218 protein-coding genes, 1 tRNA gene, 1 other RNA gene and 1 riboswitch (2 of these 221 only partly in view) are annotated in these 226,978 nt (G+C 63.6%); of the genes, 91 read left to right on the forward strand and 129 right to left on the reverse strand.

The genetic code is table 11. The features are described from left to right. Both drt3b and IG122_RS07200 read left to right on the forward strand, forming a co-directional pair. On the forward strand, positions 1 to 1,850 hold the 3' portion of the coding sequence (gene drt3b / locus IG122_RS07195) for an antiviral reverse transcriptase Drt3b (RefSeq protein WP_193181938.1). Its footprint begins 154 nt before the window's first position; only the last 1,850 of its 2,004 coding nucleotides appear in the window; its start codon lies off the left edge, out of view; the stop codon is at positions 1,848 to 1,850. A 340-nt stretch (positions 1,851 to 2,190) separates the two neighbouring features. Continuing rightward, complete coding sequence (locus tag IG122_RS07200) at positions 2,191 to 3,414, forward strand: MFS transporter (protein ID WP_193181940.1); 1,224 nt, start codon at positions 2,191 to 2,193, stop codon at positions 3,412 to 3,414. A 10-nt stretch (positions 3,415 to 3,424) separates the two neighbouring features. Here IG122_RS07200 and IG122_RS07205 read toward each other — a convergent pair whose 3' ends face one another. The 3 genes from IG122_RS07205 to IG122_RS07215 form a co-directional block, all read right to left on the reverse strand. Continuing rightward, positions 3,425 to 4,069, reverse strand: coding sequence for a VOC family protein (locus IG122_RS07205; protein ID WP_193181942.1), 645 nt, complete (start codon positions 4,067 to 4,069; stop codon positions 3,425 to 3,427). Positions 4,070 to 4,151: 82 nt separating this feature from the next. Continuing rightward, entirely contained in the window at positions 4,152 to 5,123 is a 972-nt protein-coding gene (locus IG122_RS07210; protein ID WP_193181944.1) for an alpha/beta hydrolase fold domain-containing protein, read from the reverse strand. 83 nt (positions 5,124 to 5,206) lie between these two features. Next, entirely contained in the window at positions 5,207 to 6,745 is a 1,539-nt protein-coding gene (locus IG122_RS07215) for an alkaline phosphatase family protein (RefSeq protein ID WP_193181946.1), read from the reverse strand. A 167-nt stretch (positions 6,746 to 6,912) separates the two neighbouring features. On the opposite strand from IG122_RS07215, the gene IG122_RS07220 reads away from it, so the two are divergent. Then, positions 6,913 to 8,019 (forward strand): M14 family metallopeptidase, encoded by a 1,107-nt coding sequence (locus IG122_RS07220; RefSeq protein WP_193181948.1) that lies wholly within the window; start codon positions 6,913 to 6,915, stop codon positions 8,017 to 8,019. Further along, positions 8,016 to 8,516 carry a DinB family protein gene (locus tag IG122_RS07225; RefSeq protein WP_193181950.1) on the forward strand — a complete coding sequence of 167 codons (501 nt, stop codon included), beginning with the start codon at positions 8,016 to 8,018 and terminating at the stop codon, positions 8,514 to 8,516. Before IG122_RS07220 ends, IG122_RS07225 begins: the two co-directional genes overlap by 4 nt. A gap of 77 nt (positions 8,517 to 8,593) precedes the next feature. Here the strand turns inward: IG122_RS07225 and IG122_RS07230 are convergent, their stop codons facing one another. From IG122_RS07230 to IG122_RS07250, 5 genes are all read right to left on the reverse strand, one after another. After that, the gene (locus tag IG122_RS07230) at positions 8,594 to 9,487 is read right to left on the reverse strand and encodes an OmpA family protein (protein ID WP_193181952.1); all 894 of its coding nucleotides are present in this window, start codon (positions 9,485 to 9,487) and stop codon (positions 8,594 to 8,596) included. 155 nt (positions 9,488 to 9,642) lie between these two features. Further along, a complete protein-coding gene (locus IG122_RS07235; RefSeq protein ID WP_193181954.1) occupies positions 9,643 to 10,896 on the reverse strand; it encodes an NAD(P)/FAD-dependent oxidoreductase in 1,254 nt (417 codons plus the stop codon). Positions 10,897 to 10,904: 8 nt separating this feature from the next. Beyond that, complete coding sequence (locus IG122_RS07240) at positions 10,905 to 11,855, reverse strand: 3-hydroxyacyl-CoA dehydrogenase NAD-binding domain-containing protein (protein ID WP_193181956.1); 951 nt, start codon at positions 11,853 to 11,855, stop codon at positions 10,905 to 10,907. A 72-nt stretch (positions 11,856 to 11,927) separates the two neighbouring features. Beyond that, positions 11,928 to 13,154: an O-antigen ligase family protein gene (locus tag IG122_RS07245; RefSeq protein WP_193181958.1), complete on the reverse strand. Its 1,227-nt coding sequence runs from the start codon at positions 13,152 to 13,154 to the stop codon at positions 11,928 to 11,930. 7 nt (positions 13,155 to 13,161) lie between these two features. Beyond that, on the reverse strand, positions 13,162 to 13,578 hold the full coding sequence (locus IG122_RS07250; RefSeq protein ID WP_193181960.1) for a DUF6165 family protein: 417 nt from the start codon (positions 13,576 to 13,578) through the stop codon (positions 13,162 to 13,164). A 105-nt stretch (positions 13,579 to 13,683) separates the two neighbouring features. Between IG122_RS07250 and IG122_RS07255 the strand changes: the two genes are divergently transcribed. Beyond that, the gene (locus IG122_RS07255; RefSeq protein WP_193181962.1) at positions 13,684 to 14,688 is read left to right on the forward strand and encodes a glycosyltransferase family 9 protein; all 1,005 of its coding nucleotides are present in this window, start codon (positions 13,684 to 13,686) and stop codon (positions 14,686 to 14,688) included. A 309-nt stretch (positions 14,689 to 14,997) separates the two neighbouring features. Here IG122_RS07255 and IG122_RS07260 read toward each other — a convergent pair whose 3' ends face one another. Continuing rightward, the gene (locus tag IG122_RS07260; RefSeq protein ID WP_193181964.1) at positions 14,998 to 15,717 is read right to left on the reverse strand and encodes a methyltransferase family protein; all 720 of its coding nucleotides are present in this window, start codon (positions 15,715 to 15,717) and stop codon (positions 14,998 to 15,000) included. Positions 15,718 to 16,021: 304 nt separating this feature from the next. Between IG122_RS07260 and IG122_RS07265 the strand changes: the two genes are divergently transcribed. Continuing rightward, positions 16,022 to 16,399, forward strand: a complete 378-nt coding sequence (locus tag IG122_RS07265) for a hypothetical protein (RefSeq protein ID WP_193181966.1) — start codon at positions 16,022 to 16,024, stop codon at positions 16,397 to 16,399. Positions 16,400 to 16,433: 34 nt separating this feature from the next. On the opposite strand, the gene IG122_RS07270 is transcribed toward IG122_RS07265, so the two are convergent. Then, a complete protein-coding gene (locus IG122_RS07270) occupies positions 16,434 to 16,952 on the reverse strand; it encodes a PAS domain-containing protein (RefSeq protein WP_193181968.1) in 519 nt (172 codons plus the stop codon). A 178-nt stretch (positions 16,953 to 17,130) separates the two neighbouring features. Here IG122_RS07270 and IG122_RS07275 point away from each other — a divergent pair, with 178 nt between their 5' ends. Then, positions 17,131 to 17,595 carry a VOC family protein gene (locus tag IG122_RS07275; protein WP_193181970.1) on the forward strand — a complete coding sequence of 155 codons (465 nt, stop codon included), beginning with the start codon at positions 17,131 to 17,133 and terminating at the stop codon, positions 17,593 to 17,595. A gap of 142 nt (positions 17,596 to 17,737) precedes the next feature. On the opposite strand, the gene IG122_RS07280 is transcribed toward IG122_RS07275, so the two are convergent. Then, a complete protein-coding gene (locus IG122_RS07280) occupies positions 17,738 to 18,544 on the reverse strand; it encodes an enoyl-CoA hydratase/isomerase family protein (protein WP_193181972.1) in 807 nt (268 codons plus the stop codon). 236 nt (positions 18,545 to 18,780) lie between these two features. Next, a complete protein-coding gene (locus IG122_RS07285) occupies positions 18,781 to 19,473 on the reverse strand; it encodes a S1C family serine protease (RefSeq protein ID WP_193181974.1) in 693 nt (230 codons plus the stop codon). 59 nt (positions 19,474 to 19,532) lie between these two features. Between IG122_RS07285 and IG122_RS07290 the strand changes: the two genes are divergently transcribed. Then, positions 19,533 to 20,660, forward strand: coding sequence for a trypsin-like peptidase domain-containing protein (locus IG122_RS07290; protein WP_193181976.1), 1,128 nt, complete (start codon positions 19,533 to 19,535; stop codon positions 20,658 to 20,660). Positions 20,661 to 20,667: 7 nt separating this feature from the next. Here the strand turns inward: IG122_RS07290 and IG122_RS07295 are convergent, their stop codons facing one another. After that, a complete protein-coding gene (locus IG122_RS07295; RefSeq protein ID WP_193181978.1) occupies positions 20,668 to 21,957 on the reverse strand; it encodes a S8 family serine peptidase in 1,290 nt (429 codons plus the stop codon). Positions 21,958 to 22,022: 65 nt separating this feature from the next. Here IG122_RS07295 and IG122_RS07300 point away from each other — a divergent pair, with 65 nt between their 5' ends. The 3 genes from IG122_RS07300 (at position 22,023) to IG122_RS07310 (ending at position 24,331) form a co-directional block, all read left to right on the forward strand. Then, complete coding sequence (locus IG122_RS07300; protein ID WP_193181980.1) at positions 22,023 to 22,256, forward strand: hypothetical protein; 234 nt, start codon at positions 22,023 to 22,025, stop codon at positions 22,254 to 22,256. A gap of 184 nt (positions 22,257 to 22,440) precedes the next feature. Next, a complete protein-coding gene (locus tag IG122_RS07305) occupies positions 22,441 to 23,661 on the forward strand; it encodes a DUF3419 family protein (protein WP_193181983.1) in 1,221 nt (406 codons plus the stop codon). Between the two features lie 28 nt (positions 23,662 to 23,689). Beyond that, complete coding sequence (locus IG122_RS07310; protein ID WP_193181985.1) at positions 23,690 to 24,331, forward strand: class I SAM-dependent methyltransferase; 642 nt, start codon at positions 23,690 to 23,692, stop codon at positions 24,329 to 24,331. Positions 24,332 to 24,346: 15 nt separating this feature from the next. Here IG122_RS07310 and IG122_RS07315 read toward each other — a convergent pair whose 3' ends face one another. The 4 genes from IG122_RS07315 to IG122_RS07330 all read right to left on the reverse strand — a co-directional run bounded on the left by IG122_RS07315 (position 24,347) and on the right by IG122_RS07330 (position 27,036). Continuing rightward, complete coding sequence (locus tag IG122_RS07315) at positions 24,347 to 24,712, reverse strand: response regulator (RefSeq protein ID WP_193181987.1); 366 nt, start codon at positions 24,710 to 24,712, stop codon at positions 24,347 to 24,349. Positions 24,713 to 24,827: 115 nt separating this feature from the next. Then, entirely contained in the window at positions 24,828 to 25,481 is a 654-nt protein-coding gene (locus tag IG122_RS07320; protein WP_193181989.1) for a PAS domain-containing protein, read from the reverse strand. A gap of 111 nt (positions 25,482 to 25,592) precedes the next feature. Next, positions 25,593 to 26,477 (reverse strand): NAD(P)-dependent oxidoreductase, encoded by an 885-nt coding sequence (locus IG122_RS07325; protein WP_193181991.1) that lies wholly within the window; start codon positions 26,475 to 26,477, stop codon positions 25,593 to 25,595. 85 nt (positions 26,478 to 26,562) lie between these two features. Next, positions 26,563 to 27,036: a YHS domain-containing (seleno)protein gene (locus IG122_RS07330; RefSeq protein WP_193181993.1), complete on the reverse strand. Its 474-nt coding sequence runs from the start codon at positions 27,034 to 27,036 to the stop codon at positions 26,563 to 26,565. 270 nt (positions 27,037 to 27,306) lie between these two features. On the opposite strand from IG122_RS07330, the gene IG122_RS07335 reads away from it, so the two are divergent. Further along, positions 27,307 to 27,735 carry a PAS domain-containing protein gene (locus tag IG122_RS07335; protein WP_193181995.1) on the forward strand — a complete coding sequence of 143 codons (429 nt, stop codon included), beginning with the start codon at positions 27,307 to 27,309 and terminating at the stop codon, positions 27,733 to 27,735. Between the two features lie 89 nt (positions 27,736 to 27,824). Here the strand turns inward: IG122_RS07335 and IG122_RS07340 are convergent, their stop codons facing one another. Continuing rightward, entirely contained in the window at positions 27,825 to 28,796 is a 972-nt protein-coding gene (locus IG122_RS07340; RefSeq protein ID WP_193181997.1) for an MBL fold metallo-hydrolase, read from the reverse strand. A gap of 297 nt (positions 28,797 to 29,093) precedes the next feature. On the opposite strand from IG122_RS07340, the gene IG122_RS07345 reads away from it, so the two are divergent. After that, entirely contained in the window at positions 29,094 to 29,477 is a 384-nt protein-coding gene (locus IG122_RS07345; RefSeq protein ID WP_193181999.1) for a hypothetical protein, read from the forward strand. 27 nt (positions 29,478 to 29,504) lie between these two features. Here the strand turns inward: IG122_RS07345 and IG122_RS07350 are convergent, their stop codons facing one another. From IG122_RS07350 to IG122_RS07360, 3 genes are all read right to left on the reverse strand, one after another. Then, on the reverse strand, positions 29,505 to 30,731 hold the full coding sequence (locus IG122_RS07350) for an aminotransferase-like domain-containing protein (protein WP_193182001.1): 1,227 nt from the start codon (positions 30,729 to 30,731) through the stop codon (positions 29,505 to 29,507). A 94-nt stretch (positions 30,732 to 30,825) separates the two neighbouring features. Beyond that, positions 30,826 to 31,680 carry an FkbM family methyltransferase gene (locus IG122_RS07355; RefSeq protein ID WP_193182003.1) on the reverse strand — a complete coding sequence of 285 codons (855 nt, stop codon included), beginning with the start codon at positions 31,678 to 31,680 and terminating at the stop codon, positions 30,826 to 30,828. Between the two features lie 136 nt (positions 31,681 to 31,816). Then, entirely contained in the window at positions 31,817 to 32,992 is a 1,176-nt protein-coding gene (locus IG122_RS07360; protein ID WP_193182005.1) for a M20 aminoacylase family protein, read from the reverse strand. On the opposite strand from IG122_RS07360, the gene IG122_RS24425 reads away from it, so the two are divergent. Continuing rightward, positions 32,927 to 33,739: an Hsp20/alpha crystallin family protein gene (locus IG122_RS24425; protein ID WP_319024834.1), complete on the forward strand. Its 813-nt coding sequence runs from the start codon at positions 32,927 to 32,929 to the stop codon at positions 33,737 to 33,739. The two genes, IG122_RS07360 and IG122_RS24425, sit on opposite strands and share 66 nt — an antisense overlap. A 694-nt stretch (positions 33,740 to 34,433) precedes the next feature. Further along, on the forward strand, positions 34,434 to 36,485 hold the full coding sequence (locus IG122_RS07370; protein ID WP_193182007.1) for a methyl-accepting chemotaxis protein: 2,052 nt from the start codon (positions 34,434 to 34,436) through the stop codon (positions 36,483 to 36,485). 21 nt (positions 36,486 to 36,506) lie between these two features. Here IG122_RS07370 and IG122_RS07375 read toward each other — a convergent pair whose 3' ends face one another. Both IG122_RS07375 and IG122_RS07380 read right to left on the reverse strand, forming a co-directional pair. Beyond that, a complete protein-coding gene (locus IG122_RS07375) occupies positions 36,507 to 37,409 on the reverse strand; it encodes a cytochrome c (RefSeq protein ID WP_193182009.1) in 903 nt (300 codons plus the stop codon). A gap of 73 nt (positions 37,410 to 37,482) precedes the next feature. After that, positions 37,483 to 37,953 carry a c-type cytochrome gene (locus IG122_RS07380; RefSeq protein ID WP_193182011.1) on the reverse strand — a complete coding sequence of 157 codons (471 nt, stop codon included), beginning with the start codon at positions 37,951 to 37,953 and terminating at the stop codon, positions 37,483 to 37,485. Between the two features lie 100 nt (positions 37,954 to 38,053). On the opposite strand from IG122_RS07380, the gene IG122_RS07385 reads away from it, so the two are divergent. Next, positions 38,054 to 38,929 (forward strand): LysR family transcriptional regulator, encoded by an 876-nt coding sequence (locus IG122_RS07385; protein ID WP_193182013.1) that lies wholly within the window; start codon positions 38,054 to 38,056, stop codon positions 38,927 to 38,929. A gap of 4 nt (positions 38,930 to 38,933) precedes the next feature. On the opposite strand, the gene IG122_RS07390 is transcribed toward IG122_RS07385, so the two are convergent. From IG122_RS07390 to IG122_RS07405, 4 genes are all read right to left on the reverse strand, one after another. Beyond that, positions 38,934 to 39,689, reverse strand: coding sequence for an amino acid ABC transporter ATP-binding protein (locus tag IG122_RS07390; protein WP_319024835.1), 756 nt, complete (start codon positions 39,687 to 39,689; stop codon positions 38,934 to 38,936). A gap of 14 nt (positions 39,690 to 39,703) precedes the next feature. Continuing rightward, on the reverse strand, positions 39,704 to 40,594 hold the full coding sequence (locus tag IG122_RS07395) for an amino acid ABC transporter permease (protein ID WP_319024836.1): 891 nt from the start codon (positions 40,592 to 40,594) through the stop codon (positions 39,704 to 39,706). Further along, complete coding sequence (locus tag IG122_RS07400) at positions 40,591 to 41,346, reverse strand: amino acid ABC transporter permease (protein WP_193182017.1); 756 nt, start codon at positions 41,344 to 41,346, stop codon at positions 40,591 to 40,593. The genes IG122_RS07395 and IG122_RS07400 overlap by 4 nt, the downstream gene beginning before the upstream one ends. Positions 41,347 to 41,415: 69 nt before the next feature. Further along, positions 41,416 to 42,243, reverse strand: a complete 828-nt coding sequence (locus tag IG122_RS07405) for a transporter substrate-binding domain-containing protein (RefSeq protein WP_193182020.1) — start codon at positions 42,241 to 42,243, stop codon at positions 41,416 to 41,418. Positions 42,244 to 42,498: 255 nt separating this feature from the next. On the opposite strand from IG122_RS07405, the gene IG122_RS07410 reads away from it, so the two are divergent. From IG122_RS07410 to IG122_RS07420, 3 genes are all read left to right on the forward strand, one after another. Beyond that, positions 42,499 to 43,362 carry a MurR/RpiR family transcriptional regulator gene (locus tag IG122_RS07410; RefSeq protein ID WP_193182022.1) on the forward strand — a complete coding sequence of 288 codons (864 nt, stop codon included), beginning with the start codon at positions 42,499 to 42,501 and terminating at the stop codon, positions 43,360 to 43,362. Between the two features lie 42 nt (positions 43,363 to 43,404). Next, the gene (locus tag IG122_RS07415; protein ID WP_193182024.1) at positions 43,405 to 43,929 is read left to right on the forward strand and encodes a hypothetical protein; all 525 of its coding nucleotides are present in this window, start codon (positions 43,405 to 43,407) and stop codon (positions 43,927 to 43,929) included. A gap of 125 nt (positions 43,930 to 44,054) precedes the next feature. Next, positions 44,055 to 44,537 (forward strand): PAS domain-containing protein, encoded by a 483-nt coding sequence (locus IG122_RS07420; protein WP_193182027.1) that lies wholly within the window; start codon positions 44,055 to 44,057, stop codon positions 44,535 to 44,537. A 64-nt stretch (positions 44,538 to 44,601) separates the two neighbouring features. Here IG122_RS07420 and IG122_RS07425 read toward each other — a convergent pair whose 3' ends face one another. The 14 genes from IG122_RS07425 to miaA form a co-directional block, all read right to left on the reverse strand. Further along, positions 44,602 to 44,892, reverse strand: coding sequence for a hypothetical protein (locus IG122_RS07425; RefSeq protein WP_193182029.1), 291 nt, complete (start codon positions 44,890 to 44,892; stop codon positions 44,602 to 44,604). A gap of 184 nt (positions 44,893 to 45,076) precedes the next feature. Continuing rightward, positions 45,077 to 46,300 (reverse strand): LeuA family protein, encoded by a 1,224-nt coding sequence (locus IG122_RS07430; protein ID WP_193182031.1) that lies wholly within the window; start codon positions 46,298 to 46,300, stop codon positions 45,077 to 45,079. Positions 46,301 to 46,620: 320 nt separating this feature from the next. Beyond that, positions 46,621 to 46,696 (reverse strand) — tRNA-Lys (locus IG122_RS07435). A 107-nt stretch (positions 46,697 to 46,803) separates the two neighbouring features. Continuing rightward, positions 46,804 to 47,373 carry a hypothetical protein gene (locus tag IG122_RS07440; protein WP_193182042.1) on the reverse strand — a complete coding sequence of 190 codons (570 nt, stop codon included), beginning with the start codon at positions 47,371 to 47,373 and terminating at the stop codon, positions 46,804 to 46,806. Positions 47,374 to 47,461: 88 nt separating this feature from the next. After that, a complete protein-coding gene (locus IG122_RS07445; protein WP_193182044.1) occupies positions 47,462 to 48,007 on the reverse strand; it encodes a hypothetical protein in 546 nt (181 codons plus the stop codon). Positions 48,008 to 48,144: 137 nt separating this feature from the next. After that, entirely contained in the window at positions 48,145 to 49,308 is a 1,164-nt protein-coding gene (gene rodA / locus IG122_RS07450; protein ID WP_226893381.1) for a rod shape-determining protein RodA, read from the reverse strand. A 3-nt stretch (positions 49,309 to 49,311) separates the two neighbouring features. Further along, the gene (gene mrdA, locus IG122_RS07455; RefSeq protein WP_193182046.1) at positions 49,312 to 51,318 is read right to left on the reverse strand and encodes a penicillin-binding protein 2; all 2,007 of its coding nucleotides are present in this window, start codon (positions 51,316 to 51,318) and stop codon (positions 49,312 to 49,314) included. 7 nt (positions 51,319 to 51,325) lie between these two features. Beyond that, positions 51,326 to 51,835, reverse strand: coding sequence for a rod shape-determining protein MreD (gene mreD, locus IG122_RS07460; RefSeq protein WP_193182048.1), 510 nt, complete (start codon positions 51,833 to 51,835; stop codon positions 51,326 to 51,328). After that, positions 51,832 to 52,773 carry a rod shape-determining protein MreC gene (gene mreC, locus IG122_RS07465; RefSeq protein WP_193182050.1) on the reverse strand — a complete coding sequence of 314 codons (942 nt, stop codon included), beginning with the start codon at positions 52,771 to 52,773 and terminating at the stop codon, positions 51,832 to 51,834. Before mreC ends, mreD begins: the two co-directional genes overlap by 4 nt. Before the next feature lie 52 nt (positions 52,774 to 52,825). After that, positions 52,826 to 53,869, reverse strand: coding sequence for a rod shape-determining protein (locus IG122_RS07470; RefSeq protein WP_193171299.1), 1,044 nt, complete (start codon positions 53,867 to 53,869; stop codon positions 52,826 to 52,828). Positions 53,870 to 54,141: 272 nt separating this feature from the next. Further along, entirely contained in the window at positions 54,142 to 55,161 is a 1,020-nt protein-coding gene (gene ilvC / locus IG122_RS07475) for a ketol-acid reductoisomerase (RefSeq protein ID WP_193182052.1), read from the reverse strand. A 135-nt stretch (positions 55,162 to 55,296) separates the two neighbouring features. Next, the gene (gene ilvN / locus IG122_RS07480) at positions 55,297 to 55,890 is read right to left on the reverse strand and encodes an acetolactate synthase small subunit (protein WP_193182063.1); all 594 of its coding nucleotides are present in this window, start codon (positions 55,888 to 55,890) and stop codon (positions 55,297 to 55,299) included. A 114-nt stretch (positions 55,891 to 56,004) separates the two neighbouring features. Further along, positions 56,005 to 57,795 (reverse strand): acetolactate synthase 3 large subunit, encoded by a 1,791-nt coding sequence (locus tag IG122_RS07485; RefSeq protein WP_226893382.1) that lies wholly within the window; start codon positions 57,793 to 57,795, stop codon positions 56,005 to 56,007. Between the two features lie 162 nt (positions 57,796 to 57,957). Next, a complete protein-coding gene (gene miaA, locus IG122_RS07490) occupies positions 57,958 to 58,923 on the reverse strand; it encodes a tRNA (adenosine(37)-N6)-dimethylallyltransferase MiaA (protein WP_226893383.1) in 966 nt (321 codons plus the stop codon). A 31-nt stretch (positions 58,924 to 58,954) separates the two neighbouring features. On the opposite strand from miaA, the gene serB reads away from it, so the two are divergent. After that, entirely contained in the window at positions 58,955 to 59,851 is an 897-nt protein-coding gene (gene serB / locus IG122_RS07495) for a phosphoserine phosphatase SerB (RefSeq protein WP_193182067.1), read from the forward strand. An 85-nt stretch (positions 59,852 to 59,936) separates the two neighbouring features. Here the strand turns inward: serB and IG122_RS07500 are convergent, their stop codons facing one another. The 4 genes from IG122_RS07500 to hflK all read right to left on the reverse strand — a co-directional run bounded on the left by IG122_RS07500 (position 59,937) and on the right by hflK (position 63,986). After that, positions 59,937 to 61,436, reverse strand: coding sequence for a DegQ family serine endoprotease (locus IG122_RS07500; RefSeq protein ID WP_193182070.1), 1,500 nt, complete (start codon positions 61,434 to 61,436; stop codon positions 59,937 to 59,939). A 265-nt stretch (positions 61,437 to 61,701) separates the two neighbouring features. Further along, on the reverse strand, positions 61,702 to 61,890 hold the full coding sequence (locus IG122_RS07505) for a DUF2065 domain-containing protein (RefSeq protein ID WP_193182072.1): 189 nt from the start codon (positions 61,888 to 61,890) through the stop codon (positions 61,702 to 61,704). Positions 61,891 to 61,929: 39 nt separating this feature from the next. Then, positions 61,930 to 62,805 carry a protease modulator HflC gene (gene hflC, locus IG122_RS07510; protein WP_193182074.1) on the reverse strand — a complete coding sequence of 292 codons (876 nt, stop codon included), beginning with the start codon at positions 62,803 to 62,805 and terminating at the stop codon, positions 61,930 to 61,932. Beyond that, entirely contained in the window at positions 62,802 to 63,986 is a 1,185-nt protein-coding gene (gene hflK / locus IG122_RS07515) for an FtsH protease activity modulator HflK (protein WP_193182076.1), read from the reverse strand. Before hflK ends, hflC begins: the two co-directional genes overlap by 4 nt. Before the next feature lie 142 nt (positions 63,987 to 64,128). Between hflK and apbC the strand changes: the two genes are divergently transcribed. Then, the gene (apbC, locus tag IG122_RS07520; protein ID WP_193182078.1) at positions 64,129 to 65,283 is read left to right on the forward strand and encodes an iron-sulfur cluster carrier protein ApbC; all 1,155 of its coding nucleotides are present in this window, start codon (positions 64,129 to 64,131) and stop codon (positions 65,281 to 65,283) included. Here the strand turns inward: apbC and IG122_RS07525 are convergent. The 3 genes from IG122_RS07525 to IG122_RS07535 are packed head-to-tail and all read right to left on the reverse strand — an operon-like array spanning position 65,280 to position 67,130. Continuing rightward, a complete protein-coding gene (locus IG122_RS07525) occupies positions 65,280 to 65,798 on the reverse strand; it encodes a GNAT family N-acetyltransferase (protein WP_193182081.1) in 519 nt (172 codons plus the stop codon). The two genes, apbC and IG122_RS07525, sit on opposite strands and share 4 nt — an antisense overlap. Before the next feature lie 4 nt (positions 65,799 to 65,802). Further along, positions 65,803 to 66,327: a dihydrofolate reductase gene (locus IG122_RS07530; protein ID WP_193182083.1), complete on the reverse strand. Its 525-nt coding sequence runs from the start codon at positions 66,325 to 66,327 to the stop codon at positions 65,803 to 65,805. Between the two features lie 8 nt (positions 66,328 to 66,335). Further along, positions 66,336 to 67,130, reverse strand: coding sequence for a thymidylate synthase (locus tag IG122_RS07535; RefSeq protein WP_193182085.1), 795 nt, complete (start codon positions 67,128 to 67,130; stop codon positions 66,336 to 66,338). 171 nt (positions 67,131 to 67,301) lie between these two features. Between IG122_RS07535 and IG122_RS07540 the strand changes: the two genes are divergently transcribed. From IG122_RS07540 to IG122_RS07560, 5 genes are all read left to right on the forward strand, one after another. Then, positions 67,302 to 68,819, forward strand: coding sequence for a tetratricopeptide repeat protein (locus IG122_RS07540; protein WP_193182086.1), 1,518 nt, complete (start codon positions 67,302 to 67,304; stop codon positions 68,817 to 68,819). Between the two features lie 24 nt (positions 68,820 to 68,843). Then, positions 68,844 to 69,199, forward strand: a transfer-messenger RNA (tmRNA) gene (ssrA, locus tag IG122_RS07545). 65 nt (positions 69,200 to 69,264) lie between these two features. Then, on the forward strand, positions 69,265 to 69,729 hold the full coding sequence (locus tag IG122_RS07550; RefSeq protein ID WP_404924329.1) for an SspB family protein: 465 nt from the start codon (positions 69,265 to 69,267) through the stop codon (positions 69,727 to 69,729). A gap of 85 nt (positions 69,730 to 69,814) precedes the next feature. Further along, positions 69,815 to 71,425 (forward strand): fumarate hydratase, encoded by a 1,611-nt coding sequence (locus tag IG122_RS07555; RefSeq protein ID WP_193182088.1) that lies wholly within the window; start codon positions 69,815 to 69,817, stop codon positions 71,423 to 71,425. Positions 71,426 to 71,435: 10 nt separating this feature from the next. Beyond that, positions 71,436 to 72,077 carry an alpha/beta family hydrolase gene (locus IG122_RS07560; RefSeq protein ID WP_193182090.1) on the forward strand — a complete coding sequence of 214 codons (642 nt, stop codon included), beginning with the start codon at positions 71,436 to 71,438 and terminating at the stop codon, positions 72,075 to 72,077. Here IG122_RS07560 and IG122_RS07565 read toward each other — a convergent pair. After that, positions 72,074 to 72,325: a hypothetical protein gene (locus IG122_RS07565; protein ID WP_193182092.1), complete on the reverse strand. Its 252-nt coding sequence runs from the start codon at positions 72,323 to 72,325 to the stop codon at positions 72,074 to 72,076. The two genes, IG122_RS07560 and IG122_RS07565, sit on opposite strands and share 4 nt — an antisense overlap. A 645-nt stretch (positions 72,326 to 72,970) precedes the next feature. On the opposite strand from IG122_RS07565, the gene IG122_RS07570 reads away from it, so the two are divergent. Further along, the gene (locus tag IG122_RS07570; protein WP_193182094.1) at positions 72,971 to 73,792 is read left to right on the forward strand and encodes a flagellin; all 822 of its coding nucleotides are present in this window, start codon (positions 72,971 to 72,973) and stop codon (positions 73,790 to 73,792) included. Positions 73,793 to 73,844: 52 nt separating this feature from the next. Here the strand turns inward: IG122_RS07570 and IG122_RS07575 are convergent, their stop codons facing one another. The 6 genes from IG122_RS07575 to IG122_RS07600 form a co-directional block, all read right to left on the reverse strand. Further along, positions 73,845 to 74,969: a TAXI family TRAP transporter solute-binding subunit gene (locus IG122_RS07575; RefSeq protein WP_226893385.1), complete on the reverse strand. Its 1,125-nt coding sequence runs from the start codon at positions 74,967 to 74,969 to the stop codon at positions 73,845 to 73,847. Continuing rightward, positions 74,969 to 76,291 carry an aspartate aminotransferase family protein gene (locus IG122_RS07580; RefSeq protein WP_193182096.1) on the reverse strand — a complete coding sequence of 441 codons (1,323 nt, stop codon included), beginning with the start codon at positions 76,289 to 76,291 and terminating at the stop codon, positions 74,969 to 74,971. The genes IG122_RS07575 and IG122_RS07580 overlap by 1 nt, the downstream gene beginning before the upstream one ends. Positions 76,292 to 76,374: 83 nt before the next feature. Beyond that, positions 76,375 to 77,025, reverse strand: a complete 651-nt coding sequence (locus IG122_RS07585) for an ABC-type transport auxiliary lipoprotein family protein (protein ID WP_193182098.1) — start codon at positions 77,023 to 77,025, stop codon at positions 76,375 to 76,377. Further along, positions 77,022 to 78,011 carry an MlaD family protein gene (locus tag IG122_RS07590; RefSeq protein ID WP_193182100.1) on the reverse strand — a complete coding sequence of 330 codons (990 nt, stop codon included), beginning with the start codon at positions 78,009 to 78,011 and terminating at the stop codon, positions 77,022 to 77,024. Before IG122_RS07590 ends, IG122_RS07585 begins: the two co-directional genes overlap by 4 nt. Then, positions 78,012 to 78,851 carry an ABC transporter ATP-binding protein gene (locus tag IG122_RS07595; protein ID WP_449867095.1) on the reverse strand — a complete coding sequence of 280 codons (840 nt, stop codon included), beginning with the start codon at positions 78,849 to 78,851 and terminating at the stop codon, positions 78,012 to 78,014. Positions 78,852 to 78,854: 3 nt separating this feature from the next. Beyond that, complete coding sequence (locus IG122_RS07600) at positions 78,855 to 79,988, reverse strand: MlaE family lipid ABC transporter permease subunit (RefSeq protein ID WP_193182102.1); 1,134 nt, start codon at positions 79,986 to 79,988, stop codon at positions 78,855 to 78,857. A gap of 168 nt (positions 79,989 to 80,156) precedes the next feature. Between IG122_RS07600 and IG122_RS07605 the strand changes: the two genes are divergently transcribed. Next, positions 80,157 to 80,672, forward strand: coding sequence for an adenine phosphoribosyltransferase (locus IG122_RS07605; protein WP_193182104.1), 516 nt, complete (start codon positions 80,157 to 80,159; stop codon positions 80,670 to 80,672). Between the two features lie 40 nt (positions 80,673 to 80,712). On the opposite strand, the gene IG122_RS07610 is transcribed toward IG122_RS07605, so the two are convergent. Continuing rightward, entirely contained in the window at positions 80,713 to 81,564 is an 852-nt protein-coding gene (locus tag IG122_RS07610) for a hypothetical protein (protein WP_193182106.1), read from the reverse strand. 290 nt (positions 81,565 to 81,854) lie between these two features. Beyond that, the gene (locus IG122_RS07615) at positions 81,855 to 82,766 is read right to left on the reverse strand and encodes a transcriptional regulator GcvA (RefSeq protein ID WP_193182108.1); all 912 of its coding nucleotides are present in this window, start codon (positions 82,764 to 82,766) and stop codon (positions 81,855 to 81,857) included. A 191-nt stretch (positions 82,767 to 82,957) separates the two neighbouring features. Here IG122_RS07615 and IG122_RS07620 point away from each other — a divergent pair, with 191 nt between their 5' ends. Next, positions 82,958 to 83,212, forward strand: a complete 255-nt coding sequence (locus tag IG122_RS07620) for a DUF1127 domain-containing protein (protein ID WP_193182110.1) — start codon at positions 82,958 to 82,960, stop codon at positions 83,210 to 83,212. A 3-nt stretch (positions 83,213 to 83,215) separates the two neighbouring features. Here IG122_RS07620 and IG122_RS07625 read toward each other — a convergent pair whose 3' ends face one another. Continuing rightward, entirely contained in the window at positions 83,216 to 83,755 is a 540-nt protein-coding gene (locus IG122_RS07625; RefSeq protein ID WP_226893386.1) for a GNAT family N-acetyltransferase, read from the reverse strand. A gap of 94 nt (positions 83,756 to 83,849) precedes the next feature. On the opposite strand from IG122_RS07625, the gene gcvA reads away from it, so the two are divergent. Continuing rightward, positions 83,850 to 84,731 carry a transcriptional regulator GcvA gene (gene gcvA, locus IG122_RS07630; RefSeq protein ID WP_193182112.1) on the forward strand — a complete coding sequence of 294 codons (882 nt, stop codon included), beginning with the start codon at positions 83,850 to 83,852 and terminating at the stop codon, positions 84,729 to 84,731. A gap of 90 nt (positions 84,732 to 84,821) precedes the next feature. Here the strand turns inward: gcvA and IG122_RS07635 are convergent, their stop codons facing one another. The 4 genes from IG122_RS07635 to IG122_RS07650 all read right to left on the reverse strand — a co-directional run bounded on the left by IG122_RS07635 (position 84,822) and on the right by IG122_RS07650 (position 87,297). After that, the gene (locus tag IG122_RS07635) at positions 84,822 to 85,439 is read right to left on the reverse strand and encodes a DNA-3-methyladenine glycosylase I (protein ID WP_193182113.1); all 618 of its coding nucleotides are present in this window, start codon (positions 85,437 to 85,439) and stop codon (positions 84,822 to 84,824) included. A 3-nt stretch (positions 85,440 to 85,442) separates the two neighbouring features. Continuing rightward, entirely contained in the window at positions 85,443 to 85,730 is a 288-nt protein-coding gene (locus tag IG122_RS07640) for a YciI family protein (protein ID WP_193182115.1), read from the reverse strand. Positions 85,731 to 85,769: 39 nt separating this feature from the next. Beyond that, the gene (locus tag IG122_RS07645) at positions 85,770 to 86,348 is read right to left on the reverse strand and encodes a TetR/AcrR family transcriptional regulator (protein ID WP_193182117.1); all 579 of its coding nucleotides are present in this window, start codon (positions 86,346 to 86,348) and stop codon (positions 85,770 to 85,772) included. A gap of 76 nt (positions 86,349 to 86,424) precedes the next feature. Further along, positions 86,425 to 87,297 carry a DMT family transporter gene (locus tag IG122_RS07650; RefSeq protein WP_193182119.1) on the reverse strand — a complete coding sequence of 291 codons (873 nt, stop codon included), beginning with the start codon at positions 87,295 to 87,297 and terminating at the stop codon, positions 86,425 to 86,427. A 97-nt stretch (positions 87,298 to 87,394) separates the two neighbouring features. Between IG122_RS07650 and IG122_RS07655 the strand changes: the two genes are divergently transcribed. Further along, complete coding sequence (locus IG122_RS07655; RefSeq protein ID WP_193182121.1) at positions 87,395 to 87,646, forward strand: hypothetical protein; 252 nt, start codon at positions 87,395 to 87,397, stop codon at positions 87,644 to 87,646. Positions 87,647 to 87,976: 330 nt separating this feature from the next. Further along, on the forward strand, positions 87,977 to 88,573 hold the full coding sequence (locus IG122_RS07660) for a tail fiber domain-containing protein (protein WP_193182123.1): 597 nt from the start codon (positions 87,977 to 87,979) through the stop codon (positions 88,571 to 88,573). 206 nt (positions 88,574 to 88,779) lie between these two features. Here the strand turns inward: IG122_RS07660 and serA are convergent, their stop codons facing one another. Further along, positions 88,780 to 90,357 (reverse strand): phosphoglycerate dehydrogenase, encoded by a 1,578-nt coding sequence (gene serA / locus IG122_RS07665; protein WP_193182125.1) that lies wholly within the window; start codon positions 90,355 to 90,357, stop codon positions 88,780 to 88,782. 78 nt (positions 90,358 to 90,435) lie between these two features. Beyond that, positions 90,436 to 91,599, reverse strand: coding sequence for a phosphoserine transaminase (locus IG122_RS07670; RefSeq protein WP_193182127.1), 1,164 nt, complete (start codon positions 91,597 to 91,599; stop codon positions 90,436 to 90,438). Positions 91,600 to 92,200: 601 nt separating this feature from the next. On the opposite strand from IG122_RS07670, the gene IG122_RS07675 reads away from it, so the two are divergent. Then, entirely contained in the window at positions 92,201 to 92,710 is a 510-nt protein-coding gene (locus IG122_RS07675) for a hypothetical protein (RefSeq protein ID WP_193182129.1), read from the forward strand. An 86-nt stretch (positions 92,711 to 92,796) separates the two neighbouring features. On the opposite strand, the gene IG122_RS07680 is transcribed toward IG122_RS07675, so the two are convergent. The 4 genes from IG122_RS07680 to IG122_RS07695 form a co-directional block, all read right to left on the reverse strand. After that, a complete protein-coding gene (locus tag IG122_RS07680; protein WP_193182131.1) occupies positions 92,797 to 93,249 on the reverse strand; it encodes a hypothetical protein in 453 nt (150 codons plus the stop codon). Positions 93,250 to 93,330: 81 nt separating this feature from the next. Further along, the gene (locus tag IG122_RS07685; protein WP_193182133.1) at positions 93,331 to 93,711 is read right to left on the reverse strand and encodes a hypothetical protein; all 381 of its coding nucleotides are present in this window, start codon (positions 93,709 to 93,711) and stop codon (positions 93,331 to 93,333) included. A 125-nt stretch (positions 93,712 to 93,836) separates the two neighbouring features. Next, a complete protein-coding gene (locus IG122_RS07690) occupies positions 93,837 to 94,484 on the reverse strand; it encodes a hypothetical protein (protein WP_193182135.1) in 648 nt (215 codons plus the stop codon). An 80-nt stretch (positions 94,485 to 94,564) separates the two neighbouring features. Beyond that, positions 94,565 to 95,539, reverse strand: coding sequence for a glutathione S-transferase family protein (locus IG122_RS07695; protein ID WP_193182137.1), 975 nt, complete (start codon positions 95,537 to 95,539; stop codon positions 94,565 to 94,567). Between the two features lie 130 nt (positions 95,540 to 95,669). On the opposite strand from IG122_RS07695, the gene IG122_RS07700 reads away from it, so the two are divergent. Continuing rightward, positions 95,670 to 96,341 (forward strand): Fe2+-dependent dioxygenase, encoded by a 672-nt coding sequence (locus IG122_RS07700; protein ID WP_193182139.1) that lies wholly within the window; start codon positions 95,670 to 95,672, stop codon positions 96,339 to 96,341. Positions 96,342 to 96,350: 9 nt separating this feature from the next. Here the strand turns inward: IG122_RS07700 and IG122_RS07705 are convergent, their stop codons facing one another. Beyond that, a complete protein-coding gene (locus tag IG122_RS07705; RefSeq protein ID WP_193182141.1) occupies positions 96,351 to 96,938 on the reverse strand; it encodes an NUDIX domain-containing protein in 588 nt (195 codons plus the stop codon). Positions 96,939 to 97,014: 76 nt separating this feature from the next. Beyond that, positions 97,015 to 98,901: a glucans biosynthesis glucosyltransferase MdoH gene (mdoH, locus tag IG122_RS07710; RefSeq protein ID WP_193182144.1), complete on the reverse strand. Its 1,887-nt coding sequence runs from the start codon at positions 98,899 to 98,901 to the stop codon at positions 97,015 to 97,017. Between the two features lie 263 nt (positions 98,902 to 99,164). Between mdoH and IG122_RS07715 the strand changes: the two genes are divergently transcribed. Then, positions 99,165 to 100,385 carry an OpgC family protein gene (locus IG122_RS07715; protein ID WP_193182146.1) on the forward strand — a complete coding sequence of 407 codons (1,221 nt, stop codon included), beginning with the start codon at positions 99,165 to 99,167 and terminating at the stop codon, positions 100,383 to 100,385. Further along, entirely contained in the window at positions 100,382 to 101,242 is an 861-nt protein-coding gene (locus IG122_RS07720) for an alpha/beta hydrolase (protein ID WP_193182148.1), read from the forward strand. Before IG122_RS07715 ends, IG122_RS07720 begins: the two co-directional genes overlap by 4 nt. 7 nt (positions 101,243 to 101,249) lie before the next feature. Here IG122_RS07720 and IG122_RS07725 read toward each other — a convergent pair whose 3' ends face one another. After that, the gene (locus IG122_RS07725; protein ID WP_193182150.1) at positions 101,250 to 101,420 is read right to left on the reverse strand and encodes a hypothetical protein; all 171 of its coding nucleotides are present in this window, start codon (positions 101,418 to 101,420) and stop codon (positions 101,250 to 101,252) included. Positions 101,421 to 101,605: 185 nt separating this feature from the next. Between IG122_RS07725 and IG122_RS07730 the strand changes: the two genes are divergently transcribed. Then, entirely contained in the window at positions 101,606 to 103,144 is a 1,539-nt protein-coding gene (locus tag IG122_RS07730) for an acyl-CoA synthetase (RefSeq protein WP_193182152.1), read from the forward strand. Between the two features lie 41 nt (positions 103,145 to 103,185). After that, on the forward strand, positions 103,186 to 104,079 hold the full coding sequence (locus tag IG122_RS07735) for a dimethylarginine dimethylaminohydrolase family protein (protein ID WP_193182153.1): 894 nt from the start codon (positions 103,186 to 103,188) through the stop codon (positions 104,077 to 104,079). On the opposite strand, the gene IG122_RS07740 is transcribed toward IG122_RS07735, so the two are convergent. The 7 genes from IG122_RS07740 to IG122_RS07770 form a co-directional block, all read right to left on the reverse strand. Next, a complete protein-coding gene (locus IG122_RS07740; RefSeq protein ID WP_193182155.1) occupies positions 104,076 to 104,450 on the reverse strand; it encodes a VOC family protein in 375 nt (124 codons plus the stop codon). The two genes, IG122_RS07735 and IG122_RS07740, sit on opposite strands and share 4 nt — an antisense overlap. A 23-nt stretch (positions 104,451 to 104,473) precedes the next feature. Next, a complete protein-coding gene (locus IG122_RS07745; RefSeq protein ID WP_193182157.1) occupies positions 104,474 to 105,724 on the reverse strand; it encodes a TIGR04372 family glycosyltransferase in 1,251 nt (416 codons plus the stop codon). Between the two features lie 4 nt (positions 105,725 to 105,728). Then, positions 105,729 to 106,643, reverse strand: coding sequence for a heme-dependent oxidative N-demethylase family protein (locus tag IG122_RS07750; protein ID WP_319024837.1), 915 nt, complete (start codon positions 106,641 to 106,643; stop codon positions 105,729 to 105,731). 9 nt (positions 106,644 to 106,652) lie between these two features. Further along, the gene (locus tag IG122_RS07755; RefSeq protein ID WP_193182159.1) at positions 106,653 to 107,405 is read right to left on the reverse strand and encodes an FKBP-type peptidyl-prolyl cis-trans isomerase; all 753 of its coding nucleotides are present in this window, start codon (positions 107,403 to 107,405) and stop codon (positions 106,653 to 106,655) included. An 88-nt stretch (positions 107,406 to 107,493) separates the two neighbouring features. Next, positions 107,494 to 108,177, reverse strand: a complete 684-nt coding sequence (locus tag IG122_RS07760) for a tetratricopeptide repeat protein (protein ID WP_193182161.1) — start codon at positions 108,175 to 108,177, stop codon at positions 107,494 to 107,496. Positions 108,178 to 108,213: 36 nt separating this feature from the next. After that, a complete protein-coding gene (locus IG122_RS07765) occupies positions 108,214 to 108,462 on the reverse strand; it encodes a hypothetical protein (protein ID WP_193182163.1) in 249 nt (82 codons plus the stop codon). A gap of 132 nt (positions 108,463 to 108,594) precedes the next feature. After that, positions 108,595 to 109,476 (reverse strand): dienelactone hydrolase family protein, encoded by an 882-nt coding sequence (locus IG122_RS07770; protein ID WP_193182165.1) that lies wholly within the window; start codon positions 109,474 to 109,476, stop codon positions 108,595 to 108,597. A 205-nt stretch (positions 109,477 to 109,681) separates the two neighbouring features. Between IG122_RS07770 and IG122_RS07775 the strand changes: the two genes are divergently transcribed. The 3 genes from IG122_RS07775 to speB all read left to right on the forward strand — a co-directional run bounded on the left by IG122_RS07775 (position 109,682) and on the right by speB (position 113,727). After that, complete coding sequence (locus IG122_RS07775) at positions 109,682 to 110,710, forward strand: agmatine deiminase family protein (RefSeq protein ID WP_193182167.1); 1,029 nt, start codon at positions 109,682 to 109,684, stop codon at positions 110,708 to 110,710. Continuing rightward, positions 110,707 to 112,692, forward strand: a complete 1,986-nt coding sequence (locus IG122_RS07780; RefSeq protein ID WP_193182168.1) for an amidase — start codon at positions 110,707 to 110,709, stop codon at positions 112,690 to 112,692. Before IG122_RS07775 ends, IG122_RS07780 begins: the two co-directional genes overlap by 4 nt. A 78-nt stretch (positions 112,693 to 112,770) precedes the next feature. After that, complete coding sequence (speB, locus tag IG122_RS07785; RefSeq protein WP_193182169.1) at positions 112,771 to 113,727, forward strand: agmatinase; 957 nt, start codon at positions 112,771 to 112,773, stop codon at positions 113,725 to 113,727. Here speB and IG122_RS07790 read toward each other — a convergent pair. The 8 genes from IG122_RS07790 to IG122_RS07825 all read right to left on the reverse strand — a co-directional run bounded on the left by IG122_RS07790 (position 113,724) and on the right by IG122_RS07825 (position 122,638). Then, complete coding sequence (locus IG122_RS07790; RefSeq protein ID WP_193182170.1) at positions 113,724 to 114,335, reverse strand: DUF1062 domain-containing protein; 612 nt, start codon at positions 114,333 to 114,335, stop codon at positions 113,724 to 113,726. The genes speB and IG122_RS07790 overlap by 4 nt on opposite strands. A 378-nt stretch (positions 114,336 to 114,713) precedes the next feature. Then, positions 114,714 to 115,859 carry an iron-containing alcohol dehydrogenase gene (locus IG122_RS07795; RefSeq protein ID WP_193182171.1) on the reverse strand — a complete coding sequence of 382 codons (1,146 nt, stop codon included), beginning with the start codon at positions 115,857 to 115,859 and terminating at the stop codon, positions 114,714 to 114,716. 5 nt (positions 115,860 to 115,864) lie between these two features. Beyond that, on the reverse strand, positions 115,865 to 117,247 hold the full coding sequence (locus tag IG122_RS07800; RefSeq protein ID WP_193182172.1) for an aldehyde dehydrogenase family protein: 1,383 nt from the start codon (positions 117,245 to 117,247) through the stop codon (positions 115,865 to 115,867). Positions 117,248 to 117,254: 7 nt separating this feature from the next. After that, a complete protein-coding gene (locus tag IG122_RS07805; RefSeq protein WP_193182173.1) occupies positions 117,255 to 118,622 on the reverse strand; it encodes a glutamine synthetase family protein in 1,368 nt (455 codons plus the stop codon). A 160-nt stretch (positions 118,623 to 118,782) separates the two neighbouring features. Then, complete coding sequence (locus IG122_RS07810; protein ID WP_193182175.1) at positions 118,783 to 119,838, reverse strand: TRAP transporter substrate-binding protein; 1,056 nt, start codon at positions 119,836 to 119,838, stop codon at positions 118,783 to 118,785. A 145-nt stretch (positions 119,839 to 119,983) separates the two neighbouring features. Next, positions 119,984 to 121,309: a TRAP transporter large permease gene (locus tag IG122_RS07815; RefSeq protein WP_193182177.1), complete on the reverse strand. Its 1,326-nt coding sequence runs from the start codon at positions 121,307 to 121,309 to the stop codon at positions 119,984 to 119,986. Then, the gene (locus tag IG122_RS07820) at positions 121,309 to 121,815 is read right to left on the reverse strand and encodes a TRAP transporter small permease subunit (RefSeq protein WP_193182179.1); all 507 of its coding nucleotides are present in this window, start codon (positions 121,813 to 121,815) and stop codon (positions 121,309 to 121,311) included. Before IG122_RS07820 ends, IG122_RS07815 begins: the two co-directional genes overlap by 1 nt. Before the next feature lie 10 nt (positions 121,816 to 121,825). Further along, entirely contained in the window at positions 121,826 to 122,638 is an 813-nt protein-coding gene (locus tag IG122_RS07825) for an N-formylglutamate amidohydrolase (protein WP_319024838.1), read from the reverse strand. A 143-nt stretch (positions 122,639 to 122,781) separates the two neighbouring features. On the opposite strand from IG122_RS07825, the gene IG122_RS07830 reads away from it, so the two are divergent. After that, positions 122,782 to 123,657: a MurR/RpiR family transcriptional regulator gene (locus tag IG122_RS07830; RefSeq protein WP_193182182.1), complete on the forward strand. Its 876-nt coding sequence runs from the start codon at positions 122,782 to 122,784 to the stop codon at positions 123,655 to 123,657. Positions 123,658 to 123,680: 23 nt separating this feature from the next. On the opposite strand, the gene IG122_RS07835 is transcribed toward IG122_RS07830, so the two are convergent. Further along, positions 123,681 to 124,754: a glycosyltransferase gene (locus IG122_RS07835; protein WP_226893388.1), complete on the reverse strand. Its 1,074-nt coding sequence runs from the start codon at positions 124,752 to 124,754 to the stop codon at positions 123,681 to 123,683. 59 nt (positions 124,755 to 124,813) lie between these two features. Between IG122_RS07835 and IG122_RS07840 the strand changes: the two genes are divergently transcribed. Beyond that, positions 124,814 to 125,833, forward strand: coding sequence for a glycosyltransferase family 9 protein (locus IG122_RS07840; protein ID WP_193182183.1), 1,020 nt, complete (start codon positions 124,814 to 124,816; stop codon positions 125,831 to 125,833). Here the strand turns inward: IG122_RS07840 and IG122_RS07845 are convergent. Both IG122_RS07845 and IG122_RS07850 read right to left on the reverse strand, forming a co-directional pair. Then, a complete protein-coding gene (locus IG122_RS07845) occupies positions 125,813 to 126,766 on the reverse strand; it encodes a glycosyltransferase family 9 protein (RefSeq protein WP_193182185.1) in 954 nt (317 codons plus the stop codon). The genes IG122_RS07840 and IG122_RS07845 overlap by 21 nt on opposite strands. A 40-nt stretch (positions 126,767 to 126,806) precedes the next feature. Then, complete coding sequence (locus tag IG122_RS07850) at positions 126,807 to 127,163, reverse strand: PilZ domain-containing protein (RefSeq protein WP_193182187.1); 357 nt, start codon at positions 127,161 to 127,163, stop codon at positions 126,807 to 126,809. Between the two features lie 231 nt (positions 127,164 to 127,394). Here IG122_RS07850 and IG122_RS07855 point away from each other — a divergent pair, with 231 nt between their 5' ends. The 7 genes from IG122_RS07855 to IG122_RS07885 all read left to right on the forward strand — a co-directional run bounded on the left by IG122_RS07855 (position 127,395) and on the right by IG122_RS07885 (position 135,263). Continuing rightward, complete coding sequence (locus IG122_RS07855; protein WP_226893390.1) at positions 127,395 to 128,105, forward strand: ABC transporter ATP-binding protein; 711 nt, start codon at positions 127,395 to 127,397, stop codon at positions 128,103 to 128,105. Positions 128,106 to 128,275: 170 nt separating this feature from the next. Beyond that, a complete protein-coding gene (locus tag IG122_RS07860; RefSeq protein WP_193182189.1) occupies positions 128,276 to 129,196 on the forward strand; it encodes a sulfite exporter TauE/SafE family protein in 921 nt (306 codons plus the stop codon). Between the two features lie 4 nt (positions 129,197 to 129,200). Further along, positions 129,201 to 129,965: a TIGR02186 family protein gene (locus IG122_RS07865; RefSeq protein WP_193182190.1), complete on the forward strand. Its 765-nt coding sequence runs from the start codon at positions 129,201 to 129,203 to the stop codon at positions 129,963 to 129,965. A 31-nt stretch (positions 129,966 to 129,996) separates the two neighbouring features. Beyond that, positions 129,997 to 130,482, forward strand: coding sequence for a universal stress protein (locus IG122_RS07870; protein WP_193182191.1), 486 nt, complete (start codon positions 129,997 to 129,999; stop codon positions 130,480 to 130,482). Between the two features lie 149 nt (positions 130,483 to 130,631). Next, the gene (locus tag IG122_RS07875; RefSeq protein WP_193182192.1) at positions 130,632 to 133,511 is read left to right on the forward strand and encodes a molybdopterin oxidoreductase family protein; all 2,880 of its coding nucleotides are present in this window, start codon (positions 130,632 to 130,634) and stop codon (positions 133,509 to 133,511) included. Continuing rightward, positions 133,508 to 134,302 carry a 4Fe-4S dicluster domain-containing protein gene (locus IG122_RS07880; RefSeq protein ID WP_193182193.1) on the forward strand — a complete coding sequence of 265 codons (795 nt, stop codon included), beginning with the start codon at positions 133,508 to 133,510 and terminating at the stop codon, positions 134,300 to 134,302. The genes IG122_RS07875 and IG122_RS07880 overlap by 4 nt, the downstream gene beginning before the upstream one ends. Positions 134,303 to 134,312: 10 nt before the next feature. After that, the gene (locus IG122_RS07885) at positions 134,313 to 135,263 is read left to right on the forward strand and encodes a dimethyl sulfoxide reductase anchor subunit family protein (RefSeq protein ID WP_193182195.1); all 951 of its coding nucleotides are present in this window, start codon (positions 134,313 to 134,315) and stop codon (positions 135,261 to 135,263) included. Here IG122_RS07885 and IG122_RS07890 read toward each other — a convergent pair. Beyond that, complete coding sequence (locus tag IG122_RS07890) at positions 135,242 to 136,591, reverse strand: MFS transporter (RefSeq protein WP_193182197.1); 1,350 nt, start codon at positions 136,589 to 136,591, stop codon at positions 135,242 to 135,244. The two genes, IG122_RS07885 and IG122_RS07890, sit on opposite strands and share 22 nt — an antisense overlap. A 217-nt stretch (positions 136,592 to 136,808) precedes the next feature. On the opposite strand from IG122_RS07890, the gene IG122_RS07895 reads away from it, so the two are divergent. Next, complete coding sequence (locus tag IG122_RS07895) at positions 136,809 to 137,024, forward strand: DUF2842 domain-containing protein (RefSeq protein ID WP_193182198.1); 216 nt, start codon at positions 136,809 to 136,811, stop codon at positions 137,022 to 137,024. A gap of 275 nt (positions 137,025 to 137,299) precedes the next feature. Beyond that, positions 137,300 to 139,897, forward strand: a complete 2,598-nt coding sequence (locus tag IG122_RS07900; RefSeq protein ID WP_193182200.1) for a DUF4347 domain-containing protein — start codon at positions 137,300 to 137,302, stop codon at positions 139,895 to 139,897. Between the two features lie 72 nt (positions 139,898 to 139,969). On the opposite strand, the gene IG122_RS07905 is transcribed toward IG122_RS07900, so the two are convergent. Both IG122_RS07905 and IG122_RS07910 read right to left on the reverse strand, forming a co-directional pair. Then, complete coding sequence (locus IG122_RS07905; RefSeq protein WP_193182202.1) at positions 139,970 to 141,190, reverse strand: sigma-54-dependent transcriptional regulator; 1,221 nt, start codon at positions 141,188 to 141,190, stop codon at positions 139,970 to 139,972. Then, positions 141,187 to 142,890 carry a sensor histidine kinase gene (locus IG122_RS07910; RefSeq protein ID WP_193182203.1) on the reverse strand — a complete coding sequence of 568 codons (1,704 nt, stop codon included), beginning with the start codon at positions 142,888 to 142,890 and terminating at the stop codon, positions 141,187 to 141,189. Before IG122_RS07910 ends, IG122_RS07905 begins: the two co-directional genes overlap by 4 nt. Positions 142,891 to 143,122: 232 nt before the next feature. Between IG122_RS07910 and IG122_RS07915 the strand changes: the two genes are divergently transcribed. From IG122_RS07915 to IG122_RS07925, 3 genes are all read left to right on the forward strand, one after another. Beyond that, positions 143,123 to 144,127, forward strand: a complete 1,005-nt coding sequence (locus IG122_RS07915) for a DctP family TRAP transporter solute-binding subunit (RefSeq protein WP_193182205.1) — start codon at positions 143,123 to 143,125, stop codon at positions 144,125 to 144,127. Between the two features lie 84 nt (positions 144,128 to 144,211). Beyond that, on the forward strand, positions 144,212 to 144,886 hold the full coding sequence (locus IG122_RS07920) for a TRAP transporter small permease (RefSeq protein ID WP_193182207.1): 675 nt from the start codon (positions 144,212 to 144,214) through the stop codon (positions 144,884 to 144,886). Between the two features lie 3 nt (positions 144,887 to 144,889). Continuing rightward, positions 144,890 to 146,266, forward strand: a complete 1,377-nt coding sequence (locus tag IG122_RS07925; RefSeq protein ID WP_193182210.1) for a TRAP transporter large permease — start codon at positions 144,890 to 144,892, stop codon at positions 146,264 to 146,266. A gap of 24 nt (positions 146,267 to 146,290) precedes the next feature. Here IG122_RS07925 and pseB read toward each other — a convergent pair whose 3' ends face one another. The 5 genes from pseB to IG122_RS07950 all read right to left on the reverse strand — a co-directional run bounded on the left by pseB (position 146,291) and on the right by IG122_RS07950 (position 152,765). Beyond that, positions 146,291 to 147,319, reverse strand: a complete 1,029-nt coding sequence (gene pseB / locus IG122_RS07930; protein ID WP_193182212.1) for a UDP-N-acetylglucosamine 4,6-dehydratase (inverting) — start codon at positions 147,317 to 147,319, stop codon at positions 146,291 to 146,293. A gap of 74 nt (positions 147,320 to 147,393) precedes the next feature. Beyond that, the gene (gene pseC, locus IG122_RS07935; protein ID WP_193182214.1) at positions 147,394 to 148,605 is read right to left on the reverse strand and encodes a UDP-4-amino-4,6-dideoxy-N-acetyl-beta-L-altrosamine transaminase; all 1,212 of its coding nucleotides are present in this window, start codon (positions 148,603 to 148,605) and stop codon (positions 147,394 to 147,396) included. Positions 148,606 to 148,609: 4 nt separating this feature from the next. Then, positions 148,610 to 149,947: an HlyD family type I secretion periplasmic adaptor subunit gene (locus tag IG122_RS07940; protein ID WP_193182216.1), complete on the reverse strand. Its 1,338-nt coding sequence runs from the start codon at positions 149,945 to 149,947 to the stop codon at positions 148,610 to 148,612. 45 nt (positions 149,948 to 149,992) lie between these two features. Beyond that, positions 149,993 to 152,314, reverse strand: a complete 2,322-nt coding sequence (locus IG122_RS07945; protein ID WP_193182218.1) for a type I secretion system permease/ATPase — start codon at positions 152,312 to 152,314, stop codon at positions 149,993 to 149,995. Between the two features lie 160 nt (positions 152,315 to 152,474). Beyond that, entirely contained in the window at positions 152,475 to 152,765 is a 291-nt protein-coding gene (locus tag IG122_RS07950; protein ID WP_193182220.1) for a hypothetical protein, read from the reverse strand. Between the two features lie 161 nt (positions 152,766 to 152,926). Here IG122_RS07950 and IG122_RS07955 point away from each other — a divergent pair, with 161 nt between their 5' ends. Together IG122_RS07955 and IG122_RS23975 are read left to right on the forward strand one after the other, a co-directional pair. Further along, positions 152,927 to 153,745, forward strand: coding sequence for a sulfotransferase (locus IG122_RS07955; RefSeq protein ID WP_193182222.1), 819 nt, complete (start codon positions 152,927 to 152,929; stop codon positions 153,743 to 153,745). 115 nt (positions 153,746 to 153,860) lie between these two features. Then, complete coding sequence (locus IG122_RS23975) at positions 153,861 to 157,346, forward strand: glycosyltransferase (protein ID WP_226893391.1); 3,486 nt, start codon at positions 153,861 to 153,863, stop codon at positions 157,344 to 157,346. Positions 157,347 to 157,351: 5 nt separating this feature from the next. Here the strand turns inward: IG122_RS23975 and gmk are convergent, their stop codons facing one another. Together gmk and IG122_RS07970 are read right to left on the reverse strand one after the other, a co-directional pair. Further along, positions 157,352 to 158,011 (reverse strand): guanylate kinase, encoded by a 660-nt coding sequence (gmk, locus tag IG122_RS07965; protein ID WP_193182224.1) that lies wholly within the window; start codon positions 158,009 to 158,011, stop codon positions 157,352 to 157,354. Next, positions 158,008 to 158,922, reverse strand: a complete 915-nt coding sequence (locus tag IG122_RS07970; protein WP_319024839.1) for a YicC/YloC family endoribonuclease — start codon at positions 158,920 to 158,922, stop codon at positions 158,008 to 158,010. Before IG122_RS07970 ends, gmk begins: the two co-directional genes overlap by 4 nt. Positions 158,923 to 159,004: 82 nt before the next feature. On the opposite strand from IG122_RS07970, the gene IG122_RS07975 reads away from it, so the two are divergent. Beyond that, positions 159,005 to 159,781, forward strand: a complete 777-nt coding sequence (locus tag IG122_RS07975; RefSeq protein WP_193182226.1) for an SDR family NAD(P)-dependent oxidoreductase — start codon at positions 159,005 to 159,007, stop codon at positions 159,779 to 159,781. Positions 159,782 to 159,788: 7 nt separating this feature from the next. Here IG122_RS07975 and IG122_RS07980 read toward each other — a convergent pair whose 3' ends face one another. From IG122_RS07980 to fabD, 6 genes are all read right to left on the reverse strand, one after another. Continuing rightward, the gene (locus IG122_RS07980; protein ID WP_193182228.1) at positions 159,789 to 161,231 is read right to left on the reverse strand and encodes a TrkH family potassium uptake protein; all 1,443 of its coding nucleotides are present in this window, start codon (positions 161,229 to 161,231) and stop codon (positions 159,789 to 159,791) included. 73 nt (positions 161,232 to 161,304) lie between these two features. Then, entirely contained in the window at positions 161,305 to 162,273 is a 969-nt protein-coding gene (gene mltG / locus IG122_RS07985) for an endolytic transglycosylase MltG (protein ID WP_193182230.1), read from the reverse strand. Positions 162,274 to 162,279: 6 nt separating this feature from the next. Continuing rightward, positions 162,280 to 163,545 (reverse strand): beta-ketoacyl-ACP synthase II, encoded by a 1,266-nt coding sequence (gene fabF / locus IG122_RS07990; RefSeq protein ID WP_193182232.1) that lies wholly within the window; start codon positions 163,543 to 163,545, stop codon positions 162,280 to 162,282. A 71-nt stretch (positions 163,546 to 163,616) separates the two neighbouring features. Next, positions 163,617 to 163,853, reverse strand: a complete 237-nt coding sequence (locus tag IG122_RS07995; protein ID WP_193182234.1) for an acyl carrier protein — start codon at positions 163,851 to 163,853, stop codon at positions 163,617 to 163,619. A 243-nt stretch (positions 163,854 to 164,096) separates the two neighbouring features. After that, on the reverse strand, positions 164,097 to 164,837 hold the full coding sequence (gene fabG, locus IG122_RS08000) for a 3-oxoacyl-[acyl-carrier-protein] reductase (protein WP_193182236.1): 741 nt from the start codon (positions 164,835 to 164,837) through the stop codon (positions 164,097 to 164,099). A 38-nt stretch (positions 164,838 to 164,875) separates the two neighbouring features. Next, positions 164,876 to 165,826 (reverse strand): ACP S-malonyltransferase, encoded by a 951-nt coding sequence (fabD, locus tag IG122_RS08005; protein WP_193182238.1) that lies wholly within the window; start codon positions 165,824 to 165,826, stop codon positions 164,876 to 164,878. Positions 165,827 to 166,133: 307 nt separating this feature from the next. Between fabD and rpsF the strand changes: the two genes are divergently transcribed. The 19 genes from rpsF to IG122_RS08100 all read left to right on the forward strand — a co-directional run bounded on the left by rpsF (position 166,134) and on the right by IG122_RS08100 (position 186,961). Beyond that, positions 166,134 to 166,622 carry a 30S ribosomal protein S6 gene (gene rpsF, locus IG122_RS08010; protein ID WP_193182240.1) on the forward strand — a complete coding sequence of 163 codons (489 nt, stop codon included), beginning with the start codon at positions 166,134 to 166,136 and terminating at the stop codon, positions 166,620 to 166,622. Positions 166,623 to 166,625: 3 nt separating this feature from the next. Beyond that, positions 166,626 to 166,880, forward strand: coding sequence for a 30S ribosomal protein S18 (gene rpsR, locus IG122_RS08015; RefSeq protein ID WP_193182243.1), 255 nt, complete (start codon positions 166,626 to 166,628; stop codon positions 166,878 to 166,880). A gap of 42 nt (positions 166,881 to 166,922) precedes the next feature. Further along, the gene (locus IG122_RS08020) at positions 166,923 to 167,912 is read left to right on the forward strand and encodes a DUF2232 domain-containing protein (protein ID WP_193182245.1); all 990 of its coding nucleotides are present in this window, start codon (positions 166,923 to 166,925) and stop codon (positions 167,910 to 167,912) included. A 67-nt stretch (positions 167,913 to 167,979) separates the two neighbouring features. Further along, positions 167,980 to 168,594 (forward strand): 50S ribosomal protein L9, encoded by a 615-nt coding sequence (gene rplI / locus IG122_RS08025; RefSeq protein ID WP_193182247.1) that lies wholly within the window; start codon positions 167,980 to 167,982, stop codon positions 168,592 to 168,594. A gap of 213 nt (positions 168,595 to 168,807) precedes the next feature. Continuing rightward, entirely contained in the window at positions 168,808 to 170,319 is a 1,512-nt protein-coding gene (locus tag IG122_RS08030) for a replicative DNA helicase (RefSeq protein WP_193182249.1), read from the forward strand. Further along, positions 170,319 to 171,455: an alanine racemase gene (gene alr, locus IG122_RS08035; RefSeq protein ID WP_193182251.1), complete on the forward strand. Its 1,137-nt coding sequence runs from the start codon at positions 170,319 to 170,321 to the stop codon at positions 171,453 to 171,455. Before IG122_RS08030 ends, alr begins: the two co-directional genes overlap by 1 nt. Positions 171,456 to 171,501: 46 nt before the next feature. Beyond that, positions 171,502 to 172,275 carry an MlaE family ABC transporter permease gene (locus IG122_RS08040; RefSeq protein ID WP_193182253.1) on the forward strand — a complete coding sequence of 258 codons (774 nt, stop codon included), beginning with the start codon at positions 171,502 to 171,504 and terminating at the stop codon, positions 172,273 to 172,275. Between the two features lie 16 nt (positions 172,276 to 172,291). Beyond that, positions 172,292 to 173,080, forward strand: coding sequence for an ABC transporter ATP-binding protein (locus IG122_RS08045; protein ID WP_193182255.1), 789 nt, complete (start codon positions 172,292 to 172,294; stop codon positions 173,078 to 173,080). 14 nt (positions 173,081 to 173,094) lie between these two features. Next, the gene (radA, locus tag IG122_RS08050) at positions 173,095 to 174,498 is read left to right on the forward strand and encodes a DNA repair protein RadA (protein WP_193182257.1); all 1,404 of its coding nucleotides are present in this window, start codon (positions 173,095 to 173,097) and stop codon (positions 174,496 to 174,498) included. A 3-nt stretch (positions 174,499 to 174,501) separates the two neighbouring features. Next, complete coding sequence (locus tag IG122_RS08055) at positions 174,502 to 175,170, forward strand: CvpA family protein (RefSeq protein WP_193182259.1); 669 nt, start codon at positions 174,502 to 174,504, stop codon at positions 175,168 to 175,170. Between the two features lie 49 nt (positions 175,171 to 175,219). Continuing rightward, positions 175,220 to 176,701: an amidophosphoribosyltransferase gene (gene purF, locus IG122_RS08060; protein WP_404924271.1), complete on the forward strand. Its 1,482-nt coding sequence runs from the start codon at positions 175,220 to 175,222 to the stop codon at positions 176,699 to 176,701. Positions 176,702 to 176,726: 25 nt separating this feature from the next. Further along, entirely contained in the window at positions 176,727 to 177,431 is a 705-nt protein-coding gene (locus tag IG122_RS08065) for an SDR family NAD(P)-dependent oxidoreductase (RefSeq protein WP_193182261.1), read from the forward strand. Continuing rightward, on the forward strand, positions 177,409 to 178,368 hold the full coding sequence (locus IG122_RS08070; RefSeq protein ID WP_193182262.1) for a glycerophosphodiester phosphodiesterase: 960 nt from the start codon (positions 177,409 to 177,411) through the stop codon (positions 178,366 to 178,368). The genes IG122_RS08065 and IG122_RS08070 overlap by 23 nt, the downstream gene beginning before the upstream one ends. Before the next feature lie 78 nt (positions 178,369 to 178,446). Further along, entirely contained in the window at positions 178,447 to 179,436 is a 990-nt protein-coding gene (locus IG122_RS08075; RefSeq protein ID WP_193182263.1) for a zinc transporter ZntB, read from the forward strand. A 26-nt stretch (positions 179,437 to 179,462) separates the two neighbouring features. Beyond that, the gene (locus tag IG122_RS08080) at positions 179,463 to 181,958 is read left to right on the forward strand and encodes a mechanosensitive ion channel family protein (protein ID WP_193182264.1); all 2,496 of its coding nucleotides are present in this window, start codon (positions 179,463 to 179,465) and stop codon (positions 181,956 to 181,958) included. A gap of 18 nt (positions 181,959 to 181,976) precedes the next feature. Further along, the gene (locus IG122_RS08085) at positions 181,977 to 183,155 is read left to right on the forward strand and encodes a BaiN/RdsA family NAD(P)/FAD-dependent oxidoreductase (protein WP_193182265.1); all 1,179 of its coding nucleotides are present in this window, start codon (positions 181,977 to 181,979) and stop codon (positions 183,153 to 183,155) included. Between the two features lie 125 nt (positions 183,156 to 183,280). Then, the gene (locus tag IG122_RS08090; RefSeq protein WP_193182266.1) at positions 183,281 to 184,459 is read left to right on the forward strand and encodes a PspA/IM30 family protein; all 1,179 of its coding nucleotides are present in this window, start codon (positions 183,281 to 183,283) and stop codon (positions 184,457 to 184,459) included. Beyond that, positions 184,456 to 185,172 carry an OB-fold-containig protein gene (locus IG122_RS08095; RefSeq protein ID WP_193182267.1) on the forward strand — a complete coding sequence of 239 codons (717 nt, stop codon included), beginning with the start codon at positions 184,456 to 184,458 and terminating at the stop codon, positions 185,170 to 185,172. Before IG122_RS08090 ends, IG122_RS08095 begins: the two co-directional genes overlap by 4 nt. A gap of 52 nt (positions 185,173 to 185,224) precedes the next feature. Then, entirely contained in the window at positions 185,225 to 186,961 is a 1,737-nt protein-coding gene (locus tag IG122_RS08100) for a flotillin family protein (RefSeq protein ID WP_193182269.1), read from the forward strand. A gap of 32 nt (positions 186,962 to 186,993) precedes the next feature. On the opposite strand, the gene IG122_RS08105 is transcribed toward IG122_RS08100, so the two are convergent. The 3 genes from IG122_RS08105 to IG122_RS08115 all read right to left on the reverse strand — a co-directional run bounded on the left by IG122_RS08105 (position 186,994) and on the right by IG122_RS08115 (position 190,168). After that, complete coding sequence (locus tag IG122_RS08105; protein WP_319024840.1) at positions 186,994 to 188,241, reverse strand: MFS transporter; 1,248 nt, start codon at positions 188,239 to 188,241, stop codon at positions 186,994 to 186,996. Between the two features lie 81 nt (positions 188,242 to 188,322). Beyond that, the gene (locus IG122_RS08110) at positions 188,323 to 188,640 is read right to left on the reverse strand and encodes a hypothetical protein (RefSeq protein WP_193182271.1); all 318 of its coding nucleotides are present in this window, start codon (positions 188,638 to 188,640) and stop codon (positions 188,323 to 188,325) included. An 88-nt stretch (positions 188,641 to 188,728) separates the two neighbouring features. Next, the gene (locus IG122_RS08115; RefSeq protein WP_193182273.1) at positions 188,729 to 190,168 is read right to left on the reverse strand and encodes an amidase; all 1,440 of its coding nucleotides are present in this window, start codon (positions 190,166 to 190,168) and stop codon (positions 188,729 to 188,731) included. 145 nt (positions 190,169 to 190,313) lie between these two features. On the opposite strand from IG122_RS08115, the gene IG122_RS08120 reads away from it, so the two are divergent. Next, positions 190,314 to 191,354 (forward strand): zinc-dependent alcohol dehydrogenase family protein, encoded by a 1,041-nt coding sequence (locus tag IG122_RS08120; RefSeq protein ID WP_193182275.1) that lies wholly within the window; start codon positions 190,314 to 190,316, stop codon positions 191,352 to 191,354. Between the two features lie 13 nt (positions 191,355 to 191,367). Here the strand turns inward: IG122_RS08120 and der are convergent, their stop codons facing one another. From der to IG122_RS08135, 3 genes are all read right to left on the reverse strand, one after another. Then, positions 191,368 to 192,783 carry a ribosome biogenesis GTPase Der gene (gene der / locus IG122_RS08125; RefSeq protein ID WP_193182277.1) on the reverse strand — a complete coding sequence of 472 codons (1,416 nt, stop codon included), beginning with the start codon at positions 192,781 to 192,783 and terminating at the stop codon, positions 191,368 to 191,370. An 80-nt stretch (positions 192,784 to 192,863) separates the two neighbouring features. Beyond that, the gene (locus tag IG122_RS08130) at positions 192,864 to 194,207 is read right to left on the reverse strand and encodes an outer membrane protein assembly factor BamB family protein (protein ID WP_193182279.1); all 1,344 of its coding nucleotides are present in this window, start codon (positions 194,205 to 194,207) and stop codon (positions 192,864 to 192,866) included. Positions 194,208 to 194,220: 13 nt separating this feature from the next. After that, positions 194,221 to 194,865 (reverse strand): tetratricopeptide repeat protein, encoded by a 645-nt coding sequence (locus IG122_RS08135; protein WP_193182281.1) that lies wholly within the window; start codon positions 194,863 to 194,865, stop codon positions 194,221 to 194,223. Between the two features lie 212 nt (positions 194,866 to 195,077). Between IG122_RS08135 and IG122_RS08140 the strand changes: the two genes are divergently transcribed. The 10 genes from IG122_RS08140 (at position 195,078) to IG122_RS08185 (ending at position 206,577) form a co-directional block, all read left to right on the forward strand. After that, the gene (locus tag IG122_RS08140) at positions 195,078 to 195,416 is read left to right on the forward strand and encodes a DUF2794 domain-containing protein (RefSeq protein WP_193182282.1); all 339 of its coding nucleotides are present in this window, start codon (positions 195,078 to 195,080) and stop codon (positions 195,414 to 195,416) included. A 4-nt stretch (positions 195,417 to 195,420) separates the two neighbouring features. Next, positions 195,421 to 196,806, forward strand: a complete 1,386-nt coding sequence (locus IG122_RS08145) for a CoA transferase (RefSeq protein WP_193182283.1) — start codon at positions 195,421 to 195,423, stop codon at positions 196,804 to 196,806. A gap of 110 nt (positions 196,807 to 196,916) precedes the next feature. Beyond that, positions 196,917 to 197,198, forward strand: coding sequence for a hypothetical protein (locus IG122_RS08150; protein WP_193182284.1), 282 nt, complete (start codon positions 196,917 to 196,919; stop codon positions 197,196 to 197,198). A 256-nt stretch (positions 197,199 to 197,454) separates the two neighbouring features. Next, positions 197,455 to 197,823 carry a hypothetical protein gene (locus IG122_RS08155; protein ID WP_193182285.1) on the forward strand — a complete coding sequence of 123 codons (369 nt, stop codon included), beginning with the start codon at positions 197,455 to 197,457 and terminating at the stop codon, positions 197,821 to 197,823. A gap of 40 nt (positions 197,824 to 197,863) precedes the next feature. Continuing rightward, the gene (locus tag IG122_RS08160) at positions 197,864 to 198,451 is read left to right on the forward strand and encodes a hypothetical protein (RefSeq protein ID WP_193182286.1); all 588 of its coding nucleotides are present in this window, start codon (positions 197,864 to 197,866) and stop codon (positions 198,449 to 198,451) included. Positions 198,452 to 198,655: 204 nt separating this feature from the next. Next, on the forward strand, positions 198,656 to 200,539 hold the full coding sequence (locus IG122_RS08165; RefSeq protein ID WP_193182287.1) for a sensor histidine kinase: 1,884 nt from the start codon (positions 198,656 to 198,658) through the stop codon (positions 200,537 to 200,539). Next, entirely contained in the window at positions 200,536 to 201,255 is a 720-nt protein-coding gene (locus tag IG122_RS08170; protein WP_193182288.1) for a response regulator transcription factor, read from the forward strand. Before IG122_RS08165 ends, IG122_RS08170 begins: the two co-directional genes overlap by 4 nt. 237 nt (positions 201,256 to 201,492) lie before the next feature. Continuing rightward, the gene (locus IG122_RS08175) at positions 201,493 to 204,768 is read left to right on the forward strand and encodes a DUF4347 domain-containing protein (protein WP_193182289.1); all 3,276 of its coding nucleotides are present in this window, start codon (positions 201,493 to 201,495) and stop codon (positions 204,766 to 204,768) included. 123 nt (positions 204,769 to 204,891) lie between these two features. Beyond that, a complete protein-coding gene (locus IG122_RS08180) occupies positions 204,892 to 205,668 on the forward strand; it encodes an SDR family oxidoreductase (protein WP_193182291.1) in 777 nt (258 codons plus the stop codon). Continuing rightward, entirely contained in the window at positions 205,669 to 206,577 is a 909-nt protein-coding gene (locus IG122_RS08185; RefSeq protein WP_193182293.1) for a DMT family transporter, read from the forward strand. A 10-nt stretch (positions 206,578 to 206,587) separates the two neighbouring features. On the opposite strand, the gene IG122_RS08190 is transcribed toward IG122_RS08185, so the two are convergent. From IG122_RS08190 to IG122_RS08220, 7 genes are all read right to left on the reverse strand, one after another. Beyond that, on the reverse strand, positions 206,588 to 207,910 hold the full coding sequence (locus IG122_RS08190) for an amidase (protein ID WP_193182295.1): 1,323 nt from the start codon (positions 207,908 to 207,910) through the stop codon (positions 206,588 to 206,590). A 49-nt stretch (positions 207,911 to 207,959) separates the two neighbouring features. Continuing rightward, positions 207,960 to 209,267 carry a type III glutamate--ammonia ligase gene (gene glnT, locus IG122_RS08195; protein ID WP_193182297.1) on the reverse strand — a complete coding sequence of 436 codons (1,308 nt, stop codon included), beginning with the start codon at positions 209,265 to 209,267 and terminating at the stop codon, positions 207,960 to 207,962. 69 nt (positions 209,268 to 209,336) lie between these two features. Then, complete coding sequence (locus tag IG122_RS08200; protein WP_193182299.1) at positions 209,337 to 210,665, reverse strand: FMN-binding glutamate synthase family protein; 1,329 nt, start codon at positions 210,663 to 210,665, stop codon at positions 209,337 to 209,339. Positions 210,666 to 210,675: 10 nt separating this feature from the next. Continuing rightward, positions 210,676 to 211,362 carry a GltB/FmdC/FwdC-like GXGXG domain-containing protein gene (locus IG122_RS08205; protein WP_193182301.1) on the reverse strand — a complete coding sequence of 229 codons (687 nt, stop codon included), beginning with the start codon at positions 211,360 to 211,362 and terminating at the stop codon, positions 210,676 to 210,678. Between the two features lie 3 nt (positions 211,363 to 211,365). Beyond that, positions 211,366 to 212,262, reverse strand: coding sequence for a class II glutamine amidotransferase (locus IG122_RS08210; protein WP_193182302.1), 897 nt, complete (start codon positions 212,260 to 212,262; stop codon positions 211,366 to 211,368). 100 nt (positions 212,263 to 212,362) lie between these two features. Continuing rightward, positions 212,363 to 213,037, reverse strand: a complete 675-nt coding sequence (locus tag IG122_RS08215; RefSeq protein WP_193182304.1) for a helix-turn-helix domain-containing protein — start codon at positions 213,035 to 213,037, stop codon at positions 212,363 to 212,365. Positions 213,038 to 213,043: 6 nt separating this feature from the next. Then, positions 213,044 to 213,955, reverse strand: a complete 912-nt coding sequence (locus IG122_RS08220) for a nucleoside hydrolase (RefSeq protein ID WP_193182306.1) — start codon at positions 213,953 to 213,955, stop codon at positions 213,044 to 213,046. 114 nt (positions 213,956 to 214,069) lie between these two features. On the opposite strand from IG122_RS08220, the gene IG122_RS08225 reads away from it, so the two are divergent. Together IG122_RS08225 and IG122_RS08230 are read left to right on the forward strand one after the other, a co-directional pair. Then, positions 214,070 to 214,279, forward strand: a complete 210-nt coding sequence (locus IG122_RS08225) for a DUF3126 family protein (RefSeq protein WP_193182308.1) — start codon at positions 214,070 to 214,072, stop codon at positions 214,277 to 214,279. A gap of 89 nt (positions 214,280 to 214,368) precedes the next feature. Beyond that, on the forward strand, positions 214,369 to 214,560 hold the full coding sequence (locus IG122_RS08230) for a hypothetical protein (RefSeq protein WP_193182310.1): 192 nt from the start codon (positions 214,369 to 214,371) through the stop codon (positions 214,558 to 214,560). A 45-nt stretch (positions 214,561 to 214,605) separates the two neighbouring features. On the opposite strand, the gene IG122_RS08235 is transcribed toward IG122_RS08230, so the two are convergent. The 4 genes from IG122_RS08235 to IG122_RS08250 form a co-directional block, all read right to left on the reverse strand. After that, positions 214,606 to 216,786: a TonB-dependent receptor gene (locus IG122_RS08235; protein ID WP_193182312.1), complete on the reverse strand. Its 2,181-nt coding sequence runs from the start codon at positions 216,784 to 216,786 to the stop codon at positions 214,606 to 214,608. 119 nt (positions 216,787 to 216,905) lie between these two features. Continuing rightward, the gene (locus tag IG122_RS08240; protein ID WP_193182314.1) at positions 216,906 to 218,312 is read right to left on the reverse strand and encodes a glutamine synthetase family protein; all 1,407 of its coding nucleotides are present in this window, start codon (positions 218,310 to 218,312) and stop codon (positions 216,906 to 216,908) included. 2 nt (positions 218,313 to 218,314) lie between these two features. Continuing rightward, entirely contained in the window at positions 218,315 to 219,637 is a 1,323-nt protein-coding gene (locus IG122_RS08245) for a Rieske 2Fe-2S domain-containing protein (protein WP_193182316.1), read from the reverse strand. Positions 219,638 to 219,677: 40 nt separating this feature from the next. Then, entirely contained in the window at positions 219,678 to 220,010 is a 333-nt protein-coding gene (locus IG122_RS08250; protein WP_319024841.1) for a 2Fe-2S iron-sulfur cluster-binding protein, read from the reverse strand. Positions 220,011 to 220,149: 139 nt separating this feature from the next. Here IG122_RS08250 and IG122_RS08255 point away from each other — a divergent pair, with 139 nt between their 5' ends. Beyond that, the gene (locus IG122_RS08255; RefSeq protein WP_193182318.1) at positions 220,150 to 220,947 is read left to right on the forward strand and encodes an IclR family transcriptional regulator; all 798 of its coding nucleotides are present in this window, start codon (positions 220,150 to 220,152) and stop codon (positions 220,945 to 220,947) included. A 240-nt stretch (positions 220,948 to 221,187) separates the two neighbouring features. Here IG122_RS08255 and IG122_RS08260 read toward each other — a convergent pair whose 3' ends face one another. The 7 genes from IG122_RS08260 to IG122_RS08290 all read right to left on the reverse strand — a co-directional run. Next, positions 221,188 to 221,781 (reverse strand): dual specificity protein phosphatase family protein, encoded by a 594-nt coding sequence (locus tag IG122_RS08260; protein WP_226893392.1) that lies wholly within the window; start codon positions 221,779 to 221,781, stop codon positions 221,188 to 221,190. Between the two features lie 94 nt (positions 221,782 to 221,875). Next, the gene (locus IG122_RS08265) at positions 221,876 to 222,646 is read right to left on the reverse strand and encodes an SDR family NAD(P)-dependent oxidoreductase (RefSeq protein ID WP_193182320.1); all 771 of its coding nucleotides are present in this window, start codon (positions 222,644 to 222,646) and stop codon (positions 221,876 to 221,878) included. 7 nt (positions 222,647 to 222,653) lie between these two features. Continuing rightward, positions 222,654 to 223,595, reverse strand: a complete 942-nt coding sequence (locus tag IG122_RS08270) for a homoserine O-succinyltransferase (RefSeq protein WP_193182322.1) — start codon at positions 223,593 to 223,595, stop codon at positions 222,654 to 222,656. Between the two features lie 48 nt (positions 223,596 to 223,643). Then, a riboswitch (SAM-I-IV-variant riboswitch) is annotated at positions 223,644 to 223,749 on the reverse strand. Between the two features lie 63 nt (positions 223,750 to 223,812). Further along, positions 223,813 to 224,421: a PAS domain-containing protein gene (locus IG122_RS08275; RefSeq protein ID WP_193182324.1), complete on the reverse strand. Its 609-nt coding sequence runs from the start codon at positions 224,419 to 224,421 to the stop codon at positions 223,813 to 223,815. Between the two features lie 46 nt (positions 224,422 to 224,467). Further along, positions 224,468 to 225,328: an intradiol ring-cleavage dioxygenase gene (locus tag IG122_RS08280; RefSeq protein ID WP_193182326.1), complete on the reverse strand. Its 861-nt coding sequence runs from the start codon at positions 225,326 to 225,328 to the stop codon at positions 224,468 to 224,470. Between the two features lie 16 nt (positions 225,329 to 225,344). Continuing rightward, complete coding sequence (locus tag IG122_RS08285; RefSeq protein ID WP_193182328.1) at positions 225,345 to 226,553, reverse strand: flavin-dependent oxidoreductase; 1,209 nt, start codon at positions 226,551 to 226,553, stop codon at positions 225,345 to 225,347. Between the two features lie 120 nt (positions 226,554 to 226,673). Next, positions 226,674 to 226,978: the final stretch of a DMT family transporter gene (locus IG122_RS08290; RefSeq protein ID WP_193182331.1), read on the reverse strand. Its footprint extends 610 nt past the window's final position; 305 of the gene's 915 nt are visible here — the last part of the coding sequence; the start codon falls outside the window, past its right edge — the gene reads right to left on this strand; the stop codon is at positions 226,674 to 226,676.

Genomic DNA, 226,978 nt, shown 5'->3' on the forward strand with positions numbered 1-226,978 from the left:
TGCAAAACTTCATTTACGCGTTGGTGCTTTCTGACGACTTCCAGTACACAGTCCCGCACAAATACAGTATTGTTAAAGAAACTGACAGCTTACGGACGCTTAGCCTAGTTCATCCACAAGGACAATCTCAGATCGCTAAATTTTATCAAAAATACGATCAATTGATATGTGAGTACGGAAACCGTAGCCCTTTTTCAATCCGCAAACCGGCAAAAATAGGAACAACTTACTTTTACAAAACCAATATATCAGATCGAAACAAGTACAAAACAACTTCTGTCGACACAGAGGAAATAGATAAAATTGTTCGAAACCCAGCCAGTTACTTTAGTTATTCTGGATTTGATCGATTATACCGCTTCTTTTTGTCAGAGGATCACATCAGATTAGAGAAAAAATACAAATACCAATTTTCCCTCGACATCAGCAAGTGCTTTGACAGCATCTACACTCATTCTATTGCGTGGGCCGTTAAGTCCAAGGTGCTGGCGAAGGAAAACACACGCTCTATTTCTTTTGGAAATGAATTCGACCGTCTCATGCAGCGGCTCAATCACAATGAAACAAGCGGTATCTGCATCGGACCCGAGACAAGCCGTATCTTCGCAGAGATAATTCTTGCAGAGATCGATCAAAACGTCGCAAGCAAGCTTAGAAGCCGGTCCCTTTACGAACGCGAGCAGTATGAATGCCGTAGATATGTTGACAATTATTACGTATTTGCAAACTCAGAGAGCATATTAGACGCGGTGAAGCATGAGCTGTCGCTCGCTCTGCGCGAGTACAAACTTCACCTAAACGAGACAAAGAGCGAGACACTTAAGCGCCCCTTCTATACGAGCAAATCCCTTGTCATTGATCGCATCGACACAAGCATACTGAGTCTTTGGGAGCGGACGCTTGAAATTGAGTATGATGATTCCCGCAAACGCTACGAGATACCCCGCAGAATATTTCGCTATAGGGCTCTCTTTGGTCGATTCACCAGAGAGATCAAAGCTGCATGTTATGCGTCGAACATGGGGTACGACGCTGTTGCCAATTACATTATTGGCGCCATTCGACGGAAGGTAGTCGACCTTGCTGATAATTTTTCTGACGCATCCAAACTGACCAACAGTAATTTTAAATCGACCTATTATCGTAACTTGTTCATTTTACTTTTAGATATAGGATTTTATTTTTTTACCCTTCATCCGACGGTAGCTTCTTCGCTCCGATTATCTTTGGCAATTGTTCGGGTCGCACATCACATGTCTAAGTATGATGCTGAGGGGTTTGAGATCGCAAAAGAAGCAACACTTCGTTGGACGTCTCTATTGGCTAGATCGCCTTCTTTCTCAAGCCTTTACGAGAAAAGAGCAGTAAGCCCAATCGAGTTCTTGAACGTGCTCCTTAGCCTACAAGAATTCAGCGGAGATGGTTCTTTGGAGGCAGACCTGCTTGAGAAAGCCGGGTTGGAGGAGAGCGACAACAGCTACTTCCACCTTATCGTAAGGATCTTCATTTTTGGCAATAAGCCGGGCTTCAAACATCGAAGTGACACGGCCTTTGACGAGGCAAAGAAGAGAATTCTTTCCTCAAAGCAGTTCTATAAGGAATCCGAACTCGTGCATCTTCTGCTTGATATTCTTGCTTGTCCGCACATTGATCGCACGAAACGCGCTAGGCTGGTCAGAGATACGTGGCCGACGCTAAAGGTCCACCATTCAGCTGTCGGAAACATCTCCGTGTCCGAATCTCTTGATTTGGTGGATGAGATACAAACTCAGCACTGGTTTGTTCGCTGGGAGGATATCAATCTTCTCAACATGATTGAGAAGAAAGAGTTGAGCGCAGTCTACGCTTGAAGTACAAATTTAGCTGAGTTGCGGAAGCGCCTGATGCTTTTCTTTCAGGGGAGTATAGACTTCATCTTCACACTGGTAAGATCGATCAATCTTGCTAAGCGGAGTTGTTGAGCGAGCAATCGCACACACTTTTGGCGCATCCCCAACTCGCCGCGCATTTGCAACTTCCGGGCGGCGCATCACAACGCAAGCGCACACTATCGTACGGGTCACAATCGGCTTCTAGCAAACGTTCGATATCAGCCAGTTCTCCCCACCCGCATCAAATATTTCCTCCCCCGCTCCCCGGCTCCCACGATATCCTGCCCCCTCACTCGGCCCCTACACCTCAGGAACCCCCATGTCCCTTTCCGAGCGCCTGACCGGCGTCACCCTCAGGGAGAACATTCCGATCACGCTGGTCGGGCTCGGCCATGGCGCGATCCACTGGACGGCCGCGACCTTCTACCTGCTGCTGCCACCGCTCTCGATGGCGCTCGGGCTCAGCTACACGGAGACCGGCGCGCTGGTCAGCGTGTTCCATGTCAGCTCCTTCGCCGCCAATTTCTTCAGCGGGCCGCTGATCGACATTTCCGGGCGCAAGGTGTTGTTCCAGATCCTCTCCGTCGCAATCGGCGCGCTGGCGCTCGCCGGGATCGGCATGGCCGCGAGTTTCCTCGCCATCGCGGGGCTGGTCGCGGTGATCGGCGTCACCGCCAATCTCTGGCACCCGCCGGCGATCTCCTTCCTCTCCGGGCGCTATCCGAAGAACCGCGGCTACGCGCTCTCGATCCACGGGCTCGGCGCCAGCACGGGCGACACGATCGCCCCGCTCGCGGCGGGCGCGCTGATCGCGGCGCTCGGCTGGCAGCAGGCTGCGGAAGTGTCGGCGCTCCCGGTGCTCGCAGTCGCGGCGATCCTCGCGGTCGGGCTGCTGCGCTACGAGACCGTGCGGCCGAAGACCGGGGCGGCGCACGGGGTCGGGCTCGGCGAATATCTCTCCGGGCTGAAGCGCGTCGTCGCCGACCGCGCAATCCTCGGGCTCTGCCTGATGAGCGGCTTCCGCTCGATGACCCAGCAGGGCCTGCTCGCCTTCCTGCCGCTCTATCTCGCGCATGACATGGGATCGGGCCCGGTGATGATCGGCCTCGCCATGGCGGCGATGCAGGTCGGCGGGGTGATCGCGACGCCGGTCGCCGGGATCTGGTCGGACCGCGCGGGACGGCGCACCGTGGTGCTGGCCGGGCTCGGCGCCTCGACGCTGATCATCGCCAGCCTCACCTTCCTCGGCAGCGAGACCGCCTTCATCGCCGGCATCTCCATGCTCGGCTTCGTGCTCTTCGCGGTCCGGCCGGTCGTCCACAGCTGGATGATGGACCTGACCCCGCCCCATCTCGGCGGCTCGGCGACGAGCCTGATGTTCGGCACGCAGAGCGGCTTCGCGATGATCATGCCGCTCGCCGGCGGCATGCTCGCGGACGCCTACGGGCTGGTCTCGGTGTTCTACATGCTGGCGGGCTCGATCCTGATGACCAACCTGATCACGCTCCGCCTGCCGAAGGACCGGGCGTCGGCCGAGGCCTGAGGGCGGGCGGTCAGGTCAGTTCCTTCACCCCCGTCGGCGTCTCGATCTGCGCCCGATAGCGGATCTTCGGCCCGGGGACGACCGACGGCGGACGGTCGACGGCGAGTTCGCGATACAGCGTCTTTATGATCGAGGTATCCGGATGCTCCAGGGTGAACGACAGGAGCCGCGCGCCCAGATCCGGAATCTGCTTCATCGCTTCGGGCGCGCCCCTGCGGTCGATGATCGACGGCGCAGCGCCGTCGAGAGGGAGCGAGCCGTCCTCCGGGATGGAGAAGGCGAAGGACGGATTCCCGGGCGGAAGCGCAACCTCGTCGCCGAAGATCGCGCGACGGCTCGGGCTCGACACGACGGACCTAATATCCTCCGTGCTGGCGACCCAGCCGCGCAGGCGCCGCCCCTCGGTCCAGTCCTCCCTGATCTTTTCCGGATCGTCGAGACCGAACCAGCGCGGACGCTCCGGCTTGACCCCGCCCGGGTCGACCGCGACGATCTCGAGATAGACCCCGTCTCCGAGCTGGAGCCGGTGATTGTAGGTGCCCATATACTCGTGGCGGGCGCCGAACGGGACGTCGACATCGAGACAGTCGCGGACGTGCGAGACCCCTTCGACCAGGGTCGGCGCGATGACGGTGAGGTGGTCAAGCTTCAGCATTTGGGCAGGCCTCCAATGCGGCCCCTGATGGCAGGGACCGGCCAGAACCCGTCTTCCGGGTCATTTACTCAGTCTACGAGTCTTACCGCAGATCCAGATTGCGCCGGATCGCGCCGGTCGCGTCGTCGATCAGCTCGTGCGCCTGGTCGACCATGCGGGTCAGATTGATGAAGGCGTGGCAGACGCCGGGATAGAGCTTGTATTCGACCGGCACGCCGGCCGCCTCCATGCGCGCCTTCATGTGGACGGAGTCGTCTCTGAGCGGGTCGAGGCCTGCGGGATAGAGCTGGGTCGGCGGCAGGCCCGCAAGATCGGCTTTCAGAGGGCAGGCATAGGGGTTCGTCGCGTCCGCATCGTCCTTCAGGTAATGGTTCCAGTACCAGCGCATCGAGGCGGTGGAGAGGCCGAAAGAGCCGTCGCCGAAAAGCGTGTGGGACTCGTCCTCAAGGTCCCGGTCGAAGCAGCCATAGAACAGGGTGAGAGAGCGGATCGGGCTGTCGCCCCGGTCGCGTAGCGAGAGCGCCGCGCCGAGCGCGAGATTGGCCCCCGCGCTGTCGCCGCCGACCGCGAGCTTTTCCGGATCGAGGCCCCAGCCGGCACCGTGCGCGCGCACATGATCGATGGCGGCAACGCAATCCTCCAGCGGCACCGGGAACTTGTGCTCCGGCGCGAGGCGGTAATCGACCGCGGCGACGGCGCAGCCGCTCTTCAGCGCGAGATAGCGCATCGCCCGGTGATGGGTCTCGAGCGAGCCGACGACCCAGCCGCCGCCGTGAAAATAAACTAGAACCGGCGCCGGGCGCGGGACGTCGGGATAGAGCAGCCGTACCCGGATCGGCCCGTGCGGTCCCGCGATCGTCTCTTCGCGGACCTCGGCCATCTCGGGCAGTTCCTGGTTCCACCAGGCGCGTTCGGCCTCCATCCGGACGCGGGCTTCCCGCGGGGTCGGGTCGAGCGGGACGGGACCGAGATTTTCCTCGGCAGCGATTTCGACCATGCGCTCGATGGCCTTCGCCATCTGCGGGTCGATGGAATAATTGTCGGTCTCGCTCATGATTCCCCCGGAATGCCACGCTGTTTTTCGCGGCAGCTTATCAGCGCACCGGGAGCCCGGCCAAGATATCCCGCGGAACCGCTTCAGTAGCGATCCGCGAAGGATCGTTCGACCGGCCCGTTCGCCGTGATCTCGGTCCCGGTCAGCGTCCGCTCGCTATTGGCCTGGCGCCAGGAGAGCATCGCGCGCGCGGCGGCCAGTTCCTCCGCCGCGTAATCCGGGTTGCCGGAGAGATTGACCAGCTCCGCCGGATCCGCCTCGAGATCGAAGAAGAGCGGCGGCAGGGCGGCGAAATGGACGTATTTGAACCGTTCGCCGCGGTGCACCGCGAGTTGGCACTGGTCGAGCTTGAGGCCGAGCGCCGCCTCCGGTTTGCCGCTGACGACCTCGCGGAAATCGAACTCCCAGTGCGCCGCGTCTCGCCAGCCGGCAGGCTCCTCGCCCCGGAGAAACGGCAGCAGCGAGCGGCCGTCATATTGCAGCGGAATGTCGATGCCGCTCCATTCGGCGAGCGTCGGCGCGATGTCGATGGATTCCGTGAACTTCCGCACCCGGCTGCCGCGCGGCCCGCCCGGCGCCCGGACGATCAGCGGAATGTGGTAGCTGCCCTCGAAATAGCCGAGTTTCCCGAAGAGATGGTGCTCGCCCATCATCTCGCCATGGTCGCTGGTCAGCACGATCAGCGTGTTCTCATAGGCGCCCGCGGCCTTCAGCCCGGCGATCATCCTTCCGAGCTGGGCGTCGACCTCGGCGATCATGCCGTAATAGACCGCGCGCACCGCGCGGATCTCGTCGTCGCTCCAGTCCGTCACCGGCCGGTCGCCGCCGCCGGGCACGAAGGATTTGGATTTCACCTCGCCGAGGACGTAGCGCACGAAGGGATGCAGCGCGCCCTCCTCTTCCGGCGAGCCGGCACGGACCGGCAGCTCGACCGCCTCGTCCGGCACCATCGAATTGTAGGGCTCCGGCACCGAGAAGGGCGGATGCGGGCGGATGAAGGAGAGATGCGCGAACCAGGGCGCCCCGCTTTCCTGCCGGTCCACGAAATCGAGGAAGCGTTCGGTGATGTAGCCGGTTTCCGTATGCTCCGCCTGGAAGCGCGGGATCAGGTCCGATCGCTTGAAGGGGGTCGGGACCTTGCCGTAGACCCCGCCGAGCCCGTCCGAGACGTCCTCGCCCTTGCCTCCCAGCCATTGCAGCCAGTCCGCCGCCTGCTCGTCGAAGCGGGCGATCCGCTCGAAGCCCGGCAGGACCTCTTCGTAGGTCTTCAGGCGCGGATCGTCCGGCGCCAGGGCGCGCGGATCGAAACTCTGGTCTGTATAGCCGAACAGCGCCGGTCCGTAGCCGGCGCGCCGGCCCTCGAGCGCGATGTTGGTGAACCGCGCATCCAGCGGCGTGCCGTTGCGGCAGACCCGGTGGTTCATCTGGTAGAGCCCGGTATAGAGCGAGGCCCGTGCCGGCGAGCAGGGCGCGGCCTGGCAGTAATGCCGCTCGAAGAGCACGCCGTCGGCCGCGAGCGCGTCGATGTTCGGCGTTTTCACGGCGGGATGGCCGAGGGCGGAGAGACAGTCGGCGCGCCACTGGTCGGCGGTGATGACGAGGATATTTCCGGGAAGGGACATGACGGTCCGGGCTCCGCACGCAACAGGGAAGGAAAGGGCCGGCGAACGGTCCCACCTTGTTCCGATCCGCTCAACAGAAAATTCCGTTACGGAAGTGGTGGTTGCCTCCGATCTCCTGCTACTCTCCGCCGCGATTGAATCCCGCCCCGTTTCCCGGACCCGACCTGATGAGCATCCTCGAATTCCTCGATCACGCCTTTTCGAAGGACTATGCCGAAGCCCGCGCCCGTTTCCTCGCCGCCGCCGAGCGCGAGGGCGCCGACATCACCACCTATCTGAACCCGAACAAGGGCCCGAACGGCGAGGAACTCGCCTGCGACGCCGCCTGGGTCGGGCCGAAGGATGCGAAGAAGGTTCTGGTGACGATCTCGGCGACGCATGGGGTCGAGGGCTTCTGCGGCTCCGGCGCGCAGATCGACTGGTTCCTCTCCGGCGCCCGTCAGGGCCTCGGCCCGGACATGGCGGCGCTGCATATCCACGCGCTGAACCCGTACGGCTTCGCCTGGCTCCGCCGCGTCACCGAGGAAGGCTGCGACCTCAACCGCAACTATGTCGACTTCACGAAGCCGGTGCCAGAGAACCCCGGGCATGACGAACTGGTCGATGCCCTCGTCCCGGCCGCGCTCGACGAGGCCACGCTGAAGAAGGCGTCGGAAAAGATCGCCGCATTCCGCGCGGCGCATGGCGAACAGGCTTTCCAGACCGCGCGCAAGGCCGGTCAGTACCGCCACGCCCACAGCATGTTCTTCGGCGGTTTCGGTCCGACCTGGTCACGCCAGACGCTGGAAAAGATCATCGAGGATTTCAAGCTGGACGACCGCTCCCTCGTCGCGGTGATCGACTATCACACCGGCCTCGGCCCGTTCGGCTATGGCGAGCCGATCTGCGCCCACCTGCCGGGGAGCCAGGGCATGCAGCGGGTGGTGGAGATGTACGGCGATTCCGTCGGCGTGCCGGAACTCGGCACCTCCTCCTCCATCCCGCTGCACGGAACCTCGCGCGAGCTCTGGAACGCCAAGCTCGGCGATGACTACACCTATGTCGCGCTGGAATACGGTACCTATAGCGGCGACCGCGGCCTGATCGCGCTCCGCCAGGACCATTGGCTGCACAACAGGGGCGAGGTCGACTGGAGCGATCCGGAGACCCAGCGCATCAAGAACCAGATCCGCAACCACTACTCGCCGCAGATGGACGACTGGTACGAGATGGTTCTCTGGCGCTCCCGCCAGATCATCCGCCAGACCATGATGGGGCTGGAGAAATTCGGATGAGCGACCTTGCCGATCATTTCCGCACCATGGCGCGGTACAATCGGCGGGCCAACGAAGTGCTCTACGACGCCTGCGCCAGACTTTCCGAGACGGAGTTGAAGAAAATCCGTCCAGCCTTTTTCAACAGCATTCATGGCACGCTGAACCATGTGCTGCTCGGCGACCGGATCTGGATCACCCGGTTCGAGGGCAGGGTACATCCTTCGACCGACCTCGACACGATCCTGCACGAGGATTTCGCCGATTTGCGCATCGCGCGAACCGAAATGGACACGAGAATCGAGGCCTTCTTCGACGGCATAACGGAGAGCAATCTCGACGGCACCTATCGCTACATCAACAACCAGGGCCTCGATGTCACCGACCGCGCTCGCATCGCATTTCCCCACTTCTTCAACCACCAGACCCACCACCGCGGCCAGGTCCACGCCCTGCTCTCGCAGACCGATGTGCCGCCGCCGTCACTCGATCTGCACCGGCTGATCAATCCGGTTTGAGAGGCGCGGCGGCGCCTTGCCGGCAAAAGAAAAGGCCGCCCGAGGGCGGCCTTTCCGTTGGAAGTTGGGTCAACCGCTTAGCGGATGATCTCGATCTTCACGCGGCGGTTTTCGGCGTTCTTCACACCGTCCTCGGTCGGGACGAGGTTTTCCGTCTCGCCATAGACCTTGAACTCGGTGAGCCCCGTGATCTTCTTGGTCGAACGGATATCGAGAGCGCTCAGAACCGATTTGTTGCGCCGTTCGGCGAGCTTCAGGTTGTAGCTCACAGAACCGGCCCGGTCGGTGTAACCGGAGAGGATCACGGTGCGTGCCTTCATCTCGTCGATCGCCATGCCGGCTTCGGCAATGATCGCGCTCGCCGCGGCAGTGATGCCGTCGGAGTCGAAGTCGAAATTCACCGTGTAGGTCGCCGCCATACGCTCGGGCGCCTTCGGAGCCGGTGCCGGAGCCGGAGCCGCAGCGGCCGGAGCCGGTTTCATGGCGAGCCTGATCGCCTTCATCGCCGCATCATAGTCGGCGCGGCAGGCAGCGATGTCCTCGGGCTGGAAGTTTTCTTCCTGCTCCTGCATCCAGCAGTCGAACGCAGCCTGGGCCATGGCCGCAAAGACCGGAGCCTTCTGCGTCGCCGACGCATCCAGCGCCTCTACGAGTTCGCGGCGGGCCGTGGCGAGTTCACCCTTGTGCGCGGCCGGCAGGTTGCGTGCCGCAAGTTCTTCCGGGGCCGTCGGCTGGTTGTTGGCCGCGGCGATCGCGCGAAGCGCGAAAGCGTCGGAGTCCGCGTAGTCGGCCTCAAGGAATTCAAGTTCCGACAGACGCATGTATTCCTTGTAGAGCGCGTTGGTGAAGTCGGTTCCCTTTGGCTCAACCTCGCGTGCATTTTCGAGCTGCATTCCGGCACAACCGGACAGCAGGACCGCGCCGAACACAGCGGCGGCAATCTTAAGTTTCGGGTAATGAAGGCGTTTCATGCTTCTCCCCTCCTCGGTGGCATTTTGCATGGCTGTGAAGAGTCCCTATAGACTCATAGCGCAATGGCAGGCGCGGGCAATGTTTTTCCGCACATTGGAGTTTCAGCGAAATATTCGGCAGAAATCCGCAAAAAATAAGTCTGATTTGTGAGACCTCAGAATCTGTCGGCTTCGAAAGGAGCAAGGTCAATGTCACTGGGCCGTCCAGCGATACTGTCGGCCAGAAGGTCGGCTGTCCGGGCGGCAAGCGTCAGGCCGATATGGCCATGACCGAAGCCGAGAAAAACATTCTCCAATCCGGGTGCCGAACCAATCACCGGTTTACTATCCGGCGTTGAGGGACGATGCCCGAGCCATTCCCGAGTAACGTTTACAGAAAGTCCCGGAAGTGCCTTTTGGGCCAGTGGCAGCATTCTCTTTATGCGCGTAAAATCTTCCGGAGCATCCACTCCCGCGAACTCTACACCACTTGTGAGCCGAATACCATCCTGCATCGGTGCCAGCACGAAGCCGTGATCGCCGATCACCACCGGCCGGGTCAGTGTCGGCCCGTACTCCGGCTGCACGAGATTGAGGTGATAGCCGCGCTCGGTATCGAGCGGAATGCGGATGCCGAGCCGCTCGCAGACCCTCCCCGACCAGGCGCCGGCGCAGATCACCACATGCTCCGCTTCGTGAATGCCGAGATCGGTGACGACGCGGCTGACCCGGTTGCCGTCCCGCTCGAAACGCACCGCCTTCTCGGCGAGGATGCTGCCGCCCAGCCTCGTGAAGGCCTCCGCATAGGCCTCGGCAAGCTTCACCGGGCTGGTGACGAAGAGATTGTCCGGCTGGAACGCACCGTGGGTGAAACTCGGCGCGAGGCCCGGCTCGAGCTGTCGGAGCTCGTCCTGGTTCAGCAGCTGCAGATTGACGCCGAGCTTCTGCATCACCAGGCGTTCCTCCAGCGTGCTGCGGAAGGAGGCCTCGCCGGTATAGACCTTGAGCCAGCCAAGCGGCTTCACGATGCCCTCGATCCTGTGCGCCTTCATCAGCGCCTTGTGCGCCTCGCCAGCCGGCGCCACGAGGGCGCTCAGCTCCCGCGAGATCTGCTCAACCCTGGCGGGCGTGCTCGCGGCGAAGAAGCGCCAGAGCCAGGGCGCCAGCCACGGCAGGTAGGACCAGCGGATGGAGACCGGACCGCTGCGGTTGAAGAGCATTTTCGGCAGCTGCTTGAAATTGCCGGGCGAGCCCGTCGGATAGACTGCCCCGACGGCGATCGAGCCCGCATTGCCGAAGGAGGTCGCACGCCCCGGCGCTTTCGGATCAATCACGGTGACCTTGCGGCCGTCCATCTGCAGGCGCAGCGCCGTCGCGATGCCGACGATGCCGGCGCCGACAACGATGGTCGATTTCGAACCCTTGGACACGGGTGGCCCTATCCTTTCGCCTGCAGCATCTTCAGGAGCGCGATCAGCTTGCCGTCGCGCTCGGCTTCGAGATCGTCGATGGAACGGCCCGCCGCCTCTTCCTCAACCCCCGCAATCAGCGCTGCGCGGAGCGAGGCGTCGAGCTTCGGCGTCTCCTGCATGGTCTCCCACCAGGCCTCCATCGCCGGGCCGATATGGTCGTAGAAATGCGCCATGCCGCCCTTGCCGCCGGCGAGGTTGAAAATCATGTGCGGCCCCATCAGGGCGAGCCGGAGACCCGGCCCCTGCGACATCGCGGCGTCGATATCCTCGATCGAGGCGATATCCTCCTTCACAGCCAGCAGGGCCTCGCGCCAGAGCGCCGCCTGCAGGCGGTTCGCGAGATGGCCCTTCAGTTCCTTCTTCAGCCGGATCGGGTGCTTGCCGACATGGCGGTAGAACGCCATCGCCCAGTCGGCAGCAGCGGGATCTGTCTCCTTGCCGGCGACGACCTCGACCAGCGGGATCAGATGCGGCGGGTTGAAGGGATGGCCGATCACCATGCGCGGCGCGCTCTTCAACCCCTGCTGCATCTCGCTCATGACGAGACCGGAGGTGCTGGAGGCGAAAATCGCGCTCGGCCCGAGCGCTCCGTCGATCTTCTGGTAGAGCTCGCGCTTGACGTCGAGCCGCTCCGGCGCGCTTTCCTGGATGAAGTCGGCGCCCGCGACCGCCTCTTCCGGCGTCGCGACGAAGGAGAGCCGCTTGCGGTCGGCGCCGGCGCTGAGCCCGAGTTCGGTCAGTTGCGGCCAGGCATTGTCGACGAAGGCGCGGAGCTTGGCCTCGGCACCCGGTCCCGGATCCCAAGCGGTCACGTCGTAGCCGCGGGCCAGAAAATAGGCCGACCAGCTCGCGCCGATCGTGCCGCCCCCGAGAATGCCGATCCTGCCGACCCTGTCCACCGCCGTATAACCCGTCATGCCGTGCTTCCCCGCTTCGCTTCGTGTTTTCTTTCCGCCACTTAACACCAGCCTGCGCGCGCGGAAAAGCGATCAGTCGGAAGCGCTATCGTCGCGGCAGAGAACGCCGAAGCAAAGGATGGTGAAGCCGATGATGCCGAGCCAGGTTTCCTGCCAGATCCCGTAGGAGACCGAGGCGATCACGAGCCCTCCGGCAAGCGCGGAGAGTCCCGCGGCACGGGCCGGCTGCGGTTTCCCGCCGATCGCCAGGACCAGCCGCCAGAGGAGCGCCAGCGCGGCGACGATTCCGAACAGCCCGAACTCGAGCCAGATCTGCACCGCCGCATTATGCGGATGGGTGGTCGGCGTCTTGAAGAGCGCGTAGCTCTCCCGAAGCGCTTCGGGCACCTCGAGCACGCGCATCGCCCCCACCCCCTGCCCGAGCAACGGCTGCTCCAGCACCGCGCGCGAGGCCGCGTTCCAGATCTCCAGCCGCTCGGCGAAGGACGGCGGCAGCAGGGAGAGATAATCCGGCACGCGGGTCAGGATATCCGCGAAGATCCAGGGCGCCGCGAGCATCAGCAGAGTAGAGAGGGCAAGGATCGCTGCCCCGGCGAAGCGCGGCAGCAGCAGGGCCAGCGGCAGGACGAGCAGCGCGACGATGGCCGCGAGCGCCGCCGACGCGGACTCGCCCGAGAGCGCCGCCGCGAGGCCGATCAGCAGGATCACGACAGGAAAGATCCGCCGCCCGCCGAGCCAGAGCGCGGCGGCGGCCGGCCAGGTCAGCAGCACCAGCGCCGTGCTGCCCCGGTTGAAGCGCGACGGCGCGACTTCCACCGCGTCCCCCTTGCCGGAGAAGAAACGGTAGAGCGGCGCATCGAAATGGATCTCCACAGCGAGGATCAACGCGCCGAGGCAGAGCGAGAGCGCAAGCAGGTAAGCGAGCTTGCGGGTCGCCACCCCTGCGGCGATCTCAGGCGCAGCAGAGACGGTCACCAGCAGCAGGGCCAGCAGCCCGAGCTTCGGCATGGTCCGGACAAGATCGAGTGGAAAGCCGCCCGCAAGCGGTCCGACGAGGGACAGCAGCAGCACCACGCCGAAGGCGACCAGCACCGGCCGCCCGGGCAGCGGCAGGCGCCGTCGCTCCAGCCAGACCGCGCCGAGCAGCAGGATCGCGACGGCGATGAAGAGCGTCGCCATCGCCTGCTTGGCGAGAATACCGACCGGTACGAAAACCAGGAGCGAGAGCGCCAGGACCCAGAAGCGGACCCGCGCAAAGCGCCGGTCTCCGGCATGGCTCCGGATTGTGTCCGGGTTCATCGCGATCTCACGCGCCGGCCGTTCCGGGGGCGAGATAGTCCTTGTAGGACTTCTCCTCCACCAGAGCGGAACCGAGCAGGAGATTGATCTCCTTCTTGATCGCCGCGCGCCGGTCGTTGGTGCGGTAGACGGCGCGGGCGAGTTCGATGAATGTCGGCCCGAAATCGCCGCCGCGCTCGCAGTCGCGGATATCGTCCTCGATCACCCAGAGCTCCTCGTTGATCGCCTTGAGGCGCGCCGTCGCGTCGGTCAGTTCCGCGCTCGCAGGCAGCTTCTCCCGCCGCACGGCATCGAGCGCGTCGAACTCGATGCGGACATTGGCCAGTTTCGCCGCGTCCTCCATCCGTTCCAGCTTGATCTCGAGGATAGTGATCTTGTCCAGCAGCTCGCCCGGCGCGATGGGAACGAGGATGGTGTCGCTCATGGGGTCCGTCCAGCGAATGTCAGGTTGTGCGTTGGCTAGCACGTGTGGTTTCGGAAGCAAAGATCGGTCATAGTGCGCCCGCCTTCCAACCGCCGATTTGCCGCCATGACGCAACGCCCCGAAACGGTCCTGATCTATTCCTGCGGCGAGACCATCGGCGACGGCCTGTTCAAGCTGCCCTTCCTGGTCGATCTCCGGGCCCGCTTTCCGGAGGCGAAGATCACCTGGCTCGCCGGGCTCGGTCCGTCGATGTACGCGACGGTGCTGGCGCCGGTCGTGAAGGACCTGCTCGACGAGGTGATCGAACACGCCGGGATCGGCGACGATCTCGCCGCCCTCCTCCCCTGGGCCCCGCGCCCGCTGGAGGGCCGCCGCTTCGATCTCGTGATCGACACCCAGATGACGCTCCGCCGCTCCCTCAACGCCCGCCGCATCCGCCACGGCCGCTTCATCAGCCCGGCGGCGGGGTTCCTCCTCTCCGACGCCAAGCCGAAAGGCGGCGCCAAGCCGGACCGCCACTTGCTGAAGGCCCTCACCTTCCTGGCCGACCTCGCGGCGCCTCGGCCGGAGACCATGCCGGCATTCGATCCGGTAGCGCCTGAGTACAAGGTGCTCGCCACAGAGCTGCTGCCCGACGGCCCAACCTATATCGGCATCGCCCCCGGCGCCGGCGACACGGTCAAGGTCTGGCCGGAAGCGAACTTCCTCGCCGTCGCGAAGGAACAGGTGAAACAGGGCCGCATCCCGGTCTTCTTCGCGGGACCGGAAGAAGCGGCAAAGGTCCCCGCCTGGCGCGAAGCCGTGCCGGAAGCCCTCTTCCCCGAATGGGACCGCAAAGACAGCCGCCCGGACCTGAAGGGCCCGGTCCTCGTCATGGCCCTCGCCGGCCGGCTTTCGGCCGCGCTCGCCAACGACAGCGGCAGCGGCCACATGCTGGCCGCCGGCGGCGCGCCGCTGGTCTCGCTCTTCAGCAAGCACGACCCGGCGAAATACGCGCCGAGCGCCAGGCGGCTGACGATTGTGGATTCGAAAGATTACGGCGGGAAGGATCCGGAACTTATCCCGGTGGGGGATGTGATGGCTGCGGTTGAGGAATTAAATGTGGCCTAGAGCGCCTTAAGTTGCGCAGCATCAGACCGGCAACGGATTTAAAATCTTAGCCAAGAAGTCCATAAAACAGATCCCATAGAAAAGACTCTCGCGATTTCACTGACATCAAACACTCGGTCGATGGCAGGCTTGACGGCGTCTCAGGTGCACAAAGCCCGGTAATCATCGCGTAATTCTGCCGTTCTAGATCCGCGATCCTAACGCCCATCCAAACGACGATGGTTATCAGTATCAAAACCACCGCATTTTTCATGATTAAACCTCTAGCAATCAAGGGGACACAACACTGAGTCCAGCAGATACTCTCCCTCAATACACCCCCGGAACCAACCGGTACCGCACGCGGCGCGCATAGTCCCGATACCCCGGCAGTTCCTCCAGCAAGGTCCGGTCCTCGAGCGCCGTTCTGATCACCGAAACGACCAGCGCCACCGCCACGGGGATCAGTGTCCAGAGCGAGTCCAGGGCGAGAACGATCCCGAACAGGGCGTATATGTTTCCGGCATAGCCCGGATGCCGCACATACCGGTAGGGCCCGGTATCGCAGACGACGTGCCCGCGGTCCGTCCGGACGACGACCACGCTGAAGAAGAAGCGGTTCTCCGCTAGGGCCCAGACGGCGAAACCGTATCCGAAGGTAATCAGCAGGAAGCCGGCGGCGTTGAGCCAGAGCGGAAACTCCGGGGAGCCGTGAAAGCGGTGGTCCAGCCCCGCCGCGATCACCAGAGGATAGCCGATGCTCACCGCCATCAGCGGCGCCAGCACCTTGTCCCAGGATTTGGCCTTCCGGAAATTCCCGACATCCTGCCGTTCGGCCATCAGCCCCGGATGCCGCCATTCGGCCCAGATACGTCCGCCGAGACCGGCGACGATGACCAGACCGGAATAGAGCCACGCCTGCCACCAGCCTAGCTCCCCGCCGCACAGCAGCAGGATCGCCGGGATCAGGAGATAGACCGCGGCCAGTCTGATCCAGTGGAGGGGCGATGCGGGTCGTCCCGTCCCCTCGTCGTCCCTTATCTCTGACATGTCATTCCCCATCCGGCATATCGGCTGACGTCGCCTCGCGTAAGGCTACCTGCATGCGATAGCTGAACCGAAACAGTTTCTCCCACGCACTCGGCGCTCCCTGAAGCCGGGGCTCCGGTCCGCATACCCATCGAGATCCGTCACCCCTGGGGCCGAGAGATCGTGGGGCGCGTGCCGCGTTCCCCAGGGTTCCGGCCTTCGCCGGAATGACGAGCGGGATTGCGGGTACAATCGGATTTTCCAGACATCCCGCGCAGATTTTTGCGTAAGATTACTTTCCCTGCGAATAAGGGAATGGAGAGCAATGCCCATTCATATCCTGGTGGAAGAAGACGATCTGGTCGTGTTTCGGGTCGCCGGGATCATCAAGGCCGAGCAGGCTGTCGATGCGATCAGAAGCCATTACTCGCGGATCCCGTCTAAATTCTGCATCTGGGATCTGAGCGCGGCGAGCCTCTCCGAGATTGCCTATGACAGGTTCAAGATGATCATCGACGCTGTCGCCGAGTTCGCTCCGGCCCGCGGCCCGGGCGCACGGACGGCGCTGGTCGCGACGGGCGACCTGAACCCGATCCTCGCCAAGGCCCTGGCCGCGCAGGTTCAGGTCAGCAAGCTGAGCGTCGAGACGAGGGTGTTCGGAAACATAGGCGCCGCGAGAGGCTGGCTGCGGGACGGGAGCTGAGGGCCCGGAGACACCGGCCGGCGGGACAGCGCCGCTAGCGGTTCACCCACTCGCTGCAGCCGAGGAGATGCGTGACCATCGTCCCGTTCGCGTCGAACAGCGGCAGGATGACGCCGCAGCAGGCGCGCCGGCAGCCGCGGTCGTTCACATAATCGATCCGGTACCAGGTCGGTTCCCGCGTTTCCGTGGCGTGCCGGAAAATCAGCTCGACCTCTCCCGTCGCGGGATTGTGTTTCTTCAGCTCGTTCAGATGCATGCCGGTAAGGTTGATGCCGTATTCGTCGGTATGGGCGCCCCCGAAGAGCCGCCAGCGGAAGTCGTCTCCCTCTCCGATGACGTCCAGCAGAACGATATGCGGCAGCACCGGCGCACCGAGCGCGAGAGGGTCGATGGTCGTGCGCTGCGCACGATGCTGTGCACGGAGATTCGTCCAGAAATCCGCAAGGTAGAGCGATTTGCCGAACCCGTCGATCTTCTCGGCCGCGAGCCTGTCGCACAGGACATGGGGATGTCCGTCGATCAACGCCCGCAGCTGAGGGGACAAGGTTTCCAAGATTCTTTCCGAACGGGTTCGTTCATCACGCGAACTAACCCAGTCGATTACCAATATTTGCCTAATAAATCATTAGCGCTCGGCCGGCGCGCGCGAGGAGGTACCGGGCTGCAGGCCTTGCCATATCCCTTCGTCGATCATATTATTCAAGAAATCACTTGATAATAAGGAAACACCCATGATTGTCCCCATCAAGGGCCTTTACGAGGCTCACCTGACCGTCCGCGACCTCGACCGCTCGATCGCCTTTTACCGGGACGTGCTCGGCCTGCCGCTGGCCCACGTGGTGAAGGACCGCAACGTCGCCTTCTTCTGGGTGCCGGAGGCGGAGAAGGCGATGCTCGGGCTCTGGGGCGTCGGCTCGGCGCCGATGGGGATGAAGCTGCACATCGCCTTCCAGGTCGCGCTGGAGGATGTGGAGCGCTCGGTCGCGCGGCTGAAGGCGGCGGGGCTGACGCCGACGAAGAACGGCCAGGACCCGATAGACGAGCCGGTGGTGCTGAGCTGGATGCCGGCGGCGAGCGTCTATTTCGACGATCCGGACGGCCATTCTCTGGAGTTCATCTCGCTGCTCCCGGAAGCGCCGCGGAAGATCCCGAGCTTCCTGCCGCTCTCCGAATGGCGCGCGGGGGCTGGGTTATAGCTCGCTCACTTCCCTTCCAAAAAGTCGCCATTCCCGCGAACGCGGGGACCCAGGGATCATGGAGCTCAGACCGTCATCCCTGGGTCCCCACTTGCGTGGGGATGACGACCATGAATAGAGGGAAGAGAGGGTAAAGCCAAAACTACTTCCCCTTGAACTCCGCCTTGCGCTTCTCGTTGAAGGCCCGCACCCCTTCCAGCCTATCCTCGGTCGGGACCATGCGATTGTAGGCCTCGATCTCGAAGGCGTAGCCGTTATGGAGGTCGAGCTGGGTCGAGACGTCGATCGCCTTCTTCACCTGGCGGGTGGAGATCGGCGCGTTGGAGGCGATCTTCTCCGCCGTCGCGAGCGCATCCTCGACCACCTTGCCGGCCTCGCAGAGCTTGTTCGCGAGCCCCCATTCCATCGCCTGCTCGGCGTTGAACGGCGTGCCGGTCAGGATGATCTCCTTCGCCCGGCGGACGCCGACCGCGCGCGGCAAGTTCTGGGTGCCGCCCGCGCCCGGCATGATGCCGAGGGTGACCTCGGTCAGCGCGAAACGGGCGTTCGGGGCGATATAGATGAAGTCGCAGCAGAGCGCGATCTCGAGGCCGCCGGCGAAGGCCGCACCGTTGATCGCGCCGATCATCGGGATCGGGCAGTCGCGCATCGCGCGGACCGCCTGCTCGAAGAGCGCGTGCTGGGTCTGCCAGGTCTCGTCGCTCATGTTGTTGCGCTCCTTCAGATCCCCGCCGGCGCAGAAGATCTTCTCGCCGCGCCCGGTGACGACGATGCAGCGGATGCCGCGCTGGTCGCGGTAGAGCTCGGTGAAGAGATCGCGGAGGTCGAAGCCCATCTGGGTGTTCAGCGCGTTGCCGCGGTCGGGCCGGTCGAGGGTCAGCAGCAGGACATGCTCGGACGGCTGCTCCAGGGTCAGGGTTTCGAACGGGCCGGGCAGCGGGGCGGTCATCGGATTTCCTCCATCAACGACTTTGCGCGGCAGTCTCCCGGAGCCGGCGGCCGGGAGCAAGACCACAGCGTGAAACTCACTCTCTCCGGAGCGGAGCGAAACAGCTCAACGTCCCACTTCAAGGTCGTGATTCCCGCGAACGCGGGGCCCCAGGGATCTTAGAGCGCCGCCCGTCTTCCCTGGGTCCCCACTTGCGTGAGGATGACGAACTTAGGACTGGCTTTGAAAGAGAATGACTACCGCAATCCGTCCGGCACGCTCTTCAGCAGCAGCTCGGTCGAGACGGCGAAATTGACCCCGATATTCGCGTCCGAATCCTTCGTGAAGATAGCGGACAGCAATCCGACCAGCCGGCCCTCGAGATCGACCAGCGCGCCGCCGGAGGAACCCGGATTGAGCGCCGCGTCGGTCTGCAGGAAATCCTCGACCCGGTTGAAGCCGATGCCGGAGCGCCGGTTCGCCGAGACCACGCCGCATGTGATACCGATCCCGAGCCCGAAGGCGTTCGAGAGCGCGCAGACCGGCGCACCGGTGTCCGGGCGGATCTCGGACAGCGCGATCGGAGTTGTCGCGGCGTCGATCCCGAGGAAAGCAATATCGGTGCGCTGATCGAGGCCCAGGACCTTCGCCTCCAGCCGCGTGCCGTCGGGCGCGACGACATGCACCTCGGTCGCCTTCAGCACCACATGCGCGGCGGTCGCGATCAGACCGGAGCGCAGGATCGCGACACCGGTGCCTTCCGGAGCGGTCCCGGCAGGCGCCCCGAAGCCGGGGCGCTCGTAGCCGGGCCAGGTCGGCTCGACCTCGAAGACGGACGGCGCCGCCACCGCCCAGGCCTTGCGCGCGTCGGTCTGCGCATTCGCCATTGGAGCCACGGCGAAAAACAGGCAGAAAAGAAGCAACAGCGGCCCGGTCCGAGCTCGCGCCATCGATGTCTCCTCCCGGTCGCTCCGTCTCATGCGGATTGAGGATGATGCGGTTCGACAAGGTGACACAGCCCCTCCTCCGGCGCCATATCGCAGCGGCGCTGCTGCTCGCTTTCCTGTTCTCCGGTTCCGCGGAAGCCCAGGAGGAGTGCCGCCAGCCGGAGCCGGTCTGTGCCGCACGCGGATCGGTCTTCGCCATCTCGGGGCCAGGCGGCATCGGCAGCGCGACCCGACTCTCCGCCACCGAGCTGGTCACGACCCGTCACCTCATCGCCGACGTGACGGAGGTCGAGCTCTTCCTGGAGAGCGGCGAGCGCATCAAGGCAAGCGTGGTGGCTTCGGCTTATGAAGCCGACCTGATCCTGCTCTCCGCCCCCGGCCTGCCGGCGGGACCGGCGCTCGATCCGGCGGACGGTCCCGTCCGCGCTCCGCTCTTCACCGTCGGCGCCGACGTCTCCTTCGGGCGGATCCGCGCCTATGATCCGGGTGACATACTGCTGGCTCCTGCCGACGGTCATCCCTTCGCCCGCCTGCATCACACCGCCTACGGCCAGCCCGCCCATAGCGGCGGCGCCCTGGTCGGGGCGGACGGACGGTTGGCCGGGATCGTCGCGGCAGGTGGCGACGGACGTTTCGAGGCGATCCCGGCGGCGGCGATCGCCGAGCTGCGCCAGAAGAGCGGCGCGGACTTCTCGGCAGCCAGCGACGAGATCGGCGGCGCGATCCGGATCTGCATGCTCAATCTCGACCGGCACAGGGCCGACCAGACACCGCTGAGCGATCAGGAGGCAAGCGCGCTCGCCACCTCCTGCAGCCGCAGCCGCAACCGGCAGAACATGGATCTCGCGGCGCAGGTGCTCGGCATGAAGGGCCGGTTCGACGAGTCCATTGCGCTCTTCGAGGCGGCGCTGGAGGAAGACCCGAACGCGCTCAATGCGCGGATGGGCCTTGCCGTCAGCTATCACCTCGCGGCGCGCTACGAGGAGGAAATCCCGCATCTCGCCTTCCTGATGCAGCATCTGCCCGACGACCATCAGGTGCTCCGCCTGGCCCTGCAGGCCGGTATCTGGGGTGGCGACCGGGCGCTGGCCGAGCGGGCCTACGAGCGGATCGAGACGGTCAATCCGCAGATGCTGCCGGTGGCGAAACGCTTTCTGGAAAACCCGCCGCCGCGCCCGAAGCGGCGCTGATCCGGCCCTAGCGCCCATCGTCCGCCGGGTTCGGGATCCAGCCCCACGCAACGTCTGCGGGCGCACTCCTATACCCCCGCGCGGTGCGGATGCGGATCGCCTCTATCAGCTTTTCTGTGCTCCAGTCCGGGTTCCGCGCCAGCAGGCGCGCGGCGAGTGCGGCGACGCGCGGCACGGCGAAGCTGCTCCCCGAGGCGGGCGCGACGGCACCGCGATGATCGATGGTCTCGATCCCCTCGCCCGGCACCATCAGGTCGACCGAGTGCCGCCCCCAGTTCGAGCCCGGCGCAAGCCGCCCGAAGGCGTCGGCGGAGGTGACGGTGATCATGTTGGCGAGCGGGAAGGCTGCCGGATAGACCGGCGCCGTGTCGATGTTCCGTCCGTCGTTCCCGGCGGAGACGATGAACAGCATGTCGGAACGGGCCTCCGCCGCCTGCCGGAAAGCGTCCCACTCCCGCGCGTCGTTGCTGCCGAGCGGCATCAGGACGATGCGCGCGCCCGCTGCATCAGCCGCCGCGATCAGTTCCGCCATCCGCTCCATGTTGCCCCGGGGATAACGATAGGGCAGCAGCCGGACCTCCGGCGCCTCGGCGATCAGGATACTGGCGACGGCAGTGCCGTGCCTGAGCGGGAAATATGGCGAGCGGGAGGTGTCGAGATCGAACGGGCGCGGGTCCATGTCCCAGTAATCGTAGCCGAGCGACCGCCCGGAGGCGTCGCGCGCCAGCCGGGCGGCGAGATGCGGCAGCAGGTAATTCACCCCGCTGTCGATCTGCGCCACCGTCACCCCGCCGGGATCGGCACCCGGCGGCACCGGAGGGTCGAGCTCCTCGACAAATGATACCGTGGCAAGGTCGGGCTGCAGATGCTCAAGCCGGACCGGCACATCGCGCCGCTCGCCGTATACCAGCCGGCGGGCCAAGGCCGGCATGCAGTCCGGGCCGTACTGCACCATCGCCTCCGGGCGCAGTTCACCGGACGCCGGCGCGCTGAGCTCCATGCGCAGACGGCGCAGGGCGCCGCCCTGGAGGAGCATGTCGACGACCGCCTCGCCGCCCTCGCCCATGTCCAGCGTGAGCAACCGACGTCCGGAATTGTCCGCATTGAGGGCGCCGCTCCGACGGGCCAGCGAAATGTCGTCCGGCAGCAGCCCCTCAGGATTTGCGAGCGGCGCGGTACAGATCGCCCGCGTCGCCGCGTCCGCCCGCATCAGCCCTTCCGCGCCCCGCGCCGCCGCGTTCGGCACAGACCAGAGAAGCAAGGAGGCAATTGCGAGGCTCAGCAGGCGTTGCGGCATTGGATGCCTTGTCCCGGTTCATGCTATTCTGACGTTGTATCAGCTTTCGCAATCCGGAGAAGGCCATGGACGATACCCCGATGCCCCTCATTCTCGATCTCGTCGAATGGGTCGCCGAGAAACCCCGGCCCTATGGCGAGGTGATGGAGGCCTGGCGCACCTCCTGTCCGCGTCTCACCGTCTGGGAGGAAGCGGTCGACCGCGGTTTCGTCGTCCGCCGCCATGTCGACGGCACCGGCGCGATCGTGGAAGCGACGCATAGCGGACGCGAAACCCTCGCCGCACACGGCCGCGCCTGAGGAGCGATTCGGCGCTTGCCCGGCTTCCCCGGCGCGATGCCGCGCCGGCGATAATACTTCATGATTTCAGGCATATGACGCCCTGAAACAAAGCTGAAACACGAATCCCGTATGAGCTTCCCCAAGCATGGACCGGTCCGGCGGCATCCGCCCGGCACCGCGCCATCCGGGAGAGTTCGCACCCATGTCCGCCAACCCCCTGCTCCAGAACGCCGTCACCGCCGGCGGCGGCCACAAGCTGACCAAACGCGGCATTCTCGACCGCATGTTCACCATGGCCTTCAAGGGTTTCGTCTATCCGCAGATCTGGGAAGATCCCGAGGTCGACCTCGAGGCGCTGCAACTCACGCCGGAGAGCCGGGTCTTCACCATCGCGTCCGGCGGCTGCAATATCCTGAACTATCTGACCGAGCGTCCGGCCAGCATCCAGGCCGTCGATCTCAATCCGGCCCATGTCGCGCTCACCCGCTTGAAACTGACGGCGCTGAAGCAGCTGCCCGACCACGAGACCTTCTTCCGCTTCTTCGGCCACGCCGACGAACGCGAGAACAAGCGGGTCTATTTCCGTGACCTGGCGCCGCATCTCGATGCCGAGACCCGGGCCTACTGGAGCAAGCGCGGGCTGCGCGGCCGGCGCATCGACATGTTCACCCGCAATGTCTACGAGTTCGGTCTGCTCGGCCGCTTCATCGGCCTGCTGCACCTGATTGCCCGCCTCCACGGCAAGAACCCGCGCCACATCCTGGAAGCGGAAACCCTGCAGGAGCAGCGTGCCCTTTTCGACTCCATCATCGGCCCGATCTTCGACAGCCGGATGGTGCGCGCGCTCTGCCGTCTGCCGGTCTCGTTCTACGGTCTCGGCATCCCGCCGGCACAGTTCGAGGCGCTCTCCGCCTCGGCCGGCGGCGACATGGCCGGACTCATGCGCTCGCGTCTCGAGCGGCTCGCCTGCGACTTCTCGATCGACGACAACTACTTCGCGTGGCAGGCCTTCGGGCGCGGCTACGACCGGACGAAGCGCCAGGCCATTCCACGATACCTGCACGCCGGCAACTACGAGACGCTGCGAGAGACCGCACCGAAGGTCGATGTGGTGCAGGCGTCGATGACCGACTTCCTCGGTGCGCGCGAGGCCGCAAGCCTCGACCGATACATTCTGCTCGACGCGCAGGACTGGATGAACGCGGAGCAGCTCTCCGCGCTCTGGACAGAGATTCTGCGCACCTCGGCACCCGGCGCGCGGGTGATCTTCCGCACGGCCGGCGAGGAGAGCCCGCTACCGGGGCGCGTGCCGGACGAGATCCTCGATCGCTGGGAGTACCGGGCGGAGGAGTCGGAAGATCTCTGCCGGCGCGACCGCTCATCGATCTATGGAGGCTTCCATCTCTACATCCGCCGGGACTAACCCCATATCGGAGGATGCCGGGGAGAAGATGGACCGGATCTACCGGGTCCAGCGGCACTTCTACGACCTCACGCGGAAATATTACCTGCTGGGCCGCGACCGGCTGATCCGGGACCTGAACGCGGTGCCCGGAGAGTCGATCTGCGAGATCGGCTGCGGTACGGCGCGCAATCTCGCGAAGCTGGCGCGGCGCTATCCAGACTGCCGCTATTTCGGGATCGACGCTTCAGCCGAGATGCTGGAAACCGCGGAAGCCTCCTTGCGCCGGATGGAACTAGAGGACCGGATCCGGCTCGGCCTCGCCTATGCCGAGCGGTTCGACCCCGGGGAGACGTTCGATGAGCCGGAGGGTTTCGATCATATCGTCTTCTCCTATTCGCTCTCGATGATTCCGCCGTGGCGCGCCGCACTCGACCGCGCGGTAGCCCTGCTCCGTCCGGGCGGCACATTGCATATCGTCGATTTCGGGGATCAACGCGGCATGCCCGCCTGGTTCCGCCGCCTGCTCTTTACCTGGCTCGCCTGGTTCCATGTCGAGCATCGGCCCGGCATACGGATCTGGGTCGAAGAGAAGGACGCCGCGGGAGATATGGAGGTCTCGGTAAGCGCTCTCGCCGGTCATTATGCCGAACTGTTCAGACTGGCGCGCACCGACCGGCCGTCCCTCTGAAAGGGAAATGGGGCGTTACGGAAACATCCGCGCGATCATCTCAATTAGCGCGGGAAGTTCGACCGGCTTCCGGATCGCTTCGTGAGCGCCGATCATGCGGGCATATTCCAGGATCTGAGCGTTGCCAAGAGAACCCCCGGTTGACATGGCAATGACCCGAACGTCGGGGTGAAGCGACCGGATTTCCCGGATCGTCTCGATGCCCTCCTTGCCCGGCATGATGATGTCGGAAATCACCAGGTCGAACGTCGCCTCTTCCATCAAAGCGAGCGCGGAATTTCCTTCCTCGGCGGTCTGCACCTCGTGGCCCTGCTCGCGCAGAATTCCCGCCAGGAGATCGCGCAGAGACTTGTCATCGTCAACGACCAGAATTGAAGTCATTCAGAGAATGCTCCTGTCTTGAGATGCCCATCCCAGATCGCCCAGGATGCGGACCGCCAGACTACCAACGAGCGGGATGAAGGTTAACGTCAAAGAACCTCGAACGGGGCTCGATCTAGACGGGAAGAGTCTCTTCAATAACCGCTCCCGTCTCAAGCGTAATATAGGTATGCTTCTGATATTCCGGCAAAAATCGCTCCCCGCTCGGCTCCAGACGGGGGATTTCCGCAGTCGCGCCGATAACGCTCTGGACAGTTCGTCCATCATTGGAGAGCGGCAGCAGGAGCCGCTCCCCGTGAATCGGATTGGCGGTCTCGGCGTAGAGCCGACCGTAGATGTAAAGCACGGCCGGAAGATCGACGACATTTCGGTAATAGCGATGCACCCTCGGGTAATAGTCCGGGTCGGTATTGTCATCAAGATAATGCTTTGAAAGCTTGTGCCCGAACCTTTTGGCGACTTTCTCACCGGTCAACCGGTAGCGGAACCTGTTGCTCTCAGGTTCGTAGTCGCAAAGCCAGATCCGCGGCAGAATGGACCCGAATTCCACCGGATCGATCTGCCGGCGGCTTGGCATCAGAAGCGGGCCCTTGATCGTCCGCCAGTGATGTAGCAGGACTTGCAGGGTCTGCGTCCGCATACGTCCGGAGATCGCATCGAGTTCAGTTCCAACCTGCGAACCCGAGTCACCGTAAGTCATCGAACGGCAGCGCTCCTCTGGGACATAACCGTCGCCGACCGGCAATCGGCGAGACGGCAGTCCGGTCAAACCAACCGTTCTGGTCCTAACACGGACTGCGTCCTGCCACCAGAAGACGCTTCAGAAATAAACGCTGAATTTACCCGCGCCCAGGGAAACCGCGCCCTGAAACGTCATCGACTAGCGGTTGAAATGGATCGAACACCAATCTTCCCAGAGCTTCGCCAAGGCGGCGTAATCCTGGCTGCCCATCCCTTTCGCCTCCGCGATCTCGTAAGGCGTGTGAGACGCCAGTGTGGCGAACAGAGGCACACCGAGCTGCTGCGCCGTCTCGAGCGCGAGCACAGAATCCTTGCGTGCGTTGGTGACGGACATCCCGCTCTGATAGTTCCCGTCCCGCATCCGCTCGCCGACCCGATGGACAAGCGGGCGTAACAGTCCCTCTTCGCGATTGAGGATCTGGACAAGCGTTTCCGAGGGCACATCGAGCTTCCGCGCCATCGCGAAAGCCTCGATCAGAACCACCATGACGGCATGCATGACGCCATTATTGACCACCTTGGTTCCCATTCCCGCGCCAACCGGCCCGAGATCGAAGATTTGCGCCGCGATCGACTGCAGCAAAGGCCGCGCCGACGCCTTGCTCTCTTCGCTGCCACCGAGGAAGAACGTGATCTCACCTGCAGCCATGCTCGCGACACCACCGGCGATAGCCGCGTCCACAAAGGCGATCCCGGCATCTGCGCAAAGCGCGGCACACCGTTTCGCTGTATCGGGAGTGACGGTACTGGTCTCGACAATCAGCGACGGTTTGTCCGTCCAGCTGCAAATCGCCTCAACGACCTCCAGAGAGGCTTCGGGTTTCGGCAGCGACAGTACGATTTGCGAGGGCGTCGGAGTAGAGAGCCCGGAAAGCTGCTCCACGACCTCCACACCTTCCTTCGCCGCGAGTTGCCTGCGTTCGGGCGAGCGGTCGAAACCCGCAACCGGCCCGTGCCGCAACAATGCCGTCGCGACCGCGAGCCCGGCATTTCCAAGCCCCACCAGACCAATCTTCTCTGCCATCGTTTCCCCCTTCGTTCGATGTTTCGGGGAGGGTAGCGGAGCTATCGGTCTGAGGCGAGCCGCGGAGACTTGCCGATCCGGCACTTCACTCAAGCACGCGCGGCCAGTTCCGGTCTCCGGCCTGAATGTTTTCCGGGATGCTCTGCTCCCAGCGCTTCTGGATGTCGGAATTGTAGTTCAGGTAGAGCTTCCCCTTCACGATCCTCCAATTCTCGGGATCGCCTTTCGCCGTACTTCCCTGCGCCACGGCCCAGGCACAATAGCCGCCATATTGCGGGGCGTATCTTTCGGGATCCTGCCGGAACAGGTCCCGATTCCCGGCTGTGGCGAAGTGCCACTCCGCGCCTTTGTAGGAAAAGGTGTACTCGGCCGAGCCTTTTACCGGCCCCCCGGGGGAAAAATAGCTGACCGGGTCGTAACCATCCACTGCGACATTCGAAAGAAAGCCGGTATAGACCGGATCCTCCGCCGCGGCGGCGGGCACCGGCCCCAGTTGAAATCCACCGGCAAGCAGGCAGGCAGCAAGGAAAGCGTGACGCAATCCGGGAAGGCGCGACATGTCCGTCCTCCAATCTCGCAGTGATTGAACCCCGTTCGATAGGAGGGAATTTGCGTCAGGGGCCGCTCAACACCAAGTCACATTGCCGCGACAGCATTATTGGCACATTCCCACAACGTGAATACATCGCGGCGCGGATGGATCGAAATATCGCTCAGATTGAATCACAATAGTGTTCTGATGTTGTTTACGGCACAAACACACTGAAGCAGGACACGCCGAGGGGAAATGACGGGACAAGAACAAATCAATGATTTCTTCTCCGGAGATTTGAGCAGCGACGCTCAGAGGGCGATGTATGAGTACTGGCTGAAGGTGCGGGGGAAAGGCCAGGTCCCCCCCAAGACCGCACTCGATCCGGTTGAATTTCCACGCAAGGCGCTTCCCCTCCTGACCGTCGTCGAGCCCGCGGGAGAGGACGATTTCAAGATCCGGATCACGGGGACCGGAATACGCGCAGCCACGGGACGCGATCTCACCGGGCTGAAGATCAGCGAGATCGAGGGCGCCGGACCTATTCTCGACAGGTTGCTTCAATGCCGCAACAGCGCCGTGACCGATTACGCCGCAGGCTCGGCGGACTGGGCTAGGAAGCCAGGGAAATACTTTACCGCGCTGGTACTGCCGTTCGGGACACCGCAGAGCGTCGAGCGTGTCATGCTGGTGTTCAGCTTCACGAACCGCGCGCCGGAGGGGTAACGCCTACCCCCTCCCTGCGGTCCCGTCCGACCGAGAACCCACCGCCGGTCCCCCGACGGCGGGTTCTTTAGGTTGGCTCCGAGCCCCCTCTAACAGCCAGAGACGCACTTTCCGGCACCGTCAAACTCGAGGGTCTTTCCGCTCAACGGCAGATAGGACGGCGCTTTCAGAGCTTTCATGAAGGCGTCGGTCTTGCTTCCCGCAATGACCTTGCCGCCTTTGGTTCCGATCTCGTTCGCATGCGACGGGATCACTGAAGCCGGCTTGATAAGCTCGTTCACGACGAAAGCCGCCTCGGTAGGTCCGGTCGTGAAAGTGTCGCCGATATTCATCACCACCAGCTCGGCACCATATTGTTCGCCGACGACCGTGCGCTGTTCGGCGGTCACGCCGGTGTCACCGGAGAGATAGGCGACCAGACCGTTGCTGAACGTCAGCACATAGCCCGTCGGCGGTCCGGCATAGGCGGTCAGGCCGGCGGACGACAACAGCTTGCCGAGTTCGCCCTCGATAAAGGCGCCGTTGACACCGTTCGAATGCGCGGCGGGAACGGTCGTGACGGTCACGCCGCCGACCTTCCGCGACGCACCGAAACGGACCAGCGCCGACTTCTTCGGATCCCCGCCCAGCGCCTTCAGCTTGCTGGCGAAGAAGCTCGGCATCTCGCTCCCGGTGACGATGAGCGCCGATTTCTCAAGCGCGATATTCACGGTGTTGGTATTCGGCGCGGCGACCGTCCCCATCATCGGCGCGCCGCATTCGCCCGCATTGACCGCATCGATATGCCGGTCGCCGACATGGTCGCCGTGCATGTGGCTGACCAGCAGCGCATCGACCTTGCCGAGACGCGGATCGCCGGCCCCAGCCACGGTGCGGCCCGCATCATAGAGAATACGCGTGCCGTCGGGATCCTCGAACATCATAGCCCTGTCGAAGCGGCAGAATTCTCCGTCATGGCTGCCGAGCGGAGTCACTTTCACTTCCTGAGCAGCGGCCGAGCCCGCGGCCACACCCAGCAGGCCCAGTACAGCGCCCGCGAAACGCAGTGATTTGAGAACCATTGCTCCCTCCTCGAAACATGCATGGATAGACGTGAAGCCCCATCCGGACAGGTACGGATTTTCCTCACACTGCCACTGGAACAGCTCACGGCAGTGATGGATACGGCCCTTTCCACTGTCTGAAATTCAAAGGCGATTTTGGCCCGGGCCAATTCAGCCAGACATGGCAATGAGGTGATGCGGATAGGGGTGAGGTCTGAAATGCAGATGCACTGCCCCCAACTCGCTTGCCCGGGCACCGCCCGGACCTAATTGCTTTAGGCTGCAGGTCGAAAGGCAGCGCGCGGAGCGCATTGCATGGAAGCGATCGAGAACGCCGCCATTATTTCCGTCGGACGGGCGAGCGGGTTTGCCGCGCTCGCGATCGTCTGCATCGTCATGAGCCTAAGCTACGAGCCGGCGGTCGCAGCGCGAGCCGGATGTATCCTTTGCCTGCTCGTTGCAGCCGTCCTATTCCACTATGCCCGCAGGGCACCAACCCGGCCCTACCGCAAGACCGAGCTCTGGATCATTCTGGCGAAGGAAGACCGCCCACCGAAAAAGATCGCCCAGCGGATCATCGGCGCAGTCCTCTCGCAGACCTACCGAAGGTTTGCCGAGTATTCGATGATCTCCGCCCTGATCTTCCTCATCATGGCGATCATGTTCGGGTTCTTCCCGGACCTTCGCCTCGGGGGCTGAGCCCGAGGCGAGACCCGTTGCACCGACCTAGCGGTTCGCTACGGTCTTCGGCACACCGAATTCCTCACGGCAGACCTCGGCGAGCGCCGCCACGCCCTTGCGGATGGTCTCGATCGGCGGATTGGCATAGCAGATCCTGAGCGCGCGCTTCGCATCCGGTCCCTCAATGGACCATTCGGCGCCGGGATTGATCTCGATCCCGTGCTTCGCGGCTTCCTTGGCCAGCCTGGAGGTATCGACCTCCGCCGGAAGCTTCACCCAGAGGAAAATCCCGCCCGGCGGCCGCTCGAACTCGGCTGCCGTTCCGAAGCTGGCCTCGACCGTCTCGACCAGAGCATCGCATTTCGCTTTGAGGGTCTTGTTGAGGGCCGCCACGTGTTTTTCGAAATGCTCCTGACAATACTCGGCGAGCACCATCTGCTCAAGTGCACCCGAACCGGCATCGGTTTTCAGCGGCAGCATCCGCGCCATGAACGCCCAGGGTGCGACCACGAAACCGACCCGCAGGGCCGGCGCGATGGATTTCGAAAAGGAGCCGACGAAGATCACCCGACCGCTCTCGTCGAGCGCATGCATGGCGGGCGGGCGCTCGCCACTCCAGATCAGATCCGAGTAGCACTCGTCCTCGACCACCGGCACATCGTACTCGGTCGCGAGGCGCAGGAGTTCCTGCCGCCGCTCCAGCGGCATGATCGAGGCAGTCGGGTTCTGCACCGTCGGGATTGTGTAAATGAACTTCGGCTTCCGGCCCTCGGCGGTGAGCGTCTTCAACGCCGATGCCAGTTCGTCCATCCGCATGCCGTGCTCGTCGAGGCCGATGCCGACCGCCGTCACGCCGAGACGCTGGAACCGGGTCAGGGTCCCGCCATAGGTCGCGGCCTCGATCAGAACCGTGTCGCCCGGGGCGAGCAGCACTGCGTTGATCAGGTCGAGTCCCTGCAGTGATCCGGAGGTGATGAGAACGTCGTCCGCACTGCAGGTCATCCCGGCGTCGCGGGCGAGCTTTTCCGCAACGAACTCGCGAAGCGGCTTGTAACCCTGCGGGCCGCTTTCCAGATTGTAGGTCGCCAGCGTGCTGCCTTCGCGTTGCAGAACCCGCGTCACAGCCGCGATCAGATCCTCCGTCGGAATGTTTTCCGGCGCGTTGTGTCCGCCGACAAAATTGAACTTCGGAAAACCGTTCCACCGCCCGGCGGCCGGCGCAGGAAGATCCTGTCGCACCACTTTCCCGAAATCGAACTGAGGCGATGTCATCGCTCTCCCCCCCCCTTCCTTTGATTTGATTCGCAGGCAAGCGTGACCGCGATCCCGCGCCCTCACAAGCGCCCGTCCGGCACGGCAATGTTGATCAGGCGATCTGAAGTTTCTGCAGGTAGGTCTGTCCGAGCCGCTCGCCGACCATGGCGTCCCGCACCAGCAGCGCGCGCAGGGCGAGATCGAAAGAGCTGAAGACGTCGTGCAGGATCAGCGCGAGCTTCAGAAGCTTCCCGGGCGCGAGCTCTCCGAAACGGGTGAAATCGCGCACGAAGACTGCATCCGCCCACATCAGCTGGCTGAGCCCCGCATAAGGATCGTTGTTGACGATGAGCGGCTTGATGGTCCGGCTGGTCGGCTCCACGAACCGGTGCAGTACGAAGCCGCGCTCGCGCAGAAACAGATCCACGTCGGTGAAAAGCGGCTGGCCTTCATACATCTCGAGGAACTCGACCTCGGACTGGATCACGAGACAGTCGGCCAGTTTCCGCGTTCCGTTACGGAAGACCTCGAGCTCGCCGCCCTGGATGTCGATCTTCAGGAAATCGAGATCGGAGATTTCGGCGACGTCATCCAGCCGGACGGTCTCGATCTGTTCCCGGGCGATGACCTTGCCCCATTGATCGAACCCGTGAAAAGCCCCCAGGACCGCCATGTTGGGTTCCAGCAAGGAGGTCATGCCGGGTGCCTGGCACAGCCTCAGGGTCTGGACGCTGCCGTCATAGACGGCATGCGGAAGATAAGTCTCATTTGGCCCTTTCTGAGACTGCAGGACCGCAAGCGCCTCAGGGTTCGGCTCGAAGCCGACCAAGTGGACTTTGCCGCGCTTCAGCAGAGCGTCATAAGGAGGCAGCCCGCTGCCCGCATGGGGATTGGCGCCGACATCGACGATATTGATTGTCGTGTCGATGCCGAGCATCTCGGTCAGCGACATTCTTTCCTGGCTCATTCCCAACCTCATAGCGAACGCCCTGCACGCAGAGGAAGGAAGCTCGCATCTGAAGAGTGGTGGAGCAACAGGAAGCTGAACGGCCGGTACGCGCGATGCGATACCGGCCGCTTCAGTTCGGGTTGCGCGGGGGGACTTAGCCTGCGCGCGGCAGTTCCGCCTCGACCAGCGCCGCCCAGAGGCTGGCCCCGGTCGTCAGGGTCTCGTCGTTGAAGTCGTATTCCGGGTGGTGGACCGAGTGGGTATGGGTCTCGTCCCCGCCGCCGAGGAAGATGTAGGCACCGGGACGCTCTTCCAGCATGTAGGAGAAATCCTCGCTGCCCATCAGGGCATCCGTATCGGTATCGACGGCATCCGCGCCGACAACGCTCGCCGCCGCGGCGACGATCCGCTCGACCTCCGCGTCATGGTTCGAGGTCACCGGATAGCCCTCCCGGTAGACGCAATCGATCTCGATGCCATTGGCGAGTGCCAGTCCCTCGCAGAGCTTCTGGAACTTGTCCTTGATCAGCGCCTGCGTCGCCTTCGTCATGGTCCGCACGGACGCATTCAGGATCGCTTCGCCCGGAATGACGTTGTTCGCGGTACCGGCATGGAACTGGGTGATGGAAACCACAGCGTTCTCGAACGGATCGATGGCGCGCGACACAAAGGTCTGGGCCGCCTGGTAGATCTGCGTGCCGATGGCGATCGGATCGATGGCCATATGCGGCATCGCTGCGTGTCCGCCACGGCCCTTGATGGTGATGGTCACGCTATCGGCGCCGGCCATCAGCGGCCCCTTGCGGATCGCGAACCTGTTCTTCGGGATCTGCGGCATGTTGTGCAGACCGTAGACCGCATCGCAGGGAAAGCGCTCGAACAGGCCGTCCTCGATCATCGCCTTGGCGCCGGCGCCGCCTTCTTCGGCGGGCTGGAAGAACAGGTGCACCGTGCCGTCGAAATTCCTGGTCTCGGCGAGATACTTGGCCGCGCCGAGCAGGACCGAGGTATGTCCGTCATGGCCGCAGGCATGCATCTTGCCCGGCACCTTCGACTTGTATTCCGGGCTGGAAACCTCCTGCATCGGAAGCGCGTCCATATCGGCACGGATGCCGATGGCGCCTGAGCCCGACCCGTTTCCGCGGATCACACCGACGACGCCAGTCTTGCCGATTCCTTCATGGGTCTCGATGCCCCAGGAGCGCAGTTTCTCCGCGACGATCCCGGCGGTCCGGGTTTCCTCGTAACAGATCTCCGGATACATGTGGAAATCGTGCCGCCACTCGCGCATCTCGGCATCGAACTCGGCAATACGGTTCTTGATCGGCATTGTTTGCGGTTCCTTTTGATAGTCGGTCCTGCGAAATCCCGCGACCGGCGAAAGAAGATCGATCAGGCTCCCCGCCCCACCATGCCTTTAACCTGTTGTGCGGAAGCCGGACCTTTACGTCAGCGAAGGCCACTCAGTCTTAGCGCATTCGCGAGCCTGGCCGAAAGCGCGAACCCCTTTCCGGCACGGAAATGGATTGATGCACGACACCTCACCCGTTACGCCCCCGAAGATTTGACCGAGGTCAATGCCCGCACGCGCGATTGGTCGGATAGTGAGATGAAACCCAATCGTGACGCGTTCGACGGAGGAGCGAAAATGGTTGAAAAAGTCTCACAATCCAATGCGGCGCCAGACTGGTTGTCCCAGCTCTATGCGCCGGTCCGCCAGTTCGGCGAGCGTATCGCCGAGTTCCTGGCACCGGCATCCGAAGCCTCGGTCAAACCGGAGTATTACGAGATCGCGATCGAACTGCCCGGCGTAAAGGAAGACGACATTTCGGTCGAACTGCACGACAGCACCCTGACAGTGCTCGGCGAGAAACGATCGACGCGCGAGGAAAAGGATCGCAATTACTTCTTCTCGGAACGTCAGTATGGAAGTTACCGGCGCGTTTTCAGGCTCCCGCCTGATGCCGATGCGAACAAGGTCACCGCGCATCACGAAAACGGTGTGCTGACGGTCATGATCGCGAAATTGTCTCCCGAGACATCGAACCCGAAGCGCATCAAGGTTCAGCGTCGATAAATACGAACCATGAGGTTTGTTCGGCACCGGCACTTCGTCCGGGGCCGAACAAGCGCCTTTCTCCTGTGCGCTCCATCAAGCAATTCCGGGAAAGCCAATCTATTGGCGGCCGACTGCTTCGTGTCGATCGCCTCCGGCACCACCTCTCCTGAGGTCTCAAATTTCCCGCAATACAGGCATATGCATTCATCACGTCGCAGGCGCCTGATACAGGCGATTGTCACAGGTGGCGCTGTCTCTGCCGATTTATCCAAGGTCTCCGCACATGCCTCGAGCCTGAATAAGAGAACTCGTCGCATCACACGATCGGATAGAACCTCGCCCGCCCCGCCAAGGTGTTGCTGACGCGCCGGGGCACCGCATCGCCCCCGTCACCTCCCAATCCCCCAAACCTTGTACTTATATTATAATTTTCCATATTTTTCTTATATTTATAAATTAAATAAAAACTTTGCAATATAACGGGAAATAAATCAGCAACATTTTGATTCACATTTCGCCCGACAACATTCTCCTTATTTCAATTACTTGTTAATCATTTCGCTACACAATTTACTAGGAATTTTCATTTTTGCGGAAAATCAAGTTTTCAGCTTGAGAAGGCAGAAAACCCGTGCGATTTTGAATTAACCAAGAGTCACAAATAGTCCGAGATCACATCGCAATAATTGCGCATCCAGAAGGTAGATTGGTTATGTTCTCGTCCCTCCCGATCAAGACCAAGATCATCAGCGTCTGCCTGGTGACCCTGCCCCTTCCACTGATTGCACTGGCCTACGCGGTGCTCTCGATGAACTGGATCGGCATTGAATTGAAGGAGATCGCCGAGGAAGACATGCCGCTCACGCGTGAAGTCACCGAAGTGACCATCCTACAACTAGAACAGGCGATCCATTTCGAGAAAGCGATGCGATTTGCCGGCATTCGCGCACAGGAGGGAGACAATGACGCGGCCTATTCGGAAGAAGTCGGAAAGTTCGGAACGCAGAGCAAGAAAGCCGACGAGACATTCAACCTGATCACCGAGAAGCTCGCTCACGCGATCCAAAGCACGAAACAACTCGGCCACGCGGACGCCTCCAGCGAATTTCGTATGCTCTCCGAACAGGTGAACATCGCAAAGCAGCACCACCTGGAATACGAGAGGCTGGCAGAGCAGGTCTTCGCGGCACAGACTGCGGGCGATCTCGCCAAGGCGACGGAACTCGCCGGGCAAGCCGAAATCCTGGAAACCAAGCTCGATCAGGAGCTCGAGGCGATCCAGCTGGAGATCGGGAAATATACCGCACAGTCCCTGATCACCGCTGAGCAGCACGAACGCACCGCGTTTCAGGTCATCCTCGGACTCTCACTCCTCGGGCTTCTCGGTGGCCTGCTTGCCGGGATCGGAGTCGGTACCGTCATCGCAAGACCGATCATTCAGCTCACCTCGGCGATGGCGAAGCTGTCGACGGGAGATTACAGCGTCAATGTGCCTTCCCTCGGACGCCGGGACGAGATCGGCGGCATGGCAGAAGCTGTTTCCGTCTTCAAGGAAGCCAGCATCGAGCTGGAGCAGATGACCGAGTCCCGTCACAAGGAGCAGGAGGAACAGCAGCGCCGCCTGCAAGAGGCGATGCTGAGCCTCAGCGACCAGCTGGAGCAGGAACTGCAGACCGCGGTCGCCGCCATCACCAAGGAAATGGATCAGATGCGCGATCGCTCCGCCTCCATGACATCATCGGCGGAGAGCGTGAAAAACGAGAGCCTCGCCGTTTCGGCCGCCTCCGAGGAAGCGACCGTCAATGTGAACACCGTCGCCGCCGCCTCCGAAGAGATGGCCCAGTCGATCCAGGAAATCGGTCGGCAGATCGAGGAATCCACCCGCATTGCCCGTGAAGCGGCGGGCGAGATCGAGCGCACGAATGTCACGGTGGAAGGCCTCGCGAACGCGGCGGAAAAGATCGGCCAGGTGGTTGGCCTGATCACCGATATCGCGGAGCAGACCAATCTTCTCGCGCTGAACGCGACAATCGAGGCCGCGCGCGCCGGAGAGGCCGGCAAGGGTTTCGCCGTCGTCGCAAGCGAGGTCAAGTCGCTGGCCAACCAGACGGGCGGCGCCACCGAGGACATCTCCGAGCAGGTTCGCAGCATCCAGTCGATCGCCACCGAGGCCGTCTCGGCGATGCGCGGCATCGAAGAGACCGTGCAGAAGATCAACGATATCTCCGAGCAGATCACCGGTGCGATGGGCCAGCAAACCCAGGCCACGGACGAGATCGCCCGCAATATCCAGGAAGCCGCCGCGGGTACGAAAGAGGTATCGACGAAGATTTCTTTCGTTGCCGATGCCGCGGACGAGAATGGCGCGATGTCCCGTGAAGTCAGCACCTCGGCATCCGCCATCGCCGAGAAGATGCAGGAACTGCAGAACCGCCTCACCGTCATCGTGCGCGAGTCCGCGGCCGGGAACCGCCGGGAAGCGGAACGCAGAACCGTAATGGCAAGCTCGCGGATCCAGGTCGGCGGGACATGGCATATGTGCGAAATCAGCGATATTTCCGAGACCGGCGTCGAGATCGGGACCGATCACCAGCTGCCGGCAGGCACCGAAGTGAATATCGACCTGATGGGACTAGGGACCGTAAAGGCCAAGGTCATTCGCCAGCGCAAGAGAGTGAAGGGCTTCGGGGCCGAGTTCGTCGAACTTCCCGAAGATATCCGGCAAGCCATCCGGGGCTGGAACGCGACTGCGGAAGCTGCCTGACGAGCAGCGCCCGGCCGCGCTTTACTCGGCAGGACCGACCGGCGGCAAGGCCTTGATGTATCGGGCAATCGCCAGACGGTCGGCGTCGCTGAGCAGAGCGGTGTTGGTCACGACATCGGCCATGGAACCACCCGCCGTATCGAAGTCCGGCGTAAAACCGGACTTCAGATATTCGGCGATATCGGCTTCGGACCATGACGATATCGTCTTCCCTGCCGGGGTCAGGTTCGGGATTGTCCCCTCACCGTCCGGATTAGGACCGCCGCCGAGCCATCGCGCGAGGTCCGGGCCGCCGATCGCCGTGCGCGGCGTATGACATTCTCCGCAATGCCCCGGCCCCTCGACGAGATAGCGCCCACGCTCGAGCTCCGCATCGACCGGAATGACCGGACCGGAATCGAGATAGAGCAGTTTCCAGAAGCCGACAGCGCGGCGAACCGAGAACGGAAAACCGATCTCATGCGGTTCGTTCGCACGGCCGCTCGCCGGCAGAATCCTCAGATAGGCCCAGAGGTCGAGCAGATCCTCGTCCCTCATCCTCGCATAGGACGTATAGGGAAAGGCGGGATAGAAATGGCTTCCGTCCGGCGCCGTGCCGAATTTCATCGCATTGACGAAATCGACCGCCTCCCAGCGCCCGATACCGGCCTCCGGATCGGGCGAGATGTTCGGTGCACGGAAGGTTCCGAAATCGGTCCTGAAGGCCCGGCCGCCCGCAAGCACAAGCCGATCCGCACCCTTGGCACCTTCGAGCGCATGACACGAGACGCACCCGCCGACCGCAAACAAGGCCGCACCCCTCTCCGGATCTCCGGCCTGTGCCGGCAGGTCGTCCGCATCGATCCGAGCCGGCGCGGAGATAAACCAGGCCGCCGCAACTCCGAGTACACCAAGGGCGGCGGCTCCAAGCAGCGCTCCACGCATTCGACCGGCCAATAGACGAGCTCCTCAATTCCGGCGGAGCCGGATCTCCGGCTCCGGAGACATCCGGACGCGCTTACTTCGGCATACGGAACTGCTTGTGGCAATCGCCGCAGGCCTTGCCGACATCGCCGACACCGCCCTTGAGGGCGTCCAGTCCATTGCCGGCGACCTCTGCCAGTTTCGCGGCGGCGTCCTTGAGGGCCGCGCCCTTCTCGGAAATCGCCGGATAGGTCGTCCAGATCTCCGGCATCGCCCGGGTCTTGCCTTCCATCGCGAAACTGTCGGAACCTTCCGGCCACATGCCCTGCGAGCTCATCGCAGAGAGGGCCGCGAGATTCGACGCCGCGGCACTGGCCTTCGCCGCATCGTACTCGACCGTACCTTTGGCCATGCCGCCAAGCATGCCGAGGTTCCACGAATAGAGCTTCATCTGAGCATTGCGCGCCTCGATGGCCTTCTCGAGATGGCCGTCCGCGAAGGCCGACGTGCCGGCAAGCGTCGCGACGACGGCCGCTCCGGCCAACGCGATAGAGACTTTCCGCATGATCACTCTCCCGTTTCAGACATTTATGATTGATTGTTCTTATAGGCTATCGCCGCGCAAATTTCTGTACATTCCCTAAAACTTCACCGAAAAGTGTGCGATGATGCACAATATCCGTTGGGACGATCTTCAATTTGTTCTCGCGGTGGCGGAGCGCGGATCGCTCTCCGCCGCCGCCCGCGCGCTCGGCGTCAATCACGCGACCGTCCTGCGCCGCATCACCTCGTTCGAGAAGGATATCGGTCTCACCCTGTTCGAACGCCCGCCCGGCGGTTACCGGGTAAAAACAGAAATGCGGGAAATGCTCGCTGCCATCGAAAGCATGGGGCGTACGGCCCGGCGCATCGAACGGGTCATCCCGACTCTCGGCAAAGGGCTGGAAGGCACCGTCAGGCTAACCACGACCGACTCCGTCGCCGACCTGATCCTGCCTCGGATCCTCGGCGACCTCGCCCGGCTGCATCCGAAGCTCAGCGTCGATCTGGTGGTCTCGAACCGCCATGTCGACATGGCGCGTCCGGAGGCGGAAATCACCCTGCGCCCGACATCGGCCCAGCCGGAGGGGCTCACAGGACGGCGGATCTGCTCCATGGGGCTCGCCGTCTACGCGCATCCCGACTATCTCGCCAGCCACCCCAGCGCAGAGCCGCAGGATCACCGCTGGCTCGCCATCAGCTTACCGCGCACCGTCGTAAGGGACTGGCAGGACAGGCGCATCGGGGACGCCGTCCATCTGTCGGCGGACAGTTTCCTTACACTCGCCCGGCTGGCGGAGGCCGGCCTTGGTATCGCCATGCTGCCATCCTTCGTCGCCCGCAACAGCTCCAGCCTGGTTCCGGCGCCGCACTTCCCGGACCGGATCGAGTTCGATCTATGGGTCGCGACCCATCCCGACCTGATGAAGACCGAGCGCGTCGCCGCGATGATGAATTTCCTCGCCGACGCGATCGCAGCCGAGGCAGGGATGTTGGCCTGAGTCGCTAGAGAATCTGGCTCAGGAACTCTTTCGTGCGCGGGTCCTTCGCCTCGGAGAAGAATGTCGAGGGCGGGCCATGCTCGACTATGATCCCCCGGTCGGTGAAATAGATGTGGTTCGCCACCTCGCGGGCAAATCCCATCTCATGCGTGACGAGGATACAGGTCATGCCCTCCTCCGCCAGTTCGCGGATCGTAACCAGCACCTCTTTCACTGTCTCCGGGTCGAGCGCCGCGGTGACCTCGTCAAACAACATCACATCAGGATACATGGCAAGCGATCGGGCAATGGCGACACGCTGCTGCTGGCCGCCAGAAAGTTCTCCCGGATAGCTATTTTCCTTGCCTTCGAGCCGCACCTTTCGGATCAACTCCCGGGCCAGCGCTTCAACCTTGTCCTTGTCCTGTTTCAGAACCAGAACAGGCGCCATCATAATGTTTTCGAGGGCGGTCTTGTGCGGGAACAGGTTGTACTGCTGGAACACCATTCCGACCTTCTTGCGCAGCTCCAGCTTGTCCAGGTAGGGATCGTTGACCTCCTGCCCCTCGACCGTGATCGAACCTTTCTGGATATCGTTGAGTGCATTGATACATCGGATGAACGTCGATTTCCCGGAACCGGAGGGGCCGATGATGCAGACGCATTCGCCTTTCATGACGTCCATGGAGATGCCTTTCAGCACCTCAACGTCGCCGAAGGACTTGTACACATCCTTCGCGCTGACCATCGGCTGGTCGGGGGTCCACGTCGCCGTCGTCATGAGATCGGCCTCCTTCAAAGCTTGACCGCGAACCGCCGCTCGAGGCGGACCGTAAGACGGGCGATCGGATAGCAGTAGGCAAAGAAAATGAGCAGCGCGAAGCCATAGAACGGCACCAGAAGTTCCGGCTGGTTGCCGGCGGACTCCATGGCCTGCCGGCTCAGAGTGAGCAACTCCTCGACGCCAAGCAGAGAGCAGAGCGGGGTCGCCATAGTCAGGATTGCGTACCAGTTCATCCAGGGCGGGATCATCCGCTTGAAGCATTGCGGCAGGATGATGCGCCAGAGCGTCTGCGTGCGGGTGAAAGCAAGAGACTCTGAGGCCTCCCACTGCGCCGTCGGAACCGACTGCACGGCGCCCCGAACGATCTCGGAAATGTTCGCCATGACCGGCAGACTGAGGCCGATCACAGCCTTCATCCAGTCCGGCACCGGAATAATCATGTCGCCAATCACGATTTCAAACGGAAAGGCGAGCAGAACGATGTAGAGCAGGACGAGCCAAGGCGAATTGCGAAACGCCTGAGTGATGAACTTCGCCGCAATCCGAACCGCCGGATTGAGCGAGATCTGCGCCAACCCCAGCACCGCCCCGAGCGCTGTCCCGATCGCCATTGCGAAGAAGGAGATCAGCACGTTGAAAAGAAAACCCTTAGACGTCAGGAACCAGAGCCAGCGGAACAGGGTTTGAAACGCATCGGTGGTATTGAACGCGGCCTCTGCGGCAAGCGGCCAGAGGCCGCTCACGAATGCGAGCAGCACCGGGACCCATAGCGGAATACCGGCGAGCCACCGGGTCAGCAAATAGGGGTCCGGACCACGGGCTTTCGCCCGATCGAGCGGGAGAAGCACCGGCAGATCGGTCGTGGCCGGAGCGGCAACGCCTGGGATCCGGCGCGCGTTCACAGCCCGTACCCGGGAATGCGCATCGCCTTTTCCCAACGGTGCATGGAAAAGACCAGGATGCCGACGAGGCCGATATAAATCAGAAACACCATGGTCAGCGACGGATACATCGCCGAGGGATAATCGTTCCAGATCCCGACGAACTGGTAGAGCAGCTCCGGAACGGCAATCGCGAGAGCCTGCGTCGTGGTCTTCACCAAGTTGACCAGGTTGTTATTCAAGGCCGGCAGGCTGACCCGGAAAGCGAGCGGAAAAACGATGTATATGTAGGTTTGCAACCGATTGAAGCCGAGTGCTTCCGCCGCTTCCTTGGTCGAGTCCGGAACCGCCTCGATCCCTGAGCGGAAGATCTCCACGTTAAAGGCACCCGCAAAAAAGCTGAGAGAAATGATCGCCCAGCCGACATTGGTGATGACCGGAACCTCAAGCCAGCCATCCGGCGAATAGGTCGGCGTGAACTGCCCGAGCGCGAAATAGAAGAACAGCAACTGCACGAAAGGCGGGGTGTTCCGGAAAAACTGGATATAGCCTTGGACCACGGCGCGCAGGACTCGGTTTGGAGATCCCTGCGCCCAGGCTCCGACGATGCCTATCAGCACACTGAAAATGACGCAGGCGACCGAGAGCTCGAGCGTCACCCAAAATCCCTCCACGACCCGTTCCCATTGAACCGGATCGTGAAAGAAAATGAAGTTCCAGCGCGGCGCCACCTCGTAGAGATCGAGGAAAAACTGGCGAATGAAGTCGATCATCCGATCCGGTCCAATAGCTGACGGAGGCGCCAACGCGGTGACGCCTCCGAAAGGAAGATCAGAATCTTACTATTCGATCCAGTCCTTGAATCGCTCCTTCTTATCCGCGAGGAAGGAGGTCGGCTTGATGCCCCACTTCTTCTCCCACTCGATCAGCTGGCCATTCTGCAGCCAGTTGTAGCTGAGACCGGACATGAAGTTGCCAAAGATGCAATCCTTCTCGGCCAGCGGCACAGCGAGTCCCCATGGATTGTCGTCTTCGGAGCTCAACGGCATCTCGAAATCGTCCCAGTTGCCGGACGCCAGGTCGGAGCCGATGGAGGAATCGTCGTAGACCCAGGCGATGCATTTCTTGTCGCGCAGAGCCTGCTTGGCCTCGGCGTTGCCGGTGAAGGCAATGACCTTGGCACCGTACCGCTCCGTCACAATCTTGTTGTAGAAGGCACCCTGCTTCCCGCAGATCGGCTTGCCGCGCAGGTCTTCCCACTTGGTCAGACCGAGCGCCTTCGGCGCCATGATATTGGTGCCGGACGTATAATAGTTCGGCTGCACGATACCGACGATCTTACGCCGATCGGGCCGGTCGGACATGGTTGCGATCATCAGATCGATCTTGCCCTGCTCAAGGAACTGCATCCGGTTCGACGACTGCACCGGAACCAGCTCGACATCGACGCCCATCGCTTCCGCGGCGGCTTTCGCCATGTCGATTTCCATCCCGACGAGATTGCCTGACTCGTCCCTGAAGCCCCACGGCTTGTAGTCGGCCTTGACGCCCACCACCATCTTGCCGCGGCTCATGACCTTGTTCCAGGTGTCGTTCGTGCATTGCGCGGCAGTGGCAATGCCAGCGGATGCCATCAACACCGCAGCCGAAAGCATGAAAACTTTCTTCATCTGAGAATCTCCTGTTGTCGCTTAGCCTCACTGAACCGGACGCGATCCGGCCCCTGCCATTTGGCATGATGTTTTTCTTGTCGCCGCCAGCCCAGAACAGCCCACGCGGCGTTGCGAAAACGGTACGAAACAAATGTTTCGATTGTCAATCTTAACGGCTCCCCATCAAATGCCGGGTATAGGGCGATTTTCCTCTATACTTGTAACGGTGATCTCATATTTTGTTCCAAACGTTACACATCGCGAGGCCGCGGGATGGACGATCTGATCAATGAGATTGCAGAAGCCCTGGCGGGATTGAGTCCGACCCTCCAGCGGGCGGCGGCAGCCGTGATGGAAAATCCGGGCGCGGTCGCGGTCAGTTCAATGCGACGCTTCGCGGATCGGGCAAAGGTCTCGCCGCCAACCATGCTCCGTCTGGCACGCCGCATGGGATACGAAAGCTATGAAGACTTCCGCGATGTATTCCGGGAAACCCTGACGGGCGGCCGGTACAGGGATCGTGCGACCGACCTGCGGCAGCAGACACGAGAGGGCGGCATTGCCCGCCTGGTCGGGGCCACGGCCACGGCCGGTATCGCGGCACTCGAACAGTTCAGCGAGCCACGTTTCGTGCGCGGCGTTGAAAAAGTGGCAACCCTGATCGCCGCGGCACCGAAGACCTACATAATTGCCACCGGAGCCACTTTCGGTACCGCAGCGACCTTTCATTATGTCTGCCGAATGGCGCAGCCCGCGCTCGAACTCGTCAATATCGCCGGACAGACGGCAACCGACGGAATTGCGACTATCGCCCCCGGAGAGGCAGTTTTTGCAATCAGCTCGGCGCCCTACGCTGGCCCGACGATCGAGGCAGCGGATTATGCCAAGCGAAACGGTGCCAAGGTCGCGATCCTGACGGACCGCCCCTCGTCGCCTCTCACGCGAATCGCCGATGCCGCGATCTTCGTCGGCACGAGGAATCCGCATTACTTTCCCTCCAAGACCAGCCTCAACGCCGCCCTCGAAGCCGTCAGCGCGGCTGTCGCGGTAAAGCGCGGCGATGCGGCCATCGCGTCGATCGAACGTTTCGAGACGGCCCTCAAGAACACGAGCTTTTACTGGAGCGCAGCCGACTAGCGCGAATGTTGCGCCGGGCCGGAGCCGCTCTATATCGATTGCATGTTTCTTCGCGCGTTCTTCAAGGCAGTATTGCTACTGCCCCCGTCGACGGTGCTTGCCGATCTCGCGGTCAGCTTCACGGAATCCTCACCAGTGGACCTGATCGTCGTGGAGAACCGGAGCGACTGCGACCTTCACGATTTCGGCCTGCAGATCGATCTGCGAAGCTCCGCCGGCGGCCTTGTCTTCGACATCTCCGAGGGCGGCGCCGGCGCGAGTGTCTACCAGCCGTTCGAGATCCTCGAGGGTCGGGAGGCGGTGCGTGGTTTTTCACCCGTCCGAGACGGAGACCGGACCGCTTCGATCCAGTTCGGTACGCTGGAGGCGCGCCGCCGGGTAATCTTCATGGTCGATGTCGACGATACGCTGACGGACGGTGCCTGGAGCCAGACGGTGATTGACGGACTGGAGATCGCCGGCACGGGCCTGATCCTTACAATGGTCGGAGAAGCGCCCTCGACGGTCGTCTTCCTGCCGGACGGACAGGCGACGCTGCAAATCAGGGGATGCGGCCCGGTTTCATGAGTGCGGCCCGTGCGGGCCCGGCTCCCGCGGCCGGAAAAACCTCAAACCGAAACAGGAAATATTCGTCCGCTATCAATGTTAGATTGACGTATTCTGCGCAGTACAATCAGACATGGCGCCAACGCATGATCGCCTCTGAGAAGCGGCTGGAAGACGTAAGATCTCCCCTCGTGCGCGAGGCTTACAGGCTGTGGGAGGGCAAACGGGGCGACCGGCGCATGCCGGCCCGTGCGGATTTCGATCCGGTCGAGATGCCGAAACTGCTCTCCTCCATGATCCTTGTCGATGTCGAGCGACCGGAAATCCGGCTGAAAGTCCGGCTCGCAGGCACCAAGATCGTGGATATGTTCGGCAGCGACTATACCGGCATGTACATGGACGAGATCGATTTCGGCGACGTCAGAAGCAAGGTGCTCGGCGAGTACATGCTCTGCGCCACCGAGAAGCGTCCCCTCTTTTCCGATCATTCCTTCCGGAAGATAAACGACTACTACCACTCCATCGAGCGCGTGCTCCTGCCGCTGTCGAACGACGGCGATACCGTCAACATGCTGATGGCGGTACTCGATTTCGAGCGGACGCGCGAGCCCCCGCCGGAAGACGGGTAGCCCCAGGTGGCGTCGCGCGCCGGACCGGCTTTACCCGGTCCGGCGCACAAAGATACGAACCGGATTACTCCGACGCGACCATGCCGCGCGCGATCACCAGCAGATCGTCTGCATATTGAAACTCGCCGGACTGACAACGCTGGGCGGCCAGATCCATAATACCGTCAAAAGCCTTTGCCGCTTTCGGGCCGAGCACGGGATTTCCGGCCCGGGCCTCCTGCGTATCCTTGATCGCGGTTTCGCAGGCTTGCTGACTGGTGATTTTCGTCGGGTTCTTTCCGGCGGCGAATGCCGAACCGGCCTGGGCGAGGACGACGACCGCCGCGACGCCGGTCAGCCTCTTGAGTGCGAACATTTCAGGTCTCTCTCCGCGTCCGTGACATTTTCGGATGCACGTGACGTGGAAGAGAAATGGTCAACTCGAGACCGATTCAACAGGGGCAGCAAAAAAATTTTCGTCACGCGAATACGGACAAAGTGGCCCGTACCCTGACAGCTTCACAAACTATGACGGCCGGCGTCGACGGGCCTTAGACGCTTCAGTTTTCAGCGTCGGTGACGCCTTCCTGCTCCGCGATGATCAGGAACTCGCCATCCTCGAGCGGCCGGTGGCGCGCGGCACCGGCGCGCTGGCTCCGGGTCAGAATGCGGCCGACCTGCTCGGGCGTCGCCTTGAGCCCGTATTCCGCCAGCTTCTGGACGACGGCACCGGAATCGCTCCACTTGCCGATGACCAGCTCCGCGGTGCGGCCGACGACTTCCGGCTCGAACGGGAACGCGAAACGGCGTTCGTTTGCATTCGTGAATTCGGTGATGGCGCGCCATTGCTCGTAGCGGAACGCGCCTCGGCCGACGATCGGCTTGTAATAGTCGATCGGCAGGCCGCTGATGCTCTCGACGAGCTGGCAGACTTCCGGCAACCGGTCCAGCTGGAGCCCCGTCTCGGCGCCGTAGATCATCTTGAGTGCCGCCGCGACAGTCTCCATGGAGGCGTTGCCGGCGCGATAGCCGATCCCGTTGATCGAGACCTGGAGCACGTCGGCGCCGCCCTCATATCCGCCGAGCACATTGGCGACCGCGAGACCGAAATCGTTGTGGCAATGAACCTCGACCTTGAGGCCCGTCTGTTGCTTGAGATGGCTGACCAGAAAGCGGATCGCGGCGGGCCGGGCTATCCCCTGGCTGTCGACGACGGTGATATATTCGGCGCCTTCCGCCTCCGCCGCCTTGGCGGCCATCGTGATGTGCTCGAGATCGGCGCGGGTCGTTTCCGGCATGAAGAGGTTCACGATACAGCCCGCCGCACGCGCCGCGCGAACCTCCTGCACCATCTTTTCGAACTGCGCCTCGCGGCTGGTCTTGAAGACATGCCGCTGCATCTCGTCGCCGATATGGTACCAGACCATGACATGGCGCACGCCGAGCTCGAGCGCCTTCTCGACCCGTCCCGGCTGCCACGTGACCCAGAAATCCATGCCGAGATCCCGGCGCATGATCTCGCGGATGACCTCCTGCCAGCCTGGCACCGTCAGGAAGATCTCGGTGCGCCTGATCCCAAGGCGGGCCAGAGCCTCCGCGATCCTCACCTTGTCAGCCGTGGTGAACGCGAGATCTGCGGATTCCTCGCCGTCGCGCAGCGTCAGGTCGTGCAGCTCGACCGGGCGGGGCGGAACCGCGATGGCCGGATCGAAATTATGCCTGCTGGTGGCCCAGCGGGGGCCGTTCCAGGGTTGATTTTCCTGGGTTTCGCGCGTGTTCGACATGGAAGTCCCTCCTCTTCGCCCTCGGGTCTTGCTGGCCCGTTCCGGCAGCATTCAGGGCACGCACCCGATCGCGTTGGAATTCGAGGTACTTGGTTGCCCGGCGAGAAGGATAAGCTCCTAAGCACTTCTTCAACAACTTCAAGACGCTTGAGCGCTGTACCCGTCGCAGCCGACAGCCGACTAGGGATGCTGGCAATAAGCGTCGCGCGCTGAGAACAGACAGCGCACGTTTGTCGGAGTGAGATTGTGAAAGCTTGCCGGAGCGCCCTGTCGAGCTTACCGCGCGGAGCGGAAAAACGCTTCAATATCAAGGCGGAAAGTGGTGGGCGCACAAGGACTCGAACCTTGGACCCGCTGATTAAGAGTCAGCTGCTCTACCAACTGAGCTATGCGCCCGCCCGTCGAAGGAGCGGATTGATACCGGAGCCCGTTCCGGATTGCAAGCCTTCGGTGACTGTTTTTCGACAGGTTTCCGGAATGCGGCGAAACGGGTGCGTCGGCGCCTATTCTCCGTTGGTCACCTTGATGTGGAACACCGCCCAGACCAGACCCGCGTCATCCTCGACGGCCTTGCCGCCGTCGAGTGCGCCCGGCTCGAAGACGAGCCAGAGCGGGCCGCGGCCGCCGAGCGGGATCGGTTTGCCGTCCGCCTCCAGCGCGAGCACCATTCCGGCCTTTCGCACGGCGGCCCGCTCGAAGCCGGGGGCGTAGCCGTCGAGCGCCTGCACCAGCACGCTGCTTCCCCCCGCGCCGGCGCTCTCGAGCACGGCCTCCAGCGCCGGGCCGCGAAAGCGGACCGCGCGCGGCCAATTCGGATAGCGGAGTTCCAGCTCTACCTGTGGGAGGGCCTCCAGCTCGCCCCAGGTGAAGCTGCGCGCCTTTTCGAAACGCTCCTCGAGGGCGTTCAGGAAGGCATCGCCGAACGGTTCCGAGGGACCCCGGTTCGGCTTCGAGACCAGACCGCTCACGGTCAGGACCACCAGGTCGGTGGAGTCGGACCGCGCGTTTTGGGAGGCAAGGCTCAGTGAGAGGCAGAGTGCAAACGCCGTCAACAGGCGGATTGGGAAGATCATGGCCGTTCCCCTGCATGAGTTGCAGGACGACTCTATCGAACCCCCGGTGCGGGCCAAAGCGACAAATCGGTGAAGGCGGTTGTTTCGGCTATTCGCCGGACGGAAGCGAGCGGCGCCAAGTGTGGCCCTGATCGGGGCCGAGCATCTGCTCTCGCAGCTCCTGCAGCGGATCCTTCTTCTTCTTCGGCATCAGCGGATCGTCCGGCAAGGCCTGCCAGTTCCAGTTTCCGGACTCATCGTCCGGCAGCGGCGCCTGTTTGGTCGGCTCGGTTTTCTTTCGCTCGCGGTATTTCGCTTCGGTCTGCGGCAATTTCTTCGCCGGGGCCTCAGTCTTTCCCAGAAGCCAGTCCATGCTGACCTCTTGTGGCTCGTCGCGCTTCGGTGCTGCCTTGGTCGCGGCTTTCGCGCGCTTGAGTTCGATTTTCACCGTCTCGGCCTGCACGACGGCGCCGGCGCCGATCGTGCGCTTCTGTTCCGCCGGCAGGGCCTCGAAAGAGTCCTTAGCGCGATCGTAATGTTCGCGGTTGCCCGTCTCGGCGGCGGCCTCGAGATTGCGCGTCAGATCGCTCTCGCCATGGCTTTCCCGCGTCGAGTCGGCGAGGATCTTCAAACTCTTGCGTTCAATCTGGTCCACTTGCAGCACTCACCCGGTTTGCCGGACCGCGCGATTCGGCGGGAGAAAGCCGCGCGCAGAACTCGAACACGCGAAGTTTACTTCAAAAATCGTCTAAAAGTCTATCGGAACGACTTTCGAAAAGCCTCAGCCACGCTTCAGCGGTGGTGATCGTCCAGCCCCTGACGGCCGATTTCGACATCCTTGTGAACGTAGCAGTTGATAATCAGCCCGAAACCGATCATCGCCGTCAGCATCGCGGTGCCGCCGTAGGAGATCAGCGGCAGCGGAACGCCCACCACCGGGATCAGCCCCATGACCATCGCGATATTGATGAAGACGTAGAGGAACAGCGTCGTCGTGGTTCCGAGCGCCAGCAGGCGGCCGAACTGGCTCGAGCTGCGCAGCGCAATGGCAAAACCGTAGCCGAGCGCCAGCACATAGAGCAGCAGCAGGAACATCGCCCCCGCCAGTCCCATCTCCTCGGCCAGCATGGTGAAGATGAAGTCGGTCTGTTTCTCCGGCAGGAAGTTCAGATGGCTCTGCGAGCCCTGCAGAAAGCCCTTGCCGAACAGCCCGCCGGAACCGAGGGCGATCTTCGACTGCAGGATGTGATAGCCGGCGCCGAGCGGATCGTTCTCGGGGTTGATGAAGGTGAGGATCCGGTTCTTCTGGTAATTGTGCAGGAACTGCCAGCCGACCGGGATCGCGGAGAGCCCGAGCACCAGCACAGTGATGAATTTCCACATCCGCACGCCGGCCAGGAAGAAGATCGCGCCGCCGCCGAGGATGATCATGCCCGCGGTGCCGAGATCGGGCTGGCGCAGCACCAGGATGGCCGGCGCGAACACCAGGAAAAGCGGCGCGAACAGGCTGCGGATGCGCCCGACCTCCTCGAAGGTCAGGTGATGGAAGTAGCGCGCCAGGGCCAGCACCAGAGCCAGCTTCATCAGTTCCGAGGGCTGCAGGCGGAAGAACCCGACATCGATCCAGCGCTGCGCGCCCATGCCGATCTCGCCCGCGATCTCGACCACGCCGAGCAGGCCGAGAGTGATGAAGTAGAACAGGTAGGCCCAGCGCAGCAGAAAGCGGATGTCGATCAGCGCGATGCCGAGTGTGATGACCAGACCGATGCCGAAACGGATCGCCTGGCGCACGGCCCAGGGCGTCCAGCTGCCGTTGGCGGCGGAATAGAGCATCGCGAAGCCGACCGAAGAGATCAGGACCAGAAGCAGGATCAGCCCCCAGTTGATCTGCTGCAGCTTGGTACCGAGCGTAAGCTCGGGCGGATTGAGGGAACTCGACGGCATTCCGATCGACATGGCTTACCCCCGCTCCGTCTGTTCGCCATCCGGCAGAATGCTCACCGGATCGGCCTCGGAGGATTTCAGTCCGTCCCGCTCCATCGCCTTGGCGAGGATGTCGCGGGCGACCGGAACCGCATATTTGCTCCCCCCGCCATGTTCCAGCACGACGGCGACCGCGTAGCGCGGCGCCGCCACGGGCGCATAGCCGACGAAAAGACCGTGGTCGCGCCGGTGCCAGGGAAGATCCTCGTTGTCGATCACGCCTGCGGCGCGCTCCGCCTTGGTGATCCGGCGCACCTGGGACGTGCCGGTCTTGCCGCCAACCTCGAAATCCGCGCCCGGAACCTTTGCGGTCCGCGCCGTACCGCGCTGGCCGTTGACGACGCGACGCATGCCTTCGAGCACAAGAGACAGATGCGTGCGCGACACATTCACCTTCGGCGGTTCCTGGATCGCCCCGTCCGGCTTGCGCACCAGCGACGGCGTCACGGCATAGCCGCCATTGACCATGCGCGCCGTCATGACGGCGAGTTGCAGCGGTGTTGTCAGCACGAAGCCCTGGCCGATGCCGGTAACCAGGGTTTCACCTTTCTGCCAGCGCTCGCCCATCACCGCGAGCTTCCATTCGCGGGTCGGGATCAGACCGCCGCGCTCGCCCGGCAGCTCGATGGCGAGGCTTTCCCCGAGCCCGAACCGGCGTGCCATTTCCGCGATCCGGTCGATGCCGACGCGCTTCGCCACCTCGTAGAAATAGACGTCGCAGCTCTGCTCCAGAGCCGTGATGACGTCCATGTGGCCGTGTCCCCAGCGCTTCCAGCAATGGAAACGGGCATTGCCGAGATCCATATGACCGTTGCAGAAGACCCGGGTTTCCGGACCCGCGACCCCGGCCTCGAGCGCCGCCAGCGCCACGATCATCTTGAAGGTCGAGCCGGGCGGGTAGGTGCCTGCGATCGCCTTGTTGGTCAGCGGATGGCGCGGATTGGAGAGCAGGTCCTCCCAGTCGCGCGCGCTCAGCCCCTTGTTGAAATTGTTCGGATCGAAACCCGGCGTCGAAGCGAGCGCATGGATCTCGCCGGTATGGACGTCCATCACCACCGCACCGCCGCTCTCGCCCGGCACGATGTTGCCGTCCTTGTCGAGGAAGACCGTACCGTCCTCGTTCTCCAGATAACGTTTCGGCACGCCGGAGCGGGCAAGCGCTTCCTGCACCCTGATATCCGCGATCGGGACCCGCTCGGAGGTGCCGATCTCGAGCCTTCCATGCGCGTAGGTCTGCAGGTCCATGTCCAGGGTGAGCTGGATATTCTGTCCCGGCTGGCCATCGTCGCCCGGCAGCTTGCGGATGATCCGGCCAAGCGCGTTGACCTCGACCTGGCGGCGACCGGCCGCGCCGCGCATCCGCTCGTCGAAGAGTTTCTCGATCCCGCTCTTGCCGATCCGGAAATCCGGGAGCTCCAGCACCGGGTCCCCGGTAAGCTCGCTGTCGGAGACCGCGGCGACATAGCCGGTCACATTCACCGCCTTGGAGCCGAACGGGTAATGGCGCGAGCGCCCCTCCTCGATCCTCACGCCCGGAAGATAGGGCGCGTTGACCGCGACGCGGCTGATATCCTCGCGCGTCAGGTTTTCGACCACGGTCACGGGCACGAAGCTGCGCTTGCGCGAGACTTCTTTCAACACGCGCTTGATGTTCCATTCGTCGACATGAACGATCTGGCGCAGCGCCTCGATCGTGGCGCGGACGTCGTTGGTCTGCTCCGGGACAAGGTCGACGCGGAAATTATCCTCGTTGGAGGCGATTTCGATCCCGTTACGGTCCAGGATCAGCCCGCGGGTCGGAGGCAGCAGCTCGAGGTTGAACTGGTTCTCCTCCGACAGCGTCCGGTAGCGGTCCGCCTCGACGACCTGGAGATAATAGAGGCGCGCGCCGAGGGCCCCGACAAGGCCGAGTTGACCGGCCCCGAGGATCAGAGAGCGGCGCGTAAAGGCCCGCTTTGTATCCTGATCTTTGGGATTCTTCATCGGCTCATCATCGCACCAGATAGCGGTGAACGCGAACGAAGATCCAGGCCGCCGCCGGGAACAGCGCCGCGGTCAGGGCGAAACGGAACATCACCGTGTCCGGGAAGATCCAGGCGAGGGAGAAGACCGACATCAGGATCCAGCCGAGCGCGAACGCCCCGAAGGAGATCAGCACGAAACCGCCCCAGACGATGAAGAACGGCTTGCCGACGAAGGTTTGACGCTGGGTGCCGGTAACCCCGTAAACGGCGAGGAAGACGATGGCGGTGAGGCCGAGCGGATATCCGTTCACCAGATCCTCCGCGAGCCCGGTCACGAAGACCAGCGCCGCCGGCATCAGGTCCGGGCGATAGACGACCCAGTAGAAGACCGACATGAGCGTGAGAGAGGGTGCGACCTGCGCATAGCCAGGGATGCCCAAGGGAACAGCGCTCAGAAGCACCAGGAACAGCGTCAGCGCCGCCGGCATCAGGTGGCGCGCCCAAAGATCCATTCTTTGGACGAAGGCGGTCTTCATCGCTCGGTCTTTCCGCGCGTCACCCCGAGACGTTCGACAAGGCTCGGCTCCGGATCGGGCGCCAGAACCGTGAAGGGCGGCGGGTCCATCGGGCCTGGGATCACCCCCTGCATGCGATAATCGACGACCCGCACGAACTCGAGATGCGTCCAGTCCACCACCGGCTTGATCCGGATGCCTGACTCCGTGACAGCGGATACAGTTCCGACCGGAAGCCCGGCCGGCATCATGCCGCCATGTCCCGACGTGATCACCAGATCGCCGGGCGAAACCACACTGTTCTGCGGCAGGTACAGCACCCGCGCGAGATTCGTATTGTCGCCGACCATGATCCCCGGATCGCGCGCGGCGCCGAGCAGCACCGGGATCTGCGCGTTCAGATCGGTGACGAGCAGCATGCGGGCATGCAGTTCCCCAACCTCGACGATGGTGCCGGCCAGACCGTCCTCGGAAATTACCGCCTGTCCGCGCCGGACGCCGTTGCGCCGGCCGACATTGAGCAGGGCGCTGCGGACGAAGGCACCGCCGGCTTCGGCGATGACCCGCGCGGAGATGAAGCTCGCCGGTGGCGGGCCGACATGCTTCGTCAGACGCTTCAGCGCCTTGTTCTCGCTTTCCAGCAGATTGGCGACATGCTGCCACTGCTTCAGCCGCCCGTTCTCCTCGCGCAGCCGCTCGTTCTCGGCATGCAGGTCACGCAGCGAGACGACGGTGGAGACACCCTTGGAGATCGCGGCGGCCGGATGGGACAGAGCTTCGAGGATTGGCGCCATCGCATCGACGGCGGCCACCTGCAGGCGCTTCACCATGACGATATCGGCCTTGCCGAGCAGCATCAGGCCGAAGGCGGCGAGTACGAGCGCTGTGAAGGCGAAGCGCTGCCAGAGGGTCCGCACAGGCTGGGCGACGCGGGAGAAAGATGCCGGTCTGCGCCCCATTTTCCTGCCTGGCCTTTCCTAAGTGAATGCCCCTACCGCAACCCTCGCCGGCTCAGTAGGCGCCGATGAGAACGTTGCGGAGGACCTTCATTTCCTCAAGGCAGCGGCCGGTGCCGAGCGCGACACAGGACAGCGGATCGTCGGCGATCGAGACCGGCAGGCCGGTCGAGTGCCGGAGCACGTAGTCGAGGTTGCCGAGCAGCGCGCCGCCGCCGGTCAGCACGATGCCCTTGTCGACGATGTCGGCCGCGAGTTCCGGCGGGGTCTGCTCGAGCGCGACCTTGACCGCCTCGATGATCTGGCTGACCGGCTCGGCCAGGCTCTCGGCAACCTGGCTCTGGTCGATCACCAGTTCCTTCGGCACGCCGTTCATCAGGTCGCGACCCTTGATCTCCAACGTCTTGCCGACGCCGTCTTCCGGCGGAAAGGCGGAGCCGATTTCCTTCTTGATCCGCTCGGCACTGCCCTCACCCACCAGGAGGTTATGGTTGCGGCGGATATAGGCGATGATCGCCTCGTCCATCTTGTCACCGCCGACGCGCACGGAGCGGGAATAGACGATACCGCCGAGCGAGAGCACGGCGACCTCGGTGGTGCCGCCGCCGATATCGACGACCATGGAGCCGGTCGGCTCCGTCACCGGCAGGTTGGCGCCGATCGCAGCGGCCATCGGCTCCTCGATCAGGAACACCCGCCGGGCGCCGGCGCTTTCCGCGCTTTCCTGGATCGCGCGGCGCTCGACGGCGGTGGAGCCGGAGGGCACGCAGACGATAACCTGCGGACTGGCGAAGCTGCGCCGGTTATGCACCTTGCGGATGAAGTGCTTGATCATCTCCTCGGCGACTTCGAAGTCGGCGATGACACCGTCGCGCAAAGGCCGGATCGCCTGGATGTTTCCGGGCGTACGCCCGAGCATCTGCTTCGCCTCGTCGCCGACGGCGAGCACCTGCTTCTTTCCGCGAACCGTTGCGATGGCGACGACCGAGGGTTCGTTCAGGACGATACCGCGTCCCTTCACGTAGACCAGCGTGTTCGCGGTCCCGAGGTCGATCGCCATGTCGGCGGAGAGCATGCCAAGAAGATTTGCAAAAAACATCTGATGAGGCCCGGTCGCGCGCTTTCAAATCGGTTCAACTGCGGTGGCAGTCGCCGGAATAGACCAAAGTTCGGAACAGCCGCGCAACGGAAAAACATATCCCGCAGTGCAATCGGTCCGCCGTCCATCCGCGATTGCCGACGTCACAACCGAATCATATCAAAGAATCAGGAGATTATGAACTTTAATTGTCTCGGCGCTTTAGCTGTCGGCGCAGAGTACGGAATAAGCGGTGTGCGGCGGCGCGTTTCCGGCCGCCGCACACCCGATTCTTAGTTCTTCGCCTTGTCGACGAGGGCGTTCTGCGAGATCCACGGCATCATCGCGCGGAGCTTCTCGCCGACCACTTCGATCTCGTGCTCGGCGGCACGGCGGCGCATGGTCTTGAAGCTGGCCTGCTTGACCTGGTTCTCCAGCATCCAGCGGCGCGCGAAATCGCCGGACTGGATGTCGTTGAGCACCTTCTTCATCTCCGCCTTCACCGCATCGGTGATGATGCGCGGGCCGGTGACATATTCGCCGTACTCGGCCGTGTTGGAGATCGAGTAGTTCATGTTCGCGATGCCGCCTTCATAGATCAGGTCGACGATCAGCTTCACTTCGTGCAGGCATTCGAAATAGGCCATTTCCGGCGCGTAGCCGGCTTCGACCAGGGTCTCGTAGCCGGCCTTGATCATCTCGCAGAGACCGCCGCAGAGGACGGCCTGCTCGCCGAACAGGTCGGTTTCGCACTCTTCCTTGAAGGTGGTCTCGATGGTGCCGGCCCGGCCGCCGCCGACGGCGGAGGAGTAGGACAGCGCGATCTCGAGCGCGTTGCCGGAGGCGTCCTGGTGGACGGCCACGAGGCAGGGCACGCCGCCGCCGCGGACATATTCGGAACGCACGGTGTGGCCCGGGCCCTTCGGGGCGATCATGAAGACGTCGATGTCCGGACGCGGATCGATGAAGTTGAAGTGGACGTTGAAGCCGTGGGCGAAAGCGATCGCCGCGCCTTCACGCAGGTTGTCCTTCAGGTCGGCGTAATAGATGTCGGCCTGGCCCTCGTCCGGGGTCAGCATCATGACGACGTCGGCCCACTTTGCGGCTTCGGCGGCGGTCATGCATTTCAGACCGGCGGCTTCCGCCTTCTTGCGGGAGGAAGAATCCTCGCGCAGCGCGACGACGATTTCCTTCACGCCGCTGTCTTTCAGGTTGTTGGCGTGGGCATGGCCCTGGCTGCCGTAACCGACAATCGCAACCTTCTTGTTCTTGATCAGATTGACGTCGGCATCCCGATCGTAATAGACGCGCATTTCTAGGACCTCTCGTATCGTTTCCTGTCACTCGGACACTTGGGGCGGAGCCCCCGCATTCCCGCCCGGCAGGACCGGACAGAACAGTTCAGGCAGCGGGCCGGGGCTCCATCAAGTCCCGCCGCCTTCGGCCGCTCAGGCCTTTTTCGATGCCTTCTTCTTCTCGGGCGATTTCTTTTCCCGGTTCTTTTCCAGCGTGCTGAAGACCGGCATGTCGAGATTGCTGCCGCGCGCGATGGCGACGACGCCGGTGCGCGAAACCTCGATGGCTCCCAGCGCGCTCATCAGTTCGACGAAAGCGGTGATCTTGGACGGTCCGCCGGTAAGCTCGAAGACAAAGCTCTCAAGCGTGCTGTCGATGGCCCGGGCGCGGAACATGTCCGCGATGCGGAGCGCCTCGATACGGTGCTCGCCGACATTGCGGATCTTGATCAGCGCCAGTTCCCGCTCCAGGTGCGGGCCTTCGAGCGTCAGGTCATGCACCGCATGAACCGGAACCAGACGGCCGAGCTGGGCCTTGATCTGGGCGATGATCTGCGGCGTACCGGTGGTCACGATGGTGATGCGGGAGAGATGCTTGGCGGTGTCGACGGAGGACACGGTCAGGCTCTCGATATTGTAGCCGCGGCCGGAGAACAGGCCGATGACCCGCGCCAGCACGCCCGGCTCGTCATCCACCAGCACGGCGAGGGTATGGGTCGCTTCTGCGATCGGAGTGGCTGCGTTCACGAATGGGCTCCAGTAACTGGGCGGCCCGAAGGCCGCCGAAACCTTATAGGATGATGGGATGGACGGCGCCCGCACCAATTTCCGGGCGGGCGCCGAAAGCTCCTTCGGGTGTTTCTAGACCAGAACCATCCCGTCTTCCGACGTTTCCAGCTCCGCCTTGTCGTCCGGACCGAGCAGCATCTCGTAATGCGCAGCGCCCGACGGGATCATCGGGAAACAGTTCTCATCCTTCTTGACCAGGATGTCGGCGAGCACGAAGCGGTCGGTCTCCAGCATCTCCATGATGACGTCGTCGAGCTGGTCGACATTCTCCGCGCGCAGGCCGACACCGCCGAAAGCGTCCGCGACCTTGATGAAGTCGGGCAGGCTTTCCGAATAGCTCTCGGAATAGCGCCCGCCGTGATTCAGCTCCTGCCACTGGCGGACCATGCCCATCCACTGGTTGTTGACGATGAAGGACTTCACCGGCAGGCGGTACTGGGCCAGGGTCGAGAGCTCCTGGATGTTCATCAGGTAGGAGGCCTCGCCGGCGATATCGATCACGGTAGCGTCCGGATGCGCGATCTGCACGCCCATCGCCGCCGGCAGGCCGTAGCCCATGGTGCCGAGGCCGCCGGAGGTCATCCAGCGGTTCGGCTCCTCGAAACCGAAATACTGCGCCGCCCACATCTGGTGCTGGCCGACTTCGGTGGTGATGTAGATGTCACGGTCACGGGTCAGCTCGTAGAGCCGCTTGATGGCGTGCTGCGGCTTGATGATCTTCGGATCTTCCTCGAACTTCAGGCATTCGCGCTTGCGCCAGCCCTCGATCTGAGCCCACCACTTCTCCAGCGGCTTGGCATTGGCCTTGTAGTTCTTGGCCTTCCAGACCTTGATCATCTGTTCGAGCACTTCGGCGGCATCGCCGATGATCGGCAGGTCGACGACCACGTTCTTGTTGATCGAGCTCGGATCGATATCGACGTGGACCTTGGTCGAGTCCGGCGAGAAGTCGGAGATCCGTCCCGTCACCCGGTCATCGAAGCGGGCGCCGATATTCATCATCACGTCGCAATTATACATCGCGAGGTTGGCTTCGTAGGTGCCGTGCATGCCGAGCATGCCGAGGAACTGGCGATCCAGCGACGGATAGGCGCCGAGCCCCATCAGCGTCAGGGTCGCCGGCGCCTGGGTCAGGCGGACGAGCTCGGTGAACAGTTTCGAGGCCTTCGGGCCGGCATTGATCAGCCCGCCGCCGCCATAGAAGATCGGCCGTTTCGCCTTGGCGAGCAGATCGACGGCGCGCTCGATCGCATCGGGCTCGCCCTTCACCTGCGGCTTGTAGCTCGCATGCTCGTGGCCATTCGGCGCGTAATACGGCCCCTCGGCGAACAGCACGTCCTTCGGCAGATCGACCACCACCGGGCCCGGACGGCCGGTCTTGGCGACATAGACCGCCTCATGGATGATGTCGGCGAGCTTGGTGACGTCCTTCACCAGGTAATTGTGCTTGGTGCAGGGCCGGGTGATGCCGGTCGTGTCCGCTTCCTGGAAGGCGTCGTTGCCGATCAGATGCGTCGGCACCTGGCCGGTCAGGCAGACGATCGGAATGCTGTCCATCAGCGCGTCGGTCAGGCCGGTCACGGCATTGGTCGCGCCAGGGCCGGAGGTCACCAGCACGCAGCCCACCTTGCCGGTGGAGCGGGCATAACCCTCCGCCGCATGGACAGCGGCCTGTTCGTGGCGCACGAGAATGTGGCGGATCCGGTTGGACTTGAAGATCTCGTCATAGATCGGCAATACCGCCCCGCCGGGATAGCCGAATACGACCTCTACGCCCTGATCCTGCAACGCCTTGAGAATGATTGCCGCCCCGTTCATCTGGGCGTCGGGTTTTCGGGCATGCGGCGTGCGCGGGGTAGCCATTTTACCGTTCCTTTCTCAATTCACATTCGCAGTTGCGGCAAGAGCCGCGCCCGCACATTTGCGGGCAGGATCAGAAAAACCCAGTCAAATCAGTACGATTCAATGGATCAAAGACGAATATCGCGACACCGAAGGCGTCGCGACGGGGCGGAACCTAGACCGTCAGTTATGCCCGGTCAACAGAAACTGACGAATATTCTTAAAGATTTTTGCGTCCGATCTTTCCGAATATTGCTTTTCGACCATCAAATTTGCATGGACCTGATTGCGGAACCACGTCATCTGGCGCTTCGCATAGCGCCGCGTGTCCCGCTGCGCAAGCCGGACGCATTCCTCGCGCGAAATTTTTTCTTTAAGAAAATCAATAATTTGCGGAATACCCAGCGCCTTCATGGACGGAAGCGCCGGATCGAGATTGAGCGCCATCAGGGCGCGAACCTCGTCCAGCCCCCCCTCTTCCAGCATTCTTTCGAAGCGCAGATCGCATCTGCGATACAAGGCCGCACGCTCCGGCAGAACGGTCACGGTGAAGAACGCCATCCCCTCCGGCACCCGCGCGGGCTGCTCCTGCCACTCGGACAAGGGCCGGCCGGTTTCCTGAAGGACCTCCCAGGCGCGGATCAGGCGCTGGCTGTCGCCGTCATGCAGTCTGGCGGCGAGGATCGGGTCGCCCTCGGCGAGACGCCTGCGGAGCTCGGCACCGCCGATCCGTGTATGCAGCGCCCGCGCCTCTGCTCGCACTTCGGGCGGGACCTCCGGCATCTCGGAAAGCCCGTGCGTCAGCGCCCGGAGATAGAGACCAGTCCCGCCGCACAGGATCGGCACCCTGCCCTCCGCCGCCGCGGCATGAATCTCCGCCAGAGCGCGTTCGCGCCAGAGTGCGGCGGAACAGACCTCCGCCGCGCCGAGAAAGCCGTAGAGCCGGTGTGGAGCACGTGCGAGATCCTCCGCCCCCGGCCGTGCCGTGACGATCGCGAGCTCGCGATAGACCTGCATGGAATCCGCATTGATGACGGTGCCGCCCAGGTCTTCGGCGAGATCGACGGCAAGCGCGGATTTCCCGCTCGCGGTCGGGCCGCCAATGACGACAACGCGGATCGGCTCCGCTGAGGAAACTTCACTGGACATGAATATGGCGCTTACGCGATAAGCCGGGGCCATGCAACACGTGCTTACCCTCACATCGAACCCGGCAAGCCCAGCTCTTGACGCCTCCGTGGTCGAGCGTGCCGAGGATGTCCTCCGCACCGCCGGACTGACGGTCGGCGCCGCCGACTGGCTCGATCCGGATACCGCGCTCGACTTGCCATTCGACGGCACTGTTTCGGAGAGCCTGTCTGTGGCACTGCATGAGGCGCTCGCGGGCCTCGCTGTCGACATCAATATCCAGGCAGCCGAAGGGCGCCGGAAGCGGTTGCTGATCGCCGACATGGATTCCACCGTCATCACGTCGGAATCCCTCGACGATCTCGCGGCCTATGCCGGCATCGGCGACAAGATCGCGCCGATCACAGCCCGCGCCATGCGTGGCGAGATAGACTTCGAAGGCGCGCTGAAGGCACGCGTGGCGATGCTGGCCGGCCATCCGGCGAGCCTGCTCGACCGCCTGCTCAAGGAAGTCGAGATCACACCCGGCGCCCGAACCCTCGTCGCGACAATGAAACGCGACGGCGCATACACAGCTCTGGTTTCCGGCGGTTTCACCTCGCTGACCGGGCCTGTGCGCGAGCGCCTCGGTTTTCATACCGACCGTGCGAACACGCTGAACGTCACCGGCGGCGCGTTTACCGGGACTGTCGGAGAGCCGATCCTCGGACGTGACGCGAAGCTGGTGGCGCTGAACGAGTTTTGCGCCGAACTCGGGATCGGGCCGGGGGATGCCGTGACGGTCGGCGACGGGGCCAACGACCTTGCCATGCTGCAAGCCGCCGGAACCGGTGTCGCCTTCCGCGGCAAACCGGCGGTGCGCGAAGCCGCGCGGTTCCGTATCGATCACGGCGATCTGAGTGCCCTGCTTCATCTTCAGGGTTACAGGCGCGCCGATTTCGCTCCCTGAGTGAACGCATAAAACAACGGCGCCGGCCTTTCGACCGGCGCCGCGCGTCGCACCCGCTAGGGCTGCCTGGGGGGGCGGGGGGAGATTAGCCCTCAGTAATGCGGAGTGCGACAAACCTCATCTCGCCGCCGCGATTCACGGTGAGGAGCACCGATTTCTTGCCGGCGCTTCTGGCGTCCGAAATGCCCTTCTGCACGCCGTCCGGAGACGAAACCGCGTTCTGCTGAACCTCGACGATCACGTCGCCGGCCCGGAGATCACGAGCGGCCGGACCATCCGGATCGACTTCCGTCACGACGACCCCGGACGCGTCGCTATCGAGCGAATACTTGGACTTCATTTCGTCGCTGATCGCCGACAATTCAAGGCCAAGCGACTCGACCCTATCCGGCTCTGACGGAGCCGGCTGCGGGCCACCGCTGGTCAGCAGAGCCTGCTTCTCGGCTTCCTCGAGCTCTCCGATATTCGCCGTCACGCGAACCTTCTTGCCGCCGCGCCAGAGCTCGACCGGAACGTCCCTCCCGATCGGGGTCTGCGCGACGATCTTCGGCAGTTCCCGCATGGTATCCACGTCGCGGTTGTTGAATTTCAGGATCACGTCGCCTGCCCTGATTCCGGCCGTCTTCGCCGGGCCCTGGTCATTGACGTGAGCCACGAGCGCGCCGCGCGCACCGTCGAGAGACAGGCTTTCGGCGACCTCGGGGGTCACTTCCTGGATCCGCACACCGAGCCAGCCGCGGCGGGTGCGGCCGAATTCCTTGAGCTGCTTCACCACAGGATCGGCCAGTGCGGAGGAAACCGCGAAACCGATGCCGACCGAACCGCCGGACTGCGAGAAGATCACGGTGTTCACACCGATGACCTCGCCGTCGATATTGAACAGCGGGCCGCCGGAATTGCCCTTGTTGATCGCCGCGTCGGTCTGGATGAAATCGTCATACGGACCCTGCCCGATGTCGCGGCCGCGGGCCGAGACAATACCGGCCGTAACCGTTCCACCGAGGCCGAACGGATTGCCGATCGCGACAACCCAGTCGCCGACCCGCATCTTGTCGGAATCGCCAAACTTGACCGCCGGAAGGTCGACCCCTTTCGGATCGAACTTGAGTACGGCGATGTCAGTCTTCGGATCGGTGCCGACCAGCTCGGCAGCGAATTCCGTGTCGTCCTGCATGCGAATCAGGATCTCGTCGGCGTCCTTGATCACGTGGTTGTTGGTGACGACGTAGCCGGCCTTGTCGATGATGAAGCCTGACCCGAGCGACTGGGCGCGACGCGAGCGGCGCTCGTTATCGGGTCGCATCCGGTCTTCGAATTCCTTGAAGAACTCCTCGAAGGGAGTGCCCGGCGGCAAGGTGCGTCCATTGTCGGATGCGGTGATGGTTTGTGTCGTGGAAATGTTCACGACCGCGGGCAGCAGTTTCTCCGCCAGGTCGGCGAAGCTCTCCGGAGCGGCCCGGGCGAACGCCGGAGCGGCCGGCGTAAACGCCGGTACGGCCACGGCAACCGCCAGGAACCCGGCCATAAGACCGTTTCTGAGGCCTTTCAAGACCATGACAGAGACCTCTGTGGTGACGCCTTTCATGTTTCCATAGCTCCTTAGCCAAGCTTTTCTGTTCGTTCGGAACAGGGAACCCGCATCGCACCGGCGACCAGGCCGCGCACGGCAGTCCGAGTGCCATTCGTCCCTAAGAAACACGTCAACAAGGTGGGGACGATCAGGCGACTGTCAACGCCATCCCTTCCATAATGTCAGATATAGCCGCAGGGTGTGGCGGCATTATGGTGAGAATTGCACAACTATGTCCGAAAAGGGGCATGTCCCGGCAGGGCAGCACACGCGATTGTGCTTACGCGGCCCGGATCAGCCATGCCAGCCCGAAGCCGATCGCCATCGCGATCAGACCCGCGCGGCGCAGGCTCGCCGGATCCATTTCGAGGGCCAGCCGCATCATGTGCTGCATGCGCCCCGGCATCAGCGCATAGAGACAGCCCTCGATAAAAAAAACGAGGGCAAGCGCCGTCAGAAAATCTGTCACGGCCCCTGCCCCCGCCTGTTCCCGGGTTGCGCGGCGTCCCTACTTGGACGCCGGCGCTCCCTGGATGTCCTTGAAGTACTTGAAGAAGTCGCTATCCGGCGAAAGCACCATCGTGGTGTCCCCCGACTTCATCGCGTTCCGATAGGCCTGCATCGAACGGTAGAATGCGAAGAACTCCGGATCCTGGCCGAAAGCATCGGCGTAGATCTTGATCGCCTCCGCATCGCCCTGACCGCGCAGGATCTCGGACTGCTTCTTGGCTTCCGCCACGATGACCACGCGCTGTTTGTCGGCATCGGCGCGGATCTTCTGCGCCTCTTCCTGACCCTGCGCCCGGAATTCCTTGGCCTCGCGTTCACGCTCGGACTTCATCCGATTGTAAATATTGAGGCTGGTTTCTTCCGGATAATCCGCTCGGCGGATCCGCACCTCGACCAGTTCCATGCCAAGCGGGCGGGCGCCGTCATTGGCCTGGGCCCGGATGCTGGCCATGATCTGGATACGCTGATCCGACAGGATGCTCAGCAGCGTCTCGTTACCGAGAACGCGGCGCAGCGCCGAATTGATGATCGGGCTGAGACGCGAGCGCGCGCCGAGTTCGTCGCGAACCGTTTGATAGAACAGCAGCGGATCGACGATCTTGAAACGCGCGTAGCTGTCCACGTCGAGACGCTTCTGGTCGGAGAGGATGACCTGCTGTTTCGGCGGATCGAGATCGAGCACGCGCTTGTCGTAGTAGATCACGTTCTGCCAGGGCATCTTCACTTTGAGGCCCGGATCCTTGACGGCCGCCTTCGGTTCACCGAACTGGAGCACGATCGCCTGCTGAACCTGAGAGACGACGAAAAGGGAAGTGAAGGCGACGATCCCCGCGATCAGGACCAGTACGCCGATAATGGCGAGTCCGCGGTTCATTGCGTGCCTCCCGTCGAGGAGCGGTTCTGCTGGATCTGCTTCTGCACTTCGGGCAGAGGCAGATATGGAACCACTCCGCCTTCGCCGCTAGCGCCGTTGTCGATGATGACCTTGTTCACGTTGCCGAGAACCTCTTCCAGTGTCTCGAGATAGATCCGCTTCTGGGTCACGTCCTTGGCCGCCGAATAAGCCGTGTAGACGGACCGGAAGCGGTCGGCGTCACCGGTTGCGCGGTTGATGACTTCCTGACGGTAGGCGTCCGCCTCCTCGATGATCTGCGCCGCCTCGCCCCGGGCCCGCGGGACAACGTCGTTGCGGAACGTCTCGGCTTCGTTTTTCAGCCGGTCCTTGTCCTGACGGGCACGCTGGACCTCGTTGAAAGCGTCGATCACCTGCTTCGGCGGATCGACCGCGAGCAGCTGGACCTGACGCACATCGACGCCGGCCACGTATTCATTCATCAGATTCTGCAGATCTTCCTGCACCGTGCTTTCGATCAGCTGACGGCCTTCGGTCAGCGCGACCTGAATCGGCCGTTTGCCGATGGCGTCGCGCATCGCGGACTCTGCCGCCATTTTCACGGTCTCTTCCGGATCCTGGAGATTGAAGAGAAAGTGGCCGGCATCGGCGATACGCCAGAACACGACGAAATCGATATCGACGATATTCTCGTCGCCGGTGATCATCTGGCTTTCTTCGGGCACGTCACGCTGCACGGAGCTGCGGCTGGAGCCGTCGCCGGAGCTGCGGTAGCCCACCTCGATGCGGTTTTCGCGCGTCACGTCCGGCCGGATGACGGATCCGATCGGCGACGGAAAATTCCAGTGCAGGCCCGGGTCGGTCGGCACGCCGGTATAACGGCCGAAAACAAGCTCAATGCCCTGCTGGTTCGGCTGCACACGGTAGAGGCCGGAGAAAAGCCAGAGTGCGAGAAGACCGACGACGACAAGAGTGATCCCGGTCGGACCTCCGAGGCCCTTCGGCAACATGCCCCTCAACCGCGCCTGGCCCTGGCGGATCACCTCGTCGATGTCCGGCGGCTGCTGGCCGCCCCCACCACCGCCGAAACCTCCCGGTCCGCGGCCGCCCCAGGGAGACTTGCCGCCTCCACCGCCGCCTGACCCGTTACCACCGCCGCCGCCCCAAGGACCGCCGCCACCACCTTGATTACTCCAAGGCATATATGTTTCCCCTCATTTCCAAGCGCATCGTCGCTCTTAGCAGATGCCCCCCCGGTTGCAAAGAAATAGGGGAAGCGTATATCTGCTTGCGCACCACAGAGTGCTGCATCCGCATATTGGCCAAAAGCCGGAGAAATCAAGCATGGCACGGGTAACGGAAGAACAGGTCCTGGCGGCGCTGAAGGCCGTCGAAGACCCCGACAAGGGGCAGGACATCGTCAGCCTCGGCATGGTGAGCGGCCTTGTCGTCAAGGACGGCAATGTCGGTTTCGCGATCGAGGTCGACCCCCAGCGCGGCCCACAGCTCGAGCCGCTGCGCCAGGCAGCGGAGAAGGCCGTCGACGGCCTCGCCGGCGTGCTCTCCGTCACCGCCGTGCTGACGGCCCACCGCCCGTCCGGACAAGGTCAGCCGCCGCAGCAGGGCGCGCCGAGGCAGGCGCCGCAAGCCGGCCCCGGAACGCAGGCGCGCCCGGCGCAGAACACTCAGAAGACGCTGGTCCCTGGCATCAAGTCGATCATCGCCATCGCCTCGGGCAAGGGTGGTGTCGGCAAATCCACCACCGCGATCAACCTCGCGCTCGCGCTGAAGGCGTCCGGCCTCACCGTCGGCATCCTCGACGCCGATATCTACGGCCCCTCCCTGCCCCGCATGATGGGCATTTCCGGCCGCCCGACCACGGAGGACGGCAAGACCCTAAAGCCGCTGGAGCGGTTCGGGATCAAATGCATGTCCATCGGCTTCCTGGTGCCGGAGGACAGCCCGACGATCTGGCGCGGGCCTATGGTGATGAGCGCGCTGGAACAGATGCTGCGCGACGTGCTCTGGGGCGAGCTCGACGTGCTCGTGGTCGACATGCCGCCGGGCACCGGCGACGCCCAGCTCACCATGTCGCAGCGCGTGCCGCTCGCCGGCGCCGTGATCGTCTCGACGCCGCAGGACATCGCCCTGCTGGACGCCCGCAAGGGCCTCAACATGTTCCGCAAGGTCGATGTGCCGGTGCTCGGCATCATCGAGAACATGAGCTATTTCCTCTGCCCGAGCTGCGGCGAGCGCTCCGACATCTTCGGCCATGGCGGCGCCCGCGACGAGGCCGAGCGGATCGGCGTCGATTTCCTCGGCGAAGTTCCGCTGCATATGGACATCCGCGAGACGTCGGATGCCGGTAACCCGATCGTCGTTTCCGCTCCGGAGAGCGCGCATGCGGTTGCCTACAAGGGCATCGCGGAGAAGGTCTGGGCGAAGATCGGCAGCGGCGACAGCGGGCGCCGGGCGGCGCCCAAGATCGTCTTCAACTAGACGCCGACAGTGGCGCTCCGCCGTTCCATGATCACGGTGTCGCGCCACTGCCCTTCCATCGGGCCGTAGGTCATCTTGGCGATCCGCTCGCGGCGCCCGAGAACGCGGAAGCCGTAAGCCTCATGCAAACGGATGCTGGCCTCGTTCTCGGGGAAAATGCTGGTCTGCAAGGTCCAGAACCCGGCACGCTCGGAGGCCGACACCAGCGCTTCGAGCAGCTTCCGTCCGACACCCTGTCCGCGTGCGTTTGCCGAGATATAGATGCTGTGCTCGGCGACGCCGCGATAGACCGCGCGCTTGGAGACCGGCGTCAGGGCGACCCAGCCGACGACTTCGCGGCCGATCGCCGCCACGAGCCGGCATTCCGGCAGATATTTCTCGTCGAAGGCCGGCCAGTCGGGCGCAACGGACTCGAAGGTCGCGTGACCGGTCTCGATCCCGGCCTGATAGATCGCCAGCACCCGGCTCGCATCCTCCGGAACCATCGCCCGGATTTCGATCGCGCTTGCGGTCATGGCCTCAGCTCCGCTCCAGCGTGACGAAACTGTGCGCCGGGCTGCCGTCCTTCTCCGGATGGTCCGTCCGCTCCGTCTCTCTCCAGTCCGCGCGGTCGAAATCCGGGAAACGGGTCTTGCCCTCGACCTCGAGATGGATCTCGGTGACGTGCATGCGCTGCACCTTGTCCATCGCCTGACGGTAGATCTCCGCTCCTCCGAAGACAACGATCTCGTCGACACCGTCATTCAGCGCAATGCGGCGCGCCAGATCCAGCGCCTCGGTAACATCGTGAGCGACCTGCACGCCGTCCGCCTTGAAGCCGCGGTCGCGGGTGACGACGATGTTGGTGCGCCCCGGCAGCGGCCGTCCGATCGACTGGAAGGTCTTGCGCCCCATCACCAGGGGCTTGCCCATGGTGATCCGTTTCACCCGCCTCAGGTCGTCCGGAAGATGCCAGGGCATCTTCTCCCCGTCACCGATCACGCCATTGTCGGAGACGGCGACGACGATCGCCGGCACCGGAAACTTCACCACTTTGTCGCTCATGAAAGGTCCTAGACCGCGACCGGCGCGGCGATGTGCGGAGCGGCCTCGTAATCGAGCAGCTCGAAATCCTCGAAACGGAAGGCGAAGAGGTCGGTCACCTCCGGATTGATCCGCATGGTCGGCAAACGTCCCGGAATGCGCTGCAACTGCTCGCGGGCCTGATCGAAATGGTTCTTGTAGAGATGCGCATCGCCGAAGGAGTGAATGAACTCGCCCGGCTTCAGTCCTGTCACCTGGGCCACCATCATGGTGAGCAGCGCATAGGAGGCGATATTGAACGGGACGCCGAGGAAGATGTCCGCGCTGCGCTGGTAGAGCTGGCAGGAGAGCTCGCCGTCGGCGACATAGAACTGGAAGAGGCAATGGCACGGCGGCAGCGCCATCTTCGGCACGTCCGCCGGGTTCCAAGCAGTGACGATCAGCCGCCGGGAATCCGGCCGGTCGCGGATATCGTCGAGCAGGTTCCGGATCTGGTCGATCGTGCCGCCGTCGCGGTCCGGCCAGGAGCGCCACTGATGACCGTAGACCGGACCGAGATCGCCGTTCTCGTCCGCCCACTCGTTCCAGATCCGGACCCCGTTCTGCTGCAGATAGGCGATGTTCGTGTCGCCCGCCAGGAACCAGAGAAGTTCGTGGATGATGGATTTCAGATGCAGCTTCTTGGTCGTCAGAACCGGAAATCCCGCCGAAAGGTCGAACCGCATCTGGTGGCCGAAGATGGAGCGCGTGCCGGTCCCGGTTCGGTCCGTCTTGTCCGTTCCTTCCTCCAGGACCTTTGCCATGAGATCGAGATATTGCCGCATGCGGGAGTCGCCCAGTCGAGTTCCGAGTAATAGGATATATATTGTGAAGCCGTGCCCGGCCAACGCAAGCGATTGCGGTTCGCCAGCGATTGCAGATTGACACCCGTCTGAATCCGCTCGCACTTTTGCCCCGATCATTCCTGCCGACGGGACCGGACCGAAAGGGCCACGATGCCGGATAGCCGCGACTCATTGCTGGCCGACAGCCGCCGCCTGATGACCGAAGGCAGATGGAACGAGGCCTGCGCGCGCCTGGAACAAGGCCTCGCCGCGGCGCCCAGCGACATACTGATCGCCTTTACCCTCGCGACGGCCTACCGGCTCTCCGGTTCCACCGAGCGCGCCGCCGACCTGTTCGATCGCCTGCACAATGCGCTACCGGACATGGCCGAGGCCGCGGTCGGTCTGGCCCAGTGCCGGTCTGATCTCGGCGCACCGGACGAGGCAAGAACGGCACTGCGCCGCTTCGCCATCCGCAACCCGGAGGCGTCCCAGGTTTATTCGGCGCTCGGCGAGATCAGCTTGAAAACCGGGTGCAATGACGATGTCGTTGCGGCATTTTCCCGCTCGGTCGCGCTCGCCCCGACGGCGGCACATCACGGCAACCTCGCCGAGGCCCTCAGCCTGCGAAACATGTTCGAAAGCGCCGAGCGCCACTACAAGGCCGCCCTAAAACTCGCGCCGGACAGTCCGGCATCGCGACGGAATTACGCCATTCACCTTCTGGTCCAGGGCAAGGTCGAGGAAGGGTGGCGCGCCTTCGAAGCACGGCTCGATCCGCGTCTGCCCGACGCGCCCGCACGCACCCTGACACTGCCCCGCTGGGACGGAAGCGACATTCGTGAGCGGCACCTGCTTGTGGTCAGCGAACAGGGCCTCGGCGACGAGATTCGCCTCGCGGCTTTGCTGCCAGAACTTGCCGGGAAAGCTCGGCAATTGACGGTCGAATGCGACCCGCGCCTTGTTTCGCTGTTCGAACGGTCACTTCCCGGCATCCGGATCCATGCCTTCTCCCGCATCAAACGGGGCGGTCGCGGCCACTATTCCTATGGCTGGCTGCCGCCGGAAGATGGCCCGGACTGTTACATCGAACTTGGCAGCGTCGCTTTCAGGCTCGCCCGCCCGCTGACCTTGCCGAATAACGATCACGGTTTCCTCAAACCTGACCCGGACATTTCGGCGCCGCTTCGGGACCGGCTGCGCGATCAGCCGGGGCCCGCGCGCTGGGTCGGCCTTTCCTGGGCCAGCGGAGCGCAGCATTTCGGCCGCGCCACGAACTATCCGCCCCTCGAAGCCTGGCGCGATCTCCTGTCGCTGCCGGACGTTTCCTTCCTGTGCCTGCAATACGATCCGACGGCCGAGGATATCGAGCGGCTTTCGGAGTTCTCGGGACAGAATATCCTGCAGCTCGAAGGACTGGATCTGCGCAACGACATCGAAAGCCTCGCCGCCCTTTCCGGCTGCCTCGATCTCGTACTCTCCGTCGGTAACGCGACAGCCGCGCTCGCTGGTGCCGTCGGGACACCGACCATCGAATTGCTGTCAACGCCCGGCTGGGTCCCGCTGATCGAGGGACAGGACAGTTTTCTCGCCGCGAACCACCGCTGCACGCAATCCGTTCCCGGAGACTGGAGCGCGCCGATGAAACGTGCGAGAGAACTCGCACTCCTGCGTCTCGCGCAATCCTGAATCTCTCGATCTGCGGCCAACTCTCCTCTTTTTCCCGAGGGCACAAGCGCCTATATTCAGCCTGTCGGGCAACCGACTATGGCGATAAACGGCCTATGGAATAAGCATTGCGGACCCGGGGGCGGTACCCGGCGCCTCCACCAAAGATATCTGGCCTCACGGCTGGCTCCTTGGGGGCGAAATAGGATCGACGCGTGTGGTAAAGATAGTCTTTTCGCTCGGCATGGTTCCGCCGTTATCGGGCCATTATAGTAGTTGCAAACGACAACTATGCGGAAGCTCGCCTCGCTGCGTAAGCAGTCAGGTGCTTCAATTAAGTCCTAAGGGTTCGCACTTTTAGGCGGGGTTTGGGGCGCACCTGGCAACAGAAGCGTCCCGCTTAAATTTGAGAGTGCCGAACGACGCGTACCCGGGGGAAATTTTGGAAGAGCCTTTCCAATACGACATGATGGTGGACGAGGCGCTGCGCGGAGTTGTCCGGCGCGCGCTCCGACAGGTCGCGCAGCATGGCCTCCCCGGCAATCACCACTTCTATATCACCTTCAAGACCCGGGCCGATGGCGTCTCCATTCCGCCCTACCTGCTTGAGAAATATGCCGACGAGATGACCATCGTGCTCCAGTTCCAGTTCTGGGACCTGGAAATCGAGGAAGAGCTCTTCACCGTCTCGCTCAGCTTCAACGACGTGCGCGAGCGGCTCGTCATTCCGTTCGCGGCAATCACCGGGTTTGCGGATCCGTCCGTCAAGTTCGGGCTCCAGTTCCAGACCCTCGACGAGAGCGAGCTGGAAGACATGGACCTGCCCGAAATGTCCGACGACGAGGCCGCGGAAGAGCTGCCGGAAAACGACGGCAATACAGAGGCCATGGGCCAGGTCGTCTCGCTCGATAATTTCCGCAAGAAGAAGTAAGGTCCGGCGCGCCTGCGCCTCGGGCCGGCCATAACGGGACGCGACCAACGCGACCGAAGTGCTGAGCTATGCTGGAGAGAGACTGATGGAAGAGATGAACTTCACCGAGATGTTTCCGCTCGCGGAAGACAAGACCGAATACCGCAAGCTGAGCGGCGACCATGTCGGCGTCGAGAAATTCCGCGGTCAGGACATGCTCGTGATCGAGCCGGAAGCCTTCACGCTGCTGACCGAGCAGGCCTTCCGCGACATCTCCCACCTGCTGCGCCCGGCGCATCTGCAGCAACTGAAGAACATCCTCGAGGACAGCGAGGCGACGAACAACGACAAGTTCGTCGCCTACGAGCTTCTGAAGAACGCGGCCATTTCCGCCGGCGGCGTGCTGCCGATGTGCCAGGACACCGGCACCGCCATCGTGATGGGCAAGAAGGGCCAGAACGTCTTCACCGGCTTCAACGAGGAACGCGACATCGCGCGCGGCGTCTTCAACATCTACACCAAGCACAATCTGCGCTACAGCCAGATGGCGCCGCTCGACATGTTTACGGAGAAGAACACGGCCTCGAACCTGCCGGCGCAGATCGAGCTCTATGCGACCGAGGGCGACGCCTACAAGTTCATGTTCTGCCAGAAGGGCGGCGGCTCGGCGAACAAGTCGTTCCTATATCAGGAAACCAAGGCGATCCTGAACCCGTCCGCCCTGATGAAGTTCCTCGACACCAAGATCCGCACGCTCGGCACCGCGGCCTGCCCGCCCTATCACCTCGCGATCGTGATCGGCGGCACCTCGGCCGAATTCAACATGAAGACGGTGAAACTGGCCTCGACGAAGTATCTCGACGGCCTGCCGACCAAGGGCAGCGAGTCCGGCCACGCCTTCCGCGACGTGGAGATGGAGCAGCAGGTGCTGAAGATGACCCAGGAAATGGGCATCGGCGCGCAGTTCGGCGGCAAGTATTACTGCCACGACGTCCGCGTCATCCGCCTGCCGCGCCACGGCGCCTCCCTTCCGGTCGGCATCGGCGTTTCCTGCTCCGCCGACCGCCAGTGCTTTGCCAAGATCACGAAGGACGGGATCTTCGTCGAGAGGCTCGAGACCGATCCGGCGAAATACATGCCGGACATCGATCCGAGCGAGTTCGAGGGTGACGTGGTGAAGATCGATCTCAACAAGCCGATGGAAGAGATCCGCAAGACCCTCAGCCAGTATCCGATCAAGACCCCGGTCTCGCTGAGCGGCCCGATCATCGTCGCGCGCGACATCGCCCACGCGAAGCTGAAGGAGCGCCTCGACAGCGGCCAGGGACTGCCGGACTACATCAAGAACCACCCGGTCTATTATGCAGGCCCGGCCAAAACCCCGGAAGGCTACGCTTCCGGCTCGTTCGGTCCGACCACCGCCGGTCGCATGGACTCTTACGTCGATCCCTTCATGGAAGCGGGCGGCAGCTTCGTCATGCTGGCCAAGGGCAACCGCTCGCCGCAGGTTCGCGAAGCCTGCAAGAAGTACGGCGGCTTCTATCTCGGCTCCGTCGGCGGCGCGGCCGCGAAGCTGGCGCTGGACAGCATCAAGAAGGTCGAGGTGCAGGAATATCCGGAGCTCGGCATGGAAGCGGTCTGGCGTATCGAGGTCGAGGACTTCCCGGCCTTCATCGTCACCGACGACAAGGGCAACGACTTCTTCTCCAACATCTGATCCCTGCCCGGTGCCGGCATCAGACTTCCTCGAGAACGGCCCCGAGAATGCGCCTGCGACCCTGATCCTGGCGCACGGGGCCGGTGCGCCGATGGATACGCCCTTCATGAACCGGGTCGCGGAGGGCATCGCCGAAGCCGGGTACCGTGTCCTGCGGTTTGAATTCCCCTATATGGCAGCCCGCCGGACCGAAGGTGGCCGAAGACCGCCTGACCGGCAACCCGTGTTGCTCGAAACCTGGCGCGAGACAATTGCAGCGGCTTCGGGGACTGGGCCGCTCTTCATAGGCGGCAAGTCCATGGGCGGGCGCATGGCAACGCTTGTCGCGGAGGAATCCGGCGTCGCCGGCACGCTCTGTTTCGGCTACCCGTTCCACCCGCCCGGCAACCCCGAGAAACTCCGCACCGCGCATCTCGAGACCATGACCTGCCCAACTCTGATCCTGCAGGGCGAGCGCGATCCGTTCGGGGGCCGGGAAGAAGTTGAAGGCTACAAGCTGTCCGGCAATGTCGAACTTTATTGGGCGGCGGACGGAAATCACGATCTCGCCCCGCGCAAGGCGTCCGGTCATACGGTCAACGACAACCTCGCGGGCGCAATCGATGCCGCTCTGAAATTCATGAAGAAGGTGAGCCGGTCAGGACCGTCCTAGTGCTTCGCGGACCGCGTATTGGCCGAAGACTGGATCAGTTCGGTGGGCGACGGGATTTTCTTTTCAAGGGCCGGGAGCTGCAGTTCGTCTGAGTTCGTTCGGTAGACGATATAGGCGCTGGCCATCCATCCACCAGCGACCACCGGACCGACGACAAGGGTAACAAGGCAGACCATGCCAACGAAACGTGCGACGGAGCGAAGCAACGCTTCGGAAAAGCTTTCTTCGGCCTGTTCCCAAACAGCCACTATTCAACCCCACCAAGTCTTCGCGAGCCGACTTTCCGAACGCCCGACGCTCTGCTCACCCCAAAATACAGCGCAACAATAGCAGAAAGGATTCGGACTCTCAATGCTATGTCGCAACAAGATGCTACAAGTCTCACAAATTACTGGATTTTCTCTAGCCAGAGTTACCCGGAAGGTGGGCCGCTCCACGAAGCCAATCGCAGTCAAGACCTTCACAATTGAAACTTCTTGCAGAAAATTATTAAAAAAAGATAACTGAATATGCTCGTTCTCTATGCATATCTTAAGCGAGGCCACAGCCACCCAAACGACCAAAAGGGTGGCAATTTGTCACGTCAGAAGAACGCTGGGCCTACTCATATTCACGCCAAGTTATCTTCTTGACGCGAGCAGCTTCATCCCCGAGCCGAAAAAAAGTCCGCACCGGACTCGGGATCTTCAGGCGCCACGAGCAGATCCGGACCGGGTCGAACTCGACGAAGGTCGCAATCCCCTCGAAATCGCATTTAAATTACAGAAAATACAACGCGATAGATGAAGCCTGTAACTTACAAAACAGCCGTTTGATGCTATATTTAAAAATAAGAGCATATAATCGGCAGGTGCTCGATTGCTCTGCTGCATTGTCAAAATGGAACTGAGGCCATGGCCATCAACAACTCCATCAACACGAATGCCGGCGCGTTTACCGCGCTCCGGAATCTGAATTCCGCGCGCTCCTTTCAGGATCAGACACAGAACCGGATCTCGACCGGACAGCGTGTATCGGGCGCCCTCGATCAGGCCGCGATCTTCGCTATTGCACAGAGCATCCGCGGCGAGCTCAGCGCGAATGCCGCTGTCCAGCAGGGGCTCAATCAGACGGCGGGCGCCGTAAGCGTTGCGACCGCCGGCGCGACCGGAATTTCCAACCTGACCCAGGATATTCAGGGCAAGCTTGTCGAACTGTCGAACCCCGCGCTTACCGCCGAACAGCGCGGCATCGTCCAGAACGACGTGAACGCGCTTCTGGAACAGGCGCAGGGTTTCGTCGACAACGCCAGCTTCAACGGAACGAACCTGCTGCAATCCGGCGCAGGCGACCTGAACACGCTGCAGAACGAGAACGGCGACACCCTGACCGTTTCCGGTCAGGGCAGCGTGGGAGACAGTCTCACGGCGCTTGCCGCGGCGGATTTCAGCGATCCGGCTTCCGTCCTGTCGAACGAGTTTGCGGCCTTCCAGACCGCCCTCAACAATTCGCTCGGAGAGCTGGGGGCAAGTTCCCGGCGCATCGTCGCGCAGAACGACCAGCTCCAGGGTATCTCGGATGCAACGGAAGAAGGTCTCGGCAATCTCGTCGACGCCAATCTCGGACGCGAAGCCGCCCGGCTCGCAGCCGATCAGGCACGCGGCCAACTCAGCCAGCTCTCCCTTGGCATCGCCAACCGCAGCCCGGAAGTCGTGCTCGGTCTGTTCCGCTCCTGACCCTCGCCTGAACCAGCCAATCAGGCCGGTCTTTACGGCAGCAAGGACAGAGTCACATCCAGCCCCGCTCCCTGAAATAGCGCACCGCGCCGTTATGGACCGGCGCGGAACGGCCGCTGGTTATCATTTCGGATTCTTTGAGATGCGAAAAGGCCGGATGGAGGTTCTTGAAAACCTCCAAGTTTGCGAAGACCGCCTTCGTAATTTCGTAGATGACGTCATCGGATAACGCGGCGGAAGTGATCAGGGTCGCGGCGACACCGATGCTGTGTACGTCGTTCGAATTACCTGCATACATGCCCCCCGGAATCATGACCTTGCGGTAATAGGGATGCTCCTCGACCAGCTTGTCGATTTCCCGACCTGTGACATTGACCAGCACGGCATCGCAGGAAGCGACCGATTCCTTGGTCAGCGCCGACGGATGACCGACCAGCCAGAAATAGGCATCGATCTTGTTGTCACAAAGCGCCTGTCCGGTTTCAGCGGATGTGAGCTCAGCGGCGAATTTCAGGTCGCTACGCGTCCAGCCGAGGGCTTTCTCGACGATCTGATAGGTATCTCGGCTGCCGGAACCCGGATTTCCGATATTGACCCGGTGCCCCTTCAGATCGGTCACATTTTTGATGCCTGCGTCTGCGCGGGCAACGACCGTGATAGGTTCGGAATGCAATGAGAATACAGAGCGCAGATCGGCGAAGGCGCCGGCGTCCTCGAACGACCCCTCTCCCTTATAGGCACTGTAGAGGACGTCCGCCTGGGCAACGCCCATGTCCAGTTCGCCATCGCGGATCGTGTTGATGTTATAGATCGAGCCGCCGGTCGATTCGACGGAGCAACGGATGCCGTGCTTCTTGCGGTCTTTGTTCACAAGGCGGCAGATCGCGCCGCCGGTCGGGTAGTAAACGCCGGTCACTCCACCGGTGCCGATTGTGATGAGCCTTTGCTCGACGGCATTGGCATCCCGGGTTGAGCCCAAGAAAGCCGCGCCGGAAACCAGTGCCGTCGCGATGCCAAGTGCGAACGCCTTTTTCATGAAGCCTCCTCGAATGAACGTGTTGGCCTGAATTGCAGCAGGGTAAAAGCCGAGTTCCCGAAAATCGAGCGTCCGACCCGATATCCGCGTGTTCCGAAGCACACCGTAAATCCGGGTAATGGGCCGCGGAACGTCAGGCATCAGCCAACCGCGGCGTCGATCGCCTCGCCGAGCTTCGTGACGATTTCCTCGACATGGCTGTCGTCGATGATGAACGGCGGCGCCAGCAGCACATGATCGCCGACCCGGCCGTCGATCGTGCCGCCCATCGGATAGCACATCAGACCGAGTTCCATCGCCTTTGCCTTCACCTTCGCATTCACCTTGCGCGCGGGATCGAAGCACTTTTTCGTCGCCCGGTCCTCGACCAGTTCAAGACCGATGAACAGCCCGCGGCCGCGGATGTCTCCGACATGGTGATGATTCCCGAATCGCTCCTCGAGCGCGGTGCGCAGCTTCGCGCCCATGGTCCGGACATTCTCCAGCAGATTGTCCTCCTCGATCACCTTCTGTACCGCCAGAGCGCCGGCGCAGGCCGCCGGGTGCCCCATATAGGTATGGCCGTGCTGGAAGAAGCCGCTGCCGTCATGGATCGCCTTGAAGATCTTCGCGGAGACCAGCGTGGCACCGATAGGCTGGTACCCCGCACCGAGACCCTTGGCGATGGTCAGGAGATCCGGCGCGACACCGTCCTCCTCGCAGGCGAAGAGGTAGCCCGTGCGCCCCATGCCGCACATGACCTCGTCGAAAATCAGCAGCACGCCATGCTTGTCGCAGATCTCGCGGATCCGCTTCAGGTATCCGGGCACCGCCGGCACCGCGCCGAGTGTCGCTCCGACGACCGGCTCGCAGACGAAGGCCGCGACCGTCTCCGGGCCATGTTCCAGGATCGCCGTCTCAAGTTCGTTGGCGACGCGCTGGCCGTAGGCTTTCTCGCTCTCGTCGTCGCGCCGGTCGCGATAGGCGAAGCAGGGCGAGACGTGGGAGGTGTCGATCAGAAGCGGCTTGAACTGCTCGCGCCGCCACTCGTTGCCGCCGACGGCGAGCGCGCCCAGCGTGTTGCCGTGATAGCTCTGCCGGCGGGCGATGATCTTGTGCCGCTCCGGCTGGCCGGTCTCCATGAAATACTGCCGCGCCATCTTCAGCGCCGCCTCGATCGCCTCCGACCCACCGGAAACGAAATAGACCCGGTCGAGATCGCCCGGAGCCCGCGCGATCAGGTGATCCGCCAGTTGCTCCATCGGATCGTTCGAGAAGAATCCGGTATGGGCGAACGGGATCTTGTCGAGCTGCTGCTTGATCGCTTCGGTCACGCGGCGCTCGCTATGGCCGAGACAGGACACCGCCGCGCCGCCGCTGGCATCGAGATAACGCTTGCCCTCCGTGTCGACGATGTAGACGCCCTCGCCTCTCTCAGCGGTCGGATAGGCGGCTTTGGCATTGCGATGGAAGACGTGGTTCATGGCCGGGTCTCTCTTGGTGCTTGCAGGCGTCGCTGACGCGTCCGGAAACACTGCGCGTCCGGTCCCGGCGGGTCAACCCGGCGTCACCCGGCGGTCAGTTCAACCGCGCTCTTCAGCGTCCAGCCGACGATTTTCCTCATCACCTTGCCGAGCGCAAGATCGAAGCTCTTCACGATGCTCTCGATGCGGTTGTCCGGCGCTTCCACAAGGGCTTCGAAAGGCTGCGACGCAAGAATGATGCGCTGCGGTTTCTTGATGAGCTTGCAATTGATACGTACGCGAATGGTCGGCACGGACGCGCCCTCCACATATTCCGCCTGGAATTCGCGGAGTTCTGTCCTGAGCTCGAAATCGTTCCGGAGGCTGGCACCGCTCCGCCCGACGCCGACGATCTTCTTCGAGTTTTCGAACGACTCGATCAGCAGTCGGTAGACCATGGAGGGAGCGGTATCGATCCATTTGGCTCCCGAATAGTAATCCATGGTCAGCGCACCGCGGATGACCGCGATCCGTGCGGAATTCAGACCCGAGGGCGCGATCGGCGGCTCCAGCCCGAGTTGCCAGTCGACCGTCGGAATATCGGCGTCGAAGGTGCTTTTCGGCGAGAGTCGGTAGAGCTGCTCCGGCGGTTTCGGCGTCGGCAGGATGCTGCACCCCGCCAGCGCGACAGGCAGAAGGGTTCCGGTGCCGGCGAGAAGTCTGCGGCGGCTGATCTCCGAACGTTTCTGGCTCATCGGTCGGTCTCCACACCTTGCTGCCTGTTGCCGAAGAGTATGCGCGACGGATCCGACTCCACCTGTCGGACCAGGCGGCTCATGTCCGCCATGAGCGACCGGCCCTCGGCGAGGAACTCCGTCAGTTCGTAGAGGCCCGTCGTGGCGAAATCGTTCACCGCGTCGCGATTGTCTTTTATCAGAAGGGCGGCTCCGCCCGACGCGTCACTGACATTTTTCAGCGCGACCTGCAATTCGTCCGACACCGCCGCGATCTCGGCATCGAGGGCGGTGACGGTCCCGCGTGTCGTCGCCATGGTCAGCGCGATCTCCTCGCTCATCACCGCGACATCGCCCCGGATATCGCGCACGGTTTCGTCCATGGTCGCCATGGTGACTTGCAGATCGTCTATGATCGCCTCCATCGCGCCCGACCGGCTTGCGAGCACGCCTGAGAACCGCTCGAGATTTTCCAGGGTGCCCCGGAGTGCCGCCTGGTTTTCCGGGCTCAGGATCTGGTTCGCACGGTTCACCAGAACCACCAGCTGCGCGGCGATCTCGGGCGCCGCCGCCGCGACATCCTGCAGGACCGAGTTTCTCGACGGCAGCACCGGCACCTCGTCGCCGGGCCGCGCCGTCAGCGGCGGCGCGTCATTGGATCCGCCCGCAAGCTGGATATAACCGACACCGGTCAGGCCCTGGCTCTCGAGCACGGCGTAGACGTCGCTCTTGATCGGAACCTTGCTGTCGATCTCGATGCGCACGTCGATGATCTCGACATTGTCGGGGTTGATGCCGATGGTCAGCACCTGCCCGACCGGAATGCCCCGGTAACGCACCGGGCTGCCGACCGAAAGGCCGGTGACCTGCTGCTCGAAAGCGACGTCGTAGAGCGCGACCTCGCGGTCCAGTTCGACCTTGCCGAGCCAGATGACGAAGCCCATCGCGGAGGCGAACATCGCGAAGACGAACAGACCGACGATGACGTAACTCGCACGTGTTTCCATCTAGGGTGCGCCTCCTTCTGCGTGGCGGTCTCCAAGGCCCGGAGTGTCGAACGCGGCCCGCGCCCGCGGCCCGTGAAAATATTCCTGGATCCACGGATGCGGGTTGGCCACGAGCTCCGCCATGGTACCCACCGTGATCTTCTTGTCGATGAGGACGGCGATGCGGTCGCAGATCGCGACCAGGCTGTCGAGATCGTGCGTCACCATGACCACCGTGAGATTGAGGCTGCGCTGCAGGTCGCGGATCAGCAGGTCGAAATTCGAGGCGCCGATCGGATCGAGCCCCGCCGTCGGCTCGTCGAGGAAGACGACCTGCGGATCGAGCGCGAGCGCGCGGGCGAGGCTGGCGCGCTTGCGCATGCCGCCGGAAAGCTGCGAGGGAAACTTGTCCGCCGCGTTCGGCGGCAGGCCGACGAGATTGATCTTCAGCAGCGCCAGTTCATGCATCAGCGCTTTCGGAATGCCGCCCTTCTCGCGCATCGGCGCCATGATGTTCTGCGCCACGGTGAGCGAGCTGAACAGCGCGCCGTCCTGGAACATCATGCCAAAGCGGCCCTGCAGCTTGCGGGTCGCCATCTCCCCCCGCCCGGCCTCGATTTTCTCGCCGAGCAGCTCGATCTCGCCCGCCGCCGGGATCTGCAGACCGATGATCGTCCGCAGCAGAACCGACTTGCCGCTCCCCGAGCCGCCCACGACGCCCAGAACTTCGCCGCGCCGGACATCGAGATCCAACCCGTCATGCACGACCTGCGTGCCGAACTGGTTGCGCACCCCGCGCAGCCGGATCGCCATCTCCCCGCCCGGATCCGCGTCCATGCTTTCCTCGTTCATCGCCGCCATGGCTCAGATCCCCACTTCGGCGAAGAAGACGGCGAAGAGCGCATCGAGCACGATCACGATGAAGATCGACTCCACCACCGATTTTGTGGTCCGGAACCCGACGCTCTCGGCGCTCCCGGAGACCTGCAGGCCCTGGTGGCAGCCGACCACGGCGATGACATAGGCGAAGACCGGCGCCTTCATCATCCCGGTCCAGAAATCCCAGAGATCGACCGCGCTCTTCAGCTGCGTCAGGAACTGCTGGATCGTGAGGTCAAGCGTCAGGACAGCGATCATCGCGCCCCCCGCGAGCCCCGCGATATTACCGATGAAAACCAGCACCGGCAGGGCGATGAAAAGCGCGATCAGACGCGGGATCACCAGCACGTCGACCGGCGAGAGGCCGAGCGTCTCCAGCGCATCCACCTCCTGATTCACTTTCATGGTGCCGATCTGTGCGGTGAAGGCGCTCCCCGAACGGCCGGCGACGATGATCGCGGTCAGCAGAACGCCGATTTCGCGGAGGACCGAGACGCCGACGAGGTTGACCGTCAGGATCGCGGCGCCGAAGCGCTCGAGCTGCAGCGAGCCCATATAGGCGAGCACCACGCCGACGAGGAAACAGAGCAGCGAGACGATGCCCACCGCGTTCAGGCCGACATATTCGAGCTGGCTGACGAGAGCGACGAAACGCAGCCTGGTGCGCCCCGTGAAAAGCGACAGCAGCGAGACGATGGTAAGGCCGAAAAAGCCGAACAGATCGCGGCCGACGCGGGCCATTTCGAACATCGCCTCGCCGGCGCGCGCCGTCATCGCGATCAGAGGATTGGGGCCGTTCTCGCCGTCCGGCACCTCCGGTTCGGGCACGAAGGCCTTCTCGACCAGGGCCGCGTAACGCGCCTGTAGCCCATCCAGCCGAACATCGATCCCGCGGCCGCTGAACGCGTCCGAGGTCCGGCGCAGCACCCAGGCCCCGGCGCTGTCGAGCGCGGTGATGCCGGTGGCATCGATGACCACCTGGCGCGGGGTCGCGGAGAGCGCGTCGCGGAACTGCCGGTCGAGCCGCCCGACCGCTTCCACGGTCAAAGGCCCGGCGATCCCGACGCGCAATTCGCCTCCGGTCTCCGAGATGGATAGCGAGGTCTCCGCTCCAGCCACGTGATCGTCCCCCCGGACAACGGTACCGGCCAATCCCGGCACGCAAATGGACCGCCTTCAGGACTCCCCCACGGGCCTGAAAAGCTTTGCATTTCATAAGATACTGGAATTTATCGCAACTCTCACCTATCAAGGCCGCTGCTCAACCCGAGGCTCGAGGACATGTCGATGGACCTGAAACAGCACATCCGCGAAGTGCCGGATTTCCCGAAGCCGGGGATCCTGTTCTACGACATCTCGACGCTGCTCGCGCACCCCGAAGCCTGGAAGGCGACGGTCGATCGCCTGAAGGACGTGGTCTCGGCCTACAAGCCGGACGTGCTGGCCGGCATCGAATCGCGCGGCTTCCTCGTCGCCGCCCCGCTCGCGCTAGAGCTCGGCCTCGGCTTCCACATGGTGCGCAAGAAGGGCAAGCTGCCGGGCAAGACCATTCCCTATACCTACGACCTCGAATACGGCACAGACACCATCGAGGTGCAGGAGGGCGCGATTCTGCCGGGCCAGCGCGTGGTCATCCTCGACGACCTGCTCGCCACCGGCGGCACGCTCGCCGCGGCGGTCGAACTGGTGCGCAAGGTCGGCGGCGAGGTCACCGGTGCGGCCAGCATCATGGAACTGACCTTCCTCAAGGGCCGTGAACGGCTGGATATTCCCTTCAGCTCGCTGATCGCCTACGACGACTGACCTAAATGGAAACCAATATTATATGTCCCCATCAATCAGCCTAATCTGAATAAAAACCCACGACCCCTTCGATTGAGACTGATGCCGCGACAGATCTGTTTGCAGATGCGTAAAGAAAAACCTCTCTCGCAAAAGTAGTAAAGCAACTATCGACAGCAATGTCTGCCGGAAAGATCTCGCGATTAAGTCTGGTTGATACTCTAGTCGCCCTCATGAGCTTACCATCTACGATCGGCGAAATTAATACACCGTCAACATCTGTCAAACCGCGACAAACTCTCACCAATGTATTTTCTTCCAACCCCAAGACACCAGTAGATTGCGCTGATGACATCCCGGTTCGAAATATTGTTTTGATATTCCAACGCGAGAGTACTAGCTCGCCCGCATCTCCCGGATCAGATCCACCTAAATCTAACGGCTCAAAAGTTCCAAAAAACGTTTCGTTTCCCGATTGAAGATCCAGAATCATCGCAATTCTAGAACCAGTAACAACAACACAGCCACCTGCGCTTAAATGGCCATAAACTGGATCAATTTCTCGCTCCCCTGGATTATGAGTATTTTCAAGTGGATACCCCCAAACATCACCATCCACTTCAAGCCAAAGCGTACTTGCCAACTCAATACTATTTATGTCACGGCAAATCCTGTATTGCACAGGATAGGGCGTGTCAGAAATTACTGTAGATTTTGTTCGAGTGTCGAGATTCCAATGCCCACATTTCTTTGGGTCCCATATAATAGGAACGCCACTTGCATTCGCTTCACACTTCATGGAGCGATCTAAAGGGCTTTTTACATCCCCTTGCTCTTTTTCCGCAGAAACTGCAGCCCCAATCAGAACCAGAAAACAAAACAAAACAGAAAACGCTTTTAAAATTTTTTTCACGGCTCACCCCACAACATCATTCTTCTTGAAACCACCCATAAATTTCTCAACTCAGAGATGAAAATATATGTTAAAAATATAATTTATGTAATCATATAAAAATCAAAATTGATACTTCATAATTTTCTTTGGCCAATCGATCTAAGTCCACCGGCATTACGCGGCTAAGAATTCAGCCAGACCAAGACTCTCCGCTCGCCCCCCCCCCCTGACAAAAAAGAAAACCGAAGTGACACCGCACTTTACTCCACGCGCACCTATGCCTGTAACTTCCCGCCGGCCCCTATTTTTCAAGCAGACTGCAGATCCCGCGCCTCCTCCAGCAACCACTCCCGGAATGCCGCGATCTTCGGAACCTCCACGCGATCCTCCGCGCATAGCAAATAATAGGAAAACGCGAGCGGCGTGCTGAAGCTTGGATCGAACGGGCGCACGAGGCGTCCGGCGGCGAGATGGTCGGCGACCAGCACGTCCCCGACCAGCGCGACCCCGTAGCCGTCGAGGGCGGACTGTACCGCCATGCTCTCCATGCTGAACCAGGGGCCGCTCGCCGGATCGATGTCGTGTAGGCCGGCCGCCGTCAGCCACATGCGCCAGCTCGGTTCCGCCTCGGTCCAGTCGATATGCAGCAACGTGTGATGACGGAGATCCTCCGGTTTGCGCAAGGGATGCTCGCCCTCAAGCAGCGCCGGACTGCAGACCGGCGTGTTGATTTGGTGGAAGAGCCAGTCGATCCGCACCCCGTCATACACGCCGGGGCCATAGCGTATCGCAATGTCGGCTTCGCCGCGGGCGAAATCGGCCAGCCGGTCGGTGCCGTCGATGCGGATCTCGATCTCAGGATGCCGGCGGCGGAAGCGCTCCAGCCGGGGCACCAGCCACATGCCGCCGAAGGACGGACTGACGCTGATGGTCAGAACCCCGCTCTCGGAATGCGCGCGCATGGCCTCGACGCCCTGGGCCAGCCTGTCGAAGCCCTGTCCCAGCAGCGGCAGGGCCGCCTGGCCGGCATCCGTCAGCGTCAGCGCCCGGGTCAGACGGCGGAACAGGGGCACACCGAGCAGGTCTTCGAGTGCCTTCACCTGATGGCTGACGGCGGCCGGCGTGACGTTCAGTTCTGCCGCCGCCCTGGTGAAGCTGAGATGCCGGCCGGCGGCCTCGAAGGCGCGGAGGGCGTTCAGCGGGGGAAGCGGTCGAGCCATCGTCTATCTTCAAATTTTTCTAAGCTATAAAGCGAGATCTTCTCGTTTGTTCCTCCAACCACATAGCCTCATCTTCTCGGTAAATCAACGGACCTTGGACCCACCACTCCTCGCCCCGATCTCCCTCGATTCAAATAAAAATATTCTATTTGAACAGGAGCTCCGGAGCGATCAACCGACGGAGATCATCCATGTCGCTCTGCTGCGCCTCGCCGAAACCCGACATCATTCCTTCGCCGACCAATGCGGCGTCCCGGCTGCTCAAAGCCGTAAAGACGGCACTTCTTCACGGCATTGCCGAAATCCGCCGCGCACTACGGCGCAGAGCGAACATCCGGACTTTGGACGCAATGAGCGACCGCCAGTTGCTGGATATTGGCATCGACCGCTCCGAAATCCCGGGGGCGGTCGATCGCGCGCTCGATACGAGGAAACTGCCTATGTGACGGTCAGGAAGACGCGCCTGCGAGCGGCTTGCTCATGATCACACTGCGGTAGTTCGTGTGATCCCATTGCATGTATTCGACGAACCGGTATCCGATCCGGCCGTACCATTCGACGAGGTGGGCCGCCGGCTCGGCCGTGTCGAGCGCGATTTCCGCCGCCCCGGAGGCCGCCGCGCGCTTCTCCGCCTCGTCCATCAGACGCCGTCCGAGACCTTTCGCTTGCAGGTCCGGCTCGACCGCGAACTGTCCGATGGATGCGATCCCCGGCCGGTCGTACCAGGCGCAGCCTTTGGTCTGGGTTGCGTCCTTGACGATGATGGTTCCGACGATCTTGCCGTCCGAGAGGGCGACGAGGCACGTTCCCTCGGCCGCGCGCTGCCGGGTGACGTCTTCGCCCTGATGGGTGGCCATGTAGCGCAACCCCATGCGGGCGAGCTGGCCATAGGCCCGGTGCAGCAGGGATGTCAGGTCCGAAATGGAGTCCGTCTCCGCCAGCGGGCGGATGACGATGGCATCGGGTTTCATGGTGTCGGCAGTCGGCATGTCGGCTCTCGCGTGTTATTCGCTCATCATTTTCCAGACAGATGCGCAAGAGACAAACGAGATTGTTTCTCCATTCCGTGAGATAATCTCACACATGCACAGACGACTCCCGCCCCTCAATGCGGTGAAGGCCTTCGAGGCCGCCGCCCGGCTCGAGAGCTTTTCCGCCGCCGCCGACGAGCTCGGCGTGACCCACGGCGCCGTCAGCCGGCAGGTCCGTGCGCTCGAGGACTGGTTCGGCTTTCCGCTCTTCGCCCGCGCGAACCGCAAGGTCACGCTGACCCGGGAAGGACGGGAATACAGGGACCAGGCGAGTGCGGTCCTCGACCGGCTGTCTGTTGCGACCGAACGGCTGGCCGGCCCGCGGGGCATCCATGTGCTGCAGATCTGCGCGCCGGAGACATTTTCCGTGCGCTGGCTGATCCCCCGCCTCTCGGCCTTCGCACGAGCCTATCCGAACATCGAGGTCCGCATCCGCCCGATGATCTCGGTGGAGGACCACCTCAAGGACACATTCGATCTGGTCATCGCCCGGCGGCGGATGGACCGGCCCGGTTACACGAGCACGCCGTTCCTCGGCGAGACCTGTGTCCCGGTGATCAGTCCCCGCCTGCTTGAGCAGACACCGCTCGCCTCGCCCAGAGCGCTCCGGAACCATACCCTGCTCCATGCGGAATCGGTGGAGCATCTATGGCCTGACTGGCTGAATGCGGCCGGGATCGGGGATCTGCAGCCGGCGCGCCAGCTGCGTTTCCAGAGCCTCAATTACGTGCTTCAGGCCGCGGTGGAAGGAGTGGGCGTGGCGATGGGGCCGTCGGCCCTCGTCGCCGACGACCTGATATCTGGCCGGCTCGTCGCCCCGTTGCCGGAGCCCGTCCTCACACTCGGAGATTTTCACGTGATGGCGCCGGCGGACATCAGACCGCACGATCCCGCCGCGATCTTCCGCCGCTGGTTGATCGAGGAGCAGAAATAGCTCGTCATCCCGGCCGGAGAGCCGGGACCCAGATGATGGAAGGGACGGACCCTCCTTCCCCTGGGTCCCCGCTTTCGCGAGGATGACGACCTATGGGTTTGAAGCGGGGCTTTTGAACTCCGCCCGCGCCGCTGTCACCTCGTTCCGCACGACGCAGTCCTCCGTATGATCGTTGATCAGCCCCATCGCCTGCATGAAGGCAAAGACCGTGGTCGGGCCGACGAATTTCCAGCCGCGCTTCTTCAGCTCCTTCGAGATCGCCTTGGAGACCTCGGAGACCGACTGGCTCTGGGGCGTGCCGAGCGTCGCCGGATCGGGCTCGTAGGACCAGAAGAAGGCCGCGAGCGAACCCTCCCGCTCGACCATCTCCAGTGCTCTTGCCGCGTTGTTGATCACCGCCTCGATCTTGCCGCGGTGGCGGACGATGCCGGGATCCTGTAGCAGGCGCTCGATATCGGCGGCGCCGAAGCGCGCCACCCTAGAGAAGTCGAAATTCTCGAAGGCCGTGCGGAAATTCTCCCGTTTCACGAGGATGGTCCGCCAGCTGAGGCCGGACTGGAAACCCTCGAGACACAGCTTCTCGAACAGACGCCTGTCGTCCGAGACGGGGAAGCCCCATTCGCGGTCGTGATAGTCGAGGAATTCCGGCGCCGCGCCGCACCAGCGGCACCGCGGCTTCCCGTCCGGGGCAATGAAGGGTTCGCTCATGGCTCAGGCCGCGAGGAAGGAAAGCCGCGCGTCGCTCATGGACGGCGACCAGTCGAGGATCTCGGCACTCACGACCTTTTCGGCGACGAACGGGTCCTCGGCGACAACGGCTTCCACCGCCTGCCGGGAAGCACCGCCCGCAAGGATCGCCCCGCCCTGCCCCTCTCCGAGCGTCCCTGCAAGCAGGAAAGCGCCCTCGTCGAAGCCGCGCTTCAGCCACGCCTTGTGCCCCTCGACAAACGTCCCGGCATTGGCGCGGTTCTCGGCAAATCTGAGCAGGATGATGAACATTCTTGGTCTCCGGAGAAGGTTGGTCTCTGTTGTGATACGTCAGGCTGCGCAGTCGCGGACGCGCGCGCTCAGCCAGTCGGTGATTTCCTCGACCTCGCGCCGGACGAATTCCTCGTCACGGTAGGCATTCGCGAGGGTCGCGACGCCCTGGCTCCAGGCGAGCACGCGCATCGCGTTCCGGTCGGACTCCGGGCCGCAGCCGAGCCGCTCGAACTGCAGCCGGAGCCAGTCGCGGAACAGGGTGAAGATCCCGTTCGCGGCGCCCTGCGCCTGATGGTTCAGCTTGGCGAGCTCCGAGGTCAGCGTCCCGACCGGACAGCCATGCGCCATGATTTCGTTCCGGTGGTCGAGCAGGATGCGGATATAGCAGCGGATGCGGGTTTCAGGATCCTCCGTCTCCGCCTCCCAGGCCGCGATCATCGCGCGGGTGTCGGCGAGACGGGCCTCGATGACGGCGCCGAGGATCTCGTCCTTGCTCTTGAAATGATAATAGAAATTGCCGCGCGAGATACCGACCTCGGACGCGATGTCAGCGAAGGAGGTGTTCTCGAAACCCTGGCGGTAGAAGAGATCGTCCGCGGACGCGACGATCTGCTCGAAGGTCTTTCCGTCGCTCATTTCCGCCTCCTTGATTGGCCAATCGAATTAGGACGCTCGTCCTAATTCGATTGTTTAGGACAAGCGTCCTAGAGAGTCAAGCAGGCTGCGCGGCGGGTTTCGTCCGCCTTTCCCGGAACATCATGTAAAGCGAGGAGGTGAAGATGACGGCCGCGCCGGCAAGCGTGTAGACGCTCGGCAGTTCGGCGAAGAACAGGTAGCCAAAGCCGGCGGCATAGATCAGCTTGGTATATTCCACCGGCCCCACGACGCTGGCCTCGCCGAGGCGGAGCGCCTTGACCGCGATCCATTGTCCGGCGACGGCGAGCAGGCCGATGGCGGCGAGGATCGCCCCGTCGCCCGGATCCGGCGTCTTCCAGAGCCACAGCATCGGAAAACCGGACAGCAGACCGATAAAGATTGCCTGGTAGGCGAGGATCGTCCCGGTGCTCTCGGTCTGGGCGAGACGGCGTACCGAGACCTGGGCCACCGCCGCGCCGAGCGCTCCCGCCACCGGGATGAGGACATAGAGATCAAACAGCCCCTCGGCACCCGGCCGCATCACGACGAGCACACCGAAGAACCCCGCGACAACCGCGACAATCCGGTGCGGCCCGACCCGTTCTCTCAGAAAAAACGCCGCCAGCAGCGCGACGAAGAACACCTTCGCGAAGGCGAGTGTCACCGCCATGGTGAGCGGCAGCACGGCGATCGCCCAGATGGCCGTCGAGAGCGCCGTGAAGGCCCCGGTCAGCCGCAAGATGTGAAGACCGGGGCGCTCCGTCTTCAGGCTTCCCGGGAAACCACGGGCGAGCGCCGGCAGCACTGACAGAAGGACGCAAAGCTGGCGGACGAAAAGAATCTCCAGCACGTGATAGTCGGCAACGACACTCTTCATCAGGGCCGATTGCCCGGCGAACAGACCGGCGGCAAGCAGCGCCCAGAGGAGTCCCTGAAGGTTCCCCGGCATGGTATGACTTTCTTGTGAGAAATTTATTTTGGTACATTGGTACCAAATTATGGAGGAGTCAATCCGCGCCGCTCCGGCGCGGGGAAAGCGGCCGGTCATGGCAATGATAAAGCAGGTCGAGCGGGTGCAGACCGGGGTGCGGATCGAGAAACGGATCCTTAAGGTCCTGAAGGCGCTGGCGGCGCATCACGAGATCAGCCTCGGCGATCTGATCGAGGGGATGGTACTGCACAATTTCGAGGGTAAGGCGCCGTTCGGTCCGGAGACGCTGGCCTTCATCGAGACGATGCGATCCGCCTACAAGCTGGATCTGACGGCGGCAGATGCGCACAGGCTGTCGGAGGATTGAGGGGCACCCCCCATCATCCAAGTCGTCATCCTGGCCGGAGAACCGGGATGACGTTCCTTTAATTGCGAGGCTCAGAAAGTCAGGGCATCGCCACTGGCAACGTTCGACCCCATCCGCGTGAACGCTATGAAACGTGCCCTTTCCATTCACAGGAAACGCTTTTTTTGAAATCCAAAAACGTCACTCCCGCTCACCTGATCGGCCTGATTGATTACACGCATAAAGCGTATTAATAATTTATTGCTCGCCCGTTAAATAAAAGTCAGCAAATCGCAAAGCATCCAGCTTTTCGAGCGCACTGGATCTGGCGAACCTCAAGAGGAGCCTGGAATGACAAATATGACAATCGTTGCCGAAGCAACAGATGATCAAACAATTATTGACATGAAGCCCAATGGCTTAGGCGGAGCAGCTCTCCGGCTATTCCATGGCGGCGATACTCAACGCTGGGAATTCCGTAACATCAACAAGGTCTGGGATTTGCTTTACGTCGACGACACCGGCCAGCTTTTTCAGGTCCTGGTATCAAACGGAAACGGCAGCCTGATCTTTCCCGAGGCACCGCAAATTCCGAACGCGACCGACATGGTGATCGATGGGAACGGAAACATCGGCAAACAAAGCTCTTCGGCGCGCTACAAGGAGAACATCAAGCCCCTGAGCGAAGACTTCGCGAAAGTGATGGCGCTGAAGCCGGTCTCGTTTTCCTACAAGGGAACCTCAGCCGAACAGATCGGCTATCTCGCGGAAGACGTCGATGCGGCCGGGCTGTCGAACCTCGTGCAATGCGATAACGAGGGACAGCCCGATGCGGTCAATTACAAACATCTCGGCATCTACGCGATCGAACTGCTGAAACAACAGAGCCAGGTCATCGAACAGCTCCAGGAGAAACTCCAGGCGCTTGAGACCAAGCTGGTCAATTAGCCACCGCCTCTGTGGGCGTCGATGTGATACCCCCAGCCGCCTCGCCGGAACCCGGCGGTGACGACACGATCAATGTCGCTCGACCGGGTTCCGCCATCATTCCGGCCGGAGAGCCGGGACCCAGGCGATCGAAGGGCCGCGCCCTCCCTCCCCCGGGTCCCCGCGTTCGCGAGGATGACGACCTTTAGAGGTGTTACTGCCGAACCTCAGAACTTCAGCGCATCGACCCGGGCGACGTTCGGCAGGCTCTTCACCCTTGCCAGCAGATCGTCGCTCACCGCGCTGTCGACCTCGACCAGCGCGACGGCCTCGCCGCCCTCTTCCCGGCGGCCGAGATGGAAGGTCGCGATATTGACCCCCGCATCGCCGAGCGCGGAGCCGAGCGCGCCGATAAAGCCCGGCTTGTCGTAGTTGCGGACATAGAGCATGTGCGCGCCGAACTCGGCCTCGATGGCGATGCCCTGGACGTCGACCAGACGCGGCAGGGTGCCGGCGAAGAGCGTTCCGGCCATCGAGCGGGTGCGCTCGCCGGTCTCGACCGTGACCCGGAGCATGGTCTGGTAGTCGCAGGGCCGGTCATGCCTGACCGTGGTGACCGCGATGCCGCGGGCTTGTGCCTCGGCAGGCGCGCTGACCATGTTGACCGAGGCGAGCGCCGGCTTCAGCAGCCCCGCGAGCGCCGCCGCGACCACCGGCGCCGGATTGATCTCTGCCGCCTGCCCCTCGAACTCGATTGCCACCGACTTGATCGCGCTGCCGATCACCTGCCCGGTAAAAGCTCCGAGATTCTCGGCGAGCTTCATGTAGGGCTTCAGCAGCGGCGCCTCCTCGGCGGTCACCGAGGGCATGTTCACCGCGTTCGTGACGGCGCCGGTCAGCAGGTAGTCGGACATCTGCTCCGCCACCTGCAATGCCACTTTCTCCTGCGCTTCCGTGGTGGAGGCGCCGAGATGCGGCGTGGCGACGAAATTCGGCGCACCGAACAGCACGTTCTCCTTCGCCGGTTCCTCGACGAAAACGTCGAAGGCCGCGCCCGCTACGTGTCCGGTCTCGAGCGCACCCCGCAGCGCCACCTCGTCCACCAGACCGCCGCGGGCGCAGTTGATGATGCGCACGCCCGGCTTCATCTTCTGGATCGCCGCCGCATCGATGATATTGCGGGTCGCGTCGGTCAACGGCGTGTGCAGGCTGATGATGTCCGCCTCGGCGAAGAGCTCGTCCAGCTCCAGCTTGGTCACGCCGAGTTGCGCCGCGCGGTCGTCGCTGAGATAGGGATCGTAAGCGGCGACCTTCATCTTCAGGCCCCGCGCCCGTTCGGCGACGATGGCGCCGATATTGCCGCAGCCGATCAGGCCAAGACGCTTGCCGGTGAGCTCGACGCCCATGAACTTTGATTTCTCCCACTTGCCGTCCTGGGTGGAACGGTCCGCGGCGGGAATCTGGCGGGCGAGCGCGAACATCATGGCGATCGCGTGTTCCGCCGTGGTGATGGCGTTTCCGAAGGGCGTGTTCATGACGACCACGCCGGCAGAGGTCGCGGCGGCGGTGTCGACATTGTCCACGCCGATCCCTGCCCTCCCGACGACTTTCAGGTTTGTCGCCTTCGCCAGCACCTCCGCCGTCACCTTGGTGGCGGACCGGATGGCGAGACCGTCGTAATCGGCAATGATCGCGAGCAGTTCTTCGGCCGAAAGGCCGGGTTTGAAATCGGTTTCGAGGCCGCGGGCGCGGAAGATCTCCACGGCGGCAGGGCTCAGCTTGTCTGAGATAAGGACTTTGGGCACGGCTTGCTCCTCGTGCTCGGAATTCTGCATGTCTGGGAAAGACGCCCCCGGCGGCCTCGCCGGGAGCCATCCGTCAGGTCAGGCGGCCCGCGAGTTGGACTGCTTCACCTCGCCATAGGCCCAGTCGAGCCATGGCAGGAGCGCTTCCATGTCGGAGGCCTCGACCGTCGCCCCGCCCCAGAGCCTGAGCCCGGCCGGCGCGTCGCGGTAGCCGTTGATGTCAAAAGCGACACCTTCGGCCTCCAGCAGGCTGTCGATCTGCTTGGTCGCGGCCCGCTGGTCCACCTCTGAAAGCCCGTCGAACCAGGGATCGGAGATCGAGACGCAGATCGAGGTGCAGGAGCGCACTGCCGGATCCTTTGCAAGGAAGCCGGCCCAGTCGCTCGTCGCGACCCATTTCTCGACCGCGGCGAGATTGGCCTCGGAGCGGGCGATCAGGCCCTTCAGGCCGCCGACGCCTTCCGCCCATTTCAGCGCGTCGAGCACGTCCTCGACCGCCAGCATGGAGGGCGTGTTGATGGTCTCGCCCTTGAAGATGCCCTCGATGAGCTTGCCGCCCTTGGTCATGCGGAAGAGCTTTGGCAGCGGCCAGGCCGGGACATAGGTCTCCAGCCGTTCGACGGCGCGCGGGCTGAGGATCAGCATGCCGTGCGCCCCCTCGCCGCCCAGCACCTTCTGCCAGGAGAAGGTGGTGACGTCGAGCTTGTCCCAGGGCAGATCCATGGCGAAGACGGCCGAGGTCGCATCGCAGATCGTCAGCCCCTCGCGGTCATCGGCTATCCAGTCGCCGTTCGGGACGCGAACGCCTGAGGTGGTGCCGTTCCAGGTGAAGACCACGTCGCGCTTCGGATCCACTTTGGCCAGGTCGGCGATCTCGCCGTAGCCAGCCTCGATCACGCGGACATCCTTCAGCTTCAGCTGCTTGACCGCGTCGGTGACCCAGCCGGAGCCAAAGCTTTCCCAGGCCAGCAGGTCGACGCCGCGGGCACCGAGCATGGTCCACATGGCCATCTCGACGGCACCGGTGTCGGAGCCGGGCACGATGCCGATCCGGTAATCGTCCGGCACGCCGAGCACGGCGCGGGTGCGGTCGATCACTTCCTTGAGTTTTGATTTTCCGATTTTCGAGCGGTGAGACCGCCCGAGAGCGGCGTCAGAGAGTGCAGCGGGGCCCCATCCGGGTCGCTTAGCGCAAGGTCCGGATGAGAACTGGGGAGCGCGCGGGGTTGCCGTCGGCTTCATCGTATCATCCTTCAATGTGACCACTCGTTGGGGAGTGGCGGCCCGCCGCTGACGCTATGGATTTCCGCGGCGCTGTCAACCGGTGAATTCGGCCGAAAATGCTGCGGCGCACCAATTTCCGTGCGATCTCACCCTTATGTGGCGGCCCGTCAAACCGTTCGCCCCATTGTTGCAATGGGCTCAATTACATCGATAATTGGCTTAAATCTTTTGCAATAGTTGCAAATTCCACACATTCCCCGATGGAAAGCGGCTCGTGCGCATTCGAAATCAATTTGCTTGGAGGAATGGGTTGCACCGCGAAAAAATGCGACATATATTGTGCACTGCAATACGGACTGCCCAGCCGTATTGTTTACTTCTTGGGCGTTTCCTCCCTTAACTCGGGCCGCTGAAAAGCGGCCCTTTTTTCTTGCCTACCGGCCGGATCTGACCGGCAAGTTCCGCCCCCCCAAGGGCGGCAGAAATCTCCTGCCCGATCACGCAGGATGATATTTTATTATTTATTTTCAACATATTATCCATCTTCAACGCACTTGGCCCCGGAATTGCTCCGTTGCTTCCGACAACGAACACAGCATCCGAGACCTGGAGCAATTAAATGGCTGATATCGATTTCCGAACCTGGCCCGCACACTCTTCCGACAGCGCCCACGGGCGCCAGGAATGGATGGTTCCCGCGGGTCGCTTCAATCGCGGCCACGGTAGGGCAAGCCTCGGAAACAGCGTTTCCGATGCCGCGAACCAGAATTTCGGGGCACCCGAGTTTTCCCTGCTCGACCAGCTTCCGGAAGTCATCGTCGATGCCGTTGGAGAATGGGCTCTGCACCTTCAGGGACAGTCCTGGCGCCTGCGCCGACGCGCCCTGAACCGTTTCGCCGAAGCCTTCGCGGACCAGTTTCTCGCTCTCAACCCGTCCCTCACGGACGAGGAATACGAGAGCCTGACCGATATTGGATATACCTGCCTGCTTGAGCTTCTCGACGAAGGCCAGCCACTGTTCGACCTCGACCAGGCCCATTGCTTCAAGCGTAGCGTCCATGACGCCCATAGGGACGCAGCGGAACTCTATCTGGCATTGAACGGCCCGTCTCCCGCGACGGTTCACTGATTTTCCCCGCGCCGCCCGGCGCCCCCCCCCACTAGGGCCGCAGATGCGGCCCTATTTTTTGTCTGCCGGCGAAAAGCTGAGCCGGCTCAGTTACCCTGCTCGCAGCCGCGAAACTGCCGGGTCTCCGGGACGGCTTTTCCGCCGACCCATGCGGCAGCCGGATCGTAGCGCCGGAAGATGCGGCGATCATGGTCAGGAGATGTCGGCGAGATCTCGAGCATTTCCTTGTAGAGCTTCATGATCAACTCATCGGCTTCGCTTGCGACAAGGAAGACAACCCTCCGCGCCTCCGGGGCGAGGGATGCCGCATCCTGCTCCGACAGGCGCGAGGTTGATTCTTTCAGCGATTGCATGAAATTCAGATCGAGCGAAGAGAGCTCGGCCTGCCGCAAATCGAACAGAAGATGCATTCCCTGCTGGTAATGCTCATCCTCGATGAGGCGTCCGATACGGTCCTGGGAGCTCGCGATGCTGAGTGGCCCTGCGATCCGAATTTCGATAAACGGCCGCTCGAATCCGCGACGCACCTCAAAGTCCATGTCACCCAGCTCGAATAACGTTCAAGGCAGATATTCTAATGTCGCGGCTGCGGAAAGACCACCACGCGGTCGGAACCTGCGTTACCCCGGACCGCTCAGCCATCGGTGCGCGTCTTCGCGATCGGTGAAAAGCTTCGTCGTCTGGCCGTAACGCCGGTTCGAGACCACCTGCCATAACTTCAGGAGCAGGAGATCCGCCGCTCCCGCAACCAGAATGGCGATCTGTACATCCTTTCGCCGCGGCGTCTGTTCCATGTATGCGAGCACGGCCTTCATATCATCGGCCGCGAAACCGGAAAGATCAGCCTCCCGGAAATCCCAGAGAGCGTTCAGACCGTCGACATAACCTTCGACCCTGCGCAGGTCGGCGATCGCCTCCATCAGGCCCTTGCGATCGACAAAGCCCCTGCACACGGCTTCGACATATTTGTCGTCCGTGTGTTCCCTGATCTCCAGGCGCATGCGCCCCCCTTGCGCACAGATTATCCGCTGCGCCGGTTGCAAGTCTTCCGGTGGTCAGCAAATTGGCCTAATTAATTTAGGCAAATAATCCAGACTTGCCGAGATGATTCGGTTTTTTTCGAAACTTACCGCTTCTTCATACCGGTCACGCTGATGTCGCCGGCTTCAATGGCATCGCGCATCGCTTCGAAACCCTGGGTCATTTCCTCGTACATCTCGCGATAGAAGCGGAGCTCGGCGATCTCGGCCTCCTGCAGGAAACCGTGGCGCGGGGCACCGGCATCGAGCAGCCTGGCAAAATAGCGTCCCCGAGCCTTCGCGGCCATCTGGGCCACGCCTTCCAGCTCGCCAGCACCGACCTCCATAACCGTTTCCTGCGTCAGCTGGCGGTTCTGCTCGGTCATGTAGCGGTCGAGTTCGCGTGCATATTGCTGCGGATTGACCCGCAGCCCCGCCGCCTTGCCCTGAAGCCACGGGGCGCCGGACTCCCGACGCGCGCGCGGCGCTTTGGGTGCCGGAGCGGACGGCTCTTCGCTGTTCGCGTTGGCAGGGCGCGGCGTTTTCGCGACCGGCGCCATTGCGTTCTGGCGATCCGCCCGCAGCGGCTGGACCGCGCCGGTCTTCGCGGCAGCCTTGGACGGGACCTTGGCCTCGGCCTCAGCCTTGCCGCGCGCTTCCTCGGGGTAAGGATCCCAGTCCGCACCGGCACCGGTTCCGGAAAGATCCTTCAGGCGCGCGCCAAGACCTGCTTTCAATGCCGACGACAAGGACATGTTCTGCTCCTCCGAGATAAGCACCGGCCCTTCGCCGGCTTTGTCGGAGATATCAAAGCAAGGACCGTGCCGGTTTCCCGTCAGGCCGCCAGCAAAAGATGCCGGTCATGCGGCCTGTCGAAATCCAGCTCCGGCCCTTTCGGCACGATCCCCTTCGGATTCAGGCTCTCGTGGCTCCGGAAGTAATGCTCCTTGATATGCCGGACATTCACCGTATCAACCACACCGGGCACCTGATAGAGCTCACGCAAATAATTGGAAAGATTATGATAATCCTCGATCCGCTTCCGGTTGCACATGAAGTGGGTCAGATAGACGGCATCGAACCGGATCAGCGTGACGAAGAACCGCCAGTCCGCCTCGGTAATGCGGTCTCCGACCAGGTATCTGTTGCGGCCGAGCCGCTCTTCCATTTCGTCGAGACGGGAAAAAACTGCATCGAAGGCCTCCTCGTAGGCCTCCTGCGTGCCGGCAAATCCGGACCGGTAGACGCCGTTGTTGATGTCCCGGTAAATGCGCTCGTTCACCGCGTCGATCTCCTGACGGAGCGGTTCCGGATAAAGATCCAGAGAGGCATCGACGCCCTCGAGGCCGTTGAAGGCCGCGTTGAACATGCGGAGAATTTCCGACGACTCGTTGGAGACGATTGTGCCTTCGCGCTTGTCCCAGAGCACCGGCACCGTGACCTTGCCGGTGAACCGGGGGTCGGCAGCGGTATAGACCTCGCGCAGAAAGCGGGCGCCGTTGATCGGGTCATCCGTTGCGTCCGGATCGTCGCCAAACGCCCAGCCGTCATCCCCCATCAGCGGATCGACGACGGAGAAACCTATGTGCGGTTCAAGTCCCTTTAGTTTGCGCGCGATGAGCGTCCGGTGCGCCCACGGACAGGCATAGGAAACATAGAGGTGGTAGCGGCCGGACTCCGGCGCGAAGCGTGCGCCCGGACGGTCCTCGACAAAATCGCGGAAGGTGGAATCCTTACGCTCGAATTTCCCGTTACGGCCACTCGAGCCGACCTGTCCAATTTCCCATTTTCCGTCTACCAAGGCACCCATCTGCCGCTTTCCTCTCTTCTGTTTCGCTTGCCTGAAAGGTGGCGGCAAATCGCCCGACATCAAGGCTCGCAATCGGAAACGGTCCTGTTACCATGGCGGCCAATTTCGTGACTTTCCGGGGGACGGGACCATGGTGGCGGTTATCCGCGAGCTACTGAACAAGGATCAGGTCAAGGCGATTGCGGCGAAGCTGTTCTCGGCCCAGTTCGTGGACGGAAGCTCCAGCGGCGGTCCGCTCGGCAAGGACATCAAGAAGAACACGCAGGTTCCACCGAACAGCCCGCATTACCGCGAGATGTCTGAAATGGTGCTCGGCGCGATCCGGGCGAACGAAACGGTCGCCATCAAGGGCATGCCGCGCCGCATCCTCTCGCCGATCTTCGCCTCCTACATGACCGGCAACCAGTATGGCGAACATATCGACGCCGCCCTGATGGGCCCCTACCCCGGCATGCGCACCGACCTCTCGATGACGATCTTCCTGAACAAACCGGACGCCTACGAGGGCGGGGATCTCGTGCTCAGCACCGATTTCGGCGAGATGGTCTACAAGGAGAATCCGGGCGATGCGGTGCTCTATCCGACCCATTACCTGCACCGGGTAAACCCGGTTACCAAAGGGCGCCGCCTCGCCATCGTCACCTGGATGGAAAGCATGATCCCCGACCCGATGAAGCGCGAGATCATCGGCGACCTGGCGGAGACACAGGCCATCCTGACCAGCTCGAATGTGGACAAGAAGGCCGTCCTGATGCTGGAGAAGGGTCGCCTCAACCTGATGCGGATGTGGGCCCAGACCTGACGGGGACCTTCAGATAAAGTGCCGCGCGAGATCTGCCGGTAACGCCCCGCGCCGCGCCAGAAGATCCGCCTTCAGAAGCATGGTCTGCGAGAAGGCGTCGACGATCTCGCCGCTCATCGCCATCTCGACCGCCTCGCGTACCGGAACGCGCCTGACCTCAAGCCGCTCGCAGTCCTCCGGTGCGGCCGCGCCTTGCTCAAGATCCCAAGCAAGGAATCCTATGGCCTGCTCGTCGGTGATCGCGTTCGAAAGATCCATGCGCAACAGTTCCTGCCAGTTGCGCGCCTTGAGGCCGGTCTCCTCGATCAGCTCGCGCTCGGCGGAGCCCTCGGGATCGTCGAATGTCCCGCCGCCTTCCGGCAGCTCCCAGCTGTAATAGTCCCTCGGGAAACGCTGTTGCCCGACAAGCCAGGTCATGCCTTCGGCATCGACCGGCAGAATGCCGACCGCCAGACCGCGAACGCGGACAACGCCGTAGAGTCCTGGGTTGCCGTTCGGATCTAGAACGTCATGCTCGGTCACGCCGATCCACGGGTTCTCGTAAATCTCCCGGGTTTCCAGCACCTGCCAGACCGCCCGCTCCCGCTGCTCCGTCATCATCCGACCGCCATTGCCTCAGACCGGCAGCACCCTAGTCGAGTGCGAGCGAGGGGAAAAGACGGAGCCGCGTCTCTCAGGCGGTTTCCGGATCGGCCAGAGGACGGAGTTCGGTGACCGGCGGAATGACAGCCAGAGTCACCGTGTTCGCGAGATCCGTCGGCTCCGCGACGCGACGAAGCGTTTCGGGGACTTCGAGCTCCTCCGGAATGGCGCAAAGGCCGGTCCGGAGCATGATCCGTCCCAATCCCGGCAGCGCGCTGACGGTTGCGACCGGCACGGCGAGCAGCAGCCCGGCGATGACCGGCGTGGCCCATGGCAGAACCTGAGGCGCCACTGTCCAGAGCGTTGCGAGAAAGATCGCTCCGAGAAGGGTCTGCGGCCAGAGCCCGCTCATCGCCTCGACCAGAGTGACGCGTCGATCGTCACGTTCCTGTGCATCCCAGCGGATCCGCTTTCCGAAGAACAGCCCGCCGATGAAGATCGTCTGCGCGAGCGCGGCAACCGGTGAGACCAGCATCGAGAAAACGAGTTCGACCAGCGTGCCGGCGAGGATTTTCGCCATGCCGCCATAGCTCCGCCGTGCGCTCCGTCGCAGAGCGACGTCCAGCACGCCCAGAATCTTCGGCGCGAAGGTCATCACCATCACCGCGACGAAAAGCGCGAAACCAAAACCGGGAACACCCGGCGGGAAGTGGGCTTCCGGCACACTGATAGGAGCGAACGGTCCGAAAACGAGGTCGACGAGACCAAGCCCCATGAAGGCGTACCAGAGCGGCGCGCCGGTATACATCATGATCGCGAGCAGAAGCTGGATCCGTCCCATCGGCCGCACGCCGCGGATCAGCGACGGATGCAGGAAGAGCTTCACATACTGCATGTTACCCTGGCACCAGCGCAGGTCCCGTGTCAGGAAATCCGGCAGGTTGGTCGGATTCTCCTCGTAACTGCCGTCTTCCAGCGGCAGCACGCGGACCTCGTATCCGGCGCGGCGCATGAACACCGCCTCGACCTGGTCGTGGCTCAGGATCTCCCCGCCGAGCGGCCGTTCACCGGGCAGCGCCGGCAGGCGGCATTGGGTACGGAAGACCGGGAGGCGCAGGATCGCGTTATGGCCCCAGTAAGGTCCGTCCGGTCCCTGCCACCAGGCGCTGCCGGTGGTGTAGGAGCGCATGCCGTGCCGCATGCCGAACTGGAACATCCGGGCGAAGGCGCTGCTCGCAGGCATGCCGGTGACGAGCGTCTGCAGAATGCCGACATTCGGGTTCTGCTGCATCAGGCGAACCATACGGAGGATGGCCTCGCCGGACATCACGCTGTCCGCGTCGAGCACGATCATGTACTCGAAACCGTCGCCCCAGCGCTCACAGAAATCCTCGATATTGCCGACCTTCTGGCGCGTGTTTTCCTCGCGTCGCCGGTAGTGTAGCCGGTCCGGCCGCGCATTACCGTTGCGCCAGCTCTCGAACAGGGCCTGCTCTTCGGCTGCGATCTCGAGCTTGTTGGTGTCGCTCAGCAGGAACAGGTCGAAATTGTCTGCCTGTTTGGTCGCGTCCAGCCCGTCAGTCACCGCCCGCAGATTGCGGATGACCAGGGACGGGTCCTCGTTGAAGACCGGCATCACGATGGCGACGCGCGCCGTGATCGGCGACTGAACGTCCTCGAGACCAGCCAGCCCTGTGACCTTGCGGAGCCAGTCGCGGCGGAAATGCAGCAGGCCGAACCCGATGATCGCGTTCCAGAACCCGATCACCATCCACGGCGTATTGAGGGTGAAGACCGCAATCATCGCGATCTCTATCCAGGTGAGCCCATTGCGGGAGAAAATATAGGTAAGAGCCGCGACGAGGGCACAGATCGTACCGGTCACCAGACCGGCGAAAATCAGGCGCCGCGCGCGCAGGGGCGAGCCCCGGTGCGCCGTGTTGCGTTCGTCAGAAACCATCAGGTGAGCTGCGTCCATTGTCCCCAAGCCCCGAGTTCGACGGGCCGGGAATTTACTCTTCGGCCCGGGAATATCAATTGATATCGGCAGGGCGGGATTTCGATCCCTCCACCGTGCTCCTCGATAGAAAATTGAGCGCAGACCGGGCGCTGTCAGCAAAACAAGCTTCACAAAGGCGCGATAGCGAATTGACTGGATGCGGGCGCGCTTGCGGCGCTATCTCGCCCTATATATTACAGCGGCGAGTGTGAGGACGGTCCCCGGGACCGGATACGAAGACCATGGCAGAACAAGCAGCAAAGAAGCTGAAGCAGCGCGATCCGAGGCTGGATTTCTTCCGCGGGATCGCAATGCTGATCATCTTCATCGCCCATGTCCCAGGAAACCATTGGTCGAACTTTATTCCGGCCCGCTTCGGCTTCTCGGACGCCGCGGAAATGTTCGTCTTCTGCTCAGGTTTCGCCGCCGCTATCGCCTTCGGCGGCACCTTCATCCGCGCAGGTTTCTGGCACGGTACGGGGCGTGTGCTCTACCGGATCTGGCAACTCTACACGTCGCACATCCTGATCTTCTTCCTGATCGTCGGACTGATGCTTGCCGGCAATGCGCTGTTCGCCGAACCGGATTACATCAACCGCCTGAACCTCGAGTTCTTCTTCGAGGAAACGCCAAAGGCGCTGCTCGGCCTGCTGACCCTCACCTACGTGCCCAACTATTTCGACATCATGCCGATGTATATGGGCGCGCTGCTGATGATCCCGGTCTTCATGGCGCTGGCGCATATCCATCCCTGGCTTGCGATGGGTTTCTCGGTCACGGTCTATTGTGCGAACTGGATCTTCGACGGCGGACTCCCGGCGCATCCGAATTACGATCACATCGAGTGGTTCTTCAATCCGTTCGGCTGGCAGCTCGTCTTCTTCACCGGCTATTCGATCTCGCGCGGCTGGCTGAAAGTGCCCGGCTTCAACCGCTATCTGATGGCGGCCTGCGTCGTCTTCGTCGTGGCCGCCGCGCCGATCTCGCACTGGTGGTTCTTCGTCGGCTATCAGGACAGCCTGCCCTTCCTTGCCGAGTGGCGCGAGGCGACCCTGCCGTGGCAGGCAAAGACGGATTACGGGATTCTGCGCTTCATCCATTTCCTCGCGCTGGCCTATATCGTGGTCAACCTCGTGCGCGGCCGGGAAGAGTTGTTGCTGCACAAGGCCTGCAACCCGATCTTGACCGTCGGCCAGCAGGCCCTGCCCGTCTTCCTGCTCAATATGTGGCTGGCGCAGCTCGGCGGAATGGTGCTCGACCAACTCGGCCGCAGCCAGCTGACCTGGGCCCTGGTCAATATCGCCGGGCTCTCAATCGTCGTGCTGTTCGCCTATCTCGTGACAGCCATCAAGACCGAGTGGTGGCGCAAGGCGATCAACGAACGCTCGTGGGTCGCCGCGGCACCCGGCCGCACGGAGCACCCGCGCCCGGTGGCGACTTCGGCTCTTTCGCCGGCAGAATGACGCTCCGTACTCTCCTCGCGACCGGCGCCGTCTATCTGTCGCTCATGGCGGCCGCGGCAGCGGATCTGCAGGAAAGCCTTTCCCTGGAAAGCCCAGCGCTCGGCCGGGAGATGAAATATTCGCTCTATCTGCCGGAGCAGCGATCCGGAGTTCTGCCCGCGTTATACTTGCTGCACGGTCTCGGCGGGAACGAGCGGGACTGGCAGACCCTCGGCGAGATCCGGCAAACGGCGGACCGGCTCATCGCCGAAAAGGCCATCCCGCCTCTTGCCATCGTCATGCCCGATGCCGGGAATAGCTGGTATATCAATTCGCCGGCGCACGGTGCTTACGAGGATGCGATCCTCAAGGATCTGATCCCCCAGGTGGAAGTCCGGCATAGTATCGGTGGGACGGCCGCGGACCGGGCCATCGCCGGTCTTTCGATGGGCGGCTATGGCGCCTTGCGGCTGGCATTTCGCAATCCCGGAACGTTCGCCATGACCGGCGCGTTGAGCGCGGCGATCTTTCCAGATCTCGCGCGCCGGGAGGACGTCACCGAGCAGCAGATCGGTTTCTTCAAGGGAGCCTTCGGCACGCCGTTCGACATCGCCGCCTTCAACCGGGAAAACTTTTTCGCCGACATCCCGTCGCTCGCGGCAGCCAAAGCGCGGCCCGCGATCTTCGTCACGGTCGGCGACGATGACGGTTTCGGCCTCTACGAGGGCAATGTCGCGCTCTATCTGGCGCTGAAACGCGCCGGGGTGCCGGTCGAGTTCCGGATGACCGACGGAAACCACACATGGAAGCTCTGGCGCGAGGAGATCGAGGATGTCCTGCGCTATTACGGCGAGGTGCTGCGCGCCAGAGCCGGATAGGCCGGGTTCAATTGACCAGAACCATGTCCAGTTCGAGCACGTCGTCCTCTTCCAGCGACCAGTCGTCGCCGAGAAGCTCAAGCATTTCGCTGCTGTCATTGTACAGGAACGACGCGTCGAACGCCTCGTCCAGGCCGGTCACACCGTAATCGTCTGCATGTTTCGGAATGTAACGCATTATAGCCTCCTCAAAGAGCTGATCCGTTCAGCGTTTCACTCACTCCCGAACTCACATTTCAGTCACAGCAAATGCCGTGCCAATTCGCCGCTCCCGGCGCCTGCGCCGCCGGAGCTACTGGTCAGCACGACTTTCCTGCTGGTAGCATCCGGCAAAAGACTGCATTCGAGGGTAGGGGAACGCGGATGAACCAAGCCGCGATACTGGCGCAAGTCGCGCGCATTCACGGGGATCGGCCGGCCATCTCCGAGGGCAAGCAGGTGCGCCGGACCTATCGCGAGCTCGGCGAGCGGGTCGCCCGCCTCGCGGGCGCGCTCCGCAACGAGCTCGATCTGCTCCCCGGCGACCGCGTCGCGCTGGCGATGAAGAACCACCCGCTCTTTCTCGAGATCCTCTACGCGATCTGGCACGCCGGCCTCGCGGCGGTGCCGATCAACGCCAAGCTGCACCCGAAGGAATTCGCCTACATCCTCTACAACAGCGGCGCGCGCGCCTGTTTCGCGACGCCGGATCTTGCCGGCACGCTGGCGGACGCGAAACGCGAGGCGCCGGACCTCGAACATCTGATCGCCATCAGCGATCCGGATTTCGAAGCTCTCTTCCGCGCCGCACCGATCCCGGCGGCGAGCGTCGATCCGGAAGGACTTTGCTGGCTCTTCTACACTTCCGGCACCACCGGACGGCCGAAAGGCGCGATGATCACCCACCGCAGCCTGATGTTCGCCACCACGAACTATCTCGCCGACGTCGACGCCATCGCGCCGGCCGACTGCATGATCCACGCCGCCCCGCTGAGCCACGGTTCCGGCCTCTACGCGATGCCGCATGTCGCCAGGGGTGCCAACAACATCGTGCCGGAAAGCGGCGGCTACGATGTCGAGGAGACGCTGGAGCTGATCGCCCACTGGCCGGGCGCGAGCTTCTTCTTCGCCCCGACCATGGTCAGCCGCCTGATTAACCATCCGGGGCTCGAAGACGCGGACCTCTCGAACCTGAAGACCATCGTCTATGGCGGCGGACCGATGTATCTGGAGGACGTGGTGAAGGCGCTCGACCGGCTCGGTCCGAAGCTGACGCAGATCTACGGTCTCGGCGAGGCGCCCATGACCATCACCGGGTTGCCGAAATCCGCCTATCTCGACACGGAGCATCCGCGCTATCTCGCCCGCCTCGCCTCCGCCGGCTTTGCCCGCACAGGCGTGGAGGTCCGCATCGTCGATGCTGACGGAAAGGACGTACCGTTCGGCGAGACCGGGGAGATCATCTGCCGCGGCGACATCGTCATGGGCGGCTACTGGCTCAACCCGGACGCGACCGCCTCGGCGATCCGCAACGGCTGGCTCTGGACCGGCGATCTCGGCGCCATGGATGAAGACGGCTACGTCACCCTGAAGGACCGCTCGAAAGACATGATCATCTCCGGCGGCACAAACATCTATCCGCGCGAGATCGAGGAAGTGCTGCTGCGCCATCCCTATGTCTACGAGTGCGCCGTGGTCGGCCGCCCGCATGCCGACTGGGGCGAGGAAGTCGTCGCCTTCGTCGTTCCGCATCCGGAAAAGGAAATCGACACGGCGGAGCTCGACCGGCTCTGTCTCGACAACATCGCCCGCTTCAAGCGGCCGAAGGCCTACCGGGTGGTCACGGCGCTGACCAAGAACAATTACGGAAAGATCCTGAAGACGGAGCTGCGCGACTTGCTGGCGAAGGAGGCGGAAGGCTAAGCTGCCCGGCCTTACCTGACCACTCGCTCCGGATCGTCCTCATGTCTTCTGGCTCGAATGCCTTCGCCGTCGGCTCCGAATACGGCGTCTTGCGCGACGTCTATCTTTGCCGTCCCGACAATTTCCAGTGGTCCGACATCGCCAAGGAGGACACGACCGCGAATGCCGTGGTCCGCGCCACCCTGCGCGACGGAGTGCCGTTCGACCGAAAGACGGCGGAAACCGGCTACCGCGAGTTTATTGACGCCTACGAGGGCGCCGGCGTCACCTGCCATTTCGTCGAGACGGACCCGGCACTGAGCTACCAGATCTATACCCGCGATCCGTCGGTCATGACCCCCTGGGGCGTCTTCCTCTGCCAGATGTACCGCCAGCAGCGCCGCGGCGAGATCGCCCCGACCTACCGCTTCTACGAGAAGCTCGGCATTCCGGTCTGGAACTGGGCGACGGCGGGGCCGATCGAGGGCGGCGATATCCATCTGATCAAGCCGGGCGTCGCGGTCGTCGGCTATACCGGTCAGCGCACCACCGAGGTCGCGGCAAAGCAGCTCCAGTCCTGGCTCGAAGCCGAGGGCTGGGAATGCCGCCTGCAGCGCTTTGCCGAGCATTTCCTCCATCTCGACCTGCTCTACGCCACGGTGAACGAGCGCCTCGCCCTGATGTGCCTCGACGTGCTGCCGGATGATTTCGTCGCCTGGGTGAAGGGCCACGGCATCCAGCCCGTCGCGGTCACCTACAAGGAGGCGATGCAGCTGCAGTGCAACTGCATGTCGCTCGGGGACGACCGGGTGATTTCCTCGAAGGGCGCGAAGCGCGTGAACGAGGCGCTGCGGGCCGAGGGCATCACGGTGCTCGACCCGGACCTCTCCATGTTCACCCAGGCCGGCGGCGGCCCGCGCTGCCTCTCGATGGCGCTGAAACGGGAAACGGTCTAACGCGGGAAGGTCACCGCCTCGATCTTGTTGCCGTCCGGATCACGGATGAAGGCGCCGTAATAGACCGTGACCGTTGCCTGCCGATCGCCCGGCGCGCCATCACTGCGGCCGCCGCCCTCGAGCGCGGCAGCGTGGAACGCGTCGACAGCGTCTTTCGACGGCGCGCGGAGGCAGATATGGATGCCGGTCCCCTCCTCCACCGGTGCCATGCCCTCGCGCAGGTTCATCCAGAACTCCGGATATTTCTTGCCGAAGCCGATCGTCCGCTCCCTCTCGGTAAGCCGAACGAGGCCAAGCGGCGCCAGCACCCGGTCATAAAACGCAGCGCTGCGAGCGAGGCTGGAGACGGCGATGGAGACATGGTCGATCATCTCGCCAGTCTAGGCAGGTCCGGTCAGCCGAGGAACCACGGATTGTTCCCCGCCCAGGCGGCGGAAAGCGTTCCCATGCGGTGGGCGTAGGCATAGACGTCGTTGCCCTGGAAACGGGCGATCTCGTTGTCGGCGATCCGCTCCTGGTAGGTCCGGCTCATTTCGACGAAACGGTCGTTGGCCGCACTTTCCTCCGACGCACCCTCCGCGACGCGGGCATGCATTTCCTGAACCGCTGCAAGCAGATCCTCGGACGAACAGTCCTTCGCCCTCAACTGATGCGCTTGATACCAGTCGATATCCGGCAGCGGTCCGGAGATAAGCCTGTTCGGAAGCATGAACTCGAGCTGCTCGGCATAGGACAGCGGCTCCGTGCTGTCGCCGCGATAGAGCCGCTTGAAGAGGAAGATATCGCTGTCGAGATGGTGGCTCATCACAGTCGGCAACAGGTTGCTGTTGACGCTCGGCCGGCCGAATGCCCGCGCCAGCGCTTCCGGTCCGGACTGACAGTTCAGCGAGAAACTGCAGGTCGCCATCAGATAGATGTCGAGAAAGTCCTCCGCCCTCGGATCGTGCGCAAGATCGATCATGCGAGGCGACGGGTGATCGAAGGGAGGCGCGCCGGCGGCGCCAAGCCGGATGACCGCATAGCCGGCCTCCAGAAGCCAGTCGACCGCTGGACGGAACCCCGCGGGATCGACCGCCCTCAGCTTTCCATAAGGTGCGCTGCTGGAATCATGAGAATAGCCCTCGTCGCGCATATGGAGTGTCACGAACGGCGTTCCGGGCTCAATATCGACGTCCCGCAACCAGCGATCTCCTGCACTCCGCATCTCCTCGCTCAGTTCGAGGAACCGCATAGGCTTCCGGGCCGCGCGATGCAACGTGTAGGCACGGTAGAACTTGTGCGTGTGCACCAGGAACAGCTCGAACGGCCCCATCCGCACGATCCCGCGATCCAGATCGCGGAGCAGGAGGAGAGGCGCATGCTGGGTTTCCGCCATGCCGAAATCGCGCGCCAGAAGGTCGTAGAGCGGACGTTTCATCTTCGGCACGGCGCGCGGCGGCGTCAGAAGCACGATCCGGTCGTATTCGTCGCCATAAAGCGAGGCCAGGTAGTGCGGCTCCGGCGCCAGATGCCCGATCGCGTCGGCATAGGGCATCGAGTAAACCAGCGTCCGTCCGCCTTCGCGCAGATGCGGCTGCAGAGTCTGTCCGAGGATCTCCAGGGTCTCGGGCTTGCGCAGTTCTGCGACGAGCGACTCGATATCCATCGCGTTAAGCGGCCTTCGACGCGAGTCCGTCGAGATAACGCATGAGCGCATCTTGGAATGGCGGCAGGCTTTTGTAGCGCTGCATGCCTTCCGGCATCTCCGCCAGAGCGGATCGCAGAGCCGCAGCGAGGTCCGGGCGCGTCTCCAGGCAGGAAAGCGGATCGACGAAGGTGCGGATGGTGAAGAGAATATCGCCGGATTTCGGCAGACGCCTCAGGGTCTGGCGTTCGATCCGGATCCAGAGCCGGTCGCCCGCATTCTCCCGCGTAATCACGGCCTCCGCCTCCGTACGGAACTTGCCGCCGGTCTGGAACAGGGCAGGATCGTCCATGATCGACCAGTTGAGCCGCTGGACCGGCTTGTCGGACCTCAGATGCTCGAAGAACCGGTCGACCGGGCGTCCCAGCTTTTCGGCATAGCCCGAAACGCGTTCATGGATCCGCATCATCGGCTGGCCGAGCTTCTCGGCGAGCAGCCAGCGTGCCGGAAAACAGAGCGAGGCGGCGATAAGGACATAGCCTTCCTCGCCCGGCCGCATCAGGCAGAGATCCTCCTGTACCAGCCGGCCCGCAAGATCGAGCGCCTGGTCGGCGAAATCCGCCATCCGGTAACTCTTTCCGGTCTCGCGAACGGTGACGGTACCGTCTTCGAAGCCGATCAGCCCCGGATGGTATTTTTCCAGATGCTCCAGCAGGAGCACGAGCACCTCGCGCTGGGCCTCCTCGCAGCCCGGAAGGGCGTCGAACACCGCCTTGCGGTTCGCTGCGAGCAGGCGTTCCTTCTCCAGGAGTTCCGCCGCGCGATTGTCATCCGCGTCGATCCAGTCCTTGGGATCGAGCGCAACCAGCCCCATCGCCAATGCGAACTTGCCGTTGGCATAGGGTGCGTAGCGCGGGCCCGCAATTCCTGATGCTGTCACCGGAATATCCTACTTCTCGACCGGATTGCCGTCCTTGGTCCAGCCGACAATTCCGGTTTCGTGATTGTAAACCCGCGCGTAACCGGCCTGGTCGGCCATCGCTCGGGCGAGCGCGAGGGAGCGGTTGCCCGTGCGGCAGATCAGGACGACTTCCTGATCTCGGGCGACCAGCTTGTCGACCGCTTCCGGGAAACTCGGCACGAACTGGCCGCGCCCGTCGAAAGCGGTCAGCTTCTTCGCTCCCGGCACGGTTCCGGTCTCCGCCCACTCGTCCGGACGCCGGATGTCAATGACGGTGACCCCGCGATCGATCAACGCCTTCAGGTCCGCATTGCCGATCGTCTTGAATTTCGGCGCCGCGACGGAGATCAGCTCGACCTCGAACTTGAGCGTCGCATTCGGCGGAATGAGCCCCGCACCCGCGCCTTTCTCGCCATAGGCCATGTCGGCCGGAATGATCAGCTCGCGCTTGCCTCCGGCCTTCATACCTTCCACGCCTTCATCCCAGCCGGGGATCACCTGTCCGGCGCCGAGCGTGAAGGTGAAGGGCGTATTGCGATCGAGGCTGGAGTCGAACTTGGTCCCGTCCATCAGCCAGCCGGTATAATGGACCGTCACCGAAGCGTTCTCGGAGGCTACGGCACCGGAACCAACGGCCAGGTCCTTGACGGTCAGATGACCAGGCTCGTGATAGGCTTCGCCAGCGCCCGGGAAAAGGGCAAGAGTGAGCGCAGCCGCAGCGGCGCGCAGAATATTCGGCATTTCCCTGATCCTTGCGATGGGATGTCCCGCTCAGGGTAATGGGTGGCGCCGGGAAGTCCAATCAATCTGCGACACGTGACAATCCGCCCTACTCAGGAAGGGTCATACGCCAGGCATCCGCCCGCTTGGCTGCTTCCGCCTGGTCCTTGTCTTCCATTGCCGCGCGCACCGTGCTCATTGCCTGATGGACGCCGTCGGCGCCGGCCCTCTCCGCCAGAATCAGCCATTTCAGGGCTTCGATCAGGTCGCGGTCGACACCTTCGCCGCGGGCATAAAGAATACCGAGCGGTAGGAAAGCCTGCCGCACACCCTTTCCGGCCGAAATCTCGTAGAGACGGGCCGCTTCCTTCGGATCCCGCGATCCGCCGGTCCCGGTCTCGAGCATAATCGCGTAATTGAACTCCGCCTCGCGCAGACCGACATCCGAGGCGGCGCCAAACCACTTACGGGCTTCGGCGAGATCCTTCGGGACGCCTTGACCGATCTGGTAGAGCACCCCGAGCCTGTATTGGGCGAGCGCGTACCCGCCTTCTGCGGCCTTCTTGTAGAGCTCGACCGCCCGCGCCCTGTCTGCTTCGCCCTGGCTACCTTGCGCGCCGCGCTCCAGTGCCAGACCGTAATAGAACTGCGCCTTCGCATCGCCGGCTTCGGCCTGTGCACGGTACCAGTCCATGGCCTCTCCATAGGTCTGCCGCTGGCTATCCGCGGCGACGGCGGGACCGGAAAGCAGAAGGGCGAAGGCTGCGAAGAGTGGCGGGAGTACCCGTTTCAAGGAAAATTCCGTCAAATCAATGAACTGAAAGCCCCGTCAGGGCGAGAGAGGACCGGTGCCGGCGTTCGGTCTGGGGGATGGGCCCTCATAGCCGACAAGCCGGTTGGCTTCCTTGCCGTCGAGAGGCTGGGAGTAGCAATTGACCTTGCCGAGGGTCTTGTAGCAATAGCGCGGCTCGGGCGGCCGGGGCGGCTCTGCCTCGGCTTTCTGCCCGAACTGCAGGGGCAGCTCGGCACAAGCGGCTGTCAGAAGGCACACCAGCAGGATCAGGGTTCGGACCGCCAAGGATGGCTCCAGTTTTTGTCCAAGTCGTTCGGAATGTGACGTTATTACCCGTAATTGGCAATTGAAAAGCGGACCGTGAGAAGAACCGCCGCATCCTCTCCCGGGCGGAAGATCGGCTCGTCCAGCCCGCTCTCACTCAGCTTTCAGGTGGCGGTCGAAGAAGGCCGGAACCCGTCGGAAAGCGTCTTGCCGTGCCACGTGGTCGGTCCCCTGAAGCGGCGCCTCGCCCGCGGCGGTGAGCGGTCCCGGCCGCTTCCGCAGCTTCATGTTCGGGGCGTCGAAGGAATGCACGGCACCTTCGTAAATCACCATCTCGACCGGCTCACCCCGGCTCCGGGCGAGATCGATGAAGGTCTTGCAGGGCGCGGGCCGGGTCCAGTTGTCGGCGCCGCCATGCAGGACCAGAAGCGGCGCGACCGTCGACCAGCTTCCCGGTGCCACGTCGGTAAAGGGCTGCGATTGCTGCCGTTCGCTGCACGAGCCCGGATAGAGCGCGACCGCCGCCCTGAAATCGTGCGCGGGCGGTGGCACCGGACGTCCTATGCTCCTGCGCGACAGGGTCAGCAGCGCGATGCCCCCGCCCTGGGACCAGCCGATCAGGCCGATCCGGTCCGCCTTGATGTCGCTGCGCGCCTGCAGAAAACGCAGCCCCGCATAGGCGTCTCCCGGACGCGCCCGGAGCATGGTCCTGCGTTCCGACACGTTGCCGCAGGTCGCGCCCATGCCGCGCGAGCCCGCGCTGTCGATCATCAGCACGGCATAGCCCTGCGCGGTCATGTGGTTGGACCATGCGCGATAGGTCGAGGAGACGCCCCCATTCCTGCCAAGGCCGCTGCAACCATGGAGGAACACCAGAGCGGGCCAGGGCGCCGGGAAAAGGTAGGGACTGTCCGGAAGCTCGAGGCGGGCGTTCAAGGAAATCCCGCCCTCGGCGGGGACCTGCACCTGCTCGGCGCGCGGCCCGGAAACCGCCGCCAGAAGGATCAGTATCCCAATGCACAGGACTCTCGCCATGTCGCCGACTCTCCAAGCCAAGCACGCCGGACGATATCCGATCCTGTCACAACCGGCCACATCCCCCGCAGCGCCGCACTCGCATGGTCCGACATGCGCCGAATGCGATAGCCTTGCCCGGTTTTTCCCTTTCCTTTTTGCCCGCCCCTGAAAAAATGCATGCGGCGGAGGTACCCCGCCTTTCAGTTTACAGGGGATTTCGAGAATGACCTGGGTCATGCCGCCGGAAACAGCTCCCCAGGACCGGATCTGGATGGCGTTTCCGCGTGAAGGCGCAACGCTCGGCTCCAGCGCCTCCGAACAGGAAGCCGGTTATGCCGCCTGGGCCGAGGTTGCCAACACCATCGCGGCTTTCGAACCCGTGTCGATCCTCGTCGATCCGTCCGAGATGGCGCGGGCACGCCGCATGCTGTCGAGCGAGATCGAGATCATCGAGCGTGTCATCGACGATTTCTGGATGCGCGATCCGGGACCGACCTTCGTGCATGCCGAAGACGGATCGCTTGCCGCAATCGACTGGATTTTCAATGGCTGGGGCGGCGGCGACTGGACATCCGCCCGGAACGATCGCGGCATCGCCCGTTTCATCGCCGGACTTACCGGCGTGCCGGTTGTCTCCTCGCTGCTCGTCAACGAGGGCGGCGGCCTGCATGTGGACGGCGAAGGAACAATCCTCCTCACCGAGACGGTGCAGCTCGATCCCGACCGCAACCCGCATGCCGACAAGGAGCGCGTCGAGGCGGAAATGGCCCGCACCCTCGGCGCCACGAAAACGATCTGGCTGCCGCGCGGCCTGACGCGGGATTACGAGCGCTTCGGCACCCGCGGTCATGTCGATATCGTCGCGACCTTCCCCTCGCCCGGCACCGTGCTGCTGCACGACCAGTGTCATCCGGACCACCCCGACCATGCGGTGACGAAGGAGATCCGCGCGCTCCTGTCCGAAGCGACGGACGCGCGGGGTCGCCGTCTCGAGATCCTCGACCTGCCAGCGCCCGACACCCTGACCGACGCCCATGGGCCGGTCGACTGGAGCTACGTCAACCATCTCGTCGTCAATGATGGTGTGATCGCCTGCGGTTTCGGGGAAGCGGGGGCGGATGCACGGGCCCGGGATATCCTCGCCGCTGCCTATCCCGGCCGCCGCGTGGTGACGGTCGATGCCCGCGAGCTCTTCGCACGCGGCGGCGGCATTCATTGCATTACGCAGCAACAGCCGAAACCGAAGACATGAGGCTGGTCGATGCCTCCATCGCCGAGCTTCGCGCCGCGCTCGAAACCGGCCGCACCAGCTCGGTTGCCCTCGTCGCGGGCTACCTCAACCGCATCGCGTTCTATGACCGTCATGGAGCGCGACTGAATTCCGTAACCGCGCTGAACCCGGCCATGTTCGAGGAAGCGCTCGCCTCCGACCGGCGCCGCGCGCGCGGCGAAGTGCTCGGACCGCTGGACGGTATCCCCTATACGGCGAAGGACAGCTACATGGTGAAGGGGCTTCCGGTTTCCGCCGGTTCGCCCGCCTTTGCCGATCTCATCGCCGCCGACGACGCCTTCGCCATCGCCAGGTTGCGCGCCGCCGGCGCAATCTTCATCGGCCATACGAACATGCCACCGATGGCGAATGGCGGCATGCAGCGCGGCCTCCATGGCCGTGCGGAATCGCCTTACAATGCCGATTGGCTGACGGCCGCTTTCGCTTCCGGCTCCTCCAACGGGTCCGGCACCGCGACGGCGGCGAGCTTCGCCGCGTTCGGGCTCGGGGAGGAAACCTGGTCGTCCGGCCGCGCCCCCGCCTCCAACAATGCTCTTTGCGCCTATACGCCGAGCCGGGGCGTCATCTCGGTGCGCGGCAACTGGCCGCTGGTCCCGACCATGGACGTGGTGGTGCCGCATACGCGCACAATGGCCGACCTGCTGGAGCTGCTTGACGTGATCGTCGCCGACGATCCCGAGACACGCGGCGACTTCTGGCGCATGCAGCCCTGGGTCAAGATCCCGAAAGCCTCCGGCATCCGCCCCGCTTCCTATGCCGCTCTTGCCGAGGACGCATCGCTCAAGGGCAAGCGCATCGGCGTGCCGGCGATGTACATCAATGCCGACCCGAAGGCGGGCACGGCCGCGCATCCCGGCATCGGCGGGCCGACCGGGCAGCGCATCGACACACGGCCGTCGATCATCGCGCTCTGGGAGGCGGCACGGCAGGCGATGGAAGCCGCCGGCGCCGAAGTGGTCCTCGTCGATTTTCCGGCTGTCTCGAACTACGAGGGCGACCGTCCGGGCTGCCCCACGATCAAAAGCCGCGAGCTTGTCGGCGCCGAATATCTCCAGCGCGAGATCGTCGACCTCTCGGTCTGGTCCTGGGAGGAGTTCCTTTCGGCGAACGGTCGGCGGCTCGCCAATGTCGATGGCGGGAAAATCTTCCCCGTGCCGAAGGGCAGCCTGCCGGACCGCTATACCGGCTTCGACGACACGATCAGTCTCTATCCGGATTATGCGCGTAGCCTCGACCTCACCGATTTCAGGGCCATTCCGCATATTGCCGAGGGTGTGAAAAGGCTCGAGGAAACCCGCCGGATCGATCTCGAGGACTGGATGGACAATCTCGGTCTCGACGCGATTGTCTTTCCCGCCGTCGCCGATGTCGGCCCGGCCGACGCGGACACCGACCCGGCCTCCGCCGATGTGGCCTGGCGCAACGGCGTCTGGGTCGCCAACGGCAATCTCGCGATCCGTCATCTCGGCATCCCGACAGTCACCGTGCCCATGGGGACAATGGCCGATATCGGCATGCCGGCCGGCCTCACCTTTGCCGGGCGGGCCTATCAAGACACTTTTCTGCTGCAACTCGCAGCGGCTTTCGAGGCCACGGGCGCGAGGAGGGTTCCACCGCCGCGCACTCCGGAACTCGGCACTCCTTTCGAAGCTCAGGGAGCGGCATCGGAGGGCGTGGCCGCGCCGGATTTTTCGACCTCGGCAGAGTTGCTCGATACGCGCCGGGTGCGGATCACGGCAGAGTTCGGCGCCGACGCGATACCCGTCACCGTCACCGTCGACGGCGAACCCGTCCGCTGCACCAAGACGGCTGCCGGTTACCGCATCGAGCATATCGTTCCCCGCAACGACCATCGCCACAGCGAATGGTTGGAGCCCTGGGGGCATCTGCTCATTGTCCTCTTCGACAACGGCACAGCCGGTTTTCGCGAGCTGTCGCCCTAAACGATCCTGCTTGTGGGATCAGCCGGAATGGACTGCAATGCGCGCACGCATTCTCTTCCAGTCCGCCGGGATCAAATCATGTCAGCGCACGGTTACGAAACGGGCCGCCTCAACCTGCCCTTCGTCGGGATTTCGACCTTCGGCAAGTACCCCTATCAGCCGGACTGGGACGCCATCGAGGCGGATGTCGCGGTGCTCGGCGCGCCGTTCGATTTCGGCACCCAGTTCCGTGCGGGCGCCCGCTTCGGTCCGCGCGGGATCCGGGAGGCCTCCACCCTTTTCTCCTTCGGCCATGGCGGCGCCTACGACCACGAGGACGACATCACCTACCTGCCGGCGGAGACAACGCGGATCGTCGATCTCGGCGACGCGGACATCATTCATACCGACACCCAGCAGAGCCACGCCAATATCGAGTACGGGGTGCGCAAGATCCTGAAAGCCGGCGCCATCCCCGTCGTGCTCGGTGGCGACCACTCGGTGAACATTCCCTGCATCAACGCCTTCTCCGAGGAAGAACCGGTGCATCTGGTGCAGATCGACGCCCATCTCGATTTCGTCGACGAGCGCCACGGCGTCCGCGCCGGCCACGGCAACCCGATGCGCCGGGCGGCGGAAAAGGATTATGTCACCAGCCTGACGCAGATCGGCATCCGCAACGTCTCCTCCACTGCCCGCGAGGGCTACGAGGCGGCGCGTTCCATGGGCTCCGACATCCTTTCTGTCCGCCAGTTCCGCAAACTCGGCGTCGCGGCGGTGCTGGAGCGCATCCCGGCCGGCAAACGCTATTACGTCACCATCGATATCGACGGCTTCGACCCCTCCATCGCCCCCGGCACCGGCACCCCGAGCCATGGCGGCTTCACCTACTACGAAGGGCTGGAACTGCTCGACGGGCTGACGAAGCGGGGCAGCGTCGTTGGCGTCGATCTGGTCGAGGTCGCGCCGGACTACGACCATGCGGGCTGTACGACGACGCTCGCGGCGCAGCTGCTGCTGAACTTCATCGGGCGGATTCTGCATCACCGCACCTAGTCTGCAATGCAGGACCGGTCGATCCACACGCCCGAAATGACGACCCGCGTCCCGTCCCGCACTGGTTTCCGCATGGCGCGTACTCCCTCCGGCTCGACCCGCAGCGCCCCCTCTTTGAGAAGCGCCCGAATGCGTGAACGGGCGAACCCGGTTTCCTGCGCGAGCAGCCGATCAAGGCGCAAGCCGGGTGCAGCGGGAACCGAAAGCTCGATCACGATCGCCCCCGGGTTGGCCGGGAGCGGCGCCAGGGCCGTCTTGGTGACACGCACACCCCCAAATTCCTCGACGCGTTGCGCGCGGCGCCTCAGACCTGCGACATCGAAGGCAATACGATCCGCGAGATCTAGATCGTTTCTCTGCAAAGCATCGAGGAACGCCGGATCCAGAACGCCGACAGGGTGCCGCTCGAGCAGCGGACGGTTCCAGGTGTCGCTGCAGACGACGCATTTATAGATCAGCCAGGCATCGAGCTTCTTGCCGTTGCTGTTCAGCCTGAATTTGCCGCTGCTGGCAAAATTCCTGACCGTGCCGCAGTGCCTGCAATGAAGCTGCGGTTCAGGGGCGGCCGTCGGGACGATTGTCCATCTGGCCCAAAGGATATCGGACATGCCGGTTCGCACTTCCCACTGGGAAGTTCGCCGGATGACGGGATCCGATCAGGCGCGGATACGGAAGCAGAGCTTCAGGAAATTGCGTTTAAGCGGCCGGGTTATCCGGCGCGGTTCAGCCGTGCCAAACCGGTCTCGACCGCCACCACGCGAAACTTCCATAACAGAAGGAGCGGCGCCGTGATCACGGGCCGCGCTGAGATTCGTGGTTCTGGTGAGACCGGCATTTAACTAGGCAAACTGGCTCTACCCTGAGCGATTTCGAAGGCGTTCTACATATCCGTGCACAACTTGCCGGGCAATACCTGAAGAGAACGCCGCCGATAAAGAAAGGGGCGGGCCCGAAGGTCCGCCCCAGGCTCACACGGGAGGAAGCGGTCAGATCGACTGCTTGAACAGTTCGGTCAGGTTCTCGACCGTGAGCTCCACCGGGTTGCCGCCGCAGCTCGGATCCTCGATCGCCATGGCGGCGAGTTCGCCGATCCGGTCGGTGCCGACGCCGAGTTCGGACATCTTGTCCGGGATCGAGAGCTGCTCGCGCAGTTCCAGGACATAGTCGTAGAACCCGTCGAACCCGCCGGAGATGCCGAGATAGGCGCCCGCCTGGGCGAGTCTGTCCTCGATGGCCGGGCGGTTGAATTGCAGCACCGGCGGCATGACCACCGCGTTGGTGGTGCCGTGGTGGGTGTTGTAGACGGCACCGAGCGGGTGCGAGAGCGCATGGATCGCGCCGAGGCCCTTCTGGAAGGCAGTCGCGCCCATGGCCGCAGCGCTCATCATGTGGGCCCTGGCCTCGATGTCGCCACCGTCGGCATAGGCGCGCGGCAGGTACTCCTTGACCAGCCGCATGCCCTCGAGCGCGATGCCCTGGCTCATCGGGTGGTAATGCGGGCTGCAGAAGGCCTCAAGGCAGTGCGCGAAGGCGTCCATGCCGGTGCCGGCCGTGATCGGCTTCGGCATGCCGACGGTCAGTTCCGGGTCGCAGATCACCACGCTCGGCAGCACCTTCGGATGGAAGATGATCTTCTTCACGTGGGTCTCGGAATTGGTCAGCACGCTGGCGCGGCCGACCTCGGAACCGGTGCCGGCGGTGGTCGGCACGGCGACGCTCGGATGGATCTTGCTGGCATCGGCGCGGGTCCACCAGTCGCCGATATCCTCGTAATCCCAGACCGAGCCCTTCTGGTCCGCCATGAAGGCGACCATCTTGGCGAGGTCGAGGCCGGAGCCGCCACCGAAGGCGACGACGCCGTCATGATTGCCCGCCTTGAAGGCCTTGATGCCGGCCTCGAGGTTCTTCTCGTTCGGGTTCGGATCGACCTCCGAGAAGATCGCCCGGCCGAGGCCCGCGGCCTCCAGCAGGTCCAGCGTCTTCGCCGTGATCGGCAGGCTGGCAAGGCCCTTGTCGGTGACGAGCAGCGGGCGCTTGATGCCGGCGGCGGCGCAGGCCTCGCCGATCTCGGCAATGCGTCCGGCGCCGAAGCGGATCGCGGTCGGGTAGCTCCAGTTGGCTTTGATACTCATGGCCGTCAGGCTTTCTTCAGATGGTAGGATTTCGGGCGTGTCAGGTTCTGGAACCCGATCACGGAAAGGGCGCCGCCGCGGCCGGTATCCTTGCAGCCGGTCCAGCAGAGGCCCGGATCGAGATAGTCCGCGCGGTTCATGAAGACGGTTCCGGTCTCGATCCGCGCGCCGATGGCCGCGGCCCGTCCGGCGTCCTTGGTCCAGAGCGAGGCGGTGAGGCCGTAATTGCTGTCGTTCATCATGCGGATGGCCTCCTCGTCGCCGGAGACCTTCATGATGCCGACGACCGGGCCGAAGCTCTCTTCCCGCATCACCGTCATTTCATGGGTCACGTCGACAAGGATCTGCGGCATCAGATAGGCGCCGCCATCGTCTTGCGGAAAGAGCGCCGGATCGATCAGCGGTTTCGCGCCCTTGGCCACCGCGTCCGCGGTCTGCTCACGCACCACAGCGGCGAAGCGCTTGTGCGCCATCGGGCCGAGCGTCGTCGCTTCCTCCAGCGGATTGCCGAGCTTGTAGCCGGAGACGATCGCCACCGCCTTCTCGACGAAGGCGTCGTAGAGGCTCTCGTGCACATAGATCCGCTCGATACCGCAGCAGCACTGGCCGGAATTGAACATCGCACCGTCGATCAGCGTGTCCACCGCCGCGTCGAGGTCGGCGTCCTCCATCACATAGCCAGGATCCTTGCCGCCAAGCTCGAGGCCGAGCCCGGTGAAGGTACCCGCCGCCGCCCTCTCGATGGCACGGCCGCCGCCGACCGAGCCGGTGAAGTTGACGAAATCGAAGCTCTTCGAAGAGATCAGCGCCTCGGTCGTGCCGTGGTCGAGGAAGAGATTGACGAAGAGGCCTTTCGGCAGCCCCGCCTCCTCGAAGGCGCGGACCATGCGCTCGCCGACCAGCAGGGTCTGGGTCGCGTGCTTCAGCGCCACCGCGTTCCCGGCGATGAGCGCCGGCGCGACGGTGTTGATCGCCGTCATGTAGGGATAGTTCCAGGGCGCGATCACGAAGACGAGGCCGTGCGGCTCGCGCAGGATGCGGCGCTCGAACTTGTCCGAGTCCTCGATCACGATCGGCGCCAGCGCGCTCTCGGCGATTTCCGCCATGTAGGAGGCGCGCTCGTTCGTGCCGCCGAACTCGCCGCCGTAACGGACCGGCCGGCCCATCATATGCGCCAGTTCCGGCACCATTTCGGCCTGCATCTCGCCGAGCCGGGCAACGCCGGCGCGCACCAGGGCGACACGCTCGGAAAGCGGACGCGCCGCCCAGGCGCGCTGGGCCTCCCGCGCCGCGGCGATTATTTCCCGCGCCTGATCGAGACCTAGTACCGGCCGTTCGGCGAAGACCGAGCCGTCGATCGGCGAAATACATTGCAGCATCTTGCTCATTTGGGTGTCAGGCCCTTTCAAACCCGCGATTCACTTCCCAGTCGGTCACCCGACGGTCGTATTCGGCCTGCTCCCAGCGGGCCGCATGCACATAATGGTCGATCACGTCGTCGCCGAAGGCCGCCCGCAGCATCTTCGAGCCGTCGAGCTCGTCGGCCGCCTGGCGGAGCGTGGCGGGGATCTCCGGAACGCCGGTGCCGACATAGGCATCGCCCTTGAACTCGCCTTCGAGCTTCATCTTCTTCTCGATCCCGTCGAGCCCGGCGGCAATCAGCGCCGCCATGGCGAGATAGGGATTGAGGTCCGAGCCGCCGATCCGGCACTCGACACGCACCGCCTTGGTGCCGTCGCCGCAGACGCGGAAACCGGCCGTGCGGTTGTCCATCGACCAGACGATCTTGGTCGGCGCGAAGGTGCCGGCGACGAAGCGCTTGTAGGAATTGATGTAGGGCGCAAGGAAACAGGTGATCTCCTTGGCATGCGCCAGCAGTCCAGCGAGGTAGCTCTGCATCATCTCCGACATGCCGTATTTGGCGTCCGGATCGAAGAACAGCGGCTTACCGTCCAGCGTCCAGAGCGACTGGTGGATGTGCGAGGAGTTGCCCGCATAGTCGTAATTCCATTTTGCGAGGAAGCTGATCGCGCGGCCCTGCGCCCAGGCGATCTCCTTGCAGCCGTTCTTGATCAGCACATGCCGGTCGGCCATGGTCAGCGCCTCGGCATAGCGCACATTGATCTCTTCCTGGCCGGCGTCCGCTTCGCCCTTGGAGTTCTCCACCGGCACGTCGGCGCCGTGCAGGCCGTTGCGGATCGCCCGCATCAGGCCCTCTTCCTTGGTCGTCTGGAAGATGTGGTAGTCCTCGTTATAGGGACTGATCACGTCGAGATTGCGGTATCCCTGCGCGTGGGCTTCCTCGAAGCTCTGCTTGAAGACGAAGAATTCCAGCTCGGAGGCCATGAAGGCCTTCATGCCCAGCGCTTCCAGCCGCTTGACCTGCTTCTTCAGGATCGCGCGCGGCGAATGCGCGACCTCTTCGTGGGTGTGATGGTCGAGCAGGTCGCAGAACACCAGCGCCGTGCCTTCGAGCCACGGAATGCGGCGGATCGTCGAGAGATCCGGCTTCATCGTGTAATCGCCGTAGCCCTTTTCCCAGCTCGTCGCCTTGTAGCCCTCGACCGTGTACATCTCCATGTCGTTCGCCTGGAGATAGTTGCAGCTGTGGGTCTCCTCGTAGGCGCTCTCGCAGAAGAACTCGGCATGGAACCGTTTGCCCATCAGCCGTCCCTGCATGTCGATCTGGACCGCGAGAACGGTATCGATCTCGCCGCTTCCGACGGCCGCCTTCAATTCGTCGAAGCTGAGCTTGCCTGCCATGACGCTACCCCATCACTCCATTGATCCGGGCCCGGCCCGGAAGTTTCTGCCGGCGGCAGGACGCCGCGCGGCAACGAAGTAGTATCCGGGCGCCCGTACGCGCAAGGTCCGCGTATCGGGCGGCCGGAGAAATGCCGCTCCCGGAGGAGACGATCAGGTCTTAGCTATAGCGGTACGGCTTGCCCGCCTTTTTCATATCCGATGCATACTTCTTGAAGATATCGATGACCTTCTTAGTCCGCGGCGTCTGGGCGGCGATTTCGTCCCAGAACTTCTCGGCCTCGGCCTCGACCGTCGCCCACTCGTCGTCGGCGATGGTGGTCAGCTTCATCTTGGTGCCGTCGACGCGCAGCTTCGCCTCGCCGCCCCAGTACCAGTGCTGGCGGTAATAGTGCGAGCTGTCCATGCAGAGCCTGAAGAGTTCCTTCAGATGCTCCGGCAGCTCGTTCCAGCGTTCGGAGTTGGCGAAGTAGGAACCGCACCAGGCACCGGAAATGTTGTTGGTGAGGAAGTAGTTGGTCACGTCGGCCCAGCCCACCGTGTAATCCTCGGTGATGCCCGACCAGGCGATGCCGTCGAGCTCGCCGGTCTGCACCGCGACCTCGATGTCTTCCCACGGCAGGGTCACCGGAATGACGCCGAAGCGGGACAGGAACTTACCCGCGGTCGGGAAGGTGAAGACCCGCTTGCCCTTCAGGTCGTCGAGCTTGTTGATCGGATCGACGGTGGCGAAGTGGCACGGGTCCCAGGCGCCGGCGCTGAGCCAGGTCACGCCCTCGACTTCACCGTAAGCCTCTTCCCAGATCTCCTTCAGGCCGTACTGGTTGAACAGCACCGGTACGTCGAGGCTGTAGCGGGTCGCGAACGGGAAGTAGCCGCCGAAGACCGAGATATCGACCGGCGCAGCGATGGAATCGTCGTCGCTCTGCACCGCGTCGATGGTGCCGCGCTGCATGGCGCGGAAGAGCTCGCCCGTCGGAACCAGCTGGTCGGCGAAATAGAGCTCGATCTCCATCTCGCCGTTGGCGACCTTGTTGAAGGCGTCGATCGACGGCTTGATCACGTGCTCGGCGAGCGCCGGACCGGCATAGGTCTGCAGCCGCCACTTGATCTTGCTCTGGGCCTTCACGGCCGGCGCGGCGAGTGTCGCGGCTCCGGCAACGCCCGCCGTCGTCGCGGCGGCGGCCGTCTTCAGAAATTCACGTCTGTTCGTCATGTCACCTGTCTCCCTTAGGTGATGGGCCCTCGGGCCCGGTTAACCCTCAATGGAACGGTTCCCAGGCCGTTCCATCCGCACTGTCATGGCGCGATGCGCCTCCCCTTCCCCGTTTCTTCTTCAGTTCGGTCCCATCGCGGCCCGACTACCTTCCGTAGAATTGGTTGGGCAGCCACATCGCGATATCGGGGAAGATCATGACCAGAATGAGCGCCAATGTCATGACCAGCACGAAGGGGCCGATGGACCGGTAGATGTCCGACAGCGTGACCTCCGGCGGCGCCATGGCGCGCATCAGGAAGAGGTTGTAACCGAATGGCGGCGTCATATAGGCGATCTGGCAGGTGATCGTGTAGAGCACGCCGTACCAGACCAGATCGAAGCCCAGCATCTTCACCAGCGGCACATAGAGCGGCGCGACGATGACCAGCATCGCCGTGTCGTCGAGGAACATGCCCATCAGGATGAAGGAGAGCTGCATCAGGATCAGGATCTCCCAGGGCCCGAGACCGAGCCGGTCGACGAAGAAGCTCTCGATCGCCTTAACGGCGCCAAGACCGTCGAAGACGGCGCCGAAACAGAGCGCGGCGAGAATGATCCACATGAACATGCAGGAGATGCCCAGCGTCTTGCGCAGCACCTCTTCCATAACCTCCGCCGTCAGCCGGCGCTTGACGAGCGCGGCCAGGGTCGCCGCCGTGGCTCCGACAGCGGAGCTCTCGACCAGCGAGGTCACCCCCATCAGGAACAGCCCGGTCATCGAGAAGAAGATGAAGAGCGGCAGGATGCCGGCCTTGAGCAGGCTGATCTTCTCTTCCCAGGTGATTTCCGCCCGCTCCTCCTTGCTGAGCGACGGCCCGAGGGAGGGCTGCATCCAGCAGCGGATGACGATATAGGCGATGAACATGCCCGCCATCATCAGGCCGGGTATGGCGCCCGCGAGCCAGAGCTGGCTGACCGGCTGGCGCGCGATCATGCCGTAGAGCACGAGCACGACGCTCGGCGGCACCAGGATGCCGAGCGAACTGCCGGCCTGGATCACGCCGGTCACCATGATCTTGTCGTAGCCGCGGCGAAGCAGTTCCGGCAGCGCGATACTGGCGCCGATGGCCATGCCCGCAACCGAGAGCCCGTTCATCGCCGACACCGCGACCATCAGCAGGATCGTGCCGATCGCGAGACCGCCGTTCAGCGGCCCCATCCAGACATGGAACATGCGGTAGAGATCGTCGGCGATCTTCGACTCCGACAGCATGTAGCCCATGTAGACGAAGAGCGGCAGGGTCAGCAGCGGATACCATTTCATCAGCTTCATGGCCGCGCTGAAGGCCATTTCGGAGCCGCCGTCGCCCCCGAGCTGCAGCGCTGCCGCCCTGGCCGCGGAACCCATGGGCCCGAAGACCCGCTGCCCCGTGAGGAGCAGCAGCATCATCGAGGAGAACATGAGGAGGGCGATAAGCTCGTAACTCATCAGAGTTCCTCCCCGCGCAGTGCGGCAATATCCTTGAAGAGCGTCGCGACCGCCTGCAGCAGCATGAGCAGAACCCCGAAGGTCATGACGATCTTCACCGGCGCCATGTAGGGCGCCCAGGCGGAATAGCTCTGCTCGTTGTATTCGATGGCGTAGGCGGTCGAGGAATAGCCGCCATAGAGCAGCAGGCAGAGATAGAAGATCAGGAAGAGAACGGTGATCGAGTCGACCAGAGAGCGGGTCCGCGGTTTCCAGTTCGTGTAGAGCAGGTCCATGCGCACATGGTCGCCGAGCTGCATGGAATAGCCGCCGCCCAGCAGGTAATAGGCCACCATCAGAAACTGCGCGGTCTCGAGCGTCCAGAGCGACGGCAGGAATACCGCCTTGGAAAGCGACGAATAGAGCAGCACGCCCAGCATCGCGAAGATCAGATACATCGCGAACCGGCCGATGAAGCGGTTCATCTTCTCGACATAGGCAACGTAGAGCCGTATCGCTTTTGGCATCCTCCGCCCCTTATCTCTGCTGGTCGTTGCTGTTGCCGTCGCCGCCCGCGCAGAGCTCAAGAGCCCTCGCTACCGCGCCCGACAGCCGCTCCGCCATGGCGCGCTGCTGCGCCGTCTCGCGGATGATGTCGTTGCGGATTTCGATCATGACGTTGAGCAGGCCATGCGGCAGCGCGTGGACCTTCAACGTGTGCGTCACGCCATCGGCCGGGCCGTAGGGCTCGTTCCGGCGTACGTCCAGTCCGGCGAATATTTCCTGCTGATCCAGCATTGCGTCGGCGAGGCGGCTGTCCGCATCGTGAAGAATGCCGAGATCGAAATGTCTTTCGACCCCTTTGTAGACGGGCGTGAAGGAATGCACGGTCACGATCGCCGGACGCTGTCCCGCCGCCATGCGGCCTTCGATGACGTGCTCCAGCGTGTCGCGGAACGGAAAGTAGATCCGCTCTGCGCGTTCTGCGCGCTGCATCTTGGTCAGGCCGGCATTGCCCGGGATTTCGTAGATCTCGCTCACCGCCGGCATGGCGCTTTCGGCCTCGGGCGGGCGGTTGCAGTCATAGACCAGGCGGGAAGTCTTCGCCGCCACCAGGGGCGCATCAAGCGTGGCGGCCATGGTCGAAGCCACGGCAAGCGCTCCCGGGTCCCATGCCACATGGCTCTGTTGGACGGCTTCGTCAACGCCGAGCCCATGCAAATGGGCCGGAATATGGTTGGAGGCGTGTTCGCAAACGACGATCGCGGCACGCTTGCCGCCCTCGTTCGTCACGCTGACCGGATTGCCCCACGCGGACAGATCCGCGATCGGCTGCGCCGACAATGCCACTCGCCCTCTCCCCTGACGTTGCAGCCATCTTTTCAACTTTGATCAGGCAGTCAAGGATAATTCTGAAAATTCCTCTTCTATAAATCTGAGATTGTCGCATTATTTTCAAAACGACACGGCGCGGTCGCGCCCGGGAGGATGAATTGTCGGAACCCCTGACCGGAACGGTGGCGGAGCGCATCAGGCGCCGGTTCGAGTCGCTGACCCGAGCGGAGCGTCAGCTCACCAATGTCATTCTCGAGAACTATCCGGTGTCCGGCCTCGGCACGATAACGACACTGGCCGAGACAGCCGATGTCTCCACGCCGACGGCGGCGCGGATGGCCCGCAAGCTCGGCTTCGGCGGTTTTCCCGAGATGCAGGCCGCGCTCCGGTCGGAACTCGAGGCCACCCTCTCCAATCCGATCGCGAAGCACGACAGCTGGGCCGCGAACGCACCGGACACCCATATCCTCAACCGCTTCGCCGATGCGGTGACGGACAATCTCAGGCAAACCCTGCAGCAGCTCGACCTCTCGGACTTCAACGCGGTCGTCGACCTGCTGAGCGATCCTGCACGCAATATCTATCTCGTTGGCGGCCGCATCAGCCGGTCGATGGCGGATTACTTCTTCACCCACATGCAGGTGATCCGGGACGGTGTGACGCTGATCTCGCCGAATTCGAACACCTGGCCGCATTATGTGCTGAACATGAAGGAAGGCGACGTGCTCGTCGCCTTCGACATCCGGCGCTACGAGCATGACACGCAGCGCCTGGCGGAAATGGCGAAGGAGCGCGGGGCGCGCCTGGTGCTCTTCACCGACCAGTGGGGCTCGCCGGCCGCGAAACATGCGAGCCACAGCTTCCGCGCCCGCATCGAGGTGCCGTCGGCCTGGGACAGTTCCGCCGTGATCCTGTTCATCATCGAGGCGCTGATCGCCGCGGTGCAGACGGAACGCTGGGAAGAGACAAGGGACCGGATGAAAGTTCTGGAACAGCTCTTCGACCAGACGAAACTCTTCCGCAAGTTCACCTGAGGGAGACCGGTAGGACTCCGGTACTACTTGGCGAGAGACCCGAGCAAGTCGAGGTAGTGCCGGACCACCGTGCGCTCGCTGAAACGGGCTTCGAACTCGGCCCGCCCGGCATCGGTCAGCGACTTCGCGAGCGCGTTGTCGGAAATCACGCGGTTCAGCTGCGCAGCAAATCCGTCGGCGTCCTCGATCACGGCCAGCAGACCGGTTTCCCCCTCACGGATCAGATGCACCGGCCCTTCGCTCTTCGCCGCGACGACCGGCAGGCCGTGCGCCCAGCCCTCGATCACCACATTACCGAGCCCTTCGACACGGCTCGGGCAAACCAGAATGTCGGCGCTTGCAAGCAGATCCGCGGTGTCGTCGCGCCATCCAAGGAAGCGGACCCGCGCGGCGATCTCCAGCTCTTCCGCCAGCGCCTTGAGAGCCGCTTCCTCCGGCCCCGCGCCGGCGATCCAGAGATAGGCCGCTGGTGTCTTCGCAAGGGCGCGCAATAGCACGTCGTAGGCCTTGTTGCGATGCAGACGGCCGAGCGCAAGCAGCAGCGGGGCATCGTCTGGCGTGTCGAACGCGCTGCGGCTGAGCGGCGTTCCGGGCTCGGCATGGACGAAGTTCGGAACATAATGGGTCCGCTCCGCCGGCCAGCCCTGACCTGTCATATGATCGACGAGACCAGGTGCGTTGCAGATCAGGTGATCGAAGCCGCGATAATATTTCACGTCATAATAGCCGCCGATCCGGCCTACGCGGAGATAGTCGCCCGGCGGTGTCTTTGCGGCGGCTCGGTTCATCCAGGCCAGCACCACATCGGGCCGGAACGACCGGATATCCCGCCTGAGCTGCCAGGGCGTCAGGAAGTCAAGAGCTCCGCCGAAGCCGAATTCGGTGAAATCCACTCCGGCCGCGCGGAGAATCCCGGCCCGCCTGTCGTCGCGGCGGATCGCGACGCGCTGTGCGACAGCGCCACTCCATTCCGGCTTTGCCATCGCGGAGACCAGGCGTTCGAAAAATGCTTCGGCGCCGCCGTGGCGCGCCCCTGCCATGGTCTGGTAAAGACGGATCATCGAGGTTTCGGAAAAGCTTGTGACAACGCGGCGCATTGTGGTGTAGCCCGTGCCCGACCGCAAGCGCAGTGCGGACCGACGACGGGAGCCGAAGAGTGAAAGCAACGATTGCCGGAATCGACCCGCGCCCGATCGGCGGCACCCTCGTCATCCAGCCGCTGCCCGGCATCGGCGACGTGATCTGGCACCTGCCGCATCTGAAGAGCATCGCCGCCCAGACAAAGCAGAAAACCGTGACGCTCCTCACCAAGCAGCGTTCGCAGGCGGATGTCCTGCTCGAAGGATCGGACTTCGTGCGCGACGTGCTCTGGCTGGACGAGAAGCGCCACCGCGGCCCGCTCGGCGGTCTCGCGCTCGGCAATGCCCTGCGCCCATACGGCTTCGACACGGTCTGGATCCTGCACACCTCGGCGCGCTACGGGTTTGCCGCCTGGCGCGCCGGGATCGGCGAGCGGATCGGCTACGGTATCGGATGGCAGGACGCCTTCCTGACGACACAACACGCCTTGCCGCGCGATGCGAAGAAACTGAGCGCCATCGAAAAGGCGAACCGGCTGCTGCTCAATCACTCGGTCCCGAAAATCGAGGCGGCTCCAAACCTCGCCGTTGACGGTCGGCTGACAGACATCGCCCGCACGGAGCTAGATACCCTGCCCCGCCCATGGATCTCGCTGATCCTCGGCGCCAGCGAGGAGTTCAAACAATGGGGCGTGGATAATTTCGGCGCGCTGGCCGACCGGCTGCACAGGGAGACCGGCGGAACTTTGCTGCTCATCGGCGGGGAGGCCGAGGCGGACATGGCAGCGCGCATCGGCTCGCGGTTCTCCGATCCCGCCTGGATCCGTCCCGTCATCTCGCGCCCGCTTCTGCAGGCAGCCGCCTTCGCGGCAGTCTCGGACTTCGCCATCGGCAACGACACCGGAATGCTCAACGTCGCCGCCGCAGTGGGCACGCCGTCGGTCGGCCTGTTCGGTGGCTCGGTGCCGATCGCCGAGGATCCGCGCATCGACGTGGTGATGCCGCCGGGTGTCGTGCGCTACGGCAATAACCGCATGGCCGAGATCTCGATCGGCGCGGTCGCCGACGCGGTGCGCTCAGGACTTTCCGGCGAGTAGTCTTTCCGCCGCCTCGACCACACGATCGACCGGTAGGTCCCACATCAGGCTGTCCTCCGGGTCCTTGCAGAAGCCGGGGTCGCGGCGCAGCGTCTCGTAGTCCCGGTCGGTCCTGACGAAGGCTGTGCGTGCCCCCCAGGGCCGGTACTGCTCGTCGCGGCTCGGGCCGAAGAGCCCGAGGGTCGGCGCACCGGACGCAGCCGCGAGATGCATCAGTCCGCTGTCGTTGCCGATATAGAGCGCCGAACGCGCCAGCAGCGCCGCCAGCACTCCGAGCGGCTCGATGCCCGCGAGATCGATCCGGTCGGCTTCGGGGACGGCGGAAAGCAGAGGGAGCGCTTCTTCTCGCTCCGACGGCGCGGAAAGCACCGCGAGACGGCTCCCATCGAGGACGCCGCCGGATGCCGTGAGCCGGCGCACAGTCTCCTCGAAACGTTCGCGCGGCCAGGTTTTCGCCCGCCAGTTCGCGGTCGGACCGACGGTGAGGATCGGACGCGGATCGTCGCCGATCAGTTTCTCCGCCCTCGCCCGGTCCGCGTCGGAGCACCAGGCGCGCGGCGGCGGCGGCGGATCCAGATCCAGTAGGGCAGCCAGTTGTTCGACCCGGTGCCCATTGTTCGAGCCACCGGAGAAGATCCGGCGCCTGCGCGTTGGGAGAACCCACGCCGAGGCGGAGCCGCGCAAATCGACGATCAGGTCCCAGAAAGCGGGGAAACAGGCCCCGAGCAGGGTGCGCCAATGCGCCAGATAAGGCCCCTTGCGCATCACCACCAGACGTTCGAGCGCCGGGAACGCCTCGAACACAGGCGCCGCCACCGGACCGCAGGCGATCGTGAAGCGGGCCTCCGGATAGCGCTCGCGCAGCGCTTCGAGCAACCCGGTCGACAGCACCGCATCGCCGAGGCGGGTGTAGGAAATGAAAAGGATGCGCATGGCGCCGCTTATACCCCGCCGGGCCGGGATCGCAAGCCCGTCAGACGGTCTCGGCGCGCGCGCTTTCTTGTTCGTGCATCATGCGAACCCAAACGGAGACCACCGCGCCGGCTTCCGCCGAATTGAAACTGACCCGGGCACCATGTTCGTCGTTGGCGATCAGTTTTCCCTCAAGATGAAGGCCCGAGGCCGGGTGCAAGATCTTCAGGTCGCTGCCTGGCTCCGCCGCCACCGGCGGCTCAAGGCGCAAACCTCCTACGGAAACGTTTTCTACGATGCAGGTATGCGCGACACCACCCACAGTCACTTCGAGCGGAGTCGTGACAGGATAGCGTTCGAACTGCCGCCGCTCACCTTTCGGAGACAGGCCGATCGCACGAAGGATCGAGTTAAACATGGCTTTTTGCTCCTTCGGCGGGGAATGCCGAATGTTCAACCAATGATACGAATTACCGCACACATTTGAAATGCGGTCTGTGCGAATTCACGCATTTCGACGATGCATTCACCCATGAATTAGTTTCTTATTTTCGAAACGGATAGCCCCTGTCTCGCAGTTTCAGGACAACGGACCGACGCTTTGCAAAAACTCTTCCTTGAGAATGTGCGCCACAGTTTCTCAGGCAATATGCCCACGAAAACGGTACACGCCGTCGGCCCGATCGGCTTCGCCGCCGACGAAGGAGAGTTCGTCGCGATCGTCGGGCCTTCCGGTTGTGGAAAATCCACCTTGCTCCGCCTCACGGCCGGTTTGCTCGAAGCCGACGAAGGGACAATCCGGTTCGCGGGAGAACGAATCGACGGCCCCAGCCCGCGCCGCGGCATGGTGTTCCAGCAACCCGCGCTGTTCCCCTGGCTCGACGTGACCGGCAACGTCACCTTCGGCAGCAGGTTCCGCGCACTTGGCCGGACAGTAAGCCGGGATCTGACCGCCGAACTCATCGCCGCCGTCGGTCTCGAGGGGTTTGAGCAATTCTACCCGAACGCCCTGTCCGGCGGGATGCAGCAGCGCGCGGCGCTCGCACGCACGCTCGCCGGCGGCCCGGAGCTGCTGTTGCTGGACGAGCCGTTCGGCGCGCTCGATCAGCAAACCCGCGCGCAGATGCAGGTCTGGCTCGCCGGACTCCTCGCAGACCGCGGCATCACCGCGCTTCTGGTGACGCACGACATCGAGGAAGCGGTCTTTCTCGCCGACCGGGTCCTGGTGATGAGCGGACGGCCCGGGCAGTTGCGCGCGAGTTTCGAAATCCGGCTCCCGGCGGACCGGCGACAGAGGGTCAGAACCAGCCCGGAATTCGTCGCGCACAAAGCGGAAATCCTCGCCGCGCTTGAGAGCTAGACGGCAAGCAGACCGGATTGCCGGGTACGGCCCACCGATTTTTGGAACAAGTCCAAACAAGTCGTGGCACTGCCACATATTTTTCTGTTATCAAGGATGGAATCGTTCGGTCGGCCACGTCTGTGACGCGACCGGTTTCAGGTTCATCCCTTACCGTCCCCGCGGGCCCGATGTACATCTACCTGCCCATCGCAGAGATGTCGGTAAACGTCTTCCTCATTCTGGGGATGGGCGGGGCTGTCGGATTTCTCTCCGGCCTGTTCGGCGTCGGCGGCGGTTTCCTCATGACGCCGCTGCTGATCTTCCTCGGCGTCCCGGCGCCGGTCGCGGTCAGCACCGGCGCGAACCAGATCGTCGCCAGCTCGATCTCCGGCGTGATCGCACATTGGCGCCGCGGAAACCTCGATTTCACCATGGGATTGGTACTGCTCGCAGGCGGCATCGTCGGCTCCAGCCTGGGCGTGCTGATCTTCAAGCTGCTCGAAGCGCTCGGCCAGATCGACCTGGTGATCAAGCTCTGCTACGTGATCTTCCTCGGCATCATCGGCGGGTTGATGCTGCTGGAAAGCATCCGCACCATTCTGCAGGTCCGCAAGAGCGGGGCCCGGCGGCGCAAGCTGCACGAGCATAACTGGATGCATGGCCTGCCGCTGAAAATGCGGTTCCGCAAGTCCAAGCTCTATATCAGCGCCCTGCTGCCGCTCGGGATCGGGTGCCTGGTCGGCATCCTGTCCGCGATCATGGGGGTCGGCGGCGGTTTCATCATGGTTCCGGCGATGATCTACATGCTCGGCATGCGCACCTCGATGGTGGTCGGGACCTCGCTGCTGCAGATCATCTTCGTCACCGCGAACGTGACCTTCCTGCAGGCGATTTCGACCCAGACCGTCGACGTCGTTCTGGCCATCCTGCTGCTCATTGGCGCTGTCGTCGGCGCCCAGTTCGGCAGCCAGTTCGCAGTCAAGCTGAAGGGTGAGCAGCTGCGCGTTCTGCTGGCTCTGATGGTCGTTTCGGTTTGCCTGAAACTCGCCTTCGATCTGGTGGTGACACCGAGCGACGTCTACTCGATCGTCGTGGCGAGCGGAGGCTGAACGGATGCCCTGCAACGACCGTTCCCGCCTCGCGGGGCTCGCCATCATCGCCCTCGCATTGATCTGCTCGGGAAGCGCGCGGGCACAGGACCTGATCGCCGATCTCTCCAGTCACCGGGTGGACATCACCACCGGGTTCACCGGCGCCGACCTGCTGCTCTTCGGATCGGTGGACGATACAGGCGATATCGTCGTCACGGTCACCGGCCCCAAGGAAAACATCACGGTCCGCCGCAAGGATCGCGTCGCCGGTATCTGGATGAACACCAAGAGCATTCAATTCACCGGGGCGCCCAACTTCTACGCCGTTGCGTCAAGCCGGCCGCTTGAGGAAATCGCGCCGCCGGAAGTCCTGGCGCGCCAGGAGATCGGCGCGAACCATCTGCGTCTGAAGGTGGCCGACGGGCACGATAGCCGCGCCCGGGAGGAGGTGGCCGAGTTCCGCAAAGCGCTGATTCGGCGCAAGAAGGCACAGGGTCTCTATGCCCAGACCCCGGGCGATGTTACCGTGATCGCGTCCAAGCTGTTCCGCACCCAGGTGCATTTCCCGGCAACCCTCGCGACCGGCATCTATACCGCGGTCGTCTACCTGATCCGCGACGGACGTGTCGTTCACGCCCAGACAACGCCGCTCGTGGTGGAAAAAGTCGGCATCGGCGCCGAAGTCTACACCTTCGCGCATACGCGTTCGGCAATTTACGGCCTCGCGGCGATCATCATCGCCGTCGTCGCGGGCTGGCTTGCCGCAGCGGTTTTTCGTAAAGTTTGATCAAAGTCGTGGCAGATCGGACAGAACTCGCATGAGCCAGTTGACGGATGGATCGAAGCCCAGGGTCTTCCTCGTCGTTGTCGATGACAGCGACGAGATGATGATCGCGCTGCGCTTCGCCTGTCGCCGGGCCCGCCACAGCGGCGGCCACGTGGCTCTTTTCCGGTCCATCGAACCGCAGGAATTCCAGCACTGGATGGGCGTCGGCGAGATCATGCGCGAGGAGGCCCGCGAGGATGCGGAAGAGCTCCTCAGCGGCCTCTCCGAGAAGGTCGTCGAGATTTCAGGACAGATTCCGATCATCTATGTCCGCGAAGGATCCACCCGCGACGAACTGCTGAAACTGATCGACGAGGAACCGAGCATTTCGGTGCTCGTGCTCGGCGCCAACACCCAGGGCGAGAGCCCCGGGCCGCTGGTCTCCTACATGGCCGGCAAGGGCGCCGCGCGGATGCGAGTGCCGATCACGATCGTGCCCGGAAACCTCACAGACGAGCAGATCGACGCCGTCACCTGATGCGCCGCGACAGTCAAATCGTCCACGCTTTCCGGATCGAAGAAAAAAGCTTGTTTCGATCCTGACTTTCCCGGACCGGTCCTGCTAAAGTTCGGTGCAACGATAAGAATCCGAATGGCCGAAACGCGCCGTCCCGCCCCGGAGAGAGAATGAGCATCAACCCGTTCGAAACGGTTGTTGAGACTGTCGAGACATCGCCGCCGGTATCCGACGAGACCAAGTTCACGACCTGCTACATGTGCGCCTGCCGCTGCGGCATCAAGGTGCATCTGCGCGACGGCACCGTCCGCTATATCGAGGGCAACAGGAACCACCCGGTGAACAAGGGGGTGCTCTGCGCCAAGGGCTCCGCCGGGATCATGCAGCACTATTCGCCCGCCCGGCTGACCAAACCGCTGATGCGGGTCGGCGAACGCGGCAGCGGCGAGTTTCGCGAGGTCGAGTGGGAAGAGGCCCTTGCGACTGCCGCAGGCTGGCTCGGCGACATCCGCAAGAGCGATCCTCGCAAGCTCGCCTTCTTTACCGGCCGCGACCAGTCGCAGTCGCTGACCGGCTGGTGGGCAAGCCAGTTCGGCACCCCGAACCACGCCGCGCACGGTGGGTTCTGTTCGGTGAACATGGCGGCCGCCGGACTCTATTCCATCGGCGGCTCGTTCTGGGAATTCGGCGAGCCCGACTGGGAGCACACCAAATATTTCATGATGTTCGGCGTCGCCGAGGATCACGATTCGAACCCGATCAAGATCGGCCTTGGGAAGCTGAAGACGCGGGGCGCCAAGTTCGTCTCGGTCAATCCGGTGAAGACCGGCTATTCCGCCATCGCCGACGAATGGGTCGGCATCCGCCCCGGCACGGACGGGCTGCTGATCCTTTCGCTGGTCCACGAGTTGCTGCGCGCGGGCAAGGTCGACCTGCAGTACCTCGTCCGCTACACCAACGCGCCCTGGCTGGTGATCCAGGATCCGGGTGGCGGCGAGCACGGTCTTTTCGCGCGCGATTCCGAGGGTCGGCCGCTAGCGTTCGACAAGAAGAGCGGAACCATCGTCTCCGCGCTCGACACCGATATCACGCCGGACCTCTCCGGTGACCATGTGCTGCCGGACGGTCGTAAGGCCGTCCCGTCCTTCAAGCTGCTGGCCGAGCGCTATATCGACCCGGCCTACGCGCCAGATACGGTGGCGAAGGAATGCGGGCTGAAGGCGGAGACCATCAAGCGTCTCGCCGCCGAACTCGCGCATGCCGCCTTCGAGCAGGAAATCACCCTCGATGTGCCCTGGACCGACTGGGCCGGACGGCGGCATGAGAAGATGACCGGCCGCCCGGTCGCTATGCATGCGATGCGCGGCATCTCGGCCCATTCCAACGGCTTCCATACCTGCCGCGCGCTGCATGTGTTGCAGATGCTGCTCGGCAGCATCGATTGCCCGGGCGGCTTCCGTTACAAGCCGCCCTTCCCGCGCCCCTGCCCGCCGCCGCTGAAACCGGTCGGCCGTCCGGACCAGGTGAAACCGGAAACCCCTATGGCGGGCCCGCCGCTCGGCTTCCCGATGGGGCCGGAGGATCTTCTGGTTCACGAGGACGGCAGCCCCGCGCGGATCGACAAGGCCTTCTCCTGGGAAGCGCCGATGGCCGTGCACGGCATGATGCACATGGTCATCCACAATGCCTGGGCGCAGGATCCCTATCCGATCGACACGCTCTTCATGTACATGGCCAACATGTCCTGGAATTCGACGATGAATTCCAAGGGCACCATGGAAAAGCTGACCGACAAGGATCCCGCGACCGGCGAGTACAGGATCCCGCGGATCATCTATTCCGACGCCTATGCCTCCGAGATGGTGGCCTATGCCGATCTCGTCCTGCCCGACACGACCTATCTCGAGCGCTGGGACTGCATCTCGCTGCTCGACCGGCCGATCTGCGATGCGGACGGCGCCGCGGACTCGATCCGCCAGCCTGTCGTGCCTCTCGACCGCGACGTGCGGCCGTTCCAGGAGGTGCTGATCGAGCTCGGTGTCCGCCTCGGCCTGCCCGGCCTGACGAAGGAAGACGGCTCGGCGAGATATCCGGGCGGCTATCCGGACTATATCGCCAATCACGAGCGCGCGCCGGGCGTCGGCCCGCTCGCCGGCTGGCGGGGCGCGGACGGCACCGAAGGCGGCAAGGGTGCGCCGAACCCTAACCAGCTACAGCGCTATATCGAGAACGAGTGCTTCTGGCGCCACGAGTTCGCGCCGGAAGAGCGTTATTACAAGCATTCCAACAAGGCTTATCTGGAGACCGCGACGAAGCTCGGCTTCATCGGCGCGCCGAACCAGGTCATCCTTCAGCTCTATGTCGAGCCGCTGCAGCGCTTCCGCCTGGCCGCCGAGGGGCACGGGGACCTCCAGCCCCCCGAGAAAGACCGCGAGCGGCTGAAGCGCACTTTCGACCCGCTGCCGATCTGGTACCAGCCGTTCGAGGAGAGCGAGGTCGACACGGCCAGCTTCCCGATGCACGCGATCACCCAGCGCCCGGCGGCGATGTATCATTCCTGGGGCTCGCAGAATGCCTGGCTGCGTCAGCTGCACGGCAAGAACCCGCTCTTCATGAACCGGGAGCGCGCCGAGAGTCTCGGCGTCGCCGACGGCGACTGGGTCTATGTCACCTCCCATCACGGCCGCATCAAGGTACCGGTGAAGCTGATGGAAGGCGTCAATCCGGACACCGCCTGGACCTGGAACGCCATCGGCAAGCGTCGCGGGGCCTGGAACCTCGGCAAGGACGCGCCGGAGGCGACCAAGGGCTTCCTGCTGAACCACGTGATCTCCGAACTGCTGCCGGCGCGCGGCGACGGGTACCGCTACGCCAATGCCGATCCGGTGACCGGACAGGCGGCCTGGTACGACCTGCGCATCCGGATCGAGAAGGCGGAGCCGGACCGGCCCGGATCCGTTTCCGAGCCGCAGTTCCCCGAGCTCGGCAATCCCTCCAGCGTCGCGCGTCCGAAAGGGCCGCTGCAGTTCCGCGGGAGGCGCAGCCGATGACCTCGCTCCCGACCGAAACGACGGGCAAGAAGCTCGGCCTCGTCATCGATCTCGATATCTGCGTGGGCTGTCATGCCTGCGCGGTGAACTGCAAGGAATGGAACACCGGCGGCCATTCCGCGCCGCTGACCGACTGGAACGCCTATAGCGCGGACGAAGAGGAAGACGGCGACGAAGGCGCCTGGGGCGTCTGGTTCAACCGCATCCACACCTACGAGGCGGGTGAAGGCGAAGACGCGCGCACCGTTCATTTCCCGCGCTCCTGCCTGCATTGCGAGACGCCGGACTGCGTCACCGTCTGCCCGACCGGTGCCTCCTACAAGCGCGCGGAGGACGGTATCGTCCTGGTCAATGCCGACCTCTGCATCGGCTGTAAGCTCTGCTCCTGGGCCTGCCCCTACGGCGCGCGGGAGTACGACAAGACCGAGGGCGTGATGAAGAAATGCACGCTCTGCGTCGACAAGATCTACAACGAGAACCTTGAAGAACGGGACCGCGTCCCGGCCTGCGTCTCCACCTGCCCGGCCGGTGCGCGGCATTACGGCGATCTGGGAGATCCGACGTCCGACGTCTCGCGACTGGTCGAGGCCCGGGGCGGCTACGAGCTGATGCCGGAGATGGGCTACAAGCCGGTCAACCGCTACCTCCCGCCGCGCCCGCGCCGCACCGAGGCCGCCGATATCGGGGCGCCGGAGCGTCTTGCCGATCTGGCGGACAAAGTCCCTTCGACTGAATCGACCGCCGGCGCCACGGGTCTGCTCGGCTGGCTCGACCAGATGCTCTCCCGCTGAGGCCCGCGCCATGCATCCAGCACTTTCCGTCATTTTCTTCACCACGGCCTCGGGCGCCGGCTACGGCCTGCTCGTCTGGCTCGCGCTGCATGCCGCGCTCACCGGCAATGCCGATCCCGTCATCGGCTGGATCGGCCTGCCGCTTTCGCTCGGACTGGTCACGGCCGGCCTGCTCAGTTCGACCTTCCATCTCGGTCATCCGGAACGCGCCTGGCGCGCGCTCAGCCAATGGCGCAGCTCCTGGCTCTCGCGCGAAGGCGTGATGGCGATCCTGACCTACGTACCGGCACTGATATTCGCCGGCGGATGGCTTGTTTTCGGCCGGATCGACGGAGCGTGGGCCATCGCCGGACTCGCCGCAGCATCGCTGGCGCTGATCACCGTCTATTGCACGGCCATGATCTATCGCAGCCTCAAGACGATCCCCCGCTGGTATTCCGGATACACCGTGCCGGGCTATCTCGTCCTGGCCCTGGCCAGCGGCGGTCTCTGGATGCTTCCGCTGACAGCACTCGCCGGAGAGGATGTCCCGTCCGCTGCGCTTCCCGTCCTGACGGCTGTTCTGCTCTCCGCCGCGATCAAGTGGCGTTACTGGGCGTCGTCAGACCGCGCCGGCGCCACCGCGACATCCGGCAGTGCGACAGGGCTGGGCGCGCTCGGACATGTGCGCCTCCTCGAGGGTCCGACGACCTCCGAGACTTACGTCATGCGTGAGATGGGTTACCGGATCGGCCGCAAGCACGCCGCCCGGCTCCGGCAATTCACCGCCTTGTTCGGGTTTCTGATCCCGGTCGCGGTACTCGCTGTCCTGATGTCCGTTCCCGGCACCGGCACGATCGCAGGCGGCCTCGCCCTGATCGCCGCCATATCGGGGAGCATCGGGGTGGTGCTCGAGCGCTGGCTGTTCTTCGCCGAGGCGAAGCACGTGGCGACGCTCTATTACGGCGAAGACTTCGCCTGAACCAGCTCCTCGGCTTCGCCCTCGACGGCGGAGTCGATGATCTCCTCGTAGGAGAAATCCTTCGGCGGAGTCTCGTCCATGACGTTCGGCTCGACCTCCTCGATGACCTCGCCCCGCGGATCCAGCTCGGCGGCAAGCGCGGAGGTCCGGGCATAGGCGACGTAGGGGCCCTGCTCCTCCATCGTCGGCGCCGCACGGCGAAGCATCCGGTAGACGGCGAAAAGCCCGACCGCTCCACCGATGAGCGCGCTGAAATGAAACAGCCCGCCCGGTCCCACCTGGTCCATCAGGAACGCGCCGGCAACCGGGCCGATGGAGGATCCGAGGCTCGCCGCGATCAGGATGCCCGCGGAGGCCGGCACCAGATCGCTCGCCTCGACATGGTCGTTCACATGGCTGATCGCGAGCGGATAGAGCGCGAAATTCAGTCCGCCATAGACCACCATCAGGCCGAGGAACATCCACCATCCTCCATCGAAGGACACAGCTATGGCGAAGGACACGGCGGCGACGGCGAAAAGCGCCACGGTGATCACCGTACGACGGTCGAAATAGTCCGAGAGCTTGCCGATCGGATATTGCAGCAGCAATCCACCGAACATGGAGACCGACATCATCGTGGCGATGTCGGCAATCGACAGACCGATCTGGTTCCCGAAGATCGGGCCAAGCCCCATGATCGCCGCCCCGAGCGCACCGCTGGCGAAAGCGCAGATGAGCCCGAGCGGCGAGATCCGGAACAGTTCCCTGAGACTCAGCCGCGACGGCGTCAGCTCGCCGGCCGTTGCCCTGGACGCGAGCGACAGCGGCACCAGCGCGAGCGAAAACAGGATCGAGGCGACGCTGTAGAGAATGAAACTGGTCGGCGGCGAGACGTTCAGGATCTGCTGTCCGGCGGCCATGCCGAAATACATCACCACGATATAGATCGAGAGCATCTGTCCGCGGTTGGAATTCGTCACCGCGCCATTCAGCCAGCTTTCCGCGACCATCAGGGCGCCGGCGATGCAGATGCCGGTCGCGAAGCGCAACGCGCCCCAGAAGAACGGATCGACGAAGATCGCATGCGCGACCGCACAGGCCGAGATGACCGAGGCAAACGCGGCAAAGGAGCGGACATGACCGACGCTCTCAATGATGCGGCCGCAGATCGCTGCGCCAAGAAGCTGGCCGACGAAGTAGGACGACGCGACCATACCCGCGACGGTCGTGTCGAACCCCTCCTGGCTCATGCGCAGGCCGAGCAGGCTGTGGAACAGCCCGTTCGCGCTCCAGAGAAACGCGACGGAGATCATTAGGGCAACGATCGGGTGGCCGAGCACGGTCATGAAATAAAAGCTTTCTGCGGGTCGATGCGCATTCTTCCGGCACGCCTTAAGCCGCAGGCACAGTCCCGGTCTCGCTTCTGCGCGACACAGGCGCCGGTTTTAGGATGGTTGCATGTCGGGTTTCAGAGAATTCATCTCGTTTTAATCGATCGGCGACGGTTGACAGCCGCACCGGATGCCGCCTATCCGCAGCCATTACAGATTTTCGGAGGCGGCCATGCGTTGGCGTACTGCACTCGGCGGATTAACGATTATTTCGGGATTGATCGCGTATATCGCGGCCGCAGTCACTTTCGCCAACCACTATCTACCGGAGCATTGGCTGGCCGAACTGATCTTTTATCCACTGGCCGGCTTTCTCTGGGTTTTTCCGGCAATCTGGATCATCGGCTGGACCAAGAAGGACAAGGAGCCGCCCACGCCAGGTCGATAAATTTTTATTTTATTTTCCAACCGAATACCCTTCAATAAACCATAAGATGTTTTTTTCAATATATTAAAAAAATTAACCACATCCTATAAGTCAATGATTTTTCGGATAATAATTTTTTAACGATTACCCTATAGTTTACCCCCCAGAAGCTAGGCGACATAGTCGCCCACGGCACATCAAACCCAACAGACGAGTCAAACCGGTCCTGACCGGACGGAGCGATTCGGCCCGAATTCGCGCGGCACGCGCGATCGGAAAACACGAAGGAAGCAAAAATGGGCATGTTCGATACCCATCTCGCCCCGTCCCGCTCCTCCGCAGCGGATCTCGGCGCAACGGTCGCGCCGGCGCTGCTGGTCGTGGCATCTGACGTAGCAGACCGTGGGGTTCTGCTTCGTGAGCTGCCCGACAATGTGCGCCTCCTGCGCGACGGAAACGGCGCGACCCTCGAGCGCATCCGCTGCGCGCTGACCACGATCCGGCTCGAGACCGGGCGGCTGGCCGCTCTCCACCTGGTCGGCCATGGTGCGCCGGGCGAGATCTCCGTCGACGATTTGCATCTGGATGCCGAAAGCGTCGATCACATCGCCGCCACGCTGCGCACCGTACCGCTCTCCCTCATCGCCCTGCACGGCTGCCATACCGGCGCCGACGCAGCCGGCGAGAGCCTGACCGGGCGCCTGCAGGCTACTCTCGGCGTTCCCGTTCACGCCAGCCGCGATTTCGTCGGCCGCGCACCGGATGGGGAGAGCCGCTGGAAACTGGACGGCCTGACGACATCGATGCTGCCGTTCGCAGCGGCCGCGATCGCGGCCTATCCCCATCATCTCGCCGATATTACCGGGACGACGGGAAACGATCTGTTCCACGGTTCGACGACCCCGGCGACGACGACCGGCGATGACACGATCTCGGCTCTGGCCGGCAACGACACGATCAGTGCCCTCGACGGCAACGACCTTCTCTACGGCGACGACGGCAACGACACGCTCTATGCGGACGGTGGCGACGATACGGTCTATGGCGGCGCCGGCAACGATTTCGCCTATGGCGTCACCGGCAACGACCTGATTTTCGGCGACGCCGGTAACGACCAATTGTCCGGCGCCGACGGGATCGACACCCTCTACGGCGGTGACGGAAACGACACGGCGGCCGGCAGTTCCGGCAACGACCTTGTGTACGGCGATGCCGGTAACGATTGGTTGTGGGGCGGCAAAGGCAACGACATCGTTTACGGTGGCTCCGGAACGGACACGATTTCCGGCGGCGATGGTGAAGACACCCTCTATGGCGGCATCGGTAGCGACACCATTTCGGGCTTCAGCGGCACCGATCTGCTCTATGGCGAGGATGGCAACGATCTGCTGCGCGGCGGCGGTCAGGCCGACACGATGTTCGGCGGCGCCGGCAACGACACCTTCTCCGGCACCGCTTCCCACTTCAACGGTGACACGATCGGCGATATTGAAATCGGCGACATGATCCAGATCACCAGTACCGATCTGACCTCGCTGAACGGCACGACGCTCGGCAGTACGATCGATCTTGGCTCAGGGCAGACGCTCAATATCGGCGGCAGTCCCGGATCGTTGACGATCAACGCGGTGCTTAACGGCTCCACGACAGAACTGACCTTCAGCGCGGCAAGCAGCGGGTCCTCGGGAGGCTCCTCGGGCAGTTCGGGAAGCGCGCTGACGGTCACGGAGCAGACCACCGGCGACGTCGCCGGAACGACGACGGGCCGCACGCTGGTGAACAATACCGGCGGCAGCGCGACCGGTGCGTTGGTCGAGAATACCGGCAACGGCAATGTCGTGACCGTGACGCTACCGACAGGCATTTCCCTTACGAACTCCGGAACTGCCGCTGCGCAGAGCTCGGCCGTTGCCGGGACCACCCTGAGAGGTGAAATCCAGGCGACGGAGCCCGTGGCATCGTCGCAAAGTTTCCTCGATGGTCACGGACAGACCTTCCTCGCCAACTCGGCCGGCGCGACCCTCGATGTTCGGTCCATCACCTTCTCGAGTACCGGAGGATCAGCACAGACCGTCGAGCTGACGGGACAATCGTCAAGCGGCAGCGAGGCCTTCATCATCAACACGACCGGCCTTCCGACCGGATCGACCCTGAAGCTCGACAATATCGAGTTCGCGGCAATCGTCGGCAACGCAACCGTCACGGGCGGAGCCGGTCAGAACTACGTCGTCGGCGACAATTCCACGCAGTTCATCTCCTGCGGCGCCGAGGATGACACGCTAGCCGGAGGCGGTGGCAACGACACCGTCGGTTCGGGCTGGGGCGAGGACATCGTCTATGGCAACCAGGGTATCGACTCCGTCTTCGGCGGCGGGGGCATGGATACGCTCTACGGTGGCCAGGACAGCGATACCGTCAAGGGCGACAACGACAACGACGTCGTCTACGGCAACAAGGGCGACGATACCGTCTCCGGCGGCGAGAACGATGACCTGGTCTATGGCGGCCAGGACAACGACTTTGTCTACGGCAATTCCGGCAATGACAGTCTGTTTGGCAATCTCGGAAACGACACGCTTTATGGCGGTCAAGGCAATGACGTGCTCTCCGGCAATGCCGGGAACGATCTGCTGGCCGGCAACAAGGGCGACGATACCCTTGTCGGCGGCGAGGGCGCGGACGTCTTCGTCTTCGAGTTCGGCGGCGGGAACGATACCGTCAACGATTTCGCGGCCGGGACAGATACGCTGGCCCTCGAGGCCGGCCTCGGAGTCAGTTCCGCGACGGAGAGCGGCGGCAATACCACGGTCACCTTCTCCGACGGCGGCAGCGTGACGGTCATCGGCGTCACAAAGACCGCGCTTTCAGAAGCAACCGGCTGGGTCTTTATCTGATCTCGGCGCCACGGCGATTTATCGGAGCCATCCCCGTCATCCGGCGGGGATGGCTTTTTTTGTCCCGGCCCCTCAGGACCGGCGGAAATCCCTCGGCGAGAGTCCGAACCGGGCCAAGCGGTCGTAGAAGGTATTGCGGGGAAGACCAAGAAGCCTGGCTGCTTCCGCTGCCTTGCCGCCGACCTTTTTCAGGGTTTCGGACAGAACCATCTTCTCGAACGCGTCGATCTGCTCCGCAAGGGTCCGTTGACCGGCTCCGTCACTCTGCACGCGGGAACCGAGCGCGTAGGTCGTCGCGTGTTCCCTCAGTTCCGGAAGGTTGCCCGGCCATGTCCGCGTCAAGAGCTCCGTGAACACCGAGGCCGGAACCTCCGGCATATCGGTATCCAGGCCGCGAATTGCCAGACGCAGGAGATTCTCGAATATCTCCGGCAGGTCTTCCCGCCGCTCGTCCAATGTCGGGAAACGGATCTCGACCACCGTGCTTCCGTCTTCCCCGAGACCGAGCCCTTCGAGTTCGGACAGCGGCAACACCGAAGACGAGATCAGGCGCAACGCCGGATCCGAATTCAACAGAGACTGAAGATCCTCGATCTGTCGTGGCGTCGCGTGCTCCACATTCTTCAGCGACAGATCCCATCCCGCCCCCTCTGCTCCAGCGAGACGCCGCACGGCGTCTTCCGATGCCGTGATCAGATTGAGCGTCCGGAAAACGCGCGGTTCCGGTGAGAGCGCGTTGATGGCAAAGGCGGCCTCCTTGCGGCCCGTACCTTTCGGCCCGTAAAGATGCACGTGGGAGCTGGCTGCCGCGACGCGGCGCAGAGCTGTCCGGAGCGCACTGGAAACCGGCCCGGAGCCGGGAAAACTCCGGGCGGCCGCGTCGCTCTGTTCAAGCGCGCGCTCGATACGCCTGGACTTGAGAACAAGTTGGCGATGCGCGACCGCGCGGCTGACGACATCGACCAGGCGTTCCGTACCGACCGGTTTCTCGAGATACTCGTAGGCCCCTTCCTTCATCGCGCGCATCGCGGTGGGCACGTCGCTGTGGCCGGTCAGCAGAATGACCGGCAGATCCGGGTCGGCGCTCCTCGCGGCTGTCAGGACATCGAACCCATCCTGATGCGGCATCCGGATGTCGGAAAGAATCACGCCGGGAAAATTCGCCCGGATGCTGCGCTTGGCCTGAACATATCCGACCGTGGAAATGACGCTCATATCCGCCAGTTCCAGAGTCTGTGCCAGCGATGCGCGCAGCGCGTCGTCATCCTCGATCAGGAGCACCTGTCCGCTCATGGATTCGCCTCGTCCGCAAGAGGAAGACGGATGGTGAAGACCGCGCCGCCCTCCTCCCGGTTGGCGCAGGAAAGCTCACCGCCGAAACTGCCGACCAGCCCATAGGAAATAGAAAGACCCAAACCGAGCCCTTTGGAGGCACCGAGCTCCTTTGTCGTATAGAAAGGCTCGAACACCCGGGACGGATCCGGAATGCCGGGACCGGTATCGGAAATCCTGAGCACGGCATCCGCACCGTCAGTCTCGATCTCGACGGAAATGAGCTTTTCCTCCGCATCGACGAGGGCGTCCTGCGCGTTCGAGAGAATATTGACCACGACCTGCTGCAGGCGAACCTCTCCGCCGAGGACGCAAACCGGTTGCCATGGAGCGCGCCAGGAAACCTCGATCCCGGCTTTCTCGAGCGACGCGCGTGTCAGCGCAAGCGCGTGCTCGACGGCCGCCGCGAGGTCTACGGGTTCGACGATCTCGGCTTCGTTGCGCGCGAAGCTCCTGAGATTCCGGATGATCCGGTCCATCCGCTGCACTTGCCGTGCGATCTCGCCGAGATTGTCCGCTGCCTTATCCGGGCGGTCCCGATCGATAAGCTTCATGCCGTTCTCGGCAAAATTCATAATCGCGGCCAGCGGCTGATTGAGTTCGTGGCTGATGCCGGCGGACATTTCCCCGAGCGCGGAGAGTTTCGAGGCCTGCACCAGCTGATCCTGCGCCATCCGCAGTTCGGACGTACGCTGTTCCACCCGTTCCTCCAGCCGCGCATTGGCCGCTGTCTCGATCGCCAGGCGGTCTGCCATCCGCCGGCGCCAGAGTGCAAGGATGAGACCGGCAAGGCCGACGACGCCCAGAACAGAGGCCGTAAGCAGACCACGGAGCAAAGCCGTCATCCGGGCCGGAGCGGTATCCAGAAATCCGCGCGCCGTCATATCGAGTTGCGGAATGGCGCGCGAGACCACGAGCGCCTGCTCAGGCAACGCCTCGGCGCCAGCGAATTCCCAGATCTCGAAATCGCCGTCCCGGCGGAGCTCGTGTTCCGGAAACGGCCGGAGCCCGGGAGACGCGGCATGCGGGCCCATGTCCTGTCGCATCAGCAGGGACTGACGCGTCGAGGCGAACACGATCTGCGCGCGGTCGAAGAAGCAGACCGCCTCCGGGTCGACCTCCCACTCGAACTCAAGCGATGCCACGTCGATCGTCACGAAGATCGCTCCGATCGCCGGAGCCCTGCCGTCGATCACGCCGCGGCTCAGGCGGAACAGGCGTCGCTGTCCGTCGAGGACTGTCTCCAGACCGAGCCGTCCGTTGAGCGCCGCCCGCAACAACGGAAGACTGACCGGCAGCTGCTCCCGGTCCGGCGAGGAGGCCGCGACCACGCGTCCGCCGGCATCCGTGACCACGATGCCGTCCGCTCCGTATGTCAGCACCGATTGCTCGAGCAGATCGCCGGTCTCCGGCGGAATGCCGCCACCAAGAACGCCGCTGACGACCGCGGGATGATCGGCGAGCAGATTGATCAGGTAGGTATAGCTCGCAAGCTGCCCCATCAGGCGGACACTCGCCTGCTGAAGCCGGATCCGTCCGGTTTCCTCCAACTGTTCCAGATTTGCGAGATAGGAATAGCGATAGACCGACCACCCGGCAAAAAGAGCGGCAAGCGCATAGATCGCGAGAATGGTTGCGGCGATTGTCTTGTTTCGAGACATGCTGTCCGATCATCGGAATGACGTGCGCTTACCTACGAAGAAGCATGCAGGAACTACAAGATAATTTGTCCGAACTTTCGGACAAAAACACGATAGAGACATTCGCTCACAATTTAGTTTCATGATTTTAAACGGAAAAATTTTTTTCCGAGTTCGTGATTGCCGAGTTTTCATCGAAAAACTCTGCTAAGGCCATCGCGGATTCAACCGCATGTGTCTTTGGGAGGACATCATGAAGAAGTTCGTCGCCGCCGCCCTGGCGGCCGCCGCCCTTATTGCGCCCGGCGTTGCCTACGCCAACTGCGATGACGGCGAAGTGGTCATCAAGTTCAGCCACGTCACCAATACCGACAAGCACCCGAAAGGGATCGCCGCGTCCCTGCTCGCCGAGCGGGTCAACACGGAGATGAACGGCAAGGCCTGCATGGAGGTCTTCCCGAACTCGACGCTCTACAACGACAACAAGGTCCTCGAGGCCATGCTGCAGGGCGACGTTCAGCTCGCTGCCCCGTCGCTCTCCAAGTTCGAGAAGTTCACCAAGCAGTTCCGCATCTTCGACCTGCCGTTCATGTTCAAGAACGTCGCCGCCGTCGATGCCTACCAGAGCTCCGATGCCGGCCAGAAGATGCTCGACAGCATGCAGCGCCGCGGCCTGCAGGGCCTCGCCTACTGGCACAACGGCATGAAGCAGATGTCTGCCAACAAGCCGCTGCTGATGCCGGCCGACGCCAACGGCCTTAAGTTCCGCGTCCAGTCGTCCGACGTTCTCGTCGCGCAGATGGAAGCGATCGGCGGCACGCCGCAGAAAATGGCCTTCTCCGAGGTCTATGGCGCACTCCAGCAGGGCGTCGTCGACGGTCAGGAAAACACCTGGTCCAACATCTTCGGCAAGAAGTTCTTCGAAGTGCAGGACGGCATCACGGAAACCAACCACGGCATCATCGACTATCTGCTGGTCACTTCCGTCGACTGGCTCGACAGCCTGAAGCCGGACGTGCGCGAGCAGTTCCTGAAGATCGTCGCCGAGGTCACCGACGCGCGGAACAAGGAATCCACCGCGGTCAACGAAGCAGCCAAGCAGTCCGTGATCAAGGCCGGCGGCACCGTCCGCACCCTGACCGCCGACCAGCGCGCCGCCTGGGTCGAGGTGATGAAGCCGGTCTGGGCCAAATTCGAGAAAGATGTCGGCTCCGACAACATCGCCGCCGCGCAGGCCGCGAACAGCCTGACCAACTAAGGCACCGGTTCCCTAAACAAGGCCAGTTCGCCTTGTTGCGCGGTGCGGTCACCCCCGCACCGCGCGTTTTTTGGAGCTGTCCCGATGACCAACAAGATTCTCTCGGACCGTATCGAGGAGCTGACGACCGCAGCGATCCTCGGTGCGATGACCCTGATCACCTTCGCCAACGTGATTGCGCGCTACGTCTTCGACAGCGGCATCCTCTGGGCGCTCGAGGTCACGGTTTTCCTTTTCGGCTGGCTGGTCCTGCTCGGCGCCGCCTATGCCGTCAAGACCCGGTCCCATCTCGGCGTCGACGTGCTGACCAACGGCTTCGCCCCCGGCACGCGCCGGGTCGTCGCGCTGGTTGCCGCCGCGGTCTGCATCTTCTACGCGTTCCTGCTGTTCAAGGGCGCCTGGGACTACTGGGCCAATTTCGCGAATCTCCCCGCGACCGAGGGACGCTGGTTCCCGCTCGGCTTCGAAACGGATTTTCGGGAAAAGGGCTGGTATGAGACCGAGGATACGCCGATGCCGGAATTCTTCGGCATCCGTCCGCTCGACTGGCTGCAGGACGTCTTCAATGCGGGCGAGCGCTACGAGAAGATCCCGCGGCTCGTTCCCTATTTCATTCTCCCCCTCGCGACCGGACTTCTGCTGATCCGTTTCGTCATGGCCGGCATCGCCATCTGGCGCGGTCGGATGGACGGGTTGATTGCCAGTCACGAGGCCGAGGAAGCGGTCGAAGAAGCCGCTGAAAAACTGAAGGATTGCTGACCGATGGAAGTCGCCCTTCTCTTCCTTGCCATCGTCGCCCTGCTGCTGATCGGCGTGCCGATCGCAGTCGCGCTCGGCCTCTCGTCGATCCTCTTCCTGCTGGCCTTCTCGGACTCCTCGCTGGCGTCGATCGCGCAGACCCTGTTCAGCGCATTCGAAGGCCACTACACGCTGCTGGCGATCCCCTTCTTCATCCTCGCCTCCTCCTTCATGTCGACGGGCGGGGTGGCGCGACGGATCATCCGCTTCTCGATCGCCTGCGTCGGACACTTCCCGGGCGGCCTCGCCATCGCCGGCGTGTTCGCCTGCATGATGTTCGCGGCGCTCTCCGGCTCATCGCCCGCGACCGTGGTGGCCATCGGCACCATCGTGATCGCCGGCATGCGGCAGGTCGGCTACACCAAGGAATTCGCCGCAGGCGTGATCTGCAACGCCGGCACGCTCGGCATCCTGATCCCGCCCTCGATCGTCATGGTGGTCTATGCCGCCGCCGTCGAGGTTTCGGTCGGCCGCATGTTCCTTGCCGGAGTGCTGCCGGGTCTGCTCGCCGGTCTTTCGCTCATGGTCGCGATCTACTTCATGGCTCGGTGGAAGAACCTGCCGAAAGGGGAGTGGGCCGGATGGCGCGAAATCTACGAGAGCGCGAAGGACGCCTCCTGGGGCCTGCTGCTGATCGTGATCATCATGGGCGGCATCTACGGCGGTATCTTCACGCCAACGGAAGCCGCAGCGGTGGCGGCCGTCTATGCCTGGATCATCGCGACCTTCGTCTATCGTGACATGGGCCCGCTGGCGACAGAAGGCGATGCGGCGAACGTCCCGCTCTACCGTCGTCCAAGCGCGCTGCTAACCGCATTCTATCACCCGGACACGCGAAAGACCCTGTTCGAGGCGGGCAAACTCACGGTCACCCTGCTCTTCGTCATCGCAAACGCGCTGATCCTGAAGCACGTGCTGACCGACGAGCAGATCCCGCAGAAGATCACAGAGGCGATGCTCGCCTACGGCTTCGGCCCGGTCATGTTCCTCGTTGCGGTGAACGTGATCCTGCTGATCGGCGGCCAGTTCATGGAACCGTCGGGGCTGCTGGTCATCGTCGCCCCGCTGGTCTTCCCGATCGCCATGGAGCTCGGCATCGACCCGATCCATCTCGGCATCATCATGGTGGTCAACATGGAAATCGGCATGATCACGCCGCCGGTCGGTCTCAACCTGTTCGTGACCTCCGGGGTCGCCGGCATGCCGATGATGTCGGTGGTAAAGGCGGCCCTACCGTTCCTGGCAGTGCTGTTCGCCTTCCTGATCGTGATCACCTACGTACCGTGGATCTCAACGGTGCTGCCGAACGCGGTGATGGGGCCGGAGCTGGTGACGAAATAGCTCCGGCTACCGCGGACTGAGCGGTTAGAGGGTCTCCATCACCTTCGTGAGATCTTCACCGCTCAGCCAGGCGGTGTTGGTATCGCTCGCATAGCGGAAATCCGGAACGACCATCTTCGCACCGCCATCGATATACTCCTTCATGACCCGGTCGCTGTTCGCGGGCAGGATCACGTAGCGGTCTTCGAGCTCCACCGTGGTCCGGGAATCGTCTTCCGAGATCATCACTTCGTGCAGCTTCTCGCCCGGGCGGATACCGACATTCCGGAGCGGCAGATCCGGTGCCATCGTCTTGGCGACATCGACGATCTTCATGCTCGGGATCTTCGGCACGAAGATCTCCCTCCCCTTCATCATCTGCAAGCTGGAAAGAACGAAATTCACCCCCTGCTGCAGCGTGATCCAGAACCGGGTCATGCGCTCGTCGGTGATCGGCAGATCCGTCGCACCCTCGTTCATCAGCTTGCGGAAGAAGGGGATCACGCTCCCCCGCGAGCCGATCACATTGCCGTAGCGCACGACCGAGAAATGGCAGCCGTCATGGCCGGCGATGTTGTTCGCGGCGACGAAGATCTTGTCCGACGCGAGTTTGGTCGCCCCGTAGAGATTGATCGGATTGGCGGCCTTGTCGGTCGAAAGCGCGATGACCTTCTTCACGCCGCTCCGCAACGCCGCTTTCACGACATTCTCGGCGCCGTGGATGTTGGTCTGCACGCATTCGAAGGGATTGTATTCCGCCGCCGGCACATGCTTCATCGCCGCCGCGTGAACCACGTAATCGACCCCGCGCATCGCCAACTCGAGCCGGTCGACGTCGCGCACGTCGCCGATGAAATAGCGGATCGGCTTGCCCGGAAGCGGCGGAAACTCCTGCGCCATGTCATAGTGTTTCTGCTCATCCCGGGAAAAGACGATGCAGCGGCGCATCTCGTTGTTGGCCAGCGCGGTGCGGATGAACTCCTTGCCGAAGGACCCGGTCCCGCCGGTCACGAGGACCGTCTTGCCGTCGAGGTCGATCAGGTTCTTGTCGAAATTGAACGCCGTGTAGCTCATGCGATCCTGGGCCTCACCCTAAGATATTCGAATCACGCTATTTTGCCCCGCTTGTGGAAACTGGGAAACCGCCTTCACAGCTTGAGCACGGAAGCGAGTTCATCGACCACCCTGTCGACGTCGCTTTCCGCCATCGCCGGGAACAGTGGCAGACTGAGACAGCGGGCGTAATAGGCATCGGCCCCGGGCAGGTTCAATGGACCGTATCGCCGGGCGTAGTAAGGCTGACGATGTAGCGGAATGTAGTGTACCTGGGTACCGACGCCGCGTTCCCTGAGAGCATTCATCACTTCCGTGCGCGTTGTTCCGAGCGCGTCGAAATCGATCAGCGTCACGGCCAGATGCCAGGCCGGATTGCAGCCTCCGGCGACACGCTGCATCTTCACATGCGGCCCCAGTGCGGCGACGCGTTCCGCATAGCGCTCGCGCAGCGCACGCCGCTTGGCGACGAAAGCATCAAGCTTCTTCAGCTGGCTGAGGCCGAGTGCCGCGTTCACGTCCGACAGGCGGTAATTGTAGCCCGGCAGATGCATCTCGTAATACCAGGGTGCCGGGTTGCCGGCTTCGAAGCCCATGGCCTGATTCTGGAACCGCTCCGGCTCTCGCACCATACCGTGGTTCCGCGCCCAGCCGAGGCGGTTGGCGAGAACGTCGCTGTTCGTCGTCAGCACGCCGCCCTCGCCGGTCGCGATTGTCTTCACCGGATGGGTCGAGAACATGGTGATGCCGCCGAGCGGACAGGATCCGACCGGCACCATGCCCTGCCCGACATCGTACTCGCCCCCAAGGGCATGACAGGCATCCTCGACCATCGCGAGGTGCGGAAACACCTTGCGGAGCCCGGCGATGTCCACGGTGTGCCCCGTCAGGTGGACCGGGAATATCGCTTTCACCGTCCCTTCGCTCAGGCCCGCGATGGCGCGCGCCACATGTTCCGCACTCATCAGCCCGGTCTCCGGGTCGACATCCGCGAAGAGCACGTCGGCATTTACGTACCGGACCGCGTTGGCGGTCGCGAGGAAGGTGACGCTCGGCACAACGACGACATCGCCGAAATCGAGCCCGAGCGCGATGGCCGCCATGTGCAGTCCGGCGGTGCCGCTCGAGCAGGCGACCGCATGTTTCGCACCGACACGTTCGGCAAATGCCTTCTCATAGGTATCGACGGTCGGCCCGGTGGTCAGGAAGTCCCCACGCAGCACCTCGAGCACGGCCTGCTCGTCTTCGGCATCGATCTGCTGACGGCCATAGGGAAGAAAACTCTTGGGCGGGGCCGTGTCTTTCATGGCGTCAATTTTCCCTCAATCCGAGCTCGAAGCTGCGAACCAGCGGCGCGAGCAGATATTCGAGCAGGGTCTGATCCCCTGTCGAGATGATTACAGTCGCCGGCATGCCCTGCACAAGCTCAAGCTCCGGCTGCTTGGCGAGGCTATCCCGGTCAAGTTCCACTCGCGCCTCGTAATAGGGGGCGCCCCGCTCGGGTTGAACGATATCGGCCGAAACGGTAAGCAGCTTGCCGTCGATCGGCTGGGTGGTGCGCTGGCTGAACGACGTCAGACGCACACTGGCCAAGGCCCCCACCTCGACGACGTCAATATCCGCCGGATCGATGCGCGCCTTGACGACCAGAGTGTCGCCCTGCGGAACGATCCCCAAGATCGGCTCGCCCGGACCGATGACACCGCCCACCGTGAAGAACCGCAGACCGTAGACCCGTCCACTCTGCGGCGCCCGGATCCGGGTTCTGTCAAGCGCGTCACGCGCGCCCTTGAGGCGGTCCTTCAGATCGATCAGTTGATCCTGAACCTCGCGTAGGCTGGTCTCCACCTCGGTCTTGAACCGCTCCTGGGTGTTCAGAAGCTGGAACTCGGTCTCGGCGATGGTCTGCTCCGCCCGGGCGATCAGCGCCTTGCGGTTGCCGATGCTGCCTTCGAGCTGGACCGCGGTACGCTCCAGCGCAAGCAGGCGCGGCTTGCGCTCCAGCCCCTTCTCGTAAAGCACCCGGACATCCGAGATCTCTTCCTGGATCAGCTCGTACTGCCGCGCATCCGCGCGCTGCTGGGCCAGAAGCGCGGTGATCTCTTCGCGGGTTTTCTGGATGCGCCGTTTCAACAGGCTGAACTGGCTGTCCCGCGCGCTGATTCGGTTGGCGAAAAGCCGTTGCTGCCCGGCGATCACTTCCTGAACGTCAGGATCGGATGCCGCCGCGACCAGTTCCTGGGGAAAGTTGACCTCGGCCAAATCGTCCCGCTCCGCCTCGAGGCGCGCCTTGGTGCCGAGATGCGTCAGATACTGCTTGCGGAGCAGCTCGAACTCGACCGAGACACGGGTATCATCGAGCCGGATCAGGATGTCGCCTTCGCGGACAACGTCGCCATCCCTGACATTGATCGCCTCGATAATGCCACCCTCGAGGTGCTGCACGGTCTTTTGATTGCTCGAGACCTGCAGCTGTCCCTGGGCGATCGCGCCGCTGCCCAGCGGCGCCAGCGCCGCCCAAAGCCCGAATCCTCCGAAGAACAGCAACAGGACCATGAACCCGGCCCAGACGACCGGACGCCAGGCTTTCGGATTTTCAGCTTCCGAAAGCTCGAAGGCATCGTTCAGGTCGTTGGCCGCATTCGACATCTTTGGTTCCTATAACGGGTCGGCGTAACCGGGCCCGGACGAACGTTACTGCTTGGCGCGCGGGCGCCCGGAGATGGACTGAATATCCTCTATATTGAGCGCCGCGGCCGGACGGATATTGGGCGGCGGCGCAACGGATATCGGTCCCCGGGACGGCTTGACCGTCTCGGCCGGAGCCTGAGGCTCCGGCGTCGAATTGTTTGCGGGTTTCGGAGCCGGCCGGACCGGAATGGCGTGCGGCGGCGGATGCATGCGCACCGTCTCCACCAGTTTCGGCGGTCGCACCATCGGACCGGCGCCTTCATCTCCGTGCGCCGGAGCGGGCCCCTGGGCCGGGCCCCGGCGGGCGAGGATTTCCATCGCCTGGGCAGATCCCTGACCCAGCTTCGGACGTACGCCATGCCCGGTTCCGGGCTGCAGCGTCGGCGGCATACCTTCGTTCGACCGGGCCCGGCGCGCAGACGGCATGCCGGATGGCATGCTCGGCGGTGGGGGAAGATTTGCGGCCGGCACGCCCGGAATCCCCTTGCGGGAAGGGCTTGGCCCGACCCTTTGCTCGACGGGCTCAGCCCGTTCCGGTGGCGTCATGCGACGGCGGTCGGCCCCAGGCCGGCCGCCTTGCGGCTCGGCTTCGTCCGGTTTCCCGGACGGCCTGGCCTGCGGCGGCGGCATCGATGTCGGCCCCATCCCCGCACTGGCCAGCACCTCGTCGCGTGAACCGTATTTGTTGATCATGCCCTCCTGCAGCACGAGCAGCTTGTCCATGTTGGCAAGCGCCTGCACCCGGTGGGTGATCATGATGATGGTCGCCCCGCGTTCCTTGAGCTCGTTCAGCGCCTTCACCAGCGCTTCGTCGCCCTTGGAATCCAGGTTCGAGTTCGGCTCGTCCAGAACCACCAGCGACGGCTCGCCATAAAGCGCCCGTGCCAAGGCGACCCGTTGACGCTGACCGCCGGAGAGCAATGCTCCGGAATTGCCGATATCCGTATCGTAACCGTTCGGGAGCTGCAGGATCAGGTCGTGCAGGCCAGCCAGCTTGGCGGCCGCGATCACCTGCTCGGGATCCGGTTCGGCATCCAGCCGCGCGATATTCTCGGCAATGGTTCCGCTGAACAACTCGATGTCCTGCGGCATATATCCGATGTGCTTGCCGAGGCTCTCGGTGCTCCAGTTGTAGATATCGGCACCGTCGAGGCGTACATGCCCGACATGCGGTTTCTCGACCCCGACGATCAGACGCGCCAGGGTCGACTTTCCGGCCGCCGACGGTCCGACGACGCCAAGCGCTTCGCCCGGTTTCACCTCGAGACTGATGCGCTGAAGGATCGGTCGCGGTGCCCCGCGCGGCTGATATCCGACGCCCTCGAGCACCAGATGGCCCTTCGGCGCGGGCAGCTCCATCCGCCGCATGCCGGACTGGGCATTGACCAGCGCCGTTTCGATGGTGCGATAGGCAGAGAGCGCCTCGACCAGATGGCGCGCCTGCCCGATCGCCATTTCGACCGGCTGCAGCGCCCGGCCGAGGATCAGCGAACAGGCGATCATCATGCCCGGTGTCATGTCGACTTCCGGGTTGATGATCTGCAACACGGCCACCGTCATGATCACCATCTGCAGGAGCATGCGGGCGGATTTCGAGATGGCGGCAAGGATCGCGGCCCGGTCGCTCGCCCGCCCCTGCAGGCTGAGGACCTGCTCGTTCTCGCGGTGCCAGCGCCCCATGATGTTGCGCCGCATGCCCATGCTCTCGACGACAGCGGCATTGCGAACAGCGGATTCGGCGGCAGAGTAGGCCTTGGAGGAAAATTCCTGCGCCGCGTTCAGCGCCGGTCGCGTCATCCGGTCGTTGATAACCCCGAGCGTGAACATGACGATCGCACCGATCGCCGCGGCAAGTCCCATGGCCGGGTTGATCCAGAGAATCAGCGCGAGAAAGACCGGGACCCACGGCACGTCCAGCATGGTCAGCATGCCGGGCCCGGTAAGAAACATGCGCAAGGTACTCAGCGATCGAAGCGGATTGCTGTTCGGCTGGCTGCCGCGGTCAAGCGCGTCGGTTATGATGGAAGAAAGCAGGAGCGGACCAATGCGACGGTCGATCCAGCCGCTGATGCGAACGAAGGCATAGGCCCGGATGGTGTCGAGCGTGGCCTGGATCGCAAGCGCGAAACCGGCAATCCCGAGCAGCAGGAACAGCGTCGCTTCGCTGCGGCTTGCCAGCACCCGGTCGAAAACCTGGAACATGAAGACCGGCAAGGTCAGCATCAGCAGATTGACGGCAAAGCTGAACACGCCGGCGGAGAACAGCGCCGTGTAGCAGGCTCGCATCAACCGGTTGACGGTTACGGGCTGATCCGCCCCTGCCATGAAATCACCTCGGTACGACCATCCGGACACAACCGCGCGAATTTTCACGCGGCTTTTGGCTCAAAGACAATCAATACCATACATGATTCGCCGAAGCGAAACATGAAGTCTCTGGTCTTGGTTATTGATTTTTAGTCGAAAAGGCCGGGTGATCGGGCCTTCAATCCTCGGTGAATTTCGCCAAGTCGATATCGCCGTGACGGAACGGGACCCAGTACTTGGTCTCCGGATTGAACTGCAGCCCGTAGATGTTGGTGCAGAAAATCTTAGTCGGCGGAGTCTGGCCCTCGCCTTCGGTGCGGGCGACATCGACCAGATCGGCCGGCTTGAAATAGGTTTCCCATGCCGCCGAGACGTCGGAGCGCTCTTGCTCGGAGAGATCGTTCACCTGCATGGCGAGATCCCAAGTCTGCTCAAGATCATTCCAAAGGTCGTCGAGATACTTGCCCATCGATCCAAAATCCACAGTGTCATGTGCGGTTTGTCTTCATCGCCTTATATCGGATCGGTTTCGGCAGGTGAAGGTGTAAATTACAGCTTGGCGGAGCGCCGGACCTTGGAATATCAAAGCGCTTCATGTGATGTCGCACCTTTCAAGGTGCAGGAGTCGGTGTGCTTTTCAAGCTGTTCGAGAACCTGTTTTCCCACCCGGACACGACCAGTCCGCTGCTGATCGGAGCCACCGGCGGCTCCGGGACCCGGGCCCTGCACGGCGCCCTCAAAGAAGCAGGCTTCTTCGTCGGAGAGCGGCTGAACCATGCCGGCGACGCGATGGATTTCGAACCGTTCCTCGATGCCAACATCAATCCGGTCCTGCGCGAAACCCGGTCTCTCGACTACAGTCTCGATGACCTGAGCGACGGTGTGCGCTCAGCGGCGATCAGAGATTTTCGCGCCGCTCTCAAGCAGTACACGCGCGAACTGCCGCGGAATGCGTCGAACTGGGGTTGGAAGAATCCTCGCAGCATGTACGTTCTGCCGATCGTAGCAGACGCCTGCCCAGGCATGCGTTTCCTGCATCTTGTCCGGGACGGCCGCGACATGGCACTGAGCGACAATCAGAACCAGCCGAACAAGCATTACGACGCCCTCTTCGGTGAAACCTATAGCGGCGAGAGCCCCGAAAACGCGATCCGCCTCTGGGCGACCGCCAACATGCAGGTCGCGGACTGGGGCGAGCGCATTCTCGGGAAGCGCTACGCGCGAATTCGGTTCGAAGATCTCTGCGCGGCACCGCGCGCAACCCTGATGGAAGCTCTCATCGCCAGCGGTTTGGAGGGGGACCTTGCCGGCCAGGTCGGATCGGCCGCCGAAGCGGTGATCCGGATACCGGAGTCCGTCGGCCGCTGGAATCGGCTTCCCGATCGAGAGAAGGGCAGCCTCAGCGAAATCGGCTCCAAAGCGCTGACACGCTTCGGCTACGCGACGTGAAGGCGCCGGTTAGCTCACCCGTGCCGGCCAATATCGCGGAACCGCGAGCTTTATGATATCCAAGCGACCGATTACGCGAACAGGCGACACAGAACACGCAGCGAGTCCCCGATTCATGGCAGCGAAGTCCCCGTCCAAGAAAAAGAAGACCTCGACCGCGGTCGTCATCCTCGGCATGCACCGCAGCGGGACGTCAGCGCTGACCCGGGTCTGCAACATTCTCGGTGTCGAGCTGAGCGACAACCTGCTGCCGCCGGTCGAAGGCAATAACGAAACCGGCTTCTGGGAACATCTCGACACCGTCGTCACCGACGAGCAGCTGCTGACCGACTTTGAGATGTTCTGGGACGATCCGCGAGCGCTGCCAGCCGGCTGGACCGGAACGGAAGCGGCGGAGAAGGCCCGAAGGACGATCCTCGAATTCCTCGAGAAGGATTTTGCCGGCGCGAAGCTCTGGGGCATCAAGGACCCCCGGATGTGCCGCCTGATGCCGCTCTGGGAGCCCGTGCTGGAAGAGTTCGGCGCGGAGCCGGTTTATGTGATCATGCAGCGCAATCCGCTCGAGGTCGCGCGCTCCCTGCACCAGCGCGACGGACTCTCGACCGGCCGTGGCCTCGTGCTCTGGCTGCGCCACGTGATCGAATCAGAGCGCGCCACCCGAGGCAAACGCCGCACCTTCCTCAGCTACGACCGGCTGATGGCGGACTGGCAGGGCACGATCGAAGGCATGGCGAAAAGCCTCGACCTTCCGCTCGACAAAGTCACCGGCGAGTCGCGCGCCGAAATCGAAGGTTTCATCCGTCCCGGCCTCAGGCACTTCGCCCTGCACGACAGGGAGCTTTACGGCTCGGCCACACTCTCGCGCTGGGCGGGCCGTGTCTTCGCCGCCTGTCGCGCACTGGAGTGCGATCCGGACGATGCCGCCGCTCTCGCCGCCATCGATCTGGTCGCCGCGGAACTGGAGCTCGCCGGGGCCTATTTCGACGACATCGTCGGCGAGGCCGCCCCGCGCGAGAAGAAACAGCGCGAGGAGATCGTCGATCTGCACCGCAAGGTCGCGGAACGTCAGAACTGGGCGACGGAACAGATCAGCCGGGTGGCGGAACGGGATGCCCGGCTTCAGGAACGCGACCGGATGATCCACTCGCTGATGGTCCAGCGCGAGGACCTGCATGCGAACTACAAGCAGGCGCAGCACGATCTCAATATCGAGAATGCGCGCATCCACCGCGAATTGCGCTTCATCACCGGAACCTGGTCCTGGAAACTCACCCGGCCGCTCAGGGTGATGAACCGGCTCTTCCTGCGCACCCTCGGCGCCATGCGGGTACTCAAGCACGACATGCATGTCGCTTCGGCGATCCATGCCGAGGCCCTCGGCGGCGACGTCTTCCGTTCGACCGAGCCGAACCCGCAGCTGATTCTCGGCTCGCCCTGGCGCTTCCTGCCGGAAGGCTGGGTCGAGGTTTCCTACGAGATCGAGGCCAAGCGCGGGGCCTCGCCCTTCCTCTTCGCCGATGTCGGTTACGGGTTCGAGGAAGCTTACCGGTTCCGCCTGCCGCCGACCCGCGGCGGTACGGGCAAGGCCATCGTCCGGTTGCCGAAAGGGATCTTCCAGCTCCGTTTCGATCCGGTGCATTTCGTCGGCACCTTCGAGATCAAGCATATCCGGATTCGCGAGGTCAGCCGCATTCTGCTGACCCTGCGTACGCTCTGGAGCCGCATCCGCGAGGTGATCGAGCACAGGGACGCGCGCAAGCGGGTCGGCAAACGGATTTACGATCTGGTGGTGAAGCGGGACGTCAAAGGCTTCTTCGAGGGCGTCGCACGGCTCGGCCCGGACCCGGTCAGCAGCTATACCCGCTGGTTCGAGCTCTATGGCACGCTAACGGACGACGACCGGACCGCGATCCGGAAACATATCGAGACGATGAAGAAGAAGCCGCGCTTCTCGATCGTCATGCCGACCTACAACACGCCCGTGCAGTTCCTGCGCAAGGCCATCGAGTCGGTACAGAACCAGCTTTATCCCGAGTGGGAACTCTGCATCGCCGACGATGCATCCACCTCTCAGGAGACGAAGGATCTGCTTCGCCGCTACGCGAACGAGGACGACCGCATCAAGGTCACCTTCCGGGAGAAGAACGGCCACATCTCGGCGGCCTCGAACAGCGCGCTGGAACTCGCGACCGGCGACTATATCGCCCTGCTCGATCACGACGACGAGCTGACGCCGCACGCGCTCTACATGATGGCGGTCGAGGTCCGGGATCATCCGGATGCGGACATCATCTATTCGGACGAGGACAAAGTCGACGAGAACGGCGACCACTATGCGCCCTATTTCAAGCCGGACTGGGCGCCGGACATGTTCCTCGGCCAGAACCTGATCAATCATCTTGGAGTCTACCGCCGCAAGCTGGTCGAGAAGGTCGGAGGCTTCCGCCTCGGCTACGAGGGCAGCCAGGATTACGATCTCGCGCTCCGCGTGATCGAGCAAACCAGGCCGGAGAACATCCGGCACATTCCTCACATCCTCTATCACTGGCGCGCGGCCGAGGGCTCGACCGCGCTCGCCGAGGAGGAGAAGGACTATACCGGCAGCGCCGCGATCCGGGCGATCCAGGACCATCTCGACCGCTCGAAGATCAAGGCCAAGGTGGTGCAGGGCCGAGACATCTACAGCCAGCGGGTCATTTACGAGCTGCCGAAGAAACCGCCGCTGGTCAGCCTGATCATCCCGACCCGGAACCGGGCCGACATCCTGAAAGGCGCCGTCGACGGCATCCGCGAGAAGAACGACTACCCGAACTGGGAAATCATCGTCGTCGACAATGGGAGCGACGAGGAAGAGACCCTCGAATATCTCGCCGAGCTGGAAAAGGACGACCGGGTCCGGATCCATCGGGACGACGGGCCGTTCAACTATTCCCGTCTCAACAACGATGCCGCCCGCCTCGCCAAGGGCGAGATCATCGGTCTGATCAACAACGACGTCGCGCCGATCAATGAAGACTGGCTTTCCGAGATGGTCCGCCAGGTGACGCAGCCCGGTGTCGGCGCGGTCGGGGCGAAGCTCTATTACGAGAACGACACCCTGCAGCATGGCGGCGTGATCGTCGGGCTCGGCGGCGTGGCCGGTCATTTCGACAAGCGCCTGCCGCGCGACAGCCGCGGCTATTTCGGCCGCGCCATGCTGGTGCAGAACTTCTCCGCCGTCACCGCCGCCTGCCTTCTGGCGCCGAAGGAGGTGTTCGAGGAGGTCGGCGGGCTCGACGAGCAGAACCTCGCGGTCGCCTTCAACGATGTCGATTTCTGCCTGAAGATCCGCGAGGCCGGCTATCGCATCATCTGGACGCCCTATGCCGAACTCTATCACTACGAGTCGATCAGCCGGGGCGAGGATACCGATCCGGACAAGCGGGCCCGCTTCAACGCGGAATCCGAATATATGCAGAAACGCTGGGCCAAGGTCTGCGAGCACGACCCCTATTACAGCCCGAACCTGACGCTCGATTTCGAACAGCCCTCGCCCGCAGACCCGCCGCGCGCGCTCCGGCCGTGGAACGACTATTTCGAGCAGGAAGACGCGGCGGACTAGAGGTCCTAGCGGCCCTCGCGGAGCTGCTTGACGAAATCGGTGAGGCCGAGCTGGCGGTCGCGCTTCAGACGCTCGGCCGTCAGGATCGCACGCACCTTCTCCACGCTCTCGTCGAGATCGTGGTTCACGATGATGTAGTCGTATTCGCGGTAGTGGCTGATCTCTTCTGCCGCCTTGGACATGCGCTGGGCGACAACCTCGGCGGAATCCTGGTTCCGACCCAGCAGGCGGCGCTCCAGCTCGTGGATAGAGGGCGGAAGGATGAAGACACTGACCAGGTCGTCGCGCGCCGCGTCGGCAATCTGCTGCGTGCCCTGCCAGTCGATATCGAACAGCACGTCCCCACCGCCGCCGAGCACCTTCTCGACGCGGTCCCGCGGCGTGCCGTAATAGTAATTGTTGCCGAGGACCTTGGCATATTCGAGGAATTCGCCCCGGTTGATCCGGAGCTGGAATTCGGTCTGGTCGATGAAATAGTAGTCCGTGCCGTCCACTTCCCCCGGCCGGCGCGGACGGGTTGTCGCCGAGACGGAGATCGTCAAATCGTCCTCGAGTTTCAGCAGCTCCCGGCAGATCGAGGATTTGCCGGCGCCGGATGGAGAGGACAGCACCAGCATCAGACCGCGGCGGCGCAGCTCGGTATCGTTTTCGGTAGCGTAGCTCATTCGACGTTCTGAACCTGCTCGCGGAACTGCTCGACAGTGGATTTCAGTTCGAGCCCGATATTGGTCAGCGCCAGCGAGGCCGCCTTGGAGCAGATCGTGTTGCTCTCCCGGTTCAGCTCCTGGCAGATGAAGTCCAGTTTGCGGCCGATCACCCCGCCGGCCTTGATGAGGTCTCGGCAGGCATCGATATGGGCGTCCAGCCGGTCGACCTCCTCGCGGATATCGGCCTTGGTCGCGAGCAGGGCCAGTTCCTGACCGAGGCGTTCCTCGGAGACCGGCGGAGACTGTTCGAGCAGCTCGGCGATCTGCTGCTTCATCCGCTCGCGCTGCTGGCCGGGCTGGAGGTCGGCGGTCTCTTTGGCCGACGCGGAGAGCCCCGAGAGGGTCTTCAGATGGGCCGTGAGCATGTCGGCGAGCCGCCCGCCCTCTTCCGCGCGCATCGCCGTCAGGGCGGACAGAGTCTCCTCGAGCCCCTTCAGAAGAGCCGCGAGCAGGGCTTCCTTCTGCTCCGCATCCTGCGCCGGGTCTTCGTCCGTCTCCAGAATGCCGCGCACGGAGAGCAGGCTGTCGAGGCGCGGCGGAGACGGGTAGATCTTGCCTTCGGCTTCCAGCGCCGCCTGCAGTTCGAGGATCTGTTCGATCAGCTCACGGTTCACGTTGAGCGCCTTGACCGCGCTCCGGCGCGCGACCGACAGCGATACCGAGAGGGATCCGCGCCCGAGCTTCGCCCCGATCAGCTTTCGGGCCGGGATTTCGAGCGCATCGTAGCCGCCCGGCATGCGGAAGCGGATATCGAGGCTCTTGCCGTTGACCGACTTGACCTCCCAGCTCCACTGCCATTCTCCGGCGCCGTCGCCAGCGTCATGGGTTCCCTCGACACGGGCGTAACCCGTCATGCTGTTGATCGTCACCGATACCACCAGATCTTTGCTATAGAAGTCGCGGGCGCACTATATCCGTGCCCGGTTACGGCAACAAGACGCGGAGGCCGCGATGCAGGCGCCGAAATCGATCCTGATCACCGGCGCCTCCAGCGGGATCGGCGCCGCGCTCGCTGCCACCTATGCCGCGCCGGGCGTGACCCTCTTTCTCGGCGGCCGGGACGAAGCGCGCCTGGCGGAGGTCGCCGAAACCTGCGCGGCGAAGGGCGCCTCCGTTCATAGCTGCCGGATCGACGTCACCGACCGGGCCGGAATGGACCGCTGGATCGACGAAGCCGACACCCTGGCGCCTCTGGACCTCGTCATCGCCAATGCCGGGATATCCCTCGGCACCGGCGACGGCGGCCCGGAACCCGCCGAGCAGGTCCGGAGGCTCTACGCGGTCAATGTCGACGGGGTTATGAACACCGTGCTTCCGGCGCTGGACAGGATGCGCCCGCGCGGCTCCGGGCAGATCGCCATCATGAGTTCTCTCGCCGGCTTCCGGGGCTTTCCCGGCGCCCCGGCCTATTGCGGCTCCAAGGCCGCGGTCCGGGTGTTCGGCGAGGGCCTGAGGCCGATGGCGGCGCGCGAAGGGATCGGCGTCAGCGTGATCTGCCCCGGCTATGTCCGCTCCCCGATGACCGCGGTGAACGACTTCCCGATGCCGTTTCTGCAGGATGTCCACAAGGCGGCGGAGAAGATCCGACGCGGGCTCGCCCGCAACAAGCCGCGGATCGCCTTTCCCTGGCCGCTCTACGCCACCGTGCTGCTCCTGCAGACACTGCCGCCCGCCTGGATCGACGGTCTCATGGGACGCCTGCCGACCAAGGGGTCGTCCGGCCACTGATCCGCGTTCAGGTTTTCCAGAAGTCGCGGTCGAAAGCGACGAGGACCGTGAAGATTTCCAGACGCCCGAGAATCATGATGAAGGACAAAAGGATCTTCGCGCTGTCCGGCAGGCTCTCGAAGGTTCCCGACGGCCCGACGACCGAGCCCAGTCCCGGCCCGACATTGGTGATCGCCGTCACGCTCGCCGAATAGGACGTGTCGAGATCGAGCCCGAGAAAGGTCAGCGCGACCGTACTGATCGCGATGGTCGCGACGAACAGGGCGAGAAATGCGAGGACGCCGAACGCGGCCTCCTCCGGCAGCGGACGGCCGTTGAAGGAGGTCGGCACCACGCGGTGGGGGCTGGTCAGTCTCTTCACATGCGCCTTGATCACCTGGAGCAGCACCTGGAAGCGGTAGATCTTGATCCCGCCCGAGGTCGAGCCCGAACAGCCGCCGACGAAGGTCAGGACGAGGAACAGGCCGATCGCACCGGCCCCCCATGTCGTGTAGTCGTCGCTGGCGAAGCCCGTCGTGGTCACGATCGAGGTCACGTTGAAGAAGGTCAGTGTGATCGCCTCGAAGAGGCTGGCCTCGCTCCGCTGGTGTAGCCAGATCCCCGCCGCCAGGCTGACGATGCAGAGAAACCCGACAAGGGTCGTGACCTGGCTGTCCCGGAACATCGCCAGGCGATTGCCGCGCGCGACCTTGATGTAGAGGAAGAACGGCACCGCCCCGGACAGCATGAAGATCGTGCCGGCCCATTGCATCGCGGCGCCCTCGAAATAGCCGAAGGACGCGTCGTGGGTCGAGAAGCCGCCGGTCGAGATCGTCGCCATGGCATGGCAGACCGCATCGAACCCCGTCATCCCGAGGGCCCAGAAGGTCGCTGTGCAGAGCGCCGTCAGACAAAGATAGATCAACAGGATATCGACCATCATGACCGACCAGCGGGATTCGACCTTGTCGGATGTGTCGGAACTCTCGCTTCGGAACAGCTGCGCCCCGCCGATGCGCATGAACGGCAGCAACACCACGGCCATCACGAGAATCCCGATGCCGCCGATCCATTGCAGCAGGGAACGCCAGAGCAGGATGCCGGGCGGCAGCTCGTCGAGACCGGTGAAAACCGTCGAGCCCGTCGTCGTCAGCCCCGAGGTCGCCTCGAATACCGCATCGGCATAGCCATGCCCGAGACCGAGAAAGGGCAGCGCCGTGAAGAGCGGCAGGACAAGCCAGCACAGACCCGTCAGCAGGAAAGCGGTGCGCAGAGACATATCGGTCGAGCGCTCGCTCCAGGTCGCGAGGATGACGGAAACGCTGACGAAGCCCATGAACGCGGCCGAGCCGGCAAAGACCTTCCAGTCGGGGTTCCCCGCGAGCAGATCGACCAGCATCGGCAACAGGGCGCCGAGGGCCGAGCCAAAGACCACGATACCGACAATATGAAAGACAAACTTGATCTGCATTTCGGTCTCCTTGACCGTCCAGCAAAACGCCCCGCCCAGCCATTCCGGCAAGCGGGGCGAGGTCAGTGCACCGTCAGTTGGCGTCCCTGATCTTGCGCCATTTCCGGACGTTGCGGTTGTGTTCCTGCAAGGTCCGCGCAAAAGCATGCCCGCCGGTCCCGTCGGCGACGAAATAGAGGTAGTCCGTTTCCACCGGGTTCATCACTGCACGGATCGCGTCGATCCCGGGATTGGCGATCGGGGTCGGCGGCAAACCGTCGATAACATATGTGTTGTAAGGCGTTTCACCTTTCAGGTCGCCGCGGGTCAGGGGGCGGTCGAGGCCCTCGGGAGAAATCCCGTAGAGGACCGTCGGATCGGATTGCAAGCGCATGCCTTTCCGCAGCCGGTTGACAAAGACCCCGGCCACCAGCCCCCGCTCGCGCGCAATCCCCGTCTCCCGTTCGACGATCGAGGCAAGAATCAGCGCATCCTCAGGCGCGTCGAACGGAAGGTCCGGTGCCCGCATCTCCCAATTCCGGGAAAGAGCGCCGCGCATCGACTCCTGCATCCGTGCCAAGAGATCGGCGCGCTGGTCGCCATAGGAAAAGTGATAGGTTTCCGGAAGCAGCGTGCCTTCCTTTGGAACCGCGACATCGCCGAACAGACCTTCCGCGCGCTGCAGGCGATCCACCACCTCCGCCGAGGTCAGCCCTTCCGGAATGGTCAGCCGGCGCACGACGGTCTTGCCGGAAGCGAGGATATCCATCACCTCCCGCGGGCTGGCCTTCGCCGGAATATGATACTCACCGGCCCTGAGCGAACGGGCTTTCTCGAAGGCCCGCGCACCGATCGCGAAGATATAGTCGTGGCGGATAATTCCGGCGCCCCGCAAGACCGAGGCGATGCCGTCCAGCCCGGTTCCCGCGGGTATGATCACGTTCCGGGCCACCTGGAGCGGCCCGGGTCCGGTGAACTGGGCATAGCCCCAGGCGAGGACGACCGCCGCCGCGACCGCCAGAACGGTGCCCCCCGATATCAGCCGGAGCACTGCCCGACCCACGGGGCGTTACTCCGGTGCGGAGAAAATCAGGGACGCGTTGGTGCCACCGAAGCCAAAGGAGTTCGACAGGGCGTGCTTCACCTTGCGCTCCTTCGCTTTCAGCGGAACGAGATCGGCCGCGCCGACCTTCTCCGACGGATTGTTCAGGTTGAGCGTCGGCGGCAGGATGCCGCGCTGAATTGCCAGCACGGAATAAATCGCCTCGACCGCGCCCGCGGCCCCGAGCAGGTGACCGATGGCCGACTTTGTCGAGGACATGGACGCACCGCCAAGATCGTCACCCATCAGCCGCTTCACGGCGCCAAGCTCGATCATGTCACCGAGTGGCGTCGAGGTGCCGTGGGCATTGATGTAGCCGATCTGGTCCGGCGCGAGGCCCGCCCGCTTCAGCGCCGCCTTCATCGCGCGATAGCCGCCATTTCCGTCATCGGCCGGCGCGGTGATGTGATGCGCGTCGCCGGACATGCCGTAACCCGTCACCTCGGCGTAGATCTTCGCACCGCGCTTCTTGGCGTGTTCGTATTCTTCCAGGACGACGCAGCCGCCTCCCTCGCCCATGACGAAGCCGTCACGGCCCTCGTCCCACGGACGCGAGGCCTCTGCCGGCGTGTCGTTGAAGCCGGTGGAAAGTGCCCGGGCAGCGGCGAAACCGGCAATGCCGAGACGGCAGACCGCAGCTTCCGCGCCGCCGGCGACCATAACGTCGGCATCGTCCAGCATGATCAGCCGCGCCGCGTCGCCGATGGCGTGGGCGCCGGTCGCACAGGCCGTCACGACCGCGTGGTTCGGACCGCGAAACTTGTAGCGGATAGAGACATGGCCCGAGATCAGGTTGATCAGCGCGGCCGGAATAAAGAACGGGCTGATCCGGCGCGGACCGCGCTCGAGCAGCAATTGTTCGGTACTGGCGATGCTGGTGAGACCGCCGATACCGGAACCGATCAGCACGCCGGTGCGGTCCTGGTCTTCCTCACCTTCCGGCAACCAGCCGGAATCCTTCACGGCCTGATCGGCGGCGGCCATGCCGAGCATGATGAAACGGTCGACCTTGCGTTGTTCTTTCGGCTCGAGATAGGCGTCCGGATTGAACAATCCGTCCCCACCTTCGCCTTGCGGAATGACTCCCGCGATCTTGGCAGGCAGATCGGAGACATCGAATTCGTCGATGCTTCTGATTCCGGAGTCCCCGTTGATCAGCCGGGTCCAATTATGCTCGACCCCGTCCCCGAGGGGCGTGACCATACCAAGTCCGGTAACAACAACGCGTCTCATCACCAGGGCATTTCCAGAAATGTCATGGGACCCCGGGCGGCACCAACCGCCCGAGGGGAATCGATAGCCGGTTAGTTGGACGACTGCTCGATGAAGGTGATCGCGTCCTTGACGGTCAGGATCTTTTCGGCGGCATCGTCCGGAATTTCGACGCCAAACTCTTCTTCGAACGCCATGACAAGTTCAACCGTGTCGAGGCTGTCCGCCCCGAGGTCGTCGATGAAGCTCGCGGAATCAACCACCTTGGCCTCGTCAACGCCGAGATGCTCGACCACGATCTTCTTCACGCTAGCGGCGACGTCACTCATTTTTGTTTTCCTCGAATCTTAAGCTCTACGGTTTTACCGGCAGCACGTCTGCGTTTACCGGCCTCAATATACCCCAAGAAACGCGCATTCCGTCATGGAGTAAGAAACACTTTGGCAGTACGCCTATGCGGGGCGGCGGGATACCACACTTTTTTTTAATTGCCTAGCATCAGAAATCCCGGCGCCGCATCCCCGAAACAGCCGGAAGCGCGCGCGACTCGCCCGCTCTCCCGCTCCGCTCGGTCAGAGCATCGCCATCCCGCCATTCACGTGAATGGTTGCCCCGGTCACATAGGCCGCTTCCTCGGACGCAAGGTAGACCACAGACGCGGCGATGTCCTCGGGCGTACCGAGTCTGCCCGCGGGCACCCCGGCGAGCAGCTTCTCATGCTGTGCCTCGTCGAGCACATCGGTCATCGCCGTCTTGATGAAGCCCGGCGCGACGATGTTGGCCGTGATGCCACGATTGGCGACTTCCTGGGCGAGCGATTTGGTGAACCCGACCATGCCGGCCTTGGAGGCGGCGTAGTTCGCCTGCCCCGGATTGCCGGTCGCGCCGACGATGGAGGAAATCCCGACGATACGGCCCCAGCGGCGCTTCATCATGCCGCGCAGCAGGGCACGGGAGAGGCGGAAGCCCGAGGTTAGGTTCACGTTCAGCACGCTTTCCCAGTCCTCGTCCTTCATCCGCAGCATAAGCCCGTCTTTGGTGACGCCGGCATTGTTGATGAGGATGTCGATTCCATCGGACGCGACCTCTTCCGCCGTCTTGGCCAGAGCGGCGACCGATTCTGCATCGCCGAGATTGGCGGTCACGACATGGGCGCGGCTGCCGAGCTCGTCGGCCAGCGCCTGCAGCGCCGCCTCGCGCGTTCCCGACAGCACCACTTCGGCGCCCTGCGCATGCAGCGCCTTGGCGATCGCATTGCCGATACCGCCGCTCGCGCCTGTCACCAGGGCCGATTTTCCATCTAGACGAAACATATGTCTTCTCCCTCGCCCGTTCCCGGGTCGACCAGACCTTAAAGGGTTTCGAGAAACGCCGCGATCTCTTCCGGCGTGCCGACGGCCCGCCCGGCGAGCGAGCGGTCGATCCGCTTTGCAAGTCCGGTCAGAACCTTGCCGGAGCCGAGTTCGACGATCTCGGTGACGCCCTGCCCAGCAAGCCAGAGCACCGACTCGCGCCAGCGCACCATGCCCGTCACCTGTTCGACCAGTCGGGTGCGAATCTCGCGCGGATCGCTGATCTTGTCGGCCAGCACGTTCGCGACCAGCGGCACGACTGGCTGCCGCAGGTCGGTGGTCGCCAGCGCCTCGGCCATCGCGTCAGCCGCCGGGGCCATCAGGCCGCAATGGAAGGGGGCGCTGACCGGAAGCAGTACGCTCTTCCGCGCGCCCTTCTCCGCCGCCGCCGCGACCGCCTTCTCGACCGCCGCCTTGGAGCCGCTGATCACCACCTGGCCCTCGGCATTATCGTTCGCGATATCGCAGACCCCGCCATCGGCCGCACCGGCCGCCGCGACTTCCTGCGCGAGCTCAAGCGAAACGCCCAGCAGTGCAGCCATCGCGCCCTCGCCTACCGGAACCGCGGTCTGCATGGACTCGCCGCGCAGCCGCAGCAGCTTCGCCGCGTCGGCGACGTCCAGCGCGCCGGCCGCCGCGAGGGCGGAATACTCGCCGAGGGAATGCCCCGCGACGTAGCTCGCCATGTCCCCGATCGACTTGCCGCTCTCGGCCTCCAGGACCCGGACCACCGCAAGGCTTACCGCCATCAGCGCCGGCTGAGCGTTACGAGTCAGGACGAGCTCCTCTTCCGGCCCCTCGAACATCAGCCGGGACAGGGGCTCGCCCAACGCATCGTCAACCTGCTCGAAAACCTCGCGCGCGGCGCCGTAGGCCTCGGCGAGCGCTTTGCCCATTCCGACCGCCTGGGAACCCTGGCCGGGAAACGTGAATGCGCGAACCGTCGTCATGTTTGAAATCCTTGTATTTTAACCAAGGTATCGTTCTGTCCTTCCGCGCCGGGCCTCGCGCCCGCATGAAGGCGGCGTATGCTCCACGCCCTCTTTATCAGCGGCGCCAAAGAGAACGAGCCGGAAAAGCGCTGTCAAGCGGAACCGTCTCTCAGGTTGCACGCCTTGGGGTTTTGTGTATATTCCGCCGGTCCCGCGCTAAGGCACCCCGGTGCCGGGGCGGGATATTACATAACTCCTTGCCGGCAGAGCCGGCTTAGCAGCGTCCCTTTGAACGGGGCGTTCTGATTATCCGTAAGGAGATAAAATGCCTCTCTATGAGTGCGTGTTCATTGCACGCCAGGACATCTCGTCCGCCCAAGCCGAGCAGCTCACCAGCGATTTCTCCGAGATCATCACCAACATGGGTGGTGAGATCAAGAACACCGAATCCTGGGGCCTGCGCTCCCTCGCTTACAAGATCAAGAAGAACCGCAAGGGCCATTACGTGCTGATGCACGTCGATGCCCCGTCCGATGCCATCCTCGAGATGGAACGGCAGATGCGCATCAACGAAGACGTGCTGCGCTACATCAGCCTGCGCATCGAGGAAGTGCCGGAAGGCCAATCCGCGATTCTTCTCGCCAAGTCCGAACGCAGCGACCGCGGTGGCCGTGGCGGCCGTCCGGGTGGCGGCCGGTTCGACCGTGGCGACCGTCCGGAACGCGGTGACCGTCCGGAACGTGGTGACCGTCCGGATCGCGGCGACCGCTTCGACCGCGGCGACCGTGACAACAGCGAAGCCCAGGGAGACTGATCCATGAGCACTCTTACGATTTCCCGCGCCGCCGTTCGCAAGCCGTTCATGCGCCGCCGCAAGTCCTGCCCGTTCTCCGGCCCGAATGCGCCGCAGATCGACTACAAGGACATCAAGCTGCTGCAGCGCTTCCTGTCCGAACGCGGCAAGATCGTTCCGAGCCGCATCACGGCCGTTTCGGCCAAGAAGCAGCGTGAGCTGGCGAAAGCCATCAAGCGCGCCCGCTTCATGGCCCTGCTGCCGTACGTGCTCAGCTAAGGGATCAGCCGACACCTGCTTTCGCGGGTTCGACGAGGCAAGATGTGGTCAAAGTGGTTTCCCATAGGAGCGGCGGCACTCGCGAGCGCGCTCATGTATCTCTCCACGATCCTCGGATCGTTCGGAGCGATTCTGCTCGCCTTCCTGTCTCCGCTTCCGCTCTTCGCCCTCTCGCTTGCGCGGGGGTGGATTGCGGGACTGACCGCTACCCTGGTTGCGGGGGCGATCGTTCTGCTCGCCGCCAATTCCATGGCCGGCCTGTTCTTCGTGATCATTTCCGGTCTGCCGGCGGTGCTGCTGACACGCAAGGCGTTGTTGGCGAGACCGCTGAACGACGATCCGGAGAGCACGGAACTCGAATGGTATCCGGCCGGCATGCTGGTTATGTGGCTGACGGCGCTCCCCGCGGTGGGATTGCTGACGGCCGTTCTGGTCGCGGGCCTGCAGGGTCCGGGTCTGGAAGCCATGGTCCGGACCGAGGTCGAGGGGATGTTCAATGCGATGGGAACGGCGAGCGAAGGGATCTTCGCCCTGCCCCAGGAACAGGTGGACGCCCTTATAAACCTCACAGTTGCCGTTCTACCCGGCATTGCCGGACTGCAATGGTCCATGCTGACCCTCGTCAACGGCCTTCTGGCCCAGGGCGTGCTCGCACGCTTCGACGCCAATCTGAGGCCGTCGCCCCGAATGCGGGACATCCGATTGCCGGTCTGGGCGCCCTTCCCGCTCGCCATCGCTGCTCTGGCGGCGATGCTCGCGGATGGAGCCCTCGGCTATCTCGGCTGGAACGCGGTGCCGATCCTGTGTCTGCCCTTCTTGCTCTCCGGTCTCGGGCTCGTCCATGCCCTCGCCGGAGCGTCGAACGGCAAGCGTTGGCTTCTGCCTGCCACCTATACGCTGATGATTCTGTCCTTCGTTCCCTACCTGGCATCCTTCCTTCAGCTCGTTTGGATACTGCTTATCCTGGCGGGACTGGTGGATCACTGGGCGGATCTGAAAGGGCGGATCGCACGGAATTCGAATCAAACGTGATCCCGGTCGGAACCGGCCCGCGCCGCAGCTTCGCGGCAGAGGCCCCGGCCACAAAGGAGTAAGAGAAATGGAAGTCATTCTTCTGGAGCGTATCGAACGTCTCGGCCAGATGGGCGACGTCGTTAACGTGAAGCCGGGCTTCGCCCGCAACTTCCTGCTGCCCCAGGGCAAGGCCCTTCGTGCGAGCAAGAACAACCTGACCCACTTCGAAGGCCAGCGCGCCCAGCTCGAAGCGGAAAACCTCGAGCGCAAGGGTGAGGCCGAACAGGTCGCGACCAAGCTCGCGGGCATGGTGGTTCCGGTGATCCGGGCCGCCGGCGACAGCGGCCAGCTCTACGGCTCCGTCACCTCCCGCGACATCGCGGACGCGGTCACCGCCGGGGGCGTCACCGTCAGCAAGCGCCAGGTCGTGCTCGACCGCGCCCTGAAGATGCTCGGCCTCGAAGAGATCCGCGTCGTGCTGCATCCGGAAGTGTCGGTGAACATCACCGTCAACATCGCCCGCAGCGCCGACGAAGCCGAACAGCAGAAACTCCTTGGCCGTGCCGTCGGCACCGAAGAAGCCGAGGAAGCCGAGGAAGAGGAAGAAGCCCAGTTGACGGCCGAAGCCGCTTCCGAGCTGCTTGAGGAAGGCCTTGCCGAGGCGGCCGCCGACGAGGAAGAGAAGCCTGCGGAGGCCTGAGCCTTTTCGCGTCTCTCACCAACTGTTCCGGAAACGGCCGCCCGTCGGGGCGGCCGTTTTCTTTTTCACAGGGTCAAGCCCTTGGTTTTCGGGCCGCAAATCCGAGATATCCCCGCTATTCAGCTTTATACACAGCCGTAAGTCTTTGATAAATCACGGCTTGGGGATAAGATTGCTGAAGACGTCCACAGCCCTTCTTGGTATGTGTATCTGATGTCCAGTTCAGAGCCATTCTCGACCATCACATCTCTCACGCGCGCGGAACCGCAGACCAGCGAATACCGCGAGCCTCCCCACAACCTAGAGGCGGAACAAGGTCTGCTCGGCGCGATCCTGGTCAATAACCGTGCCTTCGAGAGGGTCAGCGAGTATCTGGCGCCTGAACATTTCGCCGACCCGGCTCATGGGCGCATCTTCGCCGCCTGCGGCCGGCTGATCGAGAAAGGCCAGATCGCCAACCCGGTGACCCTGAAACCGCTCTTCGATCAGGACGATTCCCTGCAGGAGGCCGGCGGCGCGCAGTATCTGGTCCGGCTCGCCGCCTCCGTCGTCACCGTGATCAATGCCGACGATTACGGCCAAGCGATCTATGACAGCTTCCTGCGCCGCGAACTGATCGATCTCGGCGGCGAGATCGTCAACGTGGCCTACAAGCACGATCTCGACCTGCCGGCGGCAGATCAGATCGAGGCCGCGGAATCGAAACTCTTCAGTCTCGCGGAACGCGGCTCCAGTCAGGGCGGCTTCCAGGATTTCGGCGAGGCCCTGACCACCGCCGTCCGGATGGCCGAGGAGGCTTTCAAGCGAGACGGCGGGCTTGCGGGTATTTCCACCGGTCTGACCGACCTCGACGCCAAGCTCGGCGGCCTGCACCCCTCGGATCTGCTGATCCTCGCCGGCCGGCCGGCCATGGGAAAGACCGCGCTGGCGACGAACATCGCCTTCCATGTCGCGACCGCCGCGCTCAAGGACCCGGAACTCGACCGCCAGGTCGTCGCCTTCTTCTCGCTCGAAATGTCGGCCGAACAGCTCGCCACGCGTATTCTGGCCGAGCAGACCGAGATCTCGTCGGAGCATATCCGGCGCGGCGAGCTGACGACCGAGGACTTCCAGAAGCTGGTCGCCTCCAGCCAGGACCTTGAGCGGGCGCCGCTCTATGTCGACGATACCCCCGCGATCACCATCGCCACCATGCGCGCCCGCGCGCGGCGCCTGAAGCGCCAGCAGGGACTTTCGCTCATTGTGGTCGACTACCTGCAGCTCATGCGCCCTTCCGCCGGTCAGCGGGCCGACAACCGGGTGCAGGAAATCTCCATGATCACCCAGGGCCTGAAGGCGATCGCCAAGGAACTGGACGTGCCGGTCATCGCCCTGTCCCAGCTTTCACGCGCCGTCGAACAGCGCGAGGACAAACGCCCCGTGCTGGCCGACCTTCGAGAATCCGGATCGATCGAGCAGGACGCGGACGTCGTCATGTTCGTGTTCCGCGAGCAGTACTATCTCGAGAAGGGCGAACCCGCGCAGCGCATCGATGAGTCCGACGAGAAGTTCCACGACCGGCACGACCAGTGGAAGGACCGCTGCGAGAAGTCCTACGGCAAGGCCGAGGTCATCATCGGCAAGCAGCGCCACGGCCCGACAGGCACCGTCACGCTGCACTTCGAAGGCTCGACGACCAAATTCTCCAATTTCGTCTCGGACGATCACATCCCGGACAGCTTCTGATGCTCGATACCTCTCCGGCAGCCGGCGGCTCCGATGCCGCGTCGGAACTCGTGGTCGATCTCCGCGCGGTCAAACAGAACTACCTGTCCCTGCAGCAGCGGCTCGGAAAGAGCGAATGCGCCGCGGCCGTGAAGGCCGACGCCTACGGAACGGGCGCGGACAAGGTGGCTCCGGCGCTCTTCGAGGCTGGCTGCCGGACCTTCTTCGTCGCAACCGTCGACGAAGCGATCGCCCTCCGAAAGATCCTTCCCAGCGCCCGAATCGCCGTGCTCAACGGTCTGCTTCCGGGGACCGAACAGGTCATTCCGGAGCACGATCTGATCCCGGTCATCAACGATCTGGAGCAGGTCTCACGCATTCGCGAAATGTGCGTCGCCGCCGGCCGGGCGCTGCCGGCCATGCTGCATATCGACACCGGGATGAACCGGCTTGGCCTGTCGCCGGACGAGATGGATCGTGTGGCCGAGGATCCCGATTTGCTGACCGGCCCGGACTGGCTCTACGCGATCTCGCATCTCGCCAGCGGCGACGATCCCGGCAACCCGGAGAACGCGGCGCAACTCGCGCGGTTCGCCGACCAGCGCCGCCGTCTAAAGCGGCCGCTGCGGGCAAGCCTGGCCAACTCGGCCGGGATCTTTCTCGGTCTGGATTATCATCTGGATCTCGCCCGCCCCGGCTTCGCGCTTTACGGCGGCCGGGTGGAAGACGGCAAACCGAGCCCGATGGAGCCGGTTGTCCGGCTGCGGGCGCGCATCCTGCAGGTCCGCACCGTCCTCGCAGGCGACAGCATCGGCTACGGCGGCACGTACAAGGTGACCAAGGATGCGCGTATCGCCACGGTAGCCGTCGGCTATGCGGACGGTTATCTGCGCTGCCTTTCGGGCAAGGGCGCGGCCTATATCGGCGACCAGCGCTTCCCCGTGGTCGGCCGGGTCTCGATGGACATGCTTGCCGTCGACGTCAGCCACGCGGATCCGACCGAAGTCTATCCGGGCGGCTATATCGAGCTGCTCGGAGCGCATTACACGGTGAACGACGCGGCCGATGACGCGGGAACCATCGGTTATGAAATATTGACAGCTCTCGGCCATCGCTATACCCGACGCTACATCGAAGCGGCGAGCGGAGAGTCCTGATCATGCGTATCCCGATGCCCGGATCCCACGGGGGAAACGCCAGCGCATGACCTTCCTCGCAGCCGTGGGACGGACCTTCCTTGGGTTCCTTGCCGCAACCGGGCGGCTCACGATCTTTACCGGGATAACGCTCGGTCATTGCGTCCGTCCTCCGCTTTACTGGCGCCTGCTCATGCGCCAGATCGTCGATATCGGCTATTACTCCCTGCCTGTGGTCGGACTGACCACGCTCTTCTCCGGCATGGTTCTGGCACTTCAGAGCTATACGGGCTTCGCGCGGTTCAACGCAGAGAGCGCCGTCTCCACCGTCGTCGTGCTCTCCATGACGAGAGAACTCGGCCCGGTACTGGCCGGCCTCATGGTCGCGGGCCGGATCGGCGCCTCGATGGCGGCCGAGATCGGCACGATGCGGGTGACCGAGCAGGTCGACGCGCTGACCACGCTTTCGACCAATCCGTTCAAGTATCTCGTCGTCCCCCGGGTCCTGGCCGGCATGATCAGCCTGCCCTTCCTGGTGCTGATCGGCGACATCATCGGGGTTTTCGGCGGCTATCTGGTCGGTGTGCACAAGCTTGGCTTCAATGCCGGGACTTACCTCAAGAGCACCTTCGAGTTCCTCGAGACACAGGACGTGGTCTCCGGCCTCGTGAAGGCGGCCGTCTTCGGTTTCCTGATCGCCGTCATGGGCTGCTATCATGGCTACCATTCGGGCCGCGGCGCCCAGGGGGTCGGCCGGGCGACGACCAACGCGGTGGTATCGGCCTCCATTCTGATCCTGATATCGAACTACCTGATCACCGAACTCTTCTTCGCCCGCTAGACGGCTGGAAAGCGCGATGGCCGAAACCACGGCGGCAAATCCCAAGATCCGGATCCGGGGCCTGCAAAAGTCCTTCGGCTCCAATCATGTGCTGCGCGGGCTCGACCTCGACATCGCGGCGGCGGAGTCCGTCGTCGTGATCGGCGGGTCCGGGACCGGCAAATCCGTTCTGATCAAAACCATCACCGGCCTGATGGAAGCTGACGGCGGCACGGTCGAGATCGACGGCGTCGACGTACTCAAGCTGACTCCCTCCGAGCAGCACGGCATGATGAACCGCTTCGGCCTGCTGTTTCAGGCCGGCGCCCTCTTCGACTCGCTGACCGTTCTGGAAAATGTCGCCTTCGGCCTGGTCGAGGCACAACGCATGCCCCGCGGAAAGGCGCACAAGCTGGCCCTCGACTTCATGGGCCAGGTCGGTCTGGAGCCAAGCGTCGGAGCGATGTATCCGGGAGAGATTTCCACCGGCATGCGGAAACGCGCCTCCCTCGCCCGCACCATTGCGACCCATCCCGACGTCGTGTTCTTCGACGAGCCGACCACGGGCCTCGACCCGATCATGGGCGACATCATCGACGAGTTGATCGTCAAATGCGTCAAGGACCTGAAGATCACCGCCCTCACCATCACCCATGACATGGACAGCGCGCGCCGGGTCGGCGACCGGATCGCGATGCTTTACGACGGCAAGATCATCTGGCAGGGCCCGACCACCGAGATCGACAATTCCGGAAATCCCTATGTGCACCAGTTCATCAACGGCCTCGAGGAAGGCCCGATCGAACTGGTGACGCGCCGGGCCTGACGGGGCACGCGGCGATGGCAAAATCCCAGTCCCGCTATGTCTGTCAGGAATGCGGCGGCGTGCAGCCCAAATGGGCCGGCAAATGCGATGCCTGCGGCGCCTGGAACACGCTGGTCGAGGAGGTGGTCGAGAAGAGCGCGCCGAAAGGCCTCAGCGGTGCCAAGGGCCGCCGGATCGAGTTCGTCGATCTCGCCGGCAGTTCCGAGAAACGCCCGCGCCGGGTGACGAAGATTGCCGAATTCGACCGGGTCGCCGGCGGCGGCCTCGTGCCCGGCTCGGTGATCCTGATCGGCGGCGATCCTGGTATCGGCAAATCCACGCTGCTGCTGCAGGTTACGGCCAAGCTTTCGGAACATTGCCTCTGCGCCTATGTCTCGGGCGAAGAAGCGCTCGATCAGGTCCGGATGCGGGCCCAGCGGCTCGGCGTCGCCAAGGCGCCTGTCCAGCTCGCCGCGGCGACCAGCGTGCGCGATATCGTTACCACGCTCGAAAGCGAGGACCCACCGGACGTGCTGGTGATCGACTCGATCCAGACCATGTATGTCGACGCCATCGACAGCGCGCCGGGCACCGTCTCCCAGGTCCGCGCCTCGGCCCAGGAGCTGATCCGTGTCGCCAAGCGCCGCGGCATCGTGCTGATGCTGGTCGGACACGTGACCAAGGAAGGCACCATCGCGGGCCCCCGCGTGCTGGAGCACATGGTCGACACGGTGCTCTATTTCGAGGGCGAGCGGGGGCACCAGTTCCGCATCCTGCGCGGCGTGAAGAACCGCTTCGGGCCGACCGACGAGATCGGCGTCTTCGAGATGACCGAGGGCGGTCTTGCGGAGGTCACCAATCCCTCCGCCCTCTTCCTCGGCGACCGGCAGGAAAGCGTCTCCGGCGCCTGCGTCTTCGCCGGCATGGAAGGCACCCGCCCGCTTCTGGTCGAGATCCAGGCGCTTGTCGCGCCCTCGCCCTACGGCACGCCCCGGCGGGCGGTGATCGGATGGGATTCGGGCCGCCTCGCCATGGTGACGGCGGTGCTGGAAGCACGCTGCGGCGTGGTTCTCGCGGGCAGCGACGTCTTCCTCAATGTCGCGGGCGGCCTGAAGGTCGGTGAACCGGCGGCGGACCTGGCCGTCGCGGCAGCCCTGCTCTCCTCGCTGACCGGCAAGCCGGTTCCGTCCGATGCCGTGGTCTTCGGCGAGATCGGCCTCTCGGCCGAGATCCGTGCCGTCGCCCATGCCGAGGCGCGGCTGAAGGAAGCGGCCAAGCTCGGCTTCGGCCGCGCGATCCTGCCGGAGCTGCGGCGCAAGAAGGGCGAGAAGGCGTCGCGCAATGACGGCCTCTCTCTCGCCACGATCCGGCAGTTACATGATCTGGTGGCCATGTTTCAGGACGAGACGTCGGTCGGACGCAAAGCGGGAGAGGCCTGAGCTTTGGAAAACCTGCCCGTCAACGTGACGGATCTCGCGATCATCGCCGCCGTGCTGATCTCCGGCATTCTCGCCTTCGCCCGCGGCTTCTTCCGCGAGGTGCTGTCGATCGGCTCATGGGTCGCTGCCTTCTTCGCCGCGCTCTATCTCTACCCCGTCGTAACCCCGTATATCCGCCAGTTGCTGGGCTGGGGCGACATGGCCGACCTTGCCGCCGGGGTCGCCGTTTTCGTCGTCTCCGTGATTGTAATGTCGCTGTTCACCCACTATGTTGCAGCCGCATTACAGGGCAGCAGCCTGAGTGCGATCGACCGTTCTCTCGGGTTCCTTTTCGGGATCGCCCGGGGCGCGGTTCTGGTCTGCCTGCTCTATCTCGGACTGAATTGGCTGATCGAGGATGATGGCTATCCGAAATGGGTAACCGAAGCCCGCACATTGCCCCTTGTTCAGCAGGGGGCGGAAACGCTTGTCAGTCTGGTCCCGCCGCATCTGCGCCCGCGGATTCGCGACGCCGCCGGATCGGCGGAAACGAAAGCCCGCGAAGAAACCCAGAAACTGCTCTACGAACGCCTGATGAGCCCTCCGGCAAAATCCGATGCGCCGCAAGGCGGCGACGGGTATACTGCCGAGCAACGTCGGGATCTGGAGCGGGTCATCGAGAACACGCAGTAGCGTGCTCATCCACATCGCCAAGATACGCCACTGACGGGAGGGTGTCATTGTGACGGAGAAGGACAAACCGTTGGACCATTCCCATCAGCACGACGACGACCATCTGCACGAGGAGTGCGGGGTCTTCGGCATCTTCGGCGCTCCCGAATCCGCCGCTCTCACAGCCCTTGGCCTGCATTCCCTGCAGCATCGCGGACAGGAATCCTGCGGCATCGTCTCCTGGGACGGCGAGCATTTCCACGCCCACCGCGCGCTCGGCCATGTCGGCGAGAATTTCGGCGATGAGTCCGCCAAGATCGTGTCCCAGCTCAAGGGGCATGCTGCGATCGGCCATAACCGTTATGCGACCACTGGTGCGACCAACCTGCGCAACGTGCAGCCGCTGTTCGCCGATTTCGAATTCGGCGGCATGGCGCTCTGCCACAACGGCAACCTGACCAACGCGATCGACCTGCGCGACTCTCTGGTCCGCCAGGGCTGCCTCTTCCAGTCCACCTCCGACACCGAGACCATCATCCATCTCGTCGCCCGCAGCCCGCAGCAGACCGTGCTCGACCGGGTGATCGACGCGATGCAGAAGATCGTCGGCGCCTATTCCCTCGTCTGCCTGACCCGTGACGCGCTGATCGGCATCCGCGACCCGCACGGCGTGCGCCCGCTGTGCCTCGGCAAGGTCGGCGACGCGCATATCCTGACCTCGGAAACCTGTGCTCTCGACATCATCGGCGCCGACTTCGTGCGCGATATCGAGCCGGGCGAGGTCGTCATGATCACGAGTGACGGCATCAAGTCGCTGAAGCCCTTCGCGGCGAAGCCGAGCCGCTTCTGCATCTTCGAATATATCTACTTCGCCCGCCCCGACAGCGTGATGGAAGGCAAGAGCGTCTATAACGCGCGCAAGGAAATCGGCGCCGTTCTGGCGAAGGAAAGCCACGTCGACGCCGATGTCGTCGTCCCGGTGCCGGACAGCGGCGTCCCGGCCGCGATCGGCTATGCCGCCGCGGCAGGCGTGCCTTTCGATCTCGGCATCATCCGCAATCACTATGTCGGCCGTACCTTCATCGAGCCGACGGATCATGTCCGCCATCTCGGTGTGAAGCTGAAACACAATGCGAACACCGCCCAGCTCAAGGGCAAGCGCGTGGTCCTGGTCGACGATTCCATCGTCCGCGGCACCACCTCGACCAAGATCGTCGAAATGGTCCGCCAGGCAGGCGCCAAGGAAGTCCACATGCGGATCGCCAGCCCGCCGACGACCCATTCCTGCTTCTACGGTGTCGACACGCCGCAGCGCGAGAAGCTGCTCGCGGCCCGCATGTCGGTCGAGGAGATGGCGGAACTGATCGGCGTCGACAGCCTCGCCTTCATCTCCCATGACGGGCTCTACAAAGCCGTCGGCGAAGCCGCCCGAAACAGTGAGCATCCGCAATATTGCGATGCCTGTTTCACTGGCGACTATCCGATCGCGCTGATCGACCAGAATGACGGCTCCAATGTCCGGCAGCTGTCGCTCCTGGCCGAGGCCTCCTGATCAGACCAATCTAGCTGAGAGTTTCATGACCGGAAAACTCGAGGGCCGCATCGCGGTCATTACCGGCGCCTCCCGGGGCATCGGCGCGGCCGTCGCGAAAGCCTTCGCGCGGGAAGGCGCGCATGTCGTGCTCGTGGCCCGCACCGTCGGCGCGTTGGAGGAGGTGGACGACGAGATCCGCGCCGCCGGCGGAAGCGCCAGCCTGGTGCCGATGGATCTGAAGGACTCCGCCGCCATCGACCGCTTGGGCGCCGCGCTCTACGAGCGCTACGGCAAGATCGACATCCTGGTCGCGAATGGCGGGATGCTCGGCACCCTGACGCCGATGCACCATTACGACCCTCAGCTCTGGGACGATGTCATCGCGGTCAACCTGACCGCCAACCAGCGGCTGGTGCGCAGCCTCGACCCGCTGCTCCGCCAGTCGGATGCCGGACGGGCGATCTTCGTCACCTGCGACGCCGCGCATGGCGAACGTCCTTTCTGGGGCGCCTATGCGGTCAGCAAGGCAGCACTGGAAGCGATGGTGCGCAGCTACGCGGCGGAGAACGCGCGCGGGACGATCCGGGCCAATCTGCTCAACCCAGGCGCCACCCGGACCAAGATCCGCGCCACCGCCTATCCTGGCGAGGATCAGGCGAGTGTGCAGGCGCCGGAGGAACTGGTGCCGCTCTTCCTCGAACTCGCCTCGCCGGACTGCCTGCGCAATGGCGATCTCGTCGATGCGTAAGGCCGGGCGCAGCGCGCTTCTCGCCGCAGTTATGGTCGCAAGCATATCCGCATCTTCCGACGCGGTCGAAATTCAGGGACATCGCGGCGCTCGCGGCCTGTTGCCCGAAAATTCCCTGCCGGCATTCGCCAGGGCGCTGGATCTCGGCGTCGACGTTCTCGAACTGGACACGGTGATTACCGCAGACGGAATCGCGGTTATCCATCACGACCGCGCACTGTCTCCGGAGCTCGCACGCAAGAACGGCTCCTGGATCGAGACCGAGGTGCCCCTGCGCGCGCTCACGTCGGAAGAACTCGCCGCATACGACATTGGCCGCATCCGGCCGGGCAGCCGCTACGAAAAGCGCTTTCCGGGCCAGCAGCCAGTCGACGGCACACGGGTCCCTCGACTCGCCGATCTGTTCCGCTTGATCAAGGACCGGGCCAACGTAAATGTCCGCTTCAATATCGAGACCAAGCGCTCGCCCCTGCATCCGTCCGACACACCGGATCCCGAGAGCTTCGCCCGCACCGTGATCGACACCGCGAGGGATGCCGGCATGGCGCACCGGGTCGCATTGCAGAGTTTCGACTGGTCGACGCTGATCGCGGCCAAGAGAATCGACCCGGCGATCCCGACCGTGTGCCTGACTGCCGAAGCCCGCTGGCTCGACAATCTGGAGATTGGCAAGGACGGCGCCTCGCCCTGGCTTGGCGGGCTGGATATCGACGATCACGGCGGCTCGGTGCAGAAAACGGCAAAAGCCGCCGGCTGCGCCGTCTGGTCGCCCTATTACCGCAATGTCACGAAAGAAGCTGTCGAAGCTGCTCATGCCGAAGGGTTGACGGTCGTGGTCTGGACGGTGAACGAGACCACCGACATGAAGCGGATGGTCGATCTGGGCGTCGATGGCATCATCACCGACTATCCGGACCGCGCAGCGGCCCTCAGGTAGGAACGCCCCGGGATTGCCCGATTAGACGGCGAACCTATACTGGACGCGGGATAATCCTGAACGGGTTGGGGACGAGAGATGAACACGGCTGATGGCGATGGCGGGCTGATTGCCGGTATCGGCCTGCCCCAGACCGGCTCCCACGTCGAACTCGACTGGAAAGACCTCGAAACCGGACGGCCGAAAGACCTTCGCCTCATCTGGCTCCATCTCGACCAGAAACAGGAAAGCGCACGGTCCTGGATCCGCGAGCGTTCGGGCATACCCGATGTCGCCGCCGAAGCCCTGATCGCGGAGGAGACACGGCCAAGGGTCCAGCGCTTCGATGATGGAACGCTGCTCGTGCTGCGCGGCGTCAACCTCAATCCCGGCGCCAACCCGGAAGACATGGTCAGTCTCAGGATCTGGATCGAGCCGGGCTTCATGATCACGGTGCGAATGCGCCGGCTGCTCGCGGTGCAGGACACCGTCGATTCGATACGCACCGGCTATACACCGCAATCAGCGGACGAACTCCTGAGCACGATTGCCGACCGCCTGTTCAAGCGCATGGGACCGGTGATCGACGATCTGGAGGAGCGGATCGATACGGTCGACGAGGAACAGACCGTTGGCGATCTTCGCCAGCCGACGCGGGAACTCCAGCTGCTTCGGCTCAGGACCATCATCCTCCGGCGCTATATCCTGCCGCAGCGGGACGCGCTCCGGCAACTGACCAACGACCCGCCCGCGTGGTTCAGCCGCCGAACCATCAGCGGCCTGACCGAGGCCGCGGATCGGGTGATCCGCTATGTCGAAAGTCTCGATGAAATCCGCGAGCGGGCGATGGTCATCCAGGACACGATCCAGAACCGGAACAGCGAGGAGCTGAACCGGCGCCTCTATCTGCTCTCGGTGATTTCCGCCATCTGTCTGCCGCTCGGACTGCTGACCGGCCTGCTTGGCATCAATGTCGCCGGCATGCCCGGCACGGAAACCGCGTGGGCCTTCTGGGCGGTCTCGCTTCTCATGATCGTCATCGTCGGTCTGGAACTCTGGGCACTGAAAACGCTCAAATGGTTCAGATGATGCGAAAGGCCCGGTACGGGGAAAACATGCTGAAACGTCTCACTCTCATCGTCGCGGCTCTGGCGCTGACCGTCCTCTTCACTTCCGGGTTTCCCAGCGGCTCCTCTGCGCAGACGTCTCCGTCCGAGACCGGCCAGAATACGCAGACCGATCCGCTTCGGAAGATCGCGCCGGAACAGATCAAGGACCTCGTCTCCACCCTGAAGGACGAGCAGGAGCGCAACGCGCTGATTTCCAAGCTCGAGGCCCTGATCGCGGTTTCGGAAGACAATTCGGTCGAACAGGAGGTCGACACCGGACTCGCGACGGCGATGTCGGATGTGGTCAAGGCAATCAGCGATTTCCTTCAGGAGGCGGTGACCCGGCTGTCGGTGGCCGCCCTCGCCCTGACGAACGTGAAGAGCCTGCTCCCCCTCATCAACGACCTGATGGCCGACCCCAAAGGGCTGCTTGCACTGGGCGAGTGGATCGGGATCATCGGCGGGATCGTCGCCATCGGACTGGTTGCCGTCCATATTCTTGGTCGCATCATTCGCCGCCCTCTCGACCGGATCGAAGCCTGGTCCGCAGAGGGGTCTCTGCTGCATAGCGCCGCCGCCGCGGTCCCGCTGTTGCTGCTTCGGGCTCTGAGGCCTTTGGTATTTTTCGCCGTCACCCAGCTGATTTTGACGACCGTCGATTCAAGCAACGTACAACTCGCCGGGCGCGCCTTCGTCTTTGCCGTAGCGTCTCACCTCGTTTGTCTCGCCGTCGTCCATACGCTTCTGAAACCGGCCGGACTGCTCAGCAGGGCGATGGAAATCTCGCCGGGAACCGGCGCCTATCTGGGCGTCTGGGTGAATCGCGTCCTGGCGACCGGCATCTACGGTATTCTCGGCCTTCAGAGCGGCTATATCCTCGGCTTACCCTATGCGACCTTCCTGTTCCTCGAGAAGGTGGTCTACGGCGTCCTCTGGATCCTCATGATCGCCTTCATCCTGCAGAACAGGGCCAGCGTCGCCCGGACGATCTCACACCGCTCCGACGGAACGACCCGCAATCCCTTCTGGTCTCTGCTCTCCGCGATCTGGCACCTGATCGCCATCGCCTACGTCACCGCCGGGCTGATCATGCTCATCTCGATGGGCGACAGCGGGTTCGTCAGGCTTGCCGAGATCGCTGCCTTCATGGTCGTCATCGTGGTCGTCTGGCGCGTCGCCTGGCTCGCCATCGATACGATCGGCCTCCGGCTGTTCTCGATCTCACGGGAGCTGACGGATCGTTTCCCGTCGCTCGAGCAACGCGCGAACCGCTACGTGCCGCATGTTCTCGGCGGGGCCCGCATCCTGATCTCGATCGCCGCGATCGGCGCGCTTCTGGAGATCTGGGGCCTTCAGCTCTCGGCCTTCCTTGCCTCGGACAACGGCAAGATCCTGATCCGTGCCTTGGCGACCGTCGTTCTTGTCGGCGGCGGCGCGCTCATCGTCTCCGAACTGGTCGGCCTCTTCGTCGAGCGCCGGCTCAAGGTTTCGGAGGAGAACGGAACCCTCAGCGGCCGCGAACGGACCCTTCTGCCGCTTCTGCGGCGCGCCGTCGCCATCATCCTCGGCGTGCTCGCGATATTCGTGATCCTGTCCGAGATCGGTGTCGATATCACCCCGCTCCTCGCCGGTGCCGGCGTCGTCGGCCTCGCTGTCGGTTTCGGCTCGCAATCTCTGGTGAAGGACGTGATCTCCGGCGTCTTCCTGCTGATCGAAGACACCCTCAATGTCGGCGACTATATCGATGTCGGCGGCAAGACCGGGACGGTCGAGGCACTCAGCATCCGCACACTCCGTTTGCGCGACGTCGCCGGCGATCTGCACACCATTCCCTTCGGCAGCGTCGACGTGATCACCAATATGACCAAGGATTTCGCCTTCGCCCTGGTCGATGTCGGGGTCGCCTACCGCGAAGATGCCGATCTGGTCATGAAGCTGCTGAACGAGATCGGCAACGAGTTGGTCGAGGACGAGAAGATCAAGGACTCGATCATCGGTCCGTTCGAGGTCGTCGGCGTTCAGGATCTCGCGGATTCCAGCGTCAATATCCGCACGCGCGTCAGGACGAAACCCGGATCGCAGTGGAATGTGCGGCGTGAGTTCCTGCGCCGCGTGAAGCGGCGCTTCGATGCCGAAGGCGTCGAGATTCCGTTCCCGCATCAGACGCTCTATTTCGGCGTCGACAAGGAGGGCGCCGCCCCGCCAGCCTTCGTCAAGGTTTCCCAGCAGACGCGCGAGCGTAAGACGGACACGGACGGCGCGGAAACCGGCAAGGGCGCCAACGGCTATTTCGAAACGGCCAATCCCGAAATGGCCGACGCGCAGGAAGCCCGCAACGCGGACAAGCAGAGCCAGGAGGCGGAACGCCGCAAACGCGAGGAGGAGCGCGCCAAGGCGGCCGAGGAGGTCAAGGAAGCACAGGAAGATCTCGCGCACGACGACCCGGCGAAAATGGACGAGGACGACAGCGCTCGCTCCTCCGACAGGAAAAAGCCCGAATAGGGCCCGGCCGGAATCGATATGCGCAAGTTCGATTGCCTGATCGTCGGCGCGGGCGCGGCCGGCATGATGTGCGCCGCCGAAGCGGGCCGGCGCGGCCGTTCGGTGCTGCTCGTCGACCACGCGAAGGCCCCGGGCGAAAAGATCCGGATTTCCGGCGGCGGGCGCTGCAATTTCACCAACCTGCGGACGGCGCCGGAAAACTTCCTTTCCGCCAATCCGCGCTTCTGCATCTCGGCGCTCCGCCGCTATACCCAGCGCGACTTCATCGCCCTCGTGGAGCGATACGGTATCGCCTATCACGAGAAGACCCTGGGGCAGCTCTTCTGCGATGAGTCCTCCAAACAGATCGTCGAGATGCTGACGACGGAACTGCGCCAGGCGGGCGCGCGGCTTGAGCTCTCGACGTCGGTCGCGAGCATCGCCCGTCTCGGCAGCGGGTTTCGCGTCGGGCTGTCCTCCGGCGAAGTGGAAGCGTCCTCGCTCGTCATTGCCACCGGCGGCAAATCGATCCCGAAGATGGGCGCGACGGGTTTCGCCTACGGCGTCGCGGAACAGTTCGGCATCAGGGTGGTGCCGACCCGCCCCGGCCTCGTCCCTCTCACCTTCGATCCGGATACGCTCGAGCACCTGAAAGCGCTCTCCGGCATCTCGGTCGAGGCCGAGGTCTCTTGCGGAAAGATCCGCTTCGCCGAAGGTCTACTCTTCACCCATCGCGGTCTCAGCGGCCCTTCGATCCTGCAGATCTCCTCCTACTGGCGCGAAGGCGAGGAAATCAGGATCGATCTCGCCCCGGGTTCCGAAGTCTCGGAGGTCCTGTTGAAGGCGAAGACAGACAATCCGAAGCAGGCGGTCCAGACCGCTCTCGCCGGCCTGCTGCCGAAACGCCTTGCTCTAGCGATCGCGGAAGAAGCCGGGACCCTCCGCCCGCTCGGCGATACCGGCGACAAGGCGCTCAGGGCACTGGGCGAGCGGGTCAACCGCTGGCGCGTGAAACCGGCCGGCTCCGAAGGCTACCGCACCGCCGAGGTCACTCTCGGCGGCATCGACACCGCCGCGCTCGACCAGAAGACGATGGAGGTGAAAGCTGTCCCAGGCCTCTTTTTCGTCGGCGAGGCGGTGGACGTCACCGGCTGGCTCGGCGGCTACAATTTTCAGTGGGCCTGGTCCAGCGGCTGGAGTGCTGGACAGGCGGTCTAGGCCTCCAACGGTCGATCCGATACCTACACGGAAAAAGTGACGGAAAACCGGAATACGTTTTGCGTATTCCGAATTACTTCTTATATTCATGGCAGGGAATATAAAGGGTCCGGAGAATTCGCCTGATGGTTCGGGACAACCAACAAGCGGTACTGGCAATACTGAGACTGACAGCAAGCGAAAGCGCTTCCAAGGCATTTCGCGAATTGCGCCGCCGCATCGCTACAGGCGTTGCACGGGTCATGAACGACCCGGTGATCGAACAGACACGCAGCCAGGTCCGCGTGCTTGGGGAAGTCTATCAAAGCCTGCGCGACTCCGGTGTCCCGTCCCAATATGCCGGCCCCTGCGTCGCCGTCGCCCTCAAGCGGCTGGCAAGTGGACTCGGCCCACCCGAGGAATCCGGTTTTTCCATTCCCCTCGATGCCAAGGGATTCGCGCTGAAGAGCGTCGACACGGTCTCCGTAGCGACCGTCGACGGGCGTGTCCTCTGCAGCTTTGTCCATGAGGGATACGAAAACAGTAATGCCGTGACGGTAGGGCGTGGAGAGCTCACCGAAATCGACGGCATCTGGTTCCTCAGACAGATCACCTCCATCGAAACAAAACATCTGCTTCAGCCAAGGAGTAACGACATGAGCGAGAACATGATGAGCCGGGTGAGCCGGCTGATTGCCGGCCTCGGATCCGCGGTCATCGACGCCGCGGAACAGAGCGCACCAATCGCAACCTTGCGCGAGAACGTTCGCCAGCTCGAGAAGGAACGGGAAAACGTTCGCAACGACGTCGGCCGCCTCGAAGCCGAGCGGGTCCGCATCCGTCGCAGGGTCGGACAGCTCGAAGCCGAGGATATGGCGCTGGACGAGAAGATCCGCGTCGCGATCGAGGAAGGGCGGGATGAGCTGGCGGCACGCGGCCTCGGACGTCAGGAAGATATCGTAGCCCAGCTCGATCCCTTGAAACTGCGTCAGGCCGAACTCGAAGCCGAGATTGAGGAAGGCAAGCGGGCCCTGAACGCCCTTGGTGCCACGATCCGCGATCTTGAGTCGGAAATCTCCGCTTTCGAGGCGAGCGAGCGCAGCGCCGGCGGTACAGACCAGGGAATGAGAACAAATCTCTCGCCGGCGCAGCGGGCCGAGCGGGCGGCCGACCGGGCGATGTCCGTGTCCGCACGCATCACGGGCGTACCCAAGGATAACGGGGCAAACGACACCGACCTCGCCGAACTTGACGACCTGGTTCGCAAGAAGCGCATTCAGGACAAGCTCGCTGCCCTCAAGAAAGACATCGCGGCGGGCTCATGAACTGGGAGCTGCTGCTCAGTCCCGAAGCGCGTCCCTTCGCCGTAACTCTTGGCATCGGATTGGGACTCTGCCTGATCGAGATCGTCACATTCTTCGTCGGCTTTTCGCTGTCGGAAATGGTGGAGGGCTTCTTCAGCGGCTCGCCGGATCTCGATATCGATGCGGATGTCGATGCAGATATCGACGCGGATGCGGACGGCACCGGGGGCGAGGGCATCATCTCCTCGGCCTTCGGCCTGCTCAATCCGAGCCGTGTGCCTTTCGGGATGTGGCTGATCCTGGCGTTGCTGTCGTATGGCACAGTCGGGTTCGTCGGGCAGTCCGTCTTCGCAGCCGTACTGGCCCCACTGCCTGCGCTCATCGCCGGTACGGCCGCGCTCTTCGCGGCGCTACCGGTGATCCGCATTCTTAGTCAGGGACTCGGAGCCATCCTGCCCGACGATCACTCCGAAGCGATCACGCCTGGAGAGCTTGTCGGCCATGTCGGAACTCTATCCGTCGGGCCCGCCGAAGCCGCAAGCCCTGGACGCGCTGTTGTTCGCGACAAGTACGGAAACCCTCACAACGTCCGTGTCGTTCCCGCCGAGGACGGAACGGTGCTCCAGATCGCCGAACAGGTTCTGCTCGTCGACCTGCGCAGCGATGGTGTGTTTCGCGCCAGTCCGGCACCCGAACACCTGATCGACCGCAAGGCGTCCGATGCCGATAGATAATTGGAATAACGCAGAAAATGACTTCAGTTGGGGACATTCAGAGGAACTCACAATGGGAAGCATGATCGACTCCCTCATCAGCACTGCAACGCCAATCTTGGCCGGCATCGTCGTCGTCCTCGCCTTTGGCATCATGTTCACGCAATTTTACCGGCGCGCTTCCCCGGAACGGGCGTTCGTCCGCACCGGACTGAAAGGCGCCAAGGCGTTCATTTCCGGCGGCGGCCTGGTCCTGCCGATCATTCATGAAATCCGTTACGTCAATCTCCGCACTCTGAAGCTGCTGGTCGACCGGCGCGGCGGCGATGCGATGATCACCAACGACAACCGGCGCGCCGACGTGCAGGCCGAGTTCTATGTCCGCGTCAGCCCGACCGACGATGCCGTGCGCACCGCCGCCCGGACGCTGGGCGAGCGCACGCTCGAGCCGGAACGGCTGAAGGAGCTGATCGAGGGCAAGTTCATCGACGGCCTCCGTTCCGTCGCCGCCACCATGTCCCTGCAGCAGCTGCACGAGAAGCGGACCGATTTCGTCAAGGAGGTGCAGAACACCGTCGCGGCCGACCTCGAGCAGAACGGCCTCGAGCTGGAGAGTGTGTCCCTCACCTATCTCGACCAGACCGACATCACCTTCCTTGATCCGAACAACACCTTCGACGCCAAGGGCCTGACGCTCCTGACAAAAGAAACCGAGGAGAAGAAGCGCGAACGCAACCAGATCGAGGAAATGACGCGCGTCGATATCGCCAGCCGCAAGGCCGATGCCGACAAGCAGGAATTCACCATCAACCAGGACAGGGCCGAGGCCGAGGCCGCGGCTAAGGCGCAGATCGCGCGCAAGCAGTCCGAGGCCGACGCGACCGAAGCCGAGGCCAAGGCCGAAGCCGAGCGCCGCTCCCAGGAAGCCTCGGTGATGGCGAACCGGAAGATCAAGGCGGCGGAGATCGCCAGCCAGCAGGAAATCGAGGCGGCGGAAATCGCCAAGAAGCGCGAGATCGATATCGCCGAGCAAGAGGCGCAGATCACGCTGGCGGAAAAATCCAAGGCCGTGAGCCAGGCGGAAGCCGAAGCACAGATCGCGCGCGCCGAACAGGTGAAGGCCGAGGAAGCGGTGATCACCGAGCGGCAACGCGCCGAAGCCACCCGCGTCAAGGAGATCGCGGTCATCAAAGCGACCGAGGAAGCCGAGGTCCAGGCCACCGGCGTTCGCGTCTCCGCTCAAGCGGAGAAAGACGCCTCCGTCGACCTCGCCGATGCGATCCGGATCGAGACCGATGCGAAGGCCGGGCAGATCGAGCGCCTCGGTCAGGCCGAGAAGAGCCGCCTCTTGTCGGAGGCGGAAGGCCGCGAAGCCCAGATCCGGGCGGAAAACCAGCTTTCCTCGCAGATCATCGAATACCGTCTGCGCGAGGAAACCATCCGTGTCCTACCGGTCATCATGGCGGAAGCGGTCAAGCCGGCGGAGAAGATCTCCAACATCTCGATCGTCGACATGAACGGTCTTGGTGTCGGCGGCTCGGGCGGCGAGGCCGTCGCGGCGGGCGGCGGACTGCCCGACCAAGTTCTCGGAGCCGTACTGCGGCATCGCGCCTTTGCCCCCTTCGTCGACCATATGCTGAAGGAATCCGGGCTCTCGGTCGTCGGACCGGACGGAAGCCCTCTCGGCCTGCAGGAATTCCTCGAGAAGTCGGCTACGGCCGTCGCAGAGAAACCCGGCGACGCTCCGGTTCCGGCGATGCAGCCTGCGGCTCTCGACACCTCCGGCACCGCCGAAGCCGCACCGGAGTAAGCGGTACCTTTACCCGACAGGAGCCGGCTGCCTCAGGCAGCCGGCTCTTCCCGCATCACGCGGCGGATCACAAGCAGGCCTCCCGGCAGCGCCAGACAGATCCCCCTCAGCACCCAGAGGCTGGCCGTAAAGCCGCCTGTCACGTCGTGGATCACCCCGATCGCGACCGGGCCCGAGACCCCGCCGATCTCCGCCGCTGAGAAGAACAGCCCGCCAGCCGATCCCGCATTCTTTGAACCAACGCCGCGCGCCTCGACGAGGAACAGAAGCGCGATGGTCATCATCGAACCGCGCGCGAGGCCCTGGCAGACCAGCGCGACGAAGAGCCCCGGCCCCTCGCCCAGCTGCAGCAGGAGGGTGCAGGCGCCCGCCAGCACGAAGAGGCCGCCGAGGATCGCAGCGCGCCGTTCCGGCGTCGCGAGGCGCGGGATGGTGAGCGAGCCGAAAACCCCGACCACCGTCGGCAAGGCTGCCCAGTAGCCGGCCTCGACCGCGCTCATGCCGCTCGATTTCAGAATTTCCGGCAGCCAGTTGTTGGTGCCGTGATTGAAGAAGAAGATACCGACGCTCATGGCAAGGATGATCCGCACCACCGGGTTCGCCATCAGGTCCTTGAAAACTTCGATCTGGGAGCGCCTCGGCGCCGCCTTTTCCGCCGCCTCGCGGGCGCGGGCCTCGGCATGCTGGGCGATCAGCAGCCAGATCAGGCCGGAAGCGGCGGTGATCAGGGCGTAGTCCGTCACCACCATGCGCCAGTCGCCACCGTGGAGCGGCAGCACCACGGCGTTGGTCAGGCTGAGCGAGAGGATGCCGCCCATCGCCGGCCCGGTGATGTAGATCCCCATGGCGAAGCCGCGTTCCTTGCCCTCGAACCATTCGGCGATGATCTTCGGCGCGCCGATGGAGATCAGCGGGCCACCAAAACCGAAGATGCCGACAGCGAGGAACAAGGTCAGGTGGTCGACGGCGGCCGCGCGCGCGAGGCCCGAGACCGCCATGATGACCGCCGCGAGCAGCAGCGCCTTCCGCGCGCCGATCCGGTCGAGCAGGATACCGCAGGGCACAGCGGCACCGATATAGACGAAGGGCCAGGCGCCCAGCACGGTTCCCATCGCGCCGTGGCTGAGGCCGAGATCGCTCGTGATCGGGCCGACCATCGGCGCCAACGCGCTGATCGTCAGGCCGAAGGCGAAATAGATCAGCCAGACGCCGAACAGCATGGCCCAGCGATAAGGATGCGGGGCCGGTGCCGCCTCGGCGGAGATATGGGGCTCTGACACGGGATCGGGCTCAAGCGGCTGTGACTGCGACCGGTGAAGAGTACGGCGCGCTGCGGAAAGCGCACAAGTGCCCGAAAGGCTTCAGGTCCTGTCGAGAATCTTCTTCATTCCCTGCGCCGCGAGGCGGAGATTGCGGGCCATCTGCTCCATCTCCTTGCGCTGGCGGTAGGTCAGGTCGTCGAAGCGGAGCGCGAACTCGATGCCGTCCGCACGGTCCTCGAGCCGCTTCAGGCGCACGTCGTCCTGCACCACCTCGCGCTTGCGCTTGGCATTCAGCACCGGCGTCTCGACCTTCCAGCGCCGGTAATAGCGCTGTTTCTGGCTTTCCGAGAGCGTCTCGTAGAGAGCGGAGATGTCGTCTATCGAGAGCTGGTGGCGGGTGATGCGGCGGCGACTCATGGACGTGATTATGAGGCGGACATCGGCGCCCTCACAAGCGCCGATCCGCCCGTTGACGAACTCGCGATCCGGCGTGAAGGGCGCCCCCTCAGCGCAGGCCCTTGCGGCGCCAGAGCTCGTGGATCTGGATCCCGTTCGCCCGTTCCAGGGCCTCGGCGGCATCCAGCGTCAGGTCCTCGCGGAAGCGGCGGCCGATGATCTGCACCGAGAGCGGCAGCCCCTCGTGATAGCCCGCCGGCGCGATGGAGGCAGGCAGGCCGAGGAAGTTGATCATCCAGCTGTAGACCGACGAGTCGAAGATATCGCGGGTTCCGGCGGAACTGTCCGCATCCTCGTTCCAGGTGAAGCCCGGCCGCATCATGAAGGGCGTCAGGACCAGCGGATATTCCTCCAGGAAGAGGTTCCAAGCCCGGAGATAGCGCGTCCGCCGGGACATCGCCTTCAGGAGGCCGACCGCATCGGTCGGCGGATAGTTCTCGAAATAATAGCCGAAGACCTTCTGGATATCGGCGCTGCCGTATTTCTTGATCGCCTCGCCGAGGAAGATCTCGCAATCTGCATAGAGTGCCGGCAGGGTCTCCGCCGCCGCCTCGCGGATCATCGGCGGTGCCGCCTCCTCGATGACGTACCCGGCCTTCTCCAGCTCCGCCGCGGCGCCTTCCAGAGCCGACACGATCGCCGGATGGATGTTGTACCCGTTGGTCTCGCGGCAGAAGGCGACCTTGATCGGCTGGTCGACCGGCGGGCCGTCGAACGGGACCGGCACCTGCAGCGGATCGCGCGGGTCCGGCTGCATCAGCACGCGGGTCGCGAGCCGGACATCCCGCACCTCGCGGGCGATGATGCCCTGCACGGACATGAGCTGCGCCAGCAGCGAGCGTTCCTCCTTGCCCGAGGGATTGTAGGCCGGCACCCGGCCCTGGCCCGGCTTCACCGTCACGGCGCCGGTCTGGTAGGCAGGGAAGCGGAGCGAGCCGCCGATGTCGTTGCCATGCGCGATCGGGCAGAAACCGGCCGCGACGGCGGCCGAGGCGCCGCCCGAGGAGCCGCCCGCCGAGTGATTGTCGTCCCACGGATTGTAGGTCCGGCCATGCAGCTCGTTCACGGTCGTGGCGCGGAAGGAGAATTCAGGCGTGTTGCTGCGGCCGACGATGATCGCGCCCGCTTTCTTAAGATTGCTGACGACCGGCGCGTCGCCCGGCGCGATCACATCCTTGAAGGCGGTCACGCCGTTGCTGTTCGCGGTACCTTCCTGGTCGACATTGATCTTGATTGCGACCGGAACCCCGTGCAGCGGACCGATCGGCCCGTCCTTTCGCAGAATCTCGTCATAGGCGGCGGCCTGTTCCAGCGCCGCCTCCGTCTGATCCACCACGATGGCGTTGATATGGCCGTTCTCCGCCTTGATTCGTCCGACGGCGGAGGCGACGGCGTCGGTGGCGCTGACCCGGCGGTCGCGGATGGCGCCGGATAGCTCGACGGCGCTCCATTGCCAAAGCGGAGCGGTGGTGCGTTTTTCGCTGGTCATTGCGGATCCTCAATTGGAAAGGCGGTCTCGGAAGGGAGGTTAATGATGTCCCGTCCGACGCCGCTTGCCAAGGGGACTGGTGAACTGGAGGGAACGCGGGCTATAGATGCCGCCCGACCGACCCACCCCGTTCCGGGAGCCACCGATGAAAGCCGTCCTCTACGAAGCCTTTTGCGAGCCGCCGAAACTGGTCACGGTTCCGGACCCAGAGCCGGAGCGCCACGGCGTCGTGCTCAAGGTCGAGGCGACCGGCGTCTGCCGCAGCGACTGGCACGGTTGGGTCGGACATGACGGCGATATCGAACTGCCGCATGTGCCAGGGCACGAACTCGCAGGCACGGTTGCCGAAATCGGCAGGGACGTCACCCGCTGGAAGATCGGCGACCGGGTGACGGTTCCCTTCGTCGGCGGCTGCGGAACCTGTCCCGAATGCCATGCCGGCCACCAGCAGGTCTGCGAGAACCAGTTCCAGCCCGGCTTCACCCATTGGGGTTCCTTCGCCGAACTGGTCTCGATCCACAAGGCGGACCTCAATCTCGTCGCCCTGCCGGAGCAGGTCAGTTTCGCGACCGCCGCCAGCTTCGGCTGTCGCTTCGCGACCTCTTTCCGCGCCGTGGTCGACCAAGGCAAGGTCTCGGCCGGTCAGTGGGTCTCGGTGCATGGCTGCGGCGGGGTCGGGCTTTCCGCCATCATGATCGCGGAGGCCATTGGGGCGAACGTCGTCGCCATCGACATTTCCGACGAGAAACTGGCGCTGGCGAGGAAGCTCGGCGCCGTGCACACGATCAATGCGGCGACGGTCGCGGACGTACCGGAAGCGGTGATCGAACTGACCAACGGCGGCGCGCATGTCTCGCTCGACGCCCTCGGCCATCCGACGACCTGCTTCAACTCGATCAAAAACCTGCGCAAGCGCGGCAAGCATGTGCAGGTCGGGCTGATGCTGGCGGAACATGCGACGCCGGCCGTGCCGATGGCGAAGGTGATCGCCGACGAACTCGAGATCCTCGGCAGCCACGGCATGCAGGCGCACCGCTACGACGCGATGCTCGCCATGGTGATCTCCGGCAAGCTCTCGCCGGATCTCCTGGTCGGCAAGGAGATCAGCCTTGAGGAGTCCATCGAGGCACTGATGCAGATGGACAGCTTCCAGGCGCTCGGCGCGACGGTCGTCACCCGGTTCTGAGACCGGGTGGGGCCTACTCGTCCTTCACGTAGGGGTTCTTGCTGCCGCGCAGGTAGAAGCGGATCGGCACCGCCGAGAGCTTGAACATCTCGCGCAGCCCGTTCACCAGGTAGCGGATATAGGCTTCCGGCAGTTCGGTCGGCTGGCTGACGAAAGCGGCGAAGGTCGGCGGCCGCGTCTTGATCTGCGTCATGTAGCGCAGCTTGATCCGACGGCCCTTGGCGAGCGGCGGCGGATGCATCTCCGTCATGTCCTGCAGCCAGCGGTTCAGGCGTGAAGTGGAGACCCGGCGGTTCCAGGTATCGTAGGTCTCGACCACCGCCTTCAGCAGCTTGTCGAGATTGCGCCCGCGCTCGGCCGAGATGGTGATGTAGGGAATGCCCTTCACCTGCGGCAGCGAAGTCTGCAAGCGGTCGCGCAGATGGCCGAGCGCCTTCTCCCGGTTCTCGACGATGTCCCACTTGTTGGCCGCGATGACGAGGGCACGACCCTCCTCGATCACCATACGGGCGATGGTGAGGTCCTGCTTCTCCAGCATCGTGCTCGCGTCCAGCATCAGCACCACGACATGGGCGAACTGGATGGCGCGTCTCGTGTCCTCGCCGGAGAGATATTCAAGCCGCTGGACCACCCTGGAGCGCCGGCGCAGGCCTGCCGTGTCGAACAGCTTGAAAGGCCGGCCCTCGAACTCCCAGTCACTCTCGATCGCATCCCGGGTGATACCAGCCTCGGGACCGGTCAGCATCCGGTCCTCGCCGAGCAACGCGTTCACGAAAGTAGACTTGCCGACATTCGGCCGACCGACGATGGCGAGCCGGATCGTGTCCGGAATCTTCGCGTCGATCCAGGTCTCCGCGCCGTCCGGGGACTCCTCGATGATGTCGTCCGGTTCCTCGGCGTCCGCAGCGAGGGCTTCGTAATCGTCATGCGCCTCTTCCGGCGCGAATGCGTCGAGCGCGTCGTAGAGCTCGCCCAGCCCTTCGCCATGCTCGGCCGAGAGCGGCACCGGATCGCCGAGGCCGAGCCCAAAGGCTTCGTAGAGGCCCGGCGCTCCGGCCCTGCCCTCGCATTTGTTGGCGACGAGGATCACCTTGTCCTTCACGCGCCTGAGCCAGCGGGCGAAATGATCGTCCAGCGGCGTCACGCCGGCGCGGGCATCGATCACGAAGAGCACGGCATCGGCCTCGGCGACGGCCGCCTCGGTCTGCAGGCGCATACGACCTTCGAGGCTCTCGTTCTCGGCATCCTCGAGACCGGCGGTATCGAACAGCCGGAAGGTCAGGTCGCCGACCCGGCCCTCGCCCTCGCGGCGGTCGCGCGTGACCCCGGGCTGGTCGTCGACGATGGCAATCCGCTTACCGACAAGCCGGTTGAACAGGGTCGATTTGCCGACATTGGGACGGCCGATGATGGCGACTGTAAAACTCATGGCTGTTCCGTAGTCCCGGCATGCCCTTCAGATCAAGCAATCTTGCGGCATGGCCGCCATGCAGCAGTGCAGCCCGAAGACTAGCGGAATGCTTCGAGATCGCCGTCGTCGGTCAGAAAATACACCGTTCCTCCGGCCACCACCGGCGGAACGAAGACAGCGGATCCTATGTCGATCTTGCCGAGGACCTTTCCGGTATAGGGCGAGATCGCATAGACCTCCCCGGTCGAGGATCCGACCAGCAGACGGTCGCTGACCAGCACCGGACCGGAATAGGTGATCAGGCCTTCCTTGTCGTCCGGGTTCTCGAAGACCGGAAGCTGCTGGATCCAGTGGATCCGCCCCCGCGACTTGGTCAGGGCCAGCACCTCGCCGAGATTGGAGACGACGAAGATATAGTCTCCGGCGACCCACGGCGTCTGATCCCCGCCGACGCGGGCTTCCCAGACCCGGCGGCCGGAATTCAGGTCGGTGGCGATGAGCCGTCCCGACTGGCTGATGGCGATGACGAGGTCGTCGTCGACCACCGGGTTGCCGCGAATGTCCGACAGCTTGGACACCGCATTGATGCCCCGTACCGAGCTCAGATTGTCGTTCCAGAGCAGCCGGCCGTTCTCGACCCGGAGCACGAACAGCTCGCCCGAGGTATAAGGAACGATCGCAGAGCCGCCGCTGACCGCAACGCTTGCGTTTCCAAGCAGTGCGGATTCCTCGGCGATCCCTGTATGGGACCAGATCCGCGTGCCGTCGTTCAGATCGAGCGCGAATGCCTGGTTCCCGAGAATGGTCACGAAGACCCTTCCGTCGGCGACGGTCGGCGCCCCCCGGGCGGGGCCGGGCAGCCGGCTGCGCCAGAGTTCCGCACCGCTCTTCAGATCGAAGGCGATGACTTCGCTGTAGCCGGTCGCCGCGACAAGCTTGCCGCCGCCGGCCGCAAGCGCGCCCGGATAGATCGTCTCGTCCTCGTCATCCGGCTGCGTCTCCGCCGACCAGACACGTTCGCCGTTAACGGTCTTGAGAGCGGAGACCTCCCCTTCGGCGTCCATCGCGTAGATCATGCCGTCCACGACGATCGGGCTCGCGATCAGCTGGGTTTCGTCATCCGAACCGCTGCCGATATCCGTCGTCCAGACGCGGCGCAGCACGTCGCCGGCGGCGAGATGATGCATCGCATGCACGGCGTTTCCGCCGGGTTGCGGCCAGTCGGCATTCTCCACAGGACGCGGCAGGATCACCCGTTGCTCGGCAAGATTCGGGTCCGGTACGAGGCTCTTCTCCAGCGCCAGGATCGGCAGCCGCTCGCCCGGAAGCGGCGGGCCTTCCTTCTCTTCACCAAAGAACAGTCCGTCGCTGCAGCCCTGGAGCACCAGGAATCCGGCGAGAAGTGCAAAATGCGGAAGCCGCCCCAAGTGCCGACCGGTCATGAAACGCTCCCGATCACTCGCTGCCGATGGCATTTAGCAGCTCGGTCGCCCGCGCGCGCAGCTGGCCGGGCGTCTCGGCGTCCGCAGTCAGTCCCTCGAGAATTTCCCGCGCCTTTGCCTTGTCGCCGGCTTTCAGCGCGATCAGCGCCTCGGCTTCGCGGGCGAGCGGGCGCCACGGTCCGGTCGTGTTCGCAAGCGCCGCGATCTCGCGGGAAAGCTCGGCAGGGTCGCCGCTGTCGATCCGGTGGGTCACCGAAAGCAGACGGGCGAGTTCCCGGAACAGGGTCGGAGTGCCCTGATCCTCGGCCAGTTTCTTGTAGGTGATGATTGCGGCTTCGAGGTCGCCGGCTTCCACCAGCGCCGCGGCCTGCCGGAGCGCGGCAAGCGCCGCGTATCCCTTGTTGCCGTCCCGGGCGAGCGCGCCGAAGGCTTCCGCCGCCCCTGCCGGGTCCTCCGCGAGGGCACTTGCCGCGGCCTCGTAGCGGGCCGACTCCGCCGCTTTCTGCTTCGCGTCATAGGAGAGCCAGAAGCGATAGCCACCGACTCCGAGGACGATCAGAACGGCGAGCGCGATGACATAGGGCCCGTACCGCTTCCAAAGCTTTGCGGCCTTCTCCTGCTGGAGTTCCTCGTCGATCTCGCGAAAAATATCTGCCACGCCTGTCTCCGTTGCGAAGCGCCGGCCCGGCAGTCCGGTCCGGCCACGTTTCACCCGCTTCAGCGGAAGAGCGCAACCTACATGGCGCGCCCCCCGAAATCAAACCGCTCTCGCAGCCCCGGGCGGTTTGATGAACGCGGACTTTACGCCGGTGGTTTTTTCAGGAAAACTGCATGTCATGAACTGGCAAGAAATCCGTAGGTGAGTGGCCCATGGCGGACCTGATTCGGCTCAAGAAAAGCCGGTCGCCGCAGCGCGGTCTCTTCTTCACAAAAAAGGAACTCGGCCAGCTCCTTTCCCTCTATTCCAGCCGGGTCATCTCCGGCGAATGGCGCGATTACGCGATCGACCATACCGACGACGGGGTCGCCTTCTCGATCTTCCGGCACAGCCACGAAATGCCGCTCTTCTCGGTCTCCAAGAAACAGCGCAAAGGGCAGCGCCAGCCGACCTTCGAGCTGACCTCCGGATACAAAAAGCTCGCTTCCTCCGCCTCCTTGGTGGACGTTATCTCCCGTTTCGAAAAGCTCCCCCGCCTCGTTACCGGCTAGAACCATGTCATCGCTTTCGTACTTCCTCTCCGAAATCCGGAAAGCCGCGCGGCTGCCCGAACGGCCAGCGCCCCTCTTCGCCGAGCCTGGCGCCCTGCCCTCGGTCTACGCCGTCTCCGATCTCGCGGCCGCATCCATCGCCGTCGCCGGAGAAGCGCTCGCGGACCTGATCGCGGCGCGACACGGCACGCCAGCCGAGGTCGCGGTCGACCGCAGGCTCGCATCCTTCTGGTTCAAGAGCTCGCTCCGCCCCGACGGCTGGGAGCTGCCGCCGGTCTGGGATCCCGTGGCTGGCGACTATCACACCGGCGACGGCTGGATCCGCCTCCACACCAATGCGCCGCACCACCGCAGGGCGGCGCTTTCCGTCCTCGGGATACGCGATGACGACACCGCCGACCGGACCAAGGTCGCCGCCGCGGTCGCCGAATGGGACGGCGCACCGCTCGAGGACGCCGTCGTGGCGGCCGGCGGCTGCGCCGGGGAAATGCGCTCCGCCGAAGCCTGGGCCGCCCATCCGCAAGGTCAGGCGGTGGCCGCCGAACCGCTGTTGCGGCACGAAAGCTTTGCCGGCCCCGACTCCGCCTCCTGGGACATCGTCCCCTCCCAGCCACTCGCCGGGATCAGGGTGCTTGACCTGACGCGTGTGCTCGCCGGACCGACCGCGACGCGATTCCTCGCCGGCTACGGCGCCGACGTGCTGCGGATCGATCCTCCATCGGACCTCTGGAGCGAGGCGCTGGAGGAGGAAATGCTGCTCGGCAAGCGTTCCGCCGTGCTCGACCTGCGCACCAACGACGGGATGGAGCGCCTGAAGGAGCTGATCGCGGGCGCCGACGTGATGGTGCATGGCTATCGCTCGGACGCGCTCGCCGGTTTCGGGCTCGATGCCGCCCGGCGCCGCGCGCTCAATCCGGGCCTGGTCGATGTCGCACTCTGTGCCTACGGCTGGAGCGGCCCCTGGGCGAAGCGGCGCGGCTTCGACAGCATCGTGCAGATGAGCAGCGGGATCGCCGAGACCGGGATGCGCCACTACAAGAAGGACAGGCCGACCCCCCTGCCCGTGCAGGCGCTGGACTACGCGACCGGCTTCATTCTCGCCGCCGCGGCCCTCAGCGGCCTCGCCGAACGCGTTCGCAGCGGTGCCGGCTCCAGTTTCCGCACCTCCCTCGCCCGCACCGCGGCACTCCTGGAAGGCCGTTTCGAGGATCCGGGCGCCCCCGCCTTCGCGCCCGAGACTGCGGCCGATCTCGCACCACAGGTTGAGAACACGCACTGGGGCCCGGCCCACCGCCTCGCCAGTCCGGTCGAACTCTCGACGACCCCGGTTTTCTGGGACTTTCCGGCCGGTCCGGTCGGCACCTTCGACCCCGTCTGGCGCTCCCGCTAGGTCCCGAGCCTCGCCCCGCAAATGACGTAATCCGTTATGGCGGGGATGCTTGTCCACCTTAAATGTTCTTGTTATGTTCTCATTCGATCGGTGGAATGGGAACAGGGTGGATGGGACGCTTCAAGGACAGGGCATTGCAGCGGGACGAACAGCGCAACCGTCCGGCCACCCTCGCGGACCTCGCCCGCGCCGGGATCGGCGTCTTCTGCTGGTGCAACCGCTGCGGACACAATGCCGAGGCGGCGACGGCAATGCTGATCTCGCAGCTCGGCCCGGACTTCCCGGTGCCGGAAGTCGGCACCCGGATGCGCTGCAGCTCCTGCGCCTCGAAGGACGTCGCGACCCGCCCGGCCTGGCCGACCCGCGACCAGGTCGTGGCCCGGCACAGCTAGAGATTAAGACCGGGGCCAGGACAGGCGGCAGAATGGGTCCGGCAGATCTTGCCGCGGCCCTTGGGCAAACCGGCGAAAACCGCCTCCCATGGGACTTTCGAGGGTTCGGAGCCCGTTCGTTAAGATCGGTAAAGAAAGGTTTTCGGGCACTTGCCGGAAGTGGCACGGGGGTTGCTTAAAGGAACGGCATCACCCGCGGAGTGCGCCAGAAAGGGCGCTGCCGCCAAGAAAACCCGAAGACAGAACGAGGCCGCCCATGCCGCAGTCCCCAGAACAGTCCCCCGCCTCTTCCGGGCAAAAAGGACACGAACGCCGCCGCGCGCCGCGCGCCACCGCGCCGATGACGGCGGTCGTCGGATCGACGCCCTACACGATCGACGACTGGAACACGCTCGGCATCAAGATCGTCGGGTACTACGGCAACCTGAAACCGAACGACCGTGCCGAGCTGCGCGTCCTGGTGCCGACCGCCGGCCCCGGCGCCCTCTTCGCTGCCAAGACCTCGGTCCGGCGCTACGACGAGGAGACAGCCGCCCTCACCCTGCTGTTCGATCCTGTCGAGCCTGTTGCAACCGTCACCCTGAACCGCTACTTGCATGAAATGGTGGCGCAGGGATGCGCCTGAGACCCGACGGATGAACAGTTTCACGGGAGCGCGACGCCTGATGGCCGATGACCGGACGCCGGCGGTGTTCGATCTGCGACGCGACGCTTCTGCCGACGAGAAGAACGAGCGCGCATCGGACTCGCCGTTCGCCAGCCTGAAACGCCGCCCCGCCGAGGAGCGGGCGAACGCGATCGTCGAGGACCTGAAAGAGGTGATCCTCAATCCGGGCCGCGGCGAGGGTAAGACCGGCATGTATGTCGGCGACTGGACCAAGCTCGCCCGCAAGGACATCACGCGCGCGATCCGCGACGCGGAGACCAGCGCCGCCTTCCGCGAGCTCATGTCTGCCAACCGTATCGGCGGACTCTGCCTGCGCATCGGCTTCCTTCTGCTCGCTTCCGTCGCCTCCTTCGCCGCGTTCTGGTGGGGGATCGTCGTCATCGGCCGGGAATACGGCCCACTCTGGGGCTTTGGCGCCACCATGTCCGCGCTCGGCCTTTCCCTCGCCTTCGTCATCGCCGGCCTCGTCTACGGCCACGAGGGGCACGAGAAGGCCCTCGACAAGGCGATGAAGAAGCACACCGAGGACGAAGACCGCGAGCTGGAAGCCCGCATAAAACGGGTGTTGGAAAAGAAACGACGCTAGGATTAACCAAGGCGCACTTGCTGCAGCTCGGGTTTCTGACGAAACTTCCCCACTGTCATTTTCGTGCTTCGCGGTACCCAGATGTATTTCAGCAAACACATTCCCATATTTTTTGTATCGTTAATTACCTTCTGCGCCTTCTCTGCGGGCGCGTCCGCCGAGCCGGTCACAGAGATCGGAAGCACAACCTCCGCGACAGCGCTCTTGCCGCGCACCATCCTGTTCGACACCGACGGCTCACTCACCCCCGCCCAGGCACTCGACCGCCTGACAACTCCCGGCGCCGCGGAAGAGACCCGGGTGTTCAGCCACGGCTATATCCCCGACACACTCTGGGCCCGGATCGTGCTGCAGGTCGCGCCGGACGCGGCCGGCCTCTGGTATCTCAGCCTCGAACTGCCGAACTTCGACCGGCTCCAGGTCTTCCGCGTGCCCGAGGACGGCGTGCCGGTTCCCTTCGTCGAGCTTGGTGACCATGCGACGCCGGTCACCGACATCCGCACCCGCTATCACATTGCCCCCATGGAAATCGCCGAGGGGAGGACGGTCCTGCTGGTCCGAGGCAGGACAAGCAGCACGGTGACCCTCGACCTGAAACTCCGCAGGCTCGACCAGCTTCTCGAGGCGGAGCAGGACTATTTCGCGGTACAGGCCTTCTACCTCGGCATTGCGGCCGTCTTTGCCCTTTCGGCGCTCGGACTCTTTGCCTATACCCGCCAGGCCATCTACCTGGTCTATCTCTTCAATCTGATCGCCCATTCGGGTGTCTGGCTGCTGATCAACGGAACCGGCCCCGGTCATCTCTGGCCGGAGTTCGCCAAGACATATTCGGTCGACCCGCATTTCTTCGTCGCGATGACCATCGTCGGGACCGCCGCTTTCGCGGCGATCTTCCTCTCGACGGCGCGGATCCCCCAGACCGTCCGACTGATGATCTGGGTCGTTGCCGCAACAGGCCTCGCCCTGATGGCGCTCTGCGCACTTGTCCCGGAGGACCAGCGCTACTGGGCAAACAGCCTGGTCAGCACGATTGTCCTGCCGGGCGCCGGCATCCTCTTCATGCTGACGGCGGTCGGCCTGTTCCGCGGCGAACCGGCCGCCCGCCCCCTGATGCTGACCTGGACGGGCCTCGGCGCCGCCGTCGCCCTCGCCACCATGCGTGACCTCGGCGTGATCCCGAGCAATGCCCTCACCCTGACCGGGGCACAATTGGGGTCGGTCTTCGAAATGATCGTCTTCGCCTACATGCTGCTGCAGCGCCTCGGCCGGGTGCAGAGCGAGAAGGAAGACATCCAGCGCGAGGCGCTGGCCGCGGCCCGGGAGCAAGAGAAGGTTCTCGAACGCAGGGTCACCGAACGGACATCGGAGCTCGATGCCGCGATCGAGCGTGAACGGGATGCGCGCCGGTTGCAGCAGCAGTTCGTCGCCATGGTCAGTCACGAGTTCCGCAATCCGCTCGCGATCATCGACTCAGCCGCGCAGAATCTGACGACGCGCGAGCCGGAGGATAGCGGGCGGCTGGACAAGATCCGCGCCTCGGTGCGGCGTCTCAGGCGGATGATCGACACCTGCCTGATCGACGAGAGGATCGAAGGCGGCGCGATGCTGCTGCAGGCAGAACGTCTCGAGATCTGCGAGCTGGTCGAGGATGCGGCCGAAATGCTGAAGACCGCGAACCAGGACCGTCCGTTCGACCTTGACCTTCCGGAGACGCCCGTCATCCTGACCGCCGACCCCCGCCTTCTGGAAGTAGCGATCTCGAACGTGCTCGACAATGCGGTCAAATACGCTCCGTCCGGGACACCGATCAACGTCTCGGTCACCTCAGACGAGAACTCTGCCGAGATCACAGTTACGGACCAGGGCCCCGGAATAGTCGCATCCGAAAGGGAGCGGATCTTCGAACGTTACTATCGCTCGGAGGAAAACGCCCGGGGCACGCGCGGCGCCGGTCTCGGTCTTCACCTTGTCCGCTCGATTGTGACCGCGCACGGCGGCACGGTTCGTTGCGATGGGGGTTCATCGGGTGGTACCCGCTTCCTCATCCGCCTGCCCCTCACCTCTTCAATGACGGACCTCTCCGCATGACGAGCAGCACCACCGGTTCCACAATCTCCGTCATCGTCGTGGAGGACGAACGGGAACTCCTCGAAGAGGTCGTCGCCTTCCTGACAGCGCGCGGCATGGATGTCCGCAGCGCTTCAGACGGTCGCACTTTCTGGCAACATTTCGAGGAGCGGGTGCCGGACGTGGTGGTGCTGGATCTCGGGCTGGCCGCAGAGAGCGGCGCGGAAATCGCCGCGGCGGCACGTGCACGCGAGCCGTCTCTCGGGATCGTCATGGCAACGGCACGCGGATCGGTGCAGGACCGGATTGACGGCTACGAAACCGGCGCGAACGTGTATCTGGTAAAGCCGGTCGACCTCGGCGAACTTGCGGCGGCCGTGCAATCGATCCAGCGACAGCGCGAACGCAACGTTCCAAGAGACCGCCAGGAGAGCTCGTCCTGGAACCTGAACCTGCTCTCATGGCAGCTGACCGCGCCGGACGGTCAGTCCATACAATTGACGCGGGCGGAATCCCAGCTCCTCGACTGTCTGACGGAGGCCCCCGGAAAACCGGTTTCCCGTTTCGAGATCGGCAGGCGCATGGGGAAGTCCGAGTATCTTGAGGACCATCGCTTCGTCGATCAGGTGATCCGGCGCTTGCGGCGCAAGATCGAGGCCCAGCTCGGGACGGACGCGCCGATCGGCTCGGCACACGGACAGGGTTACTACTTTATGCAATCGGTGATCCGCGGGTAGGGATCCGTCACCTCCACGCGAAGCAGTCGCCCGATTAACCGCAATGAGTTTACGTTCATAAATGAACCTTTGATAATTTCTTTCACATTCCCCGTTAACCTCAATAATCGCTTTAAAACAAATAGTTGTCACAAATCGTCACTTTTGCATCGTTGACGAAGATCAATCTTGTCTCAACCATAAATGCTCTGAGTTCAAACATCTTTTCGGCATCTTCCGGTGCCGGGGGTTCCAGATATGAGCAGAACAGTTGCGGCACCGTCCTGCGGATCCGCCGGCAAGCGATATGGTATTGCGACACCGTCGAGCGTTTCAGCCCGGCAGAGCGAAAACGGGCTGATTGCGACGGGACGAAGCGTCGCCATTGTCGACCCTCGGGCCGTGGCGGATCGGGGATCCCCAAGACAGCTGTTTCCCGCAGCCGATCTCAGGTTCATTGACCCTTCGCGCGACGGGTTGCGGCAGATCGCCGAAATCCTCGGCTCATTCGGTCCCCTCGACGCCCTCTACATCATGGCCCATGGCGCGCCGGGGCAAATCCAGCTGGGCGCTTTTCCGATCGACGCAGCTGCGCTCGCCTCGGCGGCCGACACGGTCGGCGCAATCCGTGCACGTCTCGCGGGCGCGGATGTCAGGCTCATCGCCTGCGAAAGCGGCAAGGGAAGAACCGGACGGGCCTTCCTCGAGGCTCTCGCCTGCAGCTTCGGAGCGCCGGTTTCCGCCTTTGAGGATCGCGTCGGCGCCGGCAATGACGGCGGCCGCCTATATGTCGCAGGCGGCCAGATGCGCCATATGCCGGGTGTAACCCGGGGCGCCCTCGCCAGCCATCCCGGCGCCTTGGGGACCAATTTCAATGCCCCCTCCTCCAGCGGGAGTTCAAGCACCCTCAACAGCTTCGGCCAAATCTGGGCTGACGAGAATCCCGGCGACGCAGACGCCATCCGGCTCGGTTCGAGCGTCACGTCGATCGACCTGACAACCGGGGTCACCATCACCAGTTCGGCCGCGAACTATTCCGCCTCGAGCAGCACGGTCACGATCTCGAGCAGCACGGCCCAGACGATTACAGTCTCCTCGGGCGCGAAATTCACCATCGGCAAGACCGGGGAGTCCGGTCAGACATTCGTCATCTCGGCCAAGATCACCGGCGCCGGCGGCGTCGCGTCCAACAATGCGACGCTGACCCTCTCCGGCTCGAACGATTTCTCAGGCGGCCTCACGATCACCGGCGGCGGTTCGGCAAGCGTGAGCACTGCCGGCGCGCTCGGCAGCGGAACGATCACCCTCGACAACGGCACGCTCGTCAAAACCGGCAACAACGTTACATCGGCAAACGCATTCACCGTCGGGTCTGGCGGCGGCACGATCAAGGTCGACGAGAATCTCTTCTTTCATAACGGCACCATATCGGACGGCAGCGCCGGCTATGCACTGACAAAATCCGGGGACGGCACCGCCCTGATCCAGGGTGTGAGCACCGACTTCACCGGCACGGTGAACATCACCGGGGGCACCCTTGTCCTGAACGCCTCGGATGCGGACAGCGCACTCGCCAAGGCAACGTTCAATCCGACCACCGGCACTCTGCAGACCAGCAGCGAAGAGACGATCGGCGGGCTGAAGGGTTCCGGGTCGGTTGCCCTGCCGGCCGGCAATCTGACGATCAACCAGAGCGCCGACACGACCTTCAGCGGGGTTATCAGCGGCTCGCGCGGCGTCATAAAGAGCGGTGACGGAACGCTGGTTCTGACCGGGAGCAACACCTATAGCGGGAGCGACGGCACAACCGTTTCCGGCGGCACACTCGTGGTCAATGGCTCGATCGGCAATACAAATGCGGTAAAGGTCGAGTCCGGAGGAAAGCTCGCCGGCAACGGGACCGTGACCGGCTCCCTCTCCCTGAAAGACGGGGCGCAGTTCGGACGGGCCGGCGAGGTCGACGGCGGGCTGACCGTCAACGGTAACAAGACAATCGGCGTCGCCGGGGGAAGTACCACGACCTTCCACGTCGACGTGAAGACCGACGGCAATGGCAGTTTCACCTACGACGTCCTGAAAGGCGGTGGCACCTATACGATCTCGGATGCCACCCTGACCGTCGCCTCCGACGGCAGCACGAAGCAGGGCGATGTCCTCACGGTTATCGACAATACCGGCACCGGCGCCATAACCGGTACTTTCACGGATCTCGCCGAAGGCGCCACCTTCAGCTCCGGCGGGCGAACCTACAAGATCAGCTATGTCGGCGGCACCGGCAACGACGTGACCCTGACGGATTTTGTCGCGCCGGCCACCGGCAGCGGCAGCTCATCCGGCGGGAGTTCCGGCAGCGGCCTTACCGTGACGAACCAGTCCACCGCCGACACCGCCGGCACAGCCACCAGCCGGACGCTGGTCAACAGTTCGGGTGGCAAGGCGACCGGCGCACTGGTCGAGAATACCGGCAACGGCAACCTCGTCACCGCGACCCTGCCGTCCGGCGTCTCGCTGACGAACAGGGGGACGTCCTCCGCCGAAGTCAGCAGTACCGCGAGCACCACGCTGACCGGCGAGATCCGGAGCACCGAACCCTCCTCGACGGACCAGAGTTTTCTCGACGGGCATGGTCAGACCTTTCTGGCCAAGAATTCCGGTATGTCGATGGATATCCGCTCGATCAGCTTCTCGAGCACGGGAACCGAGGCACAGACGGTACAGATCACCGGCGAATCCACGAACGGCGGCGAGGCTTTCGTCATCGACACCGGCGGCCTGCCGGTGGGCTCGACCCTGCAGATCGACAATATCGAGTTCGCGGCGATCGTGGGCAATGCGACGGTCACCGGCGGCGCGGGTCAGAACTATGTCGTCGGTGACGATGCGACCCAGTTCATCTCCTGCGGCGACGAGGACGACACACTGGCCGGTGGCGGTGGGAACGACACGGTCGGCTCGGGCTGGGGCGAGGATATCGTCTACGGCAACCAGGGCACCGACTATGTCTTCGGCGGCGGCGGCATGGACACGCTCTATGGCGGCCAGGACACGGACACGGTGTTCGGCGGCAACGACAACGATGTGCTCTACGGCAACAAAGGCGCGGACACGCTGTCGGGCGGCGAGAACGCGGACCTGCTGTTCGGCGGCCAGGACAACGACATCGTCTACGGCAATACCGGCAATGACAGCCTTTCCGGCAATTTCGGCGACGACACGCTCTATGGCGGACAGGGGAACGACCTGATCTCCGGCAGCGAAGGCAACGACTTCATCGCCGGCAATCGCGGCGACGATACGCTTGTCGGCGGAGACGGAGCGGACAGCTTCATCTTCGAGTTCGGCGGCGGCAACGACACGGTCGCGGACTTCACAGCCGGAACCGACGCCCTGGTGCTGCGGAGCGGTCTCACGGTCGCAAGCGGAACGGAAACAGCCGGCAACACCGTGGTCACCTTCTCCGACGGCGGCACAGTCACCGTCATCGGGGTCTCCAAGACAGATCTCGCCGCCTCCACCGGCTGGGAATTCGGCTAGCGTCAGCTTCGAAAACAACGCTGTTCGGAACCAATCCCGCTCCATTTTCGCTGCTGCCGCAGTGCAGCAATCCAGCTATAGTCGCCCCTCCAAGAGAAACAAATCCGACTTTGGGGGGTAACAATGCAGCTCGATCTCACGGGCAAGCGCGCACTCATCACCGCAGGCGCCGGCGGTCTCGGCCGCCGCACAGCGGAGCTGTTCAGCAATGCCGGCGCGAAAGTGTTCATCTGCGACATCGACCAGGACCAGCTCGAGAGTGCCCGGGACAAGATCCCGAATCTCGACGGCATGGTGACGGACGTGTCCGACCGAGATGCGCTGAAGACGATGTTCGAGACCGGCCTCGACTATCTCGGCGGGCTGGACATCCTCGTGAACAATGCGGGCACCGCCGGGCCGACCGGGCCGGTCGAAGGCGTCGACATCAATGACTGGATGGCCTGCATCGAGATCAACCTGACCTGCACCTTCCTGATGACCCAGATGGCCGTTCCCCATCTGCGTGAGGCCGGTGGCGGCGCGATCGTCAACCTGTCCTCGGCGGCCGGCAAGTTCGGCTTCCCGATGCGGAGCCCCTATTCGGCGGCCAAGTGGGGCATCGTCGGCTTCACCCGGACCGTCGCGATGGAACTCGGACCGGACAAAATCCGCTGCAACTGCGTGCAGCCGGGCCCCGTCGAGGGCGACCGTATCGACCGCGTCATCAAGGCGAAGGCGGCGGCGGCGAACATCTCCGAGAACCAGATGCGCAGCGAGATGACCTCGATCGCCTCGCTCAAAGAGTTCGTCACGGCCGACGATATCGCCTCCATGATCCTGTTCCTCTGCTCGAGTGCCGGCAAACATATCACCGGACAGTCGATCAGTGTCGATGGCGGCCTGGAAGGACTGGTCTAAGTGAAAACCGGAGCGCTCTCGAACAACCTGCAGGGAGCGCTCTGGATCCTCGCCTCTTGCCTCGCGGCAACGGTAATGACCGTCGGGGTCAAGATCTCCTCCGACGGTCTGGCCTCGACGCAGATCGTCTTTGTGCGCTGCGTCCTTTCGCTCGCCATGACGATCCCGTTCCTGATCGGCTCCGGCAAACGCGTGCTGTTCAGCCGGCGCTGGAAAATGCATCTGCTCCGAGGCGCGATCGGCGCGATTTCGATGAATGCGGGCTTCTACGCGCTCGGCGCGCTGCCGATCACGACCGCCTCGGTGCTGTTCTTCTCGACCCCGCTCTTCATGACGGCGCTGGCCGGGCCGATGCTCGGCGAGAAAGTAGGCATCCACCGCTGGGGCGCCACCCTCGTCGGCTTCGCCGGGATCGTCGTGGTGGTCGATCCGGGCCTTGAGGGGCTGCAGTTCGCCATGCTCTCCGCCCTCGTCAGCGCGGCGCTCTTCGCCGTCATGCTGATCCAGGGCAAAACCCTCTCGAAGGACGATCCGCCGGGCACGCTGATGGTCTATTTCATGGTGATCAGTACGCTCGCCAGCATGCCGCCGGCGCTCTCCCACTGGGAATGGCCGGACACAGACCTCTGGATCGTCCTCGTCGTGCTCAGCGTCGGCGCCACCGCGCGCGTCTATTTCGACATCAAGGCCTACGCCGTCGGGGAGGCGAGCGCGATTTCGGTGTTCCAGTACCTGCGCCTGATCACCATCGCCTTCGCCGGGTATCTCGTCTTCGCGGAGATCCCCGACGAACGCACGATCGTCGGCGCCGGGCTCATCGTCGCCAGCACGCTCTATATCGCCCAGCGCGAGGCGCTCCGTCAGAGACGGGCGCGCGCCGAGGCGCAAGCGGCGGAATCAGCCGACTGAAGTTCCAGGATCAGCCCGCGAGTTCGCGATCGAGCCAGCGGGCGGTGCGCAGCAGCTTGCCATCCTCACCCGGCTTGCCGACCAGTTGCACGCCGAGCGGCAGACCGTCGAGGCTCAGCCGCGGCAGGGCCACGCAGGGCACGCCGAGATAGGTCCAGAGACCGTTGAAGATGGGATTGCCGGTCGAGCCGAGGCCTTTCGGCGCCGCGCCGGGTGCCGGAAGACACAGCACCGCGTCATAGCGATCCAGCAATGCTGCCAGCGCGCCGTTGATCGCTCCGCGCGCCAGTTGCGCTTCGACATAATCGCCGGCACGAACATTGCGGGCCGCGACCAAACGCGCTTTCAGCAGATCGCTGACCTTGCCCGGGCTGGCCTCGGCATCCGGTCCGTAATAGGTCAGCATTTCCGCCGCCATGACCGTGGCGTGGAAGTCGAGGATGCGATCGAACGGGGACGGCAGGCTCTCCCTGACGCAGCGCGCGCCGAGACCGTCGACCACACGTTCGATGGCATCGCGCGCGCCCGCATCCGCCTGCGCCCAGGCCGGCGTCTCGAGAAAGGCGAACCTGGGCGCCGGGGTTTCGAGATTGAGATCGGCGGTAAGGCTGGAACGGCGGCCGCCGAAGCTGAAGGCATCCGACGCATCGAACGCCGCCATGCTGTCCGTGATCAGCGCCAGGTCCTCCACCGAACGGCCATAAACCCCGACCGTGTCGAGTGTGTGTGACTGCATCAGCACGCCTTCGCGCGGGATCAGTCCAAGCGACGGCTTCAGGGCATGGATGCCGTTGAACGAGCCGGGCCGGATGACCGAGCCCGCGGTCTGGGTTCCGAGCGCCAGCATAACCTGGAAATCCGCGACCGCGGCCGCCGAGCCGGCGGAGGATCCGCCCGGCGTATGCTCCGGATTGTGCGGATTGCGGGTCTTGCTGGGACAGGTGTTCGCGAGCTCGGTGGTCACCGTCTTGCCCATGATCACCGCACCGGCATTGCGCAGCCGGGCGACGCACTCGGCGTCGCGTCCGGTCCGCTGCCCCCGGTAGAGGTCCGAGCCGTTCTCGGTCGGCATGTCGGCGGTCTCGATGATGTCCTTGATGCCCACCGGCAGGCCGTGCAATGGGCCGCGCGAGTTGCCCGCCTTGCGATGCCGGTCCGCGGCCCGCGCGCTGGCGAGCGCCAGTTCGGGATCGAGGAAAGCCCAGGCCCGGACGGTTTCGTCGCGCGCGGCGACGCGGTCCAGGCAGGCGCGCATCATGTCCTCGGCCGAGGCCTCCCCGGAGGCCAGAACCCTGGCGGCTTCGGACGCGGTCAGCTCGTTCAGTTCGGTCATCGGAGGTCCCTCAAAGGCTTGGCAGAATTCTATCAGGGCATCCCGATTTTCAAATGTCGAGCGTGGTTTCGCGTTCCCATTCGGTCAGATGCGAGGTGTAGCTGTTCCACTCGCCGGTCTTGAGCTTCACATAGGCCGCGGAGAATTCCTTGCCCATCGCCGCGGTCAGCCCTTTGTCCGCCTCGAAGGTCCGGATCGCGTCCAGGAGGTTCAGAGGCAGCTTCGGCGCGTCGGCGGCGAGCGCGGGTTCGGCATACATGTCGTGGTCGTAGCGCTTGCCCGGATCGGCCTTGGCCGCCAGCCCGTCGAGACCGGCCGCGATCACCACCGCCTGCAGCAGGTAGGGATTGGCCGCGCCGTCCGGCAGACGCAGCTCGAACCGTCCCGGTCCCGGCACGCGCACCATGTGGGTGCGGTTGTTGCCGGACCAGGTGACCGAGTTCGGCGCCCAGGTCGCGCCGGAGAGCGTGCCGGCGGCATTGATCCGCTTGTAGGAATTCACCGTCGGGTTGGTGATCGCGGCGAGGGCCCGCGCATGGCTCATGATACCGCCGAGGAAGTGCATCCCGTCCTTCGAAAGACCGAGCTCGTCCTTCTTGTCGGCGAAGACGTTCTCCTTGCCCTTCTTGTCCCAGACCGAGACATGGCAATGGCAACCATTGCCGGTCAGGTGGCTGAAGGGCTTCGGCATGAAGGTCGCCCGCAACCCGTGCTTCTCGGCGACCGACTTGACCATGAACTTGAAGAAGGAATGCTTGTCCGCCGTCTTCAGCACGTCGTCGAATTCCCAGTTCATCTCGAACTGGCCGTTCGCATCCTCATGATCGTTCTGGTACGGCCCCCAGCCGAGCTCCAGCATGTAGTCGCAGATCTCGGAGATGACGTCGTAGCGCCGCATCACTGCCTGCTGGTCGTAGCAGGGTTTCACCGCGGTATCGCGCGGATCGGAGATCTCGGAGCCGTCCGGCAGGATCAGGAAGTATTCCGCCTCGACGCCGGTCTTGACGCGCAGGCCCTTCTTCGCCGCGGCGTCGACCAGACGCAGAAGCGTGTTGCGCGGCGCCTGCGCGACCGGTTTTTCCTCCATGAAGCAATCGGCCGCGACCCAGGCGACGTCCTTCTTCCAGGGCAGCTGGATCACCGAGGACGGATCGGGGACCGCGAAGAGATCCGGATGGGCCGGCGTCATGTCGAGCCAGGCGGCAAAGCCGGCGAAGCCCGCGCCCTCCTTCTGCATGTCCGCGATGGCGGCGGCCGGGACCAGCTTGGCGCGCTGGGCGCCGAACAGGTCGGTGAAGGAGATCATGAAGTACTTGACCCCCTTCTCTTTCGCAAAGGCTGCGAGATCCTTCGTCATGAACCCTCCTAAGTCCCCAGTTCTCCCTGTCGATGCGCACGGCGTTCGGCGCCGCGTCGTTCGGCGTGTTCAGAGCCCGGTCTTGCCGGGTATCCAGTCGGTGCCTGCGAGCGGCACGCCTGCCATGGCCGAAGCCTCGATGGTCAGCGCGCAGAGATCCTCCGGCTCGAGATTATGCACATGGCTCTTGCCGCAGGCGCGCGCGATGGTCTGCGCCTCCAGCGTCATCACCTTGAGATAGTTGGCGAGCCGACGCCCGGCGGCGACCGGGTCGACCCGCTTCATCAGCTCCGGATCCTGGGTCGAGATGCCCGCCGGGTCGCGTCCCTCGTGCCAGTCGTCATAGGCCCCGGCCGTGGTCCCGAGCTTATTGTAATCCGCTTCCCATTTCGGATCGTTGTCGCCGATCGCGACCAGCGCCGCCGTGCCGATGGAGACGGCGTCCGCGCCGAGCGCCAGCGCCTTTGCCACATCGGCGCCGCTGCGCACGCCGCCGGAGACGACGAGCTGGACCTTGCGGTGCATGCCGAGTTCCTGCAGCGCCGCGACCGCCGGCCGGATGCAGGCGAGCGTCGGCAGGCCGACATGTTCGATGAAGACCTCCTGGGTCGCCGCCGTACCGCCCTGCATACCGTCGAGCACCACCACATCGGCGCCGGATTTCACCGCAAGGGCGGTATCGTAATAGGGCCGCGCGCCGCCGACCTTGACGTAGATCGGCTTCTCCCAATCGGTGATCTCGCGCAGCTCCTGGATCTTGATCTCAAGATCGTCCGGCCCGGTCCAGTCCGGATGGCGGCAGGCGGAGCGCTGGTCGATGCCTTCCGGCAGGGTGCGCATCGCGGCCACCCGCTCGGAAATCTTCTGCCCGAGCAGCATGCCCCCGCCGCCCGGCTTTGCGCCCTGCCCGACCACGACCTCGATCGCGTCGGCCCGGCGCAGGTCGCGCGGGTTCATGCCATAGCGCGACGGCAGGTACTGGTAGACGAGGATCTCGGAATGGCCGCGCTCCTCCTCCGTCATGCCGCCGTCGCCGGTCGTCGTGGAGGTCCCGGCGAGGGTCGCGCCGCGGCCGAGCGCCTCCTTGGCGGGCCCGGAGAGCGAGCCGAAGCTCATGCCGGCGATGGTGATCGGGATCTTCAGCTCGATCGGCTTCTTCGCGAAGCGGGTGCCGAGCACCACGTTGGTGCCGCAGGCCTCGCGGTAGCCCTCCAGCGGATAGCGCGAGATCGAGGCGCCGAGGAACAGCAGGTCGTCGAAATGCGGCACCTTGCGCTTCGCCCCGCCGCCCCGGATGTCGTAGATCCCGGTCGCCGCGGCGCGGCGGATCTCGGAGAGCGTATAATCGTCGAAAGTGGCGGACTGACGCGGGACGGTCGGGGGATTGGTATAGGTCATCTGTCCGTCCTCAATAGGCGTCGGCGTTGTCGATGTTGAAATTGTAGAGCTGGCGGGCGGAGCCGTAGCGGGTGAACTCCTCCGGCTTGACGTCGGTGATCCCGGCGCGTTTCAGGAGTTCCGCCAGAAGCTCGAGATGCTTCGGCTTCATCTTCTTTTTCACGCAGTCGGCCCCGAGGCTTTTCACCTTGCCGCGCACGAAAAGCTTCGCCTCGTAGAGCGAGTCGCCGAGCGCGTCCCCCGCATCGCCGAGCACGACCAGCGTGCCGGCCTGGGCCATGAAGGCGGACATGTGGCCGATATTGCCCTTCACGACGATGTCGATGCCCTTCATGGAGATGCCGCAGCGCGAGGAGGCATTACCCTCGATCACCAGCAGGCCGCCATGGCCGGTGGCGCCCGCATACTGGCTCGCATCGCCCTTCACCACGACGGTGCCCGACATCATGTTCTCGGCGACGCCCGGCCCGACGCTGCCATGCACGGTGATAGTCGCCTCGGCATTCATGCCGGCACAGTAATAGCCGCAGTTCCCGCGCACATCGACATTCACCGGCGCGTCGATCCCGACCGCGACCGCATGGGCGCCGCGCGGGTTCAGCACCTCGAAATCCATTTCGTTCGTGCCGGCGGTCACGTTGTGCAGCGCCTGGTTCAGCTCGCGCAGCGGCACCTTCGCCAGATCGAAGCTCGGCATTCCTCAATGCTCCCAGAAATAGACGGTGGCCGGCTCGGGCTCCCAGACGCGTGCGTTCTCGATCCCGGGCAGGCCGACCAGCGCTCGGTATTCCGAGCCGAAGGCGACATACTCGTCGGTCTCGGCCATCACCGCCGGCTTGCAGGCGATCGGGTCGCGCAGCACGCCGAATCCGGACTTGGTGCCGACGACGAAGGTGTAGAAGCCGTCGAGATCGCTGAGGCCGCTTTCCAGTGCATGACCGAGATTCTGCCCCTCCGCCAGCTTGTGGCTGAGATAGGCCGCCGCGACCTCGGTGTCGTTTTCGGTCTCGAAACGGAGCCCCGCCTTGATCAGCTCGCGGCGGAGGTTGTTGTGGTTGGAGAGCGAGCCGTTATGCACGAGACACTGGTCCGGCCCGGTCGAGAACGGATGCGCGCCAAAGGTGGTCACGGCGGATTCCGTCGCCATCCGCGTATGGCCGATGCCATGGGTGCCGCTCATCTTGCCGATGCCGAAACGCTCGGCCACGTCTTTCGGCAGCCCGACCTCCTTGAAGATCTCGACGCTCTCGCCCCGTCCCATGACGGTGATGCCCGGCCGAAGTTCCGTCAGCGCGTCGCGCGCCGCATCGAGTTTGTCCACCGCGAGCGAGATCACCGCATGGGTCGCCCGCACATCGACGGAGACTTCCGTGCCGATCTTCTTCGACAACGCTGCGCCAAGCCCCTTGAAGTCGCTTTTCGGATCGGCTGACTGGACGGTGATCTTGCCCGCGCCTTTCGCGGACGGGCCGTAGATCGCGATACCCGCGCTGTCCGGCCCTCGGTCGGTCATGGTGATCAGCATGTCCGAGAGCAGCGCGCCGAGCCGCGGCTCCAGCGCCTTGTCCTTCAGGAACAATCCAACGATGCCGCACATGGCCGGCAACCTCCGTTTCTTGATCTCGAACGGACGTTAGCAGGCGGCTCGGGCGAGCACAATTGAGAAGAATAAAATATTCCTCAGGAGAATATTTCGTTCACTCGGAACCGGACCGTTGTGGATAGGAGATAATCGAGAGATAGCGGATCGGCCGGGAGATCAGGTCCTCGGGACCGTGCGGCGCGTCCGCGTCGAAGAACAGGCTATCTCCCGGTAGCATGCGGTAAGTCGCATCCCCGTGCCGGTAGAGCAGTTCCCCTTCCAGCATGTAGATCAGCTCGGTGCCGGGATGCTGGAAGGTCGGGAAGACGTCGGAATCCTCCGTCAGCGTGATCAGGTAGGGTTCGACCAGCACGCCGCTGGTATTGCCCTCGAGATAGCCGAGCAGGTTGTACTGGTGTCCGGCTCGGGTCCCCCGGCGCTCCACCTGGACGCCCTCGCCCGCCTTCACGAACACCGCGTTGCGCGGCTCCTCGAAGCGCCGGAATAGGTCGGTGATCGGAACGCCGAGCGCGCGGGCGACCGATTGCAGGGTGGTCAGCGACGGCGAGATCGCCCCATTCTCGATCTTGGAGAGCATGCCGACGGAAAGCCCGGTCGTGCTCGCAAGGTCCGCCACCGTGATACCGAGCGCCTTGCGGAACTCCCGGACCTCGCGGCCGATGGCCAGTTCGAGGTTGTTCTCCGCCGGCTCCTTGACCGCATGCGGGTCCTGCGCGAGCGCCAGCTTCCGCTCCTTCGCCTTTCCCGGCTTTCCTGATTGCGATGCCATGGTGCCTCAGGAATACCGCGCGAGGCGGTCGAGCAGGCGGGAAAGAAATTCGGGCGCGTCGATCTCCATGATCACCGTCGCGTTCGGAGCCCCGCCGCCCGCCGGATGCACGATGCTGCGGCCTGCCTCCTCGCCCTCGGTGACGATTTCCACCCGACGCTCCTCGCCGGAGAAAAGTTCCGGCCAGAGCAGGTATCCGACCGTCAGCACGTCGTGCAGGGCGGGATCGTTGTCGAAATCGTAGAAGGTGAGCATTCCGGCCGCGGTATCGCCGACCCTCGTGCCGAGCGCCCGGAGCGCGGCGATCCAGTCGGCCTTCGCCCTCACCTGATGTGTGACGTTGAGACCGTGCATGACGATCGGCGCGCCGCTCTCGAAGACGATGCGGGCGGCATGCGGGTCGACATGGAAATTGAATTCGGCATGGGGCGTGATGTTCCCCCGTCCCGTAGTCCCGCCCATCAGCACGATGGAGGAGACCTCATCCGCCAGTTCCGGACGCGCGACCAGGGCATGCGCGACATTGGTCAGCGGCCCGACCGGCAGCAGCTTGATCGCTCCCGGAGCGCCGCCGATCATTTGCCGTAGGACGTCGGCGCCATGACCGTCCGCCAGCGAGGAGGCAGGATCCGGCAACCCGCTGCCGTCGAGGCCGGTCTTGCCGTGCACGTCGTCCGCCGTCACCAGCGGCTTCAGCAGCGGGCGCGGACAGCCGGCATGGATCGGGATCTCGTGACGGCCGGCAAGGTCCCGGATTCGGCGGGCGTTTGCCTCGGTCCGGTGCAGCGGCACGTTGCCGGCGACGGTGGTGATCGCCTTCAGGTCGATCTCGTCCGGGCTGGCGAAGGCGAGCAGCAGAGCCACCGCGTCGTCAATTCCCGGATCGCAGTCAATGATGATAGAATCGCGCTGTGTCATGCAGCGGAAGATAGGCGCGCGCAGAAAAGACCGGCAAGCGCTTTCACCCGAACGCCTTGAACCGGAGCGCCGGTTCGGCTATTCCCGACGGCTCAACGAACAAAGGGGTCACCCGTGAACAAAAGCGAAATCGAGAAAGTCCAGCGCTACCTGCGCCGCACCTTCGGCAATCACGGCATCACCATCGACAGCCGTCCCAATAAGGACGATTCGGCCGAGGTCTCGCTCGACGGGGAATTCATCGGCGTCATCTTCAAGGACGATGAAGAGGGCGACGTTTCCTATGATTTTCATATGACTATTCTGGAAATGGACCTCGATTGAGGGGTCCGTTCTCCGCCCGCCCGGAAACTCCACAAAATTGACATCGCGGATGTGTCATGCTGTTCCGGCAACGGAACGGAGGACGCGGCATGCGTCTCGATGACATGGTTACGGTGACCTGCACCGATACCGACAAGACCGAAAAGGGCAAGGTGGTGCGCCTCGGACGCGACCGGGCCGACATCATGATCGGTCCGGCGGTGATTTCCTTTCGAATGACGAAGCCCGGCCTTTATGTCGGCAACCTGCACGGGCTTGAGTTCACAATGAAAACGGGCTGAGGCAACCCGGCCCCAGCCCGCTCCGTTCGTCAGTTCGAACAGCGATCAGAATTTCGCGGTCATGGTCAGCATGAAGGTCCGTGGGCGGCCCTGGATCAGGTAATTCGCCCCCGGATAGCCTCCGGTCGAGGCCCAGTAGGATTCGTCCGTCACATTGTCGACTCGACCACGGAAGGTCACCGGCACCTCGTAGAGATGGGCGACATACCGCACCCCGAGATCGAGCGTCGCCCAGCTGTCGAGCTCGACCGTATTCGCCTCGTTCACATATTGCTCGCCGGTGTAGGTCACCCGGCCGTCGAGGGTCAGACCCTCGACATAGGGAAGATCCCATTCGGCGAGGAAGGTGCCCTGGAACTCCGGCACGCCGATCGCCTTGTTGCCTTCGTTGGTGCCCCCCTCGGTCTTCTCCAGCTCGGCATCGATGAAGGTGACGCCGCCGAGCAGGCGGACGCCCTCCATTGGCTCGCCGAAGACGGTGAGTTCGATGCCCTGATTGCGCTGTTCGCCGTTGGCCTTGTAGGCCTGGTTCTCGACGATCGCGTTCTGCTGGGTGATGGAGAAGACACTCGCCGTCGCCCCGAAGGTCCCGAGGTCGTATTTCACGCCGATCTCGATCTGTTCGCTCTTGAACGGTTCCAGAGCCTCGCCGGCATTGCTGATCGCCGTCCCTCCGCTGGTCGCCGGCGCGATCTCGCCCGGCTGCAGCGCCTCGGCGTAATTGCCGTAGAGCGAGAGGTTCGGCATCGCCTTGTAGACGATCCCGAGCGCCGGAGTGATCGCCTCGTCCGAATATGAAGAAGCTTCGGCGCCCGTGTTGTAGTCGAATGTCTTGGTCTCGATCTGCTGGTAGCGCACGCCGAGCGTGGTCAGCAGCCGGTCATCGAAGAAGCTGAGCGTGTCGGCAAGCGCGACGCTCGAGTTCGTCGTCTCCTCGGTTTTCAACGGATTATCGAGATCCCCGCCGGTGAAGAAGGTCGCGTCCGGCGCCGCGACATCAACCGGGTTGTAGAGATTGCTGGAGAAGCCGGAGAAGCTGGAAAAGGCATAGGCATTCTTGCTCTCCAGATGGGTCGCCGAGACCGAGGCCACGACCCGGTGCCCGACCGGGCCCGTGCGGAACTCGCCGCGCATCCCCGCATCGCCGGAGACGACCGAGTCCTCGCGGGTATTGTCGAAACGGTAGGCGGTCAAGCTGCCGTCCGCCGCCGCGCTGGGATTGGCGAGCACGTTCGCCTCGTCGCCGTCCCGCACACCCCCGGCGAGCCAGACGGTCACATGGTCGGTCACGTCGAGCTCGCCGCGGACCGCGCCGAAGAGCTGCCGCTCGTCCGTGTAGGTCCAGTCCTGGCCATAATTGGTCGTGCTGTCCGGCGCGTCCGGCACGTCGCCAAGCGGCGTCACCTGCGGGCGCGGGGAATCGATGCGGTTGTCCTGGTAGCCGAGATCTACGGAGAAGCGGAAACGCTCACCCGCGAAATCAGTGCCGAGCGAGGTCGCGAGCAGGCTACGCTCCTCGTCGTCGATCGCGGTCTCTCCGTCGCGGCCGACCGCATTGAAGCGGAGGCCCCATTCCTTCGACGGGCCAAAGCGCTCGCCCAGATCGAGTGCGCCAAGGAACTGGCTGTCGCTCTCGACGCCACCGGTGATGCTGCGGATCCCCTCGTCCGGCGCCCGCTTCGGCACCAGATTCACGGTTCCGCCGACCGCACTGCCGCCGGGGGCCGCACCGTTGATGAAGGCATTGGCGCCGCGAAACACCTCGACCCGCTCCATCAAACCGGCGGAGACGAACTGGCGCGGCAGGATGCCGTAGAGGCCGTTCAGGGTGATGTCGTCCGAATAGACCGGGAAGCCGCGGATGACATAGACCTCCTGGAAGTTGCCGAAGCCCTTGGCGACGCGCACGGTCGGGTCGTTCTTCAGCACGTCGCCGATGCTGTCCGCCTGCTGGTTCTCGATCAGCTCCTGAGTATAGGCGCTGCCGCTGAAGGGAGATTCGAGGAAGTCGAGATTCCCGAGCAGGCCCGCCCGGCCGCCGGTCGCGACCTGTCCGCCGGCATAGGTCTCCGTCAGTTCGACCTGTGAGCCTTCGACCACGATCGGCTTCAGTGTCTCGGTCGCTGACTGGTTCGAACTGTCCTGCGCCCTCGCGGCACCATGCGCCAGAATCGCCGTCGCCGCCGCGAAGAGAAGCGTGACCTTCCCGCTCTTAACTTTCCACATGAACACTCACCCCCGGAAAAGAAACTTGAGGGCTTGTAAATGCGAATGATTTTCATTTCAAGTCGCAGAATGCGGCGTGACGATGCCGCGTAGATCGTTTCTGCGAAGAGGATGCCTGGTCAGAAGAGCGAGAAATACTCCCGCTCTTCCCACTCCGAGACCGCCTGCGCGTAGCGGTCCCACTCCGCCTGCTTGATGCGGGCATAGTAATCGACATAGGCATCGCCGAGCGCGGCGCGGAAGAAGGCGCTCCCGCGGAACAGGGCGAGCGCCTGGTCGAGACTGGTGGGAAGGCGCGCGGCATCGTTCTCATAGGGCCGTTCGACCGGCTCTGGCGCCTCAAGTCCGCGCTCGATGCCGTCGAGGCCGGCAAGGATCTGCGAGGCGATGTAGAGATAGGGATTGGCCGCCGGCTCGCCGATGCGGTTCTCGACCCGGCTGGCACCGTCGCCCGGCCGGGCGAGCGCGCGGATCATCGCGCCCTTGTTGTCCCGTCCCCACTGCACCCGGTCGGGCGCGAGGGTGAAGGGACGGTAGCGCTTGTAGCCGTTCACTGTCGGCGTCGAGAGCAGGCAACCCTCGGCGGCATGGTCGAGCAGGCCCGCGACCCAGCTCCGGCCGAGCTTCGAAAGCGCCTCGCCCTCTTCCGGCACCATCAGATTGTCGCCGCTCTCGAGATCGACCAGCGACTGGTGCAGATGCCAACCGCTCGCCATCGCGTCCTTGAATTTCGGCCGACACATGAAGGTCGCGTGCAGACCTTCACGGCGACAGACCTGCTTCACCATGGAGCGGAAGAGCACCATGTTGTCCGCATGCTCCATCGCGGAGGCCGGATGGAAGGTGACCTCGCACTGGCTCGGCCCGAACTCGGTTTCAAAGGAACGCACCGGCAGGCCGAGCGCAACCGCGTTGCGGCGAACGAGATCGAAGACCTCCTCCAGCCGGTCGTAGCGGTCCTCGGTGAGGTACTGGTAACCGTGGGAGAGAAGCTCCGTCTGCGGCGGCGTCTCCGGCTGGCCCGTATCCTCGTGACCAAGTTTCGGATCGGTCACACGCAGGACGTGGAACTCGACCTCAAGCCCGGTGACGAGATCGTAGCCCTGCGCGTTCAGCTTCTCCACAGCGCGGCGGAGAATGCCGCGGGAGCAGACTTCAAGCGGCGTGCCGTCGGTGTCCGCGAGATCCGCCTGCATCCACCCCGAATGCGGCGACCAGGGCAGGGTTTTGAATGTCGTGGGATCCGGCAGCATCAGCACGTCGCCCGCCCCGGTGAGGCGGCCGGCACCGAAACCCGCATCCTCCTGCCAGACAGGGAAGACCGTGCGGTGAGAGGTATCCTTCAGCAGCAGGGTCGAGGTCATGGCGATGCCGGAGCGGAAGGCGCTCTCCAGCGCGTCCGCCATGATGGTCTTGCCGCGCAGGATACCGTGCTGATCGGCGAAGGAGATCCGGACGACTTCCAGCCCCTCTTCCGCGACCTGCTTCAGAACGGCGTCGATCACGGCCTGTCTTTCACCGGACATGTTCACGAGAGCGCCGCGTCCCAGCTGCAGGCGGCGCGGCGGCCGGCATCGCGGTCCGTCCAGACCGTCTCCCAAGCTTCTGTCGGTCCGATGGCGTCGATCGAGATCGGTCCCTTCACCTGCTCGGCGGCGGCCTCGTCCAGCACGAGCGGCAGCGCACCCTCGCCCTCCTTGACACTCTTGATCGCGGACCGGAGCAGACGCCGATAGCGCACGATGGCGGCATCCGAGGACGCCAGATGCTCGCGCCGCCGGTCCTGGACCGCTCCCATGGATTCGACCGCCCACTGGTCATGCACGTTGATGTCGAGCCCCATGCCGGTGTAGGTCAGCGTCTTCTGCTCTTCCGGATCGTAGCCGTACTGGTTCGTCTTGTTGCGGATCGGCGCGAAATCCGGCAGCCGGTGCTCCTTGATCCGCTGCTCCCACATCTTCTTCTTGTCGACCGGCGTGCCGAAGCTGGTGAAGACCGAGTACCAGTAGCAATGGGTGTCGTCGATCGGCACATGCCACTGGGTGATGGTCATCTCGTTCGACAGCGGGATGGTGATGGCGCAGGGGAAGACCTGGTTGGTCACCCGGACATGGCGCTGTCCGTTGCCGAGATCGCGCAGCGCGATGATGCGGAGACCGTACTCGGTCTCCTCCACCTTCAGTTCCGGATTTGCGAATTCGCGCAGCACCTTGGTCATCGGCATGTCGCTCTGCGCCGCCTTGTCGCGGAACTGCTTGCCGTAGCCGTCCGCCGGGTCCTCGTCCTGGAGGAAGCGGTGCAAGAAGGAGGCGTGCGCCGGATCGATACCGATCTCCAGCGCCTGCAGCCAGTTGCATTCCCAGAGCCCCTTGAACGCAAAAACGTGGCTGTCCGGCGCACGGAAACAGTCGAGCGCCGGAAAAGCCGGCGGCTCGCCCGGCCCCATATAGGTCCAGATGACGCCGGCCTTCTCCACCACGGGATAGCTGGAGATCTTGATCCGCTCATGCATGCGCGATCCGTCGGGCTCGGCCGGCTGTTCCGTGCATTGTCCGGTTTGGTCGAAATGCCAGCCGTGGAAGGGGCAGCGGATGCCGCCATCCTCAAGCCGGCCGTAGCAGAGATCGACGCCGCGGTGCGGGCAGAAACGGCTCATCAGGCCGAGCGTGTCGTCCTCGCGCCGGAACAGCACCAGATCCTCGCCCATCAGGCGGACCGGCACCACCGGGCGCGGGCCCTCCTCAAGCTCCACGGCGAGCGCAGCCGGCATCCAGTACCGGCGCAGCACTTGGCCCGCCGGTTGATCGGCGCCGACCAGTGTAATCTCGTCGTTCTTTTCCTGGCTCATCATGGCGGAAGTCTCCTTCGTCGAAGACGCGGATGAAAGGCGGCTAGTACTGGGTCTCCGGAATGGTGACGGTAAGGCCGTCCATCTCCGGGGTCAGCTTGATCTGGCAGGAGAGCCGGCTGGTCTCGCGCCGTTCGGCGGCCGCGTCCTCCAGCATTGCGAGCTCATCCTCCTGCGCCGGCGGCGCGAGCTTCATGCCTGCGTCATCGAGATAGACGTGGCAGGTGGCGCAGACGCAGCTTCCGCCGCATTCGGCCTCGATGCCCTCGACATCGTTGAAGACGGCGGCCTGCATGACGGACTCGCCGGTCTCGGCCTCGACGGTTTCCCGCGCGCCGTCCGGCTTCACGAAGGTTACGGAGATTTTCTCTCCCACGGCAGATCTCTCCTTGCAGGCCCTGACAGGACGCCGGACCCGCTGTTCCGTTTGACCGATTATCGAACATTCGGTCTATTATTGATCAAAGACAAAATAGACCGCAGCCGCAGGGCTCGGTCAAGCCCATGGGAGCACCATGACCGTCCAAGTGCCAGAGAAAGCCGCTCCGCTCTCCACGGAGATCGCCGACAAGGACATTTCGCTGACCTTCGCGAAAGGTATGGAAGTGCTGGAGGCCTTCGAAAGCGCGGCCGCTCCCCTGACCATTCCCGATCTCGCCCGCCGGACCGGCATCAACCGCTCGGTGACGCGCCGACTGGTCCTGACCCTCGTGCGCCTCGGCTATCTGACGGAAGCGAACCGCTCCTATGCACCGAGCCCCCGCGTGCTCCGGCTCGCCAGCGGATATCTGAGGGAGCGCCAGTTCGGCCGGACGGTGCAGCCCGTCATGGCGTCCTATTCGAAACAGCTCGGCGACGCGATCTCGCTCGCGGTCCGGGACGGAGCCGACGCGATCTATGTCGCCTACTCGCCTGGCGACCCGGCGCTGATTACCTCCGGCTTCGGCATCGGCTCGCGTCTCCCGCTGACCGCAACCGCAATCGGCCGCGCCCTCCTGGCCTTCGCCGAAGAGGAGGTCATCGACGAACTGCTTGCCGCTCCGCTGCCCGCCTACACGGCCACGACCAAGACCGACCCAGCCGCACTCCGGTCCGACCTCGGCGAAACGCGCGCACGCGGCTACGCGCTCGTCACGGGTGAGTATGAACCGGGCGTCACGTCCATCGCGGTTCCGATCCTTGACGGCCGTGGCAAAGCCAAGGCCGCACTCGGCATCGTCGGTCCGGCGGCACGGTTCGAGGAAATCGCGGTCTGCACGCAAAAAGCGGTAATGCTGCGGGACTGCGCGGAAACGCTGGCAAGCTTCGTCTGACGGTCTCTCATCCTGAAGCGGCGAACCGGGGCTTGCGCCCCGGCCCGCCTATCCCGAGCCGGTCCCATTCGGCCGCGAGAATTCACAAAGATCTTTCCGGTGAAGATCGGCTGACGGTCGTTTGCCCGTACGGGCGGATGTCATTTTCAGGAAGTTGTGAAGGACTGCGGGGCAAACCATACACTGGTATTCAGCGGCCCAGCAAGAAATTCGCGCCATTCGCGAATTGCGAGAATCCGCTTAGGAATTGTGATATCCGAGCCAGGGTTCTAGGGCTTCGAAACTTCGGTCCATCGCCCAAGCTCCCGCCCCGGGCAGCGAGATATGGCCGTAGCGAAGGGAGATCTGCGACTCGGCACTCTCTTCGTCTCGATGCGCGATCGCCGCGAGATAGAGCGCGGCCACCAGCCCACTCCGGTCCGCGCCAGCCTTGCAGTGGATCAGGATCGGTTTTTCCGCCGCGGCGAGGAGCTTCACAAGGTCCGCTGCCTCGTCCTGCGACAGATCCTCCGATGCGGACATCGGGAAATCGATATGTGCAATTCCCAGCTTCCTCGCTTCGGCGATCTCGGTCTCGTACCAAGCCGAATTTCCGCCCGTCCCACGCAGATTGACGATCGTCTGGATACCGTACGCGCTCTGATATGACGCTATGTCGCCGGCCGCCGGTTGCGCTGAACGGTATATCTCGCCGACGATCACCGGATGGAAATTGCCGGATAGCTGGAGTCCGCCGATATAGATCGCTGTCACCAGCAGGGCAGCAACGCCAGCGCAGATGCATTCCCGCACCGCGCGCCGATATTTCATGAAGAACGCCCTGACCATCTGCATGTCGCTTTCCGACACCGATCTATGCCGTCAATGCTCCATATGCCGTTCAGCGACGCCGCCGGACGAGTCGCGAAATGTCGCAGGCCCCGACCAGTCACTCGCTTCGAAAGCTCGGCAGGCCGATCCCGGTCGCGTCGAAGCCGCCGTCGACCGCGAGATACTGGCCGTTGATGTAGCTCGCCCGGTCGCTGCAGAGGAAGAAGATCGCCTCCGCCAACTCCTCTTCCAGCCCGTAGCGATTCAGCGGGATCGCGTCGTGATAGTCGGCGCGGATGTCGGGCGTGTGAACCTTCTTCGCCATGGCGGTGTCCACCGGTCCCGGTGCGACGGCATTGACCCGGATCCCGAGATTCCCGAGTTCGGCGGCCTGCTGCTTGGTCAGGTGCAGCACCGCGGCCTTGCTGGTGCCGTAGGCGACACGGAGCAGGCTTGCCCGGAGGCCCGAGATCGAGGCGATATTGACCACCGCGCCGCCGCCGGTTTTCAGCATCACCGGCGCCGCCGCGTTGGTGCAGAGAAACGGGCCGTTAAGATTGGTCGCCATGATCTCCGACCATTCCTCGAAGCTGGTTTCCAGCACCGGCTTGAAAGTCGCCACGCCGGCATTGTTGACCAGCGCGTCGAGGCGCCCGAAGGCCGCCTCCGTCTCCTCGACCGCACGCCGCACCTGCTCCGGATCCGAGACATCGGCGAAGACCGGCATGGCGCCGTTTCGCTGCCCGAGATCCTCCACCGCCCGCTTCAGCGTGTCCGTGTCCCGATCGAGCAGGGCCACGCGCCAGCCCTCGTCGAGGAACTTCCTCGCCGCGGCGAGGCCGATCCCCCGGGCCGCGCCGGTGATCAGGGCTACTTTCGACTCTGTCATCGCGCCCTCACCCGGCCTGCCGGCGATCGCGCACCGTTCCGATCTCCGAGAGATCGAACGGCGTCGTCTGGTAGATCTCGTTGATCCAGTTGGCGAACAGCAGATGGGCGTGGCTGCGCCAGCGGTTCAGCGGCGGATGGGTCGGATCGTCGTCGGTGAAATAACTGTGCGGAAGTTCCGGATTCATGCCGCGCCCGAGGTCGCGCTGATACTCCTCACCGAGAGAATCCGAGTCGTACTCGATGTGGTTGAACATGTAGAGCGCGCTTTTTGCGCGGTCTTCCATCAGGCACGGTCCCATCTCCGGCGAGTCCATCAGGACTTGAACCCCGGCGGACGACGGAACGTCGGCCACGCGCGTTTCCGTCCAGCGCGAGACCGGGATCGAGAAATCGTCGGAAAAACCGCGCAGATAGCCCGAGGCCGGCGCCAGATTGCGGTGCCGGTAGACGCCGAAGGCCTTCTTCGGCAGCTCGTGCTTTGGCACGCCGTGGAAATGGTGCAGCGCGGCCTGTGCCGCCCAGCAGATCATCAGGCTGGAATGCACATGGGTCTGCGTCCAGTCGAAGATCTCGCAGAGTTCCGACCAGTAGGAAACCTCCTCGAACGGCAGCCGCTCGACCGGTGCTCCGGTGACGACGAGGCCGTCGAACTTCCGCTCGCGCAGATCGCTCCACGGCTCGTAGAACGAGATCATATGCTCCTGCGGCACATTCTTCGGCACGTGGTCGGTCATCTTGATCAGCGTCAGCTCGACCTGCAGCGGGCTGGCGCCGAGCAGGCGCGCGATCTGGGTCTCAGTGCGGATCTTGTTGGGCATCAGATTGAGGAGCCCGATCTGGAGCGGCCTGATATCCTGACGCACCGCGTCCGCCTCGCGCATGACCATGACACCCTCGGCCTCGAGTGCGGCGAAGGCGGGAAGGTCATTCGGTATCCTGATCGGCATGTTCAAACCCTCTGCAGTTACAGGCATCAAGCAGAGCGGGCATTTCGGCGGGACCCGTTTGGTTGCCGTCTGGCCACATCCTCCGCGACAGGAGCGCCACCTTGCTCGGGGAGCAGGTTGGCGTTGAGCGTCCGCTCAACTCTTGATGTCCGGGATTGTCTACTTGATCCGGAGCCGGTTGGCAATTCCCTCCGCGCTGGGTGGAGCCTCGAGACTGTCAGGGTGTCGAGCGCGGCAGAGAAACCGGCGGAATCGGCTCCGGCAGGAGCGAGAGATCGGGCACGCCGGCGCCGATATCGATGAACCGGTTGTCATCCCCGACCGGGTTCTTCTCGGGATTGAGCTGCGGAAATTGCATGGACACGTTTCGCAGCGGCTGACGGATTGTGAAGAGCTGGACCGGTGCGCCAGGAGCGTTCGGAAATACCGGAAGGCAGAGATATTCCGACACGGCGTCCTCGCCGACGCTGTATCTGAACTTGGCGCGGAAGGTGATCCCGCAGGGCTGCGCCGCCATGGCCTCGTTGACCCTGGACCGGGCGGGCCAGTCCTCGGATCGGGAAAGCTCCTTCAGTGTGGTTCCGGTCAGCTCGCGGCCCCGGGCTTCGTTGATCTGCGTGCCGACCAGACGGAACACCTGCTCCTCGCGCGAGCGGATCTCGAGCACGCTCAGCAGCGAGAGCCAGCGGGCGATCTCCTCGAGACGGATGTCGGCCCGCTTCGGCGCAACCGCCGCTCCACGCCAGCGGTTCCAGGCTTCGGCAAAGTCGCGGCAACAGGGCGTTTCCAATATCGACAGCAGCAGATCGGACATCGGGTCATCCATAGGGATACTCCGCCGGCGCGCGGCAGGAGCGGGAACGCCGAATTTATTAGTCTGCAATGGTTAACGATTGGCTAGCCGGGGTCAGAATGAAATCGTAGCGCGACCGCCAGAGCGTATCCCCATCTATCCGCTCGAACGGCGCGACTAGGCTCTCCTTGACGCCGAAGACCGCGTCGGAGGTCAGATAGGGATCGCCTTCCACGAAAGTATGCGTGACGAGCTTCTCGAAGCCCGGCGCGGTGATCAGGAAATGCATGTGTGCCGGTCGCCAGGCATGACGGCCGAGCGCCTTCAGCATGTCGCCGACCGGCCCGTCTTCCGGGATCGGATAGGAGACCGGCTTGATGCCGGTGAAATTGTAGGCACCGTCGGGCCCGGTCACGAAGATCCCCCGGTTGTTCCATTTCGGCTGCTCGTCCGGCTGCTGCACCGAATAGAACCCGTCGGCATTGTCGGACCAGACGTCGATCCGCGCGCCTTCGACGGGCTTTCCGTCCAGATCGATCACCCGGCCCTCGAAACGGCAGCTCTCGCCCTTGCCGTCGAGCGAGATCGTCTCGCCCATCTCCCGGACCGGTGCCCCGGCGACATGGAAGGGTCCGAAGACGGTATTCTCCGTCGCGCTCTCCGGGCGGCGATTGTTGATCGCATCGACCAGCATGGAAAAGCCGAGCACGTCGGAGAGCAGGATGAACTCCTGACGCTCGCCGGAGCATTTCTGCCCGGTCGCGGTCAGGAAGGCGATCGCCTGTTCCCATTCCTCCTGGGTGAGACCGGTCTCCTTGGCGAAGGCGTGCAGGTGCTTCACCAGCGACGTCATGAGTTCCGCCACGCGCGGGTTCGCGGTCCCGGCCGTCCGGCCGTTGACCACCGCGGCGGAAGAATCCTCGGTGAAATATCCGCTCATGTCCGTCTCCTTCGGTTCACCCGGTCTGCTTGCGGAAACCCGCCGTATTGCGATAGCTGGCAGCGACCTCCTCGAGTTCCTCCGCCGAGATGAGATCCTCGATCCTGTCCTCGGGCCCCGTCACGCGGGCGGCCGCGATGTCGAGGACCCGCTCGGGACCGGACCGGCGGTTGGCCAGAACAATCTCCGCCGTCGCCGGGCGCCGCGCAGCCTCGTAGGCGAGCAGACCTTCCGGTCCCGGCATGTCGGCCAGCGTATCGGCGAGACACCGGCCGTCAATGATCGCCTGCGAGGCGCCGTTGGCGCCGATCGGATACATCGGGTGCGCCGCATCGCCGAGCAGGGTCACGCGGCCGACGGTCCAGAAATCGATCGGGTCGCGATCGACCATCGGAAACTCGGTGATCGTCCCGGTCTCTTCCATCAGGCGCACGATGTCCATGTCCGGCATCTTGAAGCCCCTGAAGGACTCAATGAATTCACGCGTTCCCTCACGGGTCCAGTCCGCGTCCTCGATATCGCGCGGCCGGTCGCGCCGCAGCTCTGCGACCCAGTTGGTGAGCGCCCGTCCCTTCCGCCGCACCCGCTCGCTGATCGGATAGGTGACGAACTTCACATCGTGATCGCCCGCGATGACCATGGTCCTTCCGTCGCCGATCACCCCGGAGGAGACGGCGCCGCGCCACATCATCGTGCCTTCGTAATGCAGAGGTCCCTCGCCCGGATGGATTTGCGCGCGGACCGCCGAATGCAAACCGTCTGCGCCGATCAGAAGGTCATGCCTGCCGGAAGAGCCGTCGGCGAAGAAGATCCGCACCCCCTCCTCGTCCTGCTCGAACCGAAGGACCGCCTTTCCCGGCAGGACGGCATCGGCTCCAAGCCGCTCGCGCACCGTTTCCAGAAGCAGGAACTGCAGCTCTCCGCGATGCACGGAATATTGCGGCGCCGCGAAACCCGCCTCGACATTCCGCGGATCTGACTGGATCAGGTGACCATAGCGCGTCCGGTATTCGACGCAGCGTGTCCGGATCGCCATCTCGTCGAGCGCCTCGGCAAGCCCAAGTCCGTGCAGGATGGTCGAAGCCGACGGCATCAGGTTGATGCCGACACCCAGCGGCCGGAGTTCGTCCACCGCCTCCAAGACCCGGACACGCATGCCCCGCTCGGCGAGGCAGAGGGCCGCCGTCAGTCCCCCGATTCCGGCCCCGGCAATCGCAACATACATCGGCTTCCCCTTCCCGGCTCGACTGCCGCGGTTTCCTGGCGTCCGCGAAAGTCCGCCCGAGAAGGTCGGGCCCATTCCCGCCGCAATCAAGCCCTTCCTGTGAAATCCGCAAATCCGCTCCTAGGACGGCCGGCGGAGCGAGATGAGCAGTCCGAGCGTCGCTACGGCCAGTCCGGCCCATTGCAACGCGGTCGGAAACTCGCCGACGACGGGAATAGCGATCAGGATCGCCATCGACGGCGCCAGCGCCGGAAAGACGGCGGCCCGGCCGGGCCCGAGATGGTGGACGGCGCGGGCGAATGCGAAGAGCGCGACGACGGCGGAAAGGATGCCCTGCACGACGACCTGTTCGAGGAGCACGGCGGGAGAGGCGGAGAGGAGCGCGCCGGGACCGCGAAGCGCGAGGTAGGCCGGCCCGAGCATGA

The organism is Nisaea sediminum, assembly GCF_014904705.1.
In the GTDB taxonomy this organism is placed as follows: Bacteria; Pseudomonadota; Alphaproteobacteria; order Thalassobaculales; family Thalassobaculaceae; genus Nisaea; species Nisaea sediminum.

Bases quoted from the DNA above. Each gene is read 5' to 3' on its own strand.
- IG122_RS07200 (WP_193181940.1), top strand. From the start codon at position 2,191: ATGTCCCTTTCCGAGCGCCTGACCGGCGTCACCCTCAGGGAGAACATT.
- IG122_RS07205 (WP_193181942.1), bottom strand. From the start codon at position 4,069: ATGCTGAAGCTTGACCACCTCACCGTCATCGCGCCGACCCTGGTCGAA.
- IG122_RS07210 (WP_193181944.1), bottom strand. From the start codon at position 5,123: ATGAGCGAGACCGACAATTATTCCATCGACCCGCAGATGGCGAAGGCC.
- IG122_RS07215 (WP_193181946.1), bottom strand. From the start codon at position 6,745: ATGTCCCTTCCCGGAAATATCCTCGTCATCACCGCCGACCAGTGGCGC.
- IG122_RS07220 (WP_193181948.1), top strand. From the start codon at position 6,913: ATGAGCATCCTCGAATTCCTCGATCACGCCTTTTCGAAGGACTATGCC.
- IG122_RS07225 (WP_193181950.1), top strand. From the start codon at position 8,016: ATGAGCGACCTTGCCGATCATTTCCGCACCATGGCGCGGTACAATCGG.
- IG122_RS07230 (WP_193181952.1), bottom strand. From the start codon at position 9,487: ATGAAACGCCTTCATTACCCGAAACTTAAGATTGCCGCCGCTGTGTTC.
- IG122_RS07240 (WP_193181956.1), bottom strand. From the start codon at position 11,855: ATGACGGGTTATACGGCGGTGGACAGGGTCGGCAGGATCGGCATTCTC.
- IG122_RS07245 (WP_193181958.1), bottom strand. From the start codon at position 13,154: ATGAACCCGGACACAATCCGGAGCCATGCCGGAGACCGGCGCTTTGCG.
- IG122_RS07250 (WP_193181960.1), bottom strand. From the start codon at position 13,578: ATGAGCGACACCATCCTCGTTCCCATCGCGCCGGGCGAGCTGCTGGAC.
- IG122_RS07255 (WP_193181962.1), top strand. From the start codon at position 13,684: ATGACGCAACGCCCCGAAACGGTCCTGATCTATTCCTGCGGCGAGACC.
- IG122_RS07260 (WP_193181964.1), bottom strand. From the start codon at position 15,717: ATGTCAGAGATAAGGGACGACGAGGGGACGGGACGACCCGCATCGCCC.
- IG122_RS07265 (WP_193181966.1), top strand. From the start codon at position 16,022: ATGCCCATTCATATCCTGGTGGAAGAAGACGATCTGGTCGTGTTTCGG.
- IG122_RS07275 (WP_193181970.1), top strand. From the start codon at position 17,131: ATGATTGTCCCCATCAAGGGCCTTTACGAGGCTCACCTGACCGTCCGC.
- IG122_RS07280 (WP_193181972.1), bottom strand. From the start codon at position 18,544: ATGACCGCCCCGCTGCCCGGCCCGTTCGAAACCCTGACCCTGGAGCAG.
- IG122_RS07285 (WP_193181974.1), bottom strand. From the start codon at position 19,473: ATGGCGCGAGCTCGGACCGGGCCGCTGTTGCTTCTTTTCTGCCTGTTT.
- IG122_RS07295 (WP_193181978.1), bottom strand. From the start codon at position 21,957: ATGCCGCAACGCCTGCTGAGCCTCGCAATTGCCTCCTTGCTTCTCTGG.
- IG122_RS07300 (WP_193181980.1), top strand. From the start codon at position 22,023: ATGGACGATACCCCGATGCCCCTCATTCTCGATCTCGTCGAATGGGTC.
- IG122_RS07305 (WP_193181983.1), top strand. From the start codon at position 22,441: ATGTCCGCCAACCCCCTGCTCCAGAACGCCGTCACCGCCGGCGGCGGC.
- IG122_RS07310 (WP_193181985.1), top strand. From the start codon at position 23,690: ATGGACCGGATCTACCGGGTCCAGCGGCACTTCTACGACCTCACGCGG.
- IG122_RS07315 (WP_193181987.1), bottom strand. From the start codon at position 24,712: ATGACTTCAATTCTGGTCGTTGACGATGACAAGTCTCTGCGCGATCTC.
- IG122_RS07325 (WP_193181991.1), bottom strand. From the start codon at position 26,477: ATGGCAGAGAAGATTGGTCTGGTGGGGCTTGGAAATGCCGGGCTCGCG.
- IG122_RS07330 (WP_193181993.1), bottom strand. From the start codon at position 27,036: ATGTCGCGCCTTCCCGGATTGCGTCACGCTTTCCTTGCTGCCTGCCTG.
- IG122_RS07340 (WP_193181997.1), bottom strand. From the start codon at position 28,796: ATGGTTCTCAAATCACTGCGTTTCGCGGGCGCTGTACTGGGCCTGCTG.
- IG122_RS07345 (WP_193181999.1), top strand. From the start codon at position 29,094: ATGGAAGCGATCGAGAACGCCGCCATTATTTCCGTCGGACGGGCGAGC.
- IG122_RS07350 (WP_193182001.1), bottom strand. From the start codon at position 30,731: ATGACATCGCCTCAGTTCGATTTCGGGAAAGTGGTGCGACAGGATCTT.
- IG122_RS07355 (WP_193182003.1), bottom strand. From the start codon at position 31,680: ATGAGCCAGGAAAGAATGTCGCTGACCGAGATGCTCGGCATCGACACG.
- IG122_RS07360 (WP_193182005.1), bottom strand. From the start codon at position 32,992: ATGCCGATCAAGAACCGTATTGCCGAGTTCGATGCCGAGATGCGCGAG.
- IG122_RS07370 (WP_193182007.1), top strand. From the start codon at position 34,434: ATGTTCTCGTCCCTCCCGATCAAGACCAAGATCATCAGCGTCTGCCTG.
- IG122_RS07375 (WP_193182009.1), bottom strand. From the start codon at position 37,409: ATGCGTGGAGCGCTGCTTGGAGCCGCCGCCCTTGGTGTACTCGGAGTT.
- IG122_RS07380 (WP_193182011.1), bottom strand. From the start codon at position 37,953: ATGCGGAAAGTCTCTATCGCGTTGGCCGGAGCGGCCGTCGTCGCGACG.
- IG122_RS07385 (WP_193182013.1), top strand. From the start codon at position 38,054: ATGATGCACAATATCCGTTGGGACGATCTTCAATTTGTTCTCGCGGTG.
- IG122_RS07390 (WP_319024835.1), bottom strand. From the start codon at position 39,689: ATGACGACGGCGACGTGGACCCCCGACCAGCCGATGGTCAGCGCGAAG.
- IG122_RS07400 (WP_193182017.1), bottom strand. From the start codon at position 41,346: ATGATCGACTTCATTCGCCAGTTTTTCCTCGATCTCTACGAGGTGGCG.
- IG122_RS07405 (WP_193182020.1), bottom strand. From the start codon at position 42,243: ATGAAGAAAGTTTTCATGCTTTCGGCTGCGGTGTTGATGGCATCCGCT.
- IG122_RS07410 (WP_193182022.1), top strand. From the start codon at position 42,499: ATGGACGATCTGATCAATGAGATTGCAGAAGCCCTGGCGGGATTGAGT.
- IG122_RS07415 (WP_193182024.1), top strand. From the start codon at position 43,405: ATGTTTCTTCGCGCGTTCTTCAAGGCAGTATTGCTACTGCCCCCGTCG.
- IG122_RS07420 (WP_193182027.1), top strand. From the start codon at position 44,055: ATGATCGCCTCTGAGAAGCGGCTGGAAGACGTAAGATCTCCCCTCGTG.
- IG122_RS07425 (WP_193182029.1), bottom strand. From the start codon at position 44,892: ATGTTCGCACTCAAGAGGCTGACCGGCGTCGCGGCGGTCGTCGTCCTC.
- IG122_RS07430 (WP_193182031.1), bottom strand. From the start codon at position 46,300: ATGTCGAACACGCGCGAAACCCAGGAAAATCAACCCTGGAACGGCCCC.
- IG122_RS07440 (WP_193182042.1), bottom strand. From the start codon at position 47,373: ATGATCTTCCCAATCCGCCTGTTGACGGCGTTTGCACTCTGCCTCTCA.
- rodA (WP_226893381.1), bottom strand. From the start codon at position 49,308: ATGTCGATCGGAATGCCGTCGAGTTCCCTCAATCCGCCCGAGCTTACG.
- mrdA (WP_193182046.1), bottom strand. From the start codon at position 51,318: ATGAAGAATCCCAAAGATCAGGATACAAAGCGGGCCTTTACGCGCCGC.
- mreD (WP_193182048.1), bottom strand. From the start codon at position 51,835: ATGAAGACCGCCTTCGTCCAAAGAATGGATCTTTGGGCGCGCCACCTG.
- mreC (WP_193182050.1), bottom strand. From the start codon at position 52,773: ATGGGGCGCAGACCGGCATCTTTCTCCCGCGTCGCCCAGCCTGTGCGG.
- IG122_RS07470 (WP_193171299.1), bottom strand. From the start codon at position 53,869: ATGTTTTTTGCAAATCTTCTTGGCATGCTCTCCGCCGACATGGCGATC.
- ilvC (WP_193182052.1), bottom strand. From the start codon at position 55,161: ATGCGCGTCTATTACGATCGGGATGCCGACGTCAATCTGATCAAGAAC.
- IG122_RS07485 (WP_226893382.1), bottom strand. From the start codon at position 57,795: ATGGCTACCCCGCGCACGCCGCATGCCCGAAAACCCGACGCCCAGATG.
- miaA (WP_226893383.1), bottom strand. From the start codon at position 58,923: ATGTCCAGTGAAGTTTCCTCAGCGGAGCCGATCCGCGTTGTCGTCATT.
- serB (WP_193182067.1), top strand. From the start codon at position 58,955: ATGCAACACGTGCTTACCCTCACATCGAACCCGGCAAGCCCAGCTCTT.
- IG122_RS07500 (WP_193182070.1), bottom strand. From the start codon at position 61,436: ATGAAAGGCGTCACCACAGAGGTCTCTGTCATGGTCTTGAAAGGCCTC.
- hflC (WP_193182074.1), bottom strand. From the start codon at position 62,805: ATGAACCGCGGACTCGCCATTATCGGCGTACTGGTCCTGATCGCGGGG.
- hflK (WP_193182076.1), bottom strand. From the start codon at position 63,986: ATGCCTTGGAGTAATCAAGGTGGTGGCGGCGGTCCTTGGGGCGGCGGC.
- apbC (WP_193182078.1), top strand. From the start codon at position 64,129: ATGGCACGGGTAACGGAAGAACAGGTCCTGGCGGCGCTGAAGGCCGTC.
- IG122_RS07525 (WP_193182081.1), bottom strand. From the start codon at position 65,798: ATGACCGCAAGCGCGATCGAAATCCGGGCGATGGTTCCGGAGGATGCG.
- IG122_RS07530 (WP_193182083.1), bottom strand. From the start codon at position 66,327: ATGAGCGACAAAGTGGTGAAGTTTCCGGTGCCGGCGATCGTCGTCGCC.
- IG122_RS07535 (WP_193182085.1), bottom strand. From the start codon at position 67,130: ATGCGGCAATATCTCGATCTCATGGCAAAGGTCCTGGAGGAAGGAACG.
- IG122_RS07540 (WP_193182086.1), top strand. From the start codon at position 67,302: ATGCCGGATAGCCGCGACTCATTGCTGGCCGACAGCCGCCGCCTGATG.
- IG122_RS07550 (WP_404924329.1), top strand. From the start codon at position 69,265: ATGATGGTGGACGAGGCGCTGCGCGGAGTTGTCCGGCGCGCGCTCCGA.
- IG122_RS07555 (WP_193182088.1), top strand. From the start codon at position 69,815: ATGGAAGAGATGAACTTCACCGAGATGTTTCCGCTCGCGGAAGACAAG.
- IG122_RS07570 (WP_193182094.1), top strand. From the start codon at position 72,971: ATGGCCATCAACAACTCCATCAACACGAATGCCGGCGCGTTTACCGCG.
- IG122_RS07575 (WP_226893385.1), bottom strand. From the start codon at position 74,969: ATGCCTGACGTTCCGCGGCCCATTACCCGGATTTACGGTGTGCTTCGG.
- IG122_RS07580 (WP_193182096.1), bottom strand. From the start codon at position 76,291: ATGAACCACGTCTTCCATCGCAATGCCAAAGCCGCCTATCCGACCGCT.
- IG122_RS07585 (WP_193182098.1), bottom strand. From the start codon at position 77,025: ATGAGCCAGAAACGTTCGGAGATCAGCCGCCGCAGACTTCTCGCCGGC.
- IG122_RS07590 (WP_193182100.1), bottom strand. From the start codon at position 78,011: ATGGAAACACGTGCGAGTTACGTCATCGTCGGTCTGTTCGTCTTCGCG.
- IG122_RS07595 (WP_449867095.1), bottom strand. From the start codon at position 78,851: ATGGCGGCGATGAACGAGGAAAGCATGGACGCGGATCCGGGCGGGGAG.
- IG122_RS07605 (WP_193182104.1), top strand. From the start codon at position 80,157: ATGGACCTGAAACAGCACATCCGCGAAGTGCCGGATTTCCCGAAGCCG.
- IG122_RS07615 (WP_193182108.1), bottom strand. From the start codon at position 82,766: ATGGCTCGACCGCTTCCCCCGCTGAACGCCCTCCGCGCCTTCGAGGCC.
- IG122_RS07620 (WP_193182110.1), top strand. From the start codon at position 82,958: ATGTCGCTCTGCTGCGCCTCGCCGAAACCCGACATCATTCCTTCGCCG.
- IG122_RS07625 (WP_226893386.1), bottom strand. From the start codon at position 83,755: ATGCCGACTGCCGACACCATGAAACCCGATGCCATCGTCATCCGCCCG.
- gcvA (WP_193182112.1), top strand. From the start codon at position 83,850: ATGCACAGACGACTCCCGCCCCTCAATGCGGTGAAGGCCTTCGAGGCC.
- IG122_RS07635 (WP_193182113.1), bottom strand. From the start codon at position 85,439: ATGAGCGAACCCTTCATTGCCCCGGACGGGAAGCCGCGGTGCCGCTGG.
- IG122_RS07640 (WP_193182115.1), bottom strand. From the start codon at position 85,730: ATGTTCATCATCCTGCTCAGATTTGCCGAGAACCGCGCCAATGCCGGG.
- IG122_RS07645 (WP_193182117.1), bottom strand. From the start codon at position 86,348: ATGAGCGACGGAAAGACCTTCGAGCAGATCGTCGCGTCCGCGGACGAT.
- IG122_RS07650 (WP_193182119.1), bottom strand. From the start codon at position 87,297: ATGCCGGGGAACCTTCAGGGACTCCTCTGGGCGCTGCTTGCCGCCGGT.
- IG122_RS07655 (WP_193182121.1), top strand. From the start codon at position 87,395: ATGGCAATGATAAAGCAGGTCGAGCGGGTGCAGACCGGGGTGCGGATC.
- IG122_RS07660 (WP_193182123.1), top strand. From the start codon at position 87,977: ATGACAAATATGACAATCGTTGCCGAAGCAACAGATGATCAAACAATT.
- IG122_RS07670 (WP_193182127.1), bottom strand. From the start codon at position 91,599: ATGAAGCCGACGGCAACCCCGCGCGCTCCCCAGTTCTCATCCGGACCT.
- IG122_RS07675 (WP_193182129.1), top strand. From the start codon at position 92,201: ATGGCTGATATCGATTTCCGAACCTGGCCCGCACACTCTTCCGACAGC.
- IG122_RS07680 (WP_193182131.1), bottom strand. From the start codon at position 93,249: ATGGACTTTGAGGTGCGTCGCGGATTCGAGCGGCCGTTTATCGAAATT.
- IG122_RS07685 (WP_193182133.1), bottom strand. From the start codon at position 93,711: ATGCGCCTGGAGATCAGGGAACACACGGACGACAAATATGTCGAAGCC.
- IG122_RS07690 (WP_193182135.1), bottom strand. From the start codon at position 94,484: ATGTCCTTGTCGTCGGCATTGAAAGCAGGTCTTGGCGCGCGCCTGAAG.
- IG122_RS07695 (WP_193182137.1), bottom strand. From the start codon at position 95,539: ATGGGTGCCTTGGTAGACGGAAAATGGGAAATTGGACAGGTCGGCTCG.
- IG122_RS07700 (WP_193182139.1), top strand. From the start codon at position 95,670: ATGGTGGCGGTTATCCGCGAGCTACTGAACAAGGATCAGGTCAAGGCG.
- IG122_RS07705 (WP_193182141.1), bottom strand. From the start codon at position 96,938: ATGACGGAGCAGCGGGAGCGGGCGGTCTGGCAGGTGCTGGAAACCCGG.
- mdoH (WP_193182144.1), bottom strand. From the start codon at position 98,901: ATGGACGCAGCTCACCTGATGGTTTCTGACGAACGCAACACGGCGCAC.
- IG122_RS07715 (WP_193182146.1), top strand. From the start codon at position 99,165: ATGGCAGAACAAGCAGCAAAGAAGCTGAAGCAGCGCGATCCGAGGCTG.
- IG122_RS07720 (WP_193182148.1), top strand. From the start codon at position 100,382: ATGACGCTCCGTACTCTCCTCGCGACCGGCGCCGTCTATCTGTCGCTC.
- IG122_RS07725 (WP_193182150.1), bottom strand. From the start codon at position 101,420: ATGCGTTACATTCCGAAACATGCAGACGATTACGGTGTGACCGGCCTG.
- IG122_RS07730 (WP_193182152.1), top strand. From the start codon at position 101,606: ATGAACCAAGCCGCGATACTGGCGCAAGTCGCGCGCATTCACGGGGAT.
- IG122_RS07735 (WP_193182153.1), top strand. From the start codon at position 103,186: ATGTCTTCTGGCTCGAATGCCTTCGCCGTCGGCTCCGAATACGGCGTC.
- IG122_RS07740 (WP_193182155.1), bottom strand. From the start codon at position 104,450: ATGATCGACCATGTCTCCATCGCCGTCTCCAGCCTCGCTCGCAGCGCT.
- IG122_RS07745 (WP_193182157.1), bottom strand. From the start codon at position 105,724: ATGGATATCGAGTCGCTCGTCGCAGAACTGCGCAAGCCCGAGACCCTG.
- IG122_RS07755 (WP_193182159.1), bottom strand. From the start codon at position 107,405: ATGCCGAATATTCTGCGCGCCGCTGCGGCTGCGCTCACTCTTGCCCTT.
- IG122_RS07770 (WP_193182165.1), bottom strand. From the start codon at position 109,476: ATGGCGAGAGTCCTGTGCATTGGGATACTGATCCTTCTGGCGGCGGTT.
- IG122_RS07775 (WP_193182167.1), top strand. From the start codon at position 109,682: ATGACCTGGGTCATGCCGCCGGAAACAGCTCCCCAGGACCGGATCTGG.
- IG122_RS07780 (WP_193182168.1), top strand. From the start codon at position 110,707: ATGAGGCTGGTCGATGCCTCCATCGCCGAGCTTCGCGCCGCGCTCGAA.
- speB (WP_193182169.1), top strand. From the start codon at position 112,771: ATGTCAGCGCACGGTTACGAAACGGGCCGCCTCAACCTGCCCTTCGTC.
- IG122_RS07790 (WP_193182170.1), bottom strand. From the start codon at position 114,335: ATGTCCGATATCCTTTGGGCCAGATGGACAATCGTCCCGACGGCCGCC.
- IG122_RS07795 (WP_193182171.1), bottom strand. From the start codon at position 115,859: ATGAGTATCAAAGCCAACTGGAGCTACCCGACCGCGATCCGCTTCGGC.
- IG122_RS07800 (WP_193182172.1), bottom strand. From the start codon at position 117,247: ATGAGCAAGATGCTGCAATGTATTTCGCCGATCGACGGCTCGGTCTTC.
- IG122_RS07805 (WP_193182173.1), bottom strand. From the start codon at position 118,622: ATGGCAGGCAAGCTCAGCTTCGACGAATTGAAGGCGGCCGTCGGAAGC.
- IG122_RS07810 (WP_193182175.1), bottom strand. From the start codon at position 119,838: ATGACGAACAGACGTGAATTTCTGAAGACGGCCGCCGCCGCGACGACG.
- IG122_RS07815 (WP_193182177.1), bottom strand. From the start codon at position 121,309: ATGAGTTACGAGCTTATCGCCCTCCTCATGTTCTCCTCGATGATGCTG.
- IG122_RS07820 (WP_193182179.1), bottom strand. From the start codon at position 121,815: ATGCCAAAAGCGATACGGCTCTACGTTGCCTATGTCGAGAAGATGAAC.
- IG122_RS07835 (WP_226893388.1), bottom strand. From the start codon at position 124,754: ATGCGCCGCGTTGTCACAAGCTTTTCCGAAACCTCGATGATCCGTCTT.
- IG122_RS07845 (WP_193182185.1), bottom strand. From the start codon at position 126,766: ATGCGCATCCTTTTCATTTCCTACACCCGCCTCGGCGATGCGGTGCTG.
- IG122_RS07850 (WP_193182187.1), bottom strand. From the start codon at position 127,163: ATGTTTAACTCGATCCTTCGTGCGATCGGCCTGTCTCCGAAAGGTGAG.
- IG122_RS07855 (WP_226893390.1), top strand. From the start codon at position 127,395: ATGCCCACGAAAACGGTACACGCCGTCGGCCCGATCGGCTTCGCCGCC.
- IG122_RS07860 (WP_193182189.1), top strand. From the start codon at position 128,276: ATGTACATCTACCTGCCCATCGCAGAGATGTCGGTAAACGTCTTCCTC.
- IG122_RS07865 (WP_193182190.1), top strand. From the start codon at position 129,201: ATGCCCTGCAACGACCGTTCCCGCCTCGCGGGGCTCGCCATCATCGCC.
- IG122_RS07870 (WP_193182191.1), top strand. From the start codon at position 129,997: ATGAGCCAGTTGACGGATGGATCGAAGCCCAGGGTCTTCCTCGTCGTT.
- IG122_RS07875 (WP_193182192.1), top strand. From the start codon at position 130,632: ATGAGCATCAACCCGTTCGAAACGGTTGTTGAGACTGTCGAGACATCG.
- IG122_RS07880 (WP_193182193.1), top strand. From the start codon at position 133,508: ATGACCTCGCTCCCGACCGAAACGACGGGCAAGAAGCTCGGCCTCGTC.
- IG122_RS07885 (WP_193182195.1), top strand. From the start codon at position 134,313: ATGCATCCAGCACTTTCCGTCATTTTCTTCACCACGGCCTCGGGCGCC.
- IG122_RS07890 (WP_193182197.1), bottom strand. From the start codon at position 136,591: ATGACCGTGCTCGGCCACCCGATCGTTGCCCTAATGATCTCCGTCGCG.
- IG122_RS07895 (WP_193182198.1), top strand. From the start codon at position 136,809: ATGCGTTGGCGTACTGCACTCGGCGGATTAACGATTATTTCGGGATTG.
- IG122_RS07900 (WP_193182200.1), top strand. From the start codon at position 137,300: ATGGGCATGTTCGATACCCATCTCGCCCCGTCCCGCTCCTCCGCAGCG.
- IG122_RS07905 (WP_193182202.1), bottom strand. From the start codon at position 141,190: ATGAGCGGACAGGTGCTCCTGATCGAGGATGACGACGCGCTGCGCGCA.
- IG122_RS07910 (WP_193182203.1), bottom strand. From the start codon at position 142,890: ATGTCTCGAAACAAGACAATCGCCGCAACCATTCTCGCGATCTATGCG.
- IG122_RS07915 (WP_193182205.1), top strand. From the start codon at position 143,123: ATGAAGAAGTTCGTCGCCGCCGCCCTGGCGGCCGCCGCCCTTATTGCG.
- IG122_RS07920 (WP_193182207.1), top strand. From the start codon at position 144,212: ATGACCAACAAGATTCTCTCGGACCGTATCGAGGAGCTGACGACCGCA.
- IG122_RS07925 (WP_193182210.1), top strand. From the start codon at position 144,890: ATGGAAGTCGCCCTTCTCTTCCTTGCCATCGTCGCCCTGCTGCTGATC.
- pseB (WP_193182212.1), bottom strand. From the start codon at position 147,319: ATGAGCTACACGGCGTTCAATTTCGACAAGAACCTGATCGACCTCGAC.
- pseC (WP_193182214.1), bottom strand. From the start codon at position 148,605: ATGAAAGACACGGCCCCGCCCAAGAGTTTTCTTCCCTATGGCCGTCAG.
- IG122_RS07940 (WP_193182216.1), bottom strand. From the start codon at position 149,947: ATGTCGAATGCGGCCAACGACCTGAACGATGCCTTCGAGCTTTCGGAA.
- IG122_RS07945 (WP_193182218.1), bottom strand. From the start codon at position 152,314: ATGGCAGGGGCGGATCAGCCCGTAACCGTCAACCGGTTGATGCGAGCC.
- IG122_RS07950 (WP_193182220.1), bottom strand. From the start codon at position 152,765: ATGGGCAAGTATCTCGACGACCTTTGGAATGATCTTGAGCAGACTTGG.
- IG122_RS23975 (WP_226893391.1), top strand. From the start codon at position 153,861: ATGGCAGCGAAGTCCCCGTCCAAGAAAAAGAAGACCTCGACCGCGGTC.
- gmk (WP_193182224.1), bottom strand. From the start codon at position 158,011: ATGAGCTACGCTACCGAAAACGATACCGAGCTGCGCCGCCGCGGTCTG.
- IG122_RS07975 (WP_193182226.1), top strand. From the start codon at position 159,005: ATGCAGGCGCCGAAATCGATCCTGATCACCGGCGCCTCCAGCGGGATC.
- IG122_RS07980 (WP_193182228.1), bottom strand. From the start codon at position 161,231: ATGCAGATCAAGTTTGTCTTTCATATTGTCGGTATCGTGGTCTTTGGC.
- fabF (WP_193182232.1), bottom strand. From the start codon at position 163,545: ATGAGACGCGTTGTTGTTACCGGACTTGGTATGGTCACGCCCCTCGGG.
- IG122_RS07995 (WP_193182234.1), bottom strand. From the start codon at position 163,853: ATGAGTGACGTCGCCGCTAGCGTGAAGAAGATCGTGGTCGAGCATCTC.
- fabG (WP_193182236.1), bottom strand. From the start codon at position 164,837: ATGTTTCGTCTAGATGGAAAATCGGCCCTGGTGACAGGCGCGAGCGGC.
- fabD (WP_193182238.1), bottom strand. From the start codon at position 165,826: ATGACGACGGTTCGCGCATTCACGTTTCCCGGCCAGGGTTCCCAGGCG.
- rpsF (WP_193182240.1), top strand. From the start codon at position 166,134: ATGCCTCTCTATGAGTGCGTGTTCATTGCACGCCAGGACATCTCGTCC.
- rpsR (WP_193182243.1), top strand. From the start codon at position 166,626: ATGAGCACTCTTACGATTTCCCGCGCCGCCGTTCGCAAGCCGTTCATG.
- IG122_RS08020 (WP_193182245.1), top strand. From the start codon at position 166,923: ATGTGGTCAAAGTGGTTTCCCATAGGAGCGGCGGCACTCGCGAGCGCG.
- rplI (WP_193182247.1), top strand. From the start codon at position 167,980: ATGGAAGTCATTCTTCTGGAGCGTATCGAACGTCTCGGCCAGATGGGC.
- IG122_RS08030 (WP_193182249.1), top strand. From the start codon at position 168,808: ATGTCCAGTTCAGAGCCATTCTCGACCATCACATCTCTCACGCGCGCG.
- alr (WP_193182251.1), top strand. From the start codon at position 170,319: ATGCTCGATACCTCTCCGGCAGCCGGCGGCTCCGATGCCGCGTCGGAA.
- IG122_RS08040 (WP_193182253.1), top strand. From the start codon at position 171,502: ATGACCTTCCTCGCAGCCGTGGGACGGACCTTCCTTGGGTTCCTTGCC.
- IG122_RS08045 (WP_193182255.1), top strand. From the start codon at position 172,292: ATGGCCGAAACCACGGCGGCAAATCCCAAGATCCGGATCCGGGGCCTG.
- radA (WP_193182257.1), top strand. From the start codon at position 173,095: ATGGCAAAATCCCAGTCCCGCTATGTCTGTCAGGAATGCGGCGGCGTG.
- IG122_RS08065 (WP_193182261.1), top strand. From the start codon at position 176,727: ATGACCGGAAAACTCGAGGGCCGCATCGCGGTCATTACCGGCGCCTCC.
- IG122_RS08070 (WP_193182262.1), top strand. From the start codon at position 177,409: ATGGCGATCTCGTCGATGCGTAAGGCCGGGCGCAGCGCGCTTCTCGCC.
- IG122_RS08075 (WP_193182263.1), top strand. From the start codon at position 178,447: ATGAACACGGCTGATGGCGATGGCGGGCTGATTGCCGGTATCGGCCTG.
- IG122_RS08080 (WP_193182264.1), top strand. From the start codon at position 179,463: ATGCTGAAACGTCTCACTCTCATCGTCGCGGCTCTGGCGCTGACCGTC.
- IG122_RS08085 (WP_193182265.1), top strand. From the start codon at position 181,977: ATGCGCAAGTTCGATTGCCTGATCGTCGGCGCGGGCGCGGCCGGCATG.
- IG122_RS08090 (WP_193182266.1), top strand. From the start codon at position 183,281: ATGGTTCGGGACAACCAACAAGCGGTACTGGCAATACTGAGACTGACA.
- IG122_RS08095 (WP_193182267.1), top strand. From the start codon at position 184,456: ATGAACTGGGAGCTGCTGCTCAGTCCCGAAGCGCGTCCCTTCGCCGTA.
- IG122_RS08100 (WP_193182269.1), top strand. From the start codon at position 185,225: ATGGGAAGCATGATCGACTCCCTCATCAGCACTGCAACGCCAATCTTG.
- IG122_RS08110 (WP_193182271.1), bottom strand. From the start codon at position 188,640: ATGAGTCGCCGCCGCATCACCCGCCACCAGCTCTCGATAGACGACATC.
- IG122_RS08115 (WP_193182273.1), bottom strand. From the start codon at position 190,168: ATGACCAGCGAAAAACGCACCACCGCTCCGCTTTGGCAATGGAGCGCC.
- IG122_RS08120 (WP_193182275.1), top strand. From the start codon at position 190,314: ATGAAAGCCGTCCTCTACGAAGCCTTTTGCGAGCCGCCGAAACTGGTC.
- der (WP_193182277.1), bottom strand. From the start codon at position 192,783: ATGAGTTTTACAGTCGCCATCATCGGCCGTCCCAATGTCGGCAAATCG.
- IG122_RS08130 (WP_193182279.1), bottom strand. From the start codon at position 194,207: ATGACCGGTCGGCACTTGGGGCGGCTTCCGCATTTTGCACTTCTCGCC.
- IG122_RS08140 (WP_193182282.1), top strand. From the start codon at position 195,078: ATGGCGGACCTGATTCGGCTCAAGAAAAGCCGGTCGCCGCAGCGCGGT.
- IG122_RS08145 (WP_193182283.1), top strand. From the start codon at position 195,421: ATGTCATCGCTTTCGTACTTCCTCTCCGAAATCCGGAAAGCCGCGCGG.
- IG122_RS08150 (WP_193182284.1), top strand. From the start codon at position 196,917: ATGGGACGCTTCAAGGACAGGGCATTGCAGCGGGACGAACAGCGCAAC.
- IG122_RS08155 (WP_193182285.1), top strand. From the start codon at position 197,455: ATGCCGCAGTCCCCAGAACAGTCCCCCGCCTCTTCCGGGCAAAAAGGA.
- IG122_RS08160 (WP_193182286.1), top strand. From the start codon at position 197,864: ATGGCCGATGACCGGACGCCGGCGGTGTTCGATCTGCGACGCGACGCT.
- IG122_RS08170 (WP_193182288.1), top strand. From the start codon at position 200,536: ATGACGAGCAGCACCACCGGTTCCACAATCTCCGTCATCGTCGTGGAG.
- IG122_RS08175 (WP_193182289.1), top strand. From the start codon at position 201,493: ATGAGCAGAACAGTTGCGGCACCGTCCTGCGGATCCGCCGGCAAGCGA.
- IG122_RS08180 (WP_193182291.1), top strand. From the start codon at position 204,892: ATGCAGCTCGATCTCACGGGCAAGCGCGCACTCATCACCGCAGGCGCC.
- IG122_RS08190 (WP_193182295.1), bottom strand. From the start codon at position 207,910: ATGACCGAACTGAACGAGCTGACCGCGTCCGAAGCCGCCAGGGTTCTG.
- glnT (WP_193182297.1), bottom strand. From the start codon at position 209,267: ATGACGAAGGATCTCGCAGCCTTTGCGAAAGAGAAGGGGGTCAAGTAC.
- IG122_RS08200 (WP_193182299.1), bottom strand. From the start codon at position 210,665: ATGACCTATACCAATCCCCCGACCGTCCCGCGTCAGTCCGCCACTTTC.
- IG122_RS08205 (WP_193182301.1), bottom strand. From the start codon at position 211,362: ATGCCGAGCTTCGATCTGGCGAAGGTGCCGCTGCGCGAGCTGAACCAG.
- IG122_RS08210 (WP_193182302.1), bottom strand. From the start codon at position 212,262: ATGTGCGGCATCGTTGGATTGTTCCTGAAGGACAAGGCGCTGGAGCCG.
- IG122_RS08215 (WP_193182304.1), bottom strand. From the start codon at position 213,037: ATGGCATCGCAATCAGGAAAGCCGGGAAAGGCGAAGGAGCGGAAGCTG.
- IG122_RS08220 (WP_193182306.1), bottom strand. From the start codon at position 213,955: ATGACACAGCGCGATTCTATCATCATTGACTGCGATCCGGGAATTGAC.
- IG122_RS08230 (WP_193182310.1), top strand. From the start codon at position 214,369: ATGCGTCTCGATGACATGGTTACGGTGACCTGCACCGATACCGACAAG.
- IG122_RS08235 (WP_193182312.1), bottom strand. From the start codon at position 216,786: ATGTGGAAAGTTAAGAGCGGGAAGGTCACGCTTCTCTTCGCGGCGGCG.
- IG122_RS08240 (WP_193182314.1), bottom strand. From the start codon at position 218,312: ATGTCCGGTGAAAGACAGGCCGTGATCGACGCCGTTCTGAAGCAGGTC.
- IG122_RS08245 (WP_193182316.1), bottom strand. From the start codon at position 219,637: ATGATGAGCCAGGAAAAGAACGACGAGATTACACTGGTCGGCGCCGAT.
- IG122_RS08255 (WP_193182318.1), top strand. From the start codon at position 220,150: ATGACCGTCCAAGTGCCAGAGAAAGCCGCTCCGCTCTCCACGGAGATC.
- IG122_RS08260 (WP_226893392.1), bottom strand. From the start codon at position 221,781: ATGCAGATGGTCAGGGCGTTCTTCATGAAATATCGGCGCGCGGTGCGG.
- IG122_RS08265 (WP_193182320.1), bottom strand. From the start codon at position 222,646: ATGACAGAGTCGAAAGTAGCCCTGATCACCGGCGCGGCCCGGGGGATC.
- IG122_RS08270 (WP_193182322.1), bottom strand. From the start codon at position 223,595: ATGCCGATCAGGATACCGAATGACCTTCCCGCCTTCGCCGCACTCGAG.
- IG122_RS08275 (WP_193182324.1), bottom strand. From the start codon at position 224,421: ATGGATGACCCGATGTCCGATCTGCTGCTGTCGATATTGGAAACGCCC.
- IG122_RS08280 (WP_193182326.1), bottom strand. From the start codon at position 225,328: ATGAGCGGATATTTCACCGAGGATTCTTCCGCCGCGGTGGTCAACGGC.
- IG122_RS08285 (WP_193182328.1), bottom strand. From the start codon at position 226,553: ATGTATGTTGCGATTGCCGGGGCCGGAATCGGGGGACTGACGGCGGCC.